The sequence below is a fragment of the Pseudomonas sp. GW821-FHT07F05 genome, from assembly GCF_059418765.1.
The window spans coordinates 340,262-570,024 of record NZ_JBWKQL010000001.1 but is presented as its reverse complement, the minus strand read 5'-3'; the positions used below and the strand labels follow the sequence as shown (position 1 = coordinate 570,024).

General features: G+C 60.9%; 202 protein-coding genes, 1 tRNA gene, 2 pseudogenes and 1 riboswitch (2 of these 206 running past the window's edge). Of the genes and pseudogenes, 111 read left to right on the top strand and 94 right to left on the bottom strand.

All coding sequences use genetic code 11. The features are described 5' to 3' along the window. The 4 genes from AC07RO_RS02665 to AC07RO_RS02650 form a co-directional block, all read left to right on the top strand. Positions 1-96, top strand: partial view of a PFL_1563 family small protein gene (locus AC07RO_RS02665; RefSeq protein ID WP_037012170.1) — the 3' portion only. Its footprint begins 84 nt before the window's first position; only the last 96 of its 180 coding nucleotides appear in the window; its start codon lies off the left edge, out of view; the stop codon is at positions 94-96. Between the two features lie 186 nt (positions 97-282). Then, positions 283-768, top strand: coding sequence for a hypothetical protein (locus AC07RO_RS02660; protein WP_495085208.1), 486 nt, complete (start codon positions 283-285; stop codon positions 766-768). Positions 769-929: 161 nt separating this feature from the next. Further along, entirely contained in the window at positions 930-1,673 is a 744-nt protein-coding gene (locus AC07RO_RS02655) for a TorF family putative porin (RefSeq protein WP_192171527.1), read from the top strand. Between the two features lie 63 nt (positions 1,674-1,736). Next, positions 1,737-2,609 carry a DUF6279 family lipoprotein gene (locus tag AC07RO_RS02650; protein ID WP_495085207.1) on the top strand — a complete coding sequence of 291 codons (873 nt, stop codon included), beginning with the start codon at positions 1,737-1,739 and terminating at the stop codon, positions 2,607-2,609. A 17-nt stretch (positions 2,610-2,626) separates the two neighbouring features. On the opposite strand, the gene AC07RO_RS02645 is transcribed toward AC07RO_RS02650, so the two are convergent. Beyond that, entirely contained in the window at positions 2,627-2,950 is a 324-nt protein-coding gene (locus tag AC07RO_RS02645) for a transcriptional regulator (RefSeq protein WP_346627530.1), read from the bottom strand. Between the two features lie 125 nt (positions 2,951-3,075). Beyond that, complete coding sequence (locus tag AC07RO_RS02640; RefSeq protein WP_074891698.1) at positions 3,076-4,428, bottom strand: DEAD/DEAH box helicase; 1,353 nt, start codon at positions 4,426-4,428, stop codon at positions 3,076-3,078. Positions 4,429-4,608: 180 nt separating this feature from the next. Here AC07RO_RS02640 and AC07RO_RS02635 point away from each other — a divergent pair, with 180 nt between their 5' ends. Then, a complete protein-coding gene (locus AC07RO_RS02635; RefSeq protein WP_495085206.1) occupies positions 4,609-5,898 on the top strand; it encodes a mechanosensitive ion channel family protein in 1,290 nt (429 codons plus the stop codon). Between the two features lie 13 nt (positions 5,899-5,911). Here AC07RO_RS02635 and AC07RO_RS02630 read toward each other — a convergent pair whose 3' ends face one another. Continuing rightward, positions 5,912-6,625 (bottom strand): ArsR/SmtB family transcription factor, encoded by a 714-nt coding sequence (locus tag AC07RO_RS02630; RefSeq protein WP_495085205.1) that lies wholly within the window; start codon positions 6,623-6,625, stop codon positions 5,912-5,914. Positions 6,626-6,699: 74 nt separating this feature from the next. On the opposite strand from AC07RO_RS02630, the gene AC07RO_RS02625 reads away from it, so the two are divergent. Together AC07RO_RS02625 and AC07RO_RS02620 are read left to right on the top strand one after the other, a co-directional pair. After that, positions 6,700-7,857, top strand: a complete 1,158-nt coding sequence (locus tag AC07RO_RS02625; RefSeq protein ID WP_495085204.1) for a cytochrome P450 — start codon at positions 6,700-6,702, stop codon at positions 7,855-7,857. Beyond that, complete coding sequence (locus tag AC07RO_RS02620) at positions 7,854-8,198, top strand: antibiotic biosynthesis monooxygenase family protein (RefSeq protein WP_192171533.1); 345 nt, start codon at positions 7,854-7,856, stop codon at positions 8,196-8,198. Before AC07RO_RS02625 ends, AC07RO_RS02620 begins: the two co-directional genes overlap by 4 nt. A 71-nt stretch (positions 8,199-8,269) precedes the next feature. Here the strand turns inward: AC07RO_RS02620 and AC07RO_RS02615 are convergent, their stop codons facing one another. The 3 genes from AC07RO_RS02615 to AC07RO_RS02605 all read right to left on the bottom strand — a co-directional run bounded on the left by AC07RO_RS02615 (position 8,270) and on the right by AC07RO_RS02605 (position 10,228). Further along, positions 8,270-8,506, bottom strand: a complete 237-nt coding sequence (locus AC07RO_RS02615) for a hypothetical protein (protein WP_495085203.1) — start codon at positions 8,504-8,506, stop codon at positions 8,270-8,272. Positions 8,507-8,658: 152 nt separating this feature from the next. Further along, positions 8,659-9,525: a carboxylate/amino acid/amine transporter gene (locus AC07RO_RS02610; protein ID WP_192171535.1), complete on the bottom strand. Its 867-nt coding sequence runs from the start codon at positions 9,523-9,525 to the stop codon at positions 8,659-8,661. 388 nt (positions 9,526-9,913) lie between these two features. After that, positions 9,914-10,228: a 3-phosphoglycerate kinase gene (locus AC07RO_RS02605; protein ID WP_065992674.1), complete on the bottom strand. Its 315-nt coding sequence runs from the start codon at positions 10,226-10,228 to the stop codon at positions 9,914-9,916. 50 nt (positions 10,229-10,278) lie between these two features. Between AC07RO_RS02605 and AC07RO_RS02600 the strand changes: the two genes are divergently transcribed. From AC07RO_RS02600 to AC07RO_RS02590, 3 genes are all read left to right on the top strand, one after another. Then, positions 10,279-11,205 (top strand): LysR family transcriptional regulator, encoded by a 927-nt coding sequence (locus tag AC07RO_RS02600; RefSeq protein WP_192171537.1) that lies wholly within the window; start codon positions 10,279-10,281, stop codon positions 11,203-11,205. Positions 11,206-11,639: 434 nt separating this feature from the next. Further along, positions 11,640-12,197 (top strand): peptidylprolyl isomerase, encoded by a 558-nt coding sequence (locus AC07RO_RS02595; RefSeq protein ID WP_192171538.1) that lies wholly within the window; start codon positions 11,640-11,642, stop codon positions 12,195-12,197. Between the two features lie 188 nt (positions 12,198-12,385). Then, entirely contained in the window at positions 12,386-14,218 is a 1,833-nt protein-coding gene (locus AC07RO_RS02590) for an ABC transporter ATP-binding protein (protein WP_495085202.1), read from the top strand. 159 nt (positions 14,219-14,377) lie between these two features. Here AC07RO_RS02590 and AC07RO_RS02585 read toward each other — a convergent pair whose 3' ends face one another. Next, complete coding sequence (locus AC07RO_RS02585; protein WP_495085201.1) at positions 14,378-15,502, bottom strand: GNAT family N-acetyltransferase; 1,125 nt, start codon at positions 15,500-15,502, stop codon at positions 14,378-14,380. Positions 15,503-15,794: 292 nt separating this feature from the next. On the opposite strand from AC07RO_RS02585, the gene AC07RO_RS02580 reads away from it, so the two are divergent. After that, entirely contained in the window at positions 15,795-17,114 is a 1,320-nt protein-coding gene (locus AC07RO_RS02580) for a putative porin (protein ID WP_192171541.1), read from the top strand. A 256-nt stretch (positions 17,115-17,370) separates the two neighbouring features. Here AC07RO_RS02580 and AC07RO_RS02575 read toward each other — a convergent pair whose 3' ends face one another. From AC07RO_RS02575 to fadD2, 4 genes are all read right to left on the bottom strand, one after another. Then, entirely contained in the window at positions 17,371-18,492 is a 1,122-nt protein-coding gene (locus AC07RO_RS02575) for a beta-ketoacyl-ACP synthase III (RefSeq protein WP_495085200.1), read from the bottom strand. A gap of 227 nt (positions 18,493-18,719) precedes the next feature. Further along, on the bottom strand, positions 18,720-22,631 hold the full coding sequence (hrpA, locus tag AC07RO_RS02570) for an ATP-dependent RNA helicase HrpA (RefSeq protein ID WP_495085199.1): 3,912 nt from the start codon (positions 22,629-22,631) through the stop codon (positions 18,720-18,722). Between the two features lie 420 nt (positions 22,632-23,051). Next, on the bottom strand, positions 23,052-24,749 hold the full coding sequence (gene fadD1, locus AC07RO_RS02565; protein ID WP_495085198.1) for a long-chain-fatty-acid--CoA ligase FadD1: 1,698 nt from the start codon (positions 24,747-24,749) through the stop codon (positions 23,052-23,054). A gap of 357 nt (positions 24,750-25,106) precedes the next feature. Continuing rightward, the gene (fadD2, locus tag AC07RO_RS02560; protein WP_495085197.1) at positions 25,107-26,795 is read right to left on the bottom strand and encodes a long-chain-fatty-acid--CoA ligase FadD2; all 1,689 of its coding nucleotides are present in this window, start codon (positions 26,793-26,795) and stop codon (positions 25,107-25,109) included. A 226-nt stretch (positions 26,796-27,021) separates the two neighbouring features. Here fadD2 and AC07RO_RS02555 point away from each other — a divergent pair, with 226 nt between their 5' ends. Both AC07RO_RS02555 and AC07RO_RS02550 read left to right on the top strand, forming a co-directional pair. Next, positions 27,022-27,966, top strand: coding sequence for an alpha/beta hydrolase (locus AC07RO_RS02555; RefSeq protein WP_192171546.1), 945 nt, complete (start codon positions 27,022-27,024; stop codon positions 27,964-27,966). Positions 27,967-28,006: 40 nt separating this feature from the next. After that, complete coding sequence (locus AC07RO_RS02550) at positions 28,007-28,477, top strand: MaoC family dehydratase (RefSeq protein WP_192171547.1); 471 nt, start codon at positions 28,007-28,009, stop codon at positions 28,475-28,477. Between the two features lie 110 nt (positions 28,478-28,587). Here the strand turns inward: AC07RO_RS02550 and ccoM are convergent, their stop codons facing one another. The 3 genes from ccoM to AC07RO_RS02535 all read right to left on the bottom strand — a co-directional run bounded on the left by ccoM (position 28,588) and on the right by AC07RO_RS02535 (position 29,413). Continuing rightward, entirely contained in the window at positions 28,588-28,704 is a 117-nt protein-coding gene (ccoM, locus tag AC07RO_RS02545; protein ID WP_342345355.1) for a cytochrome c oxidase subunit CcoM, read from the bottom strand. 133 nt (positions 28,705-28,837) lie between these two features. Then, on the bottom strand, positions 28,838-28,999 hold the full coding sequence (locus AC07RO_RS02540) for a hypothetical protein (protein ID WP_192171548.1): 162 nt from the start codon (positions 28,997-28,999) through the stop codon (positions 28,838-28,840). A 66-nt stretch (positions 29,000-29,065) separates the two neighbouring features. After that, a complete protein-coding gene (locus AC07RO_RS02535) occupies positions 29,066-29,413 on the bottom strand; it encodes an aspartate-semialdehyde dehydrogenase (RefSeq protein WP_192171549.1) in 348 nt (115 codons plus the stop codon). A gap of 206 nt (positions 29,414-29,619) precedes the next feature. On the opposite strand from AC07RO_RS02535, the gene rapA reads away from it, so the two are divergent. Continuing rightward, positions 29,620-32,466 (top strand): RNA polymerase-associated protein RapA, encoded by a 2,847-nt coding sequence (gene rapA / locus AC07RO_RS02530; protein WP_192171550.1) that lies wholly within the window; start codon positions 29,620-29,622, stop codon positions 32,464-32,466. A 206-nt stretch (positions 32,467-32,672) separates the two neighbouring features. On the opposite strand, the gene AC07RO_RS02525 is transcribed toward rapA, so the two are convergent. Further along, positions 32,673-34,028, bottom strand: a complete 1,356-nt coding sequence (locus AC07RO_RS02525; protein ID WP_495085196.1) for a spinster family MFS transporter — start codon at positions 34,026-34,028, stop codon at positions 32,673-32,675. 273 nt (positions 34,029-34,301) lie between these two features. Continuing rightward, positions 34,302-34,601 carry a DUF2288 domain-containing protein gene (locus AC07RO_RS02520; RefSeq protein ID WP_192171552.1) on the bottom strand — a complete coding sequence of 100 codons (300 nt, stop codon included), beginning with the start codon at positions 34,599-34,601 and terminating at the stop codon, positions 34,302-34,304. Positions 34,602-34,929: 328 nt separating this feature from the next. Between AC07RO_RS02520 and AC07RO_RS02515 the strand changes: the two genes are divergently transcribed. The 5 genes from AC07RO_RS02515 to AC07RO_RS02495 all read left to right on the top strand — a co-directional run bounded on the left by AC07RO_RS02515 (position 34,930) and on the right by AC07RO_RS02495 (position 39,927). After that, the gene (locus AC07RO_RS02515; RefSeq protein WP_495085195.1) at positions 34,930-36,057 is read left to right on the top strand and encodes a branched-chain amino acid ABC transporter substrate-binding protein; all 1,128 of its coding nucleotides are present in this window, start codon (positions 34,930-34,932) and stop codon (positions 36,055-36,057) included. Positions 36,058-36,272: 215 nt separating this feature from the next. Then, a complete protein-coding gene (gene livH / locus AC07RO_RS02510) occupies positions 36,273-37,199 on the top strand; it encodes a high-affinity branched-chain amino acid ABC transporter permease LivH (RefSeq protein ID WP_172609396.1) in 927 nt (308 codons plus the stop codon). Continuing rightward, positions 37,196-38,458 carry a high-affinity branched-chain amino acid ABC transporter permease LivM gene (locus AC07RO_RS02505; RefSeq protein WP_192171554.1) on the top strand — a complete coding sequence of 421 codons (1,263 nt, stop codon included), beginning with the start codon at positions 37,196-37,198 and terminating at the stop codon, positions 38,456-38,458. The genes livH and AC07RO_RS02505 overlap by 4 nt, the downstream gene beginning before the upstream one ends. Beyond that, on the top strand, positions 38,458-39,225 hold the full coding sequence (livG, locus tag AC07RO_RS02500; protein ID WP_122536637.1) for a high-affinity branched-chain amino acid ABC transporter ATP-binding protein LivG: 768 nt from the start codon (positions 38,458-38,460) through the stop codon (positions 39,223-39,225). The genes AC07RO_RS02505 and livG overlap by 1 nt, the downstream gene beginning before the upstream one ends. Next, complete coding sequence (locus AC07RO_RS02495; RefSeq protein ID WP_192171555.1) at positions 39,226-39,927, top strand: ABC transporter ATP-binding protein; 702 nt, start codon at positions 39,226-39,228, stop codon at positions 39,925-39,927. Between the two features lie 496 nt (positions 39,928-40,423). Here the strand turns inward: AC07RO_RS02495 and AC07RO_RS02490 are convergent, their stop codons facing one another. Then, complete coding sequence (locus tag AC07RO_RS02490; RefSeq protein ID WP_495085194.1) at positions 40,424-41,332, bottom strand: LysR family transcriptional regulator; 909 nt, start codon at positions 41,330-41,332, stop codon at positions 40,424-40,426. 105 nt (positions 41,333-41,437) lie between these two features. Between AC07RO_RS02490 and AC07RO_RS02485 the strand changes: the two genes are divergently transcribed. From AC07RO_RS02485 to nhaA, 4 genes are all read left to right on the top strand, one after another. Further along, positions 41,438-42,037, top strand: a complete 600-nt coding sequence (locus tag AC07RO_RS02485; protein ID WP_495085193.1) for a short chain dehydrogenase — start codon at positions 41,438-41,440, stop codon at positions 42,035-42,037. 62 nt (positions 42,038-42,099) lie between these two features. Then, complete coding sequence (locus tag AC07RO_RS02480) at positions 42,100-42,780, top strand: hypothetical protein (protein ID WP_495085192.1); 681 nt, start codon at positions 42,100-42,102, stop codon at positions 42,778-42,780. A 319-nt stretch (positions 42,781-43,099) separates the two neighbouring features. After that, positions 43,100-44,713: an NAD(P)/FAD-dependent oxidoreductase gene (locus AC07RO_RS02475; protein WP_495085191.1), complete on the top strand. Its 1,614-nt coding sequence runs from the start codon at positions 43,100-43,102 to the stop codon at positions 44,711-44,713. Positions 44,714-44,883: 170 nt separating this feature from the next. Then, entirely contained in the window at positions 44,884-46,074 is a 1,191-nt protein-coding gene (gene nhaA / locus AC07RO_RS02470; RefSeq protein WP_495085190.1) for a Na+/H+ antiporter NhaA, read from the top strand. Positions 46,075-46,161: 87 nt separating this feature from the next. On the opposite strand, the gene AC07RO_RS02465 is transcribed toward nhaA, so the two are convergent. The 6 genes from AC07RO_RS02465 to dinG form a co-directional block, all read right to left on the bottom strand. Next, positions 46,162-46,626, bottom strand: coding sequence for an outer membrane lipoprotein (locus AC07RO_RS02465; protein ID WP_037012225.1), 465 nt, complete (start codon positions 46,624-46,626; stop codon positions 46,162-46,164). 209 nt (positions 46,627-46,835) lie between these two features. After that, positions 46,836-47,483: a pyridoxamine 5'-phosphate oxidase gene (pdxH, locus tag AC07RO_RS02460; protein ID WP_463581897.1), complete on the bottom strand. Its 648-nt coding sequence runs from the start codon at positions 47,481-47,483 to the stop codon at positions 46,836-46,838. A 48-nt stretch (positions 47,484-47,531) separates the two neighbouring features. Beyond that, the gene (locus AC07RO_RS02455) at positions 47,532-48,638 is read right to left on the bottom strand and encodes an OmpA family protein (protein ID WP_495085189.1); all 1,107 of its coding nucleotides are present in this window, start codon (positions 48,636-48,638) and stop codon (positions 47,532-47,534) included. Positions 48,639-48,788: 150 nt separating this feature from the next. Further along, entirely contained in the window at positions 48,789-49,937 is a 1,149-nt protein-coding gene (locus AC07RO_RS02450) for a serine hydrolase domain-containing protein (protein ID WP_495085334.1), read from the bottom strand. 74 nt (positions 49,938-50,011) lie between these two features. Further along, positions 50,012-52,378, bottom strand: coding sequence for a beta-agarase (locus AC07RO_RS02445; protein WP_495085188.1), 2,367 nt, complete (start codon positions 52,376-52,378; stop codon positions 50,012-50,014). A gap of 111 nt (positions 52,379-52,489) precedes the next feature. Next, the gene (dinG, locus tag AC07RO_RS02440) at positions 52,490-54,634 is read right to left on the bottom strand and encodes an ATP-dependent DNA helicase DinG (protein ID WP_065992603.1); all 2,145 of its coding nucleotides are present in this window, start codon (positions 54,632-54,634) and stop codon (positions 52,490-52,492) included. A 129-nt stretch (positions 54,635-54,763) separates the two neighbouring features. Between dinG and AC07RO_RS02435 the strand changes: the two genes are divergently transcribed. Further along, the gene (locus AC07RO_RS02435; RefSeq protein ID WP_192171564.1) at positions 54,764-55,228 is read left to right on the top strand and encodes a CopD family protein; all 465 of its coding nucleotides are present in this window, start codon (positions 54,764-54,766) and stop codon (positions 55,226-55,228) included. Positions 55,229-55,386: 158 nt separating this feature from the next. On the opposite strand, the gene AC07RO_RS02430 is transcribed toward AC07RO_RS02435, so the two are convergent. From AC07RO_RS02430 to AC07RO_RS02420, 3 genes are all read right to left on the bottom strand, one after another. Next, complete coding sequence (locus tag AC07RO_RS02430) at positions 55,387-56,160, bottom strand: collagen-like protein (RefSeq protein ID WP_495085187.1); 774 nt, start codon at positions 56,158-56,160, stop codon at positions 55,387-55,389. Further along, on the bottom strand, positions 56,153-56,428 hold the full coding sequence (locus AC07RO_RS02425) for a DUF1145 domain-containing protein (RefSeq protein WP_495085186.1): 276 nt from the start codon (positions 56,426-56,428) through the stop codon (positions 56,153-56,155). The genes AC07RO_RS02430 and AC07RO_RS02425 overlap by 8 nt, the downstream gene beginning before the upstream one ends. Before the next feature lie 296 nt (positions 56,429-56,724). Then, entirely contained in the window at positions 56,725-57,426 is a 702-nt protein-coding gene (locus AC07RO_RS02420) for a PA1041 family peptidoglycan-binding anchor lipoprotein (protein ID WP_133777092.1), read from the bottom strand. 243 nt (positions 57,427-57,669) lie between these two features. Between AC07RO_RS02420 and AC07RO_RS02415 the strand changes: the two genes are divergently transcribed. Together AC07RO_RS02415 and AC07RO_RS02410 are read left to right on the top strand one after the other, a co-directional pair. After that, positions 57,670-58,167, top strand: a complete 498-nt coding sequence (locus AC07RO_RS02415) for a DUF6231 family protein (RefSeq protein ID WP_495085185.1) — start codon at positions 57,670-57,672, stop codon at positions 58,165-58,167. Between the two features lie 10 nt (positions 58,168-58,177). Beyond that, positions 58,178-58,651, top strand: coding sequence for a YchJ family protein (locus AC07RO_RS02410; protein WP_192171568.1), 474 nt, complete (start codon positions 58,178-58,180; stop codon positions 58,649-58,651). A 41-nt stretch (positions 58,652-58,692) separates the two neighbouring features. Here the strand turns inward: AC07RO_RS02410 and AC07RO_RS02405 are convergent, their stop codons facing one another. Then, positions 58,693-59,298 (bottom strand): hypothetical protein, encoded by a 606-nt coding sequence (locus tag AC07RO_RS02405; RefSeq protein WP_495085184.1) that lies wholly within the window; start codon positions 59,296-59,298, stop codon positions 58,693-58,695. A 115-nt stretch (positions 59,299-59,413) separates the two neighbouring features. Here AC07RO_RS02405 and AC07RO_RS02400 point away from each other — a divergent pair, with 115 nt between their 5' ends. The 13 genes from AC07RO_RS02400 to pdeM all read left to right on the top strand — a co-directional run bounded on the left by AC07RO_RS02400 (position 59,414) and on the right by pdeM (position 74,938). Beyond that, entirely contained in the window at positions 59,414-59,899 is a 486-nt protein-coding gene (locus AC07RO_RS02400; RefSeq protein ID WP_065992587.1) for an LEA/WHy family protein, read from the top strand. A 4-nt stretch (positions 59,900-59,903) separates the two neighbouring features. Next, positions 59,904-60,110, top strand: a complete 207-nt coding sequence (locus AC07RO_RS02395) for an SEC-C metal-binding domain-containing protein (RefSeq protein ID WP_065992586.1) — start codon at positions 59,904-59,906, stop codon at positions 60,108-60,110. A gap of 121 nt (positions 60,111-60,231) precedes the next feature. Continuing rightward, on the top strand, positions 60,232-60,876 hold the full coding sequence (locus tag AC07RO_RS02390; protein ID WP_495085183.1) for a glutathione binding-like protein: 645 nt from the start codon (positions 60,232-60,234) through the stop codon (positions 60,874-60,876). Positions 60,877-61,018: 142 nt separating this feature from the next. Further along, positions 61,019-63,502, top strand: coding sequence for a penicillin acylase family protein (locus AC07RO_RS02385; protein ID WP_495085182.1), 2,484 nt, complete (start codon positions 61,019-61,021; stop codon positions 63,500-63,502). Positions 63,503-64,168: 666 nt separating this feature from the next. Beyond that, positions 64,169-65,221, top strand: coding sequence for a ligase-associated DNA damage response exonuclease (locus AC07RO_RS02380; protein WP_495085181.1), 1,053 nt, complete (start codon positions 64,169-64,171; stop codon positions 65,219-65,221). Continuing rightward, positions 65,218-66,933, top strand: coding sequence for an ATP-dependent DNA ligase (locus AC07RO_RS02375; RefSeq protein WP_423572184.1), 1,716 nt, complete (start codon positions 65,218-65,220; stop codon positions 66,931-66,933). Before AC07RO_RS02380 ends, AC07RO_RS02375 begins: the two co-directional genes overlap by 4 nt. A 379-nt stretch (positions 66,934-67,312) precedes the next feature. Next, positions 67,313-68,095 (top strand): transporter substrate-binding domain-containing protein, encoded by a 783-nt coding sequence (locus AC07RO_RS02370; protein ID WP_423572186.1) that lies wholly within the window; start codon positions 67,313-67,315, stop codon positions 68,093-68,095. A gap of 79 nt (positions 68,096-68,174) precedes the next feature. Continuing rightward, positions 68,175-68,903, top strand: coding sequence for an ABC transporter permease (locus tag AC07RO_RS02365; RefSeq protein WP_172609418.1), 729 nt, complete (start codon positions 68,175-68,177; stop codon positions 68,901-68,903). Then, positions 68,900-69,610: a histidine ABC transporter permease HisM gene (locus AC07RO_RS02360; RefSeq protein WP_108122169.1), complete on the top strand. Its 711-nt coding sequence runs from the start codon at positions 68,900-68,902 to the stop codon at positions 69,608-69,610. Before AC07RO_RS02365 ends, AC07RO_RS02360 begins: the two co-directional genes overlap by 4 nt. 9 nt (positions 69,611-69,619) lie before the next feature. Continuing rightward, the gene (locus AC07RO_RS02355) at positions 69,620-70,738 is read left to right on the top strand and encodes a succinylglutamate desuccinylase/aspartoacylase family protein (protein WP_495085180.1); all 1,119 of its coding nucleotides are present in this window, start codon (positions 69,620-69,622) and stop codon (positions 70,736-70,738) included. A gap of 12 nt (positions 70,739-70,750) precedes the next feature. After that, positions 70,751-71,515, top strand: coding sequence for an ABC transporter ATP-binding protein (locus AC07RO_RS02350; protein WP_192171578.1), 765 nt, complete (start codon positions 70,751-70,753; stop codon positions 71,513-71,515). A gap of 277 nt (positions 71,516-71,792) precedes the next feature. Beyond that, positions 71,793-74,285 carry a ligase-associated DNA damage response DEXH box helicase gene (locus tag AC07RO_RS02345; RefSeq protein WP_495085179.1) on the top strand — a complete coding sequence of 831 codons (2,493 nt, stop codon included), beginning with the start codon at positions 71,793-71,795 and terminating at the stop codon, positions 74,283-74,285. Continuing rightward, entirely contained in the window at positions 74,282-74,938 is a 657-nt protein-coding gene (gene pdeM, locus AC07RO_RS02340; RefSeq protein ID WP_495008699.1) for a ligase-associated DNA damage response endonuclease PdeM, read from the top strand. The genes AC07RO_RS02345 and pdeM overlap by 4 nt, the downstream gene beginning before the upstream one ends. 120 nt (positions 74,939-75,058) lie before the next feature. On the opposite strand, the gene AC07RO_RS02335 is transcribed toward pdeM, so the two are convergent. Together AC07RO_RS02335 and dcd are read right to left on the bottom strand one after the other, a co-directional pair. Next, positions 75,059-75,280 carry a hypothetical protein gene (locus tag AC07RO_RS02335; protein ID WP_074889014.1) on the bottom strand — a complete coding sequence of 74 codons (222 nt, stop codon included), beginning with the start codon at positions 75,278-75,280 and terminating at the stop codon, positions 75,059-75,061. A 109-nt stretch (positions 75,281-75,389) separates the two neighbouring features. After that, the gene (gene dcd / locus AC07RO_RS02330) at positions 75,390-75,956 is read right to left on the bottom strand and encodes a dCTP deaminase (RefSeq protein WP_002554836.1); all 567 of its coding nucleotides are present in this window, start codon (positions 75,954-75,956) and stop codon (positions 75,390-75,392) included. Between the two features lie 310 nt (positions 75,957-76,266). On the opposite strand from dcd, the gene AC07RO_RS02325 reads away from it, so the two are divergent. Beyond that, on the top strand, positions 76,267-76,476 hold the full coding sequence (locus tag AC07RO_RS02325; protein ID WP_002554837.1) for a cold-shock protein: 210 nt from the start codon (positions 76,267-76,269) through the stop codon (positions 76,474-76,476). Between the two features lie 165 nt (positions 76,477-76,641). Here the strand turns inward: AC07RO_RS02325 and apbC are convergent, their stop codons facing one another. Next, positions 76,642-77,736 (bottom strand): iron-sulfur cluster carrier protein ApbC, encoded by a 1,095-nt coding sequence (apbC, locus tag AC07RO_RS02320; protein ID WP_495085178.1) that lies wholly within the window; start codon positions 77,734-77,736, stop codon positions 76,642-76,644. 182 nt (positions 77,737-77,918) lie between these two features. Between apbC and metG the strand changes: the two genes are divergently transcribed. The 4 genes and pseudogenes from metG to AC07RO_RS02300 all read left to right on the top strand — a co-directional run bounded on the left by metG (position 77,919) and on the right by AC07RO_RS02300 (position 81,818). Beyond that, complete coding sequence (metG, locus tag AC07RO_RS02315; protein WP_282366885.1) at positions 77,919-79,967, top strand: methionine--tRNA ligase; 2,049 nt, start codon at positions 77,919-77,921, stop codon at positions 79,965-79,967. After that, positions 79,930-80,865: pseudogene (gene rsxB, locus AC07RO_RS02310) on the top strand (electron transport complex subunit RsxB); the annotation flags it as partial. The gene metG and the pseudogene rsxB, both read left to right, overlap by 38 nt. 20 nt (positions 80,866-80,885) lie before the next feature. Further along, positions 80,886-81,524 carry an endonuclease III gene (nth, locus tag AC07RO_RS02305; RefSeq protein WP_108122181.1) on the top strand — a complete coding sequence of 213 codons (639 nt, stop codon included), beginning with the start codon at positions 80,886-80,888 and terminating at the stop codon, positions 81,522-81,524. Between the two features lie 105 nt (positions 81,525-81,629). After that, entirely contained in the window at positions 81,630-81,818 is a 189-nt protein-coding gene (locus AC07RO_RS02300) for a PA3496 family putative envelope integrity protein (protein ID WP_192171584.1), read from the top strand. Positions 81,819-81,918: 100 nt separating this feature from the next. Here AC07RO_RS02300 and AC07RO_RS02295 read toward each other — a convergent pair whose 3' ends face one another. After that, positions 81,919-82,545, bottom strand: a complete 627-nt coding sequence (locus AC07RO_RS02295) for a response regulator transcription factor (protein WP_037012286.1) — start codon at positions 82,543-82,545, stop codon at positions 81,919-81,921. Between the two features lie 1,149 nt (positions 82,546-83,694). Here AC07RO_RS02295 and AC07RO_RS02290 point away from each other — a divergent pair. Beyond that, positions 83,695-84,249, top strand: coding sequence for a hypothetical protein (locus tag AC07RO_RS02290; RefSeq protein WP_495085177.1), 555 nt, complete (start codon positions 83,695-83,697; stop codon positions 84,247-84,249). A gap of 170 nt (positions 84,250-84,419) precedes the next feature. Here AC07RO_RS02290 and AC07RO_RS02285 read toward each other — a convergent pair whose 3' ends face one another. Together AC07RO_RS02285 and AC07RO_RS02280 are read right to left on the bottom strand one after the other, a co-directional pair. Next, positions 84,420-85,637, bottom strand: a complete 1,218-nt coding sequence (locus AC07RO_RS02285) for an argininosuccinate synthase (RefSeq protein ID WP_007938916.1) — start codon at positions 85,635-85,637, stop codon at positions 84,420-84,422. A 130-nt stretch (positions 85,638-85,767) separates the two neighbouring features. Beyond that, positions 85,768-86,754, bottom strand: a complete 987-nt coding sequence (locus tag AC07RO_RS02280; protein WP_495085176.1) for a flagellar protein MotY — start codon at positions 86,752-86,754, stop codon at positions 85,768-85,770. Between the two features lie 144 nt (positions 86,755-86,898). Between AC07RO_RS02280 and pyrC the strand changes: the two genes are divergently transcribed. The 4 genes from pyrC (at position 86,899) to bfr (ending at position 90,147) form a co-directional block, all read left to right on the top strand. Next, positions 86,899-87,945 (top strand): dihydroorotase, encoded by a 1,047-nt coding sequence (pyrC, locus tag AC07RO_RS02275; RefSeq protein ID WP_495085175.1) that lies wholly within the window; start codon positions 86,899-86,901, stop codon positions 87,943-87,945. Continuing rightward, a complete protein-coding gene (gene rnt / locus AC07RO_RS02270) occupies positions 87,942-88,619 on the top strand; it encodes a ribonuclease T (protein WP_122536107.1) in 678 nt (225 codons plus the stop codon). The genes pyrC and rnt overlap by 4 nt, the downstream gene beginning before the upstream one ends. Before the next feature lie 632 nt (positions 88,620-89,251). Beyond that, on the top strand, positions 89,252-89,470 hold the full coding sequence (locus tag AC07RO_RS02265; RefSeq protein WP_065992556.1) for a bacterioferritin-associated ferredoxin: 219 nt from the start codon (positions 89,252-89,254) through the stop codon (positions 89,468-89,470). A gap of 200 nt (positions 89,471-89,670) precedes the next feature. Next, entirely contained in the window at positions 89,671-90,147 is a 477-nt protein-coding gene (bfr, locus tag AC07RO_RS02260) for a bacterioferritin (RefSeq protein WP_065992554.1), read from the top strand. Positions 90,148-90,235: 88 nt separating this feature from the next. Here the strand turns inward: bfr and grxD are convergent, their stop codons facing one another. The 3 genes from grxD to plzR form a co-directional block, all read right to left on the bottom strand. Continuing rightward, complete coding sequence (gene grxD, locus AC07RO_RS02255; RefSeq protein ID WP_065992552.1) at positions 90,236-90,565, bottom strand: Grx4 family monothiol glutaredoxin; 330 nt, start codon at positions 90,563-90,565, stop codon at positions 90,236-90,238. A 107-nt stretch (positions 90,566-90,672) separates the two neighbouring features. Continuing rightward, positions 90,673-92,781: a molybdopterin oxidoreductase family protein gene (locus AC07RO_RS02250; RefSeq protein ID WP_495085174.1), complete on the bottom strand. Its 2,109-nt coding sequence runs from the start codon at positions 92,779-92,781 to the stop codon at positions 90,673-90,675. Between the two features lie 147 nt (positions 92,782-92,928). Then, positions 92,929-93,231, bottom strand: a complete 303-nt coding sequence (plzR, locus tag AC07RO_RS02245) for a PlzR type 4 pili assembly inhibitor (protein ID WP_192171588.1) — start codon at positions 93,229-93,231, stop codon at positions 92,929-92,931. Between the two features lie 450 nt (positions 93,232-93,681). Here plzR and argF point away from each other — a divergent pair, with 450 nt between their 5' ends. Beyond that, positions 93,682-94,602, top strand: a complete 921-nt coding sequence (gene argF, locus AC07RO_RS02240) for an ornithine carbamoyltransferase (RefSeq protein ID WP_495085173.1) — start codon at positions 93,682-93,684, stop codon at positions 94,600-94,602. Further along, positions 94,599-95,678, top strand: coding sequence for an ABC transporter ATP-binding protein (locus AC07RO_RS02235; protein WP_495085172.1), 1,080 nt, complete (start codon positions 94,599-94,601; stop codon positions 95,676-95,678). The genes argF and AC07RO_RS02235 overlap by 4 nt, the downstream gene beginning before the upstream one ends. 42 nt (positions 95,679-95,720) lie before the next feature. Here the strand turns inward: AC07RO_RS02235 and AC07RO_RS02230 are convergent, their stop codons facing one another. Together AC07RO_RS02230 and ybaK are read right to left on the bottom strand one after the other, a co-directional pair. Continuing rightward, positions 95,721-96,509: a PhzF family phenazine biosynthesis protein gene (locus AC07RO_RS02230; protein ID WP_346627491.1), complete on the bottom strand. Its 789-nt coding sequence runs from the start codon at positions 96,507-96,509 to the stop codon at positions 95,721-95,723. Positions 96,510-96,617: 108 nt separating this feature from the next. After that, entirely contained in the window at positions 96,618-97,088 is a 471-nt protein-coding gene (gene ybaK / locus AC07RO_RS02225) for a Cys-tRNA(Pro) deacylase (protein ID WP_192171592.1), read from the bottom strand. A gap of 297 nt (positions 97,089-97,385) precedes the next feature. Here ybaK and glpK point away from each other — a divergent pair, with 297 nt between their 5' ends. The 9 genes from glpK (at position 97,386) to aauR (ending at position 108,530) form a co-directional block, all read left to right on the top strand. Then, positions 97,386-98,891, top strand: a complete 1,506-nt coding sequence (gene glpK, locus AC07RO_RS02220) for a glycerol kinase GlpK (protein ID WP_192171593.1) — start codon at positions 97,386-97,388, stop codon at positions 98,889-98,891. 95 nt (positions 98,892-98,986) lie between these two features. Then, positions 98,987-99,742: a DeoR/GlpR family transcriptional regulator gene (locus tag AC07RO_RS02215; RefSeq protein ID WP_074888955.1), complete on the top strand. Its 756-nt coding sequence runs from the start codon at positions 98,987-98,989 to the stop codon at positions 99,740-99,742. Positions 99,743-99,957: 215 nt separating this feature from the next. Then, positions 99,958-101,529 (top strand): glycerol-3-phosphate dehydrogenase, encoded by a 1,572-nt coding sequence (glpD, locus tag AC07RO_RS02210; RefSeq protein ID WP_423572196.1) that lies wholly within the window; start codon positions 99,958-99,960, stop codon positions 101,527-101,529. A 398-nt stretch (positions 101,530-101,927) separates the two neighbouring features. After that, a complete protein-coding gene (locus AC07RO_RS02205) occupies positions 101,928-102,842 on the top strand; it encodes a glutamate/aspartate ABC transporter substrate-binding protein (RefSeq protein ID WP_122622341.1) in 915 nt (304 codons plus the stop codon). Positions 102,843-102,959: 117 nt separating this feature from the next. Beyond that, positions 102,960-103,706 (top strand): amino acid ABC transporter permease, encoded by a 747-nt coding sequence (locus AC07RO_RS02200; RefSeq protein ID WP_065992535.1) that lies wholly within the window; start codon positions 102,960-102,962, stop codon positions 103,704-103,706. Further along, positions 103,703-104,371: an amino acid ABC transporter permease gene (locus AC07RO_RS02195; protein WP_172612954.1), complete on the top strand. Its 669-nt coding sequence runs from the start codon at positions 103,703-103,705 to the stop codon at positions 104,369-104,371. The genes AC07RO_RS02200 and AC07RO_RS02195 overlap by 4 nt, the downstream gene beginning before the upstream one ends. After that, positions 104,368-105,102 carry an amino acid ABC transporter ATP-binding protein gene (locus AC07RO_RS02190; RefSeq protein ID WP_037012313.1) on the top strand — a complete coding sequence of 245 codons (735 nt, stop codon included), beginning with the start codon at positions 104,368-104,370 and terminating at the stop codon, positions 105,100-105,102. The genes AC07RO_RS02195 and AC07RO_RS02190 overlap by 4 nt, the downstream gene beginning before the upstream one ends. An 88-nt stretch (positions 105,103-105,190) precedes the next feature. Next, positions 105,191-107,089 (top strand): two-component sensor histidine kinase AauS, encoded by a 1,899-nt coding sequence (gene aauS, locus AC07RO_RS02185; protein WP_423572199.1) that lies wholly within the window; start codon positions 105,191-105,193, stop codon positions 107,087-107,089. A gap of 115 nt (positions 107,090-107,204) precedes the next feature. Beyond that, entirely contained in the window at positions 107,205-108,530 is a 1,326-nt protein-coding gene (gene aauR, locus AC07RO_RS02180) for a two-component response regulator AauR (protein WP_495085171.1), read from the top strand. Between the two features lie 229 nt (positions 108,531-108,759). Here the strand turns inward: aauR and AC07RO_RS02175 are convergent, their stop codons facing one another. The 7 genes and pseudogenes from AC07RO_RS02175 to AC07RO_RS02145 form a co-directional block, all read right to left on the bottom strand. Beyond that, the gene (locus AC07RO_RS02175; protein ID WP_495085170.1) at positions 108,760-109,689 is read right to left on the bottom strand and encodes a PfkB family carbohydrate kinase; all 930 of its coding nucleotides are present in this window, start codon (positions 109,687-109,689) and stop codon (positions 108,760-108,762) included. Further along, positions 109,679-111,148, bottom strand: a complete 1,470-nt coding sequence (locus AC07RO_RS02170) for a purine-cytosine permease family protein (protein ID WP_346627487.1) — start codon at positions 111,146-111,148, stop codon at positions 109,679-109,681. The genes AC07RO_RS02175 and AC07RO_RS02170 overlap by 11 nt, the downstream gene beginning before the upstream one ends. Before the next feature lie 159 nt (positions 111,149-111,307). Next, entirely contained in the window at positions 111,308-112,324 is a 1,017-nt protein-coding gene (locus tag AC07RO_RS02165) for an ADP-ribosylglycohydrolase family protein (protein ID WP_282366232.1), read from the bottom strand. After that, entirely contained in the window at positions 112,321-113,034 is a 714-nt protein-coding gene (locus AC07RO_RS02160) for a GntR family transcriptional regulator (protein ID WP_192171602.1), read from the bottom strand. Before AC07RO_RS02160 ends, AC07RO_RS02165 begins: the two co-directional genes overlap by 4 nt. Positions 113,035-113,203: 169 nt before the next feature. Beyond that, complete coding sequence (locus tag AC07RO_RS02155; RefSeq protein WP_495085169.1) at positions 113,204-113,872, bottom strand: DsbA family oxidoreductase; 669 nt, start codon at positions 113,870-113,872, stop codon at positions 113,204-113,206. 110 nt (positions 113,873-113,982) lie between these two features. Further along, positions 113,983-114,975 (bottom strand): alpha/beta fold hydrolase, encoded by a 993-nt coding sequence (locus AC07RO_RS02150; protein ID WP_495085168.1) that lies wholly within the window; start codon positions 114,973-114,975, stop codon positions 113,983-113,985. Between the two features lie 156 nt (positions 114,976-115,131). Beyond that, a pseudogene (locus AC07RO_RS02145) lies at positions 115,132-115,740 on the bottom strand (uroporphyrinogen decarboxylase/cobalamine-independent methonine synthase family protein); the annotation flags it as partial. A 207-nt stretch (positions 115,741-115,947) separates the two neighbouring features. Between AC07RO_RS02145 and metR the strand changes: the two are divergent. Continuing rightward, positions 115,948-116,865 carry a transcriptional regulator MetR gene (gene metR / locus AC07RO_RS02140; RefSeq protein WP_065992512.1) on the top strand — a complete coding sequence of 306 codons (918 nt, stop codon included), beginning with the start codon at positions 115,948-115,950 and terminating at the stop codon, positions 116,863-116,865. A gap of 40 nt (positions 116,866-116,905) precedes the next feature. Here metR and AC07RO_RS02135 read toward each other — a convergent pair whose 3' ends face one another. The 3 genes from AC07RO_RS02135 to AC07RO_RS02125 all read right to left on the bottom strand — a co-directional run bounded on the left by AC07RO_RS02135 (position 116,906) and on the right by AC07RO_RS02125 (position 118,836). After that, positions 116,906-117,310, bottom strand: coding sequence for an NUDIX hydrolase (locus AC07RO_RS02135; RefSeq protein WP_495085167.1), 405 nt, complete (start codon positions 117,308-117,310; stop codon positions 116,906-116,908). A 2-nt stretch (positions 117,311-117,312) separates the two neighbouring features. Continuing rightward, positions 117,313-118,404, bottom strand: a complete 1,092-nt coding sequence (gene ddlA, locus AC07RO_RS02130) for a D-alanine--D-alanine ligase (RefSeq protein WP_495085166.1) — start codon at positions 118,402-118,404, stop codon at positions 117,313-117,315. Positions 118,405-118,566: 162 nt separating this feature from the next. Next, on the bottom strand, positions 118,567-118,836 hold the full coding sequence (locus AC07RO_RS02125) for a type B 50S ribosomal protein L31 (RefSeq protein WP_122536087.1): 270 nt from the start codon (positions 118,834-118,836) through the stop codon (positions 118,567-118,569). A gap of 195 nt (positions 118,837-119,031) precedes the next feature. On the opposite strand from AC07RO_RS02125, the gene AC07RO_RS02120 reads away from it, so the two are divergent. Continuing rightward, positions 119,032-119,403 (top strand): hypothetical protein, encoded by a 372-nt coding sequence (locus tag AC07RO_RS02120; protein ID WP_423572211.1) that lies wholly within the window; start codon positions 119,032-119,034, stop codon positions 119,401-119,403. Positions 119,404-119,482: 79 nt separating this feature from the next. Here the strand turns inward: AC07RO_RS02120 and AC07RO_RS02115 are convergent, their stop codons facing one another. Both AC07RO_RS02115 and AC07RO_RS02110 read right to left on the bottom strand, forming a co-directional pair. Further along, positions 119,483-120,808, bottom strand: coding sequence for an APC family permease (locus AC07RO_RS02115; protein WP_192171609.1), 1,326 nt, complete (start codon positions 120,806-120,808; stop codon positions 119,483-119,485). Between the two features lie 161 nt (positions 120,809-120,969). After that, complete coding sequence (locus tag AC07RO_RS02110) at positions 120,970-121,785, bottom strand: carbon-nitrogen hydrolase family protein (protein ID WP_192171610.1); 816 nt, start codon at positions 121,783-121,785, stop codon at positions 120,970-120,972. 132 nt (positions 121,786-121,917) lie between these two features. On the opposite strand from AC07RO_RS02110, the gene AC07RO_RS02105 reads away from it, so the two are divergent. From AC07RO_RS02105 to AC07RO_RS02085, 5 genes are all read left to right on the top strand, one after another. After that, entirely contained in the window at positions 121,918-122,730 is an 813-nt protein-coding gene (locus AC07RO_RS02105) for a response regulator transcription factor (protein WP_463581928.1), read from the top strand. 227 nt (positions 122,731-122,957) lie between these two features. Beyond that, positions 122,958-124,100 (top strand): OpgC domain-containing protein, encoded by a 1,143-nt coding sequence (locus AC07RO_RS02100; RefSeq protein ID WP_423572217.1) that lies wholly within the window; start codon positions 122,958-122,960, stop codon positions 124,098-124,100. 213 nt (positions 124,101-124,313) lie between these two features. Beyond that, complete coding sequence (locus AC07RO_RS02095; RefSeq protein WP_495085165.1) at positions 124,314-127,436, top strand: transglycosylase domain-containing protein; 3,123 nt, start codon at positions 124,314-124,316, stop codon at positions 127,434-127,436. 130 nt (positions 127,437-127,566) lie between these two features. Beyond that, a complete protein-coding gene (locus AC07RO_RS02090; protein WP_495085164.1) occupies positions 127,567-128,160 on the top strand; it encodes a PadR family transcriptional regulator in 594 nt (197 codons plus the stop codon). Beyond that, a complete protein-coding gene (locus tag AC07RO_RS02085) occupies positions 128,157-128,927 on the top strand; it encodes a siderophore-interacting protein (protein ID WP_495085163.1) in 771 nt (256 codons plus the stop codon). Before AC07RO_RS02090 ends, AC07RO_RS02085 begins: the two co-directional genes overlap by 4 nt. Before the next feature lie 70 nt (positions 128,928-128,997). Here the strand turns inward: AC07RO_RS02085 and AC07RO_RS02080 are convergent, their stop codons facing one another. Together AC07RO_RS02080 and AC07RO_RS02075 are read right to left on the bottom strand one after the other, a co-directional pair. Then, complete coding sequence (locus tag AC07RO_RS02080; RefSeq protein ID WP_495085162.1) at positions 128,998-129,660, bottom strand: Pr6Pr family membrane protein; 663 nt, start codon at positions 129,658-129,660, stop codon at positions 128,998-129,000. A gap of 28 nt (positions 129,661-129,688) precedes the next feature. Next, a complete protein-coding gene (locus AC07RO_RS02075) occupies positions 129,689-129,919 on the bottom strand; it encodes a VF530 family protein (RefSeq protein ID WP_495085161.1) in 231 nt (76 codons plus the stop codon). Between the two features lie 619 nt (positions 129,920-130,538). On the opposite strand from AC07RO_RS02075, the gene AC07RO_RS02070 reads away from it, so the two are divergent. Both AC07RO_RS02070 and AC07RO_RS02065 read left to right on the top strand, forming a co-directional pair. Continuing rightward, complete coding sequence (locus AC07RO_RS02070; protein ID WP_495085160.1) at positions 130,539-131,921, top strand: carbohydrate porin; 1,383 nt, start codon at positions 130,539-130,541, stop codon at positions 131,919-131,921. Between the two features lie 113 nt (positions 131,922-132,034). Then, positions 132,035-134,467 carry a glucose/quinate/shikimate family membrane-bound PQQ-dependent dehydrogenase gene (locus AC07RO_RS02065; protein ID WP_495085159.1) on the top strand — a complete coding sequence of 811 codons (2,433 nt, stop codon included), beginning with the start codon at positions 132,035-132,037 and terminating at the stop codon, positions 134,465-134,467. A gap of 105 nt (positions 134,468-134,572) precedes the next feature. Here the strand turns inward: AC07RO_RS02065 and AC07RO_RS02060 are convergent, their stop codons facing one another. Genes AC07RO_RS02060 through AC07RO_RS02045 form a run of 4 tightly spaced genes read right to left on the bottom strand, consistent with a single transcriptional unit; the run spans position 134,573 to position 138,922 of the window. Further along, complete coding sequence (locus AC07RO_RS02060; protein ID WP_495085158.1) at positions 134,573-135,004, bottom strand: group I truncated hemoglobin; 432 nt, start codon at positions 135,002-135,004, stop codon at positions 134,573-134,575. Beyond that, entirely contained in the window at positions 135,004-135,876 is an 873-nt protein-coding gene (locus AC07RO_RS02055) for a DUF3034 family protein (RefSeq protein ID WP_495085333.1), read from the bottom strand. The genes AC07RO_RS02060 and AC07RO_RS02055 overlap by 1 nt, the downstream gene beginning before the upstream one ends. A gap of 32 nt (positions 135,877-135,908) precedes the next feature. Continuing rightward, positions 135,909-138,254, bottom strand: a complete 2,346-nt coding sequence (locus AC07RO_RS02050) for a bifunctional diguanylate cyclase/phosphodiesterase (RefSeq protein WP_495085157.1) — start codon at positions 138,252-138,254, stop codon at positions 135,909-135,911. Continuing rightward, complete coding sequence (locus AC07RO_RS02045; RefSeq protein ID WP_495085156.1) at positions 138,251-138,922, bottom strand: methylamine utilization protein; 672 nt, start codon at positions 138,920-138,922, stop codon at positions 138,251-138,253. Before AC07RO_RS02045 ends, AC07RO_RS02050 begins: the two co-directional genes overlap by 4 nt. Before the next feature lie 260 nt (positions 138,923-139,182). On the opposite strand from AC07RO_RS02045, the gene lon reads away from it, so the two are divergent. Both lon and AC07RO_RS02035 read left to right on the top strand, forming a co-directional pair. Then, positions 139,183-141,600, top strand: a complete 2,418-nt coding sequence (gene lon / locus AC07RO_RS02040; RefSeq protein WP_282366187.1) for an endopeptidase La — start codon at positions 139,183-139,185, stop codon at positions 141,598-141,600. Between the two features lie 130 nt (positions 141,601-141,730). Continuing rightward, positions 141,731-142,123 (top strand): protease inhibitor I42 family protein, encoded by a 393-nt coding sequence (locus AC07RO_RS02035; RefSeq protein WP_495085155.1) that lies wholly within the window; start codon positions 141,731-141,733, stop codon positions 142,121-142,123. A gap of 90 nt (positions 142,124-142,213) precedes the next feature. On the opposite strand, the gene AC07RO_RS02030 is transcribed toward AC07RO_RS02035, so the two are convergent. Continuing rightward, positions 142,214-144,010 (bottom strand): methyl-accepting chemotaxis protein, encoded by a 1,797-nt coding sequence (locus AC07RO_RS02030; protein WP_423572235.1) that lies wholly within the window; start codon positions 144,008-144,010, stop codon positions 142,214-142,216. 217 nt (positions 144,011-144,227) lie between these two features. Here AC07RO_RS02030 and AC07RO_RS02025 point away from each other — a divergent pair, with 217 nt between their 5' ends. The 3 genes from AC07RO_RS02025 to cmoB all read left to right on the top strand — a co-directional run bounded on the left by AC07RO_RS02025 (position 144,228) and on the right by cmoB (position 148,203). Then, positions 144,228-146,348 carry a TonB-dependent siderophore receptor gene (locus AC07RO_RS02025; RefSeq protein ID WP_495085154.1) on the top strand — a complete coding sequence of 707 codons (2,121 nt, stop codon included), beginning with the start codon at positions 144,228-144,230 and terminating at the stop codon, positions 146,346-146,348. Between the two features lie 155 nt (positions 146,349-146,503). After that, positions 146,504-147,247, top strand: coding sequence for a carboxy-S-adenosyl-L-methionine synthase CmoA (cmoA, locus tag AC07RO_RS02020; protein WP_495085153.1), 744 nt, complete (start codon positions 146,504-146,506; stop codon positions 147,245-147,247). Beyond that, a complete protein-coding gene (cmoB, locus tag AC07RO_RS02015) occupies positions 147,244-148,203 on the top strand; it encodes a tRNA 5-methoxyuridine(34)/uridine 5-oxyacetic acid(34) synthase CmoB (RefSeq protein ID WP_495085152.1) in 960 nt (319 codons plus the stop codon). The genes cmoA and cmoB overlap by 4 nt, the downstream gene beginning before the upstream one ends. A gap of 127 nt (positions 148,204-148,330) precedes the next feature. On the opposite strand, the gene pdxJ is transcribed toward cmoB, so the two are convergent. The 11 genes from pdxJ to rpoE all read right to left on the bottom strand — a co-directional run bounded on the left by pdxJ (position 148,331) and on the right by rpoE (position 158,851). After that, complete coding sequence (gene pdxJ / locus AC07RO_RS02010) at positions 148,331-149,077, bottom strand: pyridoxine 5'-phosphate synthase (RefSeq protein ID WP_346627466.1); 747 nt, start codon at positions 149,075-149,077, stop codon at positions 148,331-148,333. 90 nt (positions 149,078-149,167) lie between these two features. Beyond that, positions 149,168-149,857, bottom strand: a complete 690-nt coding sequence (recO, locus tag AC07RO_RS02005) for a DNA repair protein RecO (RefSeq protein WP_282366177.1) — start codon at positions 149,855-149,857, stop codon at positions 149,168-149,170. 202 nt (positions 149,858-150,059) lie between these two features. After that, positions 150,060-150,962: a GTPase Era gene (gene era, locus AC07RO_RS02000; RefSeq protein ID WP_074888856.1), complete on the bottom strand. Its 903-nt coding sequence runs from the start codon at positions 150,960-150,962 to the stop codon at positions 150,060-150,062. Continuing rightward, a complete protein-coding gene (gene rnc / locus AC07RO_RS01995) occupies positions 150,955-151,644 on the bottom strand; it encodes a ribonuclease III (RefSeq protein ID WP_037014347.1) in 690 nt (229 codons plus the stop codon). The genes era and rnc overlap by 8 nt, the downstream gene beginning before the upstream one ends. Further along, positions 151,641-152,018 (bottom strand): DUF4845 domain-containing protein, encoded by a 378-nt coding sequence (locus tag AC07RO_RS01990; protein WP_192171633.1) that lies wholly within the window; start codon positions 152,016-152,018, stop codon positions 151,641-151,643. Before AC07RO_RS01990 ends, rnc begins: the two co-directional genes overlap by 4 nt. 100 nt (positions 152,019-152,118) lie before the next feature. Continuing rightward, positions 152,119-152,973 (bottom strand): signal peptidase I, encoded by an 855-nt coding sequence (gene lepB, locus AC07RO_RS01985; protein ID WP_192171634.1) that lies wholly within the window; start codon positions 152,971-152,973, stop codon positions 152,119-152,121. Between the two features lie 9 nt (positions 152,974-152,982). Then, positions 152,983-154,779: a translation elongation factor 4 gene (gene lepA / locus AC07RO_RS01980; RefSeq protein ID WP_065992448.1), complete on the bottom strand. Its 1,797-nt coding sequence runs from the start codon at positions 154,777-154,779 to the stop codon at positions 152,983-152,985. A 169-nt stretch (positions 154,780-154,948) separates the two neighbouring features. Then, positions 154,949-156,385, bottom strand: a complete 1,437-nt coding sequence (locus AC07RO_RS01975; RefSeq protein WP_495085151.1) for a DegQ family serine endoprotease — start codon at positions 156,383-156,385, stop codon at positions 154,949-154,951. 292 nt (positions 156,386-156,677) lie between these two features. Then, a complete protein-coding gene (locus AC07RO_RS01970; RefSeq protein WP_495085150.1) occupies positions 156,678-157,640 on the bottom strand; it encodes a MucB/RseB C-terminal domain-containing protein in 963 nt (320 codons plus the stop codon). 8 nt (positions 157,641-157,648) lie between these two features. Beyond that, positions 157,649-158,236 (bottom strand): sigma-E factor negative regulatory protein, encoded by a 588-nt coding sequence (locus AC07RO_RS01965; RefSeq protein ID WP_495085149.1) that lies wholly within the window; start codon positions 158,234-158,236, stop codon positions 157,649-157,651. Positions 158,237-158,269: 33 nt separating this feature from the next. Next, positions 158,270-158,851, bottom strand: coding sequence for an RNA polymerase sigma factor RpoE/AlgU (gene rpoE / locus AC07RO_RS01960; protein WP_037014368.1), 582 nt, complete (start codon positions 158,849-158,851; stop codon positions 158,270-158,272). A 494-nt stretch (positions 158,852-159,345) separates the two neighbouring features. Between rpoE and nadB the strand changes: the two genes are divergently transcribed. Further along, a complete protein-coding gene (gene nadB / locus AC07RO_RS01955; RefSeq protein ID WP_495085148.1) occupies positions 159,346-160,962 on the top strand; it encodes an L-aspartate oxidase in 1,617 nt (538 codons plus the stop codon). On the opposite strand, the gene AC07RO_RS01950 is transcribed toward nadB, so the two are convergent. Both AC07RO_RS01950 and AC07RO_RS01945 read right to left on the bottom strand, forming a co-directional pair. Then, positions 160,931-161,398 carry a protein YgfX gene (locus AC07RO_RS01950; RefSeq protein ID WP_495085147.1) on the bottom strand — a complete coding sequence of 156 codons (468 nt, stop codon included), beginning with the start codon at positions 161,396-161,398 and terminating at the stop codon, positions 160,931-160,933. The two genes, nadB and AC07RO_RS01950, sit on opposite strands and share 32 nt — an antisense overlap. Continuing rightward, entirely contained in the window at positions 161,382-161,636 is a 255-nt protein-coding gene (locus AC07RO_RS01945; protein WP_065992433.1) for an FAD assembly factor SdhE, read from the bottom strand. The genes AC07RO_RS01950 and AC07RO_RS01945 overlap by 17 nt, the downstream gene beginning before the upstream one ends. Before the next feature lie 143 nt (positions 161,637-161,779). On the opposite strand from AC07RO_RS01945, the gene ygfZ reads away from it, so the two are divergent. Further along, positions 161,780-162,721, top strand: coding sequence for a CAF17-like 4Fe-4S cluster assembly/insertion protein YgfZ (ygfZ, locus tag AC07RO_RS01940; RefSeq protein WP_495085146.1), 942 nt, complete (start codon positions 161,780-161,782; stop codon positions 162,719-162,721). Positions 162,722-162,818: 97 nt separating this feature from the next. Further along, positions 162,819-163,640, top strand: coding sequence for an HDOD domain-containing protein (locus AC07RO_RS01935; protein WP_282366149.1), 822 nt, complete (start codon positions 162,819-162,821; stop codon positions 163,638-163,640). 18 nt (positions 163,641-163,658) lie between these two features. Here the strand turns inward: AC07RO_RS01935 and AC07RO_RS01930 are convergent, their stop codons facing one another. Both AC07RO_RS01930 and AC07RO_RS01925 read right to left on the bottom strand, forming a co-directional pair. After that, positions 163,659-165,083, bottom strand: coding sequence for a sensor histidine kinase (locus AC07RO_RS01930; protein WP_282366148.1), 1,425 nt, complete (start codon positions 165,081-165,083; stop codon positions 163,659-163,661). Continuing rightward, positions 165,076-165,747, bottom strand: coding sequence for a response regulator (locus AC07RO_RS01925; protein WP_192171643.1), 672 nt, complete (start codon positions 165,745-165,747; stop codon positions 165,076-165,078). Before AC07RO_RS01925 ends, AC07RO_RS01930 begins: the two co-directional genes overlap by 8 nt. Positions 165,748-166,243: 496 nt before the next feature. Here AC07RO_RS01925 and AC07RO_RS01920 point away from each other — a divergent pair, with 496 nt between their 5' ends. The 4 genes from AC07RO_RS01920 (at position 166,244) to AC07RO_RS01905 (ending at position 170,297) form a co-directional block, all read left to right on the top strand. Next, a complete protein-coding gene (locus AC07RO_RS01920) occupies positions 166,244-167,224 on the top strand; it encodes a Bug family tripartite tricarboxylate transporter substrate binding protein (protein WP_192171644.1) in 981 nt (326 codons plus the stop codon). 74 nt (positions 167,225-167,298) lie between these two features. Then, positions 167,299-167,757: a tripartite tricarboxylate transporter TctB family protein gene (locus AC07RO_RS01915; RefSeq protein WP_192171645.1), complete on the top strand. Its 459-nt coding sequence runs from the start codon at positions 167,299-167,301 to the stop codon at positions 167,755-167,757. Position 167,758: 1 nt separating this feature from the next. Beyond that, positions 167,759-169,273 (top strand): tripartite tricarboxylate transporter permease, encoded by a 1,515-nt coding sequence (locus AC07RO_RS01910; protein WP_065992418.1) that lies wholly within the window; start codon positions 167,759-167,761, stop codon positions 169,271-169,273. Then, complete coding sequence (locus AC07RO_RS01905; RefSeq protein WP_495085145.1) at positions 169,266-170,297, top strand: AbrB family transcriptional regulator; 1,032 nt, start codon at positions 169,266-169,268, stop codon at positions 170,295-170,297. Before AC07RO_RS01910 ends, AC07RO_RS01905 begins: the two co-directional genes overlap by 8 nt. A 187-nt stretch (positions 170,298-170,484) precedes the next feature. Here AC07RO_RS01905 and ung read toward each other — a convergent pair whose 3' ends face one another. Continuing rightward, positions 170,485-171,180, bottom strand: coding sequence for a uracil-DNA glycosylase (gene ung / locus AC07RO_RS01900; RefSeq protein WP_463581947.1), 696 nt, complete (start codon positions 171,178-171,180; stop codon positions 170,485-170,487). A gap of 171 nt (positions 171,181-171,351) precedes the next feature. Here ung and dspII point away from each other — a divergent pair, with 171 nt between their 5' ends. Beyond that, the gene (gene dspII, locus AC07RO_RS01895; RefSeq protein WP_495085144.1) at positions 171,352-172,464 is read left to right on the top strand and encodes an enoyl-CoA hydratase/isomerase DspII; all 1,113 of its coding nucleotides are present in this window, start codon (positions 171,352-171,354) and stop codon (positions 172,462-172,464) included. A gap of 493 nt (positions 172,465-172,957) precedes the next feature. Here dspII and AC07RO_RS01890 read toward each other — a convergent pair whose 3' ends face one another. Further along, positions 172,958-173,497, bottom strand: a complete 540-nt coding sequence (locus tag AC07RO_RS01890; protein WP_495085143.1) for a hypothetical protein — start codon at positions 173,495-173,497, stop codon at positions 172,958-172,960. 277 nt (positions 173,498-173,774) lie between these two features. After that, a riboswitch (guanidine-I (ykkC/yxkD leader) is annotated at positions 173,775-173,876 on the top strand. Positions 173,877-173,935: 59 nt separating this feature from the next. Between AC07RO_RS01890 and AC07RO_RS01885 the strand changes: the two genes are divergently transcribed. The 12 genes from AC07RO_RS01885 to AC07RO_RS01830 all read left to right on the top strand — a co-directional run bounded on the left by AC07RO_RS01885 (position 173,936) and on the right by AC07RO_RS01830 (position 188,615). Continuing rightward, a complete protein-coding gene (locus tag AC07RO_RS01885) occupies positions 173,936-175,003 on the top strand; it encodes a putative urea ABC transporter substrate-binding protein (protein WP_495085142.1) in 1,068 nt (355 codons plus the stop codon). 18 nt (positions 175,004-175,021) lie between these two features. Then, on the top strand, positions 175,022-175,837 hold the full coding sequence (locus AC07RO_RS01880; protein ID WP_495085141.1) for an ABC transporter permease: 816 nt from the start codon (positions 175,022-175,024) through the stop codon (positions 175,835-175,837). Further along, complete coding sequence (locus tag AC07RO_RS01875; RefSeq protein WP_122536042.1) at positions 175,834-176,598, top strand: ABC transporter ATP-binding protein; 765 nt, start codon at positions 175,834-175,836, stop codon at positions 176,596-176,598. Before AC07RO_RS01880 ends, AC07RO_RS01875 begins: the two co-directional genes overlap by 4 nt. Positions 176,599-176,610: 12 nt before the next feature. Further along, positions 176,611-177,336 carry an urea amidolyase associated protein UAAP1 gene (locus tag AC07RO_RS01870; protein WP_495085140.1) on the top strand — a complete coding sequence of 242 codons (726 nt, stop codon included), beginning with the start codon at positions 176,611-176,613 and terminating at the stop codon, positions 177,334-177,336. A 10-nt stretch (positions 177,337-177,346) separates the two neighbouring features. After that, positions 177,347-177,970: an urea amidolyase associated protein UAAP2 gene (locus AC07RO_RS01865; protein ID WP_495085139.1), complete on the top strand. Its 624-nt coding sequence runs from the start codon at positions 177,347-177,349 to the stop codon at positions 177,968-177,970. Between the two features lie 150 nt (positions 177,971-178,120). Further along, positions 178,121-181,810, top strand: coding sequence for an urea carboxylase (gene uca / locus AC07RO_RS01860; RefSeq protein WP_495085138.1), 3,690 nt, complete (start codon positions 178,121-178,123; stop codon positions 181,808-181,810). Positions 181,811-181,966: 156 nt separating this feature from the next. After that, positions 181,967-185,359, top strand: a complete 3,393-nt coding sequence (locus AC07RO_RS01855) for a dermonecrotic toxin domain-containing protein (protein ID WP_495085137.1) — start codon at positions 181,967-181,969, stop codon at positions 185,357-185,359. An 82-nt stretch (positions 185,360-185,441) separates the two neighbouring features. Further along, positions 185,442-185,660, top strand: coding sequence for a cysteine-rich CWC family protein (locus AC07RO_RS01850; RefSeq protein WP_282366114.1), 219 nt, complete (start codon positions 185,442-185,444; stop codon positions 185,658-185,660). Further along, the gene (locus AC07RO_RS01845; protein ID WP_495085136.1) at positions 185,650-186,342 is read left to right on the top strand and encodes a pseudouridine synthase; all 693 of its coding nucleotides are present in this window, start codon (positions 185,650-185,652) and stop codon (positions 186,340-186,342) included. Before AC07RO_RS01850 ends, AC07RO_RS01845 begins: the two co-directional genes overlap by 11 nt. A gap of 83 nt (positions 186,343-186,425) precedes the next feature. Continuing rightward, positions 186,426-187,310 (top strand): alpha/beta fold hydrolase, encoded by an 885-nt coding sequence (locus AC07RO_RS01840; protein WP_495085135.1) that lies wholly within the window; start codon positions 186,426-186,428, stop codon positions 187,308-187,310. A 185-nt stretch (positions 187,311-187,495) separates the two neighbouring features. Beyond that, positions 187,496-187,569, top strand: a tRNA-Gly gene (locus AC07RO_RS01835). A gap of 236 nt (positions 187,570-187,805) precedes the next feature. After that, entirely contained in the window at positions 187,806-188,615 is an 810-nt protein-coding gene (locus AC07RO_RS01830; RefSeq protein ID WP_495085332.1) for an EAL domain-containing protein, read from the top strand. A 57-nt stretch (positions 188,616-188,672) separates the two neighbouring features. Here AC07RO_RS01830 and AC07RO_RS01825 read toward each other — a convergent pair whose 3' ends face one another. From AC07RO_RS01825 to AC07RO_RS01815, 3 genes are all read right to left on the bottom strand, one after another. Beyond that, the gene (locus AC07RO_RS01825; protein WP_495085134.1) at positions 188,673-189,443 is read right to left on the bottom strand and encodes an alpha/beta hydrolase; all 771 of its coding nucleotides are present in this window, start codon (positions 189,441-189,443) and stop codon (positions 188,673-188,675) included. A 442-nt stretch (positions 189,444-189,885) separates the two neighbouring features. Continuing rightward, positions 189,886-190,362: a PA2171 family ribosome-binding persister protein gene (locus AC07RO_RS01820; RefSeq protein ID WP_346630758.1), complete on the bottom strand. Its 477-nt coding sequence runs from the start codon at positions 190,360-190,362 to the stop codon at positions 189,886-189,888. A gap of 256 nt (positions 190,363-190,618) precedes the next feature. Then, positions 190,619-190,816 carry a DUF2188 domain-containing protein gene (locus AC07RO_RS01815; RefSeq protein WP_495085133.1) on the bottom strand — a complete coding sequence of 66 codons (198 nt, stop codon included), beginning with the start codon at positions 190,814-190,816 and terminating at the stop codon, positions 190,619-190,621. 213 nt (positions 190,817-191,029) lie between these two features. Between AC07RO_RS01815 and AC07RO_RS01810 the strand changes: the two genes are divergently transcribed. Further along, positions 191,030-192,061, top strand: coding sequence for a DUF4917 family protein (locus tag AC07RO_RS01810; protein ID WP_282366286.1), 1,032 nt, complete (start codon positions 191,030-191,032; stop codon positions 192,059-192,061). A gap of 287 nt (positions 192,062-192,348) precedes the next feature. Here the strand turns inward: AC07RO_RS01810 and AC07RO_RS01805 are convergent, their stop codons facing one another. Continuing rightward, positions 192,349-192,579: a hypothetical protein gene (locus tag AC07RO_RS01805; protein WP_192171667.1), complete on the bottom strand. Its 231-nt coding sequence runs from the start codon at positions 192,577-192,579 to the stop codon at positions 192,349-192,351. Between the two features lie 323 nt (positions 192,580-192,902). On the opposite strand from AC07RO_RS01805, the gene AC07RO_RS01800 reads away from it, so the two are divergent. Continuing rightward, positions 192,903-193,802 carry a DMT family transporter gene (locus AC07RO_RS01800; RefSeq protein WP_495008652.1) on the top strand — a complete coding sequence of 300 codons (900 nt, stop codon included), beginning with the start codon at positions 192,903-192,905 and terminating at the stop codon, positions 193,800-193,802. Here the strand turns inward: AC07RO_RS01800 and AC07RO_RS01795 are convergent. The 4 genes from AC07RO_RS01795 to AC07RO_RS01780 form a co-directional block, all read right to left on the bottom strand. Then, the gene (locus AC07RO_RS01795; protein ID WP_495085132.1) at positions 193,799-195,016 is read right to left on the bottom strand and encodes a class I SAM-dependent methyltransferase; all 1,218 of its coding nucleotides are present in this window, start codon (positions 195,014-195,016) and stop codon (positions 193,799-193,801) included. The genes AC07RO_RS01800 and AC07RO_RS01795 overlap by 4 nt on opposite strands. Positions 195,017-195,139: 123 nt before the next feature. Continuing rightward, positions 195,140-195,757, bottom strand: a complete 618-nt coding sequence (locus tag AC07RO_RS01790) for a TPM domain-containing protein (protein ID WP_495085131.1) — start codon at positions 195,755-195,757, stop codon at positions 195,140-195,142. A 27-nt stretch (positions 195,758-195,784) separates the two neighbouring features. Next, a complete protein-coding gene (locus AC07RO_RS01785; protein ID WP_495085130.1) occupies positions 195,785-196,570 on the bottom strand; it encodes a TPM domain-containing protein in 786 nt (261 codons plus the stop codon). Continuing rightward, a complete protein-coding gene (locus AC07RO_RS01780) occupies positions 196,570-197,133 on the bottom strand; it encodes a LemA family protein (protein ID WP_420793016.1) in 564 nt (187 codons plus the stop codon). Before AC07RO_RS01780 ends, AC07RO_RS01785 begins: the two co-directional genes overlap by 1 nt. A 342-nt stretch (positions 197,134-197,475) precedes the next feature. On the opposite strand from AC07RO_RS01780, the gene bglX reads away from it, so the two are divergent. The 7 genes from bglX to AC07RO_RS01745 all read left to right on the top strand — a co-directional run bounded on the left by bglX (position 197,476) and on the right by AC07RO_RS01745 (position 206,730). Beyond that, positions 197,476-199,773 (top strand): beta-glucosidase BglX, encoded by a 2,298-nt coding sequence (gene bglX, locus AC07RO_RS01775; protein WP_192171673.1) that lies wholly within the window; start codon positions 197,476-197,478, stop codon positions 199,771-199,773. Between the two features lie 43 nt (positions 199,774-199,816). Further along, positions 199,817-201,580: a sensor histidine kinase gene (locus tag AC07RO_RS01770; protein ID WP_495085129.1), complete on the top strand. Its 1,764-nt coding sequence runs from the start codon at positions 199,817-199,819 to the stop codon at positions 201,578-201,580. Beyond that, positions 201,574-202,920 carry a sigma-54-dependent transcriptional regulator gene (locus AC07RO_RS01765; protein WP_495085128.1) on the top strand — a complete coding sequence of 449 codons (1,347 nt, stop codon included), beginning with the start codon at positions 201,574-201,576 and terminating at the stop codon, positions 202,918-202,920. Before AC07RO_RS01770 ends, AC07RO_RS01765 begins: the two co-directional genes overlap by 7 nt. 220 nt (positions 202,921-203,140) lie before the next feature. Next, complete coding sequence (locus AC07RO_RS01760) at positions 203,141-204,463, top strand: MFS transporter (protein WP_495085127.1); 1,323 nt, start codon at positions 203,141-203,143, stop codon at positions 204,461-204,463. 237 nt (positions 204,464-204,700) lie between these two features. Next, positions 204,701-205,165 carry a hypothetical protein gene (locus tag AC07RO_RS01755; RefSeq protein ID WP_192171677.1) on the top strand — a complete coding sequence of 155 codons (465 nt, stop codon included), beginning with the start codon at positions 204,701-204,703 and terminating at the stop codon, positions 205,163-205,165. Positions 205,166-205,571: 406 nt separating this feature from the next. After that, the gene (locus AC07RO_RS01750) at positions 205,572-205,895 is read left to right on the top strand and encodes a hypothetical protein (RefSeq protein ID WP_192171678.1); all 324 of its coding nucleotides are present in this window, start codon (positions 205,572-205,574) and stop codon (positions 205,893-205,895) included. 211 nt (positions 205,896-206,106) lie between these two features. Continuing rightward, entirely contained in the window at positions 206,107-206,730 is a 624-nt protein-coding gene (locus tag AC07RO_RS01745) for a flavin reductase family protein (RefSeq protein ID WP_192171679.1), read from the top strand. On the opposite strand, the gene AC07RO_RS01740 is transcribed toward AC07RO_RS01745, so the two are convergent. Further along, positions 206,731-206,970, bottom strand: a complete 240-nt coding sequence (locus tag AC07RO_RS01740; RefSeq protein ID WP_346627101.1) for a hypothetical protein — start codon at positions 206,968-206,970, stop codon at positions 206,731-206,733. A 117-nt stretch (positions 206,971-207,087) separates the two neighbouring features. Further along, positions 207,088-207,441, bottom strand: a complete 354-nt coding sequence (locus tag AC07RO_RS01735) for an antibiotic biosynthesis monooxygenase family protein (protein ID WP_495085126.1) — start codon at positions 207,439-207,441, stop codon at positions 207,088-207,090. 369 nt (positions 207,442-207,810) lie between these two features. On the opposite strand from AC07RO_RS01735, the gene AC07RO_RS01730 reads away from it, so the two are divergent. Continuing rightward, positions 207,811-208,764 (top strand): AraC family transcriptional regulator, encoded by a 954-nt coding sequence (locus AC07RO_RS01730; protein ID WP_495085125.1) that lies wholly within the window; start codon positions 207,811-207,813, stop codon positions 208,762-208,764. A gap of 27 nt (positions 208,765-208,791) precedes the next feature. On the opposite strand, the gene AC07RO_RS01725 is transcribed toward AC07RO_RS01730, so the two are convergent. Beyond that, complete coding sequence (locus AC07RO_RS01725; RefSeq protein WP_495085124.1) at positions 208,792-210,423, bottom strand: 5-guanidino-2-oxopentanoate decarboxylase; 1,632 nt, start codon at positions 210,421-210,423, stop codon at positions 208,792-208,794. 147 nt (positions 210,424-210,570) lie between these two features. On the opposite strand from AC07RO_RS01725, the gene AC07RO_RS01720 reads away from it, so the two are divergent. Both AC07RO_RS01720 and AC07RO_RS01715 read left to right on the top strand, forming a co-directional pair. Then, positions 210,571-211,458 (top strand): LysR substrate-binding domain-containing protein, encoded by an 888-nt coding sequence (locus tag AC07RO_RS01720; RefSeq protein WP_423572288.1) that lies wholly within the window; start codon positions 210,571-210,573, stop codon positions 211,456-211,458. A gap of 458 nt (positions 211,459-211,916) precedes the next feature. Beyond that, complete coding sequence (locus tag AC07RO_RS01715; protein ID WP_495085123.1) at positions 211,917-213,422, top strand: MDR family MFS transporter; 1,506 nt, start codon at positions 211,917-211,919, stop codon at positions 213,420-213,422. 18 nt (positions 213,423-213,440) lie between these two features. Here AC07RO_RS01715 and AC07RO_RS01710 read toward each other — a convergent pair whose 3' ends face one another. Beyond that, the gene (locus AC07RO_RS01710; RefSeq protein ID WP_495085122.1) at positions 213,441-214,262 is read right to left on the bottom strand and encodes a cache domain-containing protein; all 822 of its coding nucleotides are present in this window, start codon (positions 214,260-214,262) and stop codon (positions 213,441-213,443) included. Positions 214,263-214,490: 228 nt separating this feature from the next. Then, the gene (locus tag AC07RO_RS01705; RefSeq protein WP_346627095.1) at positions 214,491-215,135 is read right to left on the bottom strand and encodes a TetR family transcriptional regulator; all 645 of its coding nucleotides are present in this window, start codon (positions 215,133-215,135) and stop codon (positions 214,491-214,493) included. A 256-nt stretch (positions 215,136-215,391) separates the two neighbouring features. Here AC07RO_RS01705 and AC07RO_RS01700 point away from each other — a divergent pair, with 256 nt between their 5' ends. From AC07RO_RS01700 to AC07RO_RS01690, 3 genes are read left to right on the top strand one after another with little or no spacing between them, the layout of a single operon-like run. Next, on the top strand, positions 215,392-216,552 hold the full coding sequence (locus AC07RO_RS01700; protein WP_346627094.1) for an efflux RND transporter periplasmic adaptor subunit: 1,161 nt from the start codon (positions 215,392-215,394) through the stop codon (positions 216,550-216,552). Between the two features lie 3 nt (positions 216,553-216,555). Beyond that, a complete protein-coding gene (locus AC07RO_RS01695; RefSeq protein ID WP_495085121.1) occupies positions 216,556-219,690 on the top strand; it encodes an efflux RND transporter permease subunit in 3,135 nt (1,044 codons plus the stop codon). Continuing rightward, positions 219,687-221,153 carry an AdeC/AdeK/OprM family multidrug efflux complex outer membrane factor gene (locus tag AC07RO_RS01690; RefSeq protein WP_282366050.1) on the top strand — a complete coding sequence of 489 codons (1,467 nt, stop codon included), beginning with the start codon at positions 219,687-219,689 and terminating at the stop codon, positions 221,151-221,153. The genes AC07RO_RS01695 and AC07RO_RS01690 overlap by 4 nt, the downstream gene beginning before the upstream one ends. A 90-nt stretch (positions 221,154-221,243) precedes the next feature. Here AC07RO_RS01690 and pcaD read toward each other — a convergent pair whose 3' ends face one another. From pcaD to AC07RO_RS01655, 7 genes are all read right to left on the bottom strand, one after another. Further along, complete coding sequence (gene pcaD, locus AC07RO_RS01685; protein ID WP_495085120.1) at positions 221,244-222,032, bottom strand: 3-oxoadipate enol-lactonase; 789 nt, start codon at positions 222,030-222,032, stop codon at positions 221,244-221,246. An 87-nt stretch (positions 222,033-222,119) separates the two neighbouring features. After that, entirely contained in the window at positions 222,120-223,409 is a 1,290-nt protein-coding gene (locus AC07RO_RS01680) for an MFS family transporter (protein ID WP_495085119.1), read from the bottom strand. 169 nt (positions 223,410-223,578) lie between these two features. Further along, the gene (gene pcaF / locus AC07RO_RS01675) at positions 223,579-224,781 is read right to left on the bottom strand and encodes a 3-oxoadipyl-CoA thiolase (RefSeq protein WP_495085118.1); all 1,203 of its coding nucleotides are present in this window, start codon (positions 224,779-224,781) and stop codon (positions 223,579-223,581) included. Continuing rightward, the gene (locus tag AC07RO_RS01670; protein ID WP_495085117.1) at positions 224,778-225,557 is read right to left on the bottom strand and encodes a CoA-transferase subunit beta; all 780 of its coding nucleotides are present in this window, start codon (positions 225,555-225,557) and stop codon (positions 224,778-224,780) included. The genes pcaF and AC07RO_RS01670 overlap by 4 nt, the downstream gene beginning before the upstream one ends. Next, the gene (locus AC07RO_RS01665; protein WP_495085116.1) at positions 225,554-226,414 is read right to left on the bottom strand and encodes a CoA transferase subunit A; all 861 of its coding nucleotides are present in this window, start codon (positions 226,412-226,414) and stop codon (positions 225,554-225,556) included. The genes AC07RO_RS01670 and AC07RO_RS01665 overlap by 4 nt, the downstream gene beginning before the upstream one ends. Before the next feature lie 158 nt (positions 226,415-226,572). Next, on the bottom strand, positions 226,573-227,415 hold the full coding sequence (gene pcaR / locus AC07RO_RS01660; RefSeq protein WP_495085115.1) for a pca regulon transcriptional regulator PcaR: 843 nt from the start codon (positions 227,413-227,415) through the stop codon (positions 226,573-226,575). Positions 227,416-227,831: 416 nt separating this feature from the next. Next, on the bottom strand, positions 227,832-228,029 hold the full coding sequence (locus tag AC07RO_RS01655) for a hypothetical protein (protein WP_192171697.1): 198 nt from the start codon (positions 228,027-228,029) through the stop codon (positions 227,832-227,834). Positions 228,030-228,234: 205 nt separating this feature from the next. On the opposite strand from AC07RO_RS01655, the gene AC07RO_RS01650 reads away from it, so the two are divergent. Further along, positions 228,235-228,432, top strand: coding sequence for a hypothetical protein (locus AC07RO_RS01650; RefSeq protein ID WP_037014498.1), 198 nt, complete (start codon positions 228,235-228,237; stop codon positions 228,430-228,432). Between the two features lie 244 nt (positions 228,433-228,676). Further along, positions 228,677-229,763 carry the 5' portion of an inorganic phosphate transporter gene (locus tag AC07RO_RS01645; RefSeq protein WP_192171698.1) on the top strand. Its footprint extends 386 nt past the window's final position, so the window shows 1,087 of its 1,473 coding nt (coding positions 1-1,087); the start codon lies at positions 228,677-228,679; its stop codon lies beyond the right edge, outside the window.

Here is a 229,763-nt window from a genome sequence, read left to right as displayed (position 1 = left end):
TTCCTGAAATCCGGTGGCGAGATCCAACAGATCGCCAAAGGTGTCAGCGGCCAGACCTTCGGCCCATCCAAACAGATCTCCCTCGGCAAAAAGTAAATTTTCTCCCGCCTCCGCGGTCGACATCCAGGCGCTTTGATCACAAAGCGCCAGGTCTATCGCTCCCTCGCTGTACGAAGCTCTGCTTTACTCTCGTCACATGACTGCTCCTCGATGCTGTTACCCATGGGTCATGGAAAAGAGCGGACGATGCCCTGATCTGCTGACGTCTCTGCGGAAACCGATATGAACAAAAGGATGATCATTGGCGCCCTGCTCAGCCTCGGGCTCACCGGCTGTGCGACCCACGGATGTGACACCTCGATACCAGGCAGCGCCTGCCGTGCCGACTATCTGCTGTATCAGAACGACATGCTCCAGGCCAAGCTGCTGATCAACGAACGCCGCGCCGAAAACGACGAACTCGCCAGCGCGCTTCTTGAACGGGCAGCACGCGAAGACACAACCGGCGAAGCCGAGTTTTACCAGGCCATACTGCTTCTGCGTCAGAACGCCGACCCAAAGATGATCGATGCCAGGCTCAATGATTCTGCAGATCGCAACTACCCGCTGGCTATCGCGCTACTCGCTCAACGAGCCGGGGTGGAAAACCAGGACAAGGCCCAGAAGTATCGCACCCAGTACGAAAAACTGGACGTAGCCACCAGCGGTTATCCGTCTTTTCCTCAAGCCTTGATCGTCGTCAATCAGCTGATTTCCCCCGCGAACTGATCTGAAAGCGCTGCACATCTGCCTCGAATCGACCAATGGTCGTGAGATGGCGCCAATCGGCGGTATCCTTGCACCGCTCTAGCTCGCGGTTCTTGCCAGGCCATTCGGCTTTCGGATAGAAACCTTCGACCCACTCCTCTGAAACCTGAAAGGAGTGAAGCATGCCTTATGCTCGCTGTTTCAACCGTTGGACCGGTGCGGTGTTTACCTGCGCCGCCCTCATGCATCACGCCGCCAGCGCTCAGGTCATCGAGCGGGAGCTGGGCGACTTCAGCCTGAAGCTCGGCACCACGCCCAGCCGCACCATGGCCCAAGGTCTGGTGACGCCGAGCGGTGCCGATACCAAGTTTCACGGCGGGCTCGACCTGACCCACGACAGCGGTTTCTACTTCGGGCAATGGTCCCCCAGCGCAGGGCTGACGCCCGACACCGCGCTGGAAGTCGACTCCTATATGGGGTTCAAGAAGCCCTTCGACAAAACCCTCGGTTACGAGCTTGGCGTCATTCGCTACAGCTACCCGAATACCGACCAGCTCGACAGCCACGAGCTTTATGCCGGTTTCCGCATTTTCGACAGCCGCATCGGCACCGCCTTCAGCACCGACGCCGGTCGCCAGGACAGCACCGTGTTTCTCGACCTGGGCAGCATGATTCCCCTGGGCCTGGACCTGCGCATGCAGTACGGCAACCACCAGCTCGATTCGCCCACGATCATCGACGGCGGCGGCGTGGTCAACGCCTACAGCGACTGGTCGTTCAACGTGTCGCGCCCTGTTCTGGGCATGGACATGAACCTGATGTACAGCGGCTCGAGCCTGACCGGCGCCGATTGCAGCGCCTACAGCGGCCACAACACCCAGTGCGAAAGCACCGTTACCCTTAAGGTCGTGCGCTCGTTTTTCTGATGGGTTGAACCACCATGACCTGACTTGCTCTATAACGGTGAGACGAACCGGCAAGGAGCTGTCATGGGCATTGTGTTGAAGACCTTTATTTCGCTGTGGCTGAGCCTGACGCTGTTGGCGGGGTGCAGTCAGATTGGTCTGACGTATCGGCATCTGGACTTCATCATTCCCTGGTCGCTCAACGACTACCTGGACATGAACGCTTCGCAGAAAGACTGGCTCGATGAGCGCTTGAAAGAGCACTTGAGCTGGCACTGCACCACTCAGATTCCTGGTTACCTTGACTGGCTGGACCGTCTGCAAGGGATGGTCGAAAACAACCAGGTCAATCAGGAGCAGCTCAAGGCACGCACCGCCGAAGCGCGGCAAGCCATCGCCACCCTCTCCAACGAAATCACGCCCTCGGCGGTCGAGCTGCTTCGTCAGCTGGACGATCAGCAGGTGGCCGAGATGGAAGCCGCATTCGCCAAGGATCTGCGCAAGCATGAAGACGAGTACGTCGATCAGCCGCTGGACAAGCAGATCAGTGAACGCGCTCAACGGATGGAGAAACGTCTGACGCCCTGGATGGGCAAGCTGAATGCAGCCCAACAGGCTCGCGTGATGCAGTGGTCGACCTCGCTGGGCGAGCAGAACCGGCTGTGGATCGACAACCGCGCGCACTGGCAGTCGCTGTTGCTGGCGGCGGTGAAACAGCGCAATGCCGGTGATTTTGATCAGAAGATTGCCAGTCTGTTGCAGGATCGCCAGACCTTCTGGACGCCCGAGTATCGCGCCACCTACGACCATACCGAGCAGGCAGCGATTTCTTTGATTGCGGACCTGATGGCGCAGAGCACCCCTGATCAACGGCAGAAGTTGCTGGCGAAAATCGCCGATGTGCGCAAGGACTTCACAGATTTGAGTTGCTACAAGAGCATAAAAAAAGCGTCCTGATCAGGACGCTTTCAGCATCAGGCGATTTGCGCCTTTGAAGCCACCTCATCAAAGGTCGCCTGGTCCAGCGCATCGGCCTGTTCATCCAGCACCTGACGCGGATGGTCGTTGCCTGGAATGCTGCTGTCGATCATCGCCAGCAAGCTCGCGCCTCGAGGCGTAAGGGTCGCGCCTTCGCCATTCCCGCCATCACCACTCGTGTGGGCGGCAATGAACCCACGTTCGAGCAACAACGCTCTCAATTCTGCGGCAGACGCTTCTGATGCATCGGCAATTGCGACGCTGTTTTGTACGTGGTGCAACAGACGCTCGATCAGGTCCCAGTCGTATCGTTTTGACATGTTTCATCCTCCAGTGGGCCAACAGGGCAATACCCGTGACGTCCGGTCATCGGGCTTGATGCTCAGTGGTTGTGACCCAGTGCAGGGCCAGCCGTTCAGCGGGCTGGCCGGGAGGCAAAGTGATGTTATTCAGCGACCGGCGGACGCGTGACGCGCTTTTTCAGCGGCGCCATCCCGTCCTGGCTGACCAATGGCTCAGCCTTCGGACGATTTACCGATTTGCGTTTGGTCGGGCCCTTGGCGACGGCTTTCTTTTTGTCGCCCTTCTTGTCACCTTTGCCATCGGTTTTTTTCTTCTTCACGCCGACCGCCTTGCCCGACGCCTTGACCTTCTTCGGCCCGGTGTAGGTGCCTTTGACTTCCTTGATCGTGCGGCGCTCAAACTTCTGCTTCAGGTATCGCTCGATGCTGGACATCAGGTTCCAGTCACCGTGGGTGATCAGCGAGATCGCCAGACCTTCGCCGCCGGCACGGCCGGTGCGGCCAATGCGGTGAACGTAGTCGTCGCCCGTGCGCGGCATGTCGAAGTTGATGACCATGTCCAGGCCGTCGACGTCCAGACCACGGGCCGCGACATCGGTCGCCACCAGGATCTTCACGCCGCCCTGCTTCAGACGGTCGATCGCCAGCTTGCGATCCTTCTGGTCTTTATCGCCGTGCAGGACGAAAGCCTTGTACTCGAGCGCCACGAGACGACCGTAGATGCGGTCGGCCATGGCACGCGTGTTGGTGAAGATGATTGCTTTCTGGTAGGTCTCGTTAGCCAGCAGCCAGTTGAGGACCTGCTCTTTGTGCACGTTGTGGTCGGCAGTGATGATCTGCTGACGGGTGCCCGGAGCCAGCTCGCTGACACTGTTGACCTGCAGGTGCTGCGGGTCTTTCAGGACTTTGCCGATCATTTCGCGCAGGCCCGAACCACCGGTGGTGGCCGAGAACAGCATGGTCTGCTGACGGTTGGCGCATTCGCCCGCCAGACGCTCGACGTCTTCGGCAAAGCCCATGTCGAGCATGCGGTCGGCTTCGTCGAGGACCAGCAGTTCAACCTGCTTGAGGTCGAGGTTGCCCGCGTTGAGTTGCTCCAGCAGACGGCCCGGCGTACCGATCAGGATGTCCGGCACTTTGCGCAGCATCGCGGCCTGGACCTTGAAGTCTTCGCCGCCGGTGATCAGCCCGGCCTTGATGAACGTGAACTGGGAGAAACGCTCCACTTCCTTGAGCGTCTGCTGGGCCAGCTCGCGGGTCGGCAGCAGGATCACCGCGCGGATGTCGACGCGAACCTTGGCCGGGCCCATCAGGCGATTGAGCATCGGTAACACGAACGCGGCAGTCTTGCCGCTGCCGGTCTGCGCCGTCACCCGTAGATCGTGTCCTTCCAGCGCCAGCGGAATGGCCGCTGTTTGCACAGGCGTAGGCTCGACGAAATTGAGTTCGGCCACGGCTTTTAGCAGGCGTTCGTGCAGGGCGAATTGGGAGAACACGGGTGTTACCTCGGCGTAATACAAAAAAACAGTCGCATAGGTTACCGGTTTAAGCCGGATTCGCCGAGCCTCTTTAGCTCAAAGGGCCTATTTTGTTACCGGATTTGGCCTACCCTGCCCTCGCTTCCCTATCAATGCTCTAATCGCGCCCCCCATTTTTGATCAGGAGATCCAGCGCCCATGGACACCCATTCGCTTTGGCTACGCGCCCAGGAAATCTGGACGCTGCTGGAAAACCAGCCAATGCTGCGCACGATCACCGGCTTGCTGTTACTGCTCATCGCCGCCTTCGTGCTCGGGCGGCTGGCGCGATGGATGATCCTCTACGCCATGAAAGCCCTGAGCCGCCAGCCGTCGCTGTTCTGGCTCAATGACTTTCTCCATAACAAAGTCTTCCACCGACTGGCCCAGGTCACGCCCTCGGTAGTGATCCAGTTCGGTCTCAATCTGGTCCCGAACCTCAGCAACGCTGCCAACCACGTACTCGGCAACATCGCGCTGGCGTTCACCATCCTCTTCCTCATGCTCACCGTCGGCGCGCTACTCAACGCGTTGCTGGACATCTATGCGCGCACCGAGCACGCCCGCACCCGCTCGATCAAGGGCTACGTGCAGCTGACGAAAATGATCCTGTACGTGTTCGCCGGGATCATCATCGTCGCCACGCTGATTGATCGATCGCCGTTGCTGCTGCTTTCCGGACTCGGCGCGATGTCAGCGGTGATTCTGCTGGTCTACAAAGACACCCTGCTGTCCTTCGTCGCCAGCGTGCAACTGACCAGCAACGACATGCTGCGCGTCGGCGACTGGATCGAAATGCCACAGGTCGGCGCCGACGGCGACGTGGTGGACATCACCCTGCACACCGTCAAGGTGCAGAATTTCGACAAGACCATCGTCTCGATCCCGACTTGGCGCCTGATGTCCGAGTCGTTCAAGAACTGGCGCGGGATGCAGCAGTCCGGCGGGCGCAGGATCAAGCGCAGCCTGTTCATCGATGCCAGCGGCGTGCGGTTCGTCTCCGATGAAGAAGAACAGAAGCTGACCCAGGTCCGCCTGCTGACCGACTACATGGGCCGCAAGAAAGCCGAGCTCAAGGCATGGAATCAAGCCCAGGGCAACGTCGCCGAGATGTCGGCCAACCGCCGCCGCATCACCAACATCGGCACGTTCCGCGCCTACGCCCTGGCGTACCTGAAAAGCTACGCCGACATTCACCCGGACATGACCTGCATGGTCCGCCAGATGGAAGCCACGGCCCAGGGTGTTCCGCTGGAAATCTACTGCTTTACCCGCACGACCAGTTGGGGTGACTACGAGCGGATTCAGGGGGATATCTTCGATTATCTGCTCGCGGTGCTGCCGGAGTTCGGGCTGGGGGTTTATCAACAGCCGAGTGGGGCGGATTTACGGTTGGGGCTGGAGAAGATGTCGTCGAATCAAAGTCTGCAGCAACCGGGCGGCGTTTAACGACCAAGTGCAGCTATGGCGCATTGTTTTCAGTGCTGACCCCGAATCGAATGGAGAACTCTTTCGTTCCCTTGGGCGTCAACGCCAGCGCCCTACTGTCGAGGTCCTGAATAACCCATTTGCGGCTGGTCGCTATGTGCAGGAAGGCAGCACCCAGTGCTCCGGCGAGATGCGGGCGGCGCATGCTCCAATCCAGGCATGAGCAGGCGAAGCGACGTCGCTGCGCCCTGACTGTCCCTACATCGAGCCCCAAGTCGGCCATCGCTTTTTCGCCGCTGACAGTGAGTTGATAATTACCGTCGTCAGGGGCTGACATGGTCAGCCAGCCTGACTCGAGGAAACGATCGTGCAGTTTTACGGCCAATGAACCCGCCATGTGGTCATAACAGGTGCGTGCGATTTGGAGTCGACCCGGGGTTGTAGGCACGAACCGGGTGTCCGGCTTCTGGCTAATCACCATGAGGGCCTCAATTGCCCTGGCCACGTCTGCGTCGGCCAGACTGTAATACCGATGCCTGCCCTGAGTGTGCAGCTTCAGCAGCCCGTCCTCTTTGAGCCTCGCCAAATGCGCGCTTGCAGTAGAGGCGCTTACGTCGCCGATGACAGCCATTTCTGTGCTGGTACGTGCATGCCCATCCATCAACGAACAGAGCATCTTCGTCCTGGCTGGTTCGGCGATTGCGCCGGCGACCCTTGAAATGGCGATGTCATTGCCTGGGGAGTCCATATTTCGTTCCTGAACGAATCGTTAACGTGCGCAGTGCCGGATATTAGCCGTTCCTTGTGAACAGGACTTCAGAAATGACGCCGTTTGAAGCAGCCAGCCATGCCGACCCCTATATTTATTACGCTGGTTTAAGGCAACGAAAGGGGCTGTTGTTCGATGCAGATCTACGCATGTGGATCGCCAGTGATGCCAGTGCCGTAGAGGCCATTCTGGAACATCCGGACTGTCGAGTCCGTCCTCTTGATGAGCCGGTTCCTCTCGCCATTGCACAGGGCGCCGCGGGGCGTATTTTCGGTCGTCTTATGCGCATGAACGAAGGAGCTGAACACCAGTGTCCAAGAATGGCCATCGCGCCCGCTTTGGCTTCCGTGCATGACGAAAACATCGCAGAATTTGTGTCGCAGGTGTTCGAGTCCCTCCATGCCCCGGTTGACGACCTCAACGAATTGATGTGGACGTTGCCCGTATCCGTCACGGCAACCTTGATGGGCGTTCCTTTCACCCAGTTACGTGAAGTTGTGACCCTGACCCAGAATTTTGTGGGCTGCCTTTCCCCCATAAGCGACAAGACCAAGCTGGATGAGGCCGATGCCGGAGCGACTCGGTTGAGTCAACTGTTCGCAGAGTTGCTGCTTGGCGAGGATGAAAGAAGTCGCTTCATGAGCCACGTGTTGAGGGAATGTGACGTGACGGGCTGGAAAGATCGAGACGCATTGATCGCTAATCTGATCGGCCTGTTGTCACAGACCTGCGAAGCCACCGCAGGCTTGATCGGCAACACCCTCATAGCAATTCATCGTAACCCCGGCCTGTTTGAACCCCCTCAACAACCGGCGCGTGTTGCAGAGTGGGTAGCCGAGGCGGCGCGCCACGACTCCCCCATACAAAACACCCGGCGGTTCGTTGCCGGGCAGTGTGTTATCGAAGGCAGCGTCCTGAAGGCCGGGGATACGGTTCTTTTGTTACTGGCTTCAGCGAACAGGGATCCTTGCGCAAACCCGGATCCCGACAACTTTTTGCTCACACGGCCACACCGTCGAATATTCAGCTTTGGCTCAGGCAGACACGAATGCCCAGGCCAGCAACTCGCTTTGCGTATTGCCTCTGAAGCGGTTTCAGAACTGTTGCGTAGACGGCCCAACGCCGCTGTCCGCGCTCATCAATGGCGCTACTTGCCCTCGCTTAATGCTCGGATTCCTTATTTCCATCGCAGCCGGGAGACTCAACAATGATCGCTGTTATTTTTGAAGCGTGGCCACATGAGGAGCAATACCAGCGGTATCTTGATCTTGCGGCTGAACTGAAGCCATTGCTGGAAGGTTTGGATGGGTTCATTTCAGTGGAGCGTTATCAGAGCCTCAGCGAGCCAGAAAAAGTTCTGTCGCTGTCATTTTGGCGTGATGAGGAAGCCATTAAACGATGGCGCGGCCTTGAGTTGCATCGTGCCGCGCAACTTACGGGGCGTAGGCAAGTATTCGGTGATTACCACTTGCGCATTGCTGACGTGGTGCGAGATTACAGTCTGGAGAATCGTGCTCAAGCCCCGCGCGATAGCCGACGCGCTCATGAATAAAAAGAAATTAAAACAACAAAAAGCCCGGCATCTGCCGGGCTTTTATTGTGGGTCTTGTTACACCTAGAGACTTACTGATAACGCTGGTAGCTAGAACCGAACTCTTTGCGGTTTTCAGCAACGGTGACGGTGCCGGAGGTGTGAGTGGCGAAGGGCTTGACCGCCTCTCTGCTGGCGACTTTGCTGTCCAGAACGGTAGCGCTGGAAGCGTCGACGATGGCGCGTTGGTTAATGTGCTCAGGGCTGGCGAAGGCAGAGCCGGCAGCCAGGATGGACAATGCGAAACCGAAGGCGATGGACTTTTTCATGATGTAAATCTCCGCGTAGTTGCTGGTAAGTGGGTTAGTTCGTTTCGTTGGGGCCAATCTATTCGGTTGACCCCAACATGAAAAACCACGCATGAAGATATCTAACATCACCCTCGCTGATGTCGGTGACGCGGGCGTCTAAGCCGGCTGTTTCAGAGAATGGCCCGGCGTTGAACAAGACCGCGCCGACTGATCCACACCGAAGAAACAATCACCAGCCCGCCCAAAAACAGCTTGCCGAGGTCCTCGTTCTGCCCCCAGATCAACAGATTGATCAGCAGCCCCACCGGCACGTGCAGGTTATTCATCACCGCGAGTGTGGCGCCATTGACCAGGCACGCGCCCTTGTTCCACCAATACATGCCGAGCGCGGTTGAACACAGGCCGAGGAACAGCAGCACCACCCACTGTTGAGGCGCATCCGGCAGATGCTGCGGATTGCCGAACAGTAGAAACGCTGGCAACGCCACGGCCAGGGCGCCGAGGTAGAAATAGCCGAAGCGGCGGTAATGCGGGAGATCGCTGGGGTAACGGGCCACCAGGTGTTTGTAGAGCACCTGCCCTGCGGCGTAGGTGAAATTCGCCACCTGCAGCAGCAGGAAGCCGCCGAGGAAATTCGGATCAACGCGGTCGTAACGAATGATCACGGCGCCGAGCACCGCGACCATGGCCGCCAATAGGCCCCACGGATTGAAGCGCCGGTTAAGAGCGTCTTCGATCAGCGTGACGTGGAGCGGCGTGAGGATGGTAAACAGCAGCACTTCGGGGACGGTCAGCACGCGAAAGCTCAGGTACAGGCAGACATAGGTGACGCCGAACTGAAGCGCGCCAATCAACAGCATGCCGCGCATGAATTGAGGCTCGACGCGACGCCAGCGCGTCAGCGGGATGAACACCAACCCAGCCAGCACGACGCGAAGCAGCACGGCAAAGTAGCTGTCGACGTGCCCGGCCAGATAGACGCCGATCAGGCTGAAGGAGAACGCCTGAATCAGCGTCACAAAAAGTAGATAGCCCATGGTTGCCCCTTTTTTGAAGGCGGCGACCTTAGCCGGTTGGCCATGCCCTGTCTATTAAGCAGTCGGCTCGCCACCGTTGGCGGCGACTCGGGACCCGGAAAGAAAAAACCCGATAGACCCGGCGCAATCCTGCGGGTCGATCGGGCAATGCACTCAGGAGCGAACGAGTGCCAATGGAGTGTCGATGAACGCGAGCATCTTCAAGGAGCGGGATTAACGGGCGATTAAGGCGTCCAGGCGGATGCCGCGCCAGCGTTCGGAGGGCAATCCCCTCGCCGTAACGACGGCAGGCATATCGATCAAAGAAGCCAGCTTTCGACCCGAACCCATCCAAGAATTTGTTTTATCGACGAAGCCGACGTACGCTCCGTCGACGCTGATGCGTGGGTTACAGAGGCTCGCAGCTCAGGGAGATGCGCAGCTTGACGATGTCGCGGGTGAACTTCGCGGTGACTTCGGTGCTGCTCTTCGGCGCGACCTGAACCCGGCGCGTGCGCGGGGCTTCCGGCCCGTTGCGAAAGACCACGCTGCACTTGGCAGGGACATCGCCGAAGTTGTTCAGGGTGATGTTGCCGATGTCGTAGGCGACGTCATGACTGTTGTAGTCCACCTGCACGCCCTTGATGTCTTTCTCGACGTCAATCGGGTAGGCAAACGCGCTCAGCGGCAGCATCGCCAGCAGCACACAACAGATTCTTTTCATGGGGCAGTCTCCATTCAGGGACCGCCAGCTTAGGACAACAGGAGCGAGAGATGAAAGCGCCCCGCGTGACCCTTGATCAATGGCGCACGCTGCAAGCCGTTGTCGACCATGGCGGCTTTGCTCAGGCCGCCGAAGCGCTGCACCGTTCGCAGTCGTCGGTCAGCTACACCGTCGCCAGAATGCAGGACCAGCTCGGCGTTCCGCTGTTGCGCATCGACGGCCGTAAAGCCGTGCTCACCGAGGCCGGCGAAGTCTTGTTGAGACGCTCGCGGCAACTGGTGAAGAACGCCAGCCAGCTGGAAGACCTTGCCCATCATATGGAACAGGGTTGGGAGGCCGAGGTGCGTCTGGTGGTCGACGCCGCTTACCCGAACGCCCGGCTGGTGCGAGCGCTGACAGCTTTTATGCCGCAAAGCCGCGGATGTCGGGTGCGACTGCGTGAGGAAGTGCTGTCGGGCGTGGAGGAAGTGTTGCTGGAAGGTGTAGCCGATCTCGCCATCAGCGGCTTCAGCATTCCCGGTTATCTGGGGAATGAGATGAGCAAGGTGGAGTTCGTCGCCGTGGCCCATCCCGGCCATGCCTTGCATCAACTGCAGCGTGAGTTGAATTTCCAGGATCTGGAAAGCCAGTTGCAGGTGGTGATTCGTGACTCCGGGCGCAATCAACCGCGCGACGTCGGCTGGCTCGGCGCCGAACAGCGCTGGACGGTGGGCAGCCTTGCGACGGCCGCTGCGTTTGTCAGCAGCGGGTTGGGCTTTGCCTGGTTGCCGCGCCACGTCATCGAGCGGGAGATCCAGGAGGGCGTGCTGAAAATTCTGCCTCTTGATAAGGGCGGCAGTCGGCATCCCACGTTCTATCTGTATTCCAGCAAGGACAAACCGCTCGGGCCAGCGACGCAGATCCTGATTGAGCTGATCCAGAGCTTCGACACCGCGCCGCTGGACGCGCCCTTCCCGGCGCCGCAGCAGATGCTGTAAACAACGCGTGCAGTCAGTGGGACCGGCTTTAGCCGGGAATGCGTCAGCAGCCACACCGCAAGACTGAGGTGTTCACACTGGCCCCTTCCCGGCTGAAGCCGGTCCTACGAATGCACCGCATTACCCTGTAGGACTGGCTTTAGCCGGGAAAGCGTCGGGTATCACACCGCAAATATGAGGGTGCTCCATCCGGCCCCCTTCCCGGCTGAAGCCGGTCCTACGAATGCACCGCATTACCCTGTGGGACCGGCTTTAGCCGGGAAAGCGTCGGGCGTTACACCGCAGGATTGGTGGTGATTAACCCGGCCTCTTCCCGGCTGAAGCCGGTCCTACGAGAACACGCCTCGTCACACCCCCCACTGTCCAAATCCGCGCAAACGTGCTTCCCTTACGCCTGTTTTTTCGCAGTCGACATCAATTTCAGGACTCTGCCCATGCTGAAGAAAATCGCCCTCTCCGCCGCTGCCGTGTTGTTCGCCGGCAATCTGATGGCCGCTCCGGCGCCTCACGTTGTGCTGACCACCAGCTTCGGCGATGTGGAAATTGAGCTGAACCAGGACAAGGCGCCCGTCAGCACCCAGAACTTCCTCAAGTACGTCGACAGCAACTTCTACAACAACACCATTTTCCACCGCGTCATCCCGGGCTTCATGGTCCAGGGCGGCGGCTTCACCGCGCAGATGCAACAGAAATCCACCAACGACCCAATCAAGAACGAAGCCGATAACGGCCTGCACAACGTGCGCGGCACCGTCGCCATGGCGCGGACCTCGGACGTGAACTCGGCCACCAGCCAGTTCTTCATCAACGTCGTTGACAATGCCATGCTCGACCACGGCGCCCGTGACTACGGTTACGCCGTGTTCGGCAAGGTCGTGAAAGGCATGGACGTCGTTGACCAGATCGTCAACGTGCAGACCGGCAACAAAGGCGGGATGCAGAACGTGCCGGTTGACCCGATCCTGATCAAGACGGCCAAGCGCGTGAACTAAGCCTGCCGCAAGCGCAAAAGCCGGGCGTCTGCCCGGCTTTTGCATTTTCAGGCCCCGGCCCTTGAATCAGCGTGAGCAATCGCGTTTTCATGCGGTCTGAACCGAAGACTGTCATTGAGCTGCTCTCAAGCCGCTGTGTTCAATCCCCACCAAAAGGAGAGCCCGCTCAAGCGTGGGCGTCATTGCCAATGCTCTATCGCCGTTTTGAACAGCTGATCGATATCTTCCGCGACGCCCCCACCGCCGCCCCGCCCAACACTGTCACGTCGTTCTACGCGTATTACCTGCGTCAGGTCTGGCCCAGCTTTGCCGCATTGCTGGTAGTGGGACTGATCGGCGCGCTGATCGAGGTGTCGCTGTTCAGCTACCTGAGCCGCATCATCGATCTGGCCCAGGGCACGCCCAACCCGAATTTCTTCCGCGAACATGCGTTCGAGCTGACGTGGATGGTCGTCGTCGCGCTGGTGCTGCGGCCGATCTTCGTTGCGCTGCACGACCTGCTGGTGCATCAGACCATCAGCCCCGGCATGACCAGCATGATCAACTGGCAGAACCACAGTTACGTGCTCAAGCAGAGCCTGAATTTCTTCCAGAACGACTTCGCCGGGCGCATCGCCCAACGCATCGTCCAGACCGGCAATGCGCTGCGTGATTCCGCGGTGCAGTCGGTGGACGCGTTGTGGCACGTGCTGATCTATTCGATCAGCGCGCTGGTGCTGTTCGCCGAAGCCGACTGGCGCCTGATGATCCCACTGCTGAGCTGGATCATCGCGTTCGTCCTCGCCCTCCGGTACTTCGTGCCGCGGGTGAAAGCGCGCTCCGTTATCTCTTCCGATGCGCGCTCCAAACTGATGGGCCGCATCGTCGATGGCTACACCAACATCGCTACGCTCAAGCTGTTTGCCCACACCAATTCCGAGCAGCAGTACGCCCGCGAGGCCATCAGCGAACAGACCGAGAAGACCCAGCTGGCCGGCCGCGTGATCACCGAAATGGACTCCGTGATCACAACGCTCAACGGCATTCTGATTGTCACCACCACGGGCCTGGCGTTGTGGCTGTGGACCCAGTCGCTGATTTCGGTGGGCGCGATTGCGCTGGCGACCGGTCTGGCGATTCGTATCGTCAACATGTCCGGCTGGATCATGTGGGTGGTCAACGGCATTTTCGAAAACATCGGCATGGTCCAGGACGGTCTGCAGAGCATCGCTCAGCCGGTGGGCATCACCGATCGGGATGCTGCGCCGAAGCTGGCCGTCAGCCGTGGCGAGGTGAAATTCGAAGACCTCAACTTCCAGTACGGCAAGGGCAAGGGCGTGATCCACGGCCTGAACCTGGACATCAAGCCGGGCGAGAAGATCGGATTGATCGGGCCGTCGGGCGCCGGTAAATCAACCCTGGTGAATCTGCTGCTGCGTTTGTATGACGTACAAGGCGGGCGGATCCTGATCGACGATCAGGACATCTCCCACGTCGCCCAGGAAAGCCTGCGTTCGCACATCGGCATGATCACCCAGGACACGTCGCTGTTGCACCGCTCGATCCGCGACAACCTGCTTTACGGCAAACCGGACGCGACCGACGCTGAATTGTGGGAAGCCATGCGCAAGGCCCGCGCCGACGAGTTCATCCCGCTGCTGACCGATTCCGAAGGTCGTACCGGGCTGGATGCCCATGTCGGCGAGCGCGGCGTGAAACTGTCCGGTGGTCAGCGTCAGCGCATCGCCATCACCCGCGTGCTGCTCAAGGACGCGCCGATCCTGATCATGGACGAAGCGACGTCAGCGCTGGATTCGGAGGTGGAGGCGGCGATTCAGGAGAGTCTGGAAACGCTGATGCAGGGCAAGACGGTGATTGCGATTGCTCACCGGCTGTCGACCATCGCGCGGATGGACCGCCTGATCGTGCTGGAAAACGGCGTGATCGCTGAGAGCGGGACCCATGGCGAGCTGCTGGCGCACAAAGGTCTGTATGCACGGCTGTGGGCGCATCAGACCGGTGGGTTTGTGGGGGTGGATTGACCCTTGAAGAAATAGGCCCGCGGCGGATGTCCTGGGAGGTTCCGATGCCGTCTTCGTGAGCACGCTCACTCCCACAAGGGTTGAGCTTGCCACGAGACAGCGGTGTCAGGGCGAAGCCAACAAAGCTGTTCACCCTTGATCGGACCCGAACAGGTCGATCTACACCTGCCGATACGGCAACGCCCCGCGCGCTTCTTCGGCGTACGCCAGAATCCCCGCCCGTTCCTGGGTCAGGAAATCCGCCACCGCTTCTCGCAGTCCCGGGTGCGCCAGGTAGTGCCATGAGTGGGTGATGACCGGCTCGAAACCGCGAATCAACTTGTGCTCCCCTTGGGCGCCAGCGTCGAAGCGCTTGAAGCCATTAGCGATCGCGTAATCCATGCCCTGATAGAAACACGTTTCGAAGTGCAGCCGGTCGAACTCGGCCAGGCAGCCCCAGTAGCGGCCGTAAAAGCTGTCGCCGCCGATCAGGCTGAACGCCATCGCCACCGGCCGTGAACCCTGTCTCGCCAGCACCACACGAATCGCTTCGGGCATGCGCTCGGCCACCAGGCTGAAGAATTCCCGCGTGAGGTACGGCGTCTGCCCACGCACTTCGTAGGTATTGGAATAGCAGGCGTAGACGAAATCCCAATGCGCCTCGCTCAGCTCGTGCCCTTCGAGCCAGTCGAAATCAAACCCCTGCCCCGCCACTTGCTCGCGCTCTTTGCGCATCTGCTTGCGCTTGCGTGAGCTCAAGGCATCGAGGAAATCCTGAAAATCCCGATAGCCAAGGTTCTGCCAGTGGTACTGGCAGCCGATGCGTTGCAGCCAGCCGGGTTGTTCGGCGAGCAATGCGTCGGCGACCGGGTCGGTGAAGTTGACGTGAACGCTGGACAGCTCCTCGCCCTGGGCATAGCCCGGCAGGCAGGCGAGCAGTTCTCGGCCATCTTCGGGGGTCTTTGCCAATAGGCGCGGCCCGCTGACCGGACTGAACGGCACAGCCACCAGCAGCTTGGGGTAATAGGCCAGACCGGCGCGCCGGCAGGCGTCCGCCCAGGCGTGATCGAAGACGTACTCGCCGTAAGAGTGCCACTTGCGGTACGCCGGCAGCGCAGCGATGAGTTGCTCGCCCTCGTAATGCAGCAAGTGCTCGGCGCGCCAGCCGGAACGGGGCCCGAGGCTGCCGCTGTCTTCCAGCGAACTGAGAAAGGCATGGCGCAGAAACGGCGAGTCGCCAGGTATCAGGGCATCCCACTGTTCAGGGGCAAGGTCCGACAATTTATCCAAACGGTGTAACGACATTTCGCCACTCCTGGTGCAGTCGTGTGGTCGCGCTAACGTCTGCGCAGTATCACTTATTCACAGGGTCCGCACGCGAATTTACCCGACAGAACGCTCTAGCCTGCGGCTTCGACAAAATTTTCACATGTCATCCACATGCCATCACCTTGCCACTGTTTGGTCATAAACGGCCGCAATACTGGCGCCTGTTTTTAGAGCATCAGGTTCTAAGCGCTCTGACCTTTCCCCGTCCGCCAATGGTCGGTTGATCCCTGGATGATTCGGTCATCCCTTCTCAGTTACGGAGATTGATATGCGTCTTGCTTCCACGAAAACTGCGGCAGCCCTGTGTGGTGGTGTGCTGCTGGCCATGAGCGTTCCGGCCAGCGCCGCAGTCGACGCGAAACTGCTCGACATGCTCAAGGCCAACGGCTCGATTTCACCTGCCCAATACGCCGAACTGCAAACCGAGCTGACCAAAGACCAGCTGGCTCAGCAACAGGCCCAGAAAGCGACCTCCGACCAGATCGCCGCTGCCACCGCTGCCAAGTCCTCCGAACTGTCTGCCTTCGAGCAGAAAGTGGCATGGGCAGCGAAGACTCAATTCAAGGGCGACGTTCGCGTTCGGCAAGAGACGGTCAAGATCGACGACCAGAACAACAGCCAGGACAAAAACCGTCAGCGCATCCGTGTGCGTCTCGGCGCCTACAGCGAGATCAACCCGCAAGTCAGCACCGGTATCCGTATCGCCACCGGCGGCGACAACAAGGCCAACTCCACCAACGTTGACCAGAACGACTACTTCACCAAGAAAGACCTGTGGCTGGATCAAGGCTTCATCGACTACCACCCGACCGCAATCCAGAACCTGCACGTCATCGGCGGCAAGATGGCTCAGCCATGGGTCAGCGAAGGCGACGTGATCTGGGACAACGACATAAACCCTGAAGGTCTGGCCGCGACTTACAGCCTGCCGATCAACAAGGGCTTCGAGCTGTTCGGCAGCGCCGGTACCTACACCCTCAAGGACAACATCAGCGGTGAAGGGACGCAGTTCAAGAACGACCTGCGCCTGAACGCCGCTCAGTTGGGTACGCGGATCGCCATCACCGACAACGTGAAGATGACGGTCGGCGGTTCGGTCTACAACTACGAGAACTCCAACGACTGTAATCCGGCCGCTGCCAGCACCAGCACGACGTTCTGTGGCTTGAGCATCAACGGCAACAACACCACTGACTTCCGTCTGTATGAAGGCTTCGGTCAACTGGACCTGACCGGCTTTGTCGTGCCGGTCGGCCTGTACGGTCAGTACGTGGTCAACAGCGCCACCAATAGCGACGAAGACACGGCCTGGCTGGCCGGTGTGAAAACCAAGGTGTTCGGTTTCGGTCTGGACTACAACTACCGGGATACACAGCGTAACGCTGTGGTAGGTGCTTTCACCGACTCTGACTTCGCCAACGGCACTACCGGTTCGCGCGGTCACAAGCTGGCTATTTCCTACGACATCGACAAGAACTTCGCGGTCGGCGCGACGTACTTCCTGACCAAAGCGGACTTCGCGACTTCTGCGCTGCCGCGTGATCAGGATGCGAACACGCTGCAACTGGACGTGCTGGCGAAGTTCTAAGAAAGGCAGCTACGAGCTATAAGCTGCAAGTGACAAGCTGAAAGCTTCAAGCGGCGTTTTCTTGCCGTTTGAAGCCGCTACAGACCTCAAGCCCGCCGTTGCCCTGTCGGATCCCCATCATCCGTTCCGACAGAGCAGCGCCGGGCTTTTTTTGTGGACTCTAGGATCTTCTGCGGATCCCACAACTGTACGAGAGATTCCCTCTCGCGCAGCTGGCACAGTCCCACATGTTTAGCCGGCAGTCATGCCGCACGCATCACTTCTTGCGCAGAATCACGCTACCAATCGAATACCCCGCACCGAACGAGCTGAGCACGCCCAGCGCGCCGCTTGGCAGGTCGTCCTGGTGTTCGTGAAATGCGATGACCGAACCGGCGGAGCTGGTGTTGGCGTAGCGGTCGAGGATCACCGGGGCTTCCTCGACCGTGGCGTCGCGGCCCAGCAGTTTCTTCACGATCAGGTGGTTCATGCTCAGGTTGGCCTGATGCAGCCAGAACCGTTGCACGTCGCCGACGTTCAGCTGGTTCTCGTCCAGGTGCGCAGCCACTAGCTCGGCGACCATCGGGCAGACGTCGCGGAACACCTTGCGGCCTTCCTGCACGAACAGTTTGTCCGCCTTGCCCTCGCCCTCTTCCGCCGTGCGGTTGAGGAAACCAAAATTGTTGCGGATGTTATTGGAGAACGTGGTCAGCAGCTTGGTGCCGACGATGTCGAACTGGTGCTCGGAGGTCGCCAGGTCAGCGCGCTCGACCACCACCGCCGTGGCTGCATCGCCAAAGATGAAGTGGCTGTCGCGGTCGCGGAAGTTGAGGTGCGCGGTGCAGATTTCCGGGCTGATGACCAACAGCGCCCGGGCCTGGCCCAGCTTGACGCTGTTGCAGGCGGTCTGAATGCCGAACGTGGCCGAGGAGCACGCCACGTTCATGTCAAAGCCGAAGCCCTGGATGCCCAGCGCCGCCTGGATTTCGATGGAGATCGCCGGGTACGCGCGTTGCAGGTTTGAGCAAGCGACGATAACGCCGTCAATGTCAGCGGCGGTCTTGCCGGCACGCTGCAGGGCCTGTTTGGCCGCGGCAACGCCCATCTCGCAGAGAATCGACCATTCATCATTGGAGCGCTCGGGCAGGCGCGGCTTCATGCGCTGGGGGTCGAGAATGCCGTCCTTGTCCATCACGTAACGGCTTTTGATGCCGCTGGCTTTTTCGATGAACGCCGCGCTGGATTCCGTCAGTGCCTGAACCTCTCCCGCTTCGATCGCGGCGGCATTTTCGGCGTTGAACTGGGCAACGTAGGTGTTGAAAGACTGCACCAGCTCATCGTTGGAAATACTGTTGGCGGGGGTGAAAAGCCCGGTGCCACTGATCACGACTTCGTACACGGTCGTTCCTCTCGAGATAAAAGCAGCTCATTGACGGCAGCAGCTGAACAGCCAGCACAAGCAGGGCGTCGGTGGTTCTGGGACGAAAGTCCCAATGCAACGAGGCAGCAACCCGCTTGGCGGACGACGGATGTTTATGACGCTATGAAGTTTAGCCGCGAAGTTTGCCATAACGGCCGCCATTTCGCGCTATCGGGTAATGTAATCGGGACTGCGGGCCGAGGGGATCAACCCTCGACCTGGGTCCATTGCTTGTTCAGGCGCTTGTCCGAGATCGGCACTTTCGTACCCAGTTGCTGGGCAAACAGCGACACGCGGTATTCCTCCAGCCACCAGCGATACACCACCAGTTCCGGGTCGCGCTTGCCTTCCTGAGCGTGTTTGTCGGCGCGGGTCTGGTACTGCGCCCAGAGATTGCCCAGTTCGATGCTCCAGACCCGGTCCTTCTGCGCCTGGCTGCCGAGTTTCTCAAGACGGATTTCGATGGCCTTGAGGTAACGCGGCAGTTCCTTGAGCCACACCGCCGGCGTCTCGCGGACGAAACCGGGATACACCAGCTTGCTCAACTGACCCTTGATGTCATTCAGCGCCACGGCCTGGGCCAGATCGATCTTGCCCTTGAAGCGCTTTTGCAGGCCGTGCCAGAGCTTGAGGATTTCCAGGGTCAGCCTCGCCAGCCGCTCGGCATGCTCGGTCAGACCGCCACGCTTGCGCTCGGCCAGGGACAGCAGGCCGGCGCCGTCTCGGGGCAACGTCGTTTCGCCTTCAAGAATGCAGCTGTCGAGGCTCGCCAGCAGGATGTCTTCGATCAATGCATCGACCCGACCCAGATCGCGGTACAGCAAGGCCAGCTCGGTCTGTCCCGGCAACTTGCTGCGCAGGAACTTGGTCGGCTCTGCCAGTTGCTGCAACAGCAGACGTTGCAGGGCTCGACGGTGCTGGTATTCGGCTTCGGCCTGAGTGGAGAAACGCCCTTCCTTGACCGCGCCGCCCTCTTCCACCAGCGCCGGATACACCGTCATCGACAGGCCGGCGATCTGCTGTTGCGTCTTCTCGGCCACTGCCGCAAAGCCCTTGGCTTCAACCGGCTGCTGACCTTTCGCCGATTGAGGCACCGCCAACGCGGCTTGTCCGGCCTCGGCGAAACGGGCGGTCAGCTCATCCAGCTCACGGCCTTCACCGAGGAACTTGCCGTTGGCGTCGATCACTTCAAGGTTCATTTTCAGGTGGCTTTCCACCTGTTGTGCCGCTTCGGCCCAGGCTTCGTCGGTCACTCGCACGCCGGTCATGCGCAACAGCTCACGGCCCAACGCCTGGGGCAACGAGCCTTCGGCGAAGACCATCCGTTGCAACGCGGCTTTGACGAAGTCAGGCACCGGCACGAAATTCTTGCGCAGCGCCTTGGGCAGATTGCGCACCAGCGCCACGCATTTGGTTTCCAGCAGCCCCGGCACCAGCCATTCCAGGCGCTCGGCCGGCAACGACAGCAACAGCGGCGCCGGCACGCGCAGGGTCACGCCGTCGCGCGGATGGTTGGGCTCGAAGTGGTAAGTCAGCGGCAGGGTCAGTTCGCCGAGACGCAAGGTGTCCGGGTACTGATTGGCCGTGACCTCGCTGGCTTCACGGGCGAGCACATCTTCCTCGCGCATGATCAGCAGCTGCGGGTTCTTCTGGCTTTCCATCCGGTACCAGGCGTCGAACGTCGCGGTCTGGTGAATCTCCGCTGGCAAGCGTTCGTCGTAATAGCGATACAGGGTTTCTTCGTCAGCCAGGATGTCGCGGCGCCGCGCCTTGGCTTCCAGTTCGTCGAGCTGTTCCAGCAGCTTGGTGTTGGCCGTGAGGCATTTGGCCCGGGACTGGATCTCGCCGCGCACCAGCCCTTCGCGAATGAAGAACTCGCGGGACACCACCGGGTCGATCGGCCCGAAATGCACCGGCCGACGCCCCACGACGATGAGGCCGAACAGCGTGATCTGCTCGAAGGCGACGACCTGGCCGCGCTTCTTCTCCCAATGGGGTTCGAAGTGGTTCTTCTTGATCAGGTGCCCGGCGAGGGGTTCGATCCAGTCAGGCTCGATCTTCGCCACCATGCGCGCATACAGCTTGGTGGTTTCCACCAGCTCGGCAGCCATGATCCATTGCGGGCGCTTGCGGCCCAGCCCCGATGACGGATGCACCCAGAACCGCCGCTGACGGGCGCCCATGTAATCGCCGTCTTCGGTCTTCTGACCGATCTGGCTGAGCAGGCCCGAGAGCACCGCCTTGTGGAATTTCGGAAAATCGGCTGGCTCTTTGTTGACCGTTAATTGCAGGTCGCGGCAGATCAGGCTCAATTGACGATGGGAGTCACGCCATTCCCGCAGGCGCAGGTAATTGAGGAAGTTGCGGCGGCACCAGTTGCGCAGCGGGCTGGCGGTCAGGGCCTGGCGCTGTTCTTCGAAGCCACGCCACAGATTGACCAGTCCGGCAAAGTCGGAGTCTTGATCTTTCCATTGCGCGTGGGCTTGATCGGCGGCCTGCTGACGCTCCGGCGGACGCTCGCGCGGGTCCTGAATCGACATGGCGCTGGCGACGATCAGCACTTCCTGCAAACTGCCTTGCTTCGCCGCTTCCAGCAACATGCGCCCCATACGCGGGTCTACCGGCAGGCGCGCCAGTTGACGACCCATCGGCGTCAGGTTGTTCTCGCGGTCGACCGCCGACAGCTCCTGCAACAGGTTGAAACCGTCGCTGATTGCCTTGCCGTCCGGTGGCTCGATGAAGGGGAAATCGGTGATCTGGCCCAGTCGCAGATGCAGCATCTGCAGGATGACCGCCGCGAGGTTGGTACGCAGGATTTCCGGATCGGTGAATTCAGGCCGCGAGAGGAAATCTTCTTCGCTGTACAGGCGCACGCACAGGCCCGGCTCGACCCGACCGCAACGGCCCTTGCGCTGGTTGGCGCTGGCCTGGGAAATCGCTTCGATGGGCAGGCGCTGCACTTTGGCGCGGTAGCTGTAGCGGCTGATGCGCGCGGTGCCGGTGTCGATGACGTAGCGAATGCCCGGCACGGTCAGCGAGGTTTCGGCAACGTTGGTCGCCAGCACCACGCGACGGCCCGGGTGAGACTGGAAAATACGCTGCTGTTCGGCCGGCGACAGGCGCGCGTACAGCGGCAGGATTTCGGTGTGCTTGAGTTGCGCCTTGCGCAGCATCTCGGCGGCGTCACGGATTTCCCGCTCGCCGGGCAGAAACACCAGCACATCGCCGGGGGACTTGCGCTCGCTGCGTTCGAAGGCGGCCAGCTCGTCCAGCGCGGCGAGAATCGCCTGATCGACGGTCAGGTCTTCCTCAATGCTGTTGCCCTCTTCGTCTTGCTGGGCGGTCATCGGCCGGTACCAGGTCTCCACCGGGAAGGTCCGGCCCGAGACTTCAATGACCGGCGCCTTGTCGAAATGCTCGGAGAAGCGTTCGAGGTCGATGGTCGCCGAGGTGATGATGACTTTCAGGTCCGGGCGACGGGGCAGCAGGGTTTTCAGATAACCGAGGAGGAAGTCGATGTTCAGACTGCGTTCGTGGGCTTCGTCGACGATGATCGTGTCGTAGCGCTCAAGATAGCGGTCGTGCTGGGTTTCGGCGAGCAGGATGCCGTCGGTCATCAGTTTGATCAGGGTGTTTTCGTCGCTCTGGTCTTCGAAGCGCACCTGATAACCCACCAGCCCGCCCAGTGGCGTGCCGATTTCTTCGGCGACCCGGCTGCCAACGCTGCGCGCTGCGATTCGACGCGGCTGGGTGTGGCCGATCAGCCCGTGCTGACCGCGCCCGATTTCCAGACAGATTTTCGGCAGCTGCGTGGTTTTGCCCGAGCCGGTTTCGCCGGCAATGATCAACACCTGATGTTCAAGAATCGCTTTCTTGATCTCGTCGCGCTTGGCGGCGATGGGCAGGTTTTCGTCGTAGCGCATCGTCGGCACGCTTTGGGCGCGACCCAGCACACGGGCGCACGATGCCTGCACGCGCTCGACCCACTGCGCCAGCTTCGTCTCGTCCGGTTTCTTGCGCAGCTCATGCAATTGCCGGCGCAAGCGATGACGATCGCTGATCATCGCGTGGTCGAGGTTTTTGAAGAGTTGGTCGATGGAAGTCGAATCGTCGGTCATCAGGGCGCGGAATCTTTCTATCTGAATGCAGGGCGCGGATTGTCGCAGATTTGGTGGGGTGGAGGCAGGTCTGCATATCTACGCCCTCATAGGTCATGTGTCAGGCCACCCAATGTGGCACAACGCGAACCCTGTGGGAGTGAGCTCACGAAGGGGCCGGGGGCGTTCAGGCACTTTCTCCAGTGAATGAAACTAAGCCTTCGCGAGCAAGCTCGCTCCCACAGGATCGCATCCAATTCGAGGTCTTTTACCAACCCACAGGATGGGGATGGACTCAGTCTCGGGAAGGCCGCTGGACCTGTGGGAGTGAGCTTGCTCACGAAGGGGCCAGGGCATTCAGCGATACCGCCGTGACAATCCATGCCCGCCTTAAACAACAAACCCCGCACGCTGGCGGGGTCTGTGGGTGTAACGGCTGACTTACGCCGGCTTCTTCAGCGCCAGTTTTTTCAGCTCTTCGTCACGCAGTTCGCGGCGCAGGATCTTGCCGACGTTGGTGGTCGGCAGGGCGTCGCGGAATTCCACGCTGCGCGGCACTTTATAAGCGGTGACGTTGGCGCGCATGTGCTCCATGACCTGCTCCTTGCTCAGGGTCGTGCCCGGTTTGCACACCACGAACAGCTTAATCGCCTCGCCGGATTTCTCGTCCGGAATACCGATGGCCGCGCACTGCAGAACACCCGGCAGGGTCGCCAGTACGTCTTCCAGTTCATTCGGGTACACGTTGAAGCCGGAGACCAGAATCATGTCTTTCTTGCGATCAACGATGCGCATGTAGCCATCCGGCTGGATGATCGCGATGTCGCCGGTTTTCAACCAACCGTCGGCATCGAGCATCTCGTCGGTGGCGTCCTGACGCTGCCAGTAACCCTTCATCACCTGCGGGCCCTTGATGCACAGCTCGCCCACTTCACCCAACGGCAGCTCTTCGCCAGCGTCATTGATGGTCTTGCACAGGGTCGAGGGCACGGGGATGCCGATGGTGCCCATCTGGATTTTCTGGAACGGGTTGACCGACGCCACCGGGCTGGTTTCGGTCATGCCGTAACCTTCGCAGATCGAGCAGCCGGTCACTTCTTTCCAGCGCTCGGCCGCGGCAGTTTGCAGGGCCATGCCGCCCGAGAGGGTGAGCTTCAGCGAGGAGAAATCCAGGTGGCGGAAGTCGGCGTTGTTGCACAGCGCAACGAACAGCGTGTTGAGGCCGACGAAGCCGGAAAACTTCCACTTCGACAGCTCTTTCACCATCGCCGACAGATCACGCGGATTGCTGATCAGCACGTTGTGGTTGCCGCTCAGCATCATGGCCATGCAGTGAAAGGTGAACGCATAGATGTGGTACAGCGGCAACGGCGTGATCAGAATCTCCGTGCCTTCGTTGAGGTTGGCCGCCATCAGCGCGCGGCATTGCAGCATGTTGGCGATCAGGTTGCGGTGGGTGAGCATCGCGCCCTTGGCCACGCCGGTGGTGCCGCCTGTGTATTGCAGCACCGCGACGTCGTTGCCGTTCGGCGAAACATCCTGCACCGGCTGGCCGTGACCCTTGGCCAGCACGTCGTTGAACTTGACCGCCTTGGGCAAGTGGAACGGCGGGACCATCTTCTTCACGTACTTGATGACGCTGTTGACCAGCAGGCGCTTGAGCGGCGGCAGCAGGTCGGCAACTTCGGTGACGATGATGTGCTTGACGCCGGTCTTGGGCACGACCTTCTCGGCCAGATGCGCCATGTTCGCCAGGCAGATCAGCGCCTTGGCACCGGAGTCATTGAATTGGTGTTCCATTTCCCGCGCGGTGTACAGCGGGTTGGTGTTGACCACGATGAGCCCGGCACGAATGGCGCCGAACACCGCTACCGGGTACTGCAGCACATTGGGCAACTGCACGGCGATGCGGTCGCCGGGTTGCAGGTCGGTGTGCTGTTGCAGATACGCAGCGAAGGCACCGGACAGCGTGTACATTTCGCCGTAGGTGAGGGTCTTGCCCAGGTTGCTGAACGCAGGTTTGTTGGCGAAACGCTCGCAGGACTGTTTCAATACGGCCTGTACGTTCGGATACTGATCCGGATCGATATCGGCGGCGATACCTGTCGGATATTTATCCTTCCAGAAGTTTTCGAGCATAAAAGCCGACTCCTCAGCGACAGCGTTTCTACACATCACTTAATGCGATGATTTCTTGTGTTTGGAATTTTGTAGTCACCGCTTTTTGTTGACCGATGGCACAAAAAGCGGGGCGAGCGTATCAGCTTTGCCAGAGGCCGCCTAGAGCCAAAAGCGGGCTCTCCAGTCACATATCTGACTCTTGAATATGCGACGGTCACGTTTAGAGCAATGAACCTAAATGTCGGAAATGTCCTACGTCGACGTTCATTTACGCACTCCGATTAAACTCAGCAGCAAGATAACAGGCAAAAAAAAACGGCGTGATCAACACGCCGTTTTTCCTGGGTCAGAAGCTGATGAGCAATCGCCGCAGCCTCAGGCGATATCCCGCAACTCCCGCCGCAGAATTTTCCCCACCGGCGTCATCGGCAACGACTCACGCAGCACGATCTGCTTGGGGATCTTGTAGCCGGTGAAGTTCTCCTTGCAGTATGCCTTCAACTCCTCGCTGGTCAGCGTTGCATCCCTCGGCACCACGAACAGCTTCACAGCTTCGCCCGAACGGTCGTCGGGAACGCCGATCACCGCACAGTTCGCCACTTTCGGGTGCCGCGAAACCACGTCCTCGATCTCGTTCGGGTAGACATTGAAGCCCGAAACGATGATCAGGTCTTTCTTGCGATCGACGATGCGGATGAACCCGTCCGGGTCGATCACCGCGACATCGCCGGTTTTCAGCCAGCCTTCGCTGTCCAGCACCTCGGCGGTGGCCTCCGGTTTGTTCCAGTAACCGCGCATGATCTGCGGCCCCTTGAGGCAAAGCTCGCCGCGCTCACCGACGGGCATTTCGATCCCGTCGTCGCTGATGACCTTCGCCGTGGTGCCCGGCACCGGCATGCCTACCGTCCCTAGCCTGGACTGATTGCCATAAGGATTGGCGGTGGCGACGGGAGAGGTTTCAGTCAGGCCGTAGCCTTCGACGATCGGGCAGCCGGTCAGCTGCAGCCAGCGCTCGGCGGTGGCTTTAACCAACGCGGTGCCACCGGAGTTGGTCAGGCGCAGGGTGGAAAAATCGAGGTTCTTGAATTCGGGATGGTCCATCAGCGCCACGAACAGCGTGTTCAGGCCGAGCATCGCCGAGAACTTCCACTTCTTCAGTTCCTTGATGAAGCCGCCGATGTCCCGCGGGTTGGTGATCAGCAGGTTTTGATTGCCGCTGACCATCATGCACATGCAATTACAGGTGAATGCATAGATGTGATAAAGCGGCAGCGGCGCCACCATGATCTCGCTGCCCTGCTTGAAGATCGGCTGCCCGTCCGGCCCATGCTGCTGCATGCAGGCATAGACCTGCTGCATGTTGGCGACCAGATTGCCGTGGGTCAGCATCGCGCCTTTCGGCGAACCGGTGGTGCCGCCGGTGTACTGCAATACAGCAACGTCTTTCAGCGCCAGCGGCACTTGCTGCAGACGATCGCCCTTGCCGAGCTTGAGCACACGTTTGAACGGGATCGCCTGGGGCAAATGATACGCCGGCACCAGCTTCTTGACCTTCTCGACCACCGTGTTGATCAGCCAGCCTTTGGCCGCCGACTGCATGTCGCCCATTTTCACTTCGATGAGGTACTGAATATCGGTGTCCGGCAGCACTTCCTGCACGTTCTTGCCGAAGACGTTGAGGTAGACCAGTGCGCGCGCGCCGGAATCCTTGAACTGGTGGCGCATCTCCCGGGCGGTGTACAGCGGGTTGGTGTTGACGACGATCAGGCCGGCGCGCATGGCACCGAACACGGCGATGGGGTACTGGATCAGGTTGGGCATCTGCACGGCGATGCGGTCGCCGGGTTTGAGGTCGGTCTGCTGTTGCAGGTAACCGGCGAACGCCGCCGATTGGCGTTCAAGCTCTGCGTAGCTCAGGGTGACACCCATGTTGCTGTAGGCTGGGCGATCGGCGTATTTGCGGCAACTGCGCTCGAAGACCTCGACCACCGAGCTATACGCCTGAAGGTCCACCTCAGAAAGAACGCCAGCGGGACGCTTGTCGTTCCAGAAGTCAGGTTGCATGTTGTTTTTATCCTCTTACCTGAGTGTGCTGGCCCCGTGGAATTTAAACGGGCGTTTGCCGGACGTTAGCAGCTATGGCATAGAAGGCAAATAGTCGTCGCCGCGTCATCACCGGTGTGAATCTTGCGGGTAACCAGCCTGCCATCCGGCTACCGCTATACACTCAAGCGAAGCGCTCGCCACTGCGTTTTTTGAGACAACTTTTTACAGGGGCCAGGGAACCGCGATGGAACACGAAGCTTTTTGGCTGGACGCTCAAGATCACAGTCGCCTCTATGTGCATGCCTGGAGACCGATGGGCAATGCCCGGGCGGTGGTCCTTTTTTCCCACGGCATGGCTGAGCACGCCGGGCGCTATGACAGATTGGGCAAGGCATTGATGCGGGCAGGTTTCGCCCTGTATGGCGCCGATCAGCGTGGCCACGGCCATTCGGCCACCTATGGCACCCTGGGCCATTACGCCGATCAGGACGGCTGGAACAAAGTGGTTGGCGACCTCGCCACGCTGAAAGCGTCGATTGCGGTGCGTCATCCGGGGGTGCCGGTGTTCTTGCTGGGTCACAGCATGGGCAGTTACATCGCCCAGGGTTATTTGCTGCACCACAGCGCCAGTTTGCAGGGCGTGATTCTCAGCGGTTCGAATTACCACCCCGTCACCTTCTATCGCTCGGCGGCGCTGGTCGCTCGTATTGAACGCTGGCGGAAAGGCCCGACCGGGCGCAGTGCGCTGATCGAACACTTGTCGTTCGGCTCCTTCAACAAACGCTTCAAGCCCGCACGCACCTGCTATGACTGGCTCAATCGCGACCCGGCCGAGGTTGACGCCTACAGCAACGACCCGCTGTGCGGCTTCCGCTGCACCAATCAACTGTGGATGGACCTTCTCGGGGGCCTGCAGCAGATCAGCAAGCGTTCGAACCTGGCGCAGATCGATCCCGGACTGCCGATCCTGATTATCGGTGGCGAATGTGATCCGGTGAGCGATGGCAAGCGTCTCACGCATCTGGCCGACGCTCTGAGCGGCACCGACCACCCGTTTGTTACGCTGAAGGTCTATCCGCAGGCGCGTCACGAGATCCTCATCGAGACCAACCGTGAAGAAGTCACCCGGGATCTGCTCGCCTGGCTTGAACAGGCGCTGCAGCAGCCAAGGCCGCGCCGCAGCGAATGACGTCAGTGGTTCATCTTTCTTAATTGTCACAGGACACCCCATGACCCAAGTCACCAACACGCCGTACGAAGCCCTTGAAGTCGGTCAGACTGCCAGCTACAGCAAAACCGTTGAAGAGCGTCATATCCAGCTGTTTGCCGAAATGTCCGGCGACCGCAACCCGGTGCACCTGGACGCCGAATTCGCGGCCAAAAGCATGTTCAAGGATCGCATCGCCCACGGCATGTTCAGCGGCGCATTGATCAGCGCGGCGGTGGCCTGTGAACTGCCTGGCCCGGGCACGATTTACCTGGGTCAGCAGATGACCTTCCAGAAGCCGGTGAAGATCGGCGACACCCTGACCGTACGCCTGGAAATCCTCGAGAAACTGCCGAAATTCCGCGTGCGCATCGCCACTCGCGTGTTCAATCAGAACGATGAGCTGGTGGTGGATGGCGAGGCCGAAATCCTCGCGCCACGCAAGCTGCAGACCGTGACCCTGGCCGACCTGCCACCCATCACCGTGGGTTGAGCCGGCGCCAGCCTCCTTCCGGCGCAGCAGTCAGCACGCACGGCCACCACGCAAAAAAATGGGCAACCGAAGTTGCCCAAAATGCCTTGCGTGCTCTTTGTGTAGAAGACTCAGCGTCTTCCGCGCCGGGGTGAGTCTCTCCAGATGAACAGTCCGACGCTTGAATAAATCACCATCGCCAGCCCCACCGTCATGACGCCGGCTATCACTGCGTGGTCGAGAAACATGCGCACTCCTTCTGCCCGAGTCTGTTTAATGGGCGCAGAGTAATCAGTGGGGTGACGAGAGGAATTGACTCAGGTCAATGCCGGCGTGAATCACAAAGAGCAGCCGGCAGACGGGGGACGAACGGAAGGCGGGTCAGCGTTTTTTCGGTTTGCTCTTGGCTTTCTTCTTGCCCTTGCCCAGCGGCATGGCCTGCTCGAAAGCGCTGCGGACTTCGTTCAGGCGTTTGTCATTGAGGTCGTGAACACGCTTGGCGCGCTCGGCGCTCAGGTCTACCAGTTTTCCGTCATCGCTCATGGCGTATCGCTCGTGAATAGCTGTTGCCGCCAATAATGCGCAATCAAGGCGGCGCTGACCAGCGCCTCAGACTTTCAGGTCGACCCACAGGCCCTGGCGCGGCTCGTCGTCGATGATCGGCACCACCGGCACGGTGTCGTCGGCATTGAGGAAATCCCCGGGAATGGCCGGGCCTTCTTGAAGATCAGGGTGACGGTCGGCCACGCGCCGGTCGCTGCGGCGGCGTTGGTGGCGACGTTGTTCCTCGCGCAGCAGCAATTCGGCCTGCTCGCGGTCACGTTCGCCCAGGTCGATGTTGGTTTCGCTCGAACTCTTTTGAATCGGCGTTACCGGCGGGATGTCCGGGGTGGGTTTGACCGGGTCCAGCTGCGAAGTCACGGGGGCCGCGCTCAGTGGGATCAGCGGTGGCAGCATGGTAATGGTCTCCTGTTATCAAGCTGTCGGCTGCCGTTTCGTCGACTTGAGCCGATTCAAGCGCGATTTTCGACTATGTTTTTCGCAGCAAGTGCCCGCCTCAGGCGCGCCACCCAATATATCCGGGCGTTTTTACAATGTGGCTTTGGCCTGGGCGCCTTGTTCCGTTAACATAGTCGGCTTTTTCAAGGCGGGAGTCAGGCAGCATGTCGCAGCAGTATCAACCGGGGCAACGCTGGATTAGCGACAGCGAAGCCGAGCTGGGTTTGGGCACCGTTCTGGCTCAGGACGGCCGCTTGCTGACCGTGCTCTATCCGGCCACTGGCGACACGCGCCAGTATGCTTTGCGCAATGCGCCGCTGACGCGGGTGCGCTTCTCGCCGGGTGACACCATCACCCACTTCGAAAACTGGAAGATGACCGTCCGCGAAGTCGACGACGTCGACGGCCTGCTGGTCTACCACGGCCTCAACGCGCAGAACCAGCCCGTGACCCTGCCGGAAACCCAGCTGTCGAACTTCATCCAGTTCCGTCTGGCCACCGACCGCCTGTTTGCCGGGCAGATCGACCCACTCCCGTGGTTCTCCCTGCGTTATCACACCCTCGAACACACCAGCCGCCAGCTGCAATCCTCGCTGTGGGGCCTGGGCGGCGTGCGCGCACAACCGATCGCTCACCAGTTGCACATCGCCCGTGAAGTCGCCGACCGTATCGCGCCGCGGGTCTTGCTGGCGGACGAAGTAGGGCTGGGTAAAACCATCGAAGCCGGTCTGGTCATCCACCGCCAGTTGCTGTCGGGCCGCGCCAACCGGGTGCTGATCCTGGTACCGGAAAACCTGCAGCACCAGTGGCTGGTGGAAATGCGCCGCCGCTTCAACCTGCAGGTCGCGCTGTTCGATGCCGAACGCTTCATCGAAAGCGATGCCAGCAACCCGTTCGAAGACACGCAACTGGCGCTGGTGTCGCTGGAATGGCTGGTTGAAGACGAGAAGGCCCAGGACGCGCTGTTCGCGGCGGGCTGGGACCTGCTGGTCGTCGACGAGGCCCACCACCTGGTCTGGCACGAAGAAAAGGCCAGCCGCGAGTACTCGTTGGTCGAGCAACTGGCCGAAGTCATTCCCGGCGTGCTGCTGCTGACCGCAACCCCCGAGCAGCTCGGTCAGGACAGCCACTTTGCCCGTCTGCGCCTGCTGGACCCGAATCGTTTCCATGACCTGCACGCGTTCCGCGCCGAGAGCGAAAACTATCGCCCGGTCGCCGAAGCCGTTCAGGAGCTGCTGGACAAAGGCACGCTGTCGCCAAAAGCCAACGAGACCATCCGTGGTTTCCTCGGCGCCGAAGCCGAAGCGCTGCTAACCGCTGTTGCCGCCGGCGACGCCGAAGCCAGTGCCCGCCTGATCCGCGAACTGCTTGACCGTCACGGCACCGGCCGCGTGCTGTTCCGCAACACCCGCGCCGCCGTGCAAGGGTTCCCGGAGCGCAAACTGCACCCGTATCCCCTGCCCTGCCCGGCTGAATACCTGGAGCTGCCGATTGGCGAACACGCCGACCTGTACCCGGAAGTCAGCTTCCAGGCCCAAAGCGAGCTCAGCGAAGAAGAGCGCTGGTGGCGTTTCGATCCGCGCGTTGACTGGCTGATCGACACCCTGAAAATGCTCAAGCGCGTGAAGGTGCTGGTCATCTGCGCCCACGCCGAAACCGCGATGGACCTGGAAGACGCCCTGCGCGTGCGTTCCGGCATCCCGGCGACGGTCTTCCACGAAGGCATGAACATCCTCGAACGTGACCGCGCGGCGGCGTATTTCGCCGACGAAGAGTTCGGCGCCCAGGTGCTGATCTGCTCCGAAATCGGCAGTGAAGGCCGCAACTTCCAGTTCTCCCATCACCTAGTGCTGTTCGACCTGCCTGCGCACCCGGACCTGCTGGAGCAGCGGATCGGTCGTCTGGACCGGATCGGCCAGAAGCACATCATCGAGCTGCACGTGCCGTATCTGGAAACCAGCCCGCAAGAGCGGCTGTTCCAGTGGTATCACGAGGCGCTCAACGCATTCCTCAACACTTGCCCGACCGGCAACGCGCTGCAACATACGTTCGGCCCGCGCCTGTTGCCGCAGCTGGAAGGCGGCGACGAGGACGACTGGCAGGCGCTGGTGACCGAGGCGCGCAACGAGCGCGTGCGTCTGGAAAGCGAACTGCACACCGGCCGCGACCGTCTGCTGGAGCTTAATTCCGGCGGCGCCGGCGAAGGCGAAGCGCTGGTGGAGGCCATCCTTGAGCAGGACGATCAGTTCACCCTGCCGATCTACATGGAAACCCTGTTCGACGCGTTCGGCATCGACAGCGAGGACCACTCGGAGAACGCGCTGATCCTGCGGCCGAGCGAGAAGATGCTCGACGCCAGCTTCCCGCTGGGCGACGACGAAGGCGTGACCATCACCTACGACCGTAATCAGGCGCTGGCCCGCGAGGACATGCAGTTCATTACCTGGGAACACCCGATGGTGCAGGGCGGCATGGATCTGGTGCTGTCCGGCTCGATGGGCAACACCGCCGTGGCACTCATCAAGAACAAGGCGCTGAAGCCCGGCACCGTGTTGCTGGAATTGCTCTACGTCAGTGAAGTGGTCGCGCCGCGCTCGCTGCAACTGGGCCGCTACCTGCCGCCGGCCGCGCTGCGTTGTCTGCTGGATGGCAACGGCAACGACCTGTCGGGCCGCGTGTCCTTCACCACCCTGAACGATCAGCTGGAGAGCGTGCCCCGGGCCAGCGCCAACAAGTTCATTCAGGCACAGCGCGACGTGCTCAACCCGCAGATCAACGCCGCCGAAAGCAAGATCGCGCCGAAGCACGCTGAACGTGTGGCGGAAGCGCAGCGACGTCTGGCGGCAGACACCGAAGAAGAGCTGGCGCGTTTGACCGCATTGCAAGCGGTCAACCCGACCGTGCGCGACAGCGAACTGGCGGCATTGCGTGAGCAACGTGAGCAAGGCCTGGCCATGCTGGAAAAAGCCGCGCTGCGCCTGGAAGCGATTCGGGTGCTGGTCGCCGGCTAATCAGGTTCGCCGCAGGAAATGTGGGAGTGAGCTTGCTCACGAAGGGGCCGGGACGTTCAGCCATTTTCTCTACTGACTGAACTTAAGCCTTCGCGAGCAAGCTAGCTCCCACGGGATAGCGCTCGGCTCGGGATCTTCTAGACCCCACAAAGCGCATGTGCACTTACTTTAAAGTAGGCCGCTGTGGTGTGGGAGTGATCGGGGGATCACGCCACCGACGGCTTCACCCCCTGCCCCACCGGCTCATCCGCCACCATCCCCTCGCGCATCCGCTGCGCATCAGCGCTGAAGCACTTCGACGCGCGCACCAGAAACACCAGGACGAAAAACAACGCCACCGGTATCAAATACATCGCATCGTGCAGCCCCACCGCCTTGAACGGTTCGGTCATCTGCTCGACCTGTGCGGCGTACATGGCCGAGTGAGCGAAATGGTCCGACAACAGACCTACCACCACCGGTCCCAGCCCGCCGCCCAGCAGATACAGACCAGCAAAGAACAGCGCCATGGCCGTGGCGCGCAGTCGGGGCTGCACCACGTCCTGAATCGCGGTGTAAACGCAGGTGTAGAAATTGTAGGAAAACAGCCAGCCAAGACTGAACACCCCGACGAACACGCCGATCTCGATGCGCCCGGCATGCAGCGCATAACCGGTGCACAGCGTCGCAACCACCATGCTCATGGCAGCAAACATCAGGCGGCCGTTGCTCCAGCGTTGATGCAGCTTGTCCGCCACCCAGCCGCCGACGGTCAGGCCAACGAGACCGGTCACGCCGACGATCATGCCGGTGGCCATCGCGGCTTCCTGCAAGGGCAGTAAGAAGTAGCGCTGCAGCATCGGCACCATGAACGAGTTGCACGCGTAGGTGGCGAAGTTGAACGCCAGACCGGCGAGCACCAGCCAGCGGAACGTAGGAATCGACAGCACGCGACGGATCGGCCGGTCGATTTTCTCCTGGGAAATGGCCACGCTTTCAGCGGCGCCCCGGGCCGGCTCGCGAATGAAGAACATGAACACCGCCAGCACCAGCCCCGGCACCGCGGCGATGAAGAACGGCGCGCGCCAGCTGCCGAACGCCTGCACCATCGCGCCGATGGTAAAGAACGCCAGCAACAGCCCCAAGGGCAATCCCAGCATAAAGATGCCCATGGCCCGGGCGCGGCGGTGGGCGGGGAACAGGTCGCCGATCAACGAATTGGCCGCTGGCGCATAGCTCGCCTCTCCGATCCCGACGCCCATGCGCACCAGCAGAAACGCCCAGAAGTTGCCGACCAGACCGTTTACCGCCGTCAGGCCGCTCCACACCGCCAGCCCCCAGCCCATCAACTTGCGCCGTGAGCCGTTGTCGGCCATGCGCCCCAACGGCAGCCCGGCCACTGCGTACACCAGGGTGAAGGCGGTGCCGATGATGCCGAGCTGAAAGTCGCTCAGCGACCATTCCTTGCGGATGGGCTCGATGATGATCGCGGGAATCGTGCGGTCGAAGAAATTGAACAGGTTGGCCAGAAACAGCAGAAACAGAACGCGCCAAGCGTTCCTTGCCTGAGTCGATCGATCCATGGGGCGCTCTCTTTCTTGTTATAGGAGGCTATTCCAGCTGACGCCTCCGGTTTGCCTGAAATCTAGTCACGCCTTGGCACTCTGTCTGTGAACATTCGCCCCGCTGATACCCATCCATTGAACGTCCGCCAGGAATCCCGGAGCCACCCTGACGGTTTTCCCAAAATGAAGCATGGATTCGGTGAGACATTCCGCTACCGACGACACACCGGCAGTTACCGCATTACCCACTTTGCCATCATCCGACGCACCATTTTTGAGCAGTGACCAGCGTCACGCCCTCTCGTGGATCAACACCCACGGCGCGACAACCACTGCCCAGAGAGGCGGATTGCGCTCGAAAAGATCCAGAGCCTTTGATTCAGAGACCTTGCCGACGTCCCCACTCTTGAGCCATGCAGCCACTTGCGCCTCACTGTTCTCGGCAAATGCCTGGGCCACGGCGATCAAATCCAGGCTGGGCTCGACCCACAACAGGGCACCCTTCGCAAAAAATGGTTGCAATTCATTCCACGTAATCGAAGCCGTTTCGCCAAGCAGTTTGGCATAGAGGGTGCTAGGTTCTTGCGTCATGGGTTTTCACCGTATTGGAAAATCGGCGCAATGATAGCGCCGCCCTCCGTACCGACAAACCCGGATTCAAGTGATTGATTGCAGGGAAGTTCGCCCAAGCCGACCGGTTCGTTGCCCGACAGGGTTATAGAGCCGGCGTGATTGTGTATCTTTCTGTCGATTAAGCGACATCCACAGGTTTTGCCCCCCGCAGCCAGCTATTCAAGCGATCGACCGGCGCTCTAAACTGTTCCGGTACAGTTGCTGGGGGTGCGGCCTGGAAATTCAATCCGGTCCTGCAGCTTTGGCCATCAGGATTATAAAAACGACAACGCAAGAGTGGAGCATCATGACTAAGGGTATTAATCAGATTTCCAAGCTGTTTGCCGCACTGGTTCTGGCGGGGGTTGCCAGTCACTCGTTCGCAGCTGACACAATCAAGATCGGCATTGCCGGCCCTAAAACCGGTGCTGTGGCCCAGTACGGCGACATGCAGTTCAGCGGCGCCAAGATGGCCATCGACCAGATCAACGCCAAAGGCGGCATCGACGGCAAGAAGCTTGAAGCGGTTGATTACGATGATGCCTGTGACCCGAAACAAGCGGTCGCCATCGCCAACAAAGTGGTCAACGACGGCGTCAAGTTCGTGGTCGGTCACCTCTGCTCCAGCTCCACTCAGCCTGCTTCGGACATCTACGAAGACGAAGGCATCATCATGGTGACCCCGGCGGCCACCAGCCCGGAAATCACTGCCCGTGGCTACAAAATGATCTTCCGTACCATCGGCCTGGACAGTGCACAGGGCCCGGCTGCCGGCGACTACATCGCCAAGCAGGTCAAGCCGAAGATCGTTGCGGTCATCCACGACAAACAGCAATACGGTGAAGGCATCGCCACTGCCGTCAAGCAGACCTTGGAAAAAGACGGCGTGAAAGTCGCCCTGTTCGAAGGCATCAATGCCGGCGACAAGGACTTTTCCTCGCTGATCGCCAAGATGAAGCAAAACAATGTCGACTTCGTCTACTACGGCGGCTACCACCCTGAGCTGGGTCTGATTCTGCGTCAGGCACAGGAAAAAGGCCTGAAAGCCGGCTTCATGGGTCCGGAAGGCGTGGGCAACGCCTCCATCTCGCAGATCGCTCAGGACGCGTCCGAAGGTCTGCTGGTGACCCTGCCGAAATCCTTCGATCAGGACCCGGCCAACAATGAGCTGGTTGCTGCGTTCAAGGCGAAGAAAGAAGACCCGAGCGGTCCGTTCGTGTTCCCGGCCTACGCTGCCGTGGAAGTGATTGCTGAAGCGATCAAGACCGCCAAGTCCGAAGACACCGCGAAAGTGGCAGCCGCCATTCACGCCGGTACGTTCAAAACCCCTACCGGCGATCTGAGCTTCGACGCCAAGGGTGACTTGAAAAACTTCAAATTCGTCGTTTACACCTGGCACAAAGATGGCACCAAGACTGAAGCCCCTGTGAAATAACGCGGCCTTCATGCTTACCCGAAGCCCACTGCAACCGCAGTGGGCTTTGTTTTAGCTGGGCAGCGAATTTCACAAGAATTCCGACCCCTGAACATCTTGAAACCGCACCAGTGAACCACTGGGCTCGTGCCGGACGCGGACGTAGATCACGACGCGCGAGCGGGAAAAAGACACCACCAGTGAAACACCAGGCAGGTTTTTAGGAGCACTCAGCAATGCCGATAGATCTCTATCACTTTCTTCAACAGCTGGTTAATGGGATGACCATTGGCAGCACTTACGCCTTGATTGCCATTGGCTACACCATGGTTTACGGCATCATCGGCATGATCAACTTCGCCCACGGCGAGGTGTACATGATCGGCTCGTATGTGGCGTTTATCGCCCTGGCCGGTCTGACCATGCTTGGCCTGGACAGCCTGCCCCTGCTGATTACCGCAGCTTTCGTCGCCAGTATTGTGGTGACCAGCGCCTACGGTTACGCCATCGAGCGAGTTGCCTATCGCCCGTTGCGCGGCAGCAACCGTTTGATCCCTCTGATTTCCGCCATCGGCATGTCGATTTTCCTGCAGAACACCGTGTTGTTGTCGCAGGACTCGAAAGACAAATCGATCCCCAACCTCATTCCCGGCAACTTCGTGTTCGGCCCCGGCAGCACCCATGAAGTGGTGATCTCCTACATGCAGATCCTCATCTTCATCGTCACGCTGGTGGCCATGCTCGGTCTGACATGGTTCATCTCCCGCTCTCGCCTGGGTCGCGCCTGCCGTGCCTGCGCCGAAGACATCAAGATGGCCAACCTGCTGGGGATCAACACCAACAACATCATCGCCCTGACCTTCGTCATCGGTGCCGCCCTGGCGGCGGTCGCTGCGGTGCTGCTGAGCATGCAGTACGGCGTGATCAACCCCAACGCCGGTTTCCTCGTCGGCATCAAAGCCTTTACCGCCGCAGTACTGGGCGGTATCGGCAGTATCCCGGGCGCGATGCTCGGCGGTCTGGTGCTGGGCATCGCCGAAGCCTTTGGCGCCGACATCTTTGGCGACCAGTACAAGGATGTGGTGGCGTTCGGTCTTCTCGTATTGGTGTTGTTGTTCCGGCCAACCGGCCTGCTCGGCCGTCCGGAGGTTGAAAAAGTATGACCAGGAATCTCAAATCGGCCCTCTTCAGCGCAGTGCTGGTGCTGGCCGTCGCTTACCCGATCCTCGGGCTCAAACTGGACATCGTCGGGATCAATCTCGCGGTGGTCGGCGCCAGCACCACCACCGTGCTGCTGATTTTTGCCGCGGCGTTGCTGATGTTCCTGCGCGTGCTGTTCAACGAACAGATCAGCGCCATGTGGCGCTCGCGTCCGCAGAAACAGCTGATGTCGGACAAGACCAGCAACTTTCTGACCCTGCCGTCGACCCAACGCTGGTTCCTCGGCGCGCTGGTGATTGCTGCGCTGGTGTGGCCGTTCTTCGGTTCGCGCGGCGCGGTGGACATCGCGACCCTGATCCTGATCTACGTGATGCTCGGCCTGGGCCTGAACATCGTCGTCGGTCTGGCGGGTCTGCTTGACCTCGGTTACGTCGGCTTTTACGCCGTGGGCGCGTACACCTACGCCCTGCTGCAGCACTACTTCGGCTTCGGTTTCTGGATCTGCCTGCCGCTGGCCGGCCTGGCGTCGGCGACGTTCGGCTTCCTGCTGGGCTTCCCGGTCCTGCGACTGCGTGGTGACTATCTGGCGATCGTGACCCTGGGTTTCGGTGAAATCATTCGCCTGTTCCTGCGTAACCTGACCGACATCACCGGCGGCCCGAACGGCATCAGCAACATCGAAAAACCGACGCTGTTCGGCCTGACGTTCGAGCGCAAGGCTGCAGAAGGCATGCAGACGTTCCACGAATACTTCGGTCTGGAATACAACTCCATCAACAAGGTGATCTTTCTCTACCTGATCGCCCTGCTGCTGGCGCTGTTGGCGCTGTTCGTGATCAACCGGCTGTTGCGCATGCCCATCGGCCGCGCCTGGGAAGCCCTGCGTGAAGACGAAATCGCCTGCCGCGCGCTGGGCCTGAATCCGACCATCATCAAGCTGTCGGCCTTTACCCTCGGCGCTGCATTCGCCGGTTTCGCCGGCAGTTTCTTCGCCGCGCGTCAGGGGTTGATCACCCCGGAGTCGTTCACCTTTCTGGAGTCGGCGATCATCCTCGCCATCGTGGTCCTGGGCGGCATGGGCTCGCAGCTGGGCGTGATCCTCGCCGCAGTCGTGATGATCCTGTTGCCTGAACTGCTTCGCGAATTCAGCGAATACCGGATGCTCGGCTTCGGCGCCTTGATGGTGCTGATGATGATCTGGCGCCCTCAGGGCTTCCTGCCGATGCAGCGTCCCGTCATGAAACTCAAGGGGGAGCGCTGATGAGCCGTCCACTTCTGCAAGCGTCCGGCTTGTGCATGCGCTTTGGCGGTCTGCTGGCCGTCAACGGCGTCGGTCTGACCGTCAACGAGAAGCAGGTCGTGTCGATGATCGGCCCGAACGGCGCCGGCAAGACCACCGTTTTCAACTGCCTGACCGGTTTCTACAAACCCACCTCCGGCACGATCCTGCTGGACGGCGAGCCGATTCAGGGCCTGGCCGGCCATGAGATCGCCCGTAAAGGCGTGGTGCGAACGTTCCAGAACGTGCGCCTGTTCAAGGAAATGACCGCGGTGGAAAACCTGCTGGTGGCCCAGCATCGTCACCTCAACACGAATTTCCTGTCCGGCCTGTTCAAGACCCCGGCGTATCGCAAAAGCGAGCGCGAGGCGATGGAGTACGCCGAGCATTGGCTGGAAGCGGTTGATCTGAAGGAGTTCGCCAACCGTCCAGCCGGCACCCTGGCCTACGGTCAGCAACGACGTCTGGAAATCGCCCGCTGCATGATGACGCGCCCGCGCATCCTGATGCTCGATGAGCCGGCGGCCGGTCTGAACCCGAAAGAAACCGAAGACTTGAAAGCGCTGATCGGCGTGCTGCGTAACGAGCACAACGCGACGGTGTTGCTGATCGAGCACGACATGAAGCTGGTCATGAGCATTTCCGACCATATCGTGGTGATCAATCAGGGCACGCCGCTGGCCGATGGCACGCCCGAGCAGATCCGTGACAATCCTGAAGTGATCAAAGCCTATCTGGGGGAAGCGTAAATGCTGCAGTTCGATAACGTTTCCACGTTCTACGGCAAGATCCAGGCATTGCACGGTGTCAGCATCGATGTGCAACAGGGTGAGATTGTCACGTTGATCGGCGCCAATGGCGCGGGCAAGTCGACGCTGTTGATGACGCTGTGCGGTTCGCCGCGCGCGCACAGTGGCAGCATCCGCTATATGGGTGAGGAACTGGTCGGTCTGGAGTCGTCGGTGATAATGCGCAAGAGTATTGCGGTGGTGCCGGAGGGCCGTCGTGTGTTCGCGCGTCTGACGGTGGAGGAGAATCTGGCGATGGGCGGGTTCTTCACGGACAAGGCCGATTATCAGGTGCAGATGGATAAGGTGCTTGAGTTGTTTCCGCGTCTGAAGGAGCGCTTCAATCAGCGCGGCGGCACGATGTCCGGCGGTGAGCAGCAGATGCTGGCGATCGGGCGTGCGTTGATGAGCAAGCCGAAGCTGTTGTTGCTGGATGAGCCTTCGCTGGGTCTGGCGCCGATTATTATTCAGCAGATTTTCGAGATTGTTGAGCAGTTGCGGCGGGATGGGGTGACGGTGTTTCTGGTGGAGCAGAATGCGAATCAGGCGTTGAAGATCGCTGATCGTGCGTATGTTCTGGAGAATGGCCGGGTGGTGATGCAGGGGTCGGGGGCGGAGTTGCTGGTTGATCCGAAAGTGCGGGATGCTTATTTAGGCGGCTAAAGGAGGATCAAGGGCGTCTGCCTGGGGGCAGACGTTTCGCCTTCGGCGAGTTACTTGATAAAGCCCCAAGTAACCAAGGGCTTAGTGCTCCTGGTTGGGCCCTTCTTTCGTCAGGCTTCCTTCACTCCGGTCTCGCTCCGTGGGCCCGCGCCGAACGGACATCCATGTCCTGACGGCGCTCTCGCCGCATCCCTGCGGCTCGGCCCACTCCACGAGACCTGCGTTCAGCCTGCACCCAAGTCGCGATTTGCGGTGTCTGGGCTTTTTGCGTTTGAAGATCAAAAGCAGGTCAAAGGCTTCCCGGCTGAAGCCGGTCCTACAGGAGTCGCCGTCGGTGCCACTGGCTGCACGCGTTGCTTTTTGTAGGACCGGCTTTAGCCGGGAATAGGCCAGTGGCTGCGACATCAATTTTGATTTCTGTTTACAGGGGACTGATTTATTTACAGCGCTTCACCGTAAATTAATCTGTCCCCGCTCGATTTGATAACCCCAGAAGTCAGAGCTTTTCCAGCGCCGCAGTGCTGCGCTCGAACCATTCGCCTAAATAATCCGCCATGACTTGCACCCGCCTCGGCAGCCGTCCTTCAAAGGGGTGGACCAGGTAAAGGGACGAAACCGGCGTCTGGTAATCACGCAGCAACCAGTGCAATCGTCCTTCTTTCAGTTCCTCATGAACCATGTACGACGGCAGGCGGGCGATGCCGGCGCCGACGAGGGCGGCTTTTTTCAGGAGGCCGTAGTGGTTGCTGGCGAAGGTACCGCGGACGTTGACGCGGGTCAGTTCGTGTTTCTGGTGGTAGCCCCAGGATTCGCGGCCGGCGTGATGGCTGTTGAGCAGGCATCGGTGGACGCGCAGTTCTTCCGGGGTTTGCGGGGTGCCGTGTCTGGCGAGGTAATCCGGGCTGGCGCAGGTCAGCTCCTGTAGCGACAGCAAGGGCTTGGCCACCAGGCGTTCGTCGATCCCCACGCTGGAACGTATGCCCAGGTCGAAGCCATCACGGCGCATGTCGCGGAAGTGGTTGTTGAGGTCCAGTTCCACCTGCACGTCGGGGTAGGTATGGGCGAATTCGGTGAGCAGGCCTTCGAAGAAGGTTTCGCCCAACGACACCGGCACGGTCAGGCGAACGGTGCCAATCAGGCTTTCGCTCAGGTAGGCCATGGCGTCGCGGACGCGGTCGCGTTGGGCCAGTAGCGCGCGGGCTTCGGGCAGGAGAATGGCGCCCGCCGAGGTCAGCGTCAGGCTGCGGGTAGTGCGATGGAGCAGCGTCACGCCGAAGTTCTTTTCCAGTTTGCTGATGCGCTTGGACAGTTGGCTGGTACTGGTGTCCAGCCATTGCGCGGCCAGGGTGAAGCTGTTGGCCTCCACCAGCATCGCGAACGCGGCCAGGTCGTCCATTTCGCTCATGATTGTTTCCTTTCTGACAAACCGGGATTGCCGTTTAGCCCCTGTTTCGGTGGGAAAAGGCGACTCACACTGAGCGCCTGATCCATACCAGGGGAAAATCGCATCATGAAAATTCTATTGATTGGCGCCAGTGGCACCATTGGCTCGGCGATCGAGAAAGAGTTGGCGCCACGCCACGAGATCGTTCGCATCGGCAGAACCGGCGCAGACGAGCACGTCGATATTAGTGACAGCGACTCGATCCGCAAACTATTCGAACGGACAGGCCCTTTCGACGCATTGATTTGCGCGGCCGGCAATGTCACCTTCGCGCCGCTCGGCGAGATGACCGCCGATTCATTCGCCCTGGGCCTGCGCGACAAGCTGATGGGTCAGGTCAATCTGCTGCTGATCGGCCGGGAATTCGCCAACGACGGCGCGTCCTTCACCTTCACCACTGGCATCACCAGCGTCGATCCGATTCGCACCGGGGCGTCAGCCAGCCTGGTCAACGGCGCCATCGACGCCTTCGTGCGCGCCGCCGCCATCGAGATGCCGCGGGGCATGCGGGTCAATTCGGTCAGCCCCAACGTGCTGGTCGAAGCCATGGGCACCTACGCGCCGTACTTTCGCGGCTTCAAGCCGGTCCCCGCAGCGGATGTAGCCTTGGCGTACGCAAAAAGTGTCGAAGGGCTACAAACCGGACAGACGTATCGCGTTGGCTAATCGCCCCTTGTGATGAGCGAGCAGGCTGAGTAACGTGGCGGCACTTGTCTGGAGACCGCCCCATGTCCGCTGCTCGTTCCGCCCTGATGTTCGCCCTGTTGCCTTTGTTTGCCGGCTGCCAGTTGATGCCCATGTCGTCCAGTGACAGCAAGGTGTCGACCGCTGGCATGATCCGCATGCAGGGCACCCTCAGCGGTGACGGCGGCAAGCTGTTCTTCGCCCCATGCAACGAACAGCGCCGCTATGCAGTCACCGACAAGGGCAACACCGGCGTCCTGCAGGAAGCCGCTTCGGTGGTGGACAAGAACGGCAAGGCGTTCGCCGATGTACGCGGCAACTTCGTCGCGAGCAAGGCCCAGGGCAGTGACGGTCAGGCCGACATCTACCAGCTCTACCGCGTCGAGCGCCCGAGCGGTGGCTGCGAGGACCCCAATTTCAAGCGCCTGACGATTCATGCCAGCGGCAACGGCCCGAAATGGAACCTCAACGCCAGCGGCAAGGGTCTGGTGCTTGAGCGCGCAGGCCAGGAGCCGTTCGCCGTGCCGTACATGGAAGAGCAGATGCCCGAGGGCCGCTTCAATCTGATCACCGACGCCAACAATCAACACGTCGAGCTCTACGTCGCGCCGTTGCGCTGTGTGGACCCGTCGAACGGCTCTGTGCAGCACCTGACCGCGGAACTGCGGGTCAATGGCCAGGTTCAGCGCGGCTGCGCGTACTTCGGGGCGATGCGTAACGATTGATAGCCTTACGCTGAACCTGAAACCTCAAACCTGAATCTGTACAGGCGCAACACTGGTGGGAGTGAGCTTGCTCGCGAATGCCGTAGGTCAGGCGCTCACAGCGCTGACTGACAAGACGCTTTCGCGAGCAAGCTCGCTCCCACATATTCCCCATTAGCCTTGAGATCAAGTTTTCCCAGCTGACTCGGTGCAAACCTAAACGGCGGCTGCGCGGCGGATGTCGTCGCTCGGGCCACCGCTCCCTGCTCAATGTGGCTTATAATCGCGCGCTCTTGTAGTGCTGCCGGGCCGATCCTGCGGCCCGAAACCGGATCTTTCAATGTTACGAATCACCGAATTCAAACTGCCGCTGGACCACGCGGACGACGAACTGCGCCCTGCACTTCTGCAACGCCTGGCCATCGGCAGCGACGAGCTTCTGGATTTCACCCTGTTCAAGCGCAGCTATGATGCGCGCAAGAAATCCACCGAGCTGCAGTTCATTTACACCGTCGACTTCCAGGTGCGCGACGAAGCCGCCCTGCTCCAGCGCCTGAGCCACGACAAACACATCGGCCCGGCGCCAGACGTCAGTTACAAAGTGGTCGGCCACGCCCCTGCTGTTCTTAGCCAGCGTCCGCTGGTGGTCGGCTTCGGCCCGTGCGGTATTTTCGCCGGCCTGTTGCTGGCGCAGATGGGCTTCAAGCCAATCATCCTCGAACGCGGCACTGAAGTCCGTCAGCGCACCAAGGACACCTGGGGGCTGTGGCGCAAGAACGTGCTCAACCCGGAGTCCAACGTGCAGTTCGGTGAGGGCGGCGCGGGGACGTTCTCCGACGGCAAGCTCTACAGTCAGATCAAAGACCCGAAATTCATCGGTCGCAAGGTCTTGCACGAGTTCGTCAAAGCCGGTGCGCCGGAAGAGATTCTCTACGTCAGCAAGCCACACATCGGCACCTTCCGGTTGACCGGCGTGGTCGAGAACATGCGTCATCAGATCGAAGCGCTGGGCGGCGAAGTGCGTTTCCAGCAGCGGGTCACCGATGTACTGATCGAAGACGGCCAGATGCAGGGCGTCGTGCTCGATAGCGGCGAGCGCATCGACTCGCGGCACGTCATTCTGGCGCTGGGCCACAGCGCCCGGGACACCTTCCGCATGCTCCACGGGCGCGGCGTGTTCATGGAGGCCAAGCCGTTTTCGGTCGGCTTCCGCATCGAGCACCCACAGGGCTTGATCGACCGCGCGCGCCTGGGCAAGTACGCCGGTCACCCGAAGCTGGGTGCTGCGGATTACAAGCTGGTGCACCACGCCAAGAACGGCCGTTCGGTGTACAGCTTCTGCATGTGCCCCGGCGGCACCGTGGTGGCGGCGACTTCTGAGCCCAACCGCGTGGTCACCAACGGCATGAGCCAGTACTCGCGCAACGAGCGCAACGCCAACTCCGGCATCGTCGTCGGCATCACCCCCGAGCAGGATTATCCGGGCAGCCCGCTGGCCGGCATCGAACTGCAGGAGCGACTGGAGTCCCACGCCTACATCATGGGCGGCGAAACCTACGAAGCACCGGCGCAACTGGTGGGTGATTTCATCGCGGGCAAAGCGTCAACGGCGTTGGGCGGCGTAGAACCTTCCTACAAGCCGGGCGTCAAGCTGACCGACCTTGCCGACGCGTTGCCCGCCTTCGCCATCGAAGCCATTCGTGAGGCGCTGCCGGCGTTCGAGAAGCAGATCAGAGGATTTTCGCAGCACGACGCGATCCTCACCGGCATTGAAACGCGCACCTCCTCGCCCCTGCGCATCACCCGTGGCGAGGACCTGCAGAGCCTCAACGTCAAAGGCCTGTTCCCGGCAGGCGAAGGCGCAGGCTATGCCGGCGGCATCCTGTCGGCCGGCGTTGACGGGATCCGCATCGCCGAAGCGTTGGCCCGAAATATCCTGGGCATCACTGAATAAGCCACTTAAAGGCATCGCCCTACAGCACTCGGAAACGAATCCATACGATTCGTAAGCGGTGTCTGTAGGGCGTTATTTTTGATTACAAATTCGGCTTCAGATCCTGTTTTCAGACACCAGAACGCGCGTTAGGGTGGCGCTCCTTTTCAGGCTGCCCTTGGAGCGTCACCTTGCCCGTACGCAATACATTCAGACGTTTCTTCCAGCTGGAAGCCGCCGGTGGCTTGCTGCTGATCGCCGCCGCGGCCCTCGCCCTGATCATCAACAATTCTCCCCTGTCCTGGCTGTATAACGGCTGGCTGGAAACGCCGGTCGTTGCCCAGATCGGCGCGTTGCACATCGCCAAACCGTTGCTGCTGTGGATCAACGACGGCCTGATGGCGTTGTTCTTCCTGCTGATCGGGCTGGAGGTCAAGCGCGAGGTCCTGCAAGGACACCTCTCGCGGCCCTCCCAAATTGTCCTGCCGGGCGCGGCGGCCATCGGCGGCATGCTCATCCCTGCCCTGCTCTTCCGGGCGCTTAACTCAGACAATCCCGCCGCCCTGAGTGGCTGGGCGATTCCCATGGCCACCGACATCGCCTTCGCCCTAGGCGTGCTGGCGTTGCTGGGCAAACGGGTGCCGGTGTCGCTCAAGCTGTTTCTCATGACCCTGGCGATCATCGATGATCTGGGCGCGATCATTGTCATCGCGCTGTTCTACTCCGGCGAACTGTCCAGCCTGGCATTGGCGCTGGCAGCCGCGTCGATTGCCGGGCTGATCACCATGAACCGCCTGGGCGTGACCAGACTCGCGCCCTACTTGCTGATCGGCACCGTCTTGTGGGTCTGCGTGCTGAAGAGCGGCGTCCACGCCACGCTGGCCGGCGTTCTGCTGGCGTTCTGCATTCCGCTGCGGACGCCCAAAGCCGTCGCCTCCCCCCTGCAGCAACTCGAACACGCCCTGCATCCCTGGGTGGCGTATTTCATTCTGCCGCTGTTCGCGTTCGCCAACGCCGGCGTCCCTTTGGCCGGCGTTACGCTGGAGAGCTCCACCCATCCCGTACCACTCGGCATCGCACTGGGTCTGCTGCTGGGCAAAGTCATCGGTGTGTTTGGCCTGACGTGGCTGGCAATCAAGACGGGGCTCGCATCACTGCCGACCGGCGCAAACTGGGGGCAGGTGCTGGGGGTTTCGATGCTGTGCGGGATCGGCTTCACCATGAGCCTGTTTGTCGGCTCACTGGCGTTCGTGCCGGGACAAAGCGAGTTTGCCGGGATGGATCGAATGGGGATTTTGACGGGGTCTGTTCTTGCCGCGCTGATCGGCTACGGCATCACCGCAATGGCCAGTCGCAGCACGCGCTCAGCAGCGTTGAAATGAAACGCTGAAATGCAAAACGCCCCGAATGATCGGGGCGTTTTCGCAAGCGGACATTTGTAGATTCCGCTTCAGGACATGCAGCGTGGTTTAGTGGCTGACGCGGCTGGTGCCGTTGACGGTCATGATGCGCACGCGCTCACCCACGCGGAAGATCTCGTTTTCCTGAACTTCCTGCACATAAGCACGCATGGTGCCATCGTCTTCACGCACGGTGATCTCGACGCCTTGAGCACGGGTCAGGCCGCCTTCCGCTGCCGAACCCAGCAGACCACCAGCGACAGCACCGATCACGGCCGTCACGATGCTGCCGCGACCGCCACCGATGGCGCTGCCACCCACACCACCGACGATGGCACCGGCGCCTGCGCCGATCGGGGTTTTGGTGCCTTCAATCTTCACCGGACGCAACGATTCGATCGTGCCCAGCCGTACGGTCTGCACCTGACGAGCTTCGTCGCGCGAGTACGAGTCGCCGGTGAGGCTTGAAGTACAGCCGCCCAGCGTCAGCGCCATGGCGGTGAACGAAGCAACCAACAGAACAGACTTACGCATAACAGTTATCTCCAGAGGTACAGGTAGCCATTAGACTCTGCGACGCCAATCGATGTCACGGTCCTGTACCGATAATTTACGTTTATTCAGGCGTGATACAGCAACCCGCCGACGTCTACTTCAGTGGACGACGGCGCCGGAAATTGATTCAAAGAAAAGTGTGACAGAGACCCTGGAACTGACAGCACGGTAGTCCGAAAGACCCGCACTCAGGGCGCGAGGCGCTCGCGCTGCCACTCATCTTCCAGCAGACGATAGTTCAGGCGGTCATGCAGACGGCTTGGACGTCCCTGCCAGAATTCGATGCGATCCGGCACCAGACGATAGCCGCCCCAGTGATCGGGACAGTCAGGCTGGGCGTCCATGAAACGCGCCTCGGTGGCTTTGAGCAAACCTTCGAGCTCTTCACGGTCGGCGATCACCCGACTTTGCGGGGATGCCCAGGCACCCAGGCGGCTGCCGAGGGGGCGTACCTGAAAATAGGCGTCGGATTCTTCGTGGCTGACCCTGGACACGCGGCCTTCGATGCGCACCTGACGTTCCAGCGAGGGCCAGAAAAACGTCATGGCGGCAAAAGGACGGGCGCTCAACTGCTGGCCTTTGGCGCTCTCGTAGTTGGAAAAAAACGTGAAGCCCTGAGCGTCCAGGCCTTTGAGCAGCAGGACGCGGCAGTGGGGGCGACCGTCGGCGTCGACGGTCGCCAGCGTCATGGCGTTGGCCTCGACCGGCGCTTGCTCGGTTTCGACCGCTTCGTTGAACCAGCGATGGAACAGTGCGAAGGGCTCTTCCGGAGCCTGGGCTTCGGTCAACCCTTCGCGGGCATAGTTGCGACGCATATCGGCCAGACGCTGGCTCATCACTGCCTTCCTTAATCGAGATTCGTGAACAGAACCCCGATCTTAACCTCAGTTGCTGGCTTGAGCATCCGGGGCAGGTTTTTTGGCCGCTGCTTTCGCAGGCGCTGCCTTGGCTTTCACCGGCGCTGCTTTCTTCACAGGTGCTTTCTTGGCCGCAGGCGCCTTGGCTGCGGAAGCCTTGGTAGCAACGGCCTTCTTGGCCGGTGCAGCGGATTTGGCAGGCGTAGCAGCCTTGGTCGGCGCAGCAACCGGTGCCGGCGCCGGCGCGTTGGCGGTCTGCACGGCCAGCAGGGTCGGCGCTGGCGGCAGGTTGTACTTGGCCATTTCGGCAACCATGGTGTCCTGCGGCGTCAGGATGATTTCCACGCGACGGTTGAGTGCGCGACCCGGCGCGCTGTCACCGGCCGCACGGGGCATGTCGGCGCCCATGCCACGCAGGTTCAGACGATTACGCTGCAGGCCGCTGAGGCGGAAGATCGCCGCAACCGATTGGGCGCGCTGCTGACTGATCTTGAGATCGGCATCACTGGAGACGTCGCTGTGGCCCAACACCAGAACGGCGGCGCGCTGGTCGACTTCAACGATCTTGGCCATGCGGCTGATCGGACCGAGGTTGGTCGGCAGGAGCATTTCCGGACGCTTCGGGTTGAAGGTGCTGTCGACCGGCGCAGTGACCACGAGGATGTCGTCACGGCGCTCAAGCTGGAACTGGCTGTCCTTGATCGCTTCACGAATTTTTGGCTCGTTCAGATCCAGCCAGGCCTGGGTCACCTTCGGGTCGACTTTGGGAACAGCCGGCGCGGCGTCTTTTTTTGCTTCGGTTGCGCCGAACGGCCACCACCACTTGTTGGCGTCGCCGGCCTGGGCAACCGCAGGCGCAGCCGCCGGTTGAGTGGCGGCTACTTCTGGCTTCTTCTCGGTTTCGCCGTGGTCAGAACCAAACGGCCAGTACCAACGTGTACCGGTCTCGGCCTGGGCCTTTGCCACTTGGGCAGCCGCCGGGTTTGGCGCTGGGGCTGCAGGCGCTGCATCGGCGCCCTTGCTCGAACCGAACGACCACCAGTGGTCATTGCTGGCCGACTGATCCTGAGGGGTTTGCGCACAGCCGGTGACGGCGATGCAGATGGCGAATGCGAGGCTTTTGTTAGCTGACATGGGTGACCCACATGAATAATTGATCAGAAAATGAACGAAGCAGCGCTCATATAACACGCATAAAGACCGTTTTGGAAAAAGAAACCGCCCTACGGCTCGGTTATCCAGATTTAACTGACAGTCGGTAGAACAAGCACTTAACGGCGATAGTTATTGCAAACACTCACCAAGCACGCGCACCAGACCCTGAGCGCGCGGATCCATCAGCACGTAAGGACCAAGGGTGTTCGTCACGAACCCAAACGCCACATCGCGCTCGGGATCGGCGAAGCCAACCGAGCCACCTGCGCCGGGATGGCCAAATGACTTGGCACCCAGCCCGAACGTCGCGTTAGGCACCGCGGGTTGATCGAGCATGCAACCCAGCCCGAAGCGGGTCTGGGTCAGCAGTGTCTTGTCCTGGCCGATGCTGTGCTCGCGCGTGAGCTCGTTGAGCAAGTCGCCGTCGAGCAGGCTGCCGTCGAGCAAGCCGCTATAGAAGCCGGCCAGACTGCGCGCGTTGCCATGGCCATTGGCGGCAGGTTGCTGCATGCGCCGCCATTCCGGCTTGTTGGTGCTGGTCATGATCGACGGCGGGTTGGTGAACGCCCTCGCCGTCATGGACGCAGGTTCGCGCATCGTGGTCTGCAGCAGTCGCTGCGCGGCCTCATCACCGGCATTGCCCTTGCCTCTGGCAATGTGGGCGACGCGGTGAAACTCCTCGTCGGCAAGACCGACATGAAAGTCCAGGCCCAGCGGACGTGAAATACGCGCAGCGATGGACTCACCCGGCCCGCGGCCGTCGGCGCGACGAATCATCTCGCCCACCAGCCAGCCGTAAGTGATCGCGGCATACCCATGGCCCTGACCCGGTGTCCACCAGGGTTCCTCGGCAGCCAATACGCGGGTCATGGCCTGCCAGTCGTAAAGCGCTTCGGCCGGCAATATTTCACGGATCGCCGGGAGCCCGGCCTGATGACACAGCAACTGGCGCAGCGTGACGGACTGTTTGCCGTTGGCCGCAAACTCGGGCCAGAGACGGGCGACAGGCTCATCCAGATTCAGCTTGCCCTCGCCCACCAACTGCAAGGCCGTGACCGCCGTAAAGGTCTTGGTGCAGGAGAAGAGATTGGCAATGGTGTCGCTGTGCCAGATCTCGCCGCCGTCCTTGTCTGCCGTGCCCGCCCACAGATCCAGCACCGTCTCGCCGCCAATCTGCACGCACAGCGCAGCGCCACGCTCCTGCGGGTCGTCGAACAGCGCGGCGAACGCTTCGCGTACGGCCTCAAACTGAAGCTCGAAATGGCCTTGAATCTGCACGGTCTGGCTCTCCGGTCGGGCTGCAAAAATGGCGAACATTGTTCCAGCGATTGAATGCTTTGGGAACCGCCCGGTTAAGGGCGTTTGCCGATCACATCCACGACCTGTCCATTGGCCTTGCGCACTGCCTCAACGAAGCCCTGGTACGGCACGTCGGTGATGCCCACCAGCCCGAGATGGCCGTTTTCGCCGTCGAGCAAGCGGCCGGTGACAGGCTGATCCAGATACTGGAACCAGTGCACGCCGACGATGGAGGGCTCGGCCAGCGCGCTTTTCAGGAAATTGGCGTACGCCGGGCCGCGATCTTCCTCACGGGGCACTTCGAGCACTCCGCCCCAGAATGGCCCGCGATCACGGGAGCCGAAATGAAACTCGGTGACCATCACAGGCTTGTCGAGCACGCGCAGTTTCGCGAAGTCCACGCCGTCCTGGGGTTTGAGGGTGTAGACGTTGAAGCTCAGCACGTCGCAGAACTTGGCGCAGGCTTCAACCGCCTCGGGACTGGTGACGCCAAAGCGGCCACCGAGCAGCAGATGGTTCGGCGCATGCCACTTGAGCGCGTCGGAAATGGTTTTGAAATAGGTCTCGGCGAACACGCGCTGGAAATACCGGAAGTCGTTTTCGATCTCCGGGTGCTCTGCGCTGGGCAGCGGCGGCTCGAAACCCGGGTCTTCCATCAACTCCCACGCGGCGAGATGGATGCCCCACGCCTTGGACAGCCCTTCTTCGTTGCGGTACTTGTCGCGCAACTGCTTGAGAAACGCGCGCTTGGCCGGCACATCGGTGGTCAACTTCAGCGTGCCGTAGGCCAATGCGTAGCGATCCTTCGGATCGTTGCCTGGCGCCGCCCAGGCCAATTCGTTATCCGCGAAGTAACCGATCAGGTACGGATCATCGCGATGGTCGCGTGCAGCGATGGCAACGGCCCGCTCGGTGGCCATGGCGAAGCGCGGATCGAACGGGTCAGGCATGCCGCCCCACCAATCCAGACCGGTGCTGATGCTCACGTAGTCGCCCACGATGGACAGCGGCAGCGTGTAGGGCACGCGGTCTTTTTTACTGCTTTCCAGGTTCTGCAGCGACGAATCGCTCCAGTTGCCGATGGTGTTGAAGCCCCAGGCCTGCAAGCGTTGCAGGGTGTGATCAACCCAGCGTTTGCTGTCCACGATCACCGGCTTGCATTCGATGGCAGGCGCAGGCGTGGCGGGCTTCTCCGGCTGAGGCGCCGGCGCGCTCTGCTCGGCAGAGCTGTCGCCAGTGGATACGGTCGTTGCAGGAGTGGCAGCCGGGCTTTCGTCTTCATCGTCAGCCGGCTCGACCGGCTTTGAGACTTCCACGCACTTCGGCACGCCGTACGTGCGTTGCAGGTTGGCGCCATAGAAATCGAACCAGCGGCCCTGATCGAACTGGCGGTTGCGGTTGGCCCCCGTCTCGCGGTTGTCATCGCCCTTGCCGTAGAACACGGCGAGCGGATCGTCACTGCCGGGCAGGCCGGTGAACATGGCTTCGCGGCCTTCGACGTAGGTCTGGCTGTCGTCAGCGGAGACTGCGTTTACCCCCAGCGAGTAGAACGGATGGCCTTCCGGCGTCACCAGATACCAGCGATCGTCGCGCTTCTCGGTGCGGAAAAAGCCCTTCGCTTCGAAGGACGGGCCGCTGAGCAAACCACCGTATTTGTCGTGGGCCGGGCGGTCTTTCAGCCAGGTTTGCAGCTGTTGCTGCTCCTTGGCCGCCAGCGCCTTGAGCTGATCGTCGCTGGTGACCTTCTCCGGCCACTTGCCCCGGGTGAACTGACCGTAGCCGTCGACCAGGTTGCCGTAGGCCGCGGTTTGCAGCGCGTCGCCCTCTTGCACGCCGAACTTCTCGATCAAGACTGACTGCGCAACGTTGGGTTGAGACATCGACACGGTGACCGACGAAACTTCAGCGCTGTTCAGCTCACCTTCGGTGTTGGCCAGCAACACGCGCTGCCCTTCGTACATCCATGGCATCGGTGGGCCGGCGCGCATGCCCTGGGTCATCGGCGAACTGGCCTTGAGTGGCAGCACCAGGGTTTGCGCCGGGCCGGCCGGCAGGTCGATGCGGCTGGTGAGGATTTTGCCGTCGCGGCTTTCGATCTGCACGTACACCGTCAACGCCCAATCCATCGCGCTTTGCAGGCGCAAGGTCATGGCGCTGTCGTGGCTCCAGTCCCAGACGCCGGTCTGCGGGGTCAGTTGCAGGCTGGGTTTTGCGACCGGATTGAAGACCACCCGGCGCAGCACTTCGCCTTCGGCGGTCTGTTCGGCGTTCGCCTGGGGAAACCCGGCATCCTGGGTCGTGACCTTCACCACGTCGGCGGGCCGCACGAAATTGAACAGCGTCTGCTGCACGTCAGGCGCGGCGTGGGCCATGCCGGCGCACAGCGTGGCAATGATGGCGGACAGTGAACGGCGAATCATGTGATCGGAAGCTCCTTGATCATCTGAGGCCCGGAGCACGACAGAGGTCGCGCGCATCCGGAAGGACCAGGAATAAGACCCGGTCAACCGTGTTTCATTTGCAACACGGGTTCAGGAAATTTCGCGCCGGAATGGCGGCAGTGCATTGAGGATGGCTTTGCCATAGCGCTGGGTTACGACCCGGCGATCCAGCAGCGTGATGATGCCGCGGTCCTGTTCGGTGCGCAGCAGACGACCGCAGGCCTGGATCAGCCGCAGCGAAGCATCGGGAACGGCGATTTCCATGAACGGATTTCCGCCTCGCGCTTCGATCCACTCCGCCAGTGCGGCTTCGACCGGATCATCCGGCACGGCGAAAGGAATCTTGGCGATCACCACGTGCTCGCAGTAAGCGCCGGGAAGGTCGACCCCCTCAGCGAAGCTGGCCAGCCCGAACAGGACGCTTTCATCGCCACCGTCGACCCGCGCCTTGTGCTTGTTCAGGGTTTCCTGCTTGGACAGGTTGCCCTGGATGAACACCCGCTTGCGCCAGTCCCGCTCCAGCCCGTCGAACACTTCCTGCATCTGTTTGCGCGAGGAGAACAGCACCAGCGTGCCTTTGGAGCCTTCGACCAGATTCGGCAGTTCACGGATGATGGCCGCCGTGTGTTCGGCCGCGTTGCGAGGGTCGGCCTTGAGGTCCGGCACGCGCAACACGCCGGCGTCGGCATGGTGAAACGGACTCGGCACCACGGCGGTGACCGCGTCTTTCGGCAGGCCGGCGCGCATGCGGAAACGGTCGAACTTGCCCAGCGCGGTCAGGGTGGCCGAGGTCACCAGCGCGCCGTAGGCCACATTCCACAGGTTGCGGCGCAGCATTTCGGCGGCAAGGATCGGGCTGGCGTTGACCTCGATGTCGAACAGCGAGCCGCTGTCGGCCAGGGTCAGCCAGCGCGCCATGGGCGGGCTGTTTTCCGGGTCTTCAGCGGTGAAAGCCGTCCACAATTCCCAGTTGCCATGGGCGCGGGCCAGCAAGCTGCCGAACAGCGGGTACCACTCTTCCGCCTGATGGCTGGCGATGCCGATGTTGACCTCGCCGTCCATGCCTTCTTTCAGCAGCTCGGTCAGGCGCGTGAACAGGTCGTCGAGTCGGGCAAAGCCTTTTTTCAGCTCGATGCCCATCTCGCGCATGTGTTCGGGGACCACGCCGCCGACGAAGCGATGGCGCGGACGCTCGCGGCCTTCCATGTCTTCGCCTTGCTTGAAGTCGGCCAGTTGCTCGCAGGCGGTGAACATGAATTGCTGCTGGGTCTTGATCTCCCGGGCCAGCTCGGGGACCTGTTCGATCAGTTTGCCCAGGTCGCCCGGCAGCGGGTGCTGGGCGAGCAATTTGGTGAGGTTCTTGGCGGTTTGCTCCAGCCAGTCAGCGGTGGAGCGCAGGCGACTGAAATGGGCGAAGTGGCCGATCGCCTTGTCTGGCAGGTGATGGCCTTCGTCGAAGACATACAGAGTGTCGCGAGGATCGGGCAGGACCGCACCGCCGCCCAGCGCCAGGTCGGCCAGGACCATGTCGTGGTTGGTGACGATGACGTCGACTTTGCCCATGCCCTCGCGGGCTTTGTAAAAGGCGCACTGCTGGAAGTTCGGGCAGTGGCGGTTGGTGCACTGGCTGTGATCGGTGGTCAGGCGCGCCCAGTCCTGGTCCGCCAGTTCCTGAGGCCAGCTGTCGCGGTCGCCGTCCCATTTGTTGCCGGCGAGCTTTTCGATCATGGTGGTGAAGAGCTTCTGGCTGGCCTCATCCACTTCGATCTTGAAGCCTTCTTCTTCGAACAGCTGCGCGGTCGCGCTCTGGGCGTCGCCTTCCTGCAGCAGCATGTCGAGCTTGGACAGGCACATGTAGCGGCCACGGCCCTTGGCCAGCGCGAACGTGAAGTTCAAGCCGCTGTTGCGCATCAGGTCGGGCAGGTCTTTGTAGACAATCTGTTCTTGCAGCGCGACGGTCGCGGTGGCGATGACCAGGCGCTTGCCAGCGGCCTTGGCGGTCGGAATGGCCGCGATGGCGTAGGCAACGGTTTTGCCGGTGCCTGTCCCTGCCTCGACCGCCACGACGGCGGGATCACCCGAACGGCGGCCTTCTTCGTCGGTATCGACATCGCCCAGCACCTTCGCCACTTCAGCGATCATCAGGCGCTGGCCGTACCGAGGCTTGAGGCTCTTGGCTTCGAGGAAACGCGAGTAGGCGCCCTGAATCTGGGATTTGAGTTCGGTGCTGATCATGGGCTGGGTCGTTGGCTCGGCGTCACGGGTGCTGAATGAAAACACGAAAACCGCTGGATATATCTTCAGTAGTCGCAGCGGGCGGCTATCATACCGCGCTAATTCTTTCTGCGCAGATCGGAGTTCTCGATGTCACCTGTAGCCTTTGTCTACGCCTTGCATGTGCTGGCAGCGATTGTGTGGGTAGGAGGCATGTTTTTCGCCTGGATGATTCTTCGACCGGCGGTCATCGCGGCCCTTGAAGGCCCGGCCCGGTTGAAGCTGTGGCTGCAGGTGCTGCCGCGATTCTTCGTATGGGTCTGGTGCGCGGTGATCATGCTTGCGGTGACCGGCATTGGCATGATCAACGTCAACTTCAGCGGCTTTCAGACCGCGCCACGCTATGTGCAGGTGATGATGGGTCTGTATGTGGTGATGGTGGCGTTGTTTCTGCGGGTTTCGACGCTGAACCTGCCGCAGTTGCGCAAGGCTGTGCTCGCCGAGCAATGGGCTGAGGGTGCCGCTGCGCTGGGCGGGATGCGGCGTCTGATGGGGATCAATCTGATGGTGGGGGTGGCCGTTGTGGCGATCGCTGCCATCAGGCCAATGCTTTGAGAGTTGGGGAAGAGCTGCTCGCGAAAAGGCGGTCCACCCGCTGGATATCCGGCGGCTGAAAGGCCGTCTTCGTGAGCAAGCTCACTCCCACATGAACCGTGTCGGCTCCACGAAAGAGAGCCGTCTGGACGGTATATAACGCATGTGGGCTATCGGGCTTATAAGTTACGAACCACGATAGCGCCCGTTGGCCCTGCTGCGCCGGACTGGCCCTTGTCGCCGTTCTTGCCGGACTTGGCGCCGTCAGCGCGATAGACCACGCAGCCTTTGGACGCGCCGCCTTTGCCGCCGCGACCGCCGTCTCCGCCGATACCACCCGCACCGCCCTGGACATTGACTTTGATGCGGTCATTGCCGAAGGTCGCTGGCAGTTCTAGACGAACGAGCGCACCCGGCGCGCCGTCACGGCCGTTGCCGCCATTGTCGCCGTCGATCCCGCGACTGGCAGAACCCCATGTGCAGCCCGGATCGATGCCGTTGCCGCCGTCAAGGCCGACGTAACCGGGCGAGCCCGCACCACCGCGTGCGTCGACAAAGAGCTGGTCAGCGTTGAGTTGTTCGATCCGCAGGTTGAGGTTGCGGCCTGGGGTCGGTGGTTTTTCGAAGGTGCCCGGGGCGCCCCGCGCGGTGATTTCGGCGCCGCTGCCCAGGTCGGCCTGTTTGACCTGCAGGCTGAACGCCTCGCCACTCGGGACGATGGCGATGCGTGACTCATGGCCCATGATGAGTTGGCCGACTTTGACTTCGGTGAGGCCGGCCGGGATCAGCAGGGTGCCGTAGTCGGCGACTTCGAGTCGGTCCAGTTGCAATACGCTGGTTTTGGAGGGCAGGCGCATAAGCGAGTGGGTTTCGACGGAGATGGTCTGGGCCATGATCCAGGGGCTGGTCAGGGCGGACAGCAGGCCTGCCGTCATCAGCATCGCGTTACGCATGGTGTACCTCCGCCTGTGGGCGTTTGAATGTGTTCAGGTGAAATAGGCCGAAGAGCAGAATCTGGAGGCGATCAGGCCAGGGATGGGGGCGGTCGCGCAGGCTGGCGTTGTAGCTGATCAGTTCGATGATGTGGGTGAGCAGCAACAGGCCGCCAGCCAGTTTGAACAGCAGGTCGAAGGGGTGTGGCATGGCGATGGTGAGGCTGGTGATTATCAGTAGCCAGAATGCTGTTGTCAGTACTTTCCCTGTTCCCCAAATCACACTCATGTGTTGCCTCTGCTGTTTTTGGTTTTGTGCGGTGAAAACGGTTTGCGCACAGTACGGTGAGGCGGAGGACTATGCCAGAGGCAGGCTTCAAAAGTTGGCCGCGGCCAAGAAAAAGCAGATCAAGGGCTTCCCGGCTGAAGCCGGTCCCACTGAATGCACGCGCGGCTGTTAGTGGGACCGGCTTTAGCCGGGAAGGGGCCGGTCTGGGCAATGTTTTTTGAACATGAAACCGAATTCAAGAAATAGAAAAGCCCCGGCTTTCACACCGGGGCTTCCTTTGAAGCATCAACCTGGTCTCAACGGTTGATTTTGATCTCGACGCGGCGGTTCAGCGCTCGGCCGTCGGCGGTTTTGTTGTCGGCCACAGGGCGCGCTTCGCCATCACCTTCAACGGACACGAACGAGGCACGCGGGATGCCGGCGCTGACGAGGTAGTCGGTCACCGATTGCGCACGTTTTTGCGACAGTTTCTGGTTGTACGCATCGCTGCCTACGCTGTCGGTGTGGCCGCTGACATGGAGTTGCACGTTCGGGGCTTCGGTTTTGAGTTTGGTTGCGACCATGTCCAGCTGCTGTTTGTCGCCCGGCGTCAGCGTGGCTTTGTTGAACTCGAAGTGCACGTCACGAATGGTGATGATTTCTTCTTTAGGCAGCACCACCGGAGCAGCAACTGGCTCAGGCGCAGGTGTCACGATCGGGCAACCGGTCGCATCGACCGGGGTGCCTTTCGGCGTGTTCGGGCATTTGTCCTTGCTGTTGAGGACGCCGTCGCCGTCATCATCACCGTCCCCGTGGGCCCAGCAATACGCGCCGGCCATCACGCCCACCGCACCACCGAAGCCTGCCGCCACCGAGGCGGTCTGGAAGGCGCCGATCGCGGCGCCAGTCAGCGCGCCACCGGCCGCACACAGTGGCCAGTCGGTCTTTTGCAAGCCCGCACAGCCCGTCAATACACTGGTAACCAAAATCAGAGGTAACGCTGTCCGAATCATGCTCATACAGTTCTTCTCCTTTGGTATCGGCTAAAACCGACTGAAATGCAGTAAAGACGCGTGTGGGGCCGTTCGCCACCCCGATTTCAGGGGTTTACGGGATTTCACCGCACAATTCGGACTCTTCTTTGGGGAATAGCCTTTTGCCTTCACTCCGTACGCTTTGTCATATCGCGAAATGAAAAAGTTCAAGCACTAGGCCATCGAAGTTCAGCGCGCTACCCTTGCCCGCCTGACCGAGGAACTCCAATGACTGATCGCTTCTCCAGCCGCACGCCGCAACAGGCCCTCGCCGCCCTGCTCGACCTCTATGCGCCGAAGCGTTTGCTGCTGGTGGGCGCCGAGGAATTTCCGGCGTTGCAGGCTTTTCGCGAAGCGCATCCGCAAACCGAACTGGCCCAGGCGGCACCGGGCCTTTTGCCCGCCGATCTGGCCGGGCAGCGTTTTGATCTGGCACTGGTGGTGGACTGTCTGGAGCACATGCCCAAGCGTGCGGGGCTTGAGTTGCTGGGCGGAATCCGCAACCTCAATGCCAGCCGGATCGCCGTGCTGGCGGACCTTGATGCCTGCGGCTGGCAATCCACTGATTTCTACTCGCTGGCACTCCAGGCCAGTGAACGGTTTTCCCGGGATGAGCAAGTGCTCACGCTGTTCACCTACGATCTGCGGGAATACAAACAGGTGCCGGACTGGCTGAACGCGAAGTTCTGGGCCAATCCGGAGAATTACGGCAAGTACTGGTGGTGAGAGACGCATCATGAGCAGCGCAATTTGCCCCTGCGGCAGCGGCAATCTTCTCGACGGTTGCTGCGGCCGCTATCACGCCGGTCAGCCTGCCCCTTGCGCCGAAGCGCTGATGCGTTCGCGCTACAGCGCTTATGTGCTGGGATTGGTGGACTATCTGCTGGACACCACAATGCCGGCGCAGCAGCCCGGGCTGAACCGAGATGCCATCAGCCAGTGGAGCGCCCAGAGCACCTGGCTGGGCCTGGAAGTGGAAGGCGCCGAGTTGATCGGCGGCCAACCTGAGCACGCGTTCGTGACCTTTAGCGCCCGCTGGCACGATGCCGACGGCGAGCATTGTCATCGCGAGCGCTCGGCGTTCGTGCAGCATGAGGGACGCTGGTATTTCATCGACCCGACGGTCTCGCTCAAAGCCGGTCGTAACGACGCCTGCCCCTGCGGCAGCCGGCAAAAGTTCAAGAAGTGCTGTTCGGCTTATCTCGCCTGACCTGTCAGCGGCAACGCAGTAACCTCTATGACAGGCAGTCCTCAGGCCAGGCGGATGTGGGAAACGTCCGGCACCAGCACGTGCTCAACCGGCTTGTCCTGACCCAGATCAGCGCCCGCCGGGGCCAGGCTCAAGCCGGACAGGTCCAACTGCGGCGCACGCGTCGGCATTCCCGGATCCTGCACGTCCTCGCCCGGCTCGGAGAGCGTGTAGTCAGGCGCCTCGACGTCCACAAACGCAGCCATGTAAACATCACGCGGCTTGACACTGGCTTTGCGCGTCGGCGTGGCGTCGTTGCGCGGCGCCGTCAGGCTTGAGGGTTTGCGCGTCCAGCTCGGCTCGTCGGGCGGCGGAGCCAGTTCGACCTCTTCTACTTCAACCTGGGCCGGCGCTTCTGCAACAGGGGCCTCCACGACATGCGCCATGGGCACGACCTGGGCCATGGCTCCGGCACGTTCGAGGGTCGAGCGGTACTTTTCGGCGGCCGTCTCATCGAGGTTGTTTTTCAGGACCAGCCGACGGCCGGAGAACAATAACGCGATGCGCTGAGCGTCCGCCTGAAACAGCTTCGCCAGGTTGGCCTTGACCAGATCCGGCTGCGCGCCGGGCACCAGTTGGCCGGAAAATACGATTTCGTAGAGCTTCATGGTCAATACTCCTTCGACACATGGCGCGAGTATGGCGCAGGCTGTGGAGAACGGCGAGTCACGTGCAGTGGCGGTCAGACCGGGCCTATCAGACCGGACACAAAGGGAGCGACCCATGATGTTTGCAGCACACGTCCTCAGAATCGCAGGCCTCTTCGCGCTCCTGGCGCTGTCAGGCTGCTCGACCTGGATAACCGGCGGCTTCGAAGACCCCGACGTCAAGCTGCTCAAGGTTGAGGTGGTCAAGGCCAAGTTGCTGCGTCAGGACTTCAAGCTGCGCTTTCGGGTCGACAACCCCAACGACTCCAGCCTGTTGGTCCGCGGCCTGCGCTACAAGATCCTGCTCAACGACATGTTGCTCAGCGAAGGCGTCTACAGCGACTGGTTCATCGTCAAAGCCAACAGCCACAAAAACTTCTCCGTGCCGATCCGCACCAATCTGTGGGAGCACCTCAAGGACATCTCCAAGGTGCTCGGCAAAGCCAATCAGCCAGTGCATTACCGGTTGGAAGGCAAGCTCAAGACCGGATTTTTATTCGGACACAGCGTGCGCATCGGGCGCAATGGCGACATAATCCCCGGCGATTTGATTCCGGAGTAACCCCATGAACCAGCAAGCCCACGTGCACGGTCCCGATTGTGACCACGATCACGACCATCACGATCACCATCATGACCACGGCCACGTGCACGGCCCGCATTGCGGCCACGCCCCTCAAGAGCCGGTACGCAACACGCTCAAGGATGTCGGCCGCAACGACCCTTGCCCGTGCGGCAGCGAGAAAAAATTCAAGAAGTGCCACGGCGCGTAACGCACCCGGCTCCTTCCACGGCCTGATCTTCAGGCCGTTTTCATTTGTGCGGTGGACGTTTGAAGGCGTAAAACAGGTGCAGCCTTAATGGCAGTCGTGATGACTTCACCTGGAGCGCGCAATGATCGATCTGCACTACTGGACCACCCCCAACGGCCACAAAGTTTCGATTTTCCTTGAAGAAGCGGGCCTGCCGTACACCATTTTCCCGGTCAACATCGGCGCGAACGAGCAGTTCGAATCCGATTTTCTGAAGATATCCCCCAACAACAAAATTCCAGCCATCGTCGACCACCAGCCTGCTGACGGCGGCGAACCACTGAGCCTGTTCGAGTCCGGCGCGATCCTGCTGTACCTGGCCGAGAAGACCGGCCGGTTCATTGCAACAGACCTGCGCGGCCGGCAGGAAACCCTGCAATGGCTGTTCTGGCAGATGGGTGGCCTGGGCCCGATGGCCGGCCAGAATCACCATTTCAACCGGTTCGCCAAAGAGAAGATTCCCTACGCGATCAAGCGCTACGTCGACGAAACCACGCGCTTGTATGGCGTGTTGAACGAGCGTCTGTCCGATCGCACCTTCGTTGCGGGCGAGGACTACGGCATCGCAGACATGGCGATCTACCCGTGGATCGTGCCGCACACGTTTCAGGAGCAGAACCTGGATGACTTCCCGCACCTCAAGCGCTGGTTTGACGCAGTGGCCAATCGCGATGCGGTGAAGCGGGCCTACGCACTGGTGGACAAGATCAATCCCCCGAAGCCGTAATCCCAGGGTCGAAAGGGTTCAAGGGGACGCGCTGATATCCCCTCTGAAACCCGAAAATAAACTCCCTCCCCCGGCTTGCGTGACGCCCGCCTGCTCTCTAACGTAGCGCCTTTTCTACGTCCACCCCCGCAGGAGCTCCATCATGGCCTCGCCAGCCCTTTCAACTTTGAAGACGCGCATGAGCGCGGCCGCTGCCATGATTGGACTTTTGAGCCTGGCCGGTTGCCAGCTGGGCGGTGAAGACCGCGACAGCCTGCCGCCTGCCAGCGGGGTGTTTGCCATTAAAGGGCTTGCGCAGAACGTTTCCATTCGCCGCAACAATCTGGGCATGCCGCTGATAGAAAGCAGTACGTTCCATGACGCGCTGTTTACCCTCGGATATGTCCACGCCAGCGATCGCATTACGCAAATGATGCAAATGCGCCTGCTCGCTCAGGGCCGACTGTCGGAAATCGCAGGACCGGGCGCCCTCGATCTCGACCGCATGATGCGCGCCGCCAACCTCAAGCAGACCGCCGGCCAGTTGTATGCCGCTTCGTCGCCGCGCCTGAAACGCTTCTTCGAGGTGTACGCGCGCGGCGTCAACGCTTACCTGTTCCGCTACCGCGACAAACTGCCGACTGACCTCGCTGATTCGGGTTACAAGCCTGAATACTGGAAGCCCGAAGACTCGGCGCTGATCTTCAGCCTGCTTAACTTCAGCCTGTCGGTAAACCTGCAGGAGGAGATTTCCTCGCTGGTGCTGGCGCAGAAAGTCGGCGCGGACAAGCTGGCCTGGCTGCTGCCGACCTACCCCGACGAAGCGTTGCCCTTCGCTGAAGCCGACAAGCTCAAAGGCCTGAACCTGGGCAGCCAACTGCCGGGCCTGAGCGATCTGGACAAAGCGGCGCTGCAGCTTTCGGACCTCAACCTGCTGGGCGTTTCGGCGTCGAACAACTGGGTGATCTCGCCCCAGCGCGCCCGCGCCGGCAAGAGCCTGCTGGCCACCGACAGCCAGTTGGCGCCGACCCTGCCGTCGATGTGGAATTTCGTGCAGATCCGCTCGCCGAAATACCAGGCTGCAGGCGCGACCGTTGCGGGCTTGCCGCTGGTCTTGTCCGGCTTCAACGGCAAACTGGCCTGGGGCATGGGCCCGGCGATGGGCGACAATCAGGACCTGTTCCTGGAAAAGCTCAAGCGCGAGAACAACCGCCTGATGGTCATGGCCGACGGCAAATGGGTCGCGGCGGGCGCCCATGAGGAAACCTACTTCGTCAAAGGCCAGAGCCCGGTGCGCGAGCCTGCCTACGAAACCCGTCATGGCCCGCTGCTCAACGCGAGTTCTGCGCAACTGGCCAGCGGCCTGGGCGTTGCCCTGCAGATGCCCGACGCCAAGGACGACAAAACCCTCGACGCCCTCTTCGATCTGACCCGCGCGCAAAACGTGCAGCGAGCCTTCGACACCACTCGGGAAATTCGTGCCATCACCCTGAACATGGTGTTCGCCGATGCCTCGAACACCGGCTGGCAAGTGACCGGCAAATACCCGAACCGCCGCGACGGACTCGGCCTGATTCCTTCGCCGGGCTGGGATGGCCGGTTCGACTGGGACGGCTACGCCGACGCGATGCTGCACCCGTACGATCAGGATTCGCAGCAAGGCTGGATCGCCACTGCCAACCAGCGCACCGTGCCAAAAGGCTATGGCATGCAGCTGTCCAATTCCTGGGACTACCCGGAGCGCGCCGAACGCATCGCCGAACTGGCCAATGCCGGCAAGCAGGACACCCGCAGCACCGTCGCTATGCAATACGACCAGACCACGACCTTCGCCGCCAAACTGAAGAGAATGTTCTCCGAGCCCGGCATGTCAGCGCCGCTGAAACAGGCCATCGACGCCCTGCCCGCGCCAGAGCGCGACAAAGCCCGCGAAGCGTTGAACCGCCTGATGGCGTTCGACGGCAGACTGTCGCCCGGTTCGGCAGATGCGGCGATTTACGAACTGTTCCTGCAAGAAAGCGCACGCCAGACCTTCCTCGATGAACTCGGCCCGGAAACCAGCCCTGCCTGGAAAGCGCTGGTGCAAAGCGCGGACCTGTCCTACTCGCCCCAGGCCGATCACCTGCTGGGCCGCGAAGACAGTCCGTATTGGGACGACGTCAAAACGCCGCAAAAAGAAGACAAACCGGCGATCCTCGCCCGCAGCCTGGCCGCCGCCATCACCGTTGGCGAAAGCCAGCTGGGCGCCGATCACAAGGCTTGGCAGTGGGGCAAGTTGCACCAGACCACCTGGACCGCCCAAAGCGCCCAACTCAGCGCTGCGCTGGGCGGCAGCAAGGCAAGCGTGACCAAAGGCCCGATCGCCACCGGCGGCGACCACACCACGCTCAACGCCTCGGGCTTCCACTGGGGCCAGGACTTCAACGCCGTTGTTGTCCCGGCCATGCGCATCATCGTCGACTTCGCCCAACAAGAACCGATGATGGCGCAAAACGCCGCGGGCCAATCCGGCAACCCCGCGAGCCCATACAACGCCAACGGCATCGACCCCTGGATGAAAGGCCTGTACATGTCCGTGCCGATGCAACCGGAAAACTTCGAAAAAGCCTACGGCAAACAACGCCTGACGCTGACGCCCGGAAAGTAAATGGCCGAGCCATCCGGGACGACGCGGAGCGTCTCGGGATGCATTCCCACGCAGAGCGTGGGAACGATCAAGCGCTGATGCCTGGGAAGAAGTGGCGCCTGAATTGACCCCTTCCCGGCTAAAGCCGGTCCCACTAAAAGCGATGCGTGCATCCAAGATTGATGGTGCCTGAAATGGCCTCTTCCCGGCTAAAGCCGGTCCTACGAAAAGCAGCGCGTGTGGTCAGCAGGACCTGCGGCGCCGTAGGACCGGCTTCAGCCGGGAAGCTTTCGATCTGCTTTTGATCTGCTTTTGATCTCCAAACACAAATAGCCCAGACGACACCAATCGCGACTTTGGTGCAGGCTGAACGCAGGTCTTGCGCAGTGGGCCGAGCCGCATGGATGCGGCGAGAGCGCCGTCAGGACATGGATGTCCGTTCGGCGCGGGCCCACGGAGCAAGACCGGAGTGAAGGAACCCTGAGGAACGAAGGGCCCAACCGAGAGCAAGCACCCTTGGTTACTTGGGGTGCTTTTCCAAGTAACTCGCCGAAGGCGAAACAGTCGAGCCGTTAGGCCGACGCTCTTGATCTTGATCCTGATCTTGATCTTGATCTTGCTTCAAAACCCCGAACTTCTGCGCCCCGCCACCGCTCTACCTGACAAGTCCCCAAACCCGGTCAAACCATGGATCTCGTCATTGCCCGCCCCGAAGGCCTCTACTGCCCGCCCGGTGATTTCTACATCGATCCGTGGCGCCCGGTCGAACGCTCCGTCATCACCCACGCCCACGGCGACCACGCCCGCACCGGCAATGAACACTACCTCGCCGCCGCACCCGGCGAAGGCATACTGCGCTCCCGACTGGGCCAGGACATCAACCTCCAGACCCTTGCCTACGGCGAAAGCATCACCCACCACGGCGTCAAACTCAGCTTTCACCCGGCCGGCCACGTCCTCGGTTCCGCCCAGGTCCGCCTCGAATACCAGGGCGAAATCTGGGTCGCCTCAGGCGACTACAAAGTCGAACCCGACGGCACCTGCGAACCCTTCGAACCCGTGCGCTGCCACACCTTCATCACCGAATCCACCTTCGGCCTGCCGATCTACCGTTGGCAGCCCCAATCGGAAATCTTCGCCGGCATGAACGAATGGTGGCGCGCCAATGCCGCCGCCGGCAAAGCCAGCGTCCTCTTCGCCTATTCATTCGGCAAAGCCCAACGCATCCTCCACGGCATCGACCCCAGCATCGGCCCGATCCTCGTCCACGGCGCCGTCGAACCGTTGAACCGCGTCTACCGCGAGGCCGGCGTGCGCATCCCGGAAACCCACTACGCCGGTGACTTCAAAAAAACCGATCCCGCCTTGCGCAGCGCCCTGATCGTCGCACCGCCATCCGCCGGCGGCAGCACCTGGATGCGCCGATTCGGCGAATTCAGCGACGCCTTCGCCAGCGGCTGGATGATGCTGCGCGGCACCCGACGTCGGCGTGGTGTCGACCGCGGCTTCGCCCTCTCGGACCATGCCGACTGGCCCGGCTTGCTCTGGGCCATCGAAAACACCGGCGCTGAGCGAGTGATGGTCACCCACGGCTCGGTGGCCGTGCTGGTGCGCTACCTGCGGGAACTGGGCCTCGACGCCCAAGGCTTTTCCACCGAATACGGCGACGAAGAGGACGACGCAGCGGCCAAGACCGAACCCGCACCCGAACCTGCATCGACAGGCGAGGCCTCGTCATGAAGGCCTTCGCCGAGCTGTATTCCGACCTGGACGCCACCACCTCCAGCAACGCCAAACTGGCGGCCATGAAAGCCTATTTCAGCAAGGCCGCCCCCGAAGACGCCGCGTGGGCGGTGTACTTCCTGTCCGGCGGACGCCCACGGCAACTGGTGCCGACGCGCATGTTGCGTGAGCAGGCGCTGTTGCTGTCCGGACTGCCGGAATGGCTGTTCGAGGAGAGTTACCAGGCGGTAGGCGATCTGGCGGAAACCCTGTCGCTGTTGCTCCCTAAAGCCGAGCACAGCTCAGAGGAAGGCCTGGCCAGCTGGATGGAAAACCATCTGCTGCCCCTGCGTGGCCTGCCCCCGGAAGAATTGCTCGAGCGCCTGCCGACGTTCTGGTCGCAACTGGACCCGCAAAGCCTGATGGTCTGCCTGAAGCTGATCACCGGCAGTTTCCGCGTCGGTGTTTCGAAGCTGCTGGTGACCCGCGCCCTCGCCGCGCTGGCCGATATCGACAGCAAGCGCGTGGCCCAGCGGCTGGTGGGGTACACCGATCTTTCCCACCGCCCCAGCGCCGAAGGCTATTTGAAGCTTATCGCCGAAGAGTCGGCCGACGAACACGCGCAGCGGGGTGGCCAGCCCTACCCATTCTTCCTCGCCCATGCGCTGCAGCAGCCGGTCGACCAGTTCGAGAACCTGCTGGGCGCCGCCGAAAACTGGCAGGTGGAATGGAAGTGGGACGGCATCCGCGCCCAGGTGGTCAAGCGCGAAGGTCGCCTGTGGATCTGGTCGCGGGGCGAAGAACTGGTCACGGATCGCTTCCCCGAACTGCATAGTCTGACCCAATGCCTGCCCGACGGCACGGTGATCGACGGCGAGATCGTGGTCTGGAAAGCCGCGGCTCCGGAGAAGGCCGAGGAAGGCGAATTCGCTCTGGACACCCCTGCCCCAGGCACGCCCGGCGAAGCGACGCCGTCGGTGCAGCCCTTCGCCCTGCTGCAACAGCGGATCGGCCGCAAAACCCTCGGCAAGAAGATTCTGGAAGACGTGCCGGTCGTCGTGCTGGCTTACGACCTGCTGGAATGGGAAGGCCATGACTGGCGCAGTCGCCCGCAACATGAGCGGCGCACGCAGCTGGAAACGGTCATCGCCAACGCCCAGAGCCCGGTGCTGATGCCCTCTCCGGTGCTGACCGGCACTGACTGGCTCGACCTCGGTCGGCAGCGCGAGGCGTCACGCAGTCTCGGCGTGGAAGGCATGATGCTCAAGGCGCGGGACTCGCTGTACGGCGTCGGGCGCACCAAGGACATGGGCGTGTGGTGGAAGTGGAAAATGGACCCGTTCAGCGTCGATGCGGTGTTGATCTACGCCCAGCGCGGTCACGGCCGCCGCGCCAGTCTGTATAGCGACTACACGTTCGCGGTCTGGGACGGCCCGCCGGAATCCAGCGAACGGACATTGGTGCCCTTCGCCAAAGCGTATTCAGGCTTGACCGACGAGGAGATGCGCAAAGTCGATGCGATCATCCGCAAGACCACCGTCGACAAGTTCGGCCCGGTCCGAAGTGTTACCCCGACCCTGGTATTCGAGTTGGGATTCGAAGGCATTGCCCTGTCGAAACGGCACAAGAGCGGCATCGCCGTCAGGTTCCCGAGGATGCTGCGATGGCGCCTCGACAAACCCGTTGCCGAAGCCGACAGCCTGGCGACGCTTCAGGACCTGCTGGCCTGAGCACCGTCGCGGTGCGCGAGGCTGGCTCGCGCCCGTGTCGAATGCGCTGAAATGGAGCGCACCACAAGCCCAGTCTTTCAACGGCACGCCCCACAAGGCGTTTCGAATCTCCCCTCAGCTGTTAAAAGCACCGCTGCAGACCTTTGAGGCTGCAACTTTTTCGCCCACTCTCAACGGGATGCGGCTACTCTGCCGGTGCCTGCGGGGCCTCAAAAAAAGACAAAAGATGGCTCTAAGTCATCATTGCGACAACTCCGTACATTTAAAACGCGCGTTCGTTTGTTTGGTTCGGAAATTGCTGTCTATTTGCGGTCTGGCTTTTGCCGGTAGCAAGCCTTCGCGTGTTCCCAACGCTCAATTTGGTTTTAAGGACTGAACGATGAAAAAAGCATGGCTGACCCTTTCCGCACTCGCCATCTGTCTGGCCGCCGGTAACGCAATGGCCAAGGAATACAAGGAGCTGCGTTTCGGCGTCGATCCTTCCTATGCGCCATTCGAATCCAAAGCCGCCGATGGCAGCCTGGTGGGCTTCGATATCGATCTGGGCAACGCGATCTGTGCAGAACTGAAGGTCAAGTGCAAGTGGGTCGAAAGCGATTTCGACGGCATGATTCCGGGCCTGAAAGCCAACAAGTTCGACGGCGTGATCTCCTCCATGACCGTGACCCCGGCCCGCGAGAAAGTCATCGACTTCTCCAGCGAACTGTTCTCCGGCCCTACCTCGCTGGTCTACAAAAAAGGCTCCGGTTTGAGCACTGACCTTGCTTCGCTGAAAGGTAAAACCGTTGGTTACGAGCAAGGCACCATCCAGGAAGCCTACGCCAAGGCCGTTCTGGACAAGGCGGGCGTGAAAACCCAGGCCTATCAAAACCAGGATCAGGTGTATGCCGACCTCGTTTCGGGTCGTCTGGACGCCTCGGTTCAAGACATGCTGCAAGCCGAGCTGGGCTTCCTGAAGTCGCCACAAGGCGCTGACTACGAAGTCAGCAAGCCAATCGACGATCCCCTGCTGCCAGCCAAAACGGCCGTCGGCATCTCGAAAGGTAACAAGGACCTGAAAGCGCTTTTGGACAAAGGTATCAAAGCGTTACACGATGACGGCAAGTACGCCGAGATCCAGAAGAAGCACTTCGGCGATCTGAATCTGTACAGCGGTAAATAAGCAAACAGACGCCCGTTGATTTCAGCCAGAATCCGCTGCTGAAGTTAACGGGCGTTTTTATTGACTGTATAGGTTGCACATGTTCGAAACTCTCCTGCAAAACCTGGGACTGTCAGCATTCAGCCTGAAAGGCTTCGGCCCGCTGTTGCTGCAAGGTACCTGGATGACCGTCAAATTATCGGTAATGTCGCTGCTGCTGGCCATTGTGCTCGGCCTGCTGGGCGCCAGTGCCAAACTGTCAAAAGCCGCCGTGCTGCGCGTTCCGGCCCAGATCTACACCACGCTGATCCGGGGTATACCGGACCTGGTGCTGATGCTGTTGATTTTCTACAGCCTGCAAACCTGGCTGACCACGCTTACCGAAGCGATGGAATGGGATTACATCGAGATCGACCCTTTCTCTGCCGGCGTCATTACGTTGGGCTTCATCTATGGCGCGTATTTCACCGAGACCTTCCGCGGCGCGATCCTTGCCGTACCGCGCGGTCAGGTCGAAGCCGCCACGGCCTACGGGCTCAGCCGTTCGCAACGGTTTCGCATGGTGGTGTTCCCGCAGATGATGCGCTTCGCCCTGCCCGGCATCGGCAACAACTGGCAAGTGGTGCTCAAGGCCACGGCGCTGGTGTCGATCATCGGTCTGGCCGATCTGGTCAAGGCCGCGCAGGACGCGGGTAAAAGCACGTATCAGCTGTTTTACTTCCTGGTACTCGCCGCACTGATCTATCTGGTCATCACCAGCGTGTCCAACTTCGCCCTGCGCTGGGCCGAACGGCGTTATGCCGCTGGCAGCCGGGAGGCTCAACGATGATCGAGTTGCTGCAAGAATACTGGCGCGCCTTCCTTTATACGGACGGTCAGAACATCACCGGCCTGGCCATGACGATGTGGCTGCTCAGTGCCTCCATCGCCATTGGCTTTATCGTTTCGATTCCGCTGTCCATCGCCCGCGTATCGCGCAATCCGCTGGTGCGCTGGCCGGTGCAGTTCTACACCTACCTGTTCCGCGGAACGCCGCTGTATATCCAGTTGCTGATTTGCTACACCGGCATCTACAGCATCGCCGCCGTACGTGAGCAGCCAATGCTCGGCGCGTTCTTCCGCGACGCCATGAACTGCACCATCCTCGCCTTCGCGCTGAACACCTGCGCCTACACCACCGAAATCTTCGCTGGTGCCATTCGCAGCATGAACCACGGTGAAGTCGAGGCGGCCAAGGCTTACGGCCTGACCGGCTGGCGCTTGTACGCCTATGTGATCATGCCGTCGGCGCTGCGCCGTTCGCTGCCTTATTACAGCAACGAAGTGATCCTGATGCTGCACTCGACCACCGTGGCCTTCACCGCCACCGTGCCGGACATCCTCAAGGTCGCGCGCGACGCCAACTCGGCCACCTTCCTGACGTTCCAGTCGTTTGGCATCGCGGCGCTGATCTACCTCACGGTCACGTTCATTCTGGTGGGCCTGTTCCGACTGGCTGAACGCCGCTGGCTGGCCTTCCTCGGCCCGACTCACTAGGAACCCTGCATGCGACACCAGACCCATGATCTGCTGGCCCCGGTGCCCGGCACCGCGCGGCAGATCCACAGCTTTCACTACGGCCCGGAAAACGGCGCCTGCAAGGTTTATATCCAGTCGTCCCTGCACGCCGACGAACTCCCGGGCATGCTGGTGTCCTGGTACTTGAAGCAGCGACTGGCCGAGCTTGAAAACGCGGGCCAGTTGCTCGGCGAAGTGGTGGTCGTTCCGGTGGCCAACCCGGTCGGCCTGGAACAGGTCCTGATGGACATGCCGCTGGGCCGTTACGAGCTTGAGAGCGGGCAGAATTTCAATCGCCGCTTCGTCGACCTCGGCCAGCAAGTGGGGGATGAAGTCGAAGCGCTGCTGACCGATGACCCCAAGGGCAACGTCACGCTGATTCGCAAAACCCTGCTGGCCGTACTGAATAACTGCGTCGGCAGCACCCAACTGGAGTCCCAGCGCCTGACGTTGCAACGGCTGGCCTGTGACGCTGATGTGGTGCTGGACCTGCATTGTGATTTCGAATCCGTCGAGCACCTGTACACCACGCCCGAGGCCTGGCCGCAGGTCGAAGCGCTGTCGCGTTATCTCGGCGCCCAGGCGAGCCTGCTGGCGACCGACTCTGGCGGGCAGTCATTCGACGAATGTTTCACGCTGGTCTGGTGGCAACTGCAGCAGCGGTTTGCCAAGCGCTTCCCGATCCCGCTGGGCAGTTTTTCCGTGACCCTGGAGTTGCGCGGCCAGGGGGATGTCAATCACGCTCTCGCCAGCCGCGACTGTCAGGCGATCATCAGCTACCTGATGCACCATGGCGCCATTGCCGGCGAGCCGGTTGCGCCCCCTGAACTGATTTACCCGGCGACTCCGCTGGCGGGCGTCGAACCTGTTGCCACGCCGGTCGGCGGTCTGCTGGTGTTCTGCACACTGCCCGGCGAATACGTCGAGGCGGGGCAACTGATCGCTGAGGTCATCGACCCGATCAGCGACACGGTGACCCCGATCCACACGGCCAACGCTGGCCTTATGTACGCCCGCTCATTGCGACGCATGGCGACCGCCGGCATGGTCATCGCCCATGTCGCCGGCACCGAAGCCTACCGCAGCGGCTACTTACTTTCTCCTTGAGGACTGCCCTTCATGTACAAACTGACCATCGATGGCCTGCACAAAAGCTACGGTGACCACGAGGTGCTCAAAGGGGTGTCGCTCAAGGCCAGCGTTGGCGACGTGATTTGCCTGATCGGCGCCAGCGGCTCGGGCAAGAGCACCTTCCTGCGCTGCATCAATTTTCTCGAACAACCCAATGACGGCGCCATGAGCCTGGACGGCCAGCCCGTGCGCATGGTCAGCGACGCCGGAGGTATGCGCGTTGCCGATCCGGCCGAGCTGCAGCGAATTCGCACGCGGCTGGCGATGGTGTTCCAGCATTTCAACCTGTGGAGCCACATGACGGTGCTGGAAAACATCACCATGGCCCCGCGCCGGGTGCTGGGGGTGTCAAAAGCCGAGGCCGAGGCCCGCGCGCATAAATACCTGGACAAGGTCGGGCTGCCCGCGCGCGTCGCCGATCAATACCCGGCGTTTCTGTCCGGCGGCCAGCAGCAGCGCGTGGCCATCGCCCGCGCCCTGGCGATGGAACCGGAAATCATGCTGTTCGACGAGCCGACTTCAGCCCTCGACCCTGAATTGGTCGGCGAAGTGTTGAAGGTGATTCAAGGCCTCGCAGAAGAAGGCCGGACCATGATTCTGGTGACCCACGAAATGGGTTTCGCCCGCAAGGTTGCCAATCAGGTGGTGTTCCTGCACCAGGGCCAGATCGAAGAAATGGGCCACCCGGACGATGTGCTGGGCAGCCCGAAGAGCGAGCGCTTGCAGCAGTTTTTGAGTGGGAATCTTAAGTAGCCGCCTGCTGCCGGCCTGACACCCCGCCTCAGTGCGGGATACGCATCACTTGTGGGAGCGACCGGGGTGGCGTTCCACCTTGCTCGCGAAGGCTATGGTTCAGCCACCAGAGATTCTTTGGCTGTACTGGCCTCTTCGCGAGCAAGCTCGCTCCCACAAGTATGCAGTCAAGCCTTGCCAACGCGTAGCCCGCTCCCAAGCGGATCCAAACGGATATTCCATCAAACTATTGCACCCTCCCAGCGGTCTCTGACTTAACCCCTCCCAGAGCCTGCGCATGCCAAAAGCCGTCAATTTCGCCAAGCGCTGGTTTGCCGAGCGTGGCTGGAAACCCTTCCCCTTCCAGAAGGAAGTCTGGGCCGCCGTTGCTCGCGGCGAGTCGGGGCTGCTGCACGCCAGCACCGGCGCGGGCAAAACCTACTCTGTGTGGTTTGCCGCACTCAACCAGTTCGCCAGACCTGCGCCCGAGCCCACGGAGCAGAAGCCGCGCAAACGCAAGCCGGTCGCCGCGCCCCTCAGCGTGCTGTGGATCACGCCCATGCGTGCCCTCGCCGCCGACACCGCGCGCGCGCTGGAAGGTCCGTTGCAGGATTTGCAGATCCCGTGGAGCGTCGGCCTGCGCACCGGCGACACCAGCAGCAGCGAACGCGCCAAACAGGGCCGACGCCTGCCCTCCGCGCTGATCACCACGCCAGAGAGCCTGACGCTGTTGCTGACCCGCGCTGATGCCCAAGCGACGATGTCGACGCTGAAGATGGTCGTCGTCGATGAATGGCACGAGCTGATTGGCAACAAGCGCGGCATTCAGCTGCAACTGGCGCTGGCCAGGCTGCGCCAATGGAATCCCGAATTGGTCATCTGGGGCCTTTCCGCGACCCTCGGCAATCAAGATCACGCGCAACAGGTGCTGGTGGGCGACCACGGCACCACCGTTCACGGCAAAGTGATCAAGGAACTGATCGTCGACACGCTCTTGCCGCCCTCCATCGAGCGCTTCCCTTGGGCCGGGCACATGGGCTTGCGCATGCTCCCGCAGGTGCTGGCCGAAGTGGACAGCAGTTCCAGTTGCCTGCTGTTCACCAATACCCGGGCGCAGTCGGAAGTCTGGTATCAGGCGCTGCTGGAAGCCCGTCCTGACTGGGCCGGGCTGATCGCGCTGCACCACGGCTCGCTGTCCCGCGAGGTCCGTGACTGGGTTGAACGCGCCCTTAAAGAAGGCCACCTGAAAGCCGTGGTCTGCACCTCCAGCCTCGATTTGGGCGTGGACTTTCTGCCAGTCGAGCGAGTGCTGCAGATCGGCTCGGCCAAGGGTGTCGCGCGGCTGATGCAGCGTGCAGGACGCTCGGGCCACGCGCCAGGCCGCCCGTCACGGGTCACGCTGGTGCCGACCCACAGCCTGGAACTGGTGGAGGCCGCCGCTGCCCGCGCCGCCGTCGACGCCCGCCTGATCGAACCCCGCGAATCACCCCACAAACCGCTGGATGTCCTTGTACAACATCTGGTGAGCATGGCCCTGGGTGGCGGCTTTACCCCCGACGCGTTACTCGCCGAAGTTCGCACCGCATGGGCCTACCGGGACCTGACCGACGAAGAATGGGAATGGGCGCTGGCGTTCGTGCGCTACGGCGGCTTGTCGCTGACGGCCTACCCTGATTATCGACGCGTCGATCCGGACGAAGACGGAATCTGGCGCGTCCCCGATGCGCGCCTTGCCCGCCGCCACCGCATGAGCGTGGGCACCATCGTCAGCGACGCCAGCATCAACGTGAAGTATTGGAGCAAGGGCGGCGGGGGCGGATCCCTCGGCAGCGTTGAAGAAGGTTTCATCGCCCGATTGAAACCCGGAGACGGCTTTTTGTTCAGCGGTCGTCTGCTGGAACTGGTGCGCGTTGAGAATATGACCGCGTACGTGAAAAAGGCGACGAGCAAAAAAGCCGCCGTCCCACGCTGGAATGGCGGACGGATGCCGCTCTCAAACGAATTAGCCGATGCCGTTGTCGAGAAATTCGATGCGGCTGCCCGGGGCGATTTCAGCAGTCCCGAGATGCACATTGTCAGCCCGTTGCTCGAAGTGCAACGGCAATGGTCAGCGTTGCCGCGCAAGGACACGCTGCTCGCGGAAGTCCTGAAGTCCCGGGAAGGCTGGCATTTGTTTCTCTATCCCTTCGCCGGACGGCATGTTCACTTGGGACTGGCAAGCTTGCTGGCGTGGCGGCTGAGCCGGGACACGCCACTGACCTTCTCGATCGCCGTGAATGACTATGGCTTCGAACTGCTCAGCGCCACCCCGATCGACTGGAATGAACGTCTGACGACTCAGCTGTTTTCCGAAGACGAGCTGCTCGCCGATATCATTGCCAGCCTGAACGCCGGCGAACTGGCCTTGCGCCGCTTTCGCGAGATCGCCCGCATCGCCGGGCTGGTGTTCTCCGGCTACCCCGGCGCCCCGAAGAGCAATCGACAACTGCAGGCCTCCAGCGGCTTGTTTTTCGAAGTGTTCAAACAGTACGACGCCAGCAACCTGCTGCTGACCCAAGCGCAGGAGGAAGTACTGCGACAGGAACTGGACGTGGCCCGTCTCGAACAAACCCTCAGCCGCATCAACAACCGGACCTTGGATTTGCACGTGATCAAACGCCCCACCCCGATGGCCTTTCCGCTGCTGGTCGAACGCATGCGCGAAAGCCTCAGTACCGAAAAACTCTCCGACCGCATCGCACGCATGGTCAGCGATCTGGAAAAAGCCGCCGGACCTGAGGTCATGACGTGAGGCCGTATCTTTCGATTCAGCTGGCAGGTGCGGAGTTGTGGTTACTGGCGGACAAAGCCATTTATTACCCGGCGGAGCGCGCGCTGTTGATCGCCGACGCCCACTTTGGCAAGGCCGCTGCCTACCGACGACTGGGCCAGCCAGTGCCCCATGGCACCACCGACGATAACCTTCAGCGCCTGGATGCACTGCTGGCGAGCTACGACTGCGATCGGTTGATCTTTCTGGGGGATTTTCTTCATGCTCCGGAATCCCATGCGGCGCGCACACTGTCGGCCATTCAGGCTTGGCGTGACAAACACCACGATCTGGCAATCACCCTGATTCGGGGGAACCATGACAAGCGTGCAGGGGACCCGCCACCGGCGTTGCGCATGGACGTCGTCGAGGAGCCGATGTTTCTGGGACCATACGCGTTACAGCATGAACCTGACCCACACCCTGACTTTCACGTACTGGCGGGCCATGTTCACCCGGCGTACCGGCTATATGGACGGGGACGCCAGCGATTGCGGCTGCCGTGCTTCTACGTGCTGCCACGGGTGAGCCTGCTGCCAGCATTCGGCGCGTTCACAGGGGGAATGAATATTGATAGGGCTGAGAACAGCAAAATCTATGTGGTAGGGGATGGCGCGGTGTGGGAGGCGGTTTGAGAAAAGCGGGGAGTTCGAGATCGCGGGTCGACGTGCGCCGAGGCACCGCTGGTCATTAGCTGACGACCAACCCGGGGACAGATTGTGCCCGCCGATGCCGCGGCACCGACGGGACATGAATCAGGCAACCGGCGCGGGTGGCGGCTCGTCCGGGATTGTCGGCACGCCGCCTTCGTCAGGCTGGGGGTACTCGTTTGGGCTGTCCGGGTCTGGCTGCCCGGGAATGCCCCCGGCGACCATATTATTGAGGTGTGGATGCGCTAACAGCGACCAAGCCAGCAAACCGACCTGATTGGCACTCGGGTCGGGTTCCTTGCTGCTGGTGTTGATGTGTCTCTTCATAGGGCACTCCTGAGCGTTGGCCCCATTCGCATGGTGCAGATGGGAACAGTTCAGTCAATAGAGTGCGAATTCCGAGACAAATTCAGTGACTGGCTGACAAATGGCGCTATCAGGTACGCGGCAGCGTCACACCGCGCTGGCCCTGGTACTTGCCGCCACGGTCTTTGTAGGAGACTTCACACTCTTCGTCGGATTCCAGGAAAAGCATCTGTGCGACGCCTTCATTGGCGTAAATCTTCGCCGGCAGCGTGGTGGTGTTGGAGAACTCCAGCGTCACGTGGCCTTCCCATTCAGGCTCAAGGGGGGTCACGTTGACGATGATGCCGCAGCGCGCGTAAGTGCTTTTGCCCAGACAGATGGTCAGCACGTTACGCGGAATGCGGAAATATTCGACGGTGCGCGCCAGTGCAAACGAGTTCGGCGGGATGATGCAGACATCGCTTTTAATATCGACAAAACTTTTTTCATCGAAATTTTTCGGGTCCACCGTCGCCGAATTGATGTTGGTGAACACCTTGAATTCGTCGGCGCAACGCACGTCGTAGCCGTAGCTGGAAACACCGAAAGAGATCACTCGATCAGCGCCTTCGCCGCGCACCTGACGCTCCACAAACGGCTCGATCATGCCGTGTTCCTGCGCCATGCGGCGAATCCACTTGTCCGATTTGATGCTCATGGCGGTGTCCTGAATAGCGAGGTGAAAAAGATGTCCGGCATCTTACCGGTCGAACGCTCCGGGTTCAAAGATTGCGCGCCGTGTGCATTAAGGGCGTTGAGCCACCTCAAGAAAAAATCGCAGACAGCCCCTTTGCACATCTGAAAAAGTGGGGTAAGGTGGCTCCACTGTGTTGCTTGTGTCACTGAGAATATCTACACGATGTTGAATTTCGATCCAACCATCTCCAAGAATTTTTCCTGCTCTTTGCACTCAGTCTCGGCCAGGGCATTTCCTGAGTCGCAGTTAACTTTGTCCAAGGAGATACACCATGTCTAATCGCCAAACTGGTACCGTTAAGTGGTTCAACGATGAAAAAGGCTTCGGCTTCATCACTCCACAATCCGGTGACGACCTGTTCGTTCACTTCAAAGCTATCCAATCCGACGGCTTCAAAAGCCTGAAAGAAGGCCAACAGGTCTCTTTCATCGCTACCCGCGGTCAGAAAGGCATGCAAGCTGAAGAAGTTCAAGTTATCTAACTTGTACTGATTCGCTTAAAAAACCCCGCCCTTAAAAGCGGGGTTTTTTTATGCCTGTCGAAAAAGCACTTCTGCACATCCCGCCTGCAACCTTCACCTGAAACCCCCTCACCGCGACATGCCGAGCATCCGGCACATCGCGTATCTCGCCTTCTGGCTTAGGCCTCAATCGTCGCTGACAGAAATGCTCGGCATCTCCGCCATGGTAGCTTCCTGCAGCACGATCCGCGCACCCACATGACGCGCCAGCTCCTGATACACCATTGCGATCTGACTCTCAGGCTCGGCAATCGCCGTGGGCTTGCCGCCATCGGCCTGTTCTCGAATCAACATGGACAGTGGCAGCGAGGCCAGCAGCTCGACGCCATACTGGGTCGCCAGCTTCTCCCCTCCGCCTTCGCCGAACAGATGCTCGGCATGGCCGCAGTTCGAACAGATGTGAACGGCCATGTTTTCAACGACACCCAGCACCGGAATGTTGACCTTGCGGAACATCTCCACGCCTTTCTTCGCGTCCAGCAATGCAAGGTCCTGCGGGGTCGTGACGATGACGGCGCCAGCGACCGGCACCTTCTGCGCGAGGGTCAGCTGGATATCGCCGGTGCCAGGCGGCATGTCGATGACCAGATAATCCAGGTCATTCCAGGCGGTCTGGGTCACCAGCTGCAGCAGCGCTCCCGAAACCATCGGCCCTCTCCAGACCATCGGTGTGTTGTCATCGGTCAGAAACGCCATGGACATCACTTCAATGCCGTGGGCCTCAATGGGCACGAACCACTTCTGATCCTTGATCTTCGGACGGGTGCCTTCGGCAATGCCAAACATCACGCCCTGGCTCGGCCCGTAGATATCGGCATCAAGAATGCCCACACGCGCACCTTCCCGGGAAAGCGCCAACGCCAGGTTGGCCGCGGTGGTGGATTTACCGACGCCGCCTTTGCCCGACGCAACCGCCACGATGTTTTTTACGTTGGCCAGGCCGGGGATCTGGCCGAGGGCTTTGTGAGGGTGAATCACCGACGTGATCTGGACGCTCGCCGAGGCGACGCCATCCAGCCCTTCAATCGCCATCTGCAGCATCTGCGCCCAGCCGTTCTTGAACAGCGCGGCCGCGTACCCCAACTCCAGCTGGACGCTCACGCGACTCCCGTCGATCTCGATGGCGCGGACACACCCGGCACTGACCGGGTCCTGATTCAAGTACGGATCGATGTACTGGCGAAGGACGGCTTCCACCGTTGCGCGATTGACAGCGCTCATGGGTGACTCCTTAAAGACTGAGTAAAACAGGCGGCCATCCTACCTTGTATGCCCGATAAAGAGCGCAGCGACGTTTTTCTTTCAAGCACATCGGCAGATTCCCACATGCAGCGCGGGATGAAAAAAAACGCTCAGGCCTTTATAGTGGCCGACCTCCGTTTCACTTCAAGTAGCCGAGCCCAATGTCCGAGCCACGCAAGATTCTCGTCACCAGCGCCCTGCCCTATGCCAATGGTTCCATTCACCTTGGCCACATGCTCGAGTACATCCAGACCGACATGTGGGTGCGCTTTCAAAAGCACCGCGGCAACCAGTGCATTTATGTGTGCGCGGACGACGCCCATGGTTCGGCCATCATGCTGCGCGCCGAAAAAGAAGGCATCACGCCCGAGCAACTGATCGCCAACGTGCAGGCCGAGCACAGCGCCGACTTCGCTGACTTCCTGGTGGATTTCGACAACTTCCACTCGACCCACGCCGAAGAAAACCGCGAGCTGTCGAGCGAGATCTACAAACGTCTTCGCGACGCCGGCCACATTGCCACGCGCTCCGTGACGCAGTATTTCGACCCGGAAAAGAAAATGTTCCTGGCCGACCGCTTCATCAAAGGCACCTGCCCGAAATGCGGCACTGAAGACCAGTACGGTGACAACTGCGAGAAGTGCGGTGCCACCTACGCCCCGACTGACCTGAAAGACCCCAAGTCCGCGATTTCCGGTGCAACCCCGGTGCTCCGAGACTCCAAGCATTTCTTCTTCGACCTGCCTGCGTTCGATGCCATGCTCAAGAGCTGGACGCGAAGCGGCACGTTGCAGGACGCCGTGGCGAACAAGATCGCCGAGTGGCTGGATTCCGGCCTGCAGCAGTGGGACATCTCCCGCGATGCGCCGTATTTCGGTTTCGAGATCCCCGACGAGCCGGGCAAATATTTCTACGTATGGCTGGATGCGCCGATCGGCTACATGGCGAGCTTCAAGAATCTGTGCGCGCGCCGTCCGGAGCTGGACTTCGACGCGTTCTGGCGCAAGGATTCGACCACCGAGCTTTACCACTTCATCGGCAAAGACATCGTCAACTTCCACGCACTGTTCTGGCCAGCAATGCTCGAGGGTTCGGGATTCCGCAAGCCTACCGGCATCAACGTCCACGGCTACCTGACCGTCAATGGCCAGAAGATGTCGAAATCCCGCGGTACCTTCATCAAGGCACGCACCTACCTTGAGCACCTGTCGCCGGAATACCTGCGTTACTACTACGCGGCCAAGCTGGGCCGTGGCGTCGATGATCTCGACCTGAACCTTGAAGACTTCGTGCAGAAGGTCAACTCTGACCTGATCGGCAAGGTGGTGAACATTGCCAGCCGTTGCGCGGGATTCATTCAGAAAGGCAACGCAGGTCTGCTGGTGGCCGGCAATGCCGAGCCCGAGTTGACGGACGCTTTCCGCACCGCAGCGCCGAGCATTGCCGACGCCTACGAGGCGCGTGACTTTGCCCGCGCGATGCGCGAAATCATGGCGCTGGCCGACCGCGCCAACGCCTGGATTGCCGAAAAGGCGCCGTGGTCGCTGGCCAAGCAGGAAGGCAAACAGGACGAGGTTCAGGCGATCTGCGCCCTGGGCATCAATCTGTTCCGTCAGTTGGTGATCTTCCTCAAGCCTGTGCTGCCGAATCTGGCCGCAGACGCCGAGCAGTTCCTCAACGTCGCGCCACTGACCTGGAACGACCACCAGACGCTGCTGAGCAATCATCAGCTCAACCCGTTCCAGCCGCTGATGACCCGCATCGACCCCGTAAAAGTGGAAGCCATGACCGACGCATCGAAAGAAGACCTGGCCGCCAGCGCCACCGACACAGGTGCGGCACCGCAGGGCAATGGCGAGCTGACGAAAGACCCGCTCTCTCCGGAGATCGACTTCGACGCCTTTGCGGCGATTGACCTTCGCGTCGCGCTCATCGAGAAAGCCGAGCACGTCGAAGGCGCCGACAAGCTGCTGCGCCTGACGCTGGATATAGGCGACGAGAAGCGCAACGTCTTCTCCGGCATCAAGAGTGCCTACCCGAACCCGGCGGAGCTGGAGGGTCGGTTGACCATGATGATCGCCAACCTGAAGCCGCGAAAAATGCGCTTTGGTATCTCGGAAGGAATGGTGATGGCAGCGGGTCCTGGCGGTGAAGAGATTTACCTGCTGAGCCCTGACAGCGGCGCCAAGCCCGGTCAGCGCATCAAGTAACCCGACCCGAACCGTAACATTCTGCACGTTATCGACGGCCCGCTCGGGTCGTCGATCTGGTCCAAGCATGAGCCTGATTCAGCGCATCGACGCCTTGCTGCCGCAAACCCAGTGTGGGAAGTGCGGCCATCCAGGCTGCCAGCCCTACGCCGAAGGCATTGCGAGCGGCGAAGCCATCAACAAATGTCCACCCGGCGGCGACGAGACCATCGCAGCACTGGCTCGACTGCTGAAAGTGCCGGTGCTGCAACTGGACATCGAACGAGGCCGCGCGCCGGCGCAAGTCGCGTTCATTCGCGAGGCCGAATGCATCGGTTGCACCAAATGCATTCAAGCCTGCCCCGTGGACGCCATCGTTGGCGCCGCCAAGCTGATGCACACCGTCATCGTTGAGGAATGCACCGGCTGTGATCTGTGCGTTGCGCCCTGCCCGGTCGACTGCATCGACATGCTGCCGTTGCCAGTGACCTCCGTGCCGTTCATTGGTGATTGCCCGATGGATGAAGAGCAGCGATCCGTCAGGGCCGTCAAACGCAGTCGTGCGCGGCAACGCTTTGATGCGCGCTCGGCCCGCCTGCAGCGCGATGAGCAGCGACGCCAGGCCGAACGCCAGGCTCGCCCGTTACGGACCGTCACGCCGGCCGTTCTCCAGCCAGATCCGGCGCAAGCCGCCCTGGCGCGGATTCGCTCAAAACCGTCGACAGGCAGTGACGCGGCGTTGAAACAGGCACGCGCCCAGGTCGCCATGAGCAGAGCTCAACTGCTGAAGTCGTTGAAAGCCTTTGGCCACCCGCCGATTGCCGAACAAGCTGCGCAACTCGTGCAACTGCAGCGTGGCCTCGACGAGGCAGAGCATGCGCTGGCCCAATTGCAGAACCCGGCGCCCGCAGCACCGTCTTTTCAGGAAAAGCCCACCCCATGAACGCCGCCAAACGCCTTGAGATCTTTCGTCGCTTGCACGAAGACAATCCCGATCCCAAAACCGAACTGGCCTACACCACGCCGTTCGAGCTGCTGATCGCCGTGATTCTCTCGGCACAGGCCACCGATGTCAGCGTCAACAAGGCCACGGCGCGTCTCTACCCGGTCGCCAATACGCCTGAGGCGATTTACGCGCTGGGTGTCGAGGGTTTGTCTGCCTATATCAGGACCATTGGCCTGTACAACAGCAAGGCCCGAAACGTGATCGAAACGTGCCGTTTGCTGATTGAATTGCACGGCGGCGAGGTGCCGCAGACCCGAGAGGCACTCGAAGCCCTTCCCGGCGTGGGCCGCAAGACCGCGAATGTGGTCCTGAACACCGCGTTCCGCCAGTTGGCGATGGCAGTCGACACGCACATCTTCCGCGTCAGCAACCGTACCGGCATCGCGCCAGGGAAGAACGTGGTGGAAGTTGAAAACAAGCTGATGAAATTCGTGCCAAGGGATTACCTCATGGATGCGCACCATTGGCTGATCCTTCACGGGCGTTACGTGTGTATTGCGCGCAAGCCCCGGTGTGGCAGTTGTCGGATCGAAGACCTGTGCGAGTACAAGGCCAAGACCTCTGACGATTGAACAATAGCGTCTCAAGGCTTTGATCGATTAAAAAAATCTTTTTTACCCGCGCAGGGTTTGTCGTTATAAGGAGCGCCAACGACCGTTCACGCCTGAGGCTGAATCATGAGCGATGAAAAAGACACCATCGAAGTCGAAGTTGACGACGACTTCGTGATCGAGGACCCGGACGAAGTCCCGCCCGCGCCGGTAGAAACCGCCAAGACCAACCTCAGCAAGCGCCGCACGATCGACAACCTTCTGGAAGAGCGTCGCCTGCAACGTCAGCTTGCGGATTACGACTTCGATTTCTGAGCCGGCCTGGACGGCACTCGAGCAGCAGGCCTCTCCCGACAGAGAGGCTTGGCGGCATCAGCTGATGACGCCGCCCTCAGACACCGTCCTCTCACGGCCATCAGACCAACCCGTTTCGTTGCGCGAGCTCGATCAAGTCGACCAGCGAATGCGCATTGAGCTTGAGCAGCAGGCGCGTCTTGTACGTGCTGACGGTTTTGTTGCTCAGGAACATGCCGTCGGCGATTTCCTTGTTGGTCTTGCCACGGGCCAACTGCTGCAACACCATCATTTCCCTTCCCGACAGACGATCCACCATCTCCGCCTCACTGGCATTGCCGAGACTGGAGCGCACTGTGTGCAACGCCTGGTTGGGGAAATAACTGTAGCCGGACAACACCGCCTTGATGGCGCTGAGCAACTCGGTCAGATCCTGCTGCTTGCAGACATAACCTGCAGCACCCGCCTGCATGCAGCGCATTGAAAAATGCCCCGGTGCCTGGGAAGTCAGGATCAGCACCTTGAAGGCCAGCGTCATCGCCGACAATCGGGCGATAACCTCAAGGCCATCGAGCTTGGGGATACCGATGTCCAGAATGACAATGTCCGGCAAGTGCTCGCGCGCCAGTTGTAACGCATCCACGCCGTTATCCGTCTCGGCAATGACTTCGTAGCCATGGCGTTCCATCAACATGCGTACGGCGAGCCTGATGACAGGGTGATCATCCACGATCAACACTTTATTCATGAGCAGTCCATTCTTCGCTGTTCGAATTTTCAGAGCCCGCACAATAGCTTAGTCGTTTAGTGCTTTGCATGGCGCTCCTCCCTGCAGATCAGCAGGCAAAGACCTTTCTCACTCAACCAACAGAAAAATCCTACAAAACCTGCCCTATCCGCTCTATTTTTACGATGTTCAATCCCGTCTCAGTACGTGACCGCATAATGTCCGAGACCGCAAGTGGTAATTTTTGAATCCTGAATACGCTGAGCAGTTCTCACTATATGAATCCGGGTTGATAGCGCGATTTGTCCTAAGGCAGGTCGGCGAACCGCCTGCTCCGCCGACGGGTTTGAATACGCGGAAATCCAGGGCTTTCCTGGACGCTCGGGAAAAATGGTTATCTCTGTGAGGACTGGCTCAGGCCAATGGGTTTAAGCCCATTCACCTTGGGCGTATGGCTTCAGCATATGCCCATATTGCCGGGCCGCCAGCAAACAAAAATCATAAAATATTGCAGGCCATGGGAACCGAATGCGACCGCACACACTTGGTTAAATGACACAGGCAAACTCGAAGAGTTTGATTACATCTTAAATACTCGAAAGGACCTACAGCGTGTTCAGAAATTTCTGAACAGTCCGGATTAACTTTCAACTGGTCGCGTCTTGATACGGGGTACCGGGAGGAGACCAGATAGTTACCTCACTTCCCCTCCCTCGAACCGGGTTACTCAACTTATAACGACCGCCTCACATCACCCCCTATTAAAACGAGGGGCTGGCCCGCCTCTCACGTAATACCATTCAGACGATAACATCCAGCACCCTCAGGCCATTCCAGAAAAATACTACATAACTAACGGATTATTATTACCGCAAAGAACTTCACCGAAAGGGATTAAAAAACAAACCCCCTATTTTTTGGCTTTTTACTTGCCAAACCTATTACCAGTCGTTACTTTTTGATGAGCGAATGGTTCAGCCCACTAATAGTTAGTGGCTCTTATCACAATATAAGATTATTGCACACATAAATACTGGCGCTTCTATATGACAGTAATCCGTGCGCAGGCCGCTCTTCGGCTTGAGTAAGCCATTCAGTTTTTAAACGCTCTTAAGCGTGAACGTCCCGGCGGTGAAGGCTGTTTAGTTGATATGTTCAAAGGAACCTACCATGACCAAGAAAATAAAATACTCCATTGGCGCAAGCAGTGACCCTATCAAACTGGCGGAGGCGGTAGAGCGCTATGTTTCCCAGGGCGGCGTCATTAACGTCATTGCAGAAGGAGAGTCGCGGGAGACGGAAGCGTCGAGGCAAACCCGAGAGGCCGATCCGAAAGCCGAGCTGTGCACCAAGGTCGACCTGCTTAAGGGCCTTGTGGCCAAGGGAGCTGGTGTCGCCGCGCTGCAATACTCGCTGCGCATGAACCAAAAGGACATCAAGCGTTTGGCCAGCGAGAACGGCCTGAAAATCCGCTACTGCCAGCCTGTTCGCCGGTCACGCGCATCCCGGCAACGAGAGCCGGTTACCCTGGACGACGCCATTGCCGGGCATGCCATGCATTACTCGGCGCTGGGTTACACCGTTCCGGAGATCGCTCAACTACTGGGTGTCGGCGTACGCGATATCTGGGACATCGGCAAAGCCTATCGTTTTGAGTTTCGTACAACTTCGCAGGGGGGTACGGCTGAGAAAGCCGCTGGCGGAGAGACAGATTTGCCAGATTGAGGCAGGAGATAACGCACAGCGCAAGAGCGTCTATTACTGCTCTTGAACGACGGCAACAACCGGCCGGTGTCGGATCAGTAAAGGTTGCAGGTGAAGCGGCAGCGGCATACGGAGGACAGGTGTAATGAGTGCAGCCCTGAACAAGGGCTGCACATCAATCACGACAACGATCAGAACAACTTGCGGCCTTTGTTCGCTGCAATCCGCATGCGCAATGCATTGAGCTTGATAAAGCCCGCAGCGTCTGCCTGGTTGTAGGCGCCGCCGTCTTCTTCAAACGTCGCGATGTTGGCATCGAACAGCGACTCGTCGGACTTGCGACCGGTCACGATGACGTTGCCTTTATACAGCTTCAGGCGCACGACACCATTCACGTGGGCCTGCGACGCATCGATCATCTGCTGCAGCATAAGACGCTCAGGGCTCCACCAGTAGCCGGTGTAGATCAGGCTGGCGTACTTCGGCATCAGCTCGTCTTTAAGGTGAGCGACTTCGCGGTCCAGGGTGATCGACTCGATCGCACGGTGAGCGCGCAGCATGATGGTGCCGCCCGGGGTCTCGTAGCAGCCGCGGGACTTCATGCCGACATAGCGGTTTTCGACGATGTCCAGACGACCGATGCCGTGCTCGCCGCCAATGCGGTTCAAGGTGGCAAGGACGGTGGCCGGAGTCATTTCAACGCCGTCCAATGCCACGATGTCGCCATTGCGGTAGGTCAGCTCCAGGTACTGCGGCTTGTCCGGCGCGTTTTCCGGGGAAACTGTCCACCGCCACATGTCTTCTTCGTGCTCGGTCCAGGTGTCTTCCAGCACGCCGCCTTCATAGGAGATGTGCAGCAGGTTGGCGTCCATCGAGTACGGGGATTTTTTCTTGCCGTGGCGCTCGATCGGGATCGCGTGCTTCTCGGCATAGTCCATGAGCTTCTCGCGGGACAGCAGGTCCCACTCGCGCCATGGCGCAATGACTTTTACACCAGGCTTGAGCGCATAGGCGCCCAGTTCAAAGCGGACCTGGTCGTTGCCTTTACCGGTAGCGCCATGGGAAATGGCGTCGGCGCCGGTTTCGTTGGCGATTTCGATGAGGCGCTTGGCGATCAGGGGGCGCGCGATGGAAGTACCCAGCAGGTACTCGCCTTCATAGACGGTGTTGGCGCGGAACATCGGGAACACAAAATCACGCACGAATTCTTCGCGCAGATCGTCGATGTAGATTTCTTTGACGCCCATGGCTTGTGCCTTGGCGCGTGCCGGCTCGACTTCTTCGCCCTGACCCAGGTCAGCGGTAAAGGTCACCACTTCGCAGTTGTACGTATCTTGCAGCCACTTGAGGATTACCGAAGTATCCAGGCCACCGGAATACGCGAGAACTACCTTGTTTACGTCCGCCATGCCATCACTCCAACGCGTTGTACGGAAAACCGACGAGTTTACCGATCACGCGCAGGAATTTACAGTGTCGCGACAGCTTCTGACGACAAAGCGACAGATTCTGTCAGTCAGACGACCTGGGCGCGCATCATCAAGACGCCTTGGCGGGGGTCGCACCGGCTGCTGTAACAGGCGCGGCGCCCGGCGTTGGCGTTGCGGCAGGCCCGGGCAATGGAGCCGGCGTCGGAGCGGGTGCAGCAGCGGGCGGTATGGCCGGAGTCTGCTGCGCCACACGCTCCAGGTGAATGTTGACCCGGCGGTTGCGCGCGCGATTGGCGTTGTTGGTGTTGGGCGCCAGTGGGTACTGTTCGCCGTGGAAGCGCAGGGTTATCTGCTCTTCCGGGATGCCTTGGGCTTTAAGGTAGTCCATGACCGACAGCGCACGACGCCGCGACAGATCGCGGTTGGTCAATCGGTTACCACTGTTGTCGGAGTGACCATCGAGTTCGACGTGATTGACCGTCGGATCAGCCTTCATATAAGCCAGCACGGTGTCCAGCTGGCGTTTGGCCTTGGCGTCCAGCTCGATGCCGCCGCCAGGGAAGCCGATCTCGGACTGACGCACTTGCTCGAAATTCATCGGCAACAGCTTCGCTGTACACTCTTGAAACTCGCCGTAGGCCTTGCTGAATTTGACTGGCAACAGACGGACTTCCATCGCGCCGCCGCCATCGCGCAGAGAATGACGAAACACCGGGCTGCGCCCTTCCATCAGGCCCGCGATCAGGCGTGTGGCCTGGGCCTGATTGGTATTGAAAGGAATCTCGCCGCCGCTGACTCTCACCGCGCCAAGATTGAGGTCACTGCGACCCGGCTGCCACGGTGCCGCGGCGGCACTCAACATGGCCGAACCGGACGCCAGACTGTAGCCATTGGCTTTCAAGCGAAACGTCGGCTGCTCACCCGCGCGACGCACGAACTCTCCGGCACCGAAATCGGTGATTGGCTGCGTCAGCCTGCACTCGAACTGGTCGCCTTCCACCTTCCACTCAATATTCTCCAGACGGGTCTGGAATGTGAGCGCCATGGCCGGCAGGCTGGCAAACGCGCTGAGCAGAGCTAGATATCGCTGGCGCACGGGAGGCTCCACTGAATTTACGTGTAACAGGATTTATGACTTACACGTGGCTATCGGTAACTTCCCGCAAAACTTGATAGCGAGTGCCTGGAGGAGTCTTTTCCGGTAGCATTCCCAGCGAGTTTGACCCGCCTGGAATCCCCAATGTCCGAACGCCTGACCCTCCTGCGCCCCGACGACTGGCACATCCATCTTCGAGATGGCGCTGTTTTGCCCCACACCGTCGCCGACGTAGCGCGCACTTTTGGCCGCGCGATCATCATGCCGAACCTCATGCCGCCGGTACGCAACGCCGAGCAAGCGGACGCTTATCGTCAGCGCATCCTCGCTGCGCGCCCGCAAGGCAGTCGCTTCGAGCCGCTGATGGTGCTTTACCTGACCGACCTGACGCAGCCCGAAGAGATTCGCGCCGCGAAGGCCAGTGGTTTCGTCTACGCCGCCAAGTTGTACCCGGCAGGCGCCACCACCAATTCCGATTCGGGCGTGACCAGCGTCGACAAGATCTTCCCGGTGCTCGAGGCGATGGCCGAAGTGGGACTGCCGCTGTTGATCCACGGCGAGGTGACCCGCGGCGACATCGACGTGTTCGACCGCGAGAAAATTTTCATCGATGAACACATGCGCCGTGTCGTCGAGCGTTTTCCGACGTTGAAAGTGGTGTTCGAACACATCACCACCGCCGACGCCGTGCAGTTCGTCAATGAAGCGTCAGCCCATGTCGGCGCGACCATCACTGCGCACCATTTGCTGTACAACCGCAATCACATGCTGGTGGGCGGCATCCGTCCCCACTTCTATTGCCTGCCGATCCTCAAGCGCAACACCCACCAGGTCGCCTTGCTGGATGCCGCCACCAGCGGCAGCAGCAAGTTCTTCCTCGGAACGGACTCAGCGCCCCACGCGCAGCACGCCAAAGAAGCGGCATGCGGTTGTGCCGGCTGCTACACCGCGTTCGCCGCCATCGAGCTGTACGCCGAGGCATTCGAGTCACGCAATGCGCTGGACAAGCTGGAAGGTTTCGCCAGTCTGCACGGCCCGGCCTTTTATGGCCTGCCGGCTAACACCGACACCATTACCCTGGTTCGTGACGAGTGGACGGCCCCCGCCAGCCTGCCGTTTGGCGAGCTTTCTGTTATCCCGCTGCGCGCCGGTGAAAAACTGCGCTGGCGCCTGCTGGAGGAACACGCGTGAGTGAAGAACATTACGAAGACGAGCAGGAAGGCTCCGGTGGCGGTACAGGGTCCCGGCACCCGATGGCCGCCCGTTTTCGCGGTTACCTGCCCGTTGTCGTTGACGTAGAAACTGGCGGCTTCAACTGCGCCACCGATGCATTGCTGGAAATCGCCGCCACGACGATTGGCATGGACGAGAAAGGCTTTGTCTTTCCGGACCACACCTATTTCTTCCGCGTCGAACCCTTCGAAGGCGCCAACGTTGAAGCCGCGGCGCTGGAGTTCACCGGCATCAAACTGGATCACCCGCTGCGCATGGCCGTGAGCGAAGAAACGGCGCTGACCGACATCTTCCGCGGCATCCGCAAAGCGCTAAAGGCCAATGGCTGCAAGCGCGCGATTCTGGTGGGCCACAATGCCAGCTTCGACCTGGGCTTTCTCAACGCAGCGGTTGCGCGGCTCGACATGAAGCGTAATCCGTTCCACCCGTTCTCCAGCTTTGACACCGCGACCCTGGCGGGCCTGGCGTACGGTCAGACTGTCCTGGCGAAAGCCTGCCAGTCGGCGGACATCGATTTCGATGGCCGCGAAGCCCATTCGGCCCGTTACGACACCGAGAAGACCGCCGAGCTGTTCTGCGGCATCGTCAACCGGTGGAAAGAAATGGGCGGCTGGCACGACTTCAACGACTAAGTCGATGCTGCTGCGCGATTGAAGAACCGGCCCAAGTGGCCGGTTTTTTATGGGGTGGGGATCGAGAGGCAGTGATCGGCTCACACTCCGTCAGCGCGCCGACCGGCCCCCTTCCCGGCTAAAGCCGGTCCCACTAATAGACCGCGCGCGCCTGTAGGACCGGCTTCAGCCGGGAAGCTTTTGATCTACTTTAAAAGCGCCTTCGATCTTCATATGCAAAAACCCCAGTCACCGCCAAACGCGACTTGGGTGCAGGCTGAACGCAGGTCTCGCGCAGTGGGCCGAGCGGCATGGATGCCGCGAGAGCGCCGTCAGGACATGGATGTCCGTTCGGCGCGGGCCCACGGAGCGAGACCGGAGTGAAGGAACCCGACGAAGTCGGGCCCAACCGGGAGCAAAGCGTTTTTGGTTACTTTTGGAGCGCTTTTGCCAAAAGTGACCCGCCGTAAGGGCGGAACCATAATCAGCACCACCGCCGATAATGGATATACACACACCCCTCCACAAGCGATCAAACCGAACCGACCACTCATCGGAGGTGAGTTACGGAAAGCCTGAGTAGTTTTGACAAGCATTCTCATTAACATTAGTATCCCTCGCATTGAGCCAATCACTCAGCGACGGTTTCTTATATGTATGTCTGCCTCTGCCAAGGTGTTACCGACGGACAAATCCGTGAAGCAATCATGGAAGGATGCTGCAGTTATCGTGACGTCCGCGAGACCCTGGGTGTCGCCAGCAAATGCGGCAAATGTGCCTGCCTGGCGAAGGAAGTGGTGCGTGAAACCCTGACCGAGCTGCAAACCAGTCATGCCGCCCTCGCCTACCCCGCAGAATTTTCAGCTGCCTGAATTACCGATTTCAAACAAAACCGGACACTGTCCGGTTTTTTTATGCCTTTAATTCAATCGCTTAGCAACAAGATGCGGAACACAAACATTCTTATTCCTATTTATTTTCACTTATTATTCAATAACTTAGGTTTGACAGAGTTATAGAGGCGGCTCAGACTTGCCGCCTGTATTACCTATACCTTCGACAGGACCCGATCATGAAAGGCGACATCACAGTCATCCAGCATCTCAACAAGATCCTCGGTAACGAGCTGGTCGCGATCAATCAGTACTTCCTGCATGCGCGCATGTACGAAGACTGGGGCCTGAACAAGCTGGGCAAACACGAGTACCACGAATCCATCGACGAGATGAAACACGCTGACAAGCTGATCAAGCGCATCCTGTTCCTGGAAGGCCTGCCAAACCTGCAGGACCTCGGCAAGATCCTGATCGGCGAGCACACCAAGGAAATGCTTGAGTGTGACCTGCGCATCGAGCGCAAGGGCCACGCCGACTTGAAAGCAGCCATCGCGCACTGCGAAACCGTTGGCGACTTTGGCAGCCGCGAGATGCTGGAAGACATTCTGGAATCGGAAGAAGAGCACATCGACTGGCTGGAAACCCAGCTGGGCCTGATCGACAAGGTCGGCATCGAGAACTACCTGCAATCGCAGATGGGCGAAGAGGACTGATTCCAGTCCCGGACATCGTCTTAAAGCATCGCCCAATAAAAAGCCCCGCGTCTCGGCAGAGAGCGGGGCTTTTTTGCGACTGCCGAAATCAGGCAGTGGCGTTCTTCGCAACAGCGTCTTTCACCAGTTTCTGCAGCGAACCGTCGGCCTGCATTTCAGTGATGATGTCGCTACCGCCGACCAGTTCACCACCGACCCACAGCTGCGGGAAAGTTGGCCAGTTGGCGTACTTCGGCAGATTGGCGCGGATTTCAGGGTTCTGCAGGATATCGACGTACGCGAACTTTTCGCCACACGCCATCAGTGCCTGAGAAGCCTTGGCCGAGAAGCCGCACTGCGGAGCATTCGGAGCGCCTTTCATGTAAAGCAGAACGGTGTTGCTGGCAATCTGATCTTTGATCGTTTCGATAATATCCATGGAGCACCTCGGCTAAACTTTACGACTGTATGTGTCGACACGGTGGCGCATTCTAAACGATTCCCGAGCATAACGCTCGGTCTTGGCCTTGATCGCCCCGATGACCGTCATGCCGCCGCAACCGTGACTGGCACCCCGTTCAGCACGGCGTTACCGGAAACTCCGTCCAGCGCCCGCTCGTCAGTCAGGTCATTCGCGCTTTCACCTGGCTGTGCCGCCGCGATGTCCATTTTCACGCCCGGACGACCGTGGCCCCAGCCATGGGGCAGGCTGACGACCCCGGGCATCATGTCGGCGCTGCCCATGACCTCGACCTCGATCACGCCGACCCGCGAGCTGACCCTGACCCGCTGTCTGTCCACCAACCCTCGGCTGAGCAAGTCGTCGGGGTGCATCAGCAACTGATGCCGCGGCTTGCCTTTCACCAGACGATGGTAATTGTGCATCCATGAATTATTGCTGCGCACATGGCGCCGACCGATGAGCATGAGGCCATCGGCGTGCGGAGCCGGCTGCGCGGCGAAGCGAGCAAGATCGGCAAGGATCACCGGCGGCGCGGCCTGCACGCGCTGATTGACCGTTTTGAGGCGCGCAGCGAGGTTGGGCTTGAGCGGGCCAAGGTCCAGGCCGTGGGGATACTGCGCCAGTGTTTCCAGGGACAACTTAAACGGCGAAGCATCACCATACAGCCCGGCGCGCAGACCGCGATCGACCATCTGCGCCGGCGGCATCGTCGGTTTCAGCTCGCGACCGGTTTTCAGTGCGAACGCCTGGGCGAGGCCGACAAAGATTTCCCAGTCGTGCAGCGCGCCTTCGGGCTTGGCCAGGATCGCGCGGTTGAAGCGGGTGACGTTGCGCACGGCGAACATGTTGAACGTGGTGTCGTAGTGGTCGTTTTCCAGCGCGGACGTCGATGGCAGGATGAGGTCTGCGTGCCGCGTGGTTTCGTTGATGTACAAATCGACGCTGACCATGAATTCCAGCCCTTCAAGCGCGGTGTCAAGCTGACGGCCGTTGGGCGTCGACAACACCGGGTTGCCCGCGACCGTAACCAGCGCCTTGATCTGCCCTTCTCCAGGGGTCAGCATTTCCTCGGCCAGTGCAGAAACCGGCAGCTCGCCGCCGTACTCGGGCAGTTGCGAGACGCGGCTCTGCCAGCGATTGAAGCTGCCGCCGGAGGTCGACGCCACCAGATCCAGCGCGGGCTCGGTGCACAACGCACCGCCTGCATGGTCGAGATTGCCGGTGACCAGATTGATCAGTTGCACGAGCCAGTGGCACAGCGTGCCGAACGCCTGAGTGGAAATCCCCATACGCCCATAACACACCGCACTTTCGGCGGCGGCGAAGTTCCGCGCGAGCTGCCTGATCTGCTCGGCCGGCACCCCGCATCGAGGGCTCATCGCGTCGGCGTTCATCTCGCTGACCGCCGCGCGGACCTCCTCCAGGCCATCAACGGCAAGGTGGCTTTCACGGGTCAGGCCTTCGGCAAACAGGGTGTGCAGCACGCCGAACAGAAACGCCGCGTCGCCGCCGGGACGGATGAACAGGTGCTGATCGGCGATCGCGGCGGTTTCACTGCGTCGCGGATCGACCACGACGACTTTGCCGCCACGGGCCTGAATCGCCTTGAGGCGCTTCTCGACGTCGGGCACGGTCATGATGCTGCCGTTGGACGCCAGCGGATTGCCGCCGAGGATGAGCATGAAATCGGTGTGGTCAATGTCGGCGATGGGCAGCAGCAAACCGTGGCCGTACATCAAGTGACTGGTCAGGTGATGGGGAAGCTGGTCTACAGACGTTGCGGAGTAACGATTGCGGGTTTTCAGCAGCCCTAGAAAATAATTGCTGTGGGTCATCAGCCCATAGTTATGCACGCTGGGGTTGCCCTGATACACCGCCACCGCGTTCTGACCATGGCGCGCCTGAATATCGGCCAGGCGCTCGGCGATCAGATCAAACGCCACCTGCCACTCGATCGGCTGCCAGTCGTTGCCAATGCGCTGCATGGGCTGCCGGAGGCGATCGGGGTCATTCTGGATATCTTGCAGCGCGACGGCTTTGGGGCAGATGTGCCCGCGACTGAAGGTGTCCTGCGCATCGCCCTTGATCGAGGTGATCAGGGTGGTGGCGTCGTCCTGCAGGGTGGTTTCGAGGGTGAGGCCGCAAATCGCCTCGCACAGGTGACAGGCACGGTGGTGGAGAGTCTTGGTCATCGCCAGTCTCGAGTTTTTATAGGGCGATCAAGCCGATCGCGGATACAAAACTATGGGACCTGTCCGGGCGATGCGCCAGAAACGTCAGTGCCGTGAATCGGGCTGCATCAGGCGAGCCGATAGCTCACCCGATGAAGGAAGCGTCACTCAGGAAGCAGCGCCACCGATGGGCGTGACCACCTTGCGTTGCATCTGCACCTCATGAACCGTTTCGATCTGCTCCTGAGACACCTGGATGCCGGTGAGTTCGCCGATCAGCCGCCAGTGCTCGTCGAGTCCGGCGCTGATGGTTGCCATGCGATCGATCATCCGACGCCCTGCAGAACGTGTGACCTCGTCTTCGCTGCGCATCAGTTCGAACGACATCGACGTCATGGACGCCGTGAGGTGCGTAAGGGTTCGAGCCGTGAGCCCGAGCAGTTCCGTCAGTTGTTGCTCTTTTGAATCCATTCCCCACCTCTTTGGAGGACATAAGCGGCCTTTATAACCCACGCCGATGGTTTAGGAAACGTCCGGGTTTCCGCGGCGTGAAGCATGTCGCATAAGGCTGCAAAGTGGTTTGCGACTGTTACGGATCAGGCAGTAATCGCAGTGACGCCAAAGGGTGTCACATGCGAGCGATCTGATCAGGACTAATGCGATGGCGAAAGGCCTGCGCAGAAACATGACTGTAGCACTTCGTTACATGAAAAGCGTCCTGCGAACGCCGCTTTCAGGCTACCGAACGTCCGACGACGATTTTCCGTCACGGCGGGCCTTGGCATCAGGCGACATTTTCTTATACCCTCGCGCCTTCCCTATTCGTCGCCCCGTGCGGCTTTCGCCGCAGGTCTCGCCCGTTTTTCCGAAAAAAAACCGGCTTTGAGGATCTGCGGTCTGTTGCAGACAAGGTAGTTAATGATGAGCGCAAGGCACTTTCTCTCGATGATGGACTACACCCCCGCTGAGCTGGTCGGGGTGATTCGTCGCGGCGTTGAGCTGAAGGACCTGCGAAATCGAGGCGTGCTCTTCGAGCCGTTGAAGGGCCGCATCCTGGCGATGATCTTCGAGAAATCCTCGACGCGGACCCGTGTCTCGTTCGAGGCCGGGATGATCCAGCTGGGCGGCCAGGCCATCTTCCTCTCTCCTCGGGACACCCAACTCGGCCGTGGCGAGCCAATTGCCGATGGCGCCCGGGTCATGTCGCGGATGGTCGATGCCGTGATGATCCGGACCTTTGCCCACAGCAACCTCACCGAATTCGCCGCCCATTCCCGCGTGCCGGTCATCAACGGCCTGTCCGATGACCTTCATCCCTGCCAGTTGCTGGCCGACATGCAAACATTCCTCGAGCATCGCGGCTCCATCCAGGGCAAAACGGTCGCGTGGATCGGCGATGGCAACAACATGTGCAACAGCTATATAGAAGCAGCGATTCAGTTCGACTTTCAGCTGCGTGTCGCCTGTCCGGAAGGCTACGAACCCAGTGCGCATTTCCTGGCCCTGGCGGGTGATCGCGTGACCCTGACTTGTGCCCCCCACGAAGCGGTGAAAGGTGCGCATCTGGTCTCCACCGATGTCTGGACGTCGATGGGGCAGGAAGAGGAAGCCGCCAAGCGTCTGGCCCTGTTCAAGCCGTTCCAGGTCACCCGCGAAATGCTCGACCGCGCGGCTGAAGACGTGATTTTCATGCACTGCCTGCCAGCGCACCGTGGCGAAGAGATCAGCGAAGACTTGCTGGATGACCCGCGTTCGGTGGCGTGGGATCAGGCCGAGAACCGGCTGCATGCGCAGAAAGCCCTGCTTGAATTCCTCGTGGCGCCGGCCTTTACTGCCCCATGAGCCAGCCCCTGCTGCTGACCCTGCATAACCTCGCCTGCGGTTATCAGGACCAACGGGTGGTGCAGAACCTCAATCTGCACCTGAATGCCGGCGACATCGGGTGCCTGCTGGGTTCGTCGGGCTGCGGCAAGACCACCACCCTGCGCGCCATCGCCGGTTTCGAGCCGGTACACGAAGGCGAGATCACGCTGGCAGGCGAGGTCATTTCGCGGGCCGGGTTTACGCTGGCCCCGGAGAAGCGCCGCATCGGCATGGTGTTTCAGGACTACGCGCTGTTTCCGCACCTCACGGTCGCCGACAACATCGCCTTCGGCATCCGCAACCATCCGCGCCAGAAGCAGGTGGTTCAGGAGATGCTGGAGCTGGTTAACCTGGGCGCACTGGGCACGCGTCACCCTCACGAACTTTCCGGTGGACAGCAGCAACGTGTGGCGCTGGCCCGCGCACTCGCGCCGGAGCCGCAGTTGTTGCTGCTGGATGAGCCGTTTTCAAACCTGGATGGCGAGTTGCGTCGGCGCCTGAGCCACGAGGTACGCGACATTCTCAAGGCCCGTGGCACCAGCGCGATTCTGGTGACCCACGATCAGGAAGAAGCCTTTGCCGTGAGCGACCATGTCGGCGTTTTCAAGGACGGTCGGCTGGAACAGTGGGACACGCCCTACAACCTCTATCACGAGCCGGCGACGCCTTATGTCGCCAGTTTCGTCGGACAGGGTTATTTCATTCGCGGGCACTTGATCGATGCCGAGTCGGTGCAGACCGAATTGGGCGTGCTGCGGGGCAATCGTGCCTACGCCGGCGCGCGCGGCACCCCGATGGATGTGCTGCTGCGCCCTGACGACCTTATTCATGCGCCCGACAGCCCGATCAAGGCCCGCGTTGCGAGCCTGACGTTTCAGGGCGCTGCCACTTTGTATCGCCTGCAACTGCCGACCGGCACGCAGCTGGAGGCGTTGTTCCCCAGCCACGTGGATCTGCGCGCCGGGGATCAGGTCGGCTTCGAAGTCTCGGCCGAGCATCTGGTGCTGTTTCCAACCTCGGGCAGCGTGCCGGTGCATCGAGACGTCGCGATCTGAAGGCCTGTCATTCTCGATCAGGCACCTTCAGCCCCGCATCAACTATCCGAGTATCAACGCGCCGCTGGCCACCAGCGTCGCGTGCCCGCCAATCTTCACTCGGTCACCCTCCAGCCGGCAGAACAGCTCCCCTCCCCGCGCCGACGCCTGATAACCCGTCAGGCTGAACTTGTTCAGGCGCGCCGACCAGTAGGGAATCAGGCTGCAGTGGGTCGAGCCCGTGACCGGGTCTTCATTGATGCCGATGCCCGGCGCGAAGTAGCGCGAGACAAAATCGTAGCGTTCGCCGTCACCCTTGGCGGTCACGATCACACCCGGCCACGGCAACCGCGCGAGGGCGGCAAAGTCGGGTTTGCAGTCGCGAACCGCCTGCTCGGATTCCAGCACCACGAGCAATTCCGCAGCACTCAGCACGTCGACGACGGCGGTGCCGAGAGCCCGCTCGATATCCAACGTCACCCCCTGTTCGGCGGGCGGCATCGACGGAAAGTCCAGGACCAGCCGATGACTTTCACGGCTCACGCTCAGCGGCCCGGATTTACCGGTGAAGTGAATCACTTCGGCCTTCTCGCCGTACTTCTCGAACAGCACGAAGGCGCTGGCGAGGGTCGCATGCCCGCAGAGCGGCACTTCATGGGTCGGGGTGAACCAGCGGATGTGCCAGGCCGGGGCTTCACGGACCAGAAAGGCGGTCTCCGACAAATTGTGCTCGGAAGCAATCTGCTGCATCAATTGATCGGAAAGCCAGGCGTCAAGGCGGTAGACCATTGCCGGGTTGCCTGAGAACGGGCGGTCGGTGAAGGCATCGACCTGATGGAATTCAAGCTGCATGGAAGGCATCCCCGTGTAAAGAAATGCGGCGACCCGGTTCGGGCGCTGCGGATCTGCGGCCAGCATCACCGCATGAAAGGGTCAGGCATTTCTGACGAACCTGGCGAATCATTCCCGGCCAATCCGGGCAAAGGAGGCACCGGTGTGTTGTGCAAGTACGGCGGCGGGCAGCTCGACTTCAAGCCCGCGTCGACCCGCGCTGACAAAAATCGTCGCGAAGGGTTGAGCGGACTCATCAATGAAGGTGCGCAGCCTTTTCTTCTGTCCCAGCGGGCTGATCCCGCCCAGGAGATAACCGGTGGCACGCTGGGCGGCGGCCGGGTCAGCCATTTCTGCTTTTTTTGCGCCTGCGGCATGGGCCAGCGCTTTCAGGTCCAGCGAGCCCACGACGGGGACCACCGCGACCAGCAGCTCGCCTTTTTCGGTGCTGGCCAGCAGGGTCTTGAACACCTGAGCGGGGGCCAGATCCAGTTTTTCTGCCGCTTCCAGGCCATAGGAGGCGGCTTTGGGATCGTGCTCGTAACTGTGCACGCGATGTTCGGCGCGAACCTTTTTCAGTAAATCCAATGCAGGGGTCATGCAGTGCTCCAGACAGCCAGACACTTTCTTGTTTGCTGCCGATACTTTAGGCCATCGGTTATCGAAATGCCTGCGTTTGCGCAGGACTTATCCACTAATATCGGCGACTCGAAACTTTCATCGATAAGGTTCGCTTTCGACCTTTGACAAGGTTCGTTTACGTCTATATTTTTTCGAATACGAATATCCCGCTTGCTTCCTTGACGCCATCCCGGTATTCAGTGCGCAAAGGCACTTGGCACAGGCAACAAAACGGACGGCAGTTTCCGGAATCTCGTTTCATCACAGGCATTCACCATGACCGACACCGAAAATAAGAATTACATCATCGCTCTGGATCAAGGCACCACCAGTTCCCGCGCCATCATTTTTGACCGTGATGCCAACGTGGTGAGCAGCGCACAGAGCGAGTTCGTTCAGCATTATCCCCAGCCTGGTTGGGTCGAGCACGATCCGATGGAAATCTTCGCCACCCAGACTGCGTGCATGACCAAGGTGCTGGCCCAGGCCAACCTGCACCACAACCAGATCGCCGCGATCGGTATCACCAACCAGCGTGAAACCACGGTGGTCTGGGAGAAAGACACCGGCCGGCCGATTTACAACGCCGTGGTCTGGCAATGCCGCCGCAGCACCGAGATCTGCCAGCAGCTCAAGCGCGACGGTCTGGAAGACTACATCCGCGACACCACCGGTCTGGTCATCGACCCGTACTTTTCCGGCAGCAAGCTGAAGTGGATTCTTGATCACGTTGAGGGCAGCCGCGAGCGCGCCCGCCGTGGCGAGCTGCTCTTCGGCACTGTCGATAGCTGGCTGATCTGGAAATTTACCGGCGGCAAGGTGCACGTCACCGATTACACCAACGCCTCGCGCACGATGATGTTCAACATCCATACGCTGGAGTGGGATCAGCGCATGCTCGATGTGCTCGACGTGCCCCGGGAGATGTTGCCGGAGGTCAAGTCGTCGTCCGAAGTCTACGGCCACAGCAAAAGCGGCATCCCCATCGCCGGAATCGCCGGCGATCAGCAATCGGCGTTGTTCGGCCAGATGTGTGTCGAGCCGGGTCAGGCGAAGAACACCTACGGCACCGGCTGCTTCCTGCTGATGAACACGGGCAAGAAAGCCGTGAAATCCAATCACGGCCTGTTGACCACCATCGGCTGCGGTCCGCGCGGCGAAGTGGCGTATGCGCTGGAGGGTGCTGTATTCAACGGCGGCTCCACCGTGCAGTGGCTGCGCGACGAGTTGAAGATCGTCAACGATTCCATGGACACCGAATACTTCGCCACCAAAGTGAAGAACAGCAATGGCGTTTATCTGGTGCCTGCGTTCACCGGCCTGGGCGCGCCCTACTGGGACCCGTATGCACGGGGCGCCTTGTTCGGCCTGACCCGTGGCGTCAAGGTCGATCACATCATTCGTGCGGCGCTGGAGTCCATCGCCTACCAGACTCGCGACGTGCTGGACGCCATGCAACAGGACGCTGGCGAGCCGCTCAAGGCTCTTCGCGTTGACGGCGGCGCAGTGGCCAACAACTTCCTCATGCAGTTCCAGGCCGACATTCTCGGCACGCCGGTGGAGCGCCCGAAAATGCGCGAAACCACCGCACTGGGCGCGGCATACCTGGCCGGTCTCGCGATCGGGTTCTGGAGCGGGCTGGACGAGCTGAAGGGCAAGGCGGTCATCGAGCGCAAGTTCGAGCCGCAATGCGATGACGCCGAGAAGGAAAAACTGTACGCCGGCTGGCGCAAGGCTGTGGACCGTACGCGCGACTGGGAACCCCACGAAGAAGCTGAATAAGCGCGATCCTGAACGGAGCGGCGGAGGCATTTTTTCCGGCTGACAGGTAATGGCTGCCTGCGGCATCATGGGCGCCCGTGCCCGAAGGATAAAAAATGAATCTGCCACCCCGTCAACAGCAGATCCTCGAGCTGGTCCGTGAGCGCGGCTACGTCAGCATCGAGGAAATGGCGCAGCTGTTCGTCGTGACCCCACAAACCATTCGCCGCGACATCAATCAGCTCGCGGAAATGAACCTCCTGCGTCGCTACCACGGCGGCGCGGCCTACGACTCCAGCATCGAAAACACTGCCTACGCCATGCGTGCCGACCAGATGCGTGATGAGAAGCAACGCATCGCCGAGGCCATTGCTGCGCAGATACCCGATCATGCGTCGCTGTTCATCAACATCGGCACCACCACCGAATCCATCGCCCGGGCGCTGCTCAACCACAACCACTTGAAGATCATCACCAACAACCTGCACGTGGCGTCGATTCTCAGCGGCAAGGACGACTTCGAAGTGCTGCTGGCAGGCGGCAATGTGCGCCGGGATGGCGGCGTGGTCGGTCAGGCGAGCGTGGATTTCATCACGCAGTTCAAGGTCGATTTCGCCCTTGTGGGCATCAGCGGGATCGACGAGGACGGCAGTCTGCTGGATTTCGATTATCAGGAAGTGCGCGTTTCCCAGGCGATCATCGCCAACGCGCGTCAGGTGATTCTGGCTGCTGACTCCAGCAAGTTCGGCCGTAACGCGATGGTTCGCCTGGGGCCGATCACGCTGATCGACTGCCTGGTGACTGACCAGACGCCTGTGCCCGCACTGGCGCAACTGCTGACGCAGAACAAGATTCGGCTGGAAGTGGTTTAACCCTCGATCCATGGGCGAGCGCGATTCCAGCGCTCGCCTCACTTCCGATGTTCACTTTTGTTCCTTTCCTCGCTCTCCCATCAGTATTTTCAATAAATACTGAGTGGCTGTGTTCGCCTTATTGCGCTACTATTTTCGGAAATGAACATAAATGTTCGAATTCGCCCTCCCCATAGCGCAGCATTCGAACGCGATCGAACACTCAGGAGGCCCCGATGGCCCAGTCCAGTTTGCCGACCCCACCCCTTTCCGAGGTCTACGACGTTGCCGTGATCGGTGGTGGCATCAATGGTGTCGGTATCGCGGCAGACGCATCGGGCCGGGGCCTCTCGGTCTTTCTCTGCGAGAAGGATGACCTCGCCAGCCACACCTCGTCAGCCAGCAGCAAGCTGATCCACGGTGGGCTGCGTTACCTGGAACACTACGAATTCCGTCTGGTTCGCGAAGCGCTGGCCGAACGCGAAGTGCTGCTGGAAAAAGCGCCGCACATCGTCAAGCCGATGCGTTTCGTATTGCCTCACCGCCCACACCTGCGCCCTGCGTGGATGATCCGCGCCGGGCTGTTCCTGTATGACCACCTTGGCAAGCGCGAGAAGCTGGCAGCGTCAAAGACCATTCGCTTTGGCGCCAACAGCCCGCTGAACAGCTCGATCACCAAGGGTTTCGAGTACTCAGATTGCTGGGTTGACGATGCTCGTCTGGTGGTCCTCAACGCCATGGCCGCCCGTGAAAAAGGCGCGCACATTCATACCCAGACCCGCTGCCTGGGCGCCCGTCGCAGCGGCGGCGTGTGGCACATGAACATGGAACGTGCGGACGGCAGCCTGTTTTCCATTCGCGCCAAAGCCCTGGTCAACGCAGCCGGTCCATGGGTCGCCAAATTCATCCGTGAAGACCTCAAGCTCGAATCCCAGTACGGCATTCGCCTGATTCAGGGCAGCCACTTGATCGTGCCGAAGCTGTATGAAGGCGAAAACGCGTTCATTCTGCAGAACGAAGATCAGCGAATCGTGTTCGCCATTCCGTACCTGGAACGCTTCACCATCATCGGTACGACCGACCGCGAATATTCTGACGATCCCGGCAAAGTAGCGATCACCGAAGGTGAGACCGACTACCTGCTAAAAATCGTCAACGATCACTTCAAGCAGCAACTCAGCCGCGCCGACATTCTGAGCACGTGGTCGGGTGTGCGTCCGCTGTGCAATGACGAGTCTGACAACCCGTCGGCGATCACCCGCGACTACACCTTGTCGCTGTCTGGCAGTGCTCAAGAAGCGCCGATCCTCTCCGTGTTCGGCGGCAAGCTGACCACCTACCGCAAGCTGGCGGAATCGGCGATGCAGCAACTCGCGCCGTTCTTCCCGCAGATGAAGCCAAGCTGGACCGCGAAAGCCAGTCTGCCGGGCGGTGAAAGCATGACCACGCCGCAGGCACTGGCCGCCGAGCTGCAACAGCGTTGCGCCTGGCTGCCGGCAGAGATCGCCAAGCGTTGGGCCATTACTTATGGCTCCCGCAGTTGGCGCATCGTGGAGGGCGTTCAGACACTGAGCGATATGGGCGAACACTTGGGCGGCGGTCTGTACAGCCGCGAAGTGGATTACCTGTGCAGCGAGGAATGGGCGACCAAGGCCGATGACATCCTGTGGCGCCGGACCAAGCTTGGTTTGTTCACCAATGCCCAGGAGCACGAGAACGTTCAGCGGTACCTGGACAATGTCGCAAGCAGCACCGGGGCGATTGACCGGCTTGACTGGTCAGTGTCGGCACCAAAGATCCACGCGTAATTTGCCAGACCAAATTCCCGGCTAAAGCCGGTCCTACTGAAATGACGCGATTTTGTAGGACCGGCTTCAGCCGGGAAAACGTCAGAAGTCACACGGCAAAACCATTGGCTACCCACTCTGAAACCCCTGCGATACCATTCGGATTCCCGAACACCCTCCCCCTCCCGATTCGGAATCCCGGACGGCCGAGTCCCTGTGCACACATCCCTTCTGCGTAAATATCCCTAACTTTCATGCGCTTAGCCCCAGTCACATCTCTGGCATGACTCATGCTCTACACTCTTGCACGATTGCTTCGATGTAGCGTGTCGCCTGACTGGGCCGCCGTTGAAGCGCTCTGAAACGATAGGGCCGTCCAACACCGGCCCAATAAAAAAAACAATGTCGAGGTAAACCAGATGCGCATCGTTCCCCACATCCTGGGCGCAGCCATTGCTGCCGCTTTGATCACCACCCCTGTTTTCGCCGCCGAACTGACGGGTACTCTGAAGAAAATCAAAGAGTCCGGCACTATCACCCTCGGTCACCGCGACTCCTCCATTCCTTTTTCCTACATCGCTGACGCTTCCGGCGTGCCAGTGGGCTACTCCGCTGACATCCAGCTGAAGATCGTCGAAGCGATCAAGAAAGACCTGGACATGCCTGATCTGAAGGTCAAGTACAACCTGGTCACTTCCCAGACCCGTATCCCGCTGGTGCAGAACGGTACCGTCGACGTTGAATGTGGCTCGACCACCAACAACGCCGAGCGCGCCCAGCAGGTCGACTTCTCCGTCGGCATCTTCGAAATCGGCACCCGTCTGCTGAGCAAGGCTGACTCGTCCTACAAAGACTTCGACGACCTCAAAGGCAAGAACGTCGTGACCACGGCCGGCACCACGTCCGAGCGCATCCTCAAGGCGATGAACGCCGACAAGCAGATGGGCATGAATGTCATCTCTGCCAAAGACCACGGCGAGTCGTTCCAGATGCTGGAATCGGGCCGCGCCGTTGCTTTCATGATGGACGATGCCCTGCTCGCCGGCGAAATGGCCAAGGCCAAGAAGCCGACCGACTGGGCCGTCACCGGCACCCCTCAGTCCTACGAAATCTACGGCTGCATGGTTCGCAAGGAAGACCCTGCGTTCAAGAAAGCCGTCGACGACGCCATCGTTGCGACCTACAAATCGGGCGAGATCAACAAGATCTACGACAAGTGGTTCACCCAGCCGATTCCACCAAAAGGCCTGAACCTGATGTTCCCGATGAGCGAACAGCTCAAAGCGCTGATCGCCAACCCGAACGACAAGCCGGCGCCGGACAAGAAGGCCTGAGTCCTTCGCTCCGCCATTCTGACAACGTGAAAAGCCTGACTTCCGAAGACGCCCTGCGTCTTCGGAAGCCGCTACCTGGCGTGTGCGTGCATAACGATCGATAAGGGGGAGACCCTGATGAATTACAACTGGGACTGGGGCGTGTTCTTCAAGTCCACGGGCGTCGGCAGCGAGACCTACCTGGACTGGTACATCACCGGGCTGGGCTGGACCATCGCCATTGCCGTTGCTGCCTGGATCATTGCGTTACTCCTGGGCTCGGTGCTCGGGGTGATGCGTACGGTGCCAAACCGCATCGTTTCTTCCATCGCCGCGATTTACGTGGAAATTTTCCGTAACGTGCCACTGCTGGTGCAGCTGTTCATCTGGTACTTCCTGGTGCCGGATCTGCTGCCTGAGAATCTGCAGGAGTGGTACAAGCAAGACCTCAATCCGACCACCTCGGCGTTCCTGAGTGTTGTCGTGTGCCTGGGCCTGTTCACCGCCGCACGTGTCTGCGAACAGGTGCGCACCGGTATTCAGGCGTTGCCGGTGGGGCAGGAATCCGCCGCCCGCGCCATGGGTTTCAAGCTGCCGCAAATCTACTGGAACGTGCTGCTGCCCCAGGCGTACCGGATCATCATTCCGCCGCTTACCTCCGAATTCCTCAACGTGTTCAAGAACTCGTCCGTGGCGTCGCTGATCGGCCTGATGGAATTGCTCGCGCAGACCAAACAGACCGCCGAGTTCTCCGCAAACCTGTTCGAAGCCTTCACCCTGGCGACGCTAATCTACTTCACGCTGAACATGAGCCTGATGCTGCTCATGCGTCTGGTCGAGAAGAAAGTCGCGGTCCCGGGCCTGATCTCCGTGGGAGGTAAATAATGGACTTCTCTGGAGTGATCCCTGCCATCCCGGGCATGTGGAACGGCATGCTCATGACGCTGCAATTGATGGCCATGGGCATCGTGGGCGGCATCATCATCGGCACGATTCTGGCGCTGATGCGGTTGTCGTCGAACAAGCTGGCGTCACGCGTTGCCGGCGCCTACGTCAACTATTTCCGTTCGATTCCGCTGCTGCTGGTCATCACCTGGTTCTACCTGGCGGTGCCGTTCGTGCTGCGCTGGATCACCGGCGAAGACACGCCGATCGGCGCGTTCACCTCCTGCGTCGTGGCCTTCATGATGTTCGAGGCGGCCTACTTCTGTGAAATCGTGCGGGCCGGCGTTCAGTCGATTTCCCGTGGCCAGATGGGCGCCGCTCAAGCATTGGGCATGACCTACGGCCAGATGATGCGCCTGATCATCCTGCCCCAGGCGTTCCGCAAGATGACCCCGCTGCTGTTGCAGCAGAGCATCATCCTGTTTCAGGACACCTCGCTGGTCTACACGGTCGGTCTGGTCGACTTCCTCAACTCGGCACGCTCCAGCGGCGACATCATCGGGCGCTCCAACGAGTTCCTGATTGTCGCCGGTCTGGTGTACTTCACGATCAGCTTCGCCGCGTCGCGCCTGGTCAAGTTCATGCAAAAAAGGTTAGCCGTATGATTTCCATCAAAAATATCAACAAGTGGTATGGGGACTTCCAGGTGCTGACCGATTGCAGCACTGAGGTCAAAAAAGGTGAAGTGATTGTGGTCTGCGGCCCGTCGGGCTCGGGCAAGTCCACGCTGATCAAGTGTGTCAACGCGCTGGAGCCGTTTCAGAAAGGCGATATCGTGGTCGATGGCACATCGATCGCTGACCCGAAAACCAATCTGCCGAAACTGCGCTCGCGCGTCGGCATGGTGTTCCAGCATTTCGAGCTGTTTCCGCACCTGACCATCACCGAAAACCTGACCATCGCGCAGATCAAGGTCCTGGGCCGCAGCAAGGAAGAAGCCACGAAAAAAGGCCTGCAACTGCTCGAACGTGTCGGCCTCTCGGCCCACGCCCACAAGCATCCGGGGCAACTGTCGGGCGGCCAGCAACAGCGTGTGGCGATTGCCCGCGCGCTGGCGATGGACCCGGTGGTGATGCTGTTCGACGAACCGACCTCCGCGCTCGACCCGGAAATGGTCAACGAAGTGCTCGACGTGATGGTGCAACTGGCCCACGAAGGCATGACCATGATGTGCGTGACCCACGAAATGGGCTTCGCCCGCAAAGTGGCGGACCGGGTGATCTTCATGGACAAGGGCCAGATCGTCGAAGACTGCGAGAAGGAAGAGTTCTTCGGCGACGTCAACGCGCGTTCCGAGCGGGCTCAGCAGTTCCTCAACAAAATCCTGCAGCACTAAAAGCATTAGCCCTTCTAGGGCGTAAAAACCACCGGCCGCTCGTTCATCCAGGATGAAACGAGCGGCTGGTCGGTCCAGGACGACTGTGATGAAATGCGACCCCCCTCTCTACCGCGCCGCGCCGCCATCACTCGCCGTGAAACCCCGACTGATCCGCCATCTGTTCGTGCCGCCGCTGATCATCCTGTTGATGATTGCGCTGGGTTACGTCACGTATCTGTACAGCGAGAAGAACGCCATCAAGGCGCTGGGTGAAAACGGTCAGCGTCAGCTGGAGCTGCACGCGCGCACCGTCGAGAGCGAGATCAACAAGTACAACTACCTGCCCAGCGTGCTGGAGCTGGAATCCAACGTTTCCGACCTGCTCAACAATCCGTCTGCGGAGTTGCGCGCCAAGGTCAACGATTACCTCGAAGGCCTGAACCGGCGCAGCCGCAGTCGGGCCATCTATGTGCTCGACACGACCGGCCGGGTGCTGGCAACGAGCAACTGGCGCGATGCCGACAGTTACCTCGGTGAGGACCTGTCTTTCCGCGCCTATTATCAGGACGCGATTCGCGGTCTGCCGGGCCGCTTCTACGGCATCGGCAGCACCACTGGCGAACCGGGTTACTACCTGGCCCACGGGCTGGAGGAGAAAGGCAAGATCATCGGCGTCGCGGTGATCAAGGTCCGGCTCGAAGCGCTGGAAGAACGCTGGCAGCGCGCGCGCCTGGAAGCGTTTGTCAGCGACGAGAACGGCATCATCATTCTCTCCAGCGACCCGGCCCGACGGCTGAAATCAGTCCGTCCGCTGACCGCCGAGATCAAGGAGCGGCTGGCGCGCAGCCTGCAGTATTACTGGTGGCCGCTCAACGAGCTGGTGCCGCTGGAACGTGAATCGATTGCCGACGGCGTCGAGAAGCTGACCTTTCCTGCAAACACCAGCGTCGATCACGAGCACACGGTGGTGAGTTATCTGGCGCAGACCCGCGAACTGGCCGACACGCCCTGGCACCTGACCCTGCTGACGCCGCTGGAAGACTTGCGCCGGGAAGCCGCCAATCAGGGAATGCTGGTCGCCGTCGCCTGCGCGCTGGTGGCGTTTCTGCTGATTGCCTGGAACGAGCGCCGCAAGGTGATTTCCACCCGCCTCGCCGCCCGTGAAGCGCTGGAACAGGCGAACAACGAGCTGGAACGGCGCATCACCGACCGCACCGCCGACCTTCGCGCGAGCAACGAACGCCTGAAGGGCCAGATTCGTGAACGTCGCCAGGCCGAGGAAACCCTGCGCCAGGCCCAGGATGAATTGATCCAGGCCGGCAAACTCGCCGCCATCGGCCAGATGTCCACCAGCATCGCCCACGAACTGAATCAGCCACTGGCCGCGCTGCGCACGTTGTCGGGCAACACCGTTCGGTTTCTCGAACGGGGCGCGCTGGACACGGCGAGTGCAAACTTGCGCACCATTAACGATCTGGTGGATCGCATGGGCCGCATCACGGCCAGCCTGCGTGCCTTCGCCCGGCGCGGAGAAGACAAGGGCCAGGCGTCCCTGAGTAAGGCGGTCGAGGCTGCACTGCAGTTGCTGGCGGCGCGCCTGGACAATGCGTCGCTGGAGTTGCATCAGCAGATCGACGACGTGGAGTTGGCGATCGACCAGACCCGGCTTGAGCAGATTCTGGTCAACCTGATCGGCAACGCACTGGACGCCATGCAGGCGCAGCCGTTGCCGATTCTGTGGCTGGAAGGTGACGTGTTCGAGGGCCGCTATCGGCTGCGGGTGCGGGACAACGGCCACGGCATCGACGCCGAAGCGCGCAAGCATTTGTTCGAACCCTTCTTTACCACCAAGCCCGGCGAACAGGGACTGGGGTTGGGCCTGACGCTGTCAGCCAGCCTCGCCGCTGCGGCAGGCGGCACGCTCAACGCTGAAGACCCGGCCGAGGGCGGCACGATGTTCGTGCTGGTGTTGCCTCTGGTTGATCCCGGGGCGGCGGGTGTATGAGAGATCAACGCATTGCCGGACATTTTCGGAGCCTGTTTGCTCGCGAAAGCAGTGAGGCAGTCACCCTGTCCAAAAACCTGACACACCGCTTCGCGGGCACGCACTGGAATACACCATGAACACTGATCTGACGGTCCTCATCGTCGAAGACGACCCGCATGTCCTGCTTGGCTGCCAACAGGCGCTGGCGCTGGAAGACATTCACAGCCAGGGCGTGGGCAGCGCGGAAGAAGCGCTGGCGTTGGTCAGTGAGAACTTCGCCGGCATCGTCATCAGTGACATTCGCCTGCCGGGCATGGACGGGCTTGAGCTGCTCAAGCGCCTGAAAGAACGCGACCGGACCCTGCCTGTGGTGCTGATTACCGGCCACGGCGACGTGTCGATGGCCGTCGGCGCGATGCGCGATGGCGCCTACGATTTCATGGAAAAGCCCTTCTCCCCCGAGCGCCTGGTCGACGCCGCCCGCCGCGCCCTGGAGCAGCGCGGGCTGGCCCGGGAGGTCTGGTCGCTGCGCCGCCAACTGGCCGAGCGCAACTCCCTGGAAGGCAAGATCATTGGCCGCTCCCAGGCGATGCAGACCCTGCGCGCGCTGATCGCCAACGTCGCGGACACCTCGGCCAATGTGCTGATCGAAGGCGAAACCGGCACCGGGAAAGAACTCGTCGCTCGCTGCCTGCATGACTTCAGCCGCCGCCATGACCATCAGTTCGTAGCACTCAACTGCGGCGGCCTGCCAGAAAGCTTGTTCGAAAGCGAGATCTTCGGTCACGAGGCCAACGCGTTCACCGGCGCCGGCAAACGCCGCATCGGCAAGATCGAACACGCGCACAACGGCACGCTGTTTCTCGACGAAGTGGAAAGCATGCCCATCAACCTGCAGATCAAACTGCTGCGGGTGTTGCAGGAGCGCACGCTGGAGCGACTGGGTTCAAATCAGAGCGTAGCGGTGGATTGCCGGGTGATTGCGGCGACCAAGTCGGAGCTGAATGCGCTGAGCAAAGCGGGCCAGTTTCGCAGCGACCTGTATTACCGGCTGAACGTGGTGACCCTCGAACTGCCGCCCTTGCGCGAGCGGCGCGAAGACATCCTGCAGTTGTTCGAACATTTTCTGCAGCAGTCGTCACTGCGCTTTGACCGGGAAGCGCCGCACCTGGACGCACAGACCCGCTCGGCGCTGCTCGCCCACGACTGGCCGGGCAACGTGCGCGAGCTGCGCAACGTCGCAGAGCGCTACGCATTGGGCCTGCCGGCGTTCAAGACCGCCGGTGCGGAAGTCGCCACCCAGAGCCTTGATTTCGCCGAAGCGGTGGAAGCGTTTGAGAAGAACCTGCTGGGCGAGGCGTTGCAGCGCAGCGGCGGGAATCTCAGTCAGGCCAGCCAGGAACTGGGCATGGCCAAGACCACGTTGTTCGACAAGGTGAAGAAATACGGGTTGGGGTGAGCACTATCTCCGCTTGGTGATTCTGGCCTTAGGAGGGCGCTCTGATCGAGCATGCCGACACCGCCGAGATATCTGCCGACACATGACCTGTGGGAGCGAGCTTGCTCGCGAAGGGGACAGTACATCCGCTTAATCTTCAGCGGCTGAAATACCGTCTTCGTGAGCAAGCTCACTCCCACAAGGACCGCGTTATCTGTCCCACAGGTCGGCGTCTGAACGACCGGAATTTCTAAAAGTCAGTGCTGCCAATGAGCGCATCAACCTCTGCCGCCGTCGGCGCAGTCGCCGGGCCCCAGCGGGTGACGGCAATGGCCGCAGCCGCATTGGCGCGCAATGCCGCTTGCGACGTTGAAAGCCCTGATGCCAGCCCGGCCAGCAACACCCCCGCATGGGCATCGCCGGCGCCGTTGGTGTCGATGGCCGTCACCGGAAACCCCCGAACGTGTCGCGCCTCGGAACCCTGACGGATCCAGCAGCCGTTCGGTCCGTCGCGCACAACAATCAGCGCGTCAGTGCGGAGCCAGTGCGCCAGCCTGTCGAGGGCCCCATCGATCGTCTCGCAGCGGGTGAAGCGCAGCGCCTCTTCGGCATTGCTCGTCCACAGCGTGATCAATGGCAACACCGCCGGCATGCCGGACGCTTCCGGCGAATCGATCAGCGGCCCCGGGTCGAACACCATGCCCGCCCCCGCCGGCAACCGCGCGAGCCAATCCAGCAGCGTCGACACCTTGCATTCGTGCAGCAAGCTGTAGCCACTGACGAACACGAAATCCTCAGCCTGCACATCAACGCCGCGCAGATCCTCAGCCGACAAACCGCCCTCGGCACCAACGTAGGAAATGAACGAACGCTCGGCCGAAGGCTCGATGAGCGCCACCGACAGGCCCGTGTCCTGAGCCGTGGACGCCGCCGCCGCGATGTCGATGCCTTCAGCCGCCATGGCCTGTCGCGCCAGATCGCCAAAGCGCCCCGCGCCGTGGCGACCGAGATACACCGTTGCCATGCCACTGCGTCGTGCGGCGGCCATCACGTTGAATCCCCCGCCGGTTTCGAAAGCCGCCGAACGGGCGAGCACATCGCCGCCGGAACGTGGCAAAGCGTCAAGGGCCATGACCAGATCGACCACGACCTGGCCCGTGTAGAGCAATCTAGCGGGCATGAACAACCTCTTTTGCAACGACACGACGGTCACGGGCACCGCCGAGCAAGGCATACAGACCACCCGCCACCAGGAAGGTGACGATCCAGCCCAGCCCGTTATGGCCAAACCATGAGTCCGACAGCAAGCCCTTGAATATCACGTTCTCCGGCGTGGTGGCGACGGTGGTGAAACTGTAACCGAGCACGATGGCCAGGGCCCACGCACCCAGCGCACGCCACTCGATGCCGCCGCGATACCAATAGGCGCTGCGCGGCGAAACGTCCATCAAGTCAGCCGGTGAGTAGTAGTGGCGGTGCATCAGGTCGACGATGAAGATCCCAACCCACGCGGTAATCGGCACGGCGAGCATTGAAATGAACGTGATGAAGGGGCCGTAAAAACTGTCGGCGATCAGCATGAAGTAAATCGATCCGGCGAAGATTGCCACGATGTCGACAATCACCGCATGCACGCGCTTGATCTTCAGGCCTAGCGTCAGCGTGGTCAGCCCTGCCGAGTACACCGACAGGTTATTCGAGAGCAGCAGCCCGCCGAACGCCGTGATCAGGTACGGCACGGCCATCCAGGTCGGCAGCAGCTCGCGGATCGCGATGATCGGATCGGTGGCCGACGCCAAGTGGTCGTTGCCCACCGACAGCAGTCCGCCCAGGGTGATCAGCAACACCAGCGGGATGCCGGCGCCGAAAGCCGCCGAGGCCACCAGCCGCGTGGCCTTGACGCTGCGATGCTGGTAGCGCGACATATCAGCGCCTGCGTTGGCCCAGCCGATGCCCGTGCCTGCCGCCATGGTGCCGATCCCGATGATCATCGCGCTCACCGGTGCAGGCGCAGCGTTGAACACAGCGGCCCAGTCGATGTGCGCGATCAGGAAGCCGCCGACGATCACGTTCAACGCGCCGAAGATGTACGTCGCCCATTTCTGGATGACCAGCAAAGTGGCATGGCCGAGGCCGGAAACGGTCAGTGTCATCAGCACGAAAATCGCGATGAACACCAGGGTCAGGCCCGGCGCACTCTTGGCCTCCACGGGCGTGGCGAAGAGAATCGAACACAGCGACAGCAGTACGAAAGCGGCGGTCGTGGTGTTCACGGTTTCCCAGCCCAGACGCGACATCAGCGAAACGATGGTCGGACCGATATTCCCGCGCACGCCAAAGATGGCCCGCGAGAGCGTAAGACTCGGCGCCCTGCCCCGGCGGCCTGCAATGGAAATGACCCCGACCACCGCAAACGAGCCGGCCGCGCCGAGGATCGCCACGATGATCGCCTGCCCGATCGACAGCCCGCGAAAGGCCACGAGCGTCGCCCCCAGCGGCAGACCGAGGATGCTGATATTGGCCGCGAACCACACCCAGAAAAGCTGCAACGGGTGGCCGTTGCATTCGTTTTCCGGAACCGGTTCGATGCCGCGTGTTTCAAGCTGACCTGCGCCTTGAGCGGCGTTGGATGACGTCATGTGAATGCTCCTGTGCCATTTGTTCTGGTTGTGGGCAGTGCGCAAAGCAAACGACATCCGTGTCAGCGTGGGCTTTTGCAGGCTGCAAAAACCCTGGCTCGCCGCTGCATAGAGCCGCGAGGTAGGTCTTATTCGTTAAACGGGCTGGCGTGGGTCGGATCAGACCCCGCGCAGGGACAGCAACTGCTCGACAACCGGATACAGGTCGAGTCCGTTGACGGTCTGGATCTGTTTGATCAGCGGCTCAGGCCAGGCGCCCATGCCGGCGCAGGCACCGAGCATCGCCCCGAGAATGGCGGCGATGGTGTCGGTGTCGCCGCCCAGGCTAGCGGCCATGCACAGCGCATCGAATGCCGAGACCTGCCCGCGAGCCACGTGATGCGCGAGGGCGAAGGCCGCGACCACCGATTCCTGGGAGGCGACCGACGTGCCGATCACGTCATAAATCAGATCGGGCAGTTGTTCGTTGCTGCACCCGGCGCACAGGTCTCTGGCCCACTGGATGCGCGCGGCGATGCGGCCCCCGGCGATCCAGTAGCCGAAGCCCTCGGCCTCTCGGGCGATGCGCGCGCCGACCTCCAGGGCTTCGCCGAGGCTGGCACCGCTGATGCCCGCCGAGACCACCGCGGCCACCGCCGCTGCGCTGGAGATGCCGAGAGTAGTGTTGTGGGTGACCTGGCAGGCCTGTTTGACCGCCTCGATGAAGCGCGCTTCTTCGCGCACATCAAAGGCAATGCCCACCGGCGTGATGCGCATGGCGGCGCCGTTGGTGGTGCCGAAACGCCCGGCCTCCTCAGGGCTGTGCCCGGCCAGAATCATCTCGATGGCGCGCTTGGTCGAAGGGCCCAGCAGGTCTTGCGACCCTTTGGCCTGCATCACCGCCTCCCAGTCAATCAGGTGTTGCGCCAGGTCCGAAGGCTCGATGCGCCCTTCTCCGGCAACCAGCAATTCGGCGACCAGGACCGCCTGCTCGGTGTCGTCGGTGATCGACCCGGCGGGCATGTTCGGCGCAATGGGCTGATCGGCACCGGCGGCCTGCAAGGTTGTGATGCGGTCGAATCGCTGCCTGATCTGCTCGCGACTGAGGGACTGCGTCGGCATGCCCAGCGCGTCGCCCAGAGCCAGTCCGTAGAAAGCGCCGAGGCCTCGGTCGCGGGTGTCGATCAGTGCGGTCATGTAGACGATCCAAAAGCCAGATGCAGACGAAAATGCACGGGGTCCAGAAGACTTTCCACGTGCTCCATGAAACGTTCGCGGCGATCGAACGTTGTGCGCGTCGCCTTGAGAAACACCGAGCCCGGCTGCCGCAACATCAGCGCCGCGTCGTCGTTGCTCAGGGGCTCGGCGCCGATCCACTGATCGCCCCGATCACCGACATAGCCGTGGGCGGCCAGCGTGACTGTCAGCGAATCTTCGATCAGCCCGTCGCGGGGCAGATTTTCCAGGCCGTCGCAGGCCGGAATCAGCACACGCTCCAGGGAAACCACGCTGCCATCCCCGGCAGTTCGACGGCGATCCAGCGCGATGAACTCGGCTGTGCCAAACCGGCCCGCCAGATCAGGCCGCTGCACCGCCACCAGACGCAGAATCTCGGTGCTGACCTTGGCGCCGGTGTCGGCCAGAGCCTGTGCCCACCCGGCACGCTGATCCAGCGAGATGCCGTCATAGGTCACGATCGAACCGACGCCGGTTTGCGTGGCGATGTAGTTGCGTCGCTTGAGCTCGGACAGCGCTTCCCGGAGCGTGCCACGGCTGACGTTGAATTCCTGCGCGAGCAGGTTCTCACCGGGCAACAATTCGCCCGACCCCATCTGGCCGCTCTCGATGCGTCGGGCCAGCTCGTCCACCACGCGTTTTTTCTTGTCGAATCGAACCTGTCTAATCATGTACAAATTGATATCCGAAAGTGGCTGGGAGGAGCAAGTGTTTTTTGAAATGCAATGGTCGATGAGTAACAGCAGATGACGGTCAGCAGCGCGCGTGTTGATAAGTGTCCAAAGCCTGAGAGCCCGGAATACCCACAGGCGCGCTGCAGGTCATGGTCGACTACCCGCTTTAGTCGACCGGGTTAACCACGCTCGATTCTTCGCCCACGATCTGACGAATGGCGCTGACGAACACGTCGACAGGCTGCCCACCGGAAACGGCGTACTGGTCGTTGAAGACGATTGTCGGCACCGAGCTCACGCCCCGCGATACCCACAATTGTTCCAGTTCGCGAACTTCGCTGGCGTACTGGTCGCTGCCCAGCAAGGCCTCGGCGCGCACTCGATCCAGGCCCACTTTCTGCGCGACATCCGCCAGTACCTGATGGCTGGATACGTTGGCGTGCTGGCTGAAATAGGCGGTGAACAGCGCTTCTTTCAGCGCGTGTTGCTTGCCTTCCAGCTCGGCCCAATGAAGCAGTCGATGGGCGTCGAAGGTGTTGAATATGCGTCGCTCGCCCTGCTTGAAGACAAACCCGAGTTCTGCGCCGCGCTCGCGAATGTTTTCGGCATTGGCCTGGAATTGCTCGCGGGTCGAGCCGTACTTTTCGGCTATGTGCTCGAAGAGGTCCTGGCCTTCCGGCGGCATCTGCGGGTTGAGTTCGAAGGGCTGGAAGTGAATGTCGGCTTGAACTTCATCGCCCAGATGCTCGAGCGCCTGGTCCAGCGCGCGCAGGCCGACGATGCACCAAGGGCAGGATACGTCGGAGATGAAGTCGATTTTCAGCGGAATGCTCATGGCAGCCTCGTGCAAGAGAGGAAAAGCTGCACGATACGCCGATCACGGCGGCGCTCACACCCTACACCGGCGCGCTTGTTCTCAAGCAGCGGATCAAGCCCGCCGCTGCATCAGAGCTGGGCGACGTGGGAAGCGTCCTCGCGATGCTCGCGTAAATACGGCAATACGGCCGCCAGCAACGGGGCTTTGAAGGCTTCCTGAAAACGGTGGGCCAAGCCGGGAATGAGCTTCAGTTGACTGCCCTGAATGTGCGCCGCTACATGAATGCCATGCATCACTGGCAACAGCGGATCCGCCGTGCCGTGCACGACAAGCGTCGGCACCCGCAGACGATTCAACAGCTCCACGCGGCTGGGTTCAGCGAGGATCGCCAGAATCTGCCGTTTCACGCCTTCAGGATTGAACGCCCGGTCGTAGGAAACCGCCGCCTGATGCAGCAGCATTTGTCGATCATCCTTGACCTGCGGGCTGCCCAACGCAGCCAGCAAATCAGCCTGCTGCTCGAGTGCGGTCTGCCGGTCCGGCGCGCCACGACGGGCGAGCAGTTGCAACAACGCCGGGCTGGGCATCGGCAGGCCGGGCGCGCCGGAGCTGGTCATGATCAGCGTCAGACTTTCCAAGCGCTTGGGCGCCATGTCGGCCAGATGCTGCGCAATCATGCCGCCCATGCTCGCCCCCAGCACATGGAATTGCTGAACATGCAGCGCATCCATCAGGCCTAGCGCATCCTGAGCCATGTCGGTCAGGGAATACGGCGCCGACACCGGCAGGCCGATCTTGTAGCGCAGCACTTCATAGGTGAGGTTGGCGCTTGAGGGGGCCTGGACCCAGGTCGACAATCCGACATCCCGGTTGTCGTAGCGAATCACGCGAAAACCCTGCTGACACAGGGCAACGACCACCTCATCCGGCCAGTGGATCAACTGCCCGCCAAGCCCCATGACCAGCAGCAGCGCCGGGTCGGAATCACGCCCGATGCTCTGATACGCCAGGTGCACGTCATCGAGCTCGGCCACCTGCGTGGGAACGTCAACATCGCATCGAGAGGCCGCAAAAGACGGCAGGCTGCACAAGAGCGCAGCCAGAAAAAGTAAAACCCGCATGGAAAAACACCGACACACAGAACCCCAGTAGGCCGCGAGTCTGATGAAGTTTGCTCAAGCGCGCTGCCACAGTTGCGTGACAGTTTGATGAAGAGGGCTGAGCGGTAGCAAAACGGTCATCTCGCCCTGCATTCACGCGGCCGCTGTTGCCGGAGTGCTGATCGAATCCGAGACCCAGAGGTTGTCGGCGAAGCGCAACTGAGCTTCCTTCACAACTTCCAGCGCGGCTTCAGCGTTGGCGCTGGCCGCGTCCAGTTCACCCACAACGCCCAATGACAGCACTTTGTAGGTCGGCAGGCGATCCAGCACCAAGGGCATTTGTTCAGGCGCACTGAGCACATCGACATGCAGGCCTTGCACAGGCAGGCACACCGCGAGGCCGAGGTTACTGCCCAGCCCAAGACCGCCACACGAAACCGCGAGCAGCTTTTTAAGCGGCGAATATTGCAGGGCGTGGTAGGCGCGCTCGAAGGCGTTCTTCCAGTCCTGTGGCAAGTCCAGGGTCAGGATCGGCTCGTCGATCTGCACCCACTCGACGCCCTTGCCCGCCAGCCGCCCGAGGATCTCGCCATACACCGGCAGCAGACGGTCAAGCAGATCAAGCTTGTCGAAGCCCTCACCCTCCGCCTGCCCCAGCCAGAGGTACGTCAACGGGCCGATGAGCTCCGGCCGGATCGTTTGGCCCTGCGCGCGGGCTTCATCAACCTCATCGAACAGCGGCGCCCAGTTCAGGTTAAAGCGTTGGTCCGGAGTGAACGTCGGCACTGAATCCACCTCAACGCCGTTACCCAGCGTCTCGAGGATGTGCTTGAAGCCCCTGGCCACGCCGATGTGAGGAAAATTAGAGTTGTTGACCTGGCCCATGCTGACTGCTTCCTTCAAAAGATGGCGCCATTGTCGACACTTCCCCTTACATGAGACAAACTCATTAAATTCGTGTTGATCACAAAATTTACTCATGGAGCGCCATCGGTGCTGGAAATTCGCCACCTGAAAACCCTGCATGCATTACGCGAAGCAGACAGCCTTGTTGATGCGGCTGACCGATTGCATCTGACCCAATCGGCGCTGTCTCACCAGTTCAAAGAGCTGGAAGAGCGCATGGGCATGCCGCTGTTCGTGCGCAAGACCAAACCGGTGCGGTTCACCAGCGCGGGCTTGCGCCTGCTGCAACTGGCTGACTCGGTGCTGCCGCAACTGCGCCATGCCGAGCGCGATATCTCGAGGCTCGCCGGCGGTGTCGCCGGGCGCCTGCACATGGCCATCGAATGCCACAGTTGCTTTCAGTGGCTGATGCCGACGATCGATCAGTTCCGCGATGCCTGGCCGGAGGTGGAGCTTGATCTGGCGTCGGGTTTCGCTTTCGCACCCCTGCCCGCCCTGGCCCGTGGCGATCTGGATCTGGTGGTGACCTCGGACCCGCTGGAGCTGGCAGGCATTACCTACGTGCCGCTGTTCACCTACGAGGCCATGCTCGCAGTCGCCAACCAGCATCCGCTGGCAGCCAGGCCTTATGTGGTGCCGGAAGACCTGATCAATGAAACCCTGATCACCTACCCCGTCGAGCGCGACCGCCTGGACATCTTCACGCGTTTCCTTGAACCAGCCGACATCGAACCGGCGCAGGTGCGCACGTCCGAACTGACGGTGATGATGATGCAACTGGTCGCCAGCGGACGCGGCGTCTGTGGGATGCCGCACTGGGCGCTGCATGAATACAGCTCACGCGGCTACGTGAAGGGCAAGCGGCTGGGGGAAAAAGGATTGTTCGCCACGCTGTACGCGGCGATTCGCGCAGACATGCTGGACGCGCCCTACATGCGTGACTTCCTGCTGACGGCGAAGGACACGTCGTTTTCGACACTGGATGGGGTGAGCGCGGTTCGTTAATCCGCCCCGCTGCTTAACCCATGCAATGCAGCCCTGCAAATCAGGCGTTTTGCAGGCTTCGGTACAGCGGCAATATCGAGTCCCGGGTCAGCGGCGCCAAGTGCAGCTGGTCAATATCTCTGCCGTCGACCCAGATGGCTTCTTCGATCTCGGCTGCAGGATTGACCGGGTCCTCAACCTGAACGCCATAGAGCTGGCAATTCACTTCGAAGCCCGGTTCATTCGCCGCTACCGCCGAAAACTCACCCAGGAATCGCGTTTGCTCCGGCGCGATGACCAGCCCCAATTCCTCGTTCAGCTCACGGGCCAGCGCATCGAGCGCCGACTCACCGGCGTCGATCTTGCCGCCCGGCTGCATGAACGCTTCGGTCCCGCGTTTGCGCACCAGCAATGTTTTGCCATCGGCACGGGTCAGCAGCGCGGCGGCGATACGGAGGGTTTTCACCGTCACAGCACCACCTCGGTCTTCAGCGCGCGGGTTTCTTCGGCGCGTTCCAGCGCCAGCGTGATCAACCGGTCGATCAGCTCGGCGTAGCTCAATCCGCTGGCCTGCCAGAGTTTCGGGTACATGCTGATGGAGGTGAAACCGGGGAGCGTGTTGACCTCGTTGATGATGATTTCCCGTGCCTCGGTGACAAAGAAATCCACCCGTGCCAAACCGGCGCAGCCCAGCACGCGATAGGCCTGCAGCGCCACTTCACGCACGGCTTCGCTCATGTCTTCGGGCATCTGCGCGGGGATCGCGATGCGCGCCTGACCGTCGTTCAGGTACTTGGTGTCGTAGGCATAAAACTCGTCATTGGCGACGACTTCACCGCACACGCTGACCTTCGGTTCGTGGTTACCCAGCACGGCGCATTCCACTTCACGACCGACGATGCCCTGCTCGATCAGCACCTTGTTGTCGTAGTCAAAAGCCAGCTTCAGCGCAGCGGCATAACCGGCTTCGTCGACGACTTTGCTCACGCCGACCGACGATCCCTGACACGCCGGCTTGACGAAAAGCGGCAGGCCCAGTTGTGCCGAGACGCTGACAAAATCCACCGTCTCGCCACGGTGAAGGACCACAAACGGCGCAACCGAAATACCCGCATCGCGCAGCAGCCGTTTGGTCACGTCCTTGTCCATGCAGGCCGCGGAGCTCAGCACATCCGGGCCCACGAACGGAATGTCCAGCAGGCGCAACATGCCCTGCAGGCAGCCGTCTTCCCCGAAACTGCCGTGGATCAACGGGAACACCACGTCGATGCGCGGCACCTCTGCGCCGGTCTGCACTTCCACGAACTGCGGCCCGCTGGCGCCTGGCATCAGCGAAAGAAGGCGGCCGGATTCACTGAGTTTGATGTGCGCAGGATCGGTGGGGTTCTGCAGGTAATCCTGCTCGTCGAAGCGCAGCCAATGGCCCTGCTTGTCGACGCCGATAAGGATGATGGAGAAGTTGTTGCGATCAATCGCGTTGATCACGTTGCGCGCCGACTGCAACGACACTTCATGCTCGGAGGATTGCCCACCGAAAACGATGGCGACTGACTTTTTCAAAGGGGGATGCTCCTGAATTTCAGGCCGCAGAGCTAAAAGCAATTTGGCCCGATAGTCCAGTGCCAAGGTGGCCTGCAAGACGGAATACAGTGAAAAACGGCAAAAAAAATCCCGCGCCCGGGTGATCGACTGGCGATGCCCGGAGCGCGGGAGGTGCTGCTGTCATTCCTCTTTCTTGGCGCCGGAGCCAAAGGTGGCGAAGCGCTTGTTGAAGCCAGCGATACGGCCTTCGGTGGTGGTCTTGCGCTGTTGGCCGGTGTACATGGGATGCGACGCGCTGGACACATCGAGGGCAACGTAAGGGTAGGAGTTGCCATCGGTGTGGGTGTGCGTGCGGTCGGTGTCAACCGTGGAGCCGATCAGAAAAAACACATCGGCAGCGGTGTCGTGGAACAGCACTTGGCGGTAGTCGGGATGGATGTCGGCTTTCATCGTCTTTCTCCAGAATGTAAGCAATCATGTAATACGTTATACAGTATCAATTCAGCAAAGTTCAATCGGAAACGATTTTGTAACCGTTACAACTTTCGGCTTTTCCGGCGCCTCCCCTGCCGCTAACGTTCGCGCCCTGACGACCCAGCCCCGTCACGGACGGGAACGGAATGAACAACACCAGGAGGTAGTGCCATGCACCTGATTGATCGATACGAAATGAGCGTCCCCGCACACATGAAGCTGATTGACGCCCGCAGCGCGTTGAATCATCTGCAGCGTCTGGTCCAGGCAACCGACGGCAAGCCTGACGCCGAGCAACTTGTCAGCCTGCTCGCCACGATCGTGGAGGCTTTTCACGAAGCCGCTGACGACGTCATGCCGGTCAATGACCACGACGTGTTCATGCGCCAGGCGTGCGAGTGGAACTACATCGGGCTGTCTCCCAAAGAGCGCGAAGTGCTCCACGAGATCCGCTGCTGCAATGACGACGGCAAAGAAGACATCTATCGAATGGTCAGCGAGACGCTGGACCGCAAGCCGATGCTGATGCCGGAACCTCAGTAATCCAGGGTTGCGTTCAGGATCTGCTCGCACAAAAAGGGCGCCTGTGGATGGCGCCCGCGCTGCATCGCCCGCCGTGTCACTAGGCCGCTTCTTGAAAATCCATTTCCGGCGGCTGACGACGGAATCCGCCGGTCAGCCACGCCAGGTACACACAGCCGATGGCCAACCAGGCCAGACCGAGCATGATCGCCAGTTTGTCCAGGCTGATCATCAGCCACAGATCGGCAATCAGGCCAATCAGTGGGCAGATCAGGAACAGCAGCAGCTCGCGGGGCCCGCGTTTCTCGCCCGCAATCCAGTAGTGAAAAATGACCGACAGGTTGACCAGACTGAACGCCAGAAACGCGCCGAAGTTGATGAACGAGGTGGACGTGGTGACGTCCAGTTTCAGCGCCAGCAAGGCCACCACCGCGCACAACAGAATACTGTTGACCGGCGTGCCGAATCGTTCGCTCAGGCTGGCAAAGAACGACTTGGGCAACACCCCGTCGCGACCCATCGCATAGAGCAGGCGCGAGCCGCTGGCCTGGGCGGAAAGCCCTGACGCGAACTGCCCGACGATAAGGCCAATGAGGAAGATCGTCACGAACACGTCGCCGCCGATATTGCGCGCGATTTCATAGGCGGCCGAGTCGACATTTTCGAACTGAGCGGAGGGATGGGCAAGCTGCACAAAGTACGACACGCCGACAAAGATCAACCCGCCGATCAGCGTGATGAGCATGATCGCCCGGGGAATGGTGCGACGCGGATCGCGGGTTTCTTCAGTCAGGGTGCTGACGGCGTCGAAGCCCAGGAAGGAATAACAGGCAATCGCCGCTCCGCTCATGATCAACGGCATCTGCATGTCACCGTTCAGGAAGGGCGACAGCGTCCACAACGGTTTGCTGGCATCGCCGCCGATGTAATGGATGCAAAGCGCCACGAAGGCGGCGAGCACCAGGAACTGCACGATCATCAGCAAGGCGTTGATGGTATTGGCGAGCTTGAGGCCAACGATGTTGATCAGGCTGGTCACGACGATGAACGTCAGCACCCACACCGGCTGTGGCACAGACGGGAACGCAGAGCCCAGATACGCGGCACCGATCAGCCAGATCGCCATGGGCAAGAACAGGTAATCCAGCAGCACCGCCCAGCCGGCAATAAACCCCAGCTTGGGGCTGATGGCTTTGCGCACGTAGCTGTAGGCAGAGCCGGCCACCGGAAACGCAGCCGCCATGCGGCCGTAACTCATGGCCGTGAAAAACATGGCAACCAGAGCGGCCAGGTAAGACGCGGGGACCATGCCGCCGGTGGTTTGCGCGAGGATACCAAAGGTGCCGAGCACAATGATGGGGGTCATGTAGGCGATGCCGAACAGCACCACCGACCCTAATGAAAGGGTGCGTTGCAAACGAGCCATGAGCGACTACTCCGAAATTTATAGGTTTTATGGCAGAGAAAAGTGCGGCAGAACAAAGGCGTATTTTTTAGTTGGAGGGCGTGCACCCACTGCCGCGATCGACGCAGCAGTGAGGGTTCATTCTTCTTGTTAGGCTTGTTATGGATGTCGCTTCTGACGCTTCAGGGAATGATCAGCTCGCGCACGCCGTTGGCATGTTCGACGACTTCGCCCGGCAGTCGCAGGCGCTGGTCATCCAGGTAGCGGTAATCGCGACGCGCAGCCTGTAGCTGCCCAAGGTCGAGTTCGGCGGTGAGTTGCGTGTCTTCCCGACCCGCCTCGTGCAACAAAGCCCCGAATGGGTCAACCAGTGCGCTGCCGCCCGCGAATACCAGCCCGCCCTCGCCTTCGCCGACGCGATTGACCATGAGCGCGAACGCCTGATTTTCCTGAGCACGGGCCATGATTGCGGTGCGGTGGGTCGGACCGTAGGGGTCCATGTTGCCGTTGGTGACGATGATCAGATCAACGCCGAGTTGCGCCAGCGCGCGGGCCGACTCCGGGAACTCGATGTCGTAGCAGATCAACAGGCCGACCCGCAGCCCGTTCCACTCACAGGTGGCGTATCGATCGCCCGCGCTGAACACGCCGCGATCGGACGCCCACAAATGCGTTTTGCGGTAACGCAGGGCGATGCCTTCAGGGGTAATGAGCAACGTGGTATTGAAGAACGCGCCGTTGTCATTTTCGGCCATGCCGATCACGACGGAGACACCGCGCGCCCGCGCCGCTTCACGAATGGCGCTGACACTGGGGCCGTCCAGCGCTTCGGACACCCGGGCAACGGTCTCGCTGGAGGGGAAGCCCATCAGGTGCGTTTCCGGGAAAACGATCAGCGCAGTGTCGTCAGCGCATGCCGCAATGGCATTCAGCGCGCGCTTGAGATTGTGGACGGTGTCGTTGTCCTGGCCCGTCAATTGGGCGAGTTCCACCTTCATGGGTTCTCCTTATAAGGTCGCGGGCCGGTCGGGCACAAAATGCTGGCCTGATGATTGGCTCTGCGGGCAGTATGCGCATCAGTAAGTGTTACGGGGAATTACGCAGCTGTAGTAACCCAATAGGGGTAGAGGATGACAATCGCACTTCAGGACATGGCCTGGCATCGCTCGGTCGGGCAGTTGATTGAAGCGCTGGACCGCCCCAATTTCTGGGCCCAACTGGTGCGGCTGCTTGATCAGTACGTCAGTTTCGATAGTTGGGTCGCGCTGCAATTCAGCTCCGGGCAGCGCCCGCAGGTGTTCGCCGAGAGCCCGGCTGAAGATGGCAGCCCCGACCAGCTGTTTCAGGATTACCTCAAAGGCCTGTACCTGCTCGACCCCTTCTACGTCGCCAGCCGCGAGCGCTCGCAAAGCGGCCTGTTCCGCCTTGCCGAAGTCGCGCCCGAGCATTTCGAACTCACAGAGTATTACCAGCGCTACTTTCGGCTGAACGTCGTCGCCGATGAAATTCAATTCAATTGCCAGATCGACCAGGACCGCACCCTGTGCCTGTCCCTGGGCTCAACCCAACGATTCAGCGCCGATCAGATTGCCCTGCTGTCGATGATCCAGCCGTGGGTCATCGCCCTGTTACGCCAGCGTCTGCCCTTCGAAATTGAAGCTGCGGCAACCGACCAAGAGCTGCTCGATACGCCGTTGCCGATGAGCAACTGGCGCAAACAGCTCGAAGCATCGGCTCAGCACAGCCGTGGCGCGCAATTGACTGCGCGGGAGCTGGACGTCGGACGACTGATGCTCAGCGGCTGTTCGAGCAAGGAAATCGCCCGCAAGCTCGCCATCTCTGCGGAAACCGTGCGCGTCCATAAAAAGCACATGTACAGCAAACTTGGCATCAAATCGCAATCCGAGCTGTTTTCGATTTTTCTTCAAGCGCAGAGCGCTTGAGTCGCAGGACTGGCTTGCCTGATTGAAGCAATCGCGACGGTGCCAGCCAAGAAGGGTCTGTCTCGCTGTGTGAAGCGTCTCAAATCGAGACATCCTGCAACATCCACCCTTTGCTTTTACCCCGCAAACCCGCCACCCTGCGCGCCGCCGATCAGACCCTGCTGACGGCAAGGAACCACGGCCGCCACTGGCCCCTCTTCTTTAAACACCTTTGCAAGGCCACCGTCATGACGAACGGACGCGACCATCGCATCGACTTCTTTCGGGGTCTGGCGCTGATTTTCATTTTTTGGGATCACGTGCCAGCCAACCCTTTCGCGCAACTGACGCTGCGCAATTTTGGTTTCAGCGACGCCGCCGAAGTGTTCGTGTTTCTCGCCGGCTACGCCGCCGTACTCGCTTATGGCCGCGTGGCGCAACGGGACGGTTACGTGGTGGCTTGCCTGCGTATCCTGCGGCGCACATGGGTGCTGTACGTCGCACACATTTTCCTGCTGACACTGCTGATGGGCATCGTTTTCGTCGCCAACAATCACGTCGAAACCCGCGACATGGTGCGTGAGATGGGCCTGGAGTATTTCGTCGGCAACCCGCAGCAGGCGCTGGCCGATGAACTGTTGTTGCGCTTCAAACCCAACCTCACCGACCCGCTGCCGCTGTACATCCTGCTGATGGGCGCGTTGCCGTTAATCCTGCCTATCATGCTGCGCAACGCAGCGCTGGCGATCGGCCTGTCGATTGCGCTGTACATGATGGTGCCGCTGCTCGGCTGGAACCTGAGCGCCTACGAAGGCGGCGGTTACTGGTATTTCAATCCGGTCGCCTGGCAGCTGATCTTCGTGCTCGGCGGCGCCTTCGCCCTGCATACCCAACGGGCGCCAATCGTAATCGCCCCTGCTCGGCCGCTTTGGCAACAGCCGCTGTTTCTCATAGCGGCGGCTTACCTGCTGATGGCCGGCGTCATCACCGTGCTGTGGAAATTTCCTGACGTGCATGACGCGCTCCTGCCTACCGCGCTCACTGAATTGATCTACCCGATCAGCAAGACAGACCTGTCTCCGGTGCGCCTGCTGCATTTCCTTGCGCTGGTGTATGTCGTCGCAAAAACGCTGCCGACGTCGGTAACCTGGCTCGACAACTGGCCTGTCCAGCAGACCTGCCGAATGGGTCGCTATTCGCTGGAAATTTTCTGCCTCGGCGTCCTACTCGCACCGCTGGCCGACATGGCGAACGCGCTGGCGGACGACGCCTGGCAAATGCGCGTGATCACCGCGTTGCTTGGCCTGGGGTTGATGCTGCTGTTGTCGAACTGGCTGGAGTTGAACAAGCGGTTGGGCAGCCCGAAGGCGGCGCGGGTGGTGAAGGTTTGATGGGGCTGTCGCGCACTGCCTGACGGACAGCCTCTCACCACGGTTCGTACCGTTCCGAGTCTCCATCCGCTCGTCAAATAAGATCCACCTCGATCCGGAACCAAGGTTGCACATCGGAAAGATCTTACGCCCCTGCGCACAAAATCCCCTCCGTGCCCACCAGCGTCTACGCTTGTAACAAGTGCGATGTGCAGGTTTGACCGGGCCAACGATATGGGCGCTTTTTGGCATTCCGATACGAAGAAGGCTGCGGTCAAGGCTGACAGTCAGGGGAACGGATCAATGCCCGCCCATGCTCGCCCACGGCGTTACGTGTGGCGGTTTCTGCTGGTGGCGGTGCTGACGGCAGCGGTGATCCTGGGATTTGTGGTTTCGACCGAAGTGCGCAGCTCCCGTTTGCAGGCCCAGGAGTTCAGTCACCTGGCCCAAGGCCTGAGCTACCGCGTCGAAGCCGGTCCCAGCGACGCGATTGTGTATCCTGGCGAAGGGCCTTTCGACAAGCGTCTGGGCTATTCCGCTCTCGGCGAATTCCTGCCGCGCTTGCTCAAGCGTGACTACCTGATCAGCGCCCAGGCGCGTTTCTCCCCCGATCTTATGGCCTACGCCAGGCGCGGCTTCTTCGTGCCGTATCAGGAGAAGATTCAGTCCGGCCTGACCATTACTGACTGCCGCGCCGAGCCGCTGTATCAGTACACCTACCCGCAGCAGCTGTACCCGACCTTCGCGGCCATCCCGCCCGTGCTGGTCAACAGCCTGCTGTTCATCGAAAACCGCGACCTGCTGGACGCTCAGCGCCCGCTGGCCAACCCGGCGGTGGACTGGCCAAGGTTTTTCAAAGCGGCGCTTTCCCAAGTGGCGAAGGTGGTGGGGTTGCCGGGGCAATCGGCCGGTGGCAGCACGCTGGCGACTCAGTTGGAGAAGTACCGGCACTCGCCGGACGGTCTGACGCTGTCGGGCAGCGAGAAGATCCGGCAGATGGTGTCCGCCAGCGTTCGCGCTTATCAGCCGGGGCAGCAAACCCTGGAGGCGCGGCAGCGAGTGGTGCGGGATTACCTCAACAGCGTGCCGCTGTCGGCGGTACCCGGTCATGGCGAAGTCCACGGGTTGGCCGAAGGTTTGCGGGTCTGGTACGGCGCGGACTTCGACCGCACTAATCAGCTGCTGGCTTCGACAGCCAAGGACGATAAAACCCTGGCGGCGAAAGGGTTGGCGCTCCGCGAAGTCCTGTCGTTGGTGATCGCCCAACGCAGGCCCTCACACTTTCTGGCGAAGGGTCGCAAGGAGCTCGCGGATCTGACTGACAGCCATCTGCGCGTGCTCGCACAGAACAATGTCATCGATCAACCGTTGGCCGACGCCGCACTGGCGGCCAGCGTGACCTATCGCGACTGGGTGCAGCAGCCGACCGTGCAGCCGATTGAGAGCAACAAAGGCATCACTGTCGCGCGCACGCGGCTGTCGAACATGCTCAACCGTTCGCTTTACGACCTCGATCGCCTGGATCTGTCGGCCACCAGCACGCTGCAGAACGACCTGCAGATCAGCGTCGGTCAGTACCTGCGCGACCTTGCCAAACCCGAATTTGCCGGTCAGATGGGCCTGATCGGCGAGCACCTGTTGACCCCCACCAGCACCCAGGCGGTGCGTTACAGCTTTACGCTGTTTGAGCGCGACCCGGATGGCTCGCGGGTGCGGGTGCAAACTGACAGCACCGATCAGCCGTTCGACATCAACGAGGGCAGCAAACTGGAGCTGGGCTCCACGGCCAAGATGCGCGTGCTGACCACCTACTTGCAGATCATTGCCGAGATCCACGACAAGTACGCCGATCTGCCCAATAGCGCCCTGAAAAAAGTCCCGGTCGAGGAGTCCGACCGACTCAGCCGCTGGGCCGTGGATTACCTGATTCAGAACACCGATCGCGACCTCTCGAAGATGCTCGCTGCTGCCCTCGATCGTCAGTATTCGGCCAGCCCAAGCGAAAGCTTTTTCACCGGGGGCGGCCTGCACCATTTCAATAATTTTCGCCGGGAGGATAACGCCCGTAATCCGACCCTGCGCGAAGCGTTGCGGGAGTCGATCAACCTGCCGTTCATTCGCCTGATGCGCGATCTGGTGCGCTACACCACCTATCAGGGGCCCAACAACAGCGCGGTGTTGCTCAAGGACGACAGCGATCCGAGACGTCAGGAATACCTGGCCGATTTCGCCGACCGCGAGGGCAAGTCATTCCTGTTGCGCTTCTGGAAGCGCTATAAAAACAAATCCACCCAGGACCGGCTCGACACCTTTCTCGACGGGGTGCATCCCGCTGCGAGCCGGCTTGCCGCCGTGCACCGCTATCTGCTGCCGGACGCCACGCAGAGCGCGTTCAATGCGTTTGTTCGTGCGCACATGGCCGGGGAAAAAGGCAAAACGGCGCTGACCGAAAAGCGTCTGGACGAACTTTATTTCGCCTATGGCCCTGGCAAGTTCGATCTGCCGGATCAGGGCTACGTTGCCCGCGTGCACCCGCTGGATCTGTGGCTGGTGGGGTATCTGCTGCAGAACCCGGACGCCACGTTCAAGGACGCCGTCGCGGCCAGCCGTTTCGAGCGGCAGGAAGTCTACAGCTGGCTGTTCAAGAGCCAGCACAAGAGCGCTCGCGACAGCCGCATTCGCACGATGCTGGAGATCGAAGCGTTCCTGGATATCCATCAGCGCTGGCAGCGGCTGGGCTATCCGTTCGATCATCTGGTGCCTTCACTGGCGACCGCGATCGGCAGTTCTGGTGATCGACCCGCCGCGCTAGCCGAACTCATCGGCATTCTCCAGAACGATGGTATTCGGCTGCCGGTGCTGCGCATCGACAGCCTGCACTTCGCCGCGCAAACACCTTACGAAACCCAACTGATCAACAACCCCGAGTTGGGCAAGCGGGTGCTGCCGTCGGAAGTCGCTGCGGCCATGCGCGAGGCGCTGTCACAGGTGGTCGATGCCGGCACGGCGAGGCGCGTGTCCGGCAGTTTCAAAACTCAGGATGGCAGCGTGCTGGCCATGGGCGGCAAGACCGGCACGGGCGACAACCGCATCGAAAGCATCGGCGCAGGCGGGCGAATCTTGGCGTCCAAGGCCATCAATCGCACCGCGACCTTCGTGTTTTTCATCGGCGATAACCATTACGGCACGCTGACGGCGTACGTCCCGGGCCGCGCCGCCGAGAGCTTCAAATTCACCTCCGCCCTTCCGGTGCAAGTGCTCAAAGGCATGGCGCCGATTCTCAATCCCTACCTGGAGCCGGGCACTTTCACGCAGTGCAAGGCGCCCGTTCCTACGCAGGTGACAACGCGTCTGTAGCCGGTTTTTCATTGAAGTCATCGCGTTCGTCTCCTGAAAACCGGGAGACAACCGTTCGTCTTAACGCGTCTTGTGGAAACAATAAGATATATCTTAAGGTATATCTAACTTGTACCAAGAGATGAAAAAGATGAAAGACCACTCACACGATCACCCCCACCACCATCGTCCTCACTTCGGCGAACACGGCGACGGCCGCGATGGTTTCGAGAAACGTACCGGCCGTGAACGCGGCGGCCGCGGGCCTCGGGTATTTGCCCCGGGCGACCTGAAATTGCTGCTGCTGGCGTTGATCGCCGATCAGCCGTGCCACGGGTATGACTTGATTCGCCAGATCGAAGCGCTGTTCGACGGCGCCTACAGCCCGAGCCCCGGCGTGATTTACCCGACGCTGACCTTTCTGGAAGAGAGCGAGTTGATTCAGGGCGATGCCGACGGCGGCAAGAAGCGCTATGGCATCACTGAGGCCGGTCAGCAGTTCCTGACGGAACAAGCCGTCGCGCTGGATGGCGTGAAAATGCGCATCGACGTCAGCAAGCGCTCGTTGCGCGGCCATGATCGTCCGCCGGAAATCCACGAGGCCGTGCACAACCTGCGTCATGCATTGCAGATGCACCACGGTCGCTGGAACCCCGAGGAAATCCTGCGGGTTCGCGACCTGCTGAACGATACCGCGAAAGCCATCGTCGACGTCCAACAACCTGCCTCGGAGAAACCGGAATGAATGCACCCCAGGGAATTCACCGCGTCAGCCACGAGATCAAACGTCGCAAGCTGCAAGTGTTGAGGGTGACCGACATCACCCCGCGCATGCGCCGCATCACCCTGAACGGTCCGGAGCTGACGGGGTTCATCAGTCTGGGCACGGATGACCATGTCAAACTGTTGTTCGCCACCACGCCCGAAGAGCAGGCGGCGCTGGACAGGGATGCGCCGCTGCAAAACGCTGAAGGACCGCGCCCGACGATGCGCGATTACACCCCCCGTCGCTACGACCCGCAAACTGGCGAGCTGGACATCGATTTCGTGCTGCATGGCGACGGTCCGGCGGCAACCTGGGCGGCTCAGGCCGAAGCCGGGCAAACGCTGAATATCGCCGGGCCTCGGGGTTCGATGATCGTGCCGGACATGTTCGACAGCTATCTGCTGATCGGCGACGAAACCGCCCTCCCCGCCATCGGTCGTCGGCTGGAAGCATTGCCGGCCGGTCGACGTGCGCTAGTAGTGGTTGAAATCGATAACTTGGCAGAGCGTCAGGCGCTGACCAGCGATGCGCAGATTGAAGTGATCTGGGTGGTGCGTGGCGAGCAGGACCTGCTTGAGGTCACGCGTCAACTGACCCTGCCGCAAGGCAGCTTGTATGCCTGGGTCGCGACCGAATCGTCCCTGTCACGCAAGCTGAGGCGCGTACTGCTGGATGAGTTCAAGCTGGACGAAGCGACTGTAAAAGCTGCCGGATACTGGCGCGCGGACGGTTCGGACGAGGAGTGAGGTATACGAGATCCTCGGGATGATTGAGTACTGCCAGCGCCCCAGATTCGGGGCGCGTCATCCATACGGGTTACGACTGCCCTCTGCGGCCCAAAATCCTGTCTATCCCATACACGACTGACCCAATCACCACAAAACCTGCCAGCACGCCAAACGCATTGGTCAGCGCCTTGGCCACTCCAAGCGTGCCGATGTCCAGGAATGGATAGAGGTAGTCGCCGAAGGCATTTCCGCGCAGCAGCAAATAGCCGAAGTACACAACGGGATACAGCATCCACATCAACACGTGTCGGGGTTTCAACAGGCCTTTGGGCACGAAGAACAACCAGTAGCCGAGGAACAGCAGCGGCATGACGTCGTGCAGCAATTCATCGGCGATCCACTGCCAGCCACGGGGCGTCCAAAGATGGCGCAGCAGCAGGTTGTAGGCGAGGCTCACCAGAATAATGCTGGTGGTGATGCCCGCGCAGACAACGGGGGAAAGGAAGAACCGATATCCCGCCGAGTGCCGGTCAATGAACGCGCAGCTCAGTGCCACCGCCACCAGCGTGTTAGTCACCACGGTGAAAAAGCTGCAGAAGCGGACCAGTCCACCGAGGAGGCTGGCGTGGTCGATCCATCGCCCCCAGAGAATCAGGTACAGCTGCACCGCGAGCCCGAACCAGCCCAGCATGGCGGCCGTGATGACAAAACGGCGCCGGCCTGGAGACAGGTGCAACGTGGGGCTGGGCATCTCGATCAAATCCTTGGCAGGCCGCAAGTCAGCTCGGGCGCTTGGTACGCGCCAGTTTGACGTACAACCCTTCGACCTTCTCCCGCGCCCAAGGAGTCTTGCGCAGGAACGTCAGGCTGGACTTGATGCTCGGGTCGCTCTTGAAGCAGCGAATGTCGATCCGCTCAGCCAGCCCCGACCACTCGTAATGCTCGACCAGCGCGATGAGGATCTGCTCCAGCGTCACGCCGTGCAGCGGGTTGGTGTTGGGTGTGGTCATGGCGGGCCTATGGACGCTGATTGGACAGGACAGTTTCGCGAGCTGCGCACCTTAGCGGACGCACCGCCGGGTGTGAAGGGTTGGGTGATTTTCAGGATTTTAGTGGGACCGGCTTCAGCCGGGAAAGCGTCGTTCACCACGCCGCAAATTTCCGGGTGACCCAACCGGCCTCTTCCCGGCTAAAGCCGGTCCCACAATTGAATTGCGTGCATTCAGTCCATTCTCGCTGGCACGGCGCAGGCTCTTAGTGGGACCGGCTTCAGCCGGGAAAGCGCCAGCCGCCATGTTGCAGAATCCTGCGGCCTGGATGCCCCTGACTAAACACTCATCCATGCGCTGCCTGCAAAGGTCAGCGGCAAATCGCCCTTCCCCGCAGCACCGTAAACAGGCGGGTTGAACAGTAGACAGCGCTGCCCTGCCTGCCCGCCACTGTTACGCCAATCGCAACGATCCATGTCGCAATTTCGACTTTTTAAAAAATCGTTAGGGCCCTATCATCGCCGCCCTAAACGCTGAAACGGTTAATTCGTCATTTGTTAAGACCTTGCAATGCGCCTTTAAAGCGTTGCGAGCGGCATCGCCTTTTGCTCTCGAATAACTCAAAAAGACCTCCCGCCCTATGCCCAGTCATCTGAAACGCCTGACCTGCACCCCGACCTGCAAATCGTCCCGAGCCCTTCGTCATGCCAGCGCGCTGAGCCTTGCGGCGCTGGGGTTCGCGACCTGCGCCCATGCCGCGCCGGCGTTCGACAGCACGTCGCCGTGGATGCTGGGTGACTGGGGCGGCAAGCGCAGCGAGCTTTCCGAACAGGGTTACGACTTCAAGCTCGATTCAGTCGTGGAAGTGGGCTCCAACCTGCACGGCGGTTACAACCATGACAAGGCGACCCGTTACAGCGACCAGTTCGCCCTCGGCGCGCACATGGACCTGCAGAAAATCCTCGGCTGGCACGACGCAGAATTTCAGCTGACCCTGACCAATCGCAACGGCGACAACATCAGCAACGACCGGGTGGGCGACCCGCGCACCGGCACCATTTCGTCGTCCCAGGAAGTCTGGGGCCGTGGCAACGTCACGCGGCTGACCGACCTCTGGTACCAGCAGAAATTTCTCGACCAGACGCTCAGCGTAAAAGTCGGCCGGTTCAATGAAGGCGAAGACTTCAACACCTTCCCGTGCGACTTCCAGAACCTGGCGCTGTGCGGCTCGCAGGTCGGCAACTGGGGCGGCGGCATCTGGTACAACTGGCCGATCAGCCAGTGGGCGATGCGCGTCAAATACCAGCTGAACCCCGAACTGTTCGTGCAGGTCGGTGCGTTCGAGCAGAACCCGTCCAACCTGGAAAACGATAACGCCTTCAAACTCAGCGGCAGCGGCACGAAGGGCGCGGTATTGCCGGTCGAAGTGGTCTGGTCGCCGAAGGTCCACGGCCTGCCGGGCGAATACCGCGCTGGTTACTACTACAGCACCGCCGACAGCAGCGACGTTTACAAGGACAGCAACGGTCGATACGCCGCCCAGAGCGGCGATGACTACGCCTCGTCGTCCAGCAAACACGGCATGTGGCTGACCCTGCGCCAGCAAGTCACCAGCGAGGCCAGCGATAACAGCCGCGGCCTGAGCCTGTTCGCAAACGGCACGCTCCACGACAAGAAAACCAACATGATCGACAACTTCGTTGCCCTCGGCGCGACGTACAAAGGCCCGTTCGACGCGCGCCCCGAGGATGACATCGGCGTCGGCATCAGTCGCATCCACGTCAACCCGGCGTACCGCAAGAACATCAACCTGCGCAATCAGGCCGCAGGGGTCTCGGACTATAACGACCCGGCGTTCCTGCCCGTGCAGGACACCGAATACAACGCCGAAATCTACTACGGCGTGCACGTCGCCAACTGGCTGACCGTGCGCCCGAACCTGCAATTCATCCGTCATCCGGGCGGCGTGAATCAAGTCGATGACGCGCTGGTCGCGGGGTTGAAGATCCAGTCCTCGTTCTGATCAGCCCGGCTCGTCCGGCTGCACCCAGGCATCGGCATTGAAGGCATGGCTTAGCCGCCGCGCCTTCACGCCAACACGCGTTAACCACCACATCGTTACGGAGTACAACACTTATGAGCACTGAGGGTGCTTTCGGTAAGGGTCGCCTGCTTCCGAGCTTGCTCGGGCTGGTGATTCTGATAATGGGTCTGGCCTTGCTGGTCGGCGGCATCAAACTGCTGACCCTGGGCGGGTCGCTTTACTACCTGCTGGCCGGCATCGGCTTCGCCATCACCGGCGTCCTGCTGATGATGGGTCGCAGCGCGGCCTTCGGCCTGTACGCACTGGTGTTGTTCGCCAGTACCGTGTGGGCGCTGTGGGAAGTCGGCCTGGATTGGTGGCAGCTGGTGCCGCGTCTGGCACTCTGGTTTGCCTTGGGCATCGTGATGCTGCTGCCATGGTTCCGTCGTCCGGTCCTGCGTGGCCAGGTCGGCGATACCGGTACTCGCGCATTGGGCGCTGCCGTGATTGTCGCGGGCATCGCCGCGCTGGCCAGCCAGTTCACACACCCCGGTGAAATCAAAGGCCAGCTGGACCGCGAAACCGCCGGCACCACCAGCGCCGCGCCGGCCATGCCTGACGGCGACTGGCAGTCCTACGGCCGCACGGCCTTCGGCGATCGCTACTCGCCGCTGTCGCAGATCACCCCGGACAACGTCAGCAAGCTGGTCCCGGCGTGGACCTATCGCACGGGCGACATTCCGGGTCCGAACGATCCGGGGGAAACCACGGCCGAAAACACCCCGCTGAAAGTCAACGGCATGCTCTACGTCTGCACGCCGCACAGCCAGGTCATCGCTCTGGACCCGGACACCGGCAAGGAAATCTGGCGCTTCGACCCGAAGATCAGCAGCGGCAAGGCGGCCAACTTCAAGGGTTGGGCGCACATGACCTGTCGTGGCGTGTCGTATCACGATGACGCCGCCTACGCTGCCGCCACTCCAGCTGACGCTGCGGCGCCTGCGCAAAACCCGGCCGCTCCGGCGGTTGCTGGCGCAGCCAATGCCTGCCCGCGCCGCATCTTCCTGCCGACCGCCGACACCCGTCTGATCGCACTGAACGCCGACACCGGCAAAATGTGTGAAGACTTCGGCACCAACGGTTCGATCGACCTGAGCGCCAACATCGGCACTTACGCACCGGGCGGTTACTACTCGACGTCGCCACCGGCCGTAACCAAAGACCTCGTGGTCATTGGCGGTCACGTCACCGACAACGTGTCCACCGACGAGCCGTCGGGCGTGATCCGTGCGTTCGACGTGCACACCGGCCGTCTGGTCTGGAACTGGGACAGTGGCAATCCGGACGACACCACGCCGATTGCCGAAGGCAAGACCTACACCCGCAACTCGCCCAACATGTGGTCGATGTTCAGCGTCGACGAAAAGCTGGGCATGCTCTACCTGCCGATGGGCAACCAGATGCCTGACCAGTGGGGCGGCAACCGCACCGAGGCGTCGGAGAAATTCAGCGCCGGTCTGGTCGCGCTGGACATCGCCACCGGTCACGTGAAATGGCATTTCCAGTTCACCCACCATGACTTGTGGGACATGGACGTCGGCGGTCAGCCAACGCTCATGGACATGAAAACCGCTGACGGCGTGAAGCCTGCTGTTCTGGCTTCGACCAAGCAGGGCAGCATCTATGTGCTGGACCGTAGCAACGGTCAGCCCATCGTGCCGATCAACGAAATCCCTGTACCCCAGGGCGCGGTTGCCGGCGATCACACGTCGCCTACCCAGCCGAAGTCCGACCTGAACTTCATGCCGCCGCTGCTGAAAGAGCGCGACATGTGGGGCGTGACGCCGTTTGATCAGATGCTCTGCCGCATCGATTTCAAATCCCTGCGCTATGAAGGCCCGTTCACCCCACCATCGCTGCAAGGCTCGCTGGTGTATCCGGGTAACTTCGGCGTGTTCGACTGGGGCGGTATCTCGGTTGACCCTGTGCGTCAGATTGCTTTCGTGAACCCGAGCTACATGGCGTTCCGTTCGAAACTGGTACCGGCAGCAGAAGTCGAAGGCGGCCCGGGTCGCAAGAGCGAAACCGAAGGCGTGCAGCCGAACAAGGGCGCGCCGTACGGTGTGATCCTCGAAGCGCTGTTGTCGCCAATGGGCCTGCCGTGCCAGGCGCCAGCATGGGGTTACGTGGCGGCGGTCGATCTGACCAACCACCAGACCATCTGGAAGCACAAGAACGGCACCGTGCGTGATAGCTCGCCGGTTCCGATCCCGCTGACCATGGGCGTTCCAAGCCTGGGCGGCACGTTCATCACCGCCAGCGGTGTGTCGTTCCTCAGCGCCACGCTTGACCAATACCTGCGCGCCTACGACGTTCGTAACGGCAAGCAGCTGTGGGAAGGTCGTCTGCCAGCAGGCGCCCAGACCACGCCGATGACCTACACCGGCAAGGACGGCAAGCAATACGTGCTGGTCGTTGCAGGCGGTCACGGTTCGCTGGGCACCAAACAGGGCGATTACGTGATCGCCTACAAACTGCCGGATTGATCAGTTTCACTGATTAGCTGCGTGCAGTAACAGAAAAGGCGGTCCCGTGAGGTGGCCGCCTTTTTTGTGCGCGCTGAACGGATGCCAGGAGTGAGGCGCGAGAAGCTACTTCTCGATCACTTCCCCACGCTGAGGCGCCAGCCGGGCAATGAACCGATTCTGCGTCGTGACTGGAATGTGCTGCTCGTTCATCGCATCGATCAGGTTCTCCACCAGCGCGTTGAAATCGCTGCGGCTGAGTTTCATGCCCTTGTGCACTTCTTCCAGGGAGTCACCCGTGTACGTGCACGGGCCGCCTGCCTCGACGCAGAATCTCTCCACCAGCTTGTCGCGCACCCGGACGATGTCGACCTTGGCGAAGTATTTATAGATGCGGTCATCCTGGGCGATGTGCAGGAGCATGCCTTCGACGATTTTCTGGATGCCGGCGCGCTGGCCCAGGTCCTGATAAAGGCTGTCGTCCTTGGGCGGCTGTTGGGCGCACCCCACCAGCAGCGACAGACTGAGCCCGACGATCAGCCACAAAAACCGCCTCATCAGAAACTTCCCTGCACGGAAAGGTAGGTGCCGTTCTGGTTGTCCAGCGTGGCGATTTCACCGAGATGCGCGTAGGCCAGCACCACGGAAACATGCTTGTTGGGGAACCAGCCGACAAAGAAGTCTGCCCAGTCGCTTTCGCCGGCGAACGACAGGTTGTCGGGCTTCTCGCGGTAGTCCATGCCCACCGCCCAGTGCGGGTTGAACAGGATGGCTGCGCCGCCCTCTTTCAGTACGCTGCGGGTATCGCGGCGGTCGCCGCCAAAGCCCATCAAACCGGTTTCGTTGGCGCGGCTGTAACGCAAACCGGCATTGACCACCACGTTGTAGCCAAAGGCCGCGCCCATGAACAGACGGCTCGCCGTGACGTAGCCCTCGACATCCGAATCCCGCTTCGCGCCTACCAGACTGGGGATGAGGAAATCATTCTGGTGCTTGTATTCCAGCCCCGCCGACACCTGCGGCAGCTGATCGTAGATCAGGTCGCCAAACAGGCGAACCTTCACGCCGAAGATGTCCTGAGTGAGGTTGTGCTCCGGCAGATTGAGTTTGCTGACCAGTGACCCCAGATCGAAGCGTTGATGGGCGTAGGAAATCTCGACGCGATTGCCATAGGAAGCCGCAGCGCCGACCACATCAAGGGTGTAGTCCGGCAAGTCGACGTGGGTCGCGAACGCGTTGCCGCCCCACTCGCCCTGCTCGTCATACCCGGCCAGCATGGCCCAGGGAATAATCCCGCCCCCTGCGCCGCCTTCAATGCTGCTGGCGCCGCCGGTGGCGATCAGCCGGCCCTGATCGGCTTCAGCCGCTGGCGCCACCCACGCTGCGCAGGCTCCCACCACACTGGCCAGTACCACGGGGTTTACGTACATCGAAAGACTTCGTGCCATAAATCTCTGTTCCATCAGTGCATCGTCATGCGGGGTGGGAGCTGGGCCTGCGCGATCCAGGCTTCGAAGGCGACCGCACTCAGCGGCCGACTGATCAGATAGCCCTGTGCGGTGTCGCAGTGCCAGCGCTCCAGCAGGCGCAGGCTATGTTCGTATTCGACGCCTTCGGCGACCACCTTCAGGCCCAAGTTATGGCTCATCTCGATGGTCGAGCGAACGATCACGGCGTCTTCACTGGTTTCGTCCAGGTCGCGCACGAAGGACTGATCGATCTTCAATTCCTGCACCGGCAGCCGCTTGAGGTGGGCCAGCGAGGAGTAACCGGTGCCGAAATCATCCACCGACAGACTGATGCCGAAATCACGCAGGCGATTAAGCACTTTCAACGACTGCTCGGGCTCGCGCATGATCGCGCTTTCAGTGATCTCGAAAATCAACTGTTCAGCCGGCACGCGGTAGAGCTTGAGCAGCGCAGCAACGCGGTCAGCCAGATCGTTGCCCAGCAGGTCGTCCGCCGAGATGTTCACCGAGACCTGCAGAATGAGACCGCGCTGCGCCCACTCGGCGAGCTGGCGCAGCGCATCTTCGATGACCCAGTTGGTGAGGATCTGAATGCTGCCGGTGCGTTCCGCCAGCAGGATGAACTCGGCGGGCGATACCGAGCCGAATTGCGGGTGCTGCCAGCGCAGCAAGGCCTCGGCCTGAGTAACCCGGCCGTTGCGAATATCCAGTTTCGGCTGGTAATGCAGTGAAAGTTCGCCGTTGCGGGCGGCCTGGCGCAAGTCGCGGATCAGACTGATCTGGCGCAGGTGAGCCACGTCGCGACCGTCCACATAGACTTGCAGACGGCCCGGCAACTGCGCCGCGTCCTGCCGCGCAATGGACGCACGCCTGAGCAGCTCGGTCGCCGAATCGCCATTGGCCGGATAGGCCGCGATGCCGATGCAGGCATCCATCGCGATGTCCTGCTCGCCGATGCGCTGGGGCTTGACCAGTAAACGCTGCAGCCGGTCAGCCACCGCGACGGCGCTGTCGGTCTCGGCGTTTTGCACCAGCAGTAGAAATTCGTTGTCGGAGAGCCGCGCCACCGTATCGCCGGGACGCAGCGGCTCTTGCAGTTGTCCGCTGATAATCCGCAGCAGTTGCTCAACCCCCTCCAGACCGACGTTGGTGCTGATCGCGCGGAAGTTATCGATGCCCAGATAAAGCAGGGCCACCGGCCGTTGAGCCACGACCGCGCTGCCGAGGCGCTCCATCACCAACGCGCGGTTGGGCAGCCCGGTCAGTGGATCATGCAGGGCATTGTGCGCCAGCTGCAGCTCACGCTCGGCGATCCCGCTCTGCATCGAATTGATGGCGCTGGCGAGCAGGCCCAGTTCGTCTCGGCGATCCAGCACCACGGGCGTTGCGTAATCACCTTCGCCAATACGCCGGGCGGCCTGAGCCAGGGCATTCACTGGCCGCGACAGGCTGCGCGCCAGTAACAACGCGCCGACCAGCGAACACGCCAACGCCACGACGGTGATCCAGAACAGCGTCTTATCCAGCGGCGCGAATGCCTGCATGGCTTGATCCAGCGGGCTCTGCAGCAGGGCCACGACCTCGCTGTCGCTGTTGCTGCCCAGCCGCAGGGTTTTGCTCAGAAAACTCTGGCTGTGGTGCTCGGTCATCTGCATCTCGTTGGTGGGCGGATTCATCATTACGCTGCGCAGGCTGTCAAACAGCGTCTCCGGCTGGGTACTGATCATCTGACCCGGCTGCTTTTGCACGAGCGACAGAAAAGACACCTGCAAACCACTCAACGAGCGCAGTTCTTGCGCCAAGTCACCGTCCATGCTGAAACCCATCACCACGCGGGCAATCGGCAGCGGTGCGAGCACGGTGCTTTCGACCAGCAAGTGCGGCTGCCCCTGCAACGGCACGATCAGCATCGATTGATTCTTGCCCTTGAGGTCACGCAACGCCTGGATGTACGGGAACGGCGAACCTTCTGGGATCTGCGCGACGGTGCTGGCCATCACCGTGCCGTCCATGCCCAGCAGGAACATGTCATTGGCGTTGATTCGGGCGCCGTGGTTGAGCAGCACCGAACGAATGGTTGCCGAGTCCGCGGATGCCACGGCGTCACGGAAACCGAAGTCGGTGGACAACAACTGCACGGCGTCGCGCAGCCGCTTGCCGCGCATTTCCAGCAAGCCTTCAAACACCCGGGTGCCGACTTCGAGCTGCGCCTGGGCCTGTTTGCGCACAGCGTCCTGGGTGGCGGCTTTCACCGCAATAAACACGGCGAAGACCACGATCAGCAGCAGCATGATCAACACGCCGGCAATCCGCGCCTGAAAGCTGATGCGCACCTTCATTCGTGGGCCGCTTTATGGAAGGCGTCGCCAAACGCGCTGGAGGGCGGCGCGGCGGGGGTGTTCTCGGCGTTGGGCTGTACGGCGATGCTGAACCGCTGCTTGAGGCCACCGGCCGGAATGTCGATCTCGCCGCCGGACACCGGCAGCATGTCGGGGGCCTGCGGGTGCCAGAGGGTGACGGTGTAGTGACCGGCGGGCACTTGATCCAGGGTCAGCGTGCCCTTGTCGTTGCTCACGCCGAACCAGCCATCGTCGGTGACGTACACGTAACCGAGCATGTTGTCATGCACGTTGCAGCCGAGCACCACCACGCCCGGCTTGTCGAACAGCACGGGGGCCGACGGCGTGCCGCCATACAACCGCAGTTCGAAACGCTTGGGCGTCGAGAACGAATACACCTGATGGCGGATCTGATCGCTGTTGGGAAAACTGATTTGGGTACCGGTGCGCACCGCCAGCACATGGGGGGCAAATTGCACATCGCGCTGGTCCATGTCGGCTTTCAGCGACCCGGCAGGGGGCGTAGTTGCACCGCGCAAGGTGAGCACCGCGTCGGGAAGCGGCTTGCCCTGGCCATCGACGAACTCGGCGGTCAGGCTGGCCGCATGGGCGAAGGTGCCATACAGAGCGGTTACAACCAGCAACAACGAAATAAAAACACGGCGCATGACAGATGTTCCAGACAGCGAGGCCCGCAAAGAGAGCCTACTTGGCGATGATTTCCAGCGTAGCCCACGGATCGGAGGTCGGCGATATCAGACGGACTTCCGGCAAAGCACATGGCCACCACCTATTGGAGGCCACGGCCTGGCGCAACGCCACATATGCTTTTAAATCGGCCTGCTTAGTCATTGCTATCGACCAGCGCTATTGAAACCTGAGGCCTTGCGCCCCATCTAAGGCTCATCTCCATTTATGCAGGTGCCCCATGAGCGACCAGCAGTCCGACGCCAACCAGCCGCACCCCGACGACGATCATGAGCACGAAATCCTCGGCTCCGACAACAAGCGCCTCGCCCTGCCCGGCCAGAACCTGCCGGATCAGGTGTACATCATCCCGATCCACAACCGTCCGTTCTTCCCCGCGCAAGTGCTGCCGGTCATCGTCAATGAAGAGCCCTGGGCCGAAACGCTGGAGCTGGTCAGCAAGTCTGATCACCACTCGCTGGCGCTGTTTTTCATGGACACCCCGCCCGACGACCCCCGTCATTTCGACACCAAGGCGTTGCCGGAGTACGGCACGCTGGTCAAGGTGCACCACGCCAGCCGTGAAAACGGCAAGCTGCAGTTCGTCGCCCAGGGCCTGAGCCGTGTGCGCATCAAGACCTGGCTCAAGCACCATCGTCCGCCGTTTCTGGTGGAGGTCGAATACCCGCACCAGCCCAACGAGCCGACCGACGAGGTCAAGGCCTACGGCATGGCGCTGATCAACGCGATCAAGGAGCTGCTGCCGCTCAACCCGCTGTACAGCGAAGAGTTGAAGAACTACCTCAATCGCTTCAGCCCCAACGATCCTTCCCCGCTGACCGACTTCGCTGCGGCCCTGACCTCCGCCACGGGCGTCGAATTGCAGCAGGTGCTCGATTGCGTGCCCGTGCTCAAGCGCATGGAAAAAGTCCTGCCGATGCTGCGCAAGGAAGTCGAAGTCGCGCGCCTGCAGAAAGAAATCTCCGCGGAAGTGAACCGCAAGATCGGCGAGCACCAGCGTGAGTTCTTCCTCAAGGAACAGCTGAAGGTCATCCAGCAGGAACTGGGGCTGACCAAGGACGACCGCAGCGCTGACATCGAACAGTTCGAAGAGCGTCTGGTGGGCAAGACCCTGCCGCCCCAGGCGCGCAAGCGCATCGACGAAGAGATCAACAAGCTCTCGGTGCTGGAAACCGGTTCCCCGGAATACGCCGTCACGCGCAACTACCTGGACTGGGCAAGCTCGGTGCCATGGGGCGTGTTTGGTGACGACAAGCTCGACCTGAAACACGCGCGCAAGGTGCTCGATCAGCACCACGCCGGCCTTGATGACATCAAGAGCCGTATTCTCGAATTCCTCGCCGTCGGCGCCTACAAGGGTGAAATCTCCGGTTCCATCGTGCTGCTGGTCGGCCCGCCGGGCGTGGGTAAAACCAGCGTCGGCAAATCGATCGCAGAATCCCTGGGCCGGCCGTTCTACCGTTTCAGCGTTGGCGGCATGCGCGACGAGGCCGAGATCAAGGGCCATCGTCGCACCTACATCGGCGCCCAACCGGGCAAGCTGGTGCAGGCGCTGAAAGACGTGGAAGTGATGAACCCGGTGATCATGCTCGACGAGATCGACAAGATGGGCCAGAGCTTCCAGGGCGACCCGGCCTCGGCGCTGCTGGAAACACTGGACCCGGAGCAGAACGTCGAATTCCTCGACCACTACCTCGACCTGCGTCTGGACCTGTCGAAGGTGCTGTTCATCTGCACCGCGAACACCCTGGACTCGATCCCCGGCCCGCTGCTGGACCGGATGGAAGTGATTCGCCTATCCGGCTATATCACCGAAGAAAAGCTCGCCATCGCCAAGCGCCATCTGTGGCCCAAGCAACTGGCCAAGGCCGGCGTGTCGAAAAACAGCCTGATGATCAGTGACAGTGCGTTGCGCGCGGTGATTGAAGGCTATGCGCGGGAAGCCGGTGTGCGGCAGCTGGAAAAACAGCTGGGCAAGCTGGTGCGCAAGGCCGTGGTCAAGCTGCTGGACAACCCGGACACCGTGGTCAAGATCGGCCCGAAAGAGCTGGAAGCTTCGCTGGGCATGGCGGTGTTCCGCAACGAGCAAGTGTTGTCGGGCACCGGCGTGATTACCGGCCTGGCCTGGACCAGCATGGGTGGCGCGACACTGCCAATCGAAGCGACCCGCATCCATACGCTCAACCGCGGCTTCAAGCTCACCGGCCAGCTGGGCGACGTGATGAAGGAATCTGCCGAAATCGCCTACAGCTACGTCAGCTCCAATCTGGCGAAGTTTGGCGGCGACAAAACCTTCTTCGACGAAGCCTTCGTTCACCTTCACGTGCCGGAAGGTGCGACGCCGAAAGACGGGCCAAGTGCCGGTGTGACCATGGCCAGCGCGCTGCTGTCGCTGGCGCGTAACCAGGCGCCGAAAAAAGGCGTGGCGATGACCGGAGAACTGACCCTGACCGGGCACGTACTGCCGATTGGCGGCGTGCGGGAGAAGGTGATCGCGGCGCGGCGCCAGAAGATCTACGAGCTGATCCTCCCGGAAGCCAACCGTGGCAACTTCGAAGAACTGCCGGATTACCTGAAAGAAGGCATTACCGCGCACTTCGCCAAACGCTTTGCGGATGTGGCGAAGATATTGTTCTAAGCACTGACCTCGCCTCAACGTGTGGGGGCGCCACCCTGGCCGCCTTCACACGTCTTGTGCGGCCCACCTGATTAGCATCTCTCCCGTCTTCGGTTATGCTCCGCCCATGTTGCCTATGACCGGAGCCTTCATGACCGCTGCCCGCTTGCTCGTCCCGCTCAGCCTCACCCTGCTTGCCGCTTGCGCCCAGGCGCCAAAACAGATCGTCTCCCTGGACGATCAGCAAGACTGTCCCCTTTCTCTCAAAACCGGCCAGACCCTCATGCTGATGCTGCCCAGCAATCCCACGACCGGGCACCGCTGGCTGATGCAAAACCCTGCGCCGTCCATTCTGAGCAGCCTGGGGCCCGAGGTGTTCAATGCCTCCAAAGAAGTGGGTTTGGTCGGTGAAGGTGGTCAGTCAGTCTGGCGCTACCGAGCCGCCAATCCGGGCACGGGTCACCTGATGATGGTCTACCAACAACCCTGGGCGCCGGAAGTGTCGCCAGCGCGCACCTTCGACTGCGTCATTACGGTGAACTGATCGCCCGCTCATTCCACGGCCGCCCCCCCCGCAGGAACGTCCTTGCCGGCGAAGGGCTGATCAGTCGCTGAGCACTGGCATGAACCCCTGTCACTCGGCCAGTAATTGCGCAGCGTCGAAGCCCATGCGCAAGTTGCCCCAATGACGGCCTTCGAAGAAGAACGGCACGTCAATTTCGGTCATGATTTCGCCGGTGTCGCGCAGGTAGGTTTGCAGCAGGAAGCGCTGTTGGTTAGCGGCTGCGCGCAGGCCGATGGGGTCAGCGAACATGCGCTTGTTCCGGCACACCGGTAGGTCGATAGCTCGGTCGCCCGTAGGTTTTTTCGACACCCAGCTGTTGTTCACCGGGCAGTAACCCTTGCTGTCGACGATGAAGGTGACCTTTCCGCCCCGCGTGCCTTTGGTGAGCGCGTCGCACTCTTCCTGACAGATCTGCGCAAAGCGTTCGGTGTAGCTGGTCGTGTATTGCTTGGGATCAGTCCCGGGAATCAATTTGTAGTTCTGATCGAACAGGTTGACGCCCTCACGTTGCAGCGCCGCCAGACGCACCTGGAGCCGATCGCGGCAATGACTGGCGCGGGTAATGCCAGCGTCCAGCGCGCCATGCCCGAGAACAAACCGGCCCAGCAGCGCCTGGACCTTTTCCGCCACGCCCGACAGGTCTCGGGTGGCCGTGGCCGAATGCTGCATGCGCTGGTCGATGGACTGGCTGTCCGCATGAATCTGCGTGACGCGGTCGTTGATGCCGGTGTTGCTGTCGGCAAACTGCTGGATGTGCGAGGCGATGTCCTCAAGCTTCGTGTGAGTGGATTCGAAGTCGCCGATCATGCTCTCGAAATGCCCAGACGCGCGCTCGACCACTTTCTGGGTCTCCCGGGCACTGTGGCTGATCTGGGTGGTTTGCTCGTGGGTCGAGCTCACCTCCAGCAACATGGCGTCGATGTTCTGGGAAATGTCCTCGGTGGCGCGGCTGACGTTCTGGGCGAGGGTCCGGACTTCGTCGGCAACCACCGCGAAACCACGCCCGCTCTCCCCTGCACGCGCCGCTTCGATCGCCGCGTTGAGCGCCAGAAGATTGGTCTGGGAGGAGATTTGTTGAATCAATCCGACAATGGATTTGATGCTCGACGAACGTTGGTTCAGCGCCGAAACCAGGGTGCCGAACTCATTCAGGCTGCTGGAAATCTCACTGATGTTGCCGGTCACTTCCAGCAATTCGGTGTAGGAGTCGCGGGCCATGCTGAGGTTCTGCGCGGTGGTCCCGGAAATGCCCTGAGTCTGCCGGGACACTTCGGCAATCCGACCCACTGCGTCGTTGCTCTGCTCCATGACTTCCTTGGCGAAGCGCGCCTGATGGGTCGCGCTGTCGCTGGAATCGCTGATGTTTTTCAGCGAGCGCGCGGACTCCACGGCAATGTGCACGGTCAACGCCTGAACGCTGCTGATGATCTCCCGCTGTTTGGCCAGAAACCGGTTGCAGGTACTCGCCAGCACGCGAATTTCATCGTGGGTCAACAGCGGCAAGTCCTTGGACAGGTCGCCCTCGCCGTTGGCAATGCCTTCCAGCGCCAAGCTCATCTGGGTCACCGGCCGCACGATCAAGTGCCGGAAATACCAGACCATGAAGCTGACCAGACACAGGGTAAACAGCGTGCTGCCCAGAATGGCGTTGCTCAGCACATCGAGTTTCCCCTCGATCATGCTTAGCGTCTCCGCCGGCAACTGCGCGCTGCGCAACTGCAGAAGAATGTCCGCGCGCAGGCTCACGGCCACCCAGTACACCACGGCGCTCACCACCACGATCAGAAAAAGGCTCGACAGCTTCTTGGTCAAAGAATTGAAAAACTGCCTTTCGATGGACTCGTACAACGCCTTGAACGCATGCATGCCACGGTTCCCTGTGCCAGTAATGAAATGAGTTGCGAATTAAGGTGTTTCGACTGCCGGGGGGAAAGCTTTAACGCTGCGGGGGGAAGGCACCCGGTCATGGCCAGCGTTGCAGCCAACACCGACGAATGGAATAAATGACATTGATTCTCAATTGTAACTTGCCGATAATTGAGAACCATCACCATTTGTTACATTCGCCGGAGCGTTGCCCGCCATGCGTCACTCGATCCCCTTTTGCCCAAAGGCCCTTTCGTTAATCGCCCTGAGCGTGCTCAACACAGCGAATGCCGAAGAGACAGCGCTCAGCCTGCCGGCCACTGACGTGACGTCAACCGCCACCTACGGCGACACCGGCAACCCGCAGGGCTACCAGGGCAAACCCAGCAGCACCACCACCCGGCTGGACCTGACCAACCAGGAAACGCCCCAGGGTGTGACCAACATCAAACGCGAGCAAATGGATGACTTCAAGCTCAACAGCATCCGTGACGTGTTGACCAGCACCCCCGGCGTCAACGTGCAGAAAGTCGAAACAGACCGCACCTACTTCACCGCGCGCGGTTTCGACATCAACAACTTCCAGTATGACGGCACGGCCATGCCGATGACCAATGGGTTGCTGGTGGGCGATATCGACCTGGCGCCCTACGAACAGGTCGATATCGTTCACGGCGCCAACGGCTTGATGTCCGGGGCCGGCAACCCCTCGGCCACGGTCAACTTCATCCGCAAACGCCCGACTTACGATCCCCAGGCAAAGATCGACGTGACCGCCGGTTCCTGGGACAAACGCCGGGTGGACATCGACGTCTCCGGCCCCCTGACCGACTCGGGCAACGTGCGGGGGCGTGTCATCTACGCCAACGAAAACGGCAACTCATACCTTGATCGCTACTCCCGCGAGAAGAACATCTTCAGCGGTCTGCTGGCATTCGACCTGAGCGACAGCGACACGCTGACCCTTGGTTACGAGGACCAGAAAACCAACGCCAATGGCTCAAGCTGGGGCGCACTGCCGTTGGTCGATGGCAATGGCAACGCCATTCATTACAGCAGCACCCATTCCAATATTTCCCAGCCGTGGGTGCATTGGGACGTTCACACGCAACGTGCGTTTGCCGAGTGGGAGCACACCTTCGCCAACGACTGGAAGTCGAAGCTGACCGTCGCCGGCGCCGAGCACCGCGAAGACACCGAGATGTTCTACATGTACGGCGACAGCACTTCACCCACCGGTTACACCGGACTGGGCTCCAAGTACAAAGACAAGAACCTCGAACTCAGTGGCGATTACTCGCTGAGCGGCCCCTTCATGCTCGGCGGTCGGGAACATCAACTCACGCTGGGGGCGAACGCTGCACGCCAGCGCAATCGCGAATCCTCGCAGTACGGTGACGTCCTCAACTACTCGCCTGTGACCCTTGAAGATGCGCTGCATGGCTACCTGCCGCAGCCGAATTACGTCGCTGCGTTACCCGCTGCGACCTCGAACTACACCGATCGCCAGAAGAGCGTTTACGCCGGCGCGCGTTTCAGCCTGACCGACGATCTGCATGTGATCACCGGCGCCCGCATGCTCAGCGCGGACAGCAATGGCGACAACTACGACGCGGCGCGAGAGGTGCGCATTCACGGCAAAGTCACGCCGTATGCCGGTATCGTCTACGACCTGACCCCCGAATACGCGCTGTACGCCAGTTACACCGAAGTCTTTAATCCGCAGTATTACCTCGACGGCCAAGGCCGGGTGCTCGATCCGCTTGAAGGCAAAAGCTATGAAGCGGGCATCAAGGGCCAGTTGCTGGACAAGAAGCTCAACGTCAGCGCAGCGGTGTTCCATGCCAAGCAAGACAACGTGCCGGGCAGTTCGACCTATGACGCCAACCTGGGCGGCTATGTCTACGAGGCGATGTCCTACGACAGCAGCGGCCTGGAGCTGGAAGCGTCGGGCGAAGTGGCGCCGGGGCTGCAAGTCAACGGCGGGTACACCTACGTCTATATCACTGACAACAACGACAGCCGTGCGCGCAAGTTCATCCCGCGCCACGCCCTGACGTCGTCGATGACCTACCAGTTGCCAATGGCGCCGAAGGTCAAGGTCGGCGGCAGCCTGAGCTGGCAGAGCAAGACTCAGAACGACGACTCGCCGGCCGCCCGCCAGGACGCCTACGCGCTCATCGGGCTGATGACCCGCTACGACATCGATCAGCACTGGAGCACCCAGCTCAACCTCAACAACCTCACCAACGAGAAATACCAACAGAGCCTGCGCTACAACCAGAGCAACTTCGGCGATCCACGCAACTTCACCGCATCGGTGAGCTGGAGATACTGAGTTCACTGCTCGTGTATCGGCCGCGTGCGGGCAATCGGACGCGGCTTTTTTATGGGCGGACCAGACGTCAGCACACGAGCGATGAGATGAGGTTCCAGCCGAGGGACGGAATTGGCTAAAATGCCGCACTTTTCGCTTCGTACCCCGGAATCGCCGTGAGCCCAGAACCCGACCGCCTATTCGCCCAGCCGCTGCCCCAGGTGCCCGACTTCGCCTTCAACGAAGACGTGGTGCGGGTGTTCCCGGACATGATCAAGCGCTCGGTGCCGGGCTACCCGACCATCGTCGAAAACCTCGGCGTGCTCGCGGCGCAATTCGCCCAACCCCACAGCGTGCTCTATGACCTGGGTAGCTCATTGGGCGCCGTCACTCAGGCATTGCGTCGGCACGTGCGCACTGAAGATTGCCGAGTGATCGCCATCGACAACTCGTCGGCCATGGTCGAACGCTGCCGCGAATACCTCAACGCTCAGGACTCGATGTACCAGGAGCTGCTGCCGGTGGAGGTGATCGACGGTGATATCCTGAATCTCGAGTTTCAGCCCGCCTCGGTGGTCGCGCTGAACTTCACCCTGCAATTCATAGCGCCGGAACAACGCCTCGCTCTGCTGACGCGTATCCGCCAGTCGCTGCTGCCCGGCGGCGCGCTGATCGTGTCGGAGAAGCTGCGCTTTGATGACACCGAAGAGCACGCGCTGCTCACCGATCTGCACGTCGCCTTCAAACGCGCCAACGGTTACAGCGAGCTGGAGATTGCGCAGAAACGCAGCGCCATCGAAAACGTGATGAAAGCCGACAGCCTTGAGCAACACCGCGAACGCCTGCTGGCCGCCGGTTTCAGCAAAGTCGTGCCCTGGTTCCAGTGCCTTAATTTCGCCTCGTTGATTGCCCTGCCATGATTGATCTCGCTCCCCTGGTCCGCCGTCTGGCGGGCACGCCACTGTATGCCTGGGCCCAAGGCCTGCAGGCGCAACTCGACGCGAAGATGGAAAAGGGTCATGGCGACCTCGAACGCTGGCAAGGCGCGCTCAATGCCTTGCCAAACCTGACGCCAAGCCGCATCGAGCTGAAGAACGATTTCATCCTCGACGCCGACTGCGATGACGCCACCCGCGAGCAGACTCGCGCCGCGCTGATGGGCCTGTCGCCGTGGCGCAAAGGGCCCTTTGATGTGTTCGGCGTGCACGTCGACACCGAATGGCGCTCGGACTGGAAATGGTCGCGGGTGTCGCCGCACCTTGATCTGAAAGGCAAGCGCGTTCTGGACGTCGGCTGCGGCAACGGCTATTACCAGTGGCGCATGCTGGGCGCAGGCGCCGACAGCGTGATTGGCGTCGATCCCAACTGGCTGTTCTTTTGCCAGTTCCAGGCCATGCAGCGCTATCTGCCGGACCTGCCGGCGTGGCACCTGCCATTCACCCTGGAAGATCTGCCGGCGCGGCTCGAAGGATTCGACACGGTGTTTTCCATGGGCGTGCTCTATCACCGCAAATCGCCCATCGATCACCTTCTGGCGCTGAAGGACTGCCTGGTCAAAGGCGGAGAGCTGGTGCTGGAAACCATGGTGGTGGAAGGCGACGCGAATCAGGTGCTGGTGCCGGAAGACCGCTACTCGCAGATGCGCAACGTGTGGTTCCTGCCGTCAGTGCCCGCGCTGGAACTGTGGCTGCGCCGCGCGGGCTTTGTGGATGTGCGCTGCGTCGACGTCAGCACCACCACGGTGGAAGAACAACGCGGCACCGACTGGATGCGCTTTCAGTCGTTGAGCGACTTCCTCGATCCGGCGGACCACAGCAAAACCGTAGAAGGCCTGCCGGCGCCGCGGCGTGCGGTGATCGTGGGGCGCAAGCCGTAACCCGAAATATTCGCCGCAGCAAAATCCAATGTAGGAGCGCGCTTGCCCGCGATTGCATCTTGTCAGTGACTGAAAACTAACCTGATAAACCGCAATCGCGGGCAAGCGCGCTCCTACAAAGATCGCGTCAGGCCTTTGGAGCCGCCGCCAGAATCAACGCCTTCATCTCTGACACGGCCGACTTGAAGCCGACAAACAAAGCATGGGCCACCAGCGCGTGGCCGATGTTCAGCTCGTTGATGCCCTTGATCGCCGCGACGGCTTCAACGTTGTGATAGTGCAAACCATGGCCGGCGTTGACGATCAGGCCCTGGGCCAAACCGAAGGCGACACCATCGGCAATGCGCTTTAGCTCTTCGGCGATGGCCGCCGGGGTTTCAGCATCGGCATAACGGCCCGTGTGCAGCTCGATGGCCGGCGCGCCAACCCGGGCCGACGCTGCGATCTGGCGCTCATCGGCGTCGATGAACAACGAGACTTCGCTGCCGATGGCCGACAACCGCTCCACCGCCGCCTTGATGCGCGCTTCCTGACCGGCGACATCCAGCCCGCCCTCGGTGGTCAGCTCCTGACGGGTTTCCGGTACCAGGCAGATATGCGCAGGCCGAATGCGCTCGGCAAACGCCATCATCGCTTCGGTGACGCCCATCTCGAAGTTCATGCGCGTTTGCAGCACGTCTTTCAGCAGCAACACATCGCGCTCCTGAATGTGCCGACGGTCCTCCCGCAAATGCACGGTGATGCCGTCGGCGCCTGCTTCTTCAGCATCCAGCGCTGCCTTGACCGGATCGGGATAGCGCGTCCCGCGGGCCTGACGCAAGGTAGCAACGTGGTCGATGTTCACGCCGAGCAGAATGCGAGTGCTGTGGGTCACGGGGTTCTCCTGATTACTGTGGCGGTGCCAGCCAATGGGTGGCTGATTACGCACGCGAGGAAGGATTTTCTAGGTTTGCGCCGCCGGACGCTAGAGTTTGCGAAACAATTCACGGCTGACCAACGGGCGCCCGCCCAGATGCACGGCCAGGGCCTGGCGCATCAGACGCTTGGCCGCAGACAGCGCCCCCGGCGAACTCCAGTCTGCTTCAGACATCGCCTGTAATTCGGCGCCTTGGAACAATCCGGGCTGAAACAGATAAACCCGCTCAAGGCCGGCATCCACCTGAAGCCGGTACAGGCCATCACTGGCCAGTGGATCGCCGTTGACGTCCGCGTCCAGCGCAAAACCGTAACCGAGATCGTCCAGCAGCCGCCATTCGAACGAGCGCAGCAACGGTTCCAGCGCGCGCCCCTCGGCCAACGCCACAAGCGTCGCGGCGTAATGTTCGAACACGCCCGGGTGCGGGTCTTCGGCGGGCAGCAGGCGAATCAGTAGCTCATTAAGATAAAGACCGCTGAACAGCGCCTCGCCTTCCAGCCACGTGGCGACGCCAGCGCCTTCCATTCGCCCCACATTCTTCAACTCGCCCCGCCCGCGAAACTCGACTTCCAGCGGCACAAACGGCCGCGCCATCGTCCCCGCCTTCCCCCGCGCGCTGCGCAACACCGCACGCAAGCGACCCTGCGGGGTAATGAAGTCGACCAGCGCGCTGTTTTCGCGGTACGCACGGCTGTGCAGCACATAGGCGAGCTGACCGACGGGAGGGGTTTGTGACATGGCTATCTCGATGGAAGAACGCGGTCGGACGGGCAATCTTAAACGACTGTGGGAGTGAGGTTACTCACGAAAACCCGGCTCCATCCGCTGGATAGTCAGCGGCTGAAGTACCGTCTTCGTGAGCAAGCTCACTCCCACAAGGTTGGATCTGCTGCGCGGCAGTGTGGGATTTCCCCACAGAGCAGCGGTGTCGATCGGCGTCTTACAAGTCGCCGTAACCCAGCGAACGCAACGCGCGCTCGTCATCAGACCAGCCGCCTTTGACCTTGACCCATAGGTTGAGCATGACCTTGGAGTCGAACAGCACTTCCATGTCGCGGCGCGCATCCGAGCCGATGCGCTTGATGCGCTCGCCCTTGTCGCCAATGATGATTTTCTTCTGCCCGTCGCGCTCGACCAGAATCAGCGCGTGTATGTGCAGCGTCTTGCCTTGCTGTTTGAATTGTTCGATCTCGACAGTGATCTGATACGGCAGCTCTGCGCCGAGCTGACGCATGATCTTCTCGCGCACCAGTTCCGCTGCGAGAAAACGGCTGCTGCGGTCGGTGATCTGATCTTCCGGGAAGAAATGCTCATTCTCCGGCAGATGATCGGCGATGACCTTTTCCAGTGCTTCCAGGTTATGCCCCTGCTGCGCCGAGATCGGGATGATCTGGGCGTTCGGCAGTTGCTCCTGCAGCCAGGACAGATGCGGCATCAGCGCGCTCTTGTCTTCGATGCGGTCAGTCTTGTTCAAGGCCACGATCAACGGGCCGGTCACGTACTGCACGCGCTCGAGGACCATCTGGTCTTCTTCGGTCCACTTGGTGCGATCGACCACGAAGATCACCACGTCGACGTCTTTCAACGCTGCCGAAGCGGTCTTGTTCATGTAACGGTTAAGCGCTTTGTCGCTGTTTTTGTGCATGCCGGGCGTATCGACGTAAACCGCCTGTACGGCGCCTTCAGTCTTGATCCCGAGCATGTTGTGCCGGGTCGTCTGCGGCTTGCGCGACGTGATCGCCAGTTTCTGGCCGAGGATGTGGTTCAGCAGTGTCGACTTGCCCACGTTTGGCCGGCCAACAATGGCAACATAGCCACAGCGTGTTGCAGGTGAATCAGTCATTGCCATTCTCCACACCCAGGGCGATAAGGGCTGCGGCCGCTGCTACCTGTTCGGCGATGCGACGGCTGACACCTTGTCCCCGGCTTTTTTCATTCAATAAAGAGATCTCGCATTCGACGAAAAAGATTCGGCAATGCGGCTCGCCCTGGATGTCCACCACTTCATAGCGCGGCAGGTCACAGGCGCGTGACTGAAGGAATTCCTGCAGCCGTGTTTTCGGGTCTTTGTTGGTATCGACCAGCGTCAGGGTTTCGAACTCGCTGGCCAGCCAGGCCAGCACGCGATCCCTTGCCATGTCCATGCCGGCGTCGAGGTAGATCGCACCGATCAGGGCTTCCAGCGCGTCGGCCAGAATCGACTCACGGCGAAAGCCGCCGCTCTTCAGCTCACCCGAGCCCAGGCGCAGGTACTCACCCAGATCAAAACCACGGGCCAGCAGCGCGAGGGTCTCGCCTTTCACGAGGCGGGCACGCAGGCGGGACAACTGACCTTCGCGCGCCTGCGGGAAACGCTCGAACAGCGCTTCGCCGGCGACGAAGTTGAGAATGGCATCACCGAGGAATTCCAGACGCTCGTTGTTGCGTCCGGCAAAGCTGCGGTGGGTCAGGGCCAGGATCATCAGTTCCTGATCCTTGAAGGTATAGCCGAGCTGACGCTCCAGGCGACTTAATGAAACGCTCACGGTTTACCCACGCTGAATTCGTGGTCGAACTTGACCACCAGATCGATGTTCTGGATCAGTGGTTCACGTTTTTCATACTTCAAATGGGCGAGGAACCTGTTGTTCTCCGTCGTCACAGTTAACGCCTTGTTCAAATCCAAATCCCGAATGTTATTAACCAGCATGCCTTTGGCCACGTAGGCGTTAAGGTCACCGGCGTTGGTGATGTCTGCCGTGCGATCAGTGCCGGCACTTTCGATGATTTTCTTCATCGACAGGTAGTCCATGTAGTGCGGCACGATCTTGGCGGCAGCACTTCCGACAAAGGCCAGAATCGCCAGCAACACCAGCCAGCCGATGAACGACAGGCCTTTTTGCGGACCGGCAGACGTCATGGTTGCTTTCAAGAGTAGCCCTTCCCTGTCACCTGCGAGATCGGCCACGCAACATGGCCCTGAATGACATACGGCGCTGCCAGTGGCAGCGCCGCATCGATTACTTGATCAGACCGACTCGCGAGAAGTTCGGAAAGTGGCTGAGCTTGGGTTCAGGCCAGCTCATCCAGACCGCGAAGGCCTTGCCGACGATGTTCTTGTCGGGGACCATGCCCAGCTCGTCCTTGGGAATATTGGGGTCATCCCAGTAACGGCTGTCGTTCGAGTTGTCGCGGTTGTCGCCCATCATGAAGTAGTGGGCGGCCGGAACGGTCCATTCATGGTCGGGCGGCGCGCGGTAGCGGCTCATCTCCTGACGGATCTGGTGTTCCACCTCGCCCAGCTTCTCGTTATAGAGTTCTGCGCTACCCAGCGTGCCCGGCTCCGAACCGATCAGCTGCTTGGCCACCAACTGACCGTTGATGAACAACTGCTTGTCGTTGGTGTAGCGGATCACATCCCCCGGCAGGCCGACGACGCGCTTGATGTAGTTGACGTTAGGGTCGCTTGGGTAGCGGAACACCATCACGTCGCCACGCTGCGGGTCGCCGACCGGGATGACCTTGAGGTCGATCACTGGCAGGCGGATGCCGTACGAGAACTTGTTCACGAGGATGAAGTCGCCCACGTCCAGCGTCGGCTTCATCGAACCCGACGGGATCTGGAACGGCTCGACCAGAAACGAGCGCAGCACCAGAACGATGAACAACACCGGAAAGAACGACTTGCCGTATTCGACGAGAAACGGCTCCTTGTTCAACCGCTCCACGACCGCGACATCAGGCTGGCTCACGCTGCCTTGATAGTTCGCAATCGCGTTGCGGCGACGCGGCGCCAATATGACCAGATCGAACAGGGCCAGCAAACCGCAGACAAACACGGCAACGACCAGCAACAGCGGGAAATTTAGTGACATAGGGCCTGACTATTCCAACCTGAGCACTGCAAGGAAGGCTTCCTGTGGAATTTCCACGTTGCCGACCTGCTTCATGCGTTTCTTACCGGCCTTCTGCTTCTCGAGCAGCTTGCGCTTACGGCTGACGTCGCCGCCGTAACATTTGGCCAGTACGTTCTTTCTGAGCGCCTTGACGGTTGTGCGCGCGATAATCTGGCCGCCAATCGCAGCCTGGATTGCCACGTCGAACATCTGACGAGGAATCAGTTCTTTCATCTTTTCAGTCAACGCGCGGCCTTTGTAGGCTGCGTTGTCACGGTGCACGATCAGCGCCAGAGCGTCGACCTTGTCACCGTTGATCATCACATCCAGACGAACCAGATTGGCCGACTGATAACGATCGAAATGGTAGTCCAGCGAGGCATAGCCACGGCTGGTCGACTTCAGACGGTCGAAGAAGTCCAGAACCACTTCGTTCATCGGCAAATCATAGGTCACTTGCACCTGCGTACCGAGGAACAGCATGTCGTGCTGAATGCCACGCTTCTCGATACACAGCGTAATGACGTTGCCCAGGTGCTCTTGAGGCACAAGAATGTTCGCCCGCACGATCGGCTCACGCATGTCCTCGATCGTGGACAGGTCTGGCAATTTCGACGGGTTGTCGACGTAAATGGTTTCACCGGTCTTTAACAGTAACTCGAAGATTACCGTCGGTGCGGTGGTGATCAGGTCCAGGTCGTACTCGCGCTCGAGGCGCTCCTGGATGATCTCCATGTGCAGCATGCCGAGGAAGCCGCAGCGGAACCCGAACCCCAGCGCGTCGGAGCTTTCCGGCAGATATTGCAGAGACGAGTCATTCAGCGTCAGCTTCTGCAGCGCGTCGCGGAAATCCTCGAAGTCATCGGAGCTGACGGGGAACAGACCGGCGTAGACCTGCGGCTGGATCCGCTTGAAGCCGGGCAGCACCGGAACGTCCGGCGTAGTGCTCAGGGTCAGGGTGTCGCCCACGGGCGCGCCGTGAATATCCTTGATGCCGGCAATGATGAAGCCCACTTCACCGGCTTTCAGATCGGCGGTGGCACTGTGCTTGGGATTGAACACGCCTACGCTGTCGACCAAGTGCATCTTGCCGGTCGACTTGACCAGGATTTTGTCGCCCTTCTTGACGCGGCCATGACGCACACGCACCAGGGAAACAACGCCCAGGTAGTTGTCGAACCATGAGTCGATGATCAGCGCTTGCAGCGGGTCTTCGATGTTGCCGGTCGGCGCGGGAATGGTGTGGACCAGACGCTCAAGCACTTCGTCGACACCCAAGCCGGTCTTGGCACTACAGACCACGGCGTCGGTGGCATCAATGCCGATGATCTTTTCGATTTCTTCCTTGACCCGGTCCGGATCGGCCTGGGGCAGGTCAATCTTGTTCAGGACCGGCATGACTTCCAGGCCCTGTTCGATCGCGGTGTAGCAGTTGGCAACGGACTGGGCTTCGACGCCCTGACCGGCATCGACCACCAGCAGCGCGCCTTCACACGCCGCCAGCGAACGGCTGACTTCGTAGGTGAAGTCGACGTGGCCCGGGGTGTCAATGAAGTTGAGCTGGTAGGTGATGCCGTCCTTCGCCTTGTAATAAAGGGTGACGCTGTGGGCTTTGATCGTAATCCCGCGCTCACGCTCCAGGTCCATGGAATCAAGGACCTGAGCTTCCATTTCGCGCTCGGTCAGGCCGCCGCACATCTGGATGAACCGGTCAGCCAGCGTCGACTTGCCATGGTCAATGTGGGCGATGATGGAGAAATTGCGGATATGACTCAAATCACTCACGGATCAACACTCGAAAAAGGTCGCAGGCAGACTGCCCGCCAAAAATAGCCGGGAATTGTACCTGAAGGAACGATCAGGCGTCACGTTCACGCGCAGAGCCTGCGCGCCATGCCCTTCGGGCCACAAAAAAAGGAGCGGTTAAACCGCCCCTTTTTTTATTCCCGACGGGTTATTCCGCCAGCTTGAACGTGATGAACGTCGCACGGCCCTGACGCAGCACGCGCATGGAGACAGAGCGATTCTTCGGCAGGTCCTTGGCCACTTCGGTGAACTGCTTCGACGAAGTGATCGCCTGATTGTTCAGGTGAGTGATGACGTCACCCGCCTGCAAGCCGATCAGCGAAGCCGGACCGTCCTGGACTTCCTTGATGACGACGCCGCCCTTGAGATCCAGCGACTTCATCTGCTCGGCGGTCAGATCGACGACCGAAACGCCCAGACGGTTGCTGCTGCGCTCGACACCGGTGTCGGCTGCGCCCATCTCTTCGCCTTCGGCCGGCAAGGCACCCACGGTCACGGTGAGCTTCTGACGCTTACCATCACGAATCACTTCAAGCTCGGCCTTGCTGCCGTCCTTCAGATTGCCGATCAGGTGAGGCAGGTCTGCGGACATAACGATCGGGGTGCCATTGGCGCTCAGAATCACGTCGCCAACCTGCAGACCGCCTTTGGCGGCGGGGCCATCTTCAAGCACTTGAGCCACCAGCGCACCGGCCGGTTTGTCCAGACCGAAGGATTCGGCCAGGTCTTTGTTCACTTCCTGGATCACAACCCCCAGCCAGCCACGGTTGACCTTGCCGCTGGCCTTGAGCTGGTTGGCAACGTCCATCGCCACGTCGATCGGAATTGCGAACGACAGGCCCATGAAGCCACCGGAACGGGTGAAGATCTGCGAGTTGATCCCCACCACTTCGCCCGCCATGTTGAACAGCGGACCGCCCGAGTTACCCGGGTTGATCGCAACGTCGGTCTGGATGAACGGCACATAAGTGTCATTCGGCAGGCTGCGGCCCTTGGCGCTGACGATGCCTTTGGTGACCGAGTGATCGAAGCCGAATGGCGAACCGATCGCCAGCACCCACTCACCCACTTTCAGCTTGTCGGAGTTACCCAGCTTGACGGTTGGAAGGTCCTTACCATCGATTTTCAGAACCGCCACGTCGGTCCGTGGATCGGTGCCGATCAGTTTGGCTTTCATCTCACTGCGATCTGAAAGACGCACAAGGATTTCGTCGGCACCGTCAATCACGTGGTTGTTGGTCAGGATGAAACCGTCCGCGGAAATGATGAAGCCCGAGCCGAGTGACTGCGCCTCACGCTGGCGATCACCCTTGCCGCCTCCTGGCGCACGGGAGCCTGGCGGCGTGCTGCGCTCGAGGAATTCGCGCAGCATCGGTGGCAGGCCTTCCAGATCAGGCATCTGACCCTGGGCAACCGAGCGGTCCGGCAGCTTCTGCCGCGTACTGATGTTGACGACTGCGGGGGAAGCCTGCTCCACCAGAGAGGTGAAGTCCGGCAAGGCTTCGGCCTGAGCGGTGACGACCTGTCCGAGCATCAGCACAGCGGCCATCCAGGCCAGGTAAGGTTTCAAGCGTGGTATCGACATATGGCTCCCGTTTACAACGAGCATGGTTAAGCGGTACGAGCCCGCAGGCTCGCGAAGCATCTGTGCGTCGCGACTTCCCGCGACACCTGTATCTGCTCCAGTTTCCTGGACCCTGAAACAACAAAGGCCACAGCTGTGAAGCTGTGACCTATAGAAAAAAACACATCCGATTGCAACCGACAAAGCGCACTAAACATTTCAGCAGTACCAGTGAAGCCCATATCTAAAGGCTTGTGAACGTGAAACGACCAAATGAAACCTTTTTCATCGTGGCCATCACCGGTGCGCAGAATCAGTTTTTGCTCGTAGCCGCAGCATCGTCCCGCATGGACAACGCAATGCGCTCGGCCGTCCCGATCGGAATCTCGCCCACCACCGTCACCATGGCATCACCCTTCTGCGTGGTTACGCGACGGGAAACAGCAACGGTCGGGCCCAGCTGAGTACGAATATCAGTCACGGCCGCACCGCTGACCGGCTCGACGAATACCGAGAATCGAGCCAGGCCATCGTCATACATCAGGCTCGTCACCAGACTCTTGGAATCCGGGTCATTGCGGGCCGCAGCGCTGCTCAAGTCGAAACCCGGCGGCAGCCACTCGGACCGCCACGCGACCTTTTGCTTGGGCGAATCAGTATCTGCTTTGACCACTTCGACCGGCTTGCAGTCAGCACCGGTGGCGAGCATCTGATCAGTCAGCGACTGCGAGGTATTGAGGTCAGTGAACTGAAAACGCTCGAGCAACTGGCCCTTGTCGCTGAGCAACAACGACTTCAGGGGCAAGCCGGTTTCACTGTCGAGGTGCAGTTCAATGCCGTAACGGTGCTGATCCCGGGGAGTCAGCGTCACGACATTGGCGAGACGTCCAGCAACACGCGACGTGCCTGCCGATTTGATGTCGTACCAGGATGACAACCTGGCAGCATCGAACGCTCGGGCCGGAGAGTCAGGAACGCTGGATACCCCTTCTTCGAGGGTACCGCTAACGCATTGGGTTACCCCATTGACACGCAGCACTTCCTGAGGAGAGCCATCCAGTTGCAGAAGATGCTCACGAACCTTGCCGTCGGCGACCCGCTGCCAGATTCGGTGAGTGGAGAAACTGCCGTTACGCTCGTAAACGAATGTGCCGGTGTAGCTTTGCTGCTGCTCAGCCTGCGCAAGACGTTTCAGCTGGTCTTGCGCGTCATCGGCATGAGCGGGAAGGACCAGCCATCCACCCAGCAGAAGCGGCAGTAGAGGGATGGCGCGCATGATCCTCCTTAACGGTTTTCCAGGCTTGCAGCGCGAGCGTACGGCAGAGCGCCTTCAGCGCCTTTCATAGCCGCTTGCTGAGCATGTTGACGCAAGTAACCTGGCAGACGCTGGTCATGCCAGCCGGCCTGGTTCTGCAGCACACCGCTTGCCATCGGACCCGGGGACTGTTCGCCCTCGGTGTAGCCCGCCAATACTGCCGGCCCTTTGGCCTGCGGCATTGCGACGTTGCTCGGCTGGGATTGCTGGGCCAATTGCGCCCCTGCAATTTCGTCCTGATTGTACATACGTACACCGGCCAGCACGGCAACCGTTACCGAGGCGGCTACGGCCAGACGGCCCAAGGTGCGCCAAGGACCGCGGCCGGCCTTCAGCGGGCTGACTTCATCAGCGATCCCGGCAGCAACCGCGGCCGAAATATCCAAATGAGGCATCAGTAATTCTTTATGCATCGCTGCACGGGCAACCTGATAACGGGACCAGGTGGCTCGTGTGTCCGCATCTTCAATAGCGCTAAGCACGCGACGCAGTTCCAATTCGTCCGCTTCGTTATCCATCACCGCGGACAGCGATTCCTGCAGGGCTTCACGACTCATGGCGGTTCCTCTCTTGTGGCTATCGCCGCTGTCTCAGGTTTCCTGCAACAGAGGTTGCAAGGCTTTGTCGATGGCTTCCCGAGCGCGGAAAATGCGAGAGCGCACGGTACCAACGGGACATTGCATGACGCTGGCAATGTCTTCGTAACTCAGACCGTCGAACTCACGCAAAGTTAAAGCTGTACGCAAATCTTCTGGCAATAGCTGGATGGTTCGGTGGACGGTGCCCTCGATCTCATCCCGCAGCAATGCCCGCTCTGGCGACTCGATATCCTTGAGGCCGTGATCGCCGTCATAGAACTCCGCGTCTTCCGATCTGACATCGCTATCCGGCGGCCGCCGACCTCGCGACACCAGATAGTTCTTCGCCGTGTTAATGGCGATACGGTACAGCCACGTATAAAACGCACTGTCACCGCGGAAGTTACCAAGTGCGCGATAGGCTTTGATGAACGCCTCTTGCGCAACGTCCTGGGCTTCGTGGGTGTCGTGAACGAATCTCACGATCAACCCAAGAATCTTGTGCTGATATTTCACCACTAGCAGATCAAAGGCTCGCTTGTCGCCGCGCTGTACGCGTTCAACCAGCTGCTGATCTTCTTCCTGGGTTAGCATGAACACTCCTCATAAAGCTTAAAGGAGCATCGCATCGGCTCTTTCGCAGGCTTGCAAACATAGACTCGGGCTTTAAGCAAAAGTTCTCCCCCCTTCAAGCAAGTTTCCGGCGAGCGTCTGCTGCCCGCACGGAAAACGCCGCTCGAACCAGGTCGGCTGCGTAAATAATCTTGTCGTCAGAAGCGTTCGTACTGGCTGAAAACCGCCACTGCGTAACGTCGACGCTGTTCCTTTATGGGCAACCCACTATTGAACGTGCGGGTTCGTGAAAAGTTCCCACCGTTCACTATTGGGTGTAAGACACACGTCCCGTCAGCTGTAGGACTCAATCCGTATGAAGCTGTAGGAAAGATCGCGTCCATCAACGGGGTGCAGGACGTCGCAGGGTGGCGCACACTCCGCTCCCACTGTGATTCACCGTTGCCATAAAGCGCGGCCATTGTGCCGTTCCACCCTTGCTTATACTAGTGGCCATTTAGATACCGGAAGCAGAGATGACTCAGCATTTCCAGCACGACGTATTGGTAATAGGCTCCGGCGCAGCCGGTTTGAGCCTTGCGCTGACATTGCCCGGTCATCTGCACGTGGCGGTCCTCAGCAAAGGCGATCTGGCGAACGGTTCGACTTTCTGGGCCCAGGGCGGCGTTGCGGCGGTACTGGATGACACCGACACCGTTCAGTCCCACGTCGAAGACACGCTGAACGCAGGCGGCGGGCTGTGCAACGAGGACGCAGTCCGGTTCACCGTCGAACACAGCCGCGAGGCCATTCAGTGGCTGATCGACCTTGGCGTGCCCTTTACCCGGGATGACCCATCAAGCGGTGTGGACGGCGGGTTCGAGTTTCACCTCACCCGCGAGGGCGGGCACAGCCACCGCCGGATCATTCACGCCGCCGACGCCACCGGCGCAGCGATCTTCCGCACATTGCTGGCGCAGGCCAAGTCGCGTCCCAATATCAAACTGCTGGAACAACGCGTGGCGGTTGATCTCATCACCGAGTCGAGGCTGGGTCTGGAGGGGGAGCGTTGCCTGGGCGCCTATGTGCTGGATCGCTCGACGGGCGAAGTCGACACCCACAGCGCACGCTTCACCATTCTGGCGTCCGGCGGCGCGGCGAAAGTCTATCTGTACACCAGCAATCCAGACGGCGCCTGCGGCGACGGCATCGCGATGGCCTGGCGCTCGGGCTGCCGCGTGGGCAACCTGGAGTTCAACCAGTTCCACCCCACGTGCCTGTACCACCCGCAAGCCAAGAGCTTTCTGATTACCGAAGCCCTGCGTGGCGAAGGCGCCTACCTGAAGCTGCCCAATGGCGAGCGCTTCATGCAGCGTTTTGACCCACGGGCCGAACTGGCGCCCCGTGACATCGTTGCACGCGCCATTGACCACGAGATGAAACGCCTGGGCGCCGACTGCGTGTTTCTGGACATCAGTCACAAGCCCGAAGACTTCATCAAGAGCCACTTCCCGACCGTGTACGAGCGTTGCCTCACGTTTGGCATCGACATCACGCGTCAGCCGATTCCTGTGGTCCCGGCGGCGCACTATACCTGTGGCGGCGTTCTGGTTGACCAACAGGGCCGCACCGATGTGCCCGGCTTGTACGCCATCGGCGAGACCAGCTTCACCGGTCTGCACGGCGCCAACCGCATGGCCAGCAACTCGCTGCTGGAATGTTTCGTGTACGCCCGCTCCGCGGCGGCGAACATCGTGACTCAGCTCGAGCAAATCCCGCAGCCGCAAAATCTGCCGGCATGGGACTCGAGTCAGGTGACCGATTCCGACGAAGACGTGATCATTGCCCACAACTGGGATGAGCTGCGACGGTTCATGTGGGATTACGTGGGGATCGTTCGCACCAACAAGCGTCTGCAGCGCGCCCAGCATCGGGTGCGGCTGTTGCTGGACGAGATCGACGAGTTTTACAGCAACTATAAGGTCAGCCGCGATCTGATCGAGCTGCGCAACCTGGCCCAGGTGGCAGAACTGATGATTGCGTCGGCGATGGCGCGCAAGGAAAGCCGCGGGTTGCATTACACGCTGGATTATCCGGACATGCTGCCCGAAGCACTGGACACTATTCTGGTACCGCCCACCTTCGCCGGCTGAACTTCAGGCGTAAACGCAGGCGTCGGTGACTGTCCGGGGCCATGGCGTCTGCCGGGATGCACAGACTCCGAACCCACAAGCGGCTCAGCCAAGAGCCCTTCGCAACCTTGAAGCGCAACACGACCACCTTAGGAAGCGCCAGGCTGTCCGGGCGTAGCTGCACCGTTTGCCAGCCACCCTCTTCACTCCACAACGCCCAACCGCTGCCGTCACGCCGCAGCCCGGTAAACGACCGCGGCTGATCGAGCAGAATCAATGGGCGAAGACTGCGGGATGCGTGCAAGGCGCACAGCAGGACGCCGATGGCTTTCGCCCACAGGGGAATTGAAAGGAGGACTATTGACGCCAGCGCAAGGATTTGCGTGACGAGGTACGCCGTCAGCAGCACCCGCGAGGGTTGCCAACGGCATTCGAAACGATCACTTCGGCTGGACACGGTCCAGAATCATCCGAACCATGCGCTGCAGCTCCGGGTCTTCCGACTCCGCGCGCTGCATGAACCAGCCGAACATGTCCTGATCTTCGCAGGTCAGCAGGCGCACATAGAGGTCGCGATCGACCTGATTGAGCGTCGGATAGACTTCTTTGACGAACGGCACCAGCAATACGTCCAGCTCGAGCATGCCGCGACGGCTGTGCCAAAAGAGGCGATTGAGTTCAACATCTTCGACCATGGAGGGCTCCTCGAATTTGCCGGCGAGTATACAGGCGCATCGTCCCGGGGCGTACTTGCAGTTGGTCGCAACTTTTTGCGTATACCCATTAACGACACGCGGCACTATGATGGTGCCCCAGACTTCTACCCCTGCGATGACTCATGGCCGTTCCAGCATTTTTCTGCCCCCTGTCCCATGAAGGTGTGCTCGCCGTTCGCGGCGTGGATGCCGGTAAATTCCTGCAAGGCCAACTGACTTGCAACATCGATTACCTGAGCGAAGCCAGGGCCACCCTCGGTGCGCGCTGCACGCAAAAGGGCCGCATGCAATCCAGCTTTCGCATCCTGCTTGAGGGTGACGGCGTGTTGCTGGCAATGGCCAGCGAGCTGATCGAAGCGCAATTGCTGGACCTGAAGAAATACGCCGTCTTCTCCAAATCCAAACTGACCGACGAAAGCGCCTCCTGGGTGCGATTCGGCCTGCAGGACGGCGACGGCGCACTCGTCAGCCTCGGCCTCGACCTGGCGCAGGAGACCGACTCGGTCGTCCGCGCCAATGACCTCATTGCCATTCGCGTCTCCACGGCCCGCGCGGAATTGTGGGTCCGTGCCGAGCAGGCCGATGACGTGCGCAGCCGGCTGATCACCCACGTCCCGGAAGCACCGCTCAACGACTGGCTGCTGGGGCAGATCCGCGCCGGCATCGGCCAGGTGTTCGGGCAGACCCGCGAAGAATTCATCCCGCAGATGATCAACCTGCAAGCCGTGGGGGGTGTGAGTTTCAAGAAAGGTTGTTACACCGGCCAGGAAATCGTGGCGCGGATGCAGTACCTCGGCAAGCTGAAACGCCGGCTGTATCGCCTGACTATGGCCGGCAGCGAGCTGCCCGAGCCCGGCGCTGCGTTGTTTTCGCCGGTACATTCAAGCGCGGTAGGCAACGTTGTGATCGCGGCCCGGTCTGATGTCGGGATCGAGGTGCTGGCGGTCTTGCAGGCGGATGCGGCGGAAGATGGTCGGATCCACCTTGGTGGGGCAGAGGGCGAGGCCCTGCACTTGAACGAATTGCCCTACACCCTCGACGCGAAGCTCGAAACACAGCGTTGATCCCGGTTGAAGCATGTGCGAGACGTCAGCGTAGTCACCAGCGCCGTCCCCTTGAGTGGACGGCCGCTGGCCGGAATGCAATGTCCAGAGATCCAATATGAGTAGCATGGCTGACGAAGTGCAGAGGGATCTGATCAAGGCGATCGACAAGGATGCTCTGTTTCTGCCAACTCTCCCTGAAGTTGCACTGAGGATTCGTCTGGCGGCAGAAGACTCGGAAATCTCCATTGCCGCGCTGAGCAAGGTCATCGGCAGCGACACTGCGCTGTCGGCCCGGCTGATCAAAGTCGTCAACAGCCCACTGCTGCGGCCGAACTTTGAAGTCAGCGACGTGCTGACGGCGGTTCGACGTCTGGGCGTGAACTACAGCTGTAACCTGGCCATCGGGCTGGTGGTGGAGCAGATGTTTCACGCCAAGTCCGATGTCATTGAAAACAAGATGCGCGACATCTGGAAACTCAGCATGCAGGTGGCCGGGGTGTGTAATGTCCTCAGTTACCGCAGTGCGCGTTTAAAGGCTGACAAAGCCACCCTGGCCGGGCTCGTTCACCTCATTGGCGTGCTGCCAATCCTGACCTACGCCGAAGACAACTACGAGTTGCTCGCCGACCCTATCAGCCTCAATCACGTTATCGAACGCATCCATCCAGTCATTGGCGAGCGGCTGCTGCGCTCGTGGGATTTCCCGGAAGGCCTGGCGATCGTGCCCCGGCAGTTTCAGAATTTCAGCCGTGTTTCCGATCAGGCCGACTACGTGGATCTGGTGCAGGTGGCGACGATTCACATTCATGAGATGAACGGCACGCCGTACTCCAATCTGCAGTTTCAGTCAGTGCCGGCCGTGTCGCGGTTGGGCCTGAACATGGCTGACGGCGCGCTGATCAACGAGATGAATCAGGCGATGACGCTGCTGTACTGATCGCTTTTATGGGCCCGCTCAGCCGAGTCCCACCAGTCCCGATTCCGGCACCATAAAGCTCACCCTCACTTTAAGGCCCCGCTGTGCGCCGTCATGCAAGGTGATGCGCGCCAGATGTGCCCTGCAGATTTCACCCACAATGGCCAACCCCAGGCCCGAACCCTTGCTCTGCTGATTGCGTCGATAGAAGCGCTCGAACACCCGGTCGCGCTCGTGAGCCGGAATGCCGGGGCCGTCGTCCTCGACTTCCAGCGTGCACGGCGCATGGACGCGCAAGATCACGTTGCCGCCCGCAGGGGTGTGGGCAAGTGCGTTGTCCACCAGATTGCTCAGCAGCTCGTTGAGCAACGTGGGTTCGCCGCGCATCCACACCGGCTCGTCGGCTTCCAGCGCCAACGCCACACCCCGGGCGTGGGCAAGCGGCGCCATAGCCATGCCCAGTTCCCGCGCCAGTTGGCTGAGGTCGAGCAATTGCGCGCCGCCCTCCGCGATGGCCCGCGCGCCGTTTTCAATGCGTGCCAGCGACAGCAACTGATTGGCCAGATGGGTCAGTTTGTCGGTGCCGGAGGCGGCGCTTTCCAGGGTGTTGCGCCACGCGGCGGGCTCCTGATCACGCAGCCCCAGCTCCAGTCGCGCTTTTAATGCCGCCAGCGGCGTGCGCAATTCATGGGCCGCGTCGGCGATGAACTGCGCCTGGCGCTCGAACTGCATGCGCAGCCGCTCGGTGAAGTGGTTGAGGGAGCTGACGAGCGGGCGCAGCTCGTGCTGCACTTCGACCAGCGGCAACGAACGCAAATCGTCAGGCTGGCGTTCTTCCACCGCCGTGCGCAGGCGATCCAGGGGCCGCAACGCGGCACTGACCGTGAACCAGACCAGCAACAACGCGCCGCTGCCGAGCATGCCCAGACGCAGCAAGGTGTCGGCCATCAAGGCCTGAGCCATGTCCACCCGGGCTTCTTCGGTTTCCGCCACGCGAATCTCGGCCATGCCGTTCATGTTCGGTTCGCTTACGGCCTTGAGCAGGCTGACCACCCGTACGTCCTGGCCTTGATAACGGCCGCTGTAGAACTTGGCGAGGGCCGGATAAGCGTCGGTGCGCGGCGTGCCCGGCGGCGGTGCGGGGATGTTTTCGTAGCCCGAAATGAGCTTCTGATTGATGTCGTTGACCTGGTAGTAAATGCGGCCCGCGCTGTCGTAGGCGAAGGTATCCAGGGCCACGTAGGGTACGTCGGCGCTGAGGGTGCCGTCGCGCTCCGACAGCCCGGCGGCGATGGTCCGCGCCGAGGCCAGCAGGGTGCGATCGTAGGCGGTGTCTGCTGCTTCGCGTCCGTTCCAGTAGGCGCTCATGCCGCTGGCGATCATCAGCACCACCAGCAGCAAACCCAGGTTCCACAGCAAGCGCCAGCGCAGGCTGTTTTCCGCTGAAGGAAACGGATTAAGCATCCCGACTTTCCAGTAGGTAACCCAGCCCCCGGAACGTGACGATCGCGATCGGGTGGCCATCGAGCTTCTTGCGCAGACGGTGTACGTAGATTTCGATGGCGTCGGCGCTGGCCTCTTCGTCCAGCCCAAACACCTGCGCCGCCAGTTGCTCCTTGCTCATGACCCGACCGGGTCGGGCGATCAGCGATTCGAGCACGGACTGCTCGCGGGATGTCAGCGTCAGGAGTTCTTCACCGAGGGTGAAGCGGCGGGTATCGAGGTCGTAGACCAGTTCGCCACAGCGTTGCTGGCGTTCGCCACCGAGTACGCTGCGGCGCAACAACGCCTTGACCCGCGCCTCCAGCTCAGACAGTTCGAAGGGTTTGGCCAGGTAGTCGTCGGCGCCGAGGTTCAGGCCGTGGACCCTGTCCTTGACGTCGCTGCGGGCAGTCAGCATCAGCACCGGGGTGTTCTTGCCCCGCGCCCGCAGACGCGCCAGCACCTCAAAACCGTCCATGCGCGGCAGGCCGACATCGAGCACCACCACGGCATATTCTTCGCTGCTCAGGGCCAGATCAGCTGCAACGCCGTCGTGCAGAACGTCAACGGTCAGGCCGCTGCTCTTGAGTGCCAGCGCGACGCTTTCCGCCAGTTGCAGATGATCTTCGACGAGCAGGACACGCATCGATTTCTCCCCATTGAGCATTTTATGGGCGGAGTTTACAGGCGCGCCGTCGTCTGTGAAGGCCCGGCGCGCGGGAATGATTCCAGCAATGATGAGCAACGTCTCTGCAACGGTTCAGCCGAACGCAGCGTGAGCGCTCTGTGAAAGGTAGTTGAAAGGTTGATGAAAGCTTCGCTGATTAGGATCCCGTTACGACTTGTCACGATTGCGTCCCGCGTGACGCTGCTAATGCCAGGGTCGTGACGAAAAACGCCTCGATGCGTTTTCAACAATAAGAACAATATCGGAGTCATCAGTGATGCCCTCACTGCAATCATCGGCCCTCGCGCCGTCTGAATCCCATTATGTTTTCTGTTCACCTCGCAGCCCTGTTGCGCGGTGTTTCGTCACGTCTGCACGTTGGCTGCCCGCAGTTTTGCGAAGGTGTGACACGACTGCCTGACGAACGTACGACCGCCTGCCCCCATTAAAACAACAACTCCTCTGGAGACGGACCATGAACCTATCGTTGCGCCATATCAGCGTCGCCGCCAGCTGCATGCTGATGGCCACCCAATTGTGGGCCGCCGAGCCCAATCGTCCTGAATGCATCGCGCCGGCCTCGCCCGGTGGCGGCTTCGACCTGACCTGCAAACTGGCGCAAAGCGCGCTGATCAACGAGAAGATCCTCTCCAAACCGATGCGCGTCACCTACATGCCGGGCGGCGTCGGCGCCGTGGCCTACAACGCGGTGGTCGCTCAGCGTCCGGCCGACGCCGGTACGCTGGTGGCCTGGTCCAGCGGCTCGCTGTTGAACCTGGCCCAGGGCAAGTTCGGCCGTTTTGACGAGAACGCCGTGCGCTGGCTGGCCGCCGTCGGCACCAGCTACGGCGCGATCGCGGTCAAGGCCGATTCGCCCTACAAGAACCTCGACGATCTGGTTAAAGCACTAAAAGCCGACCCGGGCAAAGTGGTCATCGGCTCCGGCGGCACTGTGGGCAGCCAGGACTGGATGCAGACCGCGCTGATTGCCAAAGCCGCCGGCATTAACCCGCGGGAACTGCGTTATGTCGCCCTCGAAGGCGGCGGTGAAATCGCCACTGCCCTGCTCGGAGGGCACATCCAGGTGGGCTCTACCGACATTTCCGACTCCATGCCGCACATTCTCAGCGGCGACATGCGCCTGCTGGCGGTGTTCTCCGAAGAGCGTCTGGACGAGCCGGAAATGAAGAACATCCCGACCGCGAAAGAACAGGGCTACGACATCGTCTGGCCGGTGGTGCGCGGTTTCTATCTGGGGCCAAAGGTCTCGGACGAGGACTACAACTGGTGGAAAGCGGCGTTCGACAAACTGCTGGCCTCGGAAGACTTCGCCAAGCTGCGCGATCAGCGTGAGCTGTTCCCGTTCGCCATGACCGGCGAAGAGCTCGACAAGTACGTGAAAACCCGCGTCGCCGAGTACAAGACGCTGGCCAAGGAATTCGGCCTGATTCAGTGACTGAACCCATCGAAGCGTACTTGATTGGCTGAGGATTACGCCGCCTGTGCGGTGGCGTGATCCGGGAGTTTTCCATGGTGATACAACGCATTTTCGCCGTCGTGCTGCTGCTGGTCTGTATCGGCCTGGCAATGATGGCCTGGCCTTATCAGGCGCCCTTTTCCTACGAACCCGTCGGCCCTCGTGCTTTCCCGCTGCTGATGCTGGCGCTGATGGGCATTTCGCTGCTGTACATGGCGATTCGTCCGACGCCGATCGTGCATTCCGAGGAAGAGCCGGCGCTGGACCGTCCGACACTGATCAAGATCGGCATCTGCACCGTGCTGCTGCTGGTGTTCGCCGGGCTGTTCGAGCCGTTGGGTTTTGTGCTGAGCAGCATTCTGATCGGGATTCCCATGGCGCGTCTGTACGGCGGCCGCTGGCTGCCGAGTGTCGTGATCATCACCTTCATGAGCATCGCGCTGTACGTGCTGTTCGACAAAGTGATGGATGTGCCCCTGCCCCTCGGTCTGCTCGACGTTATGGAGAACTGATATGGACACTCTCGGCTATCTCGGCCAGGGCTTCGGCGTCGCGCTGACCCCTTACAACCTGATCACCGCCCTGTCCGGCACGCTGATCGGCACTGTCGTCGGCCTGCTCCCCGGCTTGGGTCCGATCAACGGTGTGGCGCTGTTGATCCCGATCGCCTTCGCATTGGGCCTGCCGCCGGAGTCAGCATTGATCCTGTTGGCGGCGGTGTACCTGGGCTGCGAATACGGCGGCCGCATCAGCTCCATCCTGCTCAACATTCCGGGCGAAGCATCGACCGTAATGACCGCGCTGGACGGCTACCCGATGGCGCGTCAGGGCATGGCCGGCGTGGCGTTGTCGCTGTCGGCATGGAGTTCGTTCATCGGCGCGTTCATCGCCACCTGCGGCATGGTCATGTTCGCGCCACTGCTGGCGAAATGGGCGATTGCGTTTGGTCCTGCGGAGTACTTCGTGCTGATGGTTTTCGCGATCGTCTGCCTGGGGGGCATGGCCGGTGATCGACCGCTGAAGACCTTTGTCGCTGCGTTGATCGGGCTGTTTCTGTCGAGCATCGGTATCGACGCCAACAGTGGCGTGTACCGCTTCACCGGCGACAACATCCATCTGGCTGACGGCATTCAGTTCGTCGTGCTGGTGCTGGGTCTGTTCTCAATCAGTGAGATCCTGTTGTTGCTGGAGAAAACCCATCGCGGCCAGGAAGCGGTGAAAGCCACCGGCCGCATGATGTTCAACTTCAAGGAGGCCAGTTCGGTCTTTTGGGTGAACATCCGTTGCGGTCTGATGGGTTTCATCATGGGCGTGTTGCCGGGTGCGGGCGCGACGCTGGCCAGCGCCGTGACCTACATGTCCGAGAAACGCATCGCCGGGGCAAGCGGCAAATTCGGACAGGGCGACATGCGCGGTCTGGCAGCGCCGGAAACCGCCATTGGCGCGACGGCCTGCGGCGCGCTGGTGCCGATGCTGACGCTGGGCGTGCCGGGTTCGGGCACCACGGCGGTGATGATCGGCGCCCTGTCGCTGTACAACATCACGCCGGGGCCGCTGCTGTTTCAGCAGCAACCGGACATCGTCTGGGGCCTGATCGCGTCGTTGTTCGTCGCCAACATCATGCTGGTGATCCTCAACATCCCGATGATCCGCATCTTCACCCGCATCCTGTCGGTGCCGAACTGGGCACTGGTGCCGGTGATCGCGATCATCACCGGGATCGGCGTCTACGCGGTACATGCCACCACCTTCGACCTGTTCCTGATGGTCGGCATCGGCATCTTCGGTTACATCCTGCGCAAGCTGGATTTCCCGCTGTCGCCGATTCTGCTGGGGTTCATCCTCGGTGGGTTGATGGAGCAAAACCTGCGTCGCGCGTTGTCGATTTCCAACGGCGGCCTGGAGATTCTGTGGTCGAGCCCGATCACCCTGGGCATGTGGGTCGTGACGGCGTTCATGCTGGTGTTCCCGCTGATCCGCATCTGGCGCAAACGCTCCAGGCAGCGTCGCGCGCTGGCCGATGTCTGACCGGCCATTCAGCACGTGGTGGGGCACACCGCTGGTCGGCCTGCTGGGGGGATTTCTCGCCAGTCAGGTTGGCTGGCCACTGCCCTGGATGGTCGGCTCGTTACTGGCGATCATCCTGGTCCGCTGCCTCACCCCCTGGCAGCTGGCTGAAATTCCCGGCGGCCGCAAATGCGGCCAATGGGTGGTCGGCATCGGCATCGGCCTGCACTTCACCCCCGTCGTCATCGAACAAGTCCTCTCGCACTTCGGCCTGATTTTCATCGGCGCACTGGTGACCAGCGTCTCCAGCGTGGTTGGCGTGTGGCTGATGCTGCGCACCGGCGAGGACCGCGCCACGGCGTTCTTTTCCAGCATGCCCGGCGGTTCGGGCGAGATGGTCAACCTCGGCGCACGCAACGGCGCGATTCTCAGCAACGTCGCCGCCGGGCAGAGCCTGCGGGTGCTGGCAGTGGTGCTGTGCGTGCCGGCGATCTTCAAGTATTTGATGGGCGATGGCGGCCCGCCTTCCCACGCAACAGTGGTGGATTGGCGCTGGCTGATGCTGCTGTTTCCGCTGGGCGCGCTGGTGGCCTGGGGGTGGGAGCGGTTGAAACAGCCCAATCCGTGGCTGTTCGGGCCGTTGTTGATCAGTGCGGTGATCAGCGTGAGTTTCAATTTGCACATCGGCCTGCCCCAGGGCGGCAGTCAGCTGGGGCAGTGGCTGATCGGCAGCGGCCTGGGTTGCCACTTCAACCGGGCGTTCTTTCGCCGTGCGCCGTCGTTCATCGGCCGCACGTTGCTGGGGACGGCGCTGACGATGAGCATCGCGGCGTTGTGCGCACTGGGGTTGAGCACGCTGACCCATCTGGATTTGCGCTCGTTGACGCTGGGGATGATGCCGGGCGGGATCGCCGAAATGAGCCTGACGGCGGAGGTGCTGCAGCTGTCGGTGCCGCTGGTGACGGCGATGCAGGTGATGAGGTTGTTGTTTGTGTTGTTTCTGGCCGAGCCGTTGTTTCGTTACTGGGATCGACGGCTGGGTTAACGACTCACTCAACATGTGGGAGCGAGCTTGCTCGCGAATAGGTCGGTACATCCGCTAAATTTTCAGCGGTTGAAATACCGTCTTCGTGAGCAAGGTGGAACGCCACCCCGGTCATTCCCACAAGGTCTGCGTCTGTCCAGGAATGATCCGGTGTCAGGAGCACCCCAGCTTCTGACGTCATCCCGCGCTAGACAACAGCCGGCAATCGCCACTCAATCGGCGCCAGGCCGTTCTGCTCCAGAAACTTGTTCGCCAGACCAAAATGCCCACATCCGATAAACCCCTTGTACGCCGACAGCGGCGACGGGTGCACGGCGGTCAGGATCAGGTGCTTGGACGCATCGATCAGCTTTTTCTTGCTCTGGGCATGGGCGCCCCACAGCAGGAACACCAAGTGCGGCTGATGGGCGCTGACCGTTTCGATGATCTTGTCAGTGAAATGCTGCCAGCCTTTGCCGGCATGGGACGCGGCGTTGGCGCGCTCGACGGTGAGCGTGGTGTTGAGCATCAACACGCCCTGCTCCGCCCACGACTGCAGATAGCCGTGACTGGGGATGTCAATGTTCAGGTCGCGCTTGAGCTCTTTGTAGATGTTGACCAGCGAAGGCGGCGCCGGCACGCCCGGCTGCACCGAGAAGCACAGGCCGTGGGCCTGATTGGGGCCGTGATAAGGGTCCTGGCCGAGGATGACCACTTTCACGTTATCCAGCGGCGTTGAGTTCAGCGCATTGAAGATCAGCGGCCCCGGCGGATAGATTTCCTTGCCCGCCGCATGCTCCTGACGCAGAAATTCGCGCAGCTCGCCCATGTAAGGCTTTTCGAACTCGTCGCGCAGGGCCTGCTTCCAGCTGGCCTCCAGTTTGATGCGGTCGTCGTTTGTCATGGTGTGATCCGGCAGAAACAATGCGCAACTTTAGGGACTGTGGCTGATTATTTCCAGCGCGGCGCCGTCGGATCTTCCTACACTCGTTCACAGCCGCCGGTTTGCAACTTCCGGGCGTCGAGGGGACTCACAACTCTCGATAGATCCCCGTACCACTGACAAGAGGTCACGATGAATCTGCAATTTGAAGAGCTCACCACCACGGACGGCGCCCGCCTGGGCATCGCCACGCTGGATGCGGAAAAATCCCTGAATGCCCTGTCGCTGCCGATGATTCTGGCGCTGCAGGACCGCCTTAATGAGTGGGCCAGCGACCCGCAAATCGTCTGCGTATTGCTGCGCGGCAATGGCGAAAAAGCCTTCTGCGCCGGTGGCGACGTGCGTGCGCTGGTCGAGGCCGGGCGTGGGCAGCCGGGCACGGTTCCGCCACTGGCTGCTCAGTTTTTCGCCGCGGAATACCGGCTGGATTACACGCTGCACACTTTTCCCAAACCGCTGATCTGCTGGGGCCACGGCTATGTGCTGGGCGGCGGGATGGGTTTGCTGCAAGGGGCGAACATTCGTGTCGTGACGCCGAGCAGCCGGCTGGCGATGCCGGAAATCAGCATCGGCCTGTTTCCTGACGTCGGCGCCAGTTGGTTCCTGTCGCGACTGCCGGGCAAGTTGGGGCTGTTTCTTGGATTGACCGGCGCGCACATCAACGGCCGTGACGCGCTGGACCTTGGTCTCGCGGATCGTTTTCTGCTGGACGATCAGCAGGAGGAAATGATCGACCGGCTGCTGCAGCTCAACTGGCAGGAGCAGACCAAGGTGCAACTGACCAGCCTGTTCAGGGCGCTGCAACTGGAGGCGGTGGATCAGTTGCCCGCCGCGCAATGGCTGCCTCGGCGCGAGACGATCGATGATCTGCTGGATGTCGCCGACGCACCGAGCGCCTGGAGTGCGTTGAAACATCACCTGAATGGCGATGACCTGTTATTGGCCAAGGCGGCGAAAACGCTGACTGACGGCTGCCCGATGACGGCGCATCTGGTGTGGGAGCAGATTGAGCGGGCGCGGCATTTGTCATTGGCTGAGGTGTTTCAGATGGAATACGCCATGGCCCTGAACTGCTGCCGGCACCCCGAGTTTGCCGAGGGGGTGCGGGCGCGGTTGATCGACAAGGATCAAACGCCTCACTGGCACTGGCAGGACATCGCCACAATTCCGCTGGCGGTGGTGGACGCGCATTTCGAGAAGGCCTGGGAAGGACGGCACCCGCTGGCGGATTTGTCGGAGTATTGAGGCTTGAATTCATGCCTGCATGGATGGCGTTCAAACGGGCCTCTTCCCGGCTAAAGCCGGTCCCACTATTGGGATGCGTACTCCCTCTAGGACTGGCTTTAGCCGGGAGGGCGTCGGGTGCTACACCGCAAAGGTGAGGGGTGAATAGACGGGCCTCTTCCCGGCTGAAGCCGGTCCCATTATTGGAATGCGTACTTCCTGTGGGACTGGCTTTAGCCGGGAAAGCGTCAGATGCCACACCGCAAATGTGAGGATGAATGGACGGGCCTCTTCCCGGCTGAAGCCGGTCCCACTATTGGAATGCGTACTCCCTGTAGGACTGGCTTTAGCCGGGAAAGCGTCGGGTGCTACACCGCAAATGTTAGGGCGCCCACACTGGCCTCTTCCCGGCTGAAGCCAGTCCTACATTTGGATGTGCGCCCACGCTGGTGGCTCGGGTCATGTATTCAACCCCAAAAAAAAGGCGCTCCTTGGAGCGCCATTTTTGCGTTACTCAGCGATTGCCGCCACCCGGTCCGCCGTGTCCGCCGCGGCCGAAACCGCCGTCTTCGCGGTGATTGCCGCCAGAGCCGCCGGGGCCTGGGCGTGGACCACTGCCACCTCCGCCGCCCCCGCCTGGATTGCCATGCCAACCGCCGCCGGGCCCTGGGCCATTGCCGCCTCCGGGTCTCGGGCCTTGGGGTGGCGGGCGATAGCCGTTGCCGCCGCCGTGGTAACCGCCGCCCCCACCATTCCAGTTGCCGCCACCATAACCCGGGCGACCTCCGTAACCGGGGCGACCCCCGCCGTAGCCAGGCCCGTAATAACGCGGTGGCGGCGCGTAGTAGCGGGGTGCCGAGTAGTAACGGGGCGAGGAGTAATACACCGCCCCTCCGGAATACACCGGAGCGACCGGGCGATAACTGTCGTACACGTAACCACTGCTGTAGCCACTGCTATAGATCGGCTGCGTGTAGCTTTCTGATTCGTAATAACCTCCGTAACAACCTGCCAAGGACAACGTCATCAAAGCGGTAAGCAATCGTCGATACATGGCGGCCTCCCGGACCGCGGTAGAGCTCGAACCAGCGGCGCTGGTCGGCGTTCTCGAAACTGCCGAGAACGTTAACTGAGACTCCGAATTGCAGACCTAGTGCCCCACCGCGGTCCCCAGGCGCCAGACGGCGCCCTGCATCAGTGCACGTCTCGCCCGTCGTCAAACCACCTGCGCCCGCCCAGCTCAGCCGCCACAAGGGTTTGCGCAACTTGGCACAACTCTCGCTTGGGAGAGGATGTGCAGGAGTCACCACAGGTTCGCGGCACCACAATTTGCAATAGCCGACTAGGGTTCCGGCTCGCGTTTCGCGAGTGGCTGGTCCGAGAGTTGGCGACCTCCAGTAGAGGTTACACGGCGGGATAAAAGCCCGGGAGACAGGACACCAGTGGTGTCGCCGTGCTCCTGACCGTCCCTTTTCGCTACTGGAGACACCCCATGCAAAAGTCCCGTCTGTTCAGCCTGCTCACCGCAGGCGTCTTTGCCGCATTGAGCCTCTCGGCCACCGCCGCCCCGAAAAAAGATTTCGACGTCTGCTGGACCATTTACGCCGGCTGGATGCCATGGGAATACGCAGGGACTCAAGGCATCGTCGACAAATGGGCCAAGAAGTACGGCATCCACATCAAAGTCACCCAGCTCAACGACTACGTCGAATCGATCAACCAGTACACCGCCGGCCAGTTCGACGGTTGCACCATGACCAACATGGACGCCCTCACCATCCCGGCCGCCGGCGGCGTTGAAAGCACCGCGCTGGTGGTCAGCGACTTCTCCAACGGCAACGACGGCATCGTCATCAAGGGCGACGGCAAGAAAGTCACCGACCTCAAGGGCATGGACGTCAACCTGGTCGAGCTGTCGGTGTCCCACTACCTGCTCGCCCGCGCCCTGGACTCGGTGGACCTGACTGAAAAAGACCTGAAAGTCGTCAACACCTCCGACGCCGACATCGCCGCCGCGTTCAACACCAGCGAGGTCAAGGCCGTCACCACTTGGAACCCGATGCTCTCGGAGATCAAGGCCAAGCCTGGCGTCACCGAAGTGTTCGACTCCAGCAAGATCCCCGGCGAGATCATGGACATGATGGTGGTCAACACCCAGACCCTGAAAGACAACCCGGCTTTGGGCAAAGCCCTGACCGGCGCGTGGTTTGAAGTGGTGGCGCTGATGAACGCAAAATCCGCCGAATCCAAAGCCGCGCTGGAGCACATGGCCCAGGCCTCGGGCACTGATCTGGCCGGATTCCAGTCGCAACTGGACACCACCAAGCTTTTCGCCACGCCTAAAGAAGCGCTGGAGTTCGCCACCAGCAAGCAGCTGCCGACGACCATGCGCAAGGTCGCTGACTTCTCCTTCGACCACGGCCTGCTGGGCGAAGGCGCCAAAGACGCCAGCGCGGTCGGCATGACCTTCGCCGACAGCGTGACCGAAGGCGACAAGGCCAACCTCAAGCTGCACTTCGACCCGAGCTACGTGCAGATGGCTGCCGACGGCAAGCTGTAAAAACCAAAGGTCTTTGTCATGCGTTTGATAAACCGCCGCCCGGATCGCGCCAGTCGCCTGATCCTGGTGCTCCTGCCGTTCGCCCTGTTGCTGTTCGCCTATTTCACGGGCTCGGCGACGCGGCTGACGGAAAACCCCAACGACAAGCTGCTGCCCAGCGCCGTGGAGATGACCGATGCGATCAAACGGGTGGCGTTCGTGCCCGACCAACGCACCGGCGAATACCTGCTCTGGCAGGACACCGGCGCCAGCTTGCAGCGCCTCGCGATCGGCCTGGCGATCAGCGCCATTGTCGGGCTGTGCCTGGGCATTGCGTCGGGGGTGCTGCCGTTGTTCAGCGCGCCGCTCTCGCCGTTACTGACGGTGGTGTCGATGGTGCCGCCGCTGGCGATTCTGCCGATCCTGTTCATCGTCTTCGGTCTGGGCGAGCTGTCGAAGGTGATGCTCATCGTCATCGGCATCACGCCGGTGCTGGCCCGTGACCTGGAGCAGCGCGCCCGGGAAATTCCGGTCGAGCTGCTGATCAAGGCGCAGACCCTGGGCGCCTCGACCTGGACGCTGATCCTGCGGGTGGTGCTGCCGCAATTGCTGCCGCGCCTGTTGATCTCGCTGCGGCTGGTGCTGGGGTCGGCGTGGCTGTTTCTGATCGCGGCCGAAGCCATCGCCTCCACTGACGGTCTCGGTTACCGGATCTTTCTGGTGCGGCGCTATCTGGCGATGGACATGATTCTGCCCTACGTGGTGTGGATCACCCTCCTCGCCTGGCTGATGGACTGGGGCCTGAAAGCCCTCACGCGCAAGGCATTCCCTTGGTACGAGGGGGCGCGCCCATGAGCTTTATTTCGGTCAAAAACGTCTGGCAGCAATATGGCGATCAAGTCGTGCTCGAAGGCTTGAACCTGAGCATCGCCGAAGGCGAGTTCTGCACACTGGTGGGCGCGTCGGGTTGCGGCAAATCTACGTTCCTGCGGCTGCTGCTGGGACAGGAAGTCGCCAGCAAAGGCGCGATTCTGCTGGACGGTCAGCCGCTGGCGAAGGAACCGGATTCGACCCGTGGCGTGGTGTTTCAGCGCTATTCGGTGTTCCCGCACTTGTCGGTGTTGGATAACGTTGCCCTGGGCTTGGAATTGCCGCGCTCGGCGTTGCTCGGGCGGCTGTTCGGCGCCGCCAAGCGTGACGCCCGGGAGCAGGCGGCGGCGCTGTTGCACAAGGTCGGCCTCGATCACGCGCTGGACAAGTACCCGACGCAACTGTCGGGCGGCATGCAACAGCGTCTGGCCATCGCCCAGGCGCTGATCATGAAGCCACGGGTTTTGTTGCTGGATGAGCCCTTCGGCGCCCTCGACCCCGGCATCCGCAAGGACATGCATGCCCTGCTGCTGGAGCTATGGCGCGAAACCAAACTGACGGTGTTCATGGTCACCCACGACCTGTCCGAAGGCTTCAACCTCGGCACCCGGCTGCTGGTGTTCGACAAGGTCCGCATCGACCCCCACGCCCCCGGCGCTTATGGCGCGCGCATCACTTACGACATTCCCCTGAACAGCGATCGTCGCGCCGCCCGCGTGGCGCTTGATTCGCTGAAAACGGCTTGAAGGACATTGCCCATGACTGATTCAACCACGCTGTTTCCCGTGTTCGCCGAAGAGCTGCTGCCCGGCGGCGGCCACCTGTCGTTCGTGCTCAAACGTGGCGAACTGCTGCGCCTGACCGACCTGAACGGCAACGCCAACGTCAGCCTGACGCTGTTCAACGCCCACGAAAAAACCGAGCGACTCAACCTGCCCGACAGCCTCAAGTGCCAGCACACCGCCAAGCTCACCAGCGGCCATTGCCTGTATTCGGACATGGGCCGCGTGCTGGCGGCGATCACCGCCGACAACTGCGGCTGGAGCGACAGCATCGGCGGCGTGCTGTGCGCCGAAGAGGTCACCGAGAAATACGGCCAGGGCCGCTATCAGGAACTGCGCAACGGCTTCTTCCGCAACGGCGCCGACAACCTGCTGGTGGAGATGGGCAAGTGGGGCCTGGGCCTGTCGGATCTGTTGATGACGCTGAACCTGTTCAGCCGGGTCAACGTCGACGATCACGGCGCGCTGGCCTTCGTCCCGGGCAACTCAAAAGCGGGCGACAGCATCGAGCTGTACGCACCGATGGACACGCTGGTCGTGATGACCGCCCTGCAACACCCGATGGACCCCAACCCCGAGTACGCGCCGCAGCCGGTCAAGCTGAGCTGGATGAAGGCCGATCCCAGCGTCGCCGAGCACTGCCGCACGTCCCGCGAAGAAAACGTGCGCGGTTTCATCAACACCGATCGCCTGTTCGCCTGAGGAGGCCAGTATGACCAGCACCATGACCTCTGCCCCCGTTTCCATCACCCACATCCCGGCAGGCGAGCCGTCGCTGACCGAACTCAAGGCCGGGCAAACCCTGCGTCTGCTCGACCTGGAAGGCAATCAGGCGGTCGACACGCTGTTTTACAGCCTCGCCAACCCCCGCGAACGCTATGACGTGCAACGCACGTTGCGTCGGCAGAACAACGTTTACCTGAGCAAAGGCAGCGTGCTGTATTCGAACCTGGGCAAGCCGATGCTGACCATCGTCGAAGACACCTGCGGGCGCCACGACACCCTCGGCGGCGCCTGCGCTCAAGAGAGCAACACCGTGCGTTATGCGCTGGATAAAAAGCACATGCACAGCTGCCGCGACAGCTACCTGCGCGCCTGCATCCATGACGGTCGGCTGGGCAAACGCGACATCGGCCCGAACATCAATTTCTTCATGAATGTGCCGGTCACGGCGGACGGTGGGCTGACGTTCGAGGACGGCATTTCCGGCGCCGGGAAGTACGTCGAACTGCGCGCCGAGATGGACGTGATCGTGCTGATTTCCAACTGCCCTCAGTTGAACAACTCGTGCAACGGCTACAACCCAACGCCGGCAGAACTGCTCGTCTGGGACTGACCGCTGACCGCGATTTCAAGGGTTCAAGATTCACGGGCTCAAGCTTCAAGATTTCGGCGCGAGGGACGGCCTTCGTGCAACGCGTACCAAAGCGGGACGGCCCGCTACCCAGTGAGGGATTGATCGCTATCGATCCCCGGGGTCTATGCCATGTTCGACAAACTGCTGATTGCCAACCGCGGCGCCATTGCCTGCCGCATCCTGCGTACCCTTCGCGACCTGCAGGTCGGCGGCGTTGCGGTGTACGCCGAAGCGGACGCTGCCAGCCTGCACATTCTGCAAGCCGATGAAGCCCATAGCCTGGGCGAAGGTGGCGCCGCCGGCACGTACCTGGCGGTGGACAAGATTCTCGCCATCGCCCAATCCACCGGCGCCAAAGCGATTCATCCGGGTTACGGCTTTTTGTCCGAAAACGCGGCCTTTGCCCAGGCCTGTGAAGACGCCGGCATCGCCTTCGTCGGCCCGACGCCTGAGCAACTGCGGGTCTTCGGCCTCAAGCACACCGCCCGCGCGCTGGCCAAACAGCACGGCGTGCCGATGCTCGAAGGCACCGAACTGCTGGACAGCCTCGAAGACGCCTTGACCGCTGCTGAAACCATCGGCTACCCGGTCATGCTGAAAAGCACCGCGGGCGGCGGCGGGATCGGCATGCGCGTGTGCCGCAGCGCCAGCGAACTGAGCGAGTCATTCGAAGCTGTCAAACGATTGGGCCAGAACAACTTCAGCGACGCCGGGGTGTTCATCGAGAAGTACATCCAGCGCGCCCGCCATCTGGAAGTGCAGGTGTTCGGCGACGGTCGTGGCGAGGCGATTGCCCTCGGCGTACGCGACTGCTCGGTACAGCGTCGCAATCAGAAAGTCCTCGAAGAAACCCCCGCGCCGAACCTGCCTGCCGGCATGGCCGATGAGCTGTGCGCTGCGGCGATCAAGCTGGCGAAAGCGGTCAACTACCGCAGCGCCGGCACCGTGGAGTTCGTCTTCGACAGCGATGATCAGCGGTTTTATTTTCTGGAAGTGAACACCCGTTTGCAGGTCGAGCACGGCGTGACCGAGCAGGTCTGGGGCGTGGACCTGGTGAGCTGGATGATTCAGCTGGCGGCCGGCGATCTGCCGCCGCTGGTTGAATTGCACGCGGTTTTACAGCCAGTCGGCCATGCGATTCAGGCGCGTTTGTACGCTGAAGACCCGGGCCGGGATTTCCAGCCCAGCCCGGGCTTGCTGACCTCGGTGCACTTCCCCACCGCCGACGGCAAACACCTGCGCATCGACACCTGGGTCGAGGCCGGATGTGAAATTCCGCCGTTTTTCGATCCGATGATCGCCAAGGTCATCAGCTGGGCGCCGGACAGGATGTCGGCCAGTGACGTTCTGGCCCAGGCCCTGAGCGAAACCCGGCTGTATGGGATCGAGACCAATCGCGACTACTTGCGTCAGATCATCGCGGACGTGCCGTTCGCCAGCGGCCAGCCGTGGACGCGGTGCCTTGAGGGGCTGACCTATCGAGCCGACACGTTCGAGGTCCTGAGCGGCGGCACCCAGACCAGCGTTCAGGATTATCCGGGGCGCCTGGGTTACTGGGCAGTGGGCGTGCCGCCGTCGGGTCCGATGGACAGTCGCTCATTGCGTCTGGGTAACGGTCTGGTGGGTAACGCTGAAGGCTGCGCCGCGCTGGAAATCACCATGAGTGGGCCGACGCTGCGCTTCAACACTGATGCGGTCATTGCCGTGACGGGCGCGGTCATTCCGCTGTCGGTGGATGGCGTAGCGCTGCCGATGAATCAATCGTTGCTTGTTTCTGCTGGATCGACCTTGGTGCTTGGCACCATCGCGGGCGCCGGTGCCCGCAGTTATCTGTGCGTACGGGGCGGGCTGGACGTGCCGGATTATCTGGGCAGCAAGAGCACCTTCACCCTGGGCCAGTTTGGCGGGCATGGCGGGCGAGCGTTGCGCGCGGGGGACGTGCTGCATATCGCGCCTTTGTCTGACCGCAGCGCAGGCCAACAACTGGCAGCTGAACGCATCGCTGCGCTGCCGGAAGTGCGCGACATCCGTGTGATCTACGGCCCCCACGGCGCGCCGGAGTACTTCACCGAACGCTACATCGAGACCTTCTTCGCCACCGACTGGGAAGTGCATTTCAACTCCAGCCGCACCGGCGTGCGCCTGATCGGGCCCAAGCCGGAATGGGTGCGTGCCGACGGCGGTGAAGCGGGCCTGCACCCGTCGAACATTCATGACAATCCGTACGCCATCGGTGCGGTGGATTTTACCGGGGACATGCCGGTGATCCTCGGGCCGGACGGGCCGAGCCTGGGCGGATTTGTCTGCCCGGTGACGATCATCGAGGCGGATTTGTGGCAGTTGGGGCAGCTCAAGGCCGGGGACAAGGTGCGGTTTTATCCGGTGAGTCTCGACGCGGCCCGCTCGCTGAAACTGAACACCGATCTGTGTAGGAGTGAGCTTGCTCGCGAAGGGGCCGGTACATCCGATGGATCTGTGGCGGCTGGGCCATCGCATTCGCGAGCAAGCTCGCTCCCACAGGGTTTAGCGTTGACCTCGCCCGCTGTGTTCCCAAAAGGGGCAGCGTTGACTTCGCCGGTTGTGCTCGACATCGGCAAGGAGGATACCCGCCTCGTTGCTCGCCTGTCCGGCGACACCCATCTGTTGCTGGAAATCGGCGCGCCGGAGCTGGACCTGGTGTTGCGCTTCCGCGGCCATGCGCTGATGCAGGCGCTGGAAAGCAAGCAGCTCACCGGCGTGATCGACCTGACACCGGGCATTCGTTCGCTGCAGGTGCATTACCAGCCTGAGCAACTGCCGCTGAAAACGCTGCTCGATGTGGTCGCCGGCGAGTGGGACGGCGTCTGCGCCAGCAAGAATCTGGAAGTGCCGTCGCGCATCGTTCATCTGCCGCTGTCTTGGGATGATCCGGCCTGCCAACTGGCCATCGAGAAGTACATGACCACCGTGCGCAAGGACGCCCCGTGGTGCCCGAGCAACCTGGAATTCATCCGCCGCATCAACGACCTCCCAAACCTCGACGAAGTGCACCGCACGGTCTTCGACGCCAGCTACCTGGTGATGGGGCTGGGCGACGTTTACCTCGGTGCGCCGGTCGCCACGCCGCTGGACCCCCGTCATCGGCTGGTCACCACCAAGTACAACCCGGCGCGCACCTGGACCGCTGAAAACTCCGTCGGCATCGGCGGCGCCTACATGTGCGTCTACGGCATGGAAGGTCCCGGCGGTTACCAGTTCGTGGGCCGCACGTTGCAGATGTGGAACCGCTACCGCGCGGTGGCAGCATTCGATGGCAAACCGTGGCTGCTGCGGTTTTTCGACCAGATTCGCTTTTATCCGGTCAGCGCCGACGAGCTGCTGACCATCCGCCGCGATTTCCCCCTCGGTCGGTACCCGCTGCGGATCGAGCACAGCACGCTCAATCTGACTGAGTACCAAACCTTCCTGGCCGAAGAAGCGCAGAGCATCGCGGCGTTCCGCAGCCAGCAGCAAAACGCCTTCAACGCCGAGCGCGAGCGCTGGATCGCCAACGGGCAGGCCTCGTTCGAGAGCGACGAAGCGGTGGCCGAATCCACGGAAGAAGCGCCGCTGCAAGACGGTCAGACCAGCGTCGACAGCCACATTGCCGGTAATCTCTGGCAGGTGCAGGTCAGCGTCGGCCAGCGCGTCGAGGCGGGGGAAACCCTGGTGATTCTGGAGTCGATGAAAATGGAAATCCCGCTGGTGGCGCCCCACGCCGGTGTGGTCAGCGACGTCCGCGTGCAGCCTGGCTCGGCGGTGCGCGCCGGGCAACGGGTGGTCGTGCTGGACGTCGGCTGATTGGCGCTGATGCTCTTTGCAGCTTGCAGCTTGCAGCTTAACGCTTGCAGCTTTCATACAGGCATCAGACGCGGTGGCATACGCGATACATAGTTACCGCCATTGCCACCCGGCATCGCGCCATAGTGGGCATCTTTTCACGTGGCGCGATTTTTCATGAACGACCGCAGCAGCTCTGATTCCGCGAGCGGCCTTGATCTCCTTTCCAACGACACCCTGCACAATGGCGGGGGGTTCAGCGTTTCGCCGTTCGCGGAACCTTTGCGCCCGGCTGAATCCCCGGAGCCCGCCACCGCGTCCGCCAGCGAAGCTTACGGGATTAACCACAAGCGCTTGATGCGCCAGGCCGTCAGTCCGGTCGCCGAGTTGTTGTACGGATCGGTCTGGGTGTTGAAGGCCTGGCAACTCGATCTGGCGTTTCCGCCCTCGGTCGTCCGCCATCTGGACCAGCGGCTGGAGGAAACGCTACAGGCCAGATTTGGCACGCCCATTGACCTTGATGAGCTGCACGTCAGTTTTAGCACCGCGCTGGAGCCGGCCGTCGAAACCGACGGTCGGGAGCGTTTCGAGCTGCGCCTGACGTTACGCGAGCTGGGCCGGGAGACGCTGAATCCGCCCGGACTCCTCGCCCTTCGACGCTGCGCCGAGGCGGATCGCCCGCTGTCGGCGTCGACGCCCACCCTAACCGTATCGGCGTTTTTCGAGCTGCTCATCGAAGCCCGATGGACACTGGAATATGAGCAGGTGCAACGTCAGTTCTGGGAGCATCACGGCGACACATGGAAAAGGCTCGCCGAGCTGGCGTTTCTCGATGGTGTGACCCGTTTGCATTCGCGCAAGCGGATCGATAATGAGGGCCATCTGTTGGCGCTGGATGCGCTGGGGCTCACACGTTTCCCGCTTGGTGTTCAGGATCTGCAGTCGGCCGGACCGCCGGCACGCTCGGTCGTGCGCGGGGTGGCGCTGAACGGCGAGATCATCCCCGGTATCTTCCATCTACGCTCCAATACCACGGGGCATTGCTATGTCCACGTGCTGGGCAGCGCGCCCCTGTGCCATGAGTACATCAGCGATGACGCGCCCTGGAAAGCGGACAAGGTGCTGGAGGCGATCAACGCATCGGCCTGGCATCGGATCAATCTTTCGATCGATGGCACGCAAATCACCCTGACGCTGGCGGCGCCTTCGGACGACGTATTCACTCAACTGCGTGTCGCCCAGCAACGCTTTTGCGCTGAGCGACTGACGGGCATCGATGCGGTTGAATCAACCGACGCATTCATCGACGACGACCACGCGGCGCTCATGCCCATCGAGCCGGCACTGGCACTGGTCAGCGCCCTCGATCACTGGCAGCACCATGAGCCGCTGCTGGCGCGAATCCCGACCCCGCTCGGGTTCGCAAACCGGCTCATGGGCCAGTGGCTCAGGCAGGTGTCCCCCCGACTCAAGCCTGTCCCGTTGAAGCAAACGCACACGCCGATCACAGACCCCCGGCGCGTATTCATCCGCTACCTGCCCGGCACGTCGAGGACGCCGTGGGGCCACCCGCGAATCGCAGCGGCGAACGTGATCGTCACGCCGGACGAAACGCCCGTCACGCTGAGTCAGGCACTGTTGAGCCGGTTCAGGGCGCTTCAGCCCCAGGGCTACGATGATGAAGGCGGTCGCTGGGTCGTCTACGCAGACCCGAGCGGGAACGGGGCCTGGAGGCCCGAGGCGGAATTGAACATCAGCGCCGCCAGCGTCGAGGCGCACATCCAGGGCGTCGATTTTCTCGGCCTCATGCAGCTTCGACTCGACCAGTTCTGGCGGCAGCAACGCGCTGACATCGAGCGTTCGCTCTGGTCGACGTTCGTCAGCCAGGCGCTGCTGGCCTTCAAGAGCGGAGACCTTTCCATGAACAGTTTCCAGAGGGTGATCGATGCCGTGGGGCAGGCGCAGCAGGTGCCTGCGCCAGAGCCGCCGCTTCTCGTTGCAGAACGGATCCGCTGGAGCGCTGTGGGCTTTCACGTGAGCAGCGGACTGCCACTGAACTCCCACTGCCCTCCCTGCGTGGGCTTGTTGATGATCAGCGCGCCCGACCAGGAAGGCGGGGTGCTTTATCAGGCCGGGCAGTCCACGCCGTTCGTGGCATTCAGTGATCGTCAGCAGCTCATCGAACACCTGACTACCGCTGCCGCCAACCCTGCATGGCGCGAGACGGTGCTCAATTCCATGCCGCGCCGTTTTCACGCCAAGCTCGGTTATATCCTCGAACTGTGGGGCGGGGTCCGAGCGCCGGCCGAACCGGTGTCGATCCTGCGTCCCTGGACAGAGCCGCTCTACAGCCCGGACACCCATGCCGCCCGGCAGCGTGAACTGTGCGAGCAGGAAGTGTCCGGCTCGCCCATGGCGTTCATCTGTGAGGGCCTGCGTCTTAACAGCCAGTACGACGCCGAGGACAGCATCGTGACCGACCGCGAGCAGGCACTCGGCGCCTGGATTCAACACCTCAATCGCCTGCAACTGTTATTGGCACCCATGGCGCTCGTGCTGCCGGCAGCCTCCGTTGCGGCGCTGACGGCCAGCGCGGCCAGCGTTTCGCTGGGCATTCAGGCCGCCAACCTCCCCGGCGACCGTCAGAAGGAACGGCGCCAGGTGATGTTCGCCATTCTGTCTCTGGGGCTGTTGCACATGGCACCGGCCACGCCACGACTTTTTCAGGCGTTCCGCAAACTCGCAGCGCCTGCCACAGCACTGGGCCGAGGGCTGAGTCGAGTGAAGACTGCGCTGCCGGCACGCAATTTCGGCGACTGGCTGCGCAGGGCGACCCACCCACGCAAATCGCTGCTCAAGCCGTTCTTCAATGGAGCGGGCCTGATGAAGACGTGGAGCGTGGCGGGTAATGCCGAATTCGGCACGTCGTCGGTTCAAGTGTGGAAGCTGGGGCGCAAATTTCTGCTGTGGACATCGGACCGGACCCAGGCACGCACCCTGGTCGTCAGCAGCCACGGCTACTACTTGCCCTGGACGCGCACGACGGCCATTCCCAACGGCACCGAACTGCGAACTTACGCGCCCCACGGTCACGAGCTGGTCGACCCGATGCTGCACCGGATCGCCAGCCAGTCGGTGCGGCCCTACGCCCTGCTGAACACTGCGCAGCCGGTGCCCGGCCCCGGCGTCGGGCCCTTTCCGGACATGTTCGCCCGGGACACGCTGATGGCCGGCACTTCATTGCCGGGACGCATCAAGAATTACACCCTGGCGAAATTCCAGAGCGAGCACTACGAGAGTTACAGGGACATCAGCCAGATCGTGCGCAACAGCCATCAACCGCCGCTGCCCAGCCTGCTCCCTGCAACGCCCATGGATGTGCTGACCGTGCGCAACCGGTTCGGCATGACCCGCCCGACCCTGGAGGATCTGTTCACCGAACTGAGTCGGCAGGGCATTCACTACGACAACATCCTGCTGGTGCATTGCCGCTGTCCTGCCGTGGGTTCTATGCTGGGGCGCGCGCCCTCTTTCGTCGCCCCGCAAGGCCAGTCGCCGATTACCCCGTAGGCGCGTTGCCCGGGATCACATGCTCATGGCGCGAGACAGGGCCGCGCGCTAGCATTGGCGGCACTCAAAGGCGGCGCTCTACATGGACACTCACATCATCGACACGAGCATCTGCCCCGTTTGCGGCGCCAGTAACCGCTGCACCCTGGCTGATCCGCGCACAGTGGATCAAGCCTGCTGGTGTTTTACCGCCGAGATCGACCCGGCGGTACTGGCAGCTCTACCCGAAGAGGTCCGTGGACAGGCATGCCTCTGCCCGCGATGCGCGGGCCTTGAAGCGGCGAGTCGCGATGCGTCTTGACCGTTTCCTCAGCAACCTGCCGCGCTTCAGCCGCAAAGATGTACGACTGGCACTGATCGCAGGCCGTGTGCACGTCGACGGGTTGCTGGTAAAAAACCCGCTGCACGAGGTCCGCGAGTTTAGTCAGGTACGGATCGACGACGAAGTCCTACAGCACGGTAAACCGGCGCGGTATTTCATGCTGCACAAGCCTCCGGGCTGCGTCAGCGCAACCGTCGATCCGCAGCACCCCACCGTGCTCGACCTGCTTGAGGAACCCGACAAGGACGATCTGCACATCGCCGGCCGCCTGGATTTCAACACCTCCGGGCTGATGCTCATCACCAACGATGGGCAGTGGTCGCGCCGCCTGACGCAGCCGATCACCAAACTGGCGAAGGTCTATGACGTCGAGACCGAAGACGACATCGGCGCGCACTACGTCGAGAAATTCGCTGAAGGGTTTTATTTCGCGTTTGAAGACCTGACGACACAGCCTGCCGAGCTGACGATTCTGGGCAGTCACCGCGCCCGGCTGAGCATCGTTGAAGGGCGTTACCATCAGGTCAAACGCATGTTCGGCCACTTCGACAACAAGGTGACCCGGCTGCACCGCGAGAGCATGGGACCGCTGAGACTCGACCCGGCGCTGGCCCCCGGACAGTACAGAGCCCTGAGGCCCGACGAAATCGCGTTGATCTGAAACCTGCGTCGAATTGCCTACCTGTCACGAAACACGTGCAACGTCTCTACGCGCACCCCGTTTTTTCGTCAGGAGACATGGAGATGAAGCCAGAAATCGCTGTGCTGGACATACAAGGCCAGTTCCGGGTTTACACGGAGCTCTATCGCGCAGACGCTGCCGAGAAGACCATCATTTTGGTCAATGGCTCGCTCGCCACGACCATCTCCTTCGCTCAAACCGTGCGCAACCTTCACCCGCAATTCAACGTCGTGCTGTACGACCCGCCTTACGCCGGCAAATCAAAACCCCACAATGCCCATGAACGCCCCCTGACCAAGGAGCTGGAAGGTCAGTTGCTTCTGGAGCTCATCGACCACTTCAACGCCGAACTGCTGCTGTCGTTTTCATGGGGTGGCGCGGCGGCGCTGGTCGCCCTGGCGCATCGGCCCAAGCGCATCGAGAAAGCCGTGATCAGCTCGTTCTCCCCTGTCATCAGCGACCCGCTGCGCGACTACCTCGAGCGCGGCCGGCAACACTTCGCCGCCTACAATCGCCATGGCGTCGGTGAGTTACTCAACAGCACGCTGGGCAAACACCTGCCTTCTCTGTTCAAGCGATACAACCACAAGCACGTCAGCTCCCTGGATCTGCACGAGTACGCGCAGATGCACCACCACATCAACCATGTGCTGGACGCGAGCAATCATCCGCAGATGAAAGCCGCCAGGCGCATCAATGTGCCGGTGCTGTTCATGAACGGTGTGTGGGACGAGTACACCTCGGCTGCCGACGCCCGGCACTTCGCCCACTACATTCGCGACTGCCATTTCAGCACCATTCAGGATGCCGGGCACTTTCTCGACATGGAGAGCAAGGCAGCGTGCCTGGCATCGAAAGAGGCCATACATGGGTTTCTGACGCCCGCGCCCGAACCCCGGCGCGTTCACTACAGAACGGGTCAGTCGCAACAGGCGTTTGCGGTGTGATTGGAATGGGAGATGAGAGGGGGAGCAGACGGGGAAGGAATGGTTTGCTGCAGACCCTGATGAGTGCCATTGGACGGCGAATCAGGGGTTGGCTAGATGGCATTTGGCAGGTGCGGCATATAACGCTTCAATTAACACGCGGCATCTGGTACAAAGTCAGCCGCTCCAAAGGCGTCAGGTTAAAAGCGGGTATAGTTTAGTGGCAAAACGAAAGCTTCCCAAGCTTTAGTTGAGGGTTCGATTCCCTCTACCCGCTCCATCTCCCCCAGTGTTTCCGGGCTTTTCAGCCGCCCTCCTCGCTCTGAATCAAGCTCGATTCCTGCCTCGTCTTCTAAAAGACCGACTCATACCGCCGCCTTCTCAGGCACCGATTTCGTTACCGTTAATCCCCTGCTGCAAATCCGCATCACAGATTCCGCGCCGACTGCCGATACAGAGAAACCAGTTGCTCAAAATTCATCCATCGAGCGACGAAATCTCAAGGCAGTGACGATCATGCAACATATCCCCTTGGCAACCTTCGAATCCATTGGCTGCGCTGAGTGTCGAAATCTCGAAGGGCTGGGCTTCGACTTCACCATGGCTTTCCAACCTATTTTCAATGTCACCACCGGGGCGCCCTTCGCTTATGAGGCGCTGGTCCGTGGTGTCAATGGCGAGTCCGCTGCGTTTATTTTGGGTCAGGTCAACGACGGCAACCGCTACCGTTTCGATCAGGCGTGTCGGGTCAGGGCCATTGAGCTCGCTACCCAGCTGGGCCTGCCCGCGATTCCAGACTGCAAGCTGAGTATCAATTTCCTGCCCAAAGCGGTGTACCGCGCAGAGACATGCATTCGGGCAACGCTTGAGGCGTCTCGGACGTTCGATTTTCCGGTGGATCGGCTCATGTTCGAAGTCACCGAAGGTGAGCGTGTAGATGATCCAAATCATCTCAAATCCATTTTCGAAGAGTACGAGCGGCAAGGTTTCACCACCGCTATTGATGACTTCGGATCAGGTTATTCCGGCCTCAACATGCTGGCGATGTTTCAACCACAGGTCCTGAAGATCGATATGGCGCTCACCCGTGACATCGATCAGGACGCCGTGCGTCGGGCGATTGTTGAAGGGATTGTGCTGGTTTCGGGGCGGCTGGGAATCACTGTCGTGGCCGAAGGCATCGAGACCTGCGAAGAGCGCGATGCCCTGCTGGATCTGGGCGTCGAGCTGATGCAGGGCTATCTGTTTGCCAAGCCCATGATCGGGCGTTTGCAACCGATGCCGGTGGACCTGATATGCGGACCAGACGTCGTCGACGTGGCCTGATTCACAAGTGAGCCTTGGACGTTGCAAGGGTTGCAGGCCAGTCGTGGGTGCGATGCGTCAATCCGCCGCGTGGGTCGCTGCCTGTTCGATCAACGCGGCCACTTCCTGCGGACGGGACTGGTACACCGAGTGACTGGCGCCGTTGATCTCGATGGTGTGGCTGTTGGCTCGCTTGGCGTACATGCGCTCAAGGTCCGGGTTGATGATCCGGTCTGCCCCGGCCACTGCGTACCAGCTAGGCTTGGTTTTCCACGCAGGCACGCCAGCGGGTGTGGTAAACACTGACGCCGCGGTCGGCTCCTGGGAAATGGCTTCGAATTCAGCCTGAGCCTTGGGCAGGTCAGCCGCGAAGTCCGCCGGATAGAACGCTGGGTCAAGGGACAGGAAGCCGTCAGCGGTTTTCTTCACCGCTTTGGTGGCATTGGGGTACAGCTTGCCGTTCTGTGCTTCGGTTTCACCCTGATCCAGCGCGTGGGCGGCGATGTACACCAGGCCCACGACATGAGCGTCATTGCCGACATCCGTGATGATCGCGCCGCCGTAACTGTGGCCGACCAGAATCGTCGGGCCATCCTGCTGGTCAACGATGCGCTTGACGGCAGTCACGTCATCGGTGAAGGAAGTCAGTGGGTGTTCAGCGATCGAGACGTTGTACCCGTCCTTGCGCAGGATCTCGTAAACCGGCTTCCAGCCCGACCCGTTCACAAAGGCGCCGTGCACCAGCACGATGTTCTTCAACGGTGCCGCCTGAGCCGCACCGGCAACGCCCAGCGCCAGGGCGCCCGCCGTAAAAACGCTTAGCAGTAATGACGCGTTGCTTCTTTTCATGGTGTGCTTCCTCAGTGTGCAGTCATGGTCGGGGGCTCGACCGGGATAGCTAACGCCTGGCCCCGCTCTTCGCTGTGAACCATTGAATGCGCTGCACGTATCTGCAATGTGTCGCTGAAGGCGAGCTTTCAGTCAGCACGTATCAGCAGGGGGTCTGAATACACAGGTATACAAAGCTCCCGTTTTTTGTGGGACTGGCTTTGGCCGGGAAGAGGCAAGTGTGTTCGCCATCAGCTTTGCAGCGTGACGGCTGACGCTTTCCCGGCTAAAGCCGGTCCCACAATGGAGGCCACCGCCAGTCCAGCTGAATGCATGCAATCCAAATGTAGGACCGGCTTCAGCCGGGAAGAGGCAAGTAAGTGCGCTGCACCAGTAAACCGGACTAAAACTTTCACCCACAAAAAAGCCCGGAAAACTCCGGGCTTGTTCATTCCACCAACGCTTACGCCGCAATGCTCGGCGACGACAGGGACTTCTTGTACTCAGCCTTCATCGCTTCCATCTGCGCACCCAGCTCTTCCAGCATCTTCTTGCCCAGCAGCTTTTCAGCCTGCGGGAACATCTCTTCCTCTTCTTCCTCGATGTGGTGTTCCAGCAGCTCTTTGACCACTTTCACACGACCCGAAAATTCCGGGGTGGCAGGGTCAGTTTGCTTGAGGTCCGGCAGCACCAGAGCGTCGACGGTGCGGTGCTCTTCCTTGGCTTCGTAGTACATGATGTCCTGCTCTTTGCCGCCCGCCTCTTTAAACGCCGGATAGAGAATTTCTTCCTCGATCTTGGTATGGATGGTGATTTCCATCTCCAGTTTGGCCAGCAAGTCAGTGCGCTTTTTAACGCCGCGCTCGGTGGACTCGCTCAGTTGGGTCAAGATGGCTTTTACGCGTTCATGGTCGGCTTTCAACAGTTCGATGGCGTTCATGTTGTTTCCTCTGAATCACGGTAGGCGGATCGATCTAAGTGCCGACCCTGCAGGTTCGTGATGAGAGTTGCATCGACCGTGCCGATATAGCGAGATATCGAAAAGCCCGGTGAATCAGGAAGTTAGAAGAACACGGAAAATGCGAAATCGTGCAGTCTGCATGAAACTTCGCAAACGGATAGTGCAGTTCACGAGTTGCTATCCGGCCGATTGAGCTCCGGCAACACCAGAGCTCAAATGGCGACGAGTCGTGTCATTAGTGCGCTTTAGCGGCAGGTGCTAACGCCGTCCGCTCTTGATAGGCCGGCAAGGAGGCTGCATAAGCCATGGCTTCTTCGCGCATGGAGAACGAGCCTAATCGATCACGGTGGGTGCAGACCCGCCAAGGCCCGTTGTTCACGTTAATCACATCGTAACCGTTGAAGTGCGTCTTGCTGAGCATTGCGGTATGCATGGTCATCTCCTCTCATTCAAGAGAGTGTTATGGGTTGTCGGATTAAACCTTACACCCGTCATTCACTCTATAGACGTTACCGAGACCAGCGGCACGCTCCTCAAATTGTTCGAAGCCGGGATGCCGCGTTGACAATGCCGACCTGGGTTTCTATAAGTCCCCTCCGTTCTGGCGTCCGGTCAGTACCTGCTCACCTGAAAGCGAAGCGAGATGATGGAATTCACGGATTTTGATGCCGAACTGGCCGACTGGAACACGCTGCAAGCCGTCAATCCCTGCTCGGGATTGCTGCTGGGCAACGGCGCCAGTCTTGCCGTGTGGAAGAACTTCGCCTACGACTCGCTGTTCGAGCTGGCGCAGACCACGCGCAACAAACCCTTGAGCGCCACCGAGCTGGCGCTGTTCAAATCCATGGAAACGGAGAATTTCGAGCCCGTACTCAGCGGCTTGAAAGTCGCGATGCGGGTCAACGCGGCGCTGACGATTGGTTCGTCATCGCCACGCAACCGCTATTTCGCGATCAAGGAAGCCCTGATTCATGGCATCCGCTCGGCGCATATTCCGTGGCGCCTGATGGAGGCGGCGACTATTGGCAAGATCAGCGAAGCCCTGAGCCCGTACCAGACGGTGTACTCCACCAACTACGACCTGCTGGCATACTGGGCAGCGATGCATGGCGCGCAGCCGTTCGATGATCTGTTCGACGATGACGCTGTGTTCAACCTGCACCGCACCGACAGCCACGCCACGCGCATTTTGTACCTGCATGGCGGCATGCACCTGGTGAAGAACTTCGATGGCACGGCGCGCAAGTTGCTGTCTTCGGAGAGCACGCTGCTGGGCAGTTTCGCGATCAACGCGCTGGAAGATGTGCCGCTGTTTGTCTGTGAGGGCCCTAGCGACGACAAGATGAAGATCATCCGCGGTTCGGACTATCTGTCGTTTTGCCACACCCAACTGGCGCAGCATGAGGGCGCGCTATGCGTCTTCGGCCACTCGCTGGGCAAGCAGGATCGACACATTCTCAACGCCATTCTCCAAGCCCGTCCCAAGCACATCGCCATCTCGGTATTGCCGCGCAGTGACGCCTTCATCCAGCACCAGAAACGCCGCTACAGCGAACTGTTTGAAGGGCAGAACATCGAGCTGACATTCTTCAACGCCACGACCCACCCGTTGGGCGATCCGGCGCTTGCGGTGCCGGTGGCAAGGCTGAAGGAAGCGTTGGAGTTAAAGAAGAGTTGAGGGTTAGCGCTAAAGTTGGCCCGCCGCCGGATACCCCGCCAGATTGTTCACCCAAGAACTGACGACGAACGCTGATCTTGTGGGAGTGAGCTTGCTCACGAATAGGCGGTCACAGGCTGCCAACTTTCAGCGACCATAAGTCAGTCTTCGCGAGCAAGCTCGCTCCCACAAGTGCCGTGCCAGTCGGGCGAGCTTGGGCATCAGGGAAGTACTCCCAGAACAAACCGGACCCTACAGGTCCGGTCTTCCAATTACTCACCGCTTCAAATCTTCCCAGCTGCTGCCCTTTATTCGTTACCTTCCGACAACGACCCCACGACCACTGCCCCACCCTGCGTGTGTTTATTGACGCTGGTGGCGACCGATTCAGTGGTCAGGCGCATGCTGCTGAGAGCGGCGAGTCGGTCGCTGCTTGTCGTGTGCACGACGCTGCCTGACCAGTGAGCCGCCACCGTCGCCATCCATGCGAAAAGGAATACCACGACACCCTGCAACGCCCATTTTTCGATAACCGACACGATGGCTCTCCTGGCTGAATTCGACGGCACCAATTTGACCTTCAAACTGTTGCAGGAACGTTGCATTCAACTTCTGCACCAACATTTGAGTCGATTGAGTGGTAGTCAGGAAAATCCTCGAAAACGGCAGTTCCCCCCTTGACCGATTCCCGGCTGAAGCCGGCCCTACAAAAGCATCGCGGTCGGTTCGTAGGACCGGCTTCAGCCGGGAAGCCTTTGAAGTGTACGGACGATTCCGCACGCATCTGTAAATGGCCCCCATGCCGCCTCTGTGGCTGAATGAGCACGCGTTTCGCACCAACAAGAACAAGGCACGCCCCCTTATGTCCTCTCGTGAAAACACCGGAATGGTCCTCGGACTGATCGGCGTGGTGATCTTCAGCCTGACGCTGCCCATGACCCGCATCGTGGTGCAGGAAATCCATCCTTTGCTCAACGGTCTGGGCCGCGCCCTGTTCGCGGCGGTGCCAGCGGCGGCGTTACTGCTGTGGCGCAGAGAAAAATGGCCTACCCGCGCGCAGTTCAAGGCGCTGATGGTGGTGGCGCTGGGGGTGATCGTCGGTTTCCCGGTGCTGTCAGCCTGGGCCATGAAAACCCTGCCCGCCTCCCACGGCGCGCTGGTCAATGGCCTGCAACCACTGCTGGTCGCCATCTACGCCGCCTGGCTCTCCCACGAGCGCCCGTCGAAAGCCTTCTGGGCCTGCGCCGCCATGGGCAGCGTTCTGGTGCTGGGTTACGCGCTGATCAGCGGGGCCGGCAATCTTCAGGCCGGTGATCTGCTGATGGTCGCCGCGGTGGCGATTGGCGGGCTGGGTTATGCCGAAGGCGGCCGCCTGGCCAAGGAGATGGGCGGCTGGCAGGTGATCTGCTGGGCGCTGGTGATTTCGATCCCGGTGCTGATCGTGCCCGTCAGCTATCTGGCGTGGCAGCATCAGGGCCCGATTTCTCCCGGCACCTGGTGGGCCTTCGGTTACGTGTCGCTGTTCTCGCAATTCATCGGTTTCTTCGCCTGGTACGCCGGACTGGCCATGGGCGGCATCGCGCGGGTCAGTCAGATTCAGCTGGTGCAGCTGTTTTTCACCATGGCCTTCTCGGCGCTGTTTTTCGGTGAGCACATCGACCCGACGACCTGGATCTTCGCCGCCGGTGTCGTTGTCACGCTGGCCATCGGGCGTAAAACGGCGGTGATCGCACCAAAGCCGGTCGCCGCCGCTCGCGTCTAACCCAGCAGGCCATCCGCCTGGAGCAAGCGCTCCAGGCACTGCTCCTGAATGCCGTAGAACACTTTCAGCTCCTGAATCTTTGCCAGCAGCTCGGCAGGGTCCGCCGGGGCGGCGCGCTTGACCGCCAGGATCATCTTGTTCTTGTTGGTGTGCTCCAGCGAAATGAACTCGAAAACCTTGGTTTCATAGCCGCACGCTTCCAGCAGTAATGCTCGCAAGGCATCGGTGACCATTTCGGCCTGCTGGCCCATGTGCAAACCGTATTGCAGCATCGGCTTGAGCAGCGTCGGGCTCTGGATCTGCAGGCGGATCTGTTTGTGGCAGCACGGCGAGCACATGATGATCGAGGCGCCCGAGCGGATACCGGTGTGAATCGCGTAGTCCGTGGCGATGTCGCAGGCGTGCAAGGCGATCATCACGTCCAGCGCGCTGGGCGCCACCGAACGCACGTCACCGCACTTGAACACCAGCCCCGGATGCTCCAGCCGCGCGGCTGCGTTGTTGCACAGCGTGACCATGTCCTCGCGCAGCTCGACGCCGGTGACGTTGCCTTCAGCCTGCAAGGTGTTGCGCAGGTAATCGTGGATGGCGAAAGTCAGATAACCCTTGCCCGAGCCGAAATCCGCGACCGTCACTGGTTTGTCCAGCGTGATCGGCGAGGTCGCCAGCGCGTGGGAAAACACCTCGATGAACTTGTTGATCTGCTTCCACTTGCGTGACATCGCCGGAATCAGCTCGTGCTGCTTGTTGGTCACACCAAGATCGGTCAGGAATGGCCGGCTCAGTTCCAGGTAACGTTTTTTCTCGCGGTCATGCTCGGCGGTCGGGGCTTCGCGCTCCTGCTGGGCCTTGTTGCGGAATAGCGTGCTCTTGCCCTTCTTGCTGAACTCCAGCTGCACTTCATCGGTGAGCGACAGCAGATGAGCGTTCTTGAATGACTCGGGCAGCAGGCTGGCGATCAGCGTCTGCGCCTCGGCAAGGGGGTGATTTTTGGTGATGTCGCGGGTCTTGTAGCGATAGACGAAGGACAGGCACGGCTGATCCTTGACCGTGACGGGTTTGATGATGACCCGCTGCAACTCCGCTTCGCTTCCGACATACTTGGCCAGCACCAGTTTGATCAGCGAATTTTGCGTCAGACAGGTGTCAAGCAGACTCAGGAACTGAGCGCGGTGATCCTGCGCAGGAACGGTGGCGGGTGCGGTAACGGACATCAGAAAGCGCCTCGGGAGCGGAAATGCGAGGCGCTATTTTAGGCGGGTCGAGAGCGGTAGGTGCAATTAAATGACGCGGAGGTCAGCAGAGGCATTCCCCCGCGGAGCGCGGGAACGATCAGATCACTCCAACACCACTAACCGGTTTGGCAACTCGTTGCGCGCCTGGGTCACGGGCACCTGCTCGCTCAGCACCTCGCCGCACGAAGTAATGCACCCCATAAAACCTTCCACAATCCGGCCGTCCTTCACCTGCCGGGTGAAGGTCTCGACCATCGAGCGCCAGACTTCGTTGTCCACGCGCCGGGCGATGCCGTCGTCGACGATGATCTCGACATAACGCTCGGCCTCGCTAACAAAAATCAGCACGCCGGTGCCATTGGCGGTGGCGTGCAGGTTCTGTTCAAGAAACTGCCGACGCGCCAGATTGCCCGCCCGCCAGTGCCGCACGCGAACAGGCACCAGCCGCGTGGTGATGCCCGGCAGCCGGCACACCAGCGCCACCACGATGAACGTGACAACCTGCACCAGCAGCAGATGATTGGCGCTGAGCCAGCCCGTCAGCAGGTTGATCAGCCCCGGTACGAGCAACGCGATGACCCCGGCCCAGATCAGCGGCACGTAGGTGTAGTCGTCAGCGCTGGTGGCCAGCACCGTCACCAGTTCCGCGTCGGTCTGACGCTCGACGGTCTCGATGGCGTGGGCAACCCGCTGTTGTTCGTCTTTATTGAGCAATGTCATGCACGCAAACCCTTTCTGAGCGTTCGACTACCAGCCACCGGAGGCACCGCCCCCGCCAAAACCACCACCGCCACCGCGCATACCGCCCGAGCTCGAACCGCCAGAGCCGCCGGAACCGAAGCCCCCTGAGCCGCCAGAGCCGAAACCGCCAAAGCCGCCGCCACCGGAGCCGATGGACCTGCCACGCCCGGAACGTGCGCTGATGTAACTGATGACCACGAACAGCACCAGAAACAGCAGGGTCACTTTCCAGTCGACGCCTTCGTCCTCGCTTGCCGCCGCGCTGCCGGTGGCGCCGACGGCGGGCTCGGCAAGGGGATCGCCGCCGAGCACCTGGACCATCGCCTCGGCGCCTTTGGTGATACCGCCGACGAAGTCACCCTGACGGAACGCCGGGGTGATGATCTGATTGATGATCACCGACGACTGCGCATCGGTCAGGCGATCTTCCAGGCCGTAACCCACTTCGATGCGCACCTTGCGCTCGTCCCGGGCGACCACCAACAGAGCGCCGTTGTCCTTGCCCTTCTGGCCGATGCCCCAGTGACGACCGAGCTGATAGCCGTAGTCCTCAATGGTCGAGCTCTGCAGGTCTGGCAATGTGACCACCACCACCTGCTCGGTGGTCAGCTCTTCATGGGCGCGCAGCATCTGTTCGAGATGCTCTTTGCTCGGGCCGTCGATCATCCCGGCGGTGTCAACGACGCGCCCGGTCAGCGGCGGAAACGTGAGGTCGGCTTGCGCCCACTGGGCAAATACGCCCACCGACATCGCCAGTAACGCGACCAGCACTCCCCGCCGCGCGCGTCCCATCAGAATTTCACTTGTGGCGCTTTGTCAGCGTCAGCGGCAGTGGCTTCGAAGTTCGGACGCACCGGCAGATCGCTGTACATCACGGTATGCCACAGACGGCCCGGGAAGGTGCGGATCTCGGTGTTGTAACGCTCGACCGCCGTGATGAAGTCGCGACGGGCCACCGCGATACGGTTTTCCGTGCCTTCAAGCTGGGACTGCAGCGCGAGGAAGTTCTGGTTGGATTTGAGGTCCGGATAGCGCTCCGAGACCACCATCAAACGGCTCAATGCGCCGGTCAGCTGACCTTGTGCGTCCTGGAACTGCTTGAGCTTGGCCGGATCGTTCAGCGTACTGGCGTCCACCTGAATCGACGTCGCCTTGGCACGCGCTTCGATGACTGCGGTCAGGGTGTCCTGCTCTTGCTTGGCGTAGCCCTTCACCGTTTCCACCAGGTTGGGGATCAGGTCGGCGCGGCGCTGATACTGGTTCTGCACCTGGGCCCAGGCAGCCTTGACCTGCTCGTCGTAGGTCGGAATGTTGTTGATCCCGCAGCCGGACAACAGGGTCGTCAGCAGCATCATCAACGCCAGTGACAATTTGTAACGACTGCCCCGGCTGTGGTCATAACGCTCTGTTTGCATGGCGTGCGTGCTCCCTGTACTCATCAATAGTTAATCCTGTCAGTCATGACTTTAGCCAAACCGGACGATCCCCGGCATAATCCCGCCCCATCGCGTTGTCGGGGCTCTGGATTGCCGGGCCACAATCAGATAAAACTCGTTGCGCTACTGATGCTCATATGAGGCAGGAGTTCAGCGGCGTTGCCGTCCTGACGACAATAAAAAACCAAAGGTTCGACACCTATAACAACGGCTGACCGGTATTACGTGCGAGTTGCCGGCAACGCCTTGAGAAAACCATTCATGAATAAGCTGTGTTTCCTGAGTCTCGTCATCGGCCTGGTCAGTCAGTCCGCCTGGGCCGAAAACGCCACCACTGGCGTTGGCACCCCCTCCACGCTGCAAGCCAAGAATGCATTCATCGCCAACCTGATGAAGCAAATGACCCTGGAGGAGAAGATCGGTCAACTGCGCCTGATCAGCATCGGCCCGGAGATGCCCAAGCCGGAAATTCTCAAGGAAATCACCGCAGGCCGCATCGGCGGCACGTTCAACTCCGTCGTGCTGCCGGACAACCGCGCCATGCAGGACGCCGCCGGGCACAGCCGCAACAAGATCCCCATGTTCTTCGCCTACGACGTCGTCCACGGCCAGCGCACCGTATTCCCGATCAGCCTGGGTCTCGCGTCGACCTGGGACATGAACGCCATCACCCGCACCGGTCGCGTGTCAGCGATCGAAGCCGCCGCCGACGGCGTGGACATGACCTTTGCACCGATGGTCGACATCACCCGCGACGCGCGCTGGGGCCGCAGCTCCGAAGGCTTCGGCGAGGATACCTATCTGGTGTCGCGCATCTCCGCCACCATGACCCGCGCGTTTCAGGGCACCAGCATGCAGGCGCCCAACAGCATCATGGCGGTGGTCAAACACTTCGCCCTGTATGGCGCGGTCGAGGGCGGTCGCGACTACAACACCGTCGACATGAGCCCGGTGCGCATGCAGCAGGACTACCTGCCGCCCTATCGCGCATCGATTGATGCCGGCGCAGGCGGCGTGATGATCGCGCTCAATTCCATCAACGGCGTGCCTTCCACGTCCAACGCCTGGCTACTGCAGGATGTCTTGCGCAGGGATTGGGGCTTCAAGGGCGTAACCGTCAGCGACCACGGCGCGATCAAGGAATTGATCGACCACGGCGTGGCCAAGGACTTCCGCGAAGCCGCCAAGCTGGCGATCAAGGCCGGCGTCGACCTGAGCATGAACGACAAGGCCTACGGCGAAGAACTGCCGGACCTGGTGAAGAGCGGCGAAGTGTCGGTCAAAGAAGTCGATAACGCCGTGCGTGAAGTGCTCGGCGCCAAGTGGGAAATGGGCCTGTTCGCCAACCCGTACCTGCGCATCGGCGCGGCAGTGGATGACCCGGCCGACCGCAACGCCGAAAACCGTCTGCACCGTGCCGAAGCCCGCGACGTTGCGCGCAAGAGCGTCGTGCTGCTGAAGAACCAGAACGACACCCTGCCGCTGAAGAAGCAAGGCACCATCGCTGTGATCGGTCCGCTGGCCAAGAGCTCGATGGACATGATGGGCAGTTGGTCAGCGGCCGGGCTGGCGCGTCAGACCGTCAACGCCTATGACGGCATTGCGGCGGCGGTCGGCGACAAGGCCAAGCTGGTTTATGCACTGGGCTCCAACATCACCGACAACCAGCACGCCATCACTTACCTGAACAAGATGGACGACCAGATCGCCATCGACCCGCGTCCCGAGCAGGAAATGATCGACGAAGCGGTCAAGGCCGCGCAGCAGGCGGACGTGGTGGTTGCCGTGGTGGGTGAGTCGCGCAACATGTCCCATGAAGCGGCGAGCCGTGTCGACCTGGTAATACCGGGCCGTCAACGGGACCTGATCCGCGCGCTCAAGGCCACGGGCAAACCGCTGGTGCTGGTGCTGATGAATGGCCGGCCGCTGGCGCTGGGTGAAGAAAACGAACTCGCCGACGCCATGGTGGAAAGCTGGTTCCTCGGCACCGAGGGCGGCAATGCCCTGGCTGACGTGCTGTTCGGCGACTACAACCCGTCCGGCAAACTGCCGATGACCTTCCCGCGCTCCGTGGGCCAGGTCCCGGCGTACTACAACCACCTGAACACCGGTCGCCCGTACCGCCCGAACGACTCGAACTACACCTCGAACTACTTCGAAGAGCCGACCAGCCCGCTGTTCCCGTTCGGTTATGGTCTGAGCTACACGCAGTTCAGCGTGTCGGACATCACCCTGTCGATCAACAAGATGACCCGCAAGGACAAGCTGACTGCCAGCGTCATGGTCAAGAACACCGGCAAGGTCGCCGGTGAAACCGTGGTTCAGCTGTACCTGCGCGACGTCGCCGCATCGATCAGCCGCCCGGTCAAAGAGCTGAAGAATTTCCAGAAAGTCATGCTGAACCCCGGGGAAGAGAAATCCGTGAGCTTCACCCTGACCGAAGAAGACCTGAAGTTCTTCAACCCGTCGCTGAAGTACGCGGCCGAGGCGGGCGAGTTCAAGCTGATGATCGGCCTGGATTCGGAGAACGTGAAAGAGACGACGTTCAATTTGCTGTAAGGCAGGAATCCGGGGCGAATGCGCCAGCCACTGAAAGGAGGTCATGCCCATGCCCCGTTCCGTCCGCCTTGTGCTCTATGTGTTGCTGATCTTCGCCGGTACCGTCATTGCGGCGACGCTGGCGATGCATCAGGCTCAGCGGCATGCCCTGGAAGACGACGCTGGCCGCTCTAAAGATCGGCTGGCGCTCTACGCCAACACACTGCAGACCCTGATCGAGCGCTACCGGGCTCTGCCGGCCGTTCTGGCCCTTGATCCTCAACTGCGGACGGCGCTGAGCGGACCGGTCAGCGCCGACACCACCCAGGCGCTCAATCTCAAACTGGAGCAGATCAACGGCGCGGCCCAGTCCTCCACCCTCGAACTGCTTGACCGCAACGGCCTCGCCGTCGGCGCCAGCAACTGGCGTCTGCCGAGCAGCTACGTGGGCCACAACTACGGCTTCCGCCCCTACTTCACGCAAACCCGCGCCACCGGTGTCGGGCGTTTTTATGCCGTCGGCGTGACCAGCGGCATCCCGGGTTACTTCCTGTCGAACGCGGTGCGCGACGAAGCCGGGCAGTTTATCGGGGCGATGGTGGTCAAGCTGGAGTTTCCGGACCTTGAACACACCTGGGCGCAAAACGATGACCTGCTGCTGGTCAGCGACGCCAAGGGCATCGTCTTCATCGCCAATCAACCGGGCTGGCGCTATCGGGCCCTGCGGCCGCTGACCGAGCAGGACCGTGCCGAACTGGCGAGCACGCGTCAGTACGACAAGCAGCCGCTGACGCCCTTGCATCAGGAGCTGCTGCGTACGTTCGGCGAAAACAGCCACCTCAGCCGTGTCGACGCCCCCAACGAGCAGACCGATTTCTTGTGGCATTCAATGCCGCTGCCGACCGAGGGTTGGACCTTGCACCTCCTGCGCAAACCGCAGGCTGCCAGTGAAGACGTGCGCAATGCCGGACTGGCGGCGGCAGGCATCTGGCTGACGCTGGTGTTTCTCGGGCTGTTTCTGTACCAGCGCTGGCGCCTTGGCCGCGTGCGCCAGCGCAGTCGCGAAGAGCTGGAACGCTTGGTCGAGGAACGCACGCGGGACCTGCAAACGGCGCAGGACGGTCTGGTGCAGTCGACCAAGCTGGCGGCTCTCGGCCAGATGTCTGCCGCCCTCGCCCACGAAATCAACCAGCCGCTGACGGCCCAGCGCATGCAACTCGCGACCCTGCGTCTGTTGCTGGAGCATGGCCGTGTTGACGATGCGTACAAGGCGTTGAGCCTGCTGGATCAGCAACTGACCCGCATGGCCGCGCTCACCGGCCACCTGAAAACCTTCGCCCGCAAAAGCCCCAGCGGCCTGCGCGAACGCCTTGATCTGGCCACCGTGGTCGATCAGGCGCTGCTGTTGCTGGACGCACGAATTCGTGAAGAGCGCGTCAGCTGCGTGCTCGACCTGACGCGTCCGGCCTGGGTGCGCGGCGACGCGATCCGGCTGGAACAGGTGCTGATCAACCTGATGCGCAACGCCTTGGACGCGATGGGCGATAAACCGCTCAAGCGTCTGGAAATTCGCATCGACGCGCAGAGCGAGCATTGGTGTGTTTCGGTCATCGACAGTGGCGGCGGAATCGCCGAAGAGCATCTGGCCAACGTCTTCGATCCGTTTTTCACCACCAAACCGGTGGGCGACGGTCTGGGCCTGGGCCTCGCGGTGTCGTTCGCCATCGTGCATGAACTGGGCGGCCGGCTCAGCGCCGAAAACGTCAACAACGGCGCGCGGTTTTTCTTCTGTCTGACCCAGGCCCCGGAGGCCGACGCCCCATGCTGAACTCGGTAATCGTGGTGGATGACGAGGCGCCCATTCGGCAAGCGGTGGAGCAATGGCTCACGCTGTCCGGGTTCGAGGTGCGCCTGTTCAGCCGCGCCGAGGAATGCCTGGCGCAGCTGCCCGAGCACTTTCCCGGCGTGGTCCTCAGCGATGTGCGCATGCCCGGCATGGATGGTTTGCAGTTGCTGGCCGAGTTGCAGCGGCGGGATCGCGACTTGCCAGTGATCCTGCTGACCGGCCACGGCGACGTGCCGATGGCCGTCGATGCCATGCGCGACGGCGCCTATGACTTTCTGGAGAAGCCGTTCACCCCGGAGACCCTGCTCGGCAGTTTGCGCCGGGCATTGGAAAAGCGCGCGCTGGTGCTGGAAAACCGTGCCTTGCATGAGCGGGCGGATAACCGCTCGCGTCTGGATGCAACGCTGCTGGGCATGTCGCCGACGATGCAGACATTGCGGCGGCAGGTCCTGGACCTCTCGCCACTGCCGGTTAACGTATTGATTCGCGGCGAGACCGGCAGCGGCAAGGAAATGGTCGCGCGCTGCCTGCATGACTTCGGCCCGCGAGCGGACAAGCCTTTCGTTGCGGTCAACTGCGCGGCGATCCCTGAGCAGTTGTTTGAAGCCGAGCTGTTCGGCCACGAAAGCGGTGCGTTCACCGGCGCCCAAGGCAAGCGAATCGGCAAACTGGAGTACGCCCACGGCGGCACGGTGTTTCTCGATGAGATCGAGAGCATGCCGCTGGCGCAGCAGGTCAAGCTGCTGCGGGTTATTCAGGAGCGGCGGATCGAACGACTGGGTTCGAACCAGAGCATCGATATTGATGTGCGTATCATTGCCGCGACCAAGCCCGATCTGCTGGACGAAGCCAAGGCCGGGCGTTTCCGCGAGGATCTGGCGTATCGGCTGAACATCGCCGAATTGCGACTGCCACCGCTGCGCGAACGGCGAGAAGACATCCCTATGTTGTTCAGCCATTTCTCGCGGAATGCGGCAGAGCGCCTCGGCCGCAGCGCGCCGGTGTTGAGCGGTGAACAGCTGAGCCATCTGCTCAGCCACGACTGGCCGGGGAATGTGCGCGAACTGGCGAATGCGGCCGAGCGCCAGGTGCTGGGGCTGGACGGTCCCGCCGCAGAGAACATCCCGGTGGGTCAGTCGCTGGTGGCGCAGCAGGAAGCCTTCGAAGCCCATTGCATTCGCTCGGCGTTGCGACGCCATCGAGGCGGTATCAAGGCGGTCATGCACGAACTGCAACTTCCCCGCCGCACGCTGAATGAAAAAATGCAGCGGCATGGGTTGGTGCGCGAGGACTTTCTAGCGGAAGACAGTCCTACAGGATGATCGCGGGGTGTCAGTGGGACCGGCTTCAGCCGGGAAGAGTATTGCGGCGATGAGCGGATTTTCGCTCAGGCATTTCACGCAACAAGCGGATTTCCGCTCATCCACCTCACGCAAAACCCTCTACTCCGGGGCTTTCAGCCTTTGGCACAGCTCCTGCTATCACTGTCGTCAGAACGCCTCGATGCGTTCCTTCTAACAACAATGACCTGCAGGAAATCCCATGGCCATCCCCAATACTGCCTCCCACGGAGCGGCTGCCACGCCAGTCGCCGAGAAAACCACCGGAAGTCGCCTCAAATCCATTTTCAGCGGTTCGGTCGGCAACATGGTCGAGTGGTACGACTGGTACGTCTACGCCGCCTTCTCCCTCTACTTCGCCAAAGTCTTCTTCCCCAAGGGCGACACCACTGCCCAGTTGCTCAACACGGCCGCGATTTTTGCCGTGGGCTTCTTGATGCGCCCCATCGGCGGCTGGCTCATGGGCCTCTACGCAGACCGCAAAGGCCGCAAGGCCGCGCTGATGGCGTCGGTGCTGTTGATGTGTTTCGGTTCGCTGATCATTGCTCTTACCCCTGGTTATGAAACCATCGGCGTCGGCGCCCCGATCATGCTGGTGTTCGCGCGCCTGCTGCAGGGCCTGTCGGTGGGTGGCGAGTACGGCACCTCGGCGACCTATCTCAGCGAGATGGCGACCAAAGAACGCCGGGGCTTCTTCTCCAGCTTTCAGTACGTGACGCTGATCTCCGGCCAGCTCATCGCGCTGGCGGTGCTCATCGTGCTGCAGCAGACGCTGACCACTGAACAACTGCAAACGTGGGGCTGGCGCATCCCGTTTGCCATCGGCGCGTTGTGCGCGGTGGTGGCGCTGTTCCTGCGTCGCGGCATGGAAGAAACCGAGTCGTTCACCCGCAAGAAGGACAAACCCAAAGAAAGCCTGATGCGCACATTGATGCGCCATCCGAAAGAGCTGATGACCGTCGTCGGCCTGACCATGGGCGGCACGCTGGCGTTCTACACCTACACGACCTACATGCAGAAGTACCTGGTGAACACGGTGGGCATGAGCATCACCGACTCGACGACGATTTCTGCCGCGACGCTGTTCCTGTTCATGCTGTTGCAACCGGTGATCGGCGCGCTGTCTGACAAGATCGGCCGCCGCCCGATCCTGATTGCCTTCGGTGTGCTGGGCACCTTGTGTACCGTGCCGATCCTCACCACCCTGCACACCATCCAGAGCTGGTGGGGCGCGTTCTTCCTGATCATGGCCGCGCTGATCATCGTCAGCGGCTATACGTCGATCAACGCGGTGGTGAAAGCCGAACTGTTCCCGACCGAGATCCGCGCCCTGGGCGTCGGCCTGCCGTACGCACTGACGGTGTCGATCTTCGGCGGTACGGCTGAATACATCGCGCTGTGGTTCAAGAGCATTGGCATGGAGACCGGCTATTACTGGTACGTCACGGCCTGCATTGCGGTGTCGCTGCTGGTGTATGTGTTCATGAAGGACACCCGCAAGCACTCGCGGATCGAAACCGACTGACCTGAAACGGAGCTGTCGAGCAGCTTACAGAGGGCGAAAAAAAGGGCAGCTCACTCACATGAGCTGCCCTTTTGCATTCGCAGGCGTGGCTAAGTGCATGAATAACGATCGCTTTTTGCAGTATCAATTTCAGCGATGATCGCTACTAATGCGATTGACTTCTTAATAATTTTGAGGCGAGTAAAGTTCACTCCATACCGAGTTACCTACTAACTAAATCGATCTGGAGCAACTACCATGAAAACTAACAAACTGATCTTCGGCCTCGCTTTCTCCCTTCTTGCAAGCAGCGCCTTTGCACTTCCAGCCGTTGATGCGCACCACGCGGTGAATGCTGCGGTCGTTGCAGAAAACGGCTCGTCCCACACTAATATTGGTCGCGTCGCTGCTGACGGTTCTGACCACGTAGGTGCCAACCGCCTCGCTGCTGATGGTGCTGACCGCGTCGGTGCAAACCGCCAGGCCGCTGATGGCTCGGACCACGTAGGTGCCAACCGCCTCGCTGCTGATGGCGCCGACCGCGTCGGTGCAAACCGCCAGGCCGCTGATGGTTCGGACCACGTAGGTGCCAACCGTCTCGCTGCTGATGGCGCTGACCGCGTCGGTGCAAACCGCCAGGCCGCTGATGGCTCGGACCACGTAGGCGCAAATCGTCTCGCTGCTGATGGCTCGGACCATGTTGGTGCAAATCGCCTGAGCTGATACATCCATGACGTTCTCTCAGCCCGGCTTAATGCCGGGCTTAATTTTTCTGCGTTAAAAACCTGAAACCCTTGGCTTGACTGGGTGCATGGCAGATACCCATCGGAAACGCAGCAGCTTTTCACCCCAATCCTGCTAACGCTCATGCCCAGCCGACCCCCTACCCGGGCGCAGCGCTAGCAAACAAATGAAACCCAAGTCAACAGACAAATTCGCCATCGCGAGCGAAAATTGCCCCATGTCAGCGCAAAAAGTTCTGCAACGCTTTAAAACCGGGCGCTCCAGCCCACTATCATTTTTGGCGATGGTCGTTACCAATACCGTTAACTTCAACTTAATCCGTACGCGCGTAATATTGGCTCCATTCCCAAGTTAACTAATTATTGAACTTACTGGAGCAACACTCATGAAAACTTCAAATATTATTTTTGGTCTTAGTCTGTCCATCCTGGCATCGAGCGCATTCGCTCTGCCTGTTTCCGAACAGCACTCTGCATTTAATGGCACTGTCGTAGCAGAGGGCGGTTCTTCTCACACCAATGCGTCGCACACCGGTTCTTATCGTCAGGCTTCCGATGGTTCTGACCACGTTGGCGCCAATCGTCTTGCCGCCGACGGCGCTGACCGCGTAGGCAACAACCGCCAGGCCGCTGATGGCGCTGATCACATCGGTGCAAACCGCCTGGCCTCTGATGGCGCTGATCGCGTCGGTGCCAACCGCGCCAGCTAATCGGTGTCCGCATCATCCCGCTGCATGTTTATCGCTTCATGTTTCACCTCCTGAACTCCCTTTGTAGCCCGACGCTTGTCGGGCTTTTTTTTGCCCGGGGTTCGGAGGCTGCTGGAATCCTCACCCAATGCCTTGCACTATGTCGGCCTGCATGCCGCACATGCGCATACCTTGGCCGCCTCGCCGGCACACCCTCATTCAGGAACACACCATGTCAGACGATATTCATTTCTACGAACCGTCCAAAGGTCATGGATTGCCCCACGACCCGTTCAACGCCATTGTCGGCCCACGTCCGATCGGCTGGATCTCGTCCCAGGACGGCGAAGGCAAGCTGAACCTGGCGCCCTACAGCTTCTTCAACGCCTTCAACTATGTGCCGCCGATCATCGGGTTCTGCAGCATCGGTCGCAAAGACAGCCTGAACAATATCGAACAGACCGGGGAGTTCGTGTGGAACCTCGCCACGCGCAGCCTAGCCGAGCAGATGAACATGAGTTGCGCGGCAGTGCCGGCGGACGTGAGTGAGTTCGAGCTGGCTGGCCTGACCGCAGAACCATCGCGCATCGTTTCCGTGCCGAGAGTCAAGGAGACGCCGGTTTCGTTCGAATGCAAAGTGACGCAGATCATCCAGCTGCAACGCGCCGACAAGGAAGTCGTGCCGAGCTGGCTGATTCTGGGGGAAGTGGTGGCGGTGCATATCGCCAAGCGGCTGCTGAAGGAAGGTGTGTATGACACCGCAGCCGGCGAGCCCATCCTGCGCGGCGGCGGCCCGGCTGACTATTTCCAGCTGAGCGCGGAGTCGCTGTTCAAAATGTACCGGCCAAACGTCTGATCAATCCTCGGCGAACACCAGTTCGCCCTCTGGCGTGACGTCGGCGAGCCGCTCCAGCTCTTTGACGGCGGCGTTGTCAGCGGCGAGCGCGGTAGGGAATTTCTGTTCGGCGAGCACGCGGTGAAAGGTCGGCGCACCGCCCATGACCCGGGCCTTGACGGCGATTGCGGCACTGTAACCGTCGTCACCGGGGACTGCGGCCGAGACGGCTTCGTGGTGCTGGAATTCTTTGCGTGCCATGGTTCGACGCCTTGCCTGGAAAAATGAAGGCGAGATTTTAAACGCAGGCGTTCGAACACCTGAAAGGTTTTCTTCGCAGGCCCATCGCCTGCACCCGAGCAAAAGCACCGAAACCTGTTAGCCCGCCAGACGAGCACCCTCAGGGGCATAAGCCGTCTGTGCCTGAGACGCCGTCACGGTGGCGGAGGTTTGAAAGTCCAGGCTCGCCACCAGCATTTCGGTCAGCAGTTCGGAAAACAGGTTCAGTTCAGGCGCGGCAAACCAGTCGTTCATCGCGGAATGATCGGCCCACGTACCGGTGATAACCCAGAGGTCTTCGTCGGTCAAAGACTTCTGCAGCGCGAAGTGCAGACAACCCGCAGCAGCGGCCGACGGGCTGATCAGACTGCTCAAACGGGCACCCAGTTGGGCACTGCGTCCAGCACGGGCGCGAACGGAAACCCAATGGCTCACAACTGAAGTATTTAGCATGCTCTGCGCTCCTGCTTTTTTGCGTGCGTGTCTTTTGCGTGCGTGCCGCGCGCCGGGATCGGGAATCCATGAAACGAGCTGCGACGGGAAGTGAAGGTTAGGGTCAGGCGCACGACCTGCGGTAGCCAATTACTGCCCGGTTATTGCCTGATTCTGCGCTGACAGGTTCATCAATACGTCGGGGCTCGCCGCTGCGCCGCGTGATGCCCATGGACTTTCGAGCAACGATCCCAAGCGAACAGGGCCCGTTCATGGCAACGCAACACAGCGGTAACAGAATCAGGCAAGCATCCGGCAGGATTCGCCTAACGCTTGCGCTTGCCCAAAAATAAGCTGTGCTGCATCAATGCTCTGTCAGAGGAATTCCCCATGTCGCTATCCGCTCTTGCGCCGTCCGCCCCGGATGCTCGACCTGTTGCCGAGCTGAGCGCGCAGATGACGCAACAGCGCGCCGAACTGGCGGAGCTGATCCGCCGTCATGCGCCCGCCGATGGCAGTTTCCAGACGGTGATCAAGCCGCTGTTCATGGTTCGCCACGATCATCCGTCGCAATCGGTGCCGGGGCTGGTGCAACCGGCGCTGTGCATCATGGCCCAAGGCCGCAAGGACGTGACGCTGGGCGGCGAGTTGTACACCTACGACCCGCTCAATTACCTGGTGCTGTCGGTGGCGCTGCCTATCAGCGGCAAGGTGATTTACGCGACGCCGGAAGAGCCGCATCTGGCCCTGCGCCTGGAAATCGATCCGGTGGAAATCAACGCATTGATCGCCGAGGCCGGTCCGATGAGCGTACCGACGCGTCACAGCGGGCGCGGCATGTACGTCGAGCGGATCGATTCACAGCTGCTCGATGCCGTCATCCGGCTGATCCGCCTGCTGGACACGCCGAAAGACATTCCCATGCTCGCGCCGCTGATCAATCGGGAGATCCTTTACCGGCTTCTGCGTGGGAGCGAAGGGCACCGGCTGTATGAAATCGCCATCTCCAACTGCCAGACCCATCGCGTCACCCAAGCGATCAAGTGGCTCAACGACCATTTCCAGGAGCCGCTGAGGATTGAAGACCTGGCGAGAGAGGTGAACCTGAGCGTCTCGACGCTGCACCACCGTTTCAAGTCCGTCACAGCCATGAGCCCGCTGCAATACCAGAAGCAACTGCGTCTGCAGGAGGCCCGGCGCTTGATGCTGGCGGACGGCCTCGAAGCGTCGGCCGCCGGTTACCGGGTCGGCTACGAAAGCGCTTCGCAGTTCAGCCGCGAGTACAGCCGCCTGTTCGGTGCGCCACCGTTACGCGACCTGGCGCGGCTGCGCAGTACGGTTTGAAGCGCGCCGCTCGGACAACGCAAAACGTCAGTCGAGGCTGCTCATCCAGCGCTGCTGATCGATCTCGATCAACGTCGGGCCGTCACGCTGACTGGCTGAGCTCAGTGCCGCCTTCAGTTGCTCGACACGGCCGACCGCCTCCGCGGCGCATCCCAGGGCTTTGGCCACACCGACAAAATCAGGCGTGAAAATGTCGACGCCGATGGGCTCGATGGCGCGGTTGACCATGTACTTCTTGATCTCTTCGTAGCCCTGGTTATTCCACAGCAGCACGACGATGGGCGTTCGCGCTTCCACCGCACTCGCCAGCTCGGACAGGGTGAATTGCAGACCGCCGTCGCCAATCAGGCACACCACCGGGTTGGATTCTCCGGCGTCGCGACTGCCTAGCCATGCGCCCACCGCAGCGGGCAATGCGTAGCCTAGGGTTCCGTAACCGGTTGATGAATTGAACCAGCGACGGGGCTTGTCGAGGTCCAGGGTCAGGTTGCCCGTGTAGACCGGCTGGGTCGAGTCGCCCACGATCACGGCTTCCGGCAGCACGTCGAGCACCGTCTGCAAAAACAGCGTCTGCCCACGGGTCGCATCGTCCCAGCCCGCCTCAAGACTTGCCTTCACCGCCGCAACCCGCGCGGTGCCCCACTCCTCGCGGCGTGGCATCAGCACTTCGCTCGCCAGCGCATCGACCAAGGCCTCGGCGGCGTATTGAGCGTCAGACACCAACGCGACCGTCGGCGCGAAATGACGCACAGTCTGATCGGGGTCGATGTCGATGCGCAGTAACGCGCCTGGAATCTTGAAGTGGCCCTGGAAGGTGATGTCGTAGTCGGTCTCGGCCAGTTCAGTGCCGATGGCCAGCACCACGTCGGCACTTTCAATGACCTCGCGGGTGGCATCGAGGGACTGCGTCGAGCCGATCAGCAGCGGGTGAGCGCTCGGCAGCATGCCTTTGGCGTTGATGGTCAGCGCGACCGGTGCGCCGAGCCGTTCGGCCAGACGCGTCAAAGCCGAGGCGGCGTGAATGGCGCCGCCGCCCGCCAGAATCAATGGCCTCTCCGCATTAGCCAACAGACTCGTCATTTGCCGGATCGCCCCAGGCGCCGGCCCCGCGCGACTCACCGATACCGGTGGGCTGTGCAGCAGGGCATCGGCATTCTCCACCAGCACGTCCAGCGGGATTTCGATGTGCACCGGACGCGGCCGCGCCGTTTGGAACACCGCGAACGCCCGGGCCAGCACCGACGGCAGCTCGGCCGCTGACATCAGCGTGTGGGAGAACGCCGCGACGCCCGCGACCAGCACACTCTGCGACGGCAGCTCATGCAGCTTGCCGCGACCGCCGCCCAACTGACTGCGCGACTGCACGCTGGAAATCACCAGCATCGGAATCGAGTCCCCATAGGCCTGGCCCATCGCTGTGGTGATGTTGGTCATGCCGGGGCCGGTGATGATGAAGCACACGCCCGGCTTGCCTCGCGTGCGCGCATAACCGTCGGCCATGAAGCCTGCGCCCTGCTCATGGCGCGGGGTGATGTGGATAATCGACGAACCCGCCAGCCCTCGGTAAAGCTCGACCGTGTGCACGCCCGGAATCCCGAACACCCGCTCCACCCCGTAGCCTTCGAGCAACCTGACCAGCACTTCCCCGCACGTCGCCATGTGTCTGCCCCTCTCGTATGCCTTTCCCAATACCACCCGCAATTTGCCAGGCTCGATAGGCGACCATTGAAGCTGCAGGGCCGTATCGACCACAACGCAAAAAATGTCATGCTTAGCCATGTCCTTAGCTCATGGCTCGTCCCCCCGATGAAACGCCTCCCGCCCCTCCCCGCTTTGCACACGTTCCTGATCACGGCGAAGTGCTGCAATTTCACCCGGGCCGCGGAGGTGCTGCATATCACTCAGGGTGCCGTCAGCCGGCAGATCTCCGGGCTGGAAATGCATCTGGGCTATCGTCTGTTCTATCGCGAGGCCCGAGGTTTGAGCCTGACCGCCCAGGGCCGCGAACTGCTGCCGCGCATCGAACAGGTGTTCAGCCTGATCGAAGAAGCGGTGGATCAGGTCGATGCCAAACCAAAGGCGCTGCGGATCAAGGCGCCGACCTGCATCAGCCGCTGGTTGTTGCCGCGCCTGATGCAGTGGCAGAAAGAGCGGCCTGACGTGCCGGTGCAACTGACCACGACCAGCGCCCATGCGGTGGATTTTCGGCGGGAAGAGTTCGACGCCGCCGTTGTGTTCGGCGCCCATCCGGGTGATTCCACTCACGTACGGCACCTCTTCGACGAACAACTGACACCCGTGTGCTCAGCGTCGCTGCTGGCGAGCAATCCCCTCTTCCGTCTCGCCGATCTGGAACATCACATGCTCCTGCACCCCACCCTCGATGAGCGTGACTGGGCACTGTGGCTGAAGGCCGCCGGGGCCAAGCTGATCAATGTCGCGCAAGGCCAGCACTTCGACACGATGGACCTGGCGATGACCGTCGCATCACAAGGGTCGGGCGTTGCCATCGGCGACTGGTCGCTGATCGGTGAAGACCTGAACGCAGGGCGCCTGGTCATGCCGTTCGAGCTGAAAGTCCGGAGCGGCGCGGCGTATTACTTCGTGCACCCCAAGCGCGCCGAGGCGCCTTCCCCGCTTCAGGACCTGCTGGAATGGCTGTCGCTGCAGTCGGCTGAACGGCACACCGGTTGAGGGGCAATGCCGACTCTTCCCCAACGGCCCGGCTGATACAAACATTCAATCCCCATCGCCCGACCCACTCTCCAATAGCGACCTACACTCAGAGTGTCCGCTCTGAAACAGTTGTCCTACCGGATCGAGGCAAATGTCATGAGAACCACAATAAAAAGACAGTGCGTTTATGTTGTCGCCGTTGCCGCTGTATTGAGCCTGTACGGCGCGGGTGCCTACCGAATCGAACAAATGCGGCAGACGCCCCGCATGGCGGTGGTCTGCACAATGGGACATTGCATGCCCACTGATGCAACGTTCAGCGCCCTTCGTTGACGGCAAAAGCCGGTCCGCGTAATGCGGGTCAACGTACTGCGAAAATCCCCACAGCCTGCTATCGATTAGCAAGCTAACGGACTAGACTTGGCAAAAATTCCTGCGGGTGTTCAGCGGGTCAATCTGCCAGTCGAGTCCCTTCTGTGACGAGTCTTAATCAACCCCGTCCGGACATCCGCAGCATTCTGTTCGCGCTGATGATGGCCGTATTTCTCAGTGCGCTGGATCAGACCATTGTTGCGGTCTCGATGCCGGCCATCTCCGCCCAGTTTCAGGATTTCGACCTGCTTGCCTGGGTGATCTCCGCCTACATGGTTGCGCTCACCGTGGCCGTGCCGATTTACGGCAAGCTGGGGGATTTGTATGGCCGGCGCCGCTTGATGCTGTTCGGGCTGGCGACCTTTACCCTCGCCTCGCTGTTCTGCGCCATGGCCCAGAGCATGGAACAACTGGTGCTGGCGCGTGTGCTTCAGGGCATCGGCGCCGGCGGGATGGTCTCCGTGAGCCAGGCGATCATCGGCGACATCGTCCCGCCCCGGGAACGCGGTCGTTATCAGGGTTACTTCAGCGGGATGTACGCAGCGGCCAGCGTGGCGGGCCCGGTGCTCGGCGGCTTCATGACCGAGTACCTGTCGTGGCGCTGGGTGTTCATTATCAATCTGCCGCTAGGGCTGGCGGCCTGGTGGGTGGCGCGCAAGACGCTGATCGGCCTGCCGATCCCCCAGCGCAAACCGGTGATTGACTACCTGGGCACGGTGCTGATGATCATCGGCCTCACAGCCTTGCTGTTGGGCATCACCGAAATCGGTCAGGGCCACATTTGGCGTGACCAGTCAGTGGTCATGCAATTGTCGGTGGCGCTGCTCGCGCTGGTGATTTTTGTGCTGTATGAACGGCGCACCCGCGAACCGCTGCTGCCCATGCACCTGTTCGCCAATCGCAGCGCGGTGCTGTGCTGGTGCACGATTTTCTTTACCAGCTTTCAGGCCATCTCGCTGATCGTGCTGCTGCCTTTGCGCTTTCAGACCGTCACCGGCGCAGGGGCCGACAGCGCGGCGTTGCACCTGATGCCGCTGGCTATCGGCATGCCCCTGGGCGCTTACTTCGGCGGCCGACGCACCTCGCTGACGGGCCGCTACAAACCGATCATCCTCACCGGCGCAGCATTGATGCCGCTGGCAATCCTCGGCATTGCCTTCACGCCACCGCAGTCGGCCCTTCTGACGAGCCTGTTCATGGTCCTCACCGGCATCGCCAGCGGCATGCAATTTCCGACCTCGCTGGTGGGCACGCAGAACTCGGTAGACGTCAAAGACATGGGCGTGGCGACCAGCACGACCAACCTGTTTCGCTCACTCGGCGGCGCAGTCGGCGTGGCAACGATGTCGGCGCTGTTGCTGGCGATGCTCGCCGGTTCCGGCATTGCCCAGGTCGGCGGCAGTTCAATTGCGGGTGAAGGCTCTGGCAATTTGCTGATGGACAGCCTGCACGCCGCCAGCGGCCCGGCCCTTGAACTGCTGCGCGGGCAGCTGTCGATGACCTTTCAGCACCTGTTGATGGGCAGCGCGGCGGTGTCGCTGCTGGGACTGTCCGCCGCGCTGGCGATGCCCAATAACCTGCTGCGCGGGCGGGACGACAAGGACCGGTAACCGAACCGGTCAGGGTGATCAGCCGCTGTAATAACCCACCGCAACCATGAACTCACCGACCTTGCGCGCGTAGGCGTGCTTGTGTTCGATCTTGCTGGTGACCGGATTGCGCCAGCGGTATTCGTACTCACCTTCGGGCTGCTGCTTGACCAGTTCGAGCATCGGAATGCCGACCGGCTTGCCTTCCGGATCCTTGACCTTGCTGAAGTCGGTATTCACCAGCCGCAAGTTGGTGCCGTGGGCCACATAACGTTTGGTATCGATGTTCACCACGAAGACGTACAGATCGTCCTGCAGAAATCCGCCCTTGAGGTCGTTGATCGCGCGGAGTGTGCCGTCCTTGTCCTGTTCCAGCGCTTTGGACGCCTTGTCGAGCAACGCCCTCGCCTGCTCAGGCGAAGCGCGGGGCAAGTAATAACCGACCGCCAAAACCCGATCGCCGATGCGTTGGAAATACACACGCTTGCGCTCGACCTTACCGTCGCGCCAGTTTTGCCAGCGATATTCGGCCTGCTGAACGCCGGCGCTTTCCGGCGTCTGCAGCACCTGCTTGAAGTTTTTTTGCAGCTCCGGATCGAGCACTGACGATACGTCGCGGCCGATCAACGCCACTGATGGCCCGCCACTGGCAAGCATGATCCCCTTGGTATCGGTGACGAAGACATAACGCTCGCCATCGACGAACTCGCCCTGGCGGCTGAACTCGGCCAGCGCCTTATCCCCCTGAACGCGGTAACGGGCCACGGCTTTTTCCAGCAGCGCCTTGGCCGCTGCTGCTTCTTGCGCTTCATCCCCAGCGGCCCAGCCTTGCCCCATGCACAGGGCGGCGAGCACACCCATCAGGAGTTTTCTGCACACGTTTTTTGACACGACTGCCATCGCTCCGCCCCCACTCTTATTGGTTATGGGGCAAGCGTAGACGGGGGATTGCAATAGGGCAGCATTCGGCACTTCAATGGGTATCAGAGACTGAATGGTCGCCGAATCACCGGGCGCGCTGAGTAAAGCGAAGGTAAACCGCCTGTTCAGCGAAGGTCAGGCGCGGTATAGATAGAGGCCAAACGCCATTTAGTTCGACGAAATATCGCGTAACGCCGGGCTGAAGCGGAGCATGTCGAGGATGCCGTCGACCAGTCGCTCCGCATCGTCCTGCAGCGAAAAGCTCTCGGGCACCAACAGCCACTGGCCGATGATGCCGTGCACATAGGCATGCAGGCAGATCGCGGCGCGTTGGGGATTCAGGTCAGCGGGGAGCTGGCCTTGTCGAGAAGCATTACCGAGCGCCAGCGCAATTCGCTCGTTGGCGTCAAGCCAGACAAACTGACGCTGTTGCCGCATGTCACACATTTCGTCGGTAAATTCGAATTTATGAAACAGAATTTCATTGATGCGGCGGGTTTTAGGGTCGTTGGCAATTTGTTGAAACAAATGAGTGAGAAGCTTGCGCGTCCACCCCAGCGGATCAATTTCATCTTCGCTTTCGCTCGCCCTCGCCATTTCTTCGAGGGGCTCGTGCAGACTGTCGAGCATGGCCTGGACCAGATCGGCCTTATTGCTGAAATGCCAATAGATCGCGCCGCGGGTCACGCCAGCCAGGGCTGCAATGTCGGCGAGCGTCGTGCGGGAGACCCCTCGATCGTAGAAAGCCTGCTCGGCAGCTTCGAGGATCTGCTTGCGCGTTTCCTGAGCCTCTTCTTTCGTGCGTCGAACCATGGCAGTAAAAACCTCAATGAAAATGCCTCAGGCGCTCTGGTCGAGTGGCCTGCACAGCACGTCGGGCGGCCTTTGTGATGCCTTGTCCCGGACCTACAATCGATGCCCTCGGTGCGTTGGAGTGTCGCACTCGTGGGTGTTTACAAACAACCGTGAATGTAAGTATATTCATTAGCATCCTACTTATCTAGCTGGAATACTTTTCCTGCCCCCTTTCCACTTTCCATGAGTTCAGGCTCCTGACCCGAGGATCTTCATGCAATTCAAGCCAGCTGTTACCGTACTGGTCACTGCCGTCGCCCTGGCATCGCTGCTCTCCGGATGCAGCAAGAAGGAAGAAGCGGCCGCAGCACCACCGCCCCCTCAGGTCGGCGTCGTCACTCTGAAAACCCAGGCCTACACCCTGACGTCTGAACTTCCCGGCCGGACCACCGCGTTCCGTATCGCCGAAGTGCGTCCTCAGGTGAACGGCATCATCCTCAAACGCCTGTTCACCGAAGGTGCAGACGTCAAAGCCGGTCAGCAGCTCTACCAGATCGACCCGGCGATTTACCAGGCCACCCTGGACAGCGCCAAAGCCACCTACGAATCCTCAAACTCCCTCGCTGGCCGCTATAAGCAGCTGATCAACGAGCAAGCCGTCAGCCGTCAGGAATACGACACGGCGGTGGGTTCGGCTCGCGAAGCGAAGGCGGCGGTGCAGACCGCAGAGATCAACCTGCGCTACACCAAGGTCTACGCGCCGATCTCCGGCCGTATTGGCCGCTCGCTGGTGACAGAAGGCGCGCTGGTCAGCAATGGTCAGGCCGATGCGATGGCCACCATTCAGCAGCTCGACCCGATCTACGTCGACGTGATCCAGTCTTCGGCCGAAATGCTCAAACTACGTCGCGATCTGGAAAGCGGCAGGCTGCAGAAAGCCGGCGACAACGCCGCCAAGGTCAAGCTGGTACTCGAGGACGGCAGTCTCTACCCGATCGAAGGCAAGCTTGAGTTCTCCGAAGTGTCGGTCGACCAGACCACCGGTTCCGTGACCCTGCGCGCCGTGTTCCAGAACCCGGACCACACGCTGCTGCCAGGCATGTTCGTGCATGCACGACTGCAATCGGGCGTGGCCGAGAACGCGATTCTGGTTCCACAGCAAGGCATCACCCGTGACCTGAAAGGCACACCGACCGCACTGGTGGTGAACGCCGATAATAAGGTCGAGTCCCGCACGCTGGTTGCCAACCGCACCATCGGCAGCGACTGGCTGGTTGAGAAGGGCCTGAACGCAGGTGATCGCGTGATTACCGAAGGGCTGCAATACGTCAAGCCAGGTGCTGAAGTGAAAGTGGCCGAAGCCACCAACGTCAATGCAGCTAACCCGGCCCCTGCCCCGGCAACTGATAAAGCCGCAGGCAGCAAAGGGGAGTAATTCATGTCGAAATTCTTTATCGACCGGCCGATTTTCGCGTGGGTAATTGCCCTCGTGATCATGCTGGTGGGGACGCTTTCGATCCTCAAGCTACCGATCAACCAATACCCGGCCATTGCGCCGCCGGCCATCGCGATCGCCGTGACCTACCCGGGCGCCAACGCGCAAACCGTGCAGGACACCGTGGTTCAGGTGATCGAGCAGCAGCTCAACGGCATCGACAACCTGCGGTATGTGTCGTCGGAAAGTAACTCCGACGGCAGCATGACCATCACCGCGACGTTCAACCAGGGTACCAACCCGGACATCGCTCAGGTTCAGGTGCAGAACAAGCTCAACCTGGCCACCCCGCTGCTGCCGCAAGAAGTGCAGCAACAGGGTATCCGCGTGACCAAGGCGGTGAAGAACTTCCTGATGGTCGTCGGTCTGGTGTCCGAAGACGGCAGCATGGGCAAGGAGGACTTGTCCAACTACATCGTCTCGAACATGCAGGACCCGATCTCCCGTACCTCCGGTGTGGGTGACTTCCAGGTCTTCGGTGCCCAGTACGCCATGCGTATCTGGCTCGATCCGGCCAAGCTGAACAACTTTCAGCTGACCCCGGTAGACGTCAAGACGGCCATCACTGCCCAGAACGTTCAGGTGTCTTCCGGCCAGATCGGCGGTCTGCCTGCGCTCAAGGGTCAGCAGCTGAATGCCACGATCATCGGTAAAACCCGTCTGCAGACCGCCGAGCAGTTCGGCAACATTCTGCTTAAGGTCAATCAGGATGGTTCGCAGGTTCGCCTCAAAGACGTCGGCAAAGTCGGTCTGGGTGGCGAGAACTACAGCATTGACGCGCAGTTCAACGGCAAGCCGGCTTCGGGTCTTGCGATCAAGCTGGCGACCGGCGCCAACGCGCTGGACACCGCCAAGGCGATTCGCGCCACCATTTCGCAGCTGGAGCCGTTCTTTCCGCCTGGCATGAAAGTGGTTTACCCGTACGACACCACGCCAGTGGTTCAGGAATCCATCACCGGTGTGGTTCACACCCTGGGTGAAGCGATCATCCTGGTGTTCCTGGTGATGTACCTGTTCCTGCAGAACTTCCGCGCCACCATCATCACCACGATGACCGTACCGGTGGTATTGCTCGGTACGTTCGGGATCCTCGCTGCCGCCGGTTTCACCATCAACACGCTGACCATGTTCGGGGTGATCCTTGCCATCGGCCTGCTGGTGGACGATGCCATCGTCGTGGTGGAAAACGTCGAGCGGGTGATGGCGGAGGACAAACTTTCGCCGCGGGACGCCACGATCAAATCCATGGAGCAGATCCAGGGCGCGCTGGTCGGTATCGCACTCGTATTGTGTGCGGTTCTGTTGCCAATGGCGTTCTTCGGCGGCTCCACGGGTGTGATCTACCGGCAGTTCTCGATCACCATCGTGTCGGCGATGGCGCTTTCGGTCCTGGTCGCGCTGATCTTCACCCCGGCGCTGTGCTCCACCCTGCTCAAGCCAATCGATCACGAGAAGCACGGGCAGCCGAAACGTGGATTCTTTGGCTGGTTCAACCGCACCTTCGACCGCAGCGTAGTCAGCTATGAGCGCGGCGTCGGCAACATGCTCAAGCACAAGATTCCGGCCTTCATCGTTTACGCGCTGATCGTCTGCGGCACCATCTGGATGTTCACCCGCATTCCGAGCGCGTTCCTGCCGGAAGAAGACCAGGGCGTCATCTTTGCCCAGGTGCAGACACCACCGGGCTCCTCGGCGGAACGGACGCAGACCGTCATCGACAACATGCGCAAGTACCTGCTGGAAGAGGAATCCGGCGCGGTCAACTCGGTGTTCACCGTTAACGGCTTCAACTTTGCCGGTCGCGGTCAGAGCTCCGGTCTGGCGTTCATCATGCTGAAACCGTGGGGCGATCGTGATGACTCTAATAGCGTCTTCGAACTGGCCAAACGGGCGCAGCAGCACTTCTTTGGCTTCCGCGACGCAATGACCTTTGCGGTCGTACCGCCTGCGGTACTGGAACTGGGTAACGCCACCGGTTTCGACGTGTACTTGCAGGATCAGGGCGGCGTGGGTCACGCCAAGCTGATGGAAGCGCGTAACCAGCTGTTGGGCATGGCGGCACAGAGCAAGATTCTGGCGGGCGTGCGTCCGAACGGTCTGAACGATGAGCCGCAATACCAATTGGTTATCGATGACGAGCGTGCGCAGGCCCTGGGCCTGAGCCTGTCGGACATCAACACCACGCTGTCCATCGCGATGGGTGGCAACTACGTCAACGACTTCATCGACCGCGGTCGGGTCAAGAAGGTGTACGTGCAGGGCGATGCGAGTGCGCGGATGAAGCCGGAAGACTTGAAGAAGTGGTACGTGCGCAACACCGCTGGCGAGATGGTGCCGTTTGCCTCGTTCGCCACCGGCGAGTGGGTGTTCGGCTCGCCGAAACTCTCGCGTTACAACGGTGTACCGGCAGAAGAAGTGCTGGGTACTCCGGCGCCGGGTTACAGCACCGGTGAGGCGATGGCCGAGGTCGAGCAACTGGCGAAGAAGTTGCCGGCGGGTGTTGGTCTTTCCTGGACGGGTCTGTCCTATGAAGAGCGGCTGTCCGGTTCTCAGGCGCCCGCGCTGTACGCACTGTCCATTCTGATCGTGTTCCTGTGTCTGGCGGCGCTGTATGAAAGCTGGTCGATTCCGATCGCGGTGTTGCTGGTCATCCCGCTTGGAGTTATCGGTGCGCTGATCGCGACGAGCCTGCGCGGCCTTTCCAACGACGTGTTCTTCCAGGTAGGTCTCTTGGTGACGGTGGGTCTGGCGGCGAAAAACGCCATTCTGATCGTCGAGTTCGCCAAGGAGCTGCATGAGCAGGGCAAGGGCATCGTCGATGCAACCATCGAAGCCTGCCGGATGCGTCTGCGGCCCATCGTAATGACGTCCATGGCGTTCATCCTCGGTGTGGTCCCGCTGGCGATTTCCTCGGGCGCCGGTGCCGGTAGCCAGCATTCGATCGGTACAGGCGTAATCGGCGGTATGATCACCGCAGTTATTCTGGCGATCTTCTGGGTACCGTTGTTCTTCGTTTCGATATCCTCGATGTTCAAAGGCAAACAGAAACACACTCCACACGATGAGGCTGGCCAATGAGCAAGTCCCTGATCTCGCTGGCGGTCACCGCGTTCATTCTCGGCGGCTGCTCGTTGATCCCCGAATACAAGCAGCCCGCCGCACCGGTGCCGGCTCAGTTCCCGCAAGGTCCGGCCTATTCGCCGGCCCAGGCGGCGAATCAGGCGGCGGCCGAGCAAGGCTGGCGTCAGTTTTTCCATGACCCGGCGCTGCAGCAACTGATTCAGACGTCGCTGCAGAACAACCGTGACCTGCGCGTCGCCGCGCTGAACATCGACGCTTACCGCGCGCAGTACCGCATTCAACGTGCGGATCTGTTCCCGGCCGTGGCAGCATCGGGCACCGGCACGCGCCAGCGCGTGCCGGGCGACCTGTCGCAAACGGGCGAGTCCGGTATCACCAGTCAGTATTCGGTGGGTCTGGGCATCAGTTCCTATGAACTGGATCTGTTCGGCCGGGTGCGCAGCCTCAGTGAGCAGGCGCTGCAGACTTACTTCGCCGGTGAAGAAGGCCGTCGCAGCACGCAGATCAGTCTGGTCGCCAACGTGGCCAACGCCTATCTGACGTGGGAAGCGGACAAAGAGCTGTTGAAGCTGACCCAGGACACGTTGGGCGCCTTCGAAGAAAGCTTGCGTCTGACCTCTCGCAGCAGCGAAGTGGGTGTGGCGTCGGCGCTGGATCTGGCGCAGTCGCGCACCTCCGTCGAGAGCGCCCGCGTCAAGCTGGCTCAGTATCAGCGGCTGGTCGCCCAGGACGAGAACAATCTTGTGCTGCTGTTGGGCACCAGTCTGCCGGCCAACCTGCCCGCCTCGAAACCGTTGAGCGCTGACATGCTCAATGAAATGCCAGCGGGTCTGCCGTCGGAATTGCTGCAGCGTCGTCCGGACATTCTTCAGGCCGAATACAGCTTGAAAGCCGCCAACGCCAACATCGGCGCGGCACGTGCCGCGTTCTTCCCGAGCATCAGCCTCACGGCCAGTGCCGGTACGGCGAGCGGCGATCTGAGCGGTCTGTTCAAAGGCGGTTCGGGGACGTGGCTGTTCGAGCCGACGATCAATCTGCCGATCTTCAACGCGGGCAGTCTGCGCGCAAGCCTCGACTACTCGAAGATCCAGAAAGACATTGGCGTCGCCAACTACGAGAAGGCGATTCAGACGGCGTTCCAGGAAGTCTCCGACGGTCTGGCCGCACGCAAGACCTACACCGATCAGCTCAAGGCGCAGACCGACTTCGTCAACGCCAACCAGGACTACTACCGTCTGGCCGAGCGACGCTATCGCATCGGGATCGACAGCAACCTGACCTTCCTCGACGCCCAGCGCCAGTTGTTCACCGCGCAACAGTCGTTGATCACCGACCGCCTGTCGCAGCTAAACAGCGAGGTGAATCTGTACCGCGCGCTGGGTGGCGGCTGGTACGAACAGACCCCGACCGGCGAGCGTCAGCCCACCGCGGGCGATGTGCCGTCTACCCGCTTGTTCTGATACAACGTGCATGAAAAAACCCACCGATTGGTGGGTTTTTTTTGCCTGTCACTAGGGTAACTCAAGCAGTACGCGAGGATTCCTAAAAGGTCACGCCAGCAAAAACTCCGTCACGCGCAGAGCAAAGACTTCACCCAGCTCGACGCTGGACAAATGCGCGGCGTAATAGTCGGAGAGTTCGCTGCCGTGGATGTGGTTCTGCAGATAATGCCCGTCCGCCACGGTGGTGACGGCGTCATGGCTGCCGCAGATGATCAGCGTGGGCACGGTGATCGAACTGACTTGCTTGCGCAGATCGGCATCCCGGACAGCCGCGCAGCAGGCGGCGTAACCCAGCGGAGAAGTCGCCGCCAGCACGTCGGTGACGGGCGTGACCTGGTCGGCGTGCTGGCTGGCAAAGTCAGGGGTGAACCAACGCCCAACCGCGCCGGCGCCCATTTCCTTCATTGCCCGCTCACCGCCCTTCTCCACCTGGGCGATGCGCGGCGCCCACGTTTCCGTATCGCCGATCTTCGCGGCGGTGTTGCACAGCACCAGCTTGTGCAGCCGATTGTTGGCATGAATGCCCAGCCACTGACCGATCAGGCCACCCATGGACAATCCGCAGAAATGCGCGCGGTCGATTTTCAACGCATCAAGCAGCGCCAGCACGTCTCGTCCCAGCTGCGAGAGGGTGTAAGGCCCTTGGGTGACGAGGGACTGACCGTGGCCGCGGGTGTCGTAACGCACGACGCGGAATGACTTGCTCAGCGCCGGAATCTGCGCGTCCCACATGTGCAGGTCGGTGCCCAGCGAGTTGGACAGCACCAGCACCGGCGCATCCACCGGGCCATCAATTTGATAATGCAGTTCACCGTCTTCGAGTTGTACGAACGCCATGGCAGTCGCTCCGTGAAACACGTGGAATGAGTGTGATCAATAGGGACAGCACGCGCCCTGCAAGGACGCGCGCTCCAAGATCCGGGATCAGTGGTCTTCGTGCAGGTAAGCCGGCTTCTTCGGCAGGCGCAGGCTGAACAGGAAAGCAATCGCCATCATCGCGGTCACGTACCAGTAGAAGGTGTTTTCCATGCCCATGTTCTTCAGCCCCAAAGCCACGTATTCAGCGGAGCCACCGAAAATAGCGTTGGCCACGGCATAGGCCAGACCGACGCCCAGCGCACGCACCTGCACCGGAAACATCTCGGCTTTCACCAGACCGCTGATCGAGGTGTAGAAACTGACGATGGCCAATGCCAGGGTGATCAGCACGAACGCGATGACCGGGCTGGTGGTGGTTTTCAACGTCAGCAGCAGCGGCACCGTGCACAGGGTGCCCAGCCCGCCGAACCACAGCATCGAGGCGCGGCGACCGATCTTGTCAGCGAGCATTCCGAACACCGGCTGCATGCACATGTACAGGAACAGCGCACCGGTCATGATGTAGCTCGCGACCTTGGCATCCATGTGCACGGTGTTGACCAGGTATTTCTGCATGTACGTGGTGAAGGTGTAGAAAATCAGCGAGCCGCCGGCGGTATAGCCCAGCACGGTGATGAACGCCGCTTTGTGATCGCGGAACAGCGCAGACATGCTGCCCGCGTCCTTGTTCTGACGCACTTCGGCGGTGGTGGTCTCTTTCAGCGACCGGCGCAGCACCAGCGAGATCACCGCCGCGACCGCACCGACCACGAATGGAATCCGCCAGCCGTAGGATTTCAGCTCATCGGCACTGAGAAACTGCTGCAGGATGACCACGGTCAGCACGGCCAACAGCTGGCCGCCAATCAGCGTCACGTACTGAAACGAAGCGAAAAACCCGCGCTGCCCCCGCAACGCGACTTCGCTCATGTACGTGGCGGTGGTGCCGTACTCACCACCCACTGACAGGCCCTGGAACAGGCGCGCCATCAACAACAGAAACGGCGCCCATGCACCGATCGACGCGTAAGTGGGCAGACAGGCAATGACCAGCGAGCCCGCGCACATCATCAGCACGGAAATCATCATCGAGTTTTTGCGGCCGTGCTTGTCGGCCACGCGACCGAACAGCCAGCCGCCGATGGGACGCATCAGAAAGCCTGCGGCGAAGACGCCCGCGGTGTTGAGCAACTGAACGGTCGGGTCATCGGAAGGAAAGAATGCAGGCGCGAAATAGATGGCGCAGAAGGCGTAGACGTAGAAGTCGAACCATTCGACGAGGTTGCCCGATGAGGCCCCCACGATTGCGAAGATCCGCTTGCGCCGCTCTTCTCCGGTGTAGTGAGTCGTTGTCATTATTATCTCCCCAGGTGTTAGTAAGGTCAGCCAGTCTAAGACATAACCTGCAACATTTAGACTTAAGCAGTAACGTTTCGACATCACAAGGACAACCACCCGAGTCAGCAAGTTGCCCCTTTCGCGGAGGCAAGCGATGACTCGGGTGGCTGAGTTGCAAAAATGTCGTCTAGCGCTCTATTGCGAGGGCCAGCCCCTGCCCCACGCCGACGCACATCGTGGCGAGCGCTTTGCTGCCGCCGGTTTTTTCCAGTTGATGCAACGCCGTCAACACCAGCCGCGCGCCGCTCATGCCCAGCGGATGCCCCAGCGAAATCGAGCCGCCGTTTGGGTTCACCTTGGGTGAATCGTCAGCAATGCCCAGTTCACGCAAGACCGCCAGGCCCTGACTGGCGAACGCTTCGTTGAGCTCGATGACGTCGAAATCACTGACCGACAAACCCAGCCGTGCCACCAGCTTGCGTACCGCCGGGACCGGGCCAATGCCCATGACGCGAGGCTCAACGCCGGCGCTGGCCATCCCCAGTACGCGAGCGCGCGGCGTGAGGCCGTGTTTCTTGACGGCGTCGGCGGACGCCAGAATCATCGCCGCCGCGCCGTCGTTCAGGCCTGCCGCGTTGCCCGCTGTGACGGTTTTGCCAGCCCCGTTGACCGGCTTGAGCTTGGCGAGCGCTTCAAGGCTGGTGTCGGCACGGGGGTGCTCGTCGGTGTCGACGACGGTCTCACCCTTTTTGTGGGCGACGCGCACGGGCACGATTTCCTCGGCGAAGAAGCCCGAAGCCTGAGCCGCCGCCGTACGCTGCTGGCTGCGCAGAGCAAAGGCGTCCTGATCCTCTCGGGAGATGCCGAAGTCTTCAGCGACGTTATCGCCGGTCTGCGGCATGGTCTCAACGCCGTACTGGTCCTTCATGTGCGGATTGACGAAACGCCAGCCCAAGGTGGTGTCTTCCAGCTTCTGGCCGCGTCCGAATGCCGTGTCGGCCTTGCCCATCACAAAAGGGGCGCGGGACATGGACTCGACGCCGCCGGCAATGGCCAGCTCCATCTCGCCGCAGGCAATGGCGCGGAACGCAGAACCCACCGCGTCCAGGCCAGAGGCACACAAGCGATTGAGGGTCACGCCCGGCACGCTGGCCGGCAGACCCGCCAACAGCGCAGCCATGCGCGCGACGTTGCGGTTGTCCTCCCCGGCCTGATTGGCACAGCCGAGGAACACTTCGTCCAGCTCATCCCAGTTGACAGACGGGTTGCGCGCCATCAGGGCCTGGATCGGCAGCGCTGCCAGATCATCCGCCCGAACGGTCGCCAGGCCGCCGCCATAACGGCCAATGGGGGTGCGAATCGCGTCGCAGATAAAGACGTCACGCATCATGCTTCTCCCGGCGCCTGACCATGGGCGGCAGCGGTTCGCGCTTCCAGATCGCGCAGCGCGGTCAGTTCGTACTCGCTGGGTACATCGGAAGTCTTCACGGTGTCGGCAAAACGCACGTCCCAACCGGTGGCGGCGATCACCTGCTCGCGGGTTACGCCGGGGTGCAGCGTGGTCACGACGAATTCGTGGGTGCCCGCTTCCGGCTCCATGATGCACAGGTCAGTGATGATGCCGACCGGCCCGGCGCCCGGCAGGCCGAGGCGCTTGCGGGAGTCGCCGCCTTCGCCGTGGCCCACCGAGGTCAGGAAGTCCAGCTTGTTGACGAAGGTCCGTGGCGATTGCTTGAGGATGATCAGCACTTCTTTGGCCGACCCGGCAATTTCCGGCGCGCCTCCGGCACCCGGCAGGCGTACTTTCGGCTGGTGATAATCGCCGACCACCGTGGTGTTGATGTTGCCGAACCGGTCGACCTGAGCCGCGCCGAGAAACCCGACATCGACACGGCCGCCCTGCAGCCAGTAACGGAAGATCTCACTGGTGGAGACCACGGTGTCAGCGGTTTCCGCCAGTTCGCCGTCACCGATGGACAGTGGCAGCACGTCAGGCTTGGCGCCGATGGGCCCTGATTCGTAAATCAGCACCACGTCGGGCGAGGAAGTGACGCGCGCCAGATTGGCCGCTTTCGAGGGCAGACCGATGCCGACAAAGCACACGGCGCCGTTTTTCAACCGGCGCGCGGCGGCGACGGTCATCATTTCGCTGGTGGAATAAGTCATTGGTGAGCCTCCGCCGCGTGGGCCAGCTTGTTCTTGAACTCACTGAAGTCACGGGTGCCATGGATGTATTCGTCGATCCAGGCGGTAAACGCCTCACGGTCGCGGGCGATGGCGTCCCACGCCTGATAGAAACGGTTGTCGCGCTCGTAGTAGCCGTGGGCGTAGGAAGGATGCGCTCCGCCTGGCACGACGCAAACCGCACTCAGCGCCCAGGTGGGCAGCACGCAGGCGTTCATCGGCGCCTTGAGGTCATCGACAATTTCCTCGACCGTGACAATGCAGCGCTTGGCCGCCAACGCCGCTTCTTTCTGAACCCCGAGAATGCCCCACAGCAGCACGTTGCCTTTACGGTCAGCTTTCTGCGCGTGGATCACCGTCACATCGGGGCGTACCGCCGGCACCGCCGCCAGCACTTCTCCGGTGAACGGGCAAGTGACCGACTTTATCAGCGGGTTGACCTTGGGCAGGTCCGAACCGGCATACGCCCGCAGCACCGCGAACGGCAGCCCGGATGCGCCCGCCACATAGGCATTGGCGAGGTCGGCGTGGCTGTGTTCTTCAATCTCCATGGGCTGCGGCCATTGCCGTTCGACGGCATCGCGAAGCCGATGCAACGAGCCAACCCCGGGATTACCGCCCCACGAGAAAATCAGCCGTTTCGCACAGCCTGCGCCGATCAATTGGTCATAGATCAAGTCAGGGGTCATGCGCACCAGGGTCAGATCTTTCTTCTTCTGACGAATGAGCTCATGTCCCGCCGCGGTAGGAATGAGGTGAGTAAAGCCTTCCAGTGCAACGATGTCGCCATCGTCGACGAACTGCTTCACGGCCTCGTGAAGGGAAAGAATTGCAGCCATGGGGTGCTCCAGGTTCACACTCGTTTGCCCCGCCATTTAAGGCGTGGCGTTGAGAATGAGGTTATGCCTGGGCACGGGCTGGAACAATCCGATAACCGACTAAGTGTTCGATCACCGAACGGAGAGTGACGGGCAGCTCATGGGTTCAACAGGCTGGGTCAGGTAAACAGCTGCGTGCTCAGGTCACGGCTGGCATTCAGCATGATCGGCAGAAACTTCTGCTCCAGGTCATTGCGCGCCACTCGGCCCGCACTGGTGCTGACATTCAGCGCCGCGAGTACCTGGCCCGATGCGTCGTAGACCGGCACCGCGATGGAACGCAAACCCTGCTCCAGTTCCTGATCGACAATGCACCAGCCCTGTTGCCGCACTTGCTGCAGGCATTCGAGCAAGGCTTCCGGGGTGCGTAAGGTGCGGCTGGTTTTGGGTTGCAGATCGACGTGGTCGAGGTATTCCCGCAACGACACATCGTCCAGCGCCGCCAGCAGAATCCGGCCCATAGAGGTGCAATACGCCGGCAAACGTCCGCCCACCGCCAGATCCACAGAGATCAATCGCTGAGTCGTGGCGGAGCGGGCTATATAAAGAATGTCCTCGCCTTCCAGCGTGGCCATATTGCAGGCCTCGTGCAGCTGGTCACTCATGCGGTCGAGATAAGGCTGTGACGAAACCGCCAAGGGTGTCGAGGACAAATAGGCATGGCCAAGCGTCAGCACTTTAGGCAGCAGCGAGTAAGTGCGCCCGTCAGTGGTGGCGTAGCCCAACTTGATCAATGTATGCAGGCAACGACGAACCGCCGCTCTGGGGATTTCGGTGCGATGGCTGATCTGCGCGATGGTCAGGTGCCGCTTGCGTTCCTGGAACGCGTGAATGACGGCCAACCCTCGCGCCAGAGAGGTCATGAAATCAGGATCACCTGTGAGCGCCTGAATCCTTTTAGCAGGGGACGCAACAATCGGCGGCGCAAGTGACGTGAAAGAATTACGCAATTGATCGTTCATGCTGGCACCGTTCGTCGTGGCCGCGAAAGCCTTGTAGAACGCCACTCTCGCCGTTTTTGAAGCCCACGGCAAGCCAGCTTTGGGCGATTATCGAACGAGTGGGCGATAATCGCAATTGACCGGCTGCCCAGTTGCTTATACCTTTCACATGCCATATGAGGCTTCTTTGGATTACTGGTCAGGTACCCACTGAGAAGTCCCAGGCACGGTCTTGCTAACCCAAGGCCGTTTTTGCCTCTCCCCTCACCATTTATGTGTAACCGTTTAAATACACATCATTGTCCCCACGGTCATAAGCCGAGAATTTTACGTCGCCAGAAAACTGCCTGCGGCGTTAAACATTTGACTCGCCAAGTTGCGTCATAAATCAGACTGTCCAACTTAGGAACCTTCGTACATAAAAAAGGTATAAATCCTCAGTTGTCCGGCTGCGACAGTCTCGACAGTTGACTCGCCTGCGCATCTTCGCGATAGTGGCCGTCATTGAAGCCCAATAACGCTATCGCGTGTTTAAATCCTCGCCCCATCTGGCATGGATCCAAACACACGCAGACATTGTTCGACTCGATCGCAATGTTCAGCGACGGCAGGCCAATACCTTGGTCATCAGCCATCCTGCAGGCAATCAATAAAGAATGTTGCTACGACAGTTTTGTCATTCCGGTGCACGTAGCCGCCCTTGGTTGAAGTGTGAATCGTCTTGGCGCAGCGTCCCTGCCCGATGGTTATTCCTGATGCGATACATTGCGATCGTCAGGTCCGACACTTTCAGACTCGGCGTCATCACCGGGATTAAACTCGACCCGATCAGGTATTAACGTGACCAAAGATGAACTGCGCGCAGAATTAGAGCGCCAGGAACAACGTTACAAGGAAGTTTACGGCGGCGAAGTGACAACATACGCCGCCCAGCCCGAACCAGAGCGCAAGCCGTGGCGCAAACGGGCCAGCCTGCTTGACCAGGCGTTCAAGCAAGAGCTGCAAAAGATGGAAGAAGAACTCAAGGAAGAGCCATGAGCCGCCGCTTGCCTGTCGCTGACTTAAACAGCTGACGGCAAGCGTATTCATCGCGTTGAAGGCCAGGTTTTACAGACTCGTCCAGGGTTCAGGGGTGCTTCGCACTTTCTTTCCCGGCAGGAAGTCGACGGGCAGGCGGGACAGAAATTTCGTTGCAGGCTGCTACCAATGAGCGGCGCGCCTATCGCGCAGTTTTTTTTCTGTCATAATCCCGCCCCCTTAAGACCGGGTCAGAAAACCTTCCATGATCGATCTATTCAGCGGACTGGATGCTTGGGTAATTGTGAGCTTGTTGCTCGCCCTTGCGTTTGTCCTCACCTTCGAGTTCATCAACGGCTTTCATGACACCGCCAACGCGGTGGCGACAGTCATTTACACCAAGGCCATGCCGCCCCATCTGGCAGTATTTTTCTCGGGCGTGTTCAATTTCCTCGGGGTGCTCCTGGGTGGGGTCGGCGTGGCGTATGCCATCGTCCATCTGCTGCCGGTCGAGTTGTTGATCAACGTCAACACCGGTCATGGTCTGGCGATGGTGTTCTCGCTGCTGGCTGCGGCCATCACCTGGAACCTCGGCACCTGGTATTTCGGCATCCCGGCGTCCAGCTCCCATACATTGATCGGTTCGATTCTGGGTGTAGGCCTGGCCAACGCGCTGATCAATAACATCCCGCTGGGCGAAGGCGTGAACTGGCAGAAAGCGATCGATATCGGCGCCTCGCTGGTGTTCTCGCCACTGGCCGGTTTCATCGTGGCGGGTCTGGTCCTGTTGGCGCTGAAAGCCTGGCGCCCCCTCTCCAAGATGCACAAGACTCCGGAACAACGCCGCAAGCTCGATGACAAAAAACACCCTCCTTTCTGGAATCGCCTGGTTCTGGTGATTTCGGCGATGGCAGTGAGTTTTGTGCACGGCTCCAACGATGGTCAGAAAGGCATCGGCCTGATCATGCTGGTGCTCATCGGTATCGTCCCGGCGCAGTTCGTGCTGGACCTGAGCACCACGACTTACCAGATCGAACGCACCCGCGACGCGACCCAGCACCTGAGCCAGTTTTACCAGCGCAACAACGCGACACTGGGCGAGTACCTGGCGCTGGGCAAATCGGCGGCGGGCGACTTGCCCGAGCGTTTCAGCTGCAACCCTGAGCAAACCGAGCCGACCATTGATGCTCTGCTGAACAACCTCAAGGGCGTCAACGACTACCACACCCTCGCACCGGAACGTCGCATCGAAGTGCGTCGCTACCTGCTGTGCCTGGACGACACGGCACGCAAAGTCGGCAAGCTGCCAGCCCTTGATGCCCGTGAAAAATCGGATCTGGAGAAGCTGCGCA

What these genes read in the sequence shown, in the direction of transcription:
- AC07RO_RS02660 (WP_495085208.1), top strand. Translation starts at nt 283, where the DNA reads ATGAACAAAAGGATGATCATTGGCGCCCTGCTCAGCCTCGGGCTCACC.
- AC07RO_RS02655 (WP_192171527.1), top strand. Translation starts at nt 930, where the DNA reads ATGCCTTATGCTCGCTGTTTCAACCGTTGGACCGGTGCGGTGTTTACC.
- AC07RO_RS02650 (WP_495085207.1), top strand. Translation starts at nt 1,737, where the DNA reads ATGGGCATTGTGTTGAAGACCTTTATTTCGCTGTGGCTGAGCCTGACG.
- AC07RO_RS02645 (WP_346627530.1), bottom strand. Translation starts at nt 2,950, where the DNA reads ATGTCAAAACGATACGACTGGGACCTGATCGAGCGTCTGTTGCACCAC.
- AC07RO_RS02635 (WP_495085206.1), top strand. Translation starts at nt 4,609, where the DNA reads ATGGACACCCATTCGCTTTGGCTACGCGCCCAGGAAATCTGGACGCTG.
- AC07RO_RS02630 (WP_495085205.1), bottom strand. Translation starts at nt 6,625, where the DNA reads ATGGACTCCCCAGGCAATGACATCGCCATTTCAAGGGTCGCCGGCGCA.
- AC07RO_RS02625 (WP_495085204.1), top strand. Translation starts at nt 6,700, where the DNA reads ATGACGCCGTTTGAAGCAGCCAGCCATGCCGACCCCTATATTTATTAC.
- AC07RO_RS02620 (WP_192171533.1), top strand. Translation starts at nt 7,854, where the DNA reads ATGATCGCTGTTATTTTTGAAGCGTGGCCACATGAGGAGCAATACCAG.
- AC07RO_RS02615 (WP_495085203.1), bottom strand. Translation starts at nt 8,506, where the DNA reads ATGAAAAAGTCCATCGCCTTCGGTTTCGCATTGTCCATCCTGGCTGCC.
- AC07RO_RS02610 (WP_192171535.1), bottom strand. Translation starts at nt 9,525, where the DNA reads ATGGGCTATCTACTTTTTGTGACGCTGATTCAGGCGTTCTCCTTCAGC.
- AC07RO_RS02605 (WP_065992674.1), bottom strand. Translation starts at nt 10,228, where the DNA reads ATGAAAAGAATCTGTTGTGTGCTGCTGGCGATGCTGCCGCTGAGCGCG.
- AC07RO_RS02600 (WP_192171537.1), top strand. Translation starts at nt 10,279, where the DNA reads ATGAAAGCGCCCCGCGTGACCCTTGATCAATGGCGCACGCTGCAAGCC.
- AC07RO_RS02595 (WP_192171538.1), top strand. Translation starts at nt 11,640, where the DNA reads ATGCTGAAGAAAATCGCCCTCTCCGCCGCTGCCGTGTTGTTCGCCGGC.
- AC07RO_RS02590 (WP_495085202.1), top strand. Translation starts at nt 12,386, where the DNA reads ATGCTCTATCGCCGTTTTGAACAGCTGATCGATATCTTCCGCGACGCC.
- AC07RO_RS02585 (WP_495085201.1), bottom strand. Translation starts at nt 15,502, where the DNA reads ATGTCGTTACACCGTTTGGATAAATTGTCGGACCTTGCCCCTGAACAG.
- AC07RO_RS02580 (WP_192171541.1), top strand. Translation starts at nt 15,795, where the DNA reads ATGCGTCTTGCTTCCACGAAAACTGCGGCAGCCCTGTGTGGTGGTGTG.
- hrpA (WP_495085199.1), bottom strand. Translation starts at nt 22,631, where the DNA reads ATGACCGACGATTCGACTTCCATCGACCAACTCTTCAAAAACCTCGAC.
- fadD1 (WP_495085198.1), bottom strand. Translation starts at nt 24,749, where the DNA reads ATGCTCGAAAACTTCTGGAAGGATAAATATCCGACAGGTATCGCCGCC.
- fadD2 (WP_495085197.1), bottom strand. Translation starts at nt 26,795, where the DNA reads ATGCAACCTGACTTCTGGAACGACAAGCGTCCCGCTGGCGTTCTTTCT.
- AC07RO_RS02555 (WP_192171546.1), top strand. Translation starts at nt 27,022, where the DNA reads ATGGAACACGAAGCTTTTTGGCTGGACGCTCAAGATCACAGTCGCCTC.
- AC07RO_RS02550 (WP_192171547.1), top strand. Translation starts at nt 28,007, where the DNA reads ATGACCCAAGTCACCAACACGCCGTACGAAGCCCTTGAAGTCGGTCAG.
- ccoM (WP_342345355.1), bottom strand. Translation starts at nt 28,704, where the DNA reads ATGTTTCTCGACCACGCAGTGATAGCCGGCGTCATGACGGTGGGGCTG.
- AC07RO_RS02540 (WP_192171548.1), bottom strand. Translation starts at nt 28,999, where the DNA reads ATGAGCGATGACGGAAAACTGGTAGACCTGAGCGCCGAGCGCGCCAAG.
- AC07RO_RS02535 (WP_192171549.1), bottom strand. Translation starts at nt 29,413, where the DNA reads ATGCTGCCACCGCTGATCCCACTGAGCGCGGCCCCCGTGACTTCGCAG.
- rapA (WP_192171550.1), top strand. Translation starts at nt 29,620, where the DNA reads ATGTCGCAGCAGTATCAACCGGGGCAACGCTGGATTAGCGACAGCGAA.
- AC07RO_RS02525 (WP_495085196.1), bottom strand. Translation starts at nt 34,028, where the DNA reads ATGGATCGATCGACTCAGGCAAGGAACGCTTGGCGCGTTCTGTTTCTG.
- AC07RO_RS02520 (WP_192171552.1), bottom strand. Translation starts at nt 34,601, where the DNA reads ATGACGCAAGAACCTAGCACCCTCTATGCCAAACTGCTTGGCGAAACG.
- AC07RO_RS02515 (WP_495085195.1), top strand. Translation starts at nt 34,930, where the DNA reads ATGACTAAGGGTATTAATCAGATTTCCAAGCTGTTTGCCGCACTGGTT.
- livH (WP_172609396.1), top strand. Translation starts at nt 36,273, where the DNA reads ATGCCGATAGATCTCTATCACTTTCTTCAACAGCTGGTTAATGGGATG.
- AC07RO_RS02505 (WP_192171554.1), top strand. Translation starts at nt 37,196, where the DNA reads ATGACCAGGAATCTCAAATCGGCCCTCTTCAGCGCAGTGCTGGTGCTG.
- livG (WP_122536637.1), top strand. Translation starts at nt 38,458, where the DNA reads ATGAGCCGTCCACTTCTGCAAGCGTCCGGCTTGTGCATGCGCTTTGGC.
- AC07RO_RS02495 (WP_192171555.1), top strand. Translation starts at nt 39,226, where the DNA reads ATGCTGCAGTTCGATAACGTTTCCACGTTCTACGGCAAGATCCAGGCA.
- AC07RO_RS02490 (WP_495085194.1), bottom strand. Translation starts at nt 41,332, where the DNA reads ATGAGCGAAATGGACGACCTGGCCGCGTTCGCGATGCTGGTGGAGGCC.
- AC07RO_RS02485 (WP_495085193.1), top strand. Translation starts at nt 41,438, where the DNA reads ATGAAAATTCTATTGATTGGCGCCAGTGGCACCATTGGCTCGGCGATC.
- AC07RO_RS02480 (WP_495085192.1), top strand. Translation starts at nt 42,100, where the DNA reads ATGTCCGCTGCTCGTTCCGCCCTGATGTTCGCCCTGTTGCCTTTGTTT.
- AC07RO_RS02475 (WP_495085191.1), top strand. Translation starts at nt 43,100, where the DNA reads ATGTTACGAATCACCGAATTCAAACTGCCGCTGGACCACGCGGACGAC.
- AC07RO_RS02465 (WP_037012225.1), bottom strand. Translation starts at nt 46,626, where the DNA reads ATGCGTAAGTCTGTTCTGTTGGTTGCTTCGTTCACCGCCATGGCGCTG.
- pdxH (WP_463581897.1), bottom strand. Translation starts at nt 47,483, where the DNA reads ATGAGCCAGCGTCTGGCCGATATGCGTCGCAACTATGCCCGCGAAGGG.
- AC07RO_RS02455 (WP_495085189.1), bottom strand. Translation starts at nt 48,638, where the DNA reads ATGTCAGCTAACAAAAGCCTCGCATTCGCCATCTGCATCGCCGTCACC.
- AC07RO_RS02445 (WP_495085188.1), bottom strand. Translation starts at nt 52,378, where the DNA reads ATGATTCGCCGTTCACTGTCCGCCATCATTGCCACGCTGTGCGCCGGC.
- dinG (WP_065992603.1), bottom strand. Translation starts at nt 54,634, where the DNA reads ATGATCAGCACCGAACTCAAATCCCAGATTCAGGGCGCCTACTCGCGT.
- AC07RO_RS02435 (WP_192171564.1), top strand. Translation starts at nt 54,764, where the DNA reads ATGTCACCTGTAGCCTTTGTCTACGCCTTGCATGTGCTGGCAGCGATT.
- AC07RO_RS02430 (WP_495085187.1), bottom strand. Translation starts at nt 56,160, where the DNA reads ATGCGTAACGCGATGCTGATGACGGCAGGCCTGCTGTCCGCCCTGACC.
- AC07RO_RS02425 (WP_495085186.1), bottom strand. Translation starts at nt 56,428, where the DNA reads ATGAGTGTGATTTGGGGAACAGGGAAAGTACTGACAACAGCATTCTGG.
- AC07RO_RS02420 (WP_133777092.1), bottom strand. Translation starts at nt 57,426, where the DNA reads ATGAGCATGATTCGGACAGCGTTACCTCTGATTTTGGTTACCAGTGTA.
- AC07RO_RS02415 (WP_495085185.1), top strand. Translation starts at nt 57,670, where the DNA reads ATGACTGATCGCTTCTCCAGCCGCACGCCGCAACAGGCCCTCGCCGCC.
- AC07RO_RS02410 (WP_192171568.1), top strand. Translation starts at nt 58,178, where the DNA reads ATGAGCAGCGCAATTTGCCCCTGCGGCAGCGGCAATCTTCTCGACGGT.
- AC07RO_RS02405 (WP_495085184.1), bottom strand. Translation starts at nt 59,298, where the DNA reads ATGAAGCTCTACGAAATCGTATTTTCCGGCCAACTGGTGCCCGGCGCG.
- AC07RO_RS02400 (WP_065992587.1), top strand. Translation starts at nt 59,414, where the DNA reads ATGATGTTTGCAGCACACGTCCTCAGAATCGCAGGCCTCTTCGCGCTC.
- AC07RO_RS02395 (WP_065992586.1), top strand. Translation starts at nt 59,904, where the DNA reads ATGAACCAGCAAGCCCACGTGCACGGTCCCGATTGTGACCACGATCAC.
- AC07RO_RS02390 (WP_495085183.1), top strand. Translation starts at nt 60,232, where the DNA reads ATGATCGATCTGCACTACTGGACCACCCCCAACGGCCACAAAGTTTCG.
- AC07RO_RS02385 (WP_495085182.1), top strand. Translation starts at nt 61,019, where the DNA reads ATGGCCTCGCCAGCCCTTTCAACTTTGAAGACGCGCATGAGCGCGGCC.
- AC07RO_RS02380 (WP_495085181.1), top strand. Translation starts at nt 64,169, where the DNA reads ATGGATCTCGTCATTGCCCGCCCCGAAGGCCTCTACTGCCCGCCCGGT.
- AC07RO_RS02375 (WP_423572184.1), top strand. Translation starts at nt 65,218, where the DNA reads ATGAAGGCCTTCGCCGAGCTGTATTCCGACCTGGACGCCACCACCTCC.
- AC07RO_RS02370 (WP_423572186.1), top strand. Translation starts at nt 67,313, where the DNA reads ATGAAAAAAGCATGGCTGACCCTTTCCGCACTCGCCATCTGTCTGGCC.
- AC07RO_RS02365 (WP_172609418.1), top strand. Translation starts at nt 68,175, where the DNA reads ATGTTCGAAACTCTCCTGCAAAACCTGGGACTGTCAGCATTCAGCCTG.
- AC07RO_RS02360 (WP_108122169.1), top strand. Translation starts at nt 68,900, where the DNA reads ATGATCGAGTTGCTGCAAGAATACTGGCGCGCCTTCCTTTATACGGAC.
- AC07RO_RS02355 (WP_495085180.1), top strand. Translation starts at nt 69,620, where the DNA reads ATGCGACACCAGACCCATGATCTGCTGGCCCCGGTGCCCGGCACCGCG.
- AC07RO_RS02350 (WP_192171578.1), top strand. Translation starts at nt 70,751, where the DNA reads ATGTACAAACTGACCATCGATGGCCTGCACAAAAGCTACGGTGACCAC.
- AC07RO_RS02345 (WP_495085179.1), top strand. Translation starts at nt 71,793, where the DNA reads ATGCCAAAAGCCGTCAATTTCGCCAAGCGCTGGTTTGCCGAGCGTGGC.
- AC07RO_RS02335 (WP_074889014.1), bottom strand. Translation starts at nt 75,280, where the DNA reads ATGAAGAGACACATCAACACCAGCAGCAAGGAACCCGACCCGAGTGCC.
- dcd (WP_002554836.1), bottom strand. Translation starts at nt 75,956, where the DNA reads ATGAGCATCAAATCGGACAAGTGGATTCGCCGCATGGCGCAGGAACAC.
- AC07RO_RS02325 (WP_002554837.1), top strand. Translation starts at nt 76,267, where the DNA reads ATGTCTAATCGCCAAACTGGTACCGTTAAGTGGTTCAACGATGAAAAA.
- apbC (WP_495085178.1), bottom strand. Translation starts at nt 77,736, where the DNA reads ATGAGCGCTGTCAATCGCGCAACGGTGGAAGCCGTCCTTCGCCAGTAC.
- metG (WP_282366885.1), top strand. Translation starts at nt 77,919, where the DNA reads ATGTCCGAGCCACGCAAGATTCTCGTCACCAGCGCCCTGCCCTATGCC.
- nth (WP_108122181.1), top strand. Translation starts at nt 80,886, where the DNA reads ATGAACGCCGCCAAACGCCTTGAGATCTTTCGTCGCTTGCACGAAGAC.
- AC07RO_RS02300 (WP_192171584.1), top strand. Translation starts at nt 81,630, where the DNA reads ATGAGCGATGAAAAAGACACCATCGAAGTCGAAGTTGACGACGACTTC.
- AC07RO_RS02295 (WP_037012286.1), bottom strand. Translation starts at nt 82,545, where the DNA reads ATGAATAAAGTGTTGATCGTGGATGATCACCCTGTCATCAGGCTCGCC.
- AC07RO_RS02290 (WP_495085177.1), top strand. Translation starts at nt 83,695, where the DNA reads ATGACCAAGAAAATAAAATACTCCATTGGCGCAAGCAGTGACCCTATC.
- AC07RO_RS02285 (WP_007938916.1), bottom strand. Translation starts at nt 85,637, where the DNA reads ATGGCGGACGTAAACAAGGTAGTTCTCGCGTATTCCGGTGGCCTGGAT.
- pyrC (WP_495085175.1), top strand. Translation starts at nt 86,899, where the DNA reads ATGTCCGAACGCCTGACCCTCCTGCGCCCCGACGACTGGCACATCCAT.
- AC07RO_RS02265 (WP_065992556.1), top strand. Translation starts at nt 89,252, where the DNA reads ATGTATGTCTGCCTCTGCCAAGGTGTTACCGACGGACAAATCCGTGAA.
- bfr (WP_065992554.1), top strand. Translation starts at nt 89,671, where the DNA reads ATGAAAGGCGACATCACAGTCATCCAGCATCTCAACAAGATCCTCGGT.
- grxD (WP_065992552.1), bottom strand. Translation starts at nt 90,565, where the DNA reads ATGGATATTATCGAAACGATCAAAGATCAGATTGCCAGCAACACCGTT.
- AC07RO_RS02250 (WP_495085174.1), bottom strand. Translation starts at nt 92,781, where the DNA reads ATGACCAAGACTCTCCACCACCGTGCCTGTCACCTGTGCGAGGCGATT.
- plzR (WP_192171588.1), bottom strand. Translation starts at nt 93,231, where the DNA reads ATGGATTCAAAAGAGCAACAACTGACGGAACTGCTCGGGCTCACGGCT.
- argF (WP_495085173.1), top strand. Translation starts at nt 93,682, where the DNA reads ATGAGCGCAAGGCACTTTCTCTCGATGATGGACTACACCCCCGCTGAG.
- AC07RO_RS02235 (WP_495085172.1), top strand. Translation starts at nt 94,599, where the DNA reads ATGAGCCAGCCCCTGCTGCTGACCCTGCATAACCTCGCCTGCGGTTAT.
- AC07RO_RS02230 (WP_346627491.1), bottom strand. Translation starts at nt 96,509, where the DNA reads ATGCAGCTTGAATTCCATCAGGTCGATGCCTTCACCGACCGCCCGTTC.
- ybaK (WP_192171592.1), bottom strand. Translation starts at nt 97,088, where the DNA reads ATGACCCCTGCATTGGATTTACTGAAAAAGGTTCGCGCCGAACATCGC.
- glpK (WP_192171593.1), top strand. Translation starts at nt 97,386, where the DNA reads ATGACCGACACCGAAAATAAGAATTACATCATCGCTCTGGATCAAGGC.
- AC07RO_RS02215 (WP_074888955.1), top strand. Translation starts at nt 98,987, where the DNA reads ATGAATCTGCCACCCCGTCAACAGCAGATCCTCGAGCTGGTCCGTGAG.
- glpD (WP_423572196.1), top strand. Translation starts at nt 99,958, where the DNA reads ATGGCCCAGTCCAGTTTGCCGACCCCACCCCTTTCCGAGGTCTACGAC.
- AC07RO_RS02205 (WP_122622341.1), top strand. Translation starts at nt 101,928, where the DNA reads ATGCGCATCGTTCCCCACATCCTGGGCGCAGCCATTGCTGCCGCTTTG.
- AC07RO_RS02200 (WP_065992535.1), top strand. Translation starts at nt 102,960, where the DNA reads ATGAATTACAACTGGGACTGGGGCGTGTTCTTCAAGTCCACGGGCGTC.
- AC07RO_RS02190 (WP_037012313.1), top strand. Translation starts at nt 104,368, where the DNA reads ATGATTTCCATCAAAAATATCAACAAGTGGTATGGGGACTTCCAGGTG.
- aauS (WP_423572199.1), top strand. Translation starts at nt 105,191, where the DNA reads ATGAAATGCGACCCCCCTCTCTACCGCGCCGCGCCGCCATCACTCGCC.
- aauR (WP_495085171.1), top strand. Translation starts at nt 107,205, where the DNA reads ATGAACACTGATCTGACGGTCCTCATCGTCGAAGACGACCCGCATGTC.
- AC07RO_RS02175 (WP_495085170.1), bottom strand. Translation starts at nt 109,689, where the DNA reads ATGCCCGCTAGATTGCTCTACACGGGCCAGGTCGTGGTCGATCTGGTC.
- AC07RO_RS02170 (WP_346627487.1), bottom strand. Translation starts at nt 111,148, where the DNA reads ATGACGTCATCCAACGCCGCTCAAGGCGCAGGTCAGCTTGAAACACGC.
- AC07RO_RS02165 (WP_282366232.1), bottom strand. Translation starts at nt 112,324, where the DNA reads ATGACCGCACTGATCGACACCCGCGACCGAGGCCTCGGCGCTTTCTAC.
- AC07RO_RS02160 (WP_192171602.1), bottom strand. Translation starts at nt 113,034, where the DNA reads ATGATTAGACAGGTTCGATTCGACAAGAAAAAACGCGTGGTGGACGAG.
- AC07RO_RS02155 (WP_495085169.1), bottom strand. Translation starts at nt 113,872, where the DNA reads ATGAGCATTCCGCTGAAAATCGACTTCATCTCCGACGTATCCTGCCCT.
- AC07RO_RS02150 (WP_495085168.1), bottom strand. Translation starts at nt 114,975, where the DNA reads ATGCGGGTTTTACTTTTTCTGGCTGCGCTCTTGTGCAGCCTGCCGTCT.
- AC07RO_RS02125 (WP_122536087.1), bottom strand. Translation starts at nt 118,836, where the DNA reads ATGAAAGCCGACATCCATCCCGACTACCGCCAAGTGCTGTTCCACGAC.
- AC07RO_RS02120 (WP_423572211.1), top strand. Translation starts at nt 119,032, where the DNA reads ATGCACCTGATTGATCGATACGAAATGAGCGTCCCCGCACACATGAAG.
- AC07RO_RS02115 (WP_192171609.1), bottom strand. Translation starts at nt 120,808, where the DNA reads ATGGCTCGTTTGCAACGCACCCTTTCATTAGGGTCGGTGGTGCTGTTC.
- AC07RO_RS02110 (WP_192171610.1), bottom strand. Translation starts at nt 121,785, where the DNA reads ATGAAGGTGGAACTCGCCCAATTGACGGGCCAGGACAACGACACCGTC.
- AC07RO_RS02105 (WP_463581928.1), top strand. Translation starts at nt 121,918, where the DNA reads ATGACAATCGCACTTCAGGACATGGCCTGGCATCGCTCGGTCGGGCAG.
- AC07RO_RS02100 (WP_423572217.1), top strand. Translation starts at nt 122,958, where the DNA reads ATGACGAACGGACGCGACCATCGCATCGACTTCTTTCGGGGTCTGGCG.
- AC07RO_RS02095 (WP_495085165.1), top strand. Translation starts at nt 124,314, where the DNA reads ATGGGCGCTTTTTGGCATTCCGATACGAAGAAGGCTGCGGTCAAGGCT.
- AC07RO_RS02090 (WP_495085164.1), top strand. Translation starts at nt 127,567, where the DNA reads ATGAAAGACCACTCACACGATCACCCCCACCACCATCGTCCTCACTTC.
- AC07RO_RS02085 (WP_495085163.1), top strand. Translation starts at nt 128,157, where the DNA reads ATGAATGCACCCCAGGGAATTCACCGCGTCAGCCACGAGATCAAACGT.
- AC07RO_RS02080 (WP_495085162.1), bottom strand. Translation starts at nt 129,660, where the DNA reads ATGCCCAGCCCCACGTTGCACCTGTCTCCAGGCCGGCGCCGTTTTGTC.
- AC07RO_RS02075 (WP_495085161.1), bottom strand. Translation starts at nt 129,919, where the DNA reads ATGACCACACCCAACACCAACCCGCTGCACGGCGTGACGCTGGAGCAG.
- AC07RO_RS02070 (WP_495085160.1), top strand. Translation starts at nt 130,539, where the DNA reads ATGCCCAGTCATCTGAAACGCCTGACCTGCACCCCGACCTGCAAATCG.
- AC07RO_RS02065 (WP_495085159.1), top strand. Translation starts at nt 132,035, where the DNA reads ATGAGCACTGAGGGTGCTTTCGGTAAGGGTCGCCTGCTTCCGAGCTTG.
- AC07RO_RS02060 (WP_495085158.1), bottom strand. Translation starts at nt 135,004, where the DNA reads ATGAGGCGGTTTTTGTGGCTGATCGTCGGGCTCAGTCTGTCGCTGCTG.
- AC07RO_RS02055 (WP_495085333.1), bottom strand. Translation starts at nt 135,876, where the DNA reads ATGTACGTAAACCCCGTGGTACTGGCCAGTGTGGTGGGAGCCTGCGCA.
- AC07RO_RS02050 (WP_495085157.1), bottom strand. Translation starts at nt 138,254, where the DNA reads ATGAAGGTGCGCATCAGCTTTCAGGCGCGGATTGCCGGCGTGTTGATC.
- AC07RO_RS02045 (WP_495085156.1), bottom strand. Translation starts at nt 138,922, where the DNA reads ATGCGCCGTGTTTTTATTTCGTTGTTGCTGGTTGTAACCGCTCTGTAT.
- lon (WP_282366187.1), top strand. Translation starts at nt 139,183, where the DNA reads ATGAGCGACCAGCAGTCCGACGCCAACCAGCCGCACCCCGACGACGAT.
- AC07RO_RS02035 (WP_495085155.1), top strand. Translation starts at nt 141,731, where the DNA reads ATGACCGCTGCCCGCTTGCTCGTCCCGCTCAGCCTCACCCTGCTTGCC.
- AC07RO_RS02030 (WP_423572235.1), bottom strand. Translation starts at nt 144,010, where the DNA reads ATGCATGCGTTCAAGGCGTTGTACGAGTCCATCGAAAGGCAGTTTTTC.
- AC07RO_RS02025 (WP_495085154.1), top strand. Translation starts at nt 144,228, where the DNA reads ATGCGTCACTCGATCCCCTTTTGCCCAAAGGCCCTTTCGTTAATCGCC.
- cmoB (WP_495085152.1), top strand. Translation starts at nt 147,244, where the DNA reads ATGATTGATCTCGCTCCCCTGGTCCGCCGTCTGGCGGGCACGCCACTG.
- recO (WP_282366177.1), bottom strand. Translation starts at nt 149,857, where the DNA reads ATGTCACAAACCCCTCCCGTCGGTCAGCTCGCCTATGTGCTGCACAGC.
- era (WP_074888856.1), bottom strand. Translation starts at nt 150,962, where the DNA reads ATGACTGATTCACCTGCAACACGCTGTGGCTATGTTGCCATTGTTGGC.
- AC07RO_RS01990 (WP_192171633.1), bottom strand. Translation starts at nt 152,018, where the DNA reads ATGACGTCTGCCGGTCCGCAAAAAGGCCTGTCGTTCATCGGCTGGCTG.
- lepB (WP_192171634.1), bottom strand. Translation starts at nt 152,973, where the DNA reads ATGTCACTAAATTTCCCGCTGTTGCTGGTCGTTGCCGTGTTTGTCTGC.
- AC07RO_RS01975 (WP_495085151.1), bottom strand. Translation starts at nt 156,385, where the DNA reads ATGTCGATACCACGCTTGAAACCTTACCTGGCCTGGATGGCCGCTGTG.
- AC07RO_RS01970 (WP_495085150.1), bottom strand. Translation starts at nt 157,640, where the DNA reads ATGCGCGCCATCCCTCTACTGCCGCTTCTGCTGGGTGGATGGCTGGTC.
- AC07RO_RS01965 (WP_495085149.1), bottom strand. Translation starts at nt 158,236, where the DNA reads ATGAGTCGTGAAGCCCTGCAGGAATCGCTGTCCGCGGTGATGGATAAC.
- rpoE (WP_037014368.1), bottom strand. Translation starts at nt 158,851, where the DNA reads ATGCTAACCCAGGAAGAAGATCAGCAGCTGGTTGAACGCGTACAGCGC.
- nadB (WP_495085148.1), top strand. Translation starts at nt 159,346, where the DNA reads ATGACTCAGCATTTCCAGCACGACGTATTGGTAATAGGCTCCGGCGCA.
- AC07RO_RS01945 (WP_065992433.1), bottom strand. Translation starts at nt 161,636, where the DNA reads ATGGTCGAAGATGTTGAACTCAATCGCCTCTTTTGGCACAGCCGTCGC.
- ygfZ (WP_495085146.1), top strand. Translation starts at nt 161,780, where the DNA reads ATGGCCGTTCCAGCATTTTTCTGCCCCCTGTCCCATGAAGGTGTGCTC.
- AC07RO_RS01935 (WP_282366149.1), top strand. Translation starts at nt 162,819, where the DNA reads ATGAGTAGCATGGCTGACGAAGTGCAGAGGGATCTGATCAAGGCGATC.
- AC07RO_RS01930 (WP_282366148.1), bottom strand. Translation starts at nt 165,083, where the DNA reads ATGCTTAATCCGTTTCCTTCAGCGGAAAACAGCCTGCGCTGGCGCTTG.
- AC07RO_RS01925 (WP_192171643.1), bottom strand. Translation starts at nt 165,747, where the DNA reads ATGCGTGTCCTGCTCGTCGAAGATCATCTGCAACTGGCGGAAAGCGTC.
- AC07RO_RS01920 (WP_192171644.1), top strand. Translation starts at nt 166,244, where the DNA reads ATGAACCTATCGTTGCGCCATATCAGCGTCGCCGCCAGCTGCATGCTG.
- AC07RO_RS01915 (WP_192171645.1), top strand. Translation starts at nt 167,299, where the DNA reads ATGGTGATACAACGCATTTTCGCCGTCGTGCTGCTGCTGGTCTGTATC.
- AC07RO_RS01910 (WP_065992418.1), top strand. Translation starts at nt 167,759, where the DNA reads ATGGACACTCTCGGCTATCTCGGCCAGGGCTTCGGCGTCGCGCTGACC.
- AC07RO_RS01905 (WP_495085145.1), top strand. Translation starts at nt 169,266, where the DNA reads ATGTCTGACCGGCCATTCAGCACGTGGTGGGGCACACCGCTGGTCGGC.
- ung (WP_463581947.1), bottom strand. Translation starts at nt 171,180, where the DNA reads ATGACAAACGACGACCGCATCAAACTGGAGGCCAGCTGGAAGCAGGCC.
- dspII (WP_495085144.1), top strand. Translation starts at nt 171,352, where the DNA reads ATGAATCTGCAATTTGAAGAGCTCACCACCACGGACGGCGCCCGCCTG.
- AC07RO_RS01890 (WP_495085143.1), bottom strand. Translation starts at nt 173,497, where the DNA reads ATGTATCGACGATTGCTTACCGCTTTGATGACGTTGTCCTTGGCAGGT.
- AC07RO_RS01885 (WP_495085142.1), top strand. Translation starts at nt 173,936, where the DNA reads ATGCAAAAGTCCCGTCTGTTCAGCCTGCTCACCGCAGGCGTCTTTGCC.
- AC07RO_RS01880 (WP_495085141.1), top strand. Translation starts at nt 175,022, where the DNA reads ATGCGTTTGATAAACCGCCGCCCGGATCGCGCCAGTCGCCTGATCCTG.
- AC07RO_RS01875 (WP_122536042.1), top strand. Translation starts at nt 175,834, where the DNA reads ATGAGCTTTATTTCGGTCAAAAACGTCTGGCAGCAATATGGCGATCAA.
- AC07RO_RS01870 (WP_495085140.1), top strand. Translation starts at nt 176,611, where the DNA reads ATGACTGATTCAACCACGCTGTTTCCCGTGTTCGCCGAAGAGCTGCTG.
- AC07RO_RS01865 (WP_495085139.1), top strand. Translation starts at nt 177,347, where the DNA reads ATGACCAGCACCATGACCTCTGCCCCCGTTTCCATCACCCACATCCCG.
- uca (WP_495085138.1), top strand. Translation starts at nt 178,121, where the DNA reads ATGTTCGACAAACTGCTGATTGCCAACCGCGGCGCCATTGCCTGCCGC.
- AC07RO_RS01855 (WP_495085137.1), top strand. Translation starts at nt 181,967, where the DNA reads ATGAACGACCGCAGCAGCTCTGATTCCGCGAGCGGCCTTGATCTCCTT.
- AC07RO_RS01850 (WP_282366114.1), top strand. Translation starts at nt 185,442, where the DNA reads ATGGACACTCACATCATCGACACGAGCATCTGCCCCGTTTGCGGCGCC.
- AC07RO_RS01845 (WP_495085136.1), top strand. Translation starts at nt 185,650, where the DNA reads ATGCGTCTTGACCGTTTCCTCAGCAACCTGCCGCGCTTCAGCCGCAAA.
- AC07RO_RS01840 (WP_495085135.1), top strand. Translation starts at nt 186,426, where the DNA reads ATGAAGCCAGAAATCGCTGTGCTGGACATACAAGGCCAGTTCCGGGTT.
- AC07RO_RS01830 (WP_495085332.1), top strand. Translation starts at nt 187,806, where the DNA reads ATGCAACATATCCCCTTGGCAACCTTCGAATCCATTGGCTGCGCTGAG.
- AC07RO_RS01825 (WP_495085134.1), bottom strand. Translation starts at nt 189,443, where the DNA reads ATGAAAAGAAGCAACGCGTCATTACTGCTAAGCGTTTTTACGGCGGGC.
- AC07RO_RS01820 (WP_346630758.1), bottom strand. Translation starts at nt 190,362, where the DNA reads ATGAACGCCATCGAACTGTTGAAAGCCGACCATGAACGCGTAAAAGCC.
- AC07RO_RS01815 (WP_495085133.1), bottom strand. Translation starts at nt 190,816, where the DNA reads ATGCATACCGCAATGCTCAGCAAGACGCACTTCAACGGTTACGATGTG.
- AC07RO_RS01810 (WP_282366286.1), top strand. Translation starts at nt 191,030, where the DNA reads ATGGAATTCACGGATTTTGATGCCGAACTGGCCGACTGGAACACGCTG.
- AC07RO_RS01800 (WP_495008652.1), top strand. Translation starts at nt 192,903, where the DNA reads ATGTCCTCTCGTGAAAACACCGGAATGGTCCTCGGACTGATCGGCGTG.
- AC07RO_RS01795 (WP_495085132.1), bottom strand. Translation starts at nt 195,016, where the DNA reads ATGTCCGTTACCGCACCCGCCACCGTTCCTGCGCAGGATCACCGCGCT.
- AC07RO_RS01790 (WP_495085131.1), bottom strand. Translation starts at nt 195,757, where the DNA reads ATGACATTGCTCAATAAAGACGAACAACAGCGGGTTGCCCACGCCATC.
- AC07RO_RS01785 (WP_495085130.1), bottom strand. Translation starts at nt 196,570, where the DNA reads ATGGGACGCGCGCGGCGGGGAGTGCTGGTCGCGTTACTGGCGATGTCG.
- AC07RO_RS01780 (WP_420793016.1), bottom strand. Translation starts at nt 197,133, where the DNA reads ATGATGCTGCTGACGACCCTGTTGTCCGGCTGCGGGATCAACAACATT.
- bglX (WP_192171673.1), top strand. Translation starts at nt 197,476, where the DNA reads ATGAATAAGCTGTGTTTCCTGAGTCTCGTCATCGGCCTGGTCAGTCAG.
- AC07RO_RS01770 (WP_495085129.1), top strand. Translation starts at nt 199,817, where the DNA reads ATGCCCATGCCCCGTTCCGTCCGCCTTGTGCTCTATGTGTTGCTGATC.
- AC07RO_RS01765 (WP_495085128.1), top strand. Translation starts at nt 201,574, where the DNA reads ATGCTGAACTCGGTAATCGTGGTGGATGACGAGGCGCCCATTCGGCAA.
- AC07RO_RS01760 (WP_495085127.1), top strand. Translation starts at nt 203,141, where the DNA reads ATGGCCATCCCCAATACTGCCTCCCACGGAGCGGCTGCCACGCCAGTC.
- AC07RO_RS01755 (WP_192171677.1), top strand. Translation starts at nt 204,701, where the DNA reads ATGAAAACTAACAAACTGATCTTCGGCCTCGCTTTCTCCCTTCTTGCA.
- AC07RO_RS01750 (WP_192171678.1), top strand. Translation starts at nt 205,572, where the DNA reads ATGAAAACTTCAAATATTATTTTTGGTCTTAGTCTGTCCATCCTGGCA.
- AC07RO_RS01745 (WP_192171679.1), top strand. Translation starts at nt 206,107, where the DNA reads ATGTCAGACGATATTCATTTCTACGAACCGTCCAAAGGTCATGGATTG.
- AC07RO_RS01740 (WP_346627101.1), bottom strand. Translation starts at nt 206,970, where the DNA reads ATGGCACGCAAAGAATTCCAGCACCACGAAGCCGTCTCGGCCGCAGTC.
- AC07RO_RS01735 (WP_495085126.1), bottom strand. Translation starts at nt 207,441, where the DNA reads ATGCTAAATACTTCAGTTGTGAGCCATTGGGTTTCCGTTCGCGCCCGT.
- AC07RO_RS01730 (WP_495085125.1), top strand. Translation starts at nt 207,811, where the DNA reads ATGTCGCTATCCGCTCTTGCGCCGTCCGCCCCGGATGCTCGACCTGTT.
- AC07RO_RS01725 (WP_495085124.1), bottom strand. Translation starts at nt 210,423, where the DNA reads ATGGCGACGTGCGGGGAAGTGCTGGTCAGGTTGCTCGAAGGCTACGGG.
- AC07RO_RS01720 (WP_423572288.1), top strand. Translation starts at nt 210,571, where the DNA reads ATGAAACGCCTCCCGCCCCTCCCCGCTTTGCACACGTTCCTGATCACG.
- AC07RO_RS01710 (WP_495085122.1), bottom strand. Translation starts at nt 214,262, where the DNA reads ATGGGTGTGCTCGCCGCCCTGTGCATGGGGCAAGGCTGGGCCGCTGGG.
- AC07RO_RS01705 (WP_346627095.1), bottom strand. Translation starts at nt 215,135, where the DNA reads ATGGTTCGACGCACGAAAGAAGAGGCTCAGGAAACGCGCAAGCAGATC.
- AC07RO_RS01700 (WP_346627094.1), top strand. Translation starts at nt 215,392, where the DNA reads ATGCAATTCAAGCCAGCTGTTACCGTACTGGTCACTGCCGTCGCCCTG.
- AC07RO_RS01695 (WP_495085121.1), top strand. Translation starts at nt 216,556, where the DNA reads ATGTCGAAATTCTTTATCGACCGGCCGATTTTCGCGTGGGTAATTGCC.
- AC07RO_RS01690 (WP_282366050.1), top strand. Translation starts at nt 219,687, where the DNA reads ATGAGCAAGTCCCTGATCTCGCTGGCGGTCACCGCGTTCATTCTCGGC.
- pcaD (WP_495085120.1), bottom strand. Translation starts at nt 222,032, where the DNA reads ATGGCGTTCGTACAACTCGAAGACGGTGAACTGCATTATCAAATTGAT.
- AC07RO_RS01680 (WP_495085119.1), bottom strand. Translation starts at nt 223,409, where the DNA reads ATGACAACGACTCACTACACCGGAGAAGAGCGGCGCAAGCGGATCTTC.
- pcaF (WP_495085118.1), bottom strand. Translation starts at nt 224,781, where the DNA reads ATGATGCGTGACGTCTTTATCTGCGACGCGATTCGCACCCCCATTGGC.
- AC07RO_RS01670 (WP_495085117.1), bottom strand. Translation starts at nt 225,557, where the DNA reads ATGACTTATTCCACCAGCGAAATGATGACCGTCGCCGCCGCGCGCCGG.
- AC07RO_RS01665 (WP_495085116.1), bottom strand. Translation starts at nt 226,414, where the DNA reads ATGGCTGCAATTCTTTCCCTTCACGAGGCCGTGAAGCAGTTCGTCGAC.
- pcaR (WP_495085115.1), bottom strand. Translation starts at nt 227,415, where the DNA reads ATGAACGATCAATTGCGTAATTCTTTCACGTCACTTGCGCCGCCGATT.
- AC07RO_RS01655 (WP_192171697.1), bottom strand. Translation starts at nt 228,029, where the DNA reads ATGGCTGATGACCAAGGTATTGGCCTGCCGTCGCTGAACATTGCGATC.